205 protein-coding genes, 1 tRNA gene and 2 rRNA genes (2 of these 208 running past the window's edge) are annotated in these 230,686 nt (G+C 39.0%); 82 read left to right on the top strand and 126 right to left on the bottom strand.

Going from position 1 to position 230,686, the window contains the following annotated elements:
• A protein-coding gene (locus tag EHQ49_RS06695) for a lipoate--protein ligase family protein (RefSeq protein ID WP_135577539.1) crosses the window boundary here: on the top strand, positions 1 to 799 show its 3' portion. Its footprint begins 80 nt before the window's first position; the window shows 799 of its 879 coding nt (coding positions 81-879); its start codon lies off the left edge, out of view; the stop codon is at positions 797 to 799.
• Entirely contained in the window at positions 796 to 2,046 is a 1,251-nt protein-coding gene (glyA, locus tag EHQ49_RS06690) for a serine hydroxymethyltransferase (RefSeq protein ID WP_135577537.1), read from the top strand. The genes EHQ49_RS06695 and glyA overlap by 4 nt, the downstream gene beginning before the upstream one ends.
• Here glyA and EHQ49_RS06685 read toward each other — a convergent pair.
• Positions 2,043 to 2,846: an NRDE family protein gene (locus tag EHQ49_RS06685; RefSeq protein WP_135577535.1), complete on the bottom strand. Its 804-nt coding sequence runs from the start codon at positions 2,844 to 2,846 to the stop codon at positions 2,043 to 2,045. The two genes, glyA and EHQ49_RS06685, sit on opposite strands and share 4 nt — an antisense overlap.
• A gap of 103 nt (positions 2,847 to 2,949) precedes the next feature.
• Here EHQ49_RS06685 and EHQ49_RS06680 point away from each other — a divergent pair, with 103 nt between their 5' ends.
• The 3 genes from EHQ49_RS06680 to EHQ49_RS06670 are packed head-to-tail and all read left to right on the top strand — an operon-like array spanning position 2,950 to position 5,738.
• Positions 2,950 to 3,561 carry a DUF4254 domain-containing protein gene (locus tag EHQ49_RS06680; RefSeq protein WP_135577533.1) on the top strand — a complete coding sequence of 204 codons (612 nt, stop codon included), beginning with the start codon at positions 2,950 to 2,952 and terminating at the stop codon, positions 3,559 to 3,561.
• Entirely contained in the window at positions 3,558 to 4,616 is a 1,059-nt protein-coding gene (locus EHQ49_RS06675) for a glycosyltransferase family 9 protein (RefSeq protein ID WP_135577531.1), read from the top strand. The genes EHQ49_RS06680 and EHQ49_RS06675 overlap by 4 nt, the downstream gene beginning before the upstream one ends.
• Before the next feature lie 39 nt (positions 4,617 to 4,655).
• The gene (locus EHQ49_RS06670) at positions 4,656 to 5,738 is read left to right on the top strand and encodes a hypothetical protein (RefSeq protein ID WP_135577529.1); all 1,083 of its coding nucleotides are present in this window, start codon (positions 4,656 to 4,658) and stop codon (positions 5,736 to 5,738) included.
• A gap of 1 nt (position 5,739) precedes the next feature.
• Here the strand turns inward: EHQ49_RS06670 and EHQ49_RS06665 are convergent, their stop codons facing one another.
• Positions 5,740 to 6,345, bottom strand: coding sequence for a hypothetical protein (locus EHQ49_RS06665; RefSeq protein ID WP_135577527.1), 606 nt, complete (start codon positions 6,343 to 6,345; stop codon positions 5,740 to 5,742).
• Positions 6,342 to 7,631 carry a glycosyltransferase gene (locus EHQ49_RS06660; protein WP_135577525.1) on the bottom strand — a complete coding sequence of 430 codons (1,290 nt, stop codon included), beginning with the start codon at positions 7,629 to 7,631 and terminating at the stop codon, positions 6,342 to 6,344. Before EHQ49_RS06660 ends, EHQ49_RS06665 begins: the two co-directional genes overlap by 4 nt.
• Positions 7,632 to 7,680: 49 nt before the next feature.
• Between EHQ49_RS06660 and EHQ49_RS06655 the strand changes: the two genes are divergently transcribed.
• Genes EHQ49_RS06655 through EHQ49_RS06645 form a run of 3 tightly spaced genes read left to right on the top strand, consistent with a single transcriptional unit; the run spans position 7,681 to position 12,834 of the window.
• Complete coding sequence (locus EHQ49_RS06655) at positions 7,681 to 9,000, top strand: O-antigen ligase family protein (RefSeq protein ID WP_135577523.1); 1,320 nt, start codon at positions 7,681 to 7,683, stop codon at positions 8,998 to 9,000.
• Between the two features lie 4 nt (positions 9,001 to 9,004).
• Positions 9,005 to 10,981 carry a glycoside hydrolase family 5 protein gene (locus tag EHQ49_RS06650; protein WP_135577521.1) on the top strand — a complete coding sequence of 659 codons (1,977 nt, stop codon included), beginning with the start codon at positions 9,005 to 9,007 and terminating at the stop codon, positions 10,979 to 10,981.
• Positions 10,978 to 12,834: an adenylate/guanylate cyclase domain-containing protein gene (locus EHQ49_RS06645; protein ID WP_135577519.1), complete on the top strand. Its 1,857-nt coding sequence runs from the start codon at positions 10,978 to 10,980 to the stop codon at positions 12,832 to 12,834. The genes EHQ49_RS06650 and EHQ49_RS06645 overlap by 4 nt, the downstream gene beginning before the upstream one ends.
• Before the next feature lie 244 nt (positions 12,835 to 13,078).
• On the opposite strand, the gene EHQ49_RS06640 is transcribed toward EHQ49_RS06645, so the two are convergent.
• On the bottom strand, positions 13,079 to 13,450 hold the full coding sequence (locus EHQ49_RS06640; RefSeq protein ID WP_135577517.1) for a hypothetical protein: 372 nt from the start codon (positions 13,448 to 13,450) through the stop codon (positions 13,079 to 13,081).
• A gap of 121 nt (positions 13,451 to 13,571) precedes the next feature.
• Here EHQ49_RS06640 and EHQ49_RS06635 point away from each other — a divergent pair, with 121 nt between their 5' ends.
• Genes EHQ49_RS06635 through EHQ49_RS06620 form a run of 4 tightly spaced genes read left to right on the top strand, consistent with a single transcriptional unit; the run spans position 13,572 to position 16,694 of the window.
• On the top strand, positions 13,572 to 14,303 hold the full coding sequence (locus tag EHQ49_RS06635; protein WP_135577515.1) for a FecR domain-containing protein: 732 nt from the start codon (positions 13,572 to 13,574) through the stop codon (positions 14,301 to 14,303).
• Positions 14,304 to 14,305: 2 nt separating this feature from the next.
• Entirely contained in the window at positions 14,306 to 15,226 is a 921-nt protein-coding gene (locus EHQ49_RS06630; RefSeq protein WP_135577513.1) for a DUF4384 domain-containing protein, read from the top strand.
• A 40-nt stretch (positions 15,227 to 15,266) separates the two neighbouring features.
• Positions 15,267 to 15,470 carry a hypothetical protein gene (locus EHQ49_RS06625; RefSeq protein ID WP_135577510.1) on the top strand — a complete coding sequence of 68 codons (204 nt, stop codon included), beginning with the start codon at positions 15,267 to 15,269 and terminating at the stop codon, positions 15,468 to 15,470.
• A gap of 3 nt (positions 15,471 to 15,473) precedes the next feature.
• Positions 15,474 to 16,694, top strand: coding sequence for an LIC_12337 family protein (locus tag EHQ49_RS06620; protein ID WP_135577508.1), 1,221 nt, complete (start codon positions 15,474 to 15,476; stop codon positions 16,692 to 16,694).
• A 19-nt stretch (positions 16,695 to 16,713) separates the two neighbouring features.
• Here the strand turns inward: EHQ49_RS06620 and EHQ49_RS06615 are convergent, their stop codons facing one another.
• Positions 16,714 to 17,865 carry a phosphoesterase gene (locus tag EHQ49_RS06615; RefSeq protein WP_135577506.1) on the bottom strand — a complete coding sequence of 384 codons (1,152 nt, stop codon included), beginning with the start codon at positions 17,863 to 17,865 and terminating at the stop codon, positions 16,714 to 16,716.
• Between the two features lie 206 nt (positions 17,866 to 18,071).
• Here EHQ49_RS06615 and EHQ49_RS06610 point away from each other — a divergent pair, with 206 nt between their 5' ends.
• Positions 18,072 to 19,448 (top strand): ArnT family glycosyltransferase, encoded by a 1,377-nt coding sequence (locus tag EHQ49_RS06610; RefSeq protein WP_244241377.1) that lies wholly within the window; start codon positions 18,072 to 18,074, stop codon positions 19,446 to 19,448.
• Positions 19,449 to 19,451: 3 nt separating this feature from the next.
• On the opposite strand, the gene EHQ49_RS06605 is transcribed toward EHQ49_RS06610, so the two are convergent.
• Positions 19,452 to 19,856 carry a thiol-disulfide oxidoreductase DCC family protein gene (locus EHQ49_RS06605; RefSeq protein WP_135577501.1) on the bottom strand — a complete coding sequence of 135 codons (405 nt, stop codon included), beginning with the start codon at positions 19,854 to 19,856 and terminating at the stop codon, positions 19,452 to 19,454.
• Between the two features lie 67 nt (positions 19,857 to 19,923).
• Here EHQ49_RS06605 and EHQ49_RS06600 point away from each other — a divergent pair, with 67 nt between their 5' ends.
• Positions 19,924 to 21,870, top strand: coding sequence for a M3 family metallopeptidase (locus tag EHQ49_RS06600; RefSeq protein WP_135577499.1), 1,947 nt, complete (start codon positions 19,924 to 19,926; stop codon positions 21,868 to 21,870).
• Here EHQ49_RS06600 and EHQ49_RS06595 read toward each other — a convergent pair.
• Entirely contained in the window at positions 21,850 to 22,410 is a 561-nt protein-coding gene (locus EHQ49_RS06595; RefSeq protein WP_135577497.1) for an SCO family protein, read from the bottom strand. The genes EHQ49_RS06600 and EHQ49_RS06595 overlap by 21 nt on opposite strands.
• Positions 22,407 to 22,844 (bottom strand): copper chaperone PCu(A)C, encoded by a 438-nt coding sequence (locus EHQ49_RS06590; RefSeq protein ID WP_244241376.1) that lies wholly within the window; start codon positions 22,842 to 22,844, stop codon positions 22,407 to 22,409. Before EHQ49_RS06590 ends, EHQ49_RS06595 begins: the two co-directional genes overlap by 4 nt.
• A gap of 10 nt (positions 22,845 to 22,854) precedes the next feature.
• On the opposite strand from EHQ49_RS06590, the gene EHQ49_RS06585 reads away from it, so the two are divergent.
• Entirely contained in the window at positions 22,855 to 23,874 is a 1,020-nt protein-coding gene (locus tag EHQ49_RS06585) for an alpha/beta hydrolase (RefSeq protein ID WP_135577493.1), read from the top strand.
• Here the strand turns inward: EHQ49_RS06585 and EHQ49_RS06580 are convergent.
• Complete coding sequence (locus EHQ49_RS06580; protein WP_135577491.1) at positions 23,854 to 25,755, bottom strand: hybrid sensor histidine kinase/response regulator; 1,902 nt, start codon at positions 25,753 to 25,755, stop codon at positions 23,854 to 23,856. The genes EHQ49_RS06585 and EHQ49_RS06580 overlap by 21 nt on opposite strands.
• 23 nt (positions 25,756 to 25,778) lie before the next feature.
• On the opposite strand from EHQ49_RS06580, the gene EHQ49_RS06575 reads away from it, so the two are divergent.
• The 3 genes from EHQ49_RS06575 (at position 25,779) to rktP (ending at position 27,929) form a co-directional block, all read left to right on the top strand.
• Complete coding sequence (locus EHQ49_RS06575) at positions 25,779 to 26,048, top strand: Sec-independent protein translocase subunit TatA/TatB (RefSeq protein ID WP_135577489.1); 270 nt, start codon at positions 25,779 to 25,781, stop codon at positions 26,046 to 26,048.
• 73 nt (positions 26,049 to 26,121) lie between these two features.
• Entirely contained in the window at positions 26,122 to 26,838 is a 717-nt protein-coding gene (gene tatC / locus EHQ49_RS06570) for a twin-arginine translocase subunit TatC (RefSeq protein WP_135577487.1), read from the top strand.
• The gene (gene rktP / locus EHQ49_RS06565) at positions 26,835 to 27,929 is read left to right on the top strand and encodes an Arg-Lys translocation region protein phosphatase RktP (protein ID WP_135577485.1); all 1,095 of its coding nucleotides are present in this window, start codon (positions 26,835 to 26,837) and stop codon (positions 27,927 to 27,929) included. Before tatC ends, rktP begins: the two co-directional genes overlap by 4 nt.
• Here the strand turns inward: rktP and bla are convergent.
• The 9 genes from bla to EHQ49_RS06520 form a co-directional block, all read right to left on the bottom strand.
• On the bottom strand, positions 27,906 to 28,742 hold the full coding sequence (gene bla / locus EHQ49_RS06560; protein ID WP_135577483.1) for a subclass B1 metallo-beta-lactamase: 837 nt from the start codon (positions 28,740 to 28,742) through the stop codon (positions 27,906 to 27,908). The genes rktP and bla overlap by 24 nt on opposite strands.
• A gap of 100 nt (positions 28,743 to 28,842) precedes the next feature.
• Positions 28,843 to 30,123 (bottom strand): ATP-dependent Clp protease ATP-binding subunit ClpX, encoded by a 1,281-nt coding sequence (gene clpX / locus EHQ49_RS06555; RefSeq protein ID WP_135577481.1) that lies wholly within the window; start codon positions 30,121 to 30,123, stop codon positions 28,843 to 28,845.
• A 15-nt stretch (positions 30,124 to 30,138) separates the two neighbouring features.
• A complete protein-coding gene (gene clpP / locus EHQ49_RS06550) occupies positions 30,139 to 30,741 on the bottom strand; it encodes an ATP-dependent Clp endopeptidase proteolytic subunit ClpP (RefSeq protein WP_135577479.1) in 603 nt (200 codons plus the stop codon).
• A gap of 3 nt (positions 30,742 to 30,744) precedes the next feature.
• Positions 30,745 to 32,091, bottom strand: a complete 1,347-nt coding sequence (gene tig, locus EHQ49_RS06545; protein ID WP_135577476.1) for a trigger factor — start codon at positions 32,089 to 32,091, stop codon at positions 30,745 to 30,747.
• A 62-nt stretch (positions 32,092 to 32,153) separates the two neighbouring features.
• Positions 32,154 to 32,225, bottom strand: a tRNA-Gly gene (locus EHQ49_RS06540).
• 148 nt (positions 32,226 to 32,373) lie between these two features.
• A complete protein-coding gene (locus EHQ49_RS06535) occupies positions 32,374 to 33,069 on the bottom strand; it encodes a TenA family protein (RefSeq protein ID WP_135577474.1) in 696 nt (231 codons plus the stop codon).
• Between the two features lie 15 nt (positions 33,070 to 33,084).
• Positions 33,085 to 33,744: an arylesterase gene (locus tag EHQ49_RS06530; RefSeq protein ID WP_135577471.1), complete on the bottom strand. Its 660-nt coding sequence runs from the start codon at positions 33,742 to 33,744 to the stop codon at positions 33,085 to 33,087.
• Between the two features lie 120 nt (positions 33,745 to 33,864).
• A complete protein-coding gene (locus EHQ49_RS06525) occupies positions 33,865 to 35,067 on the bottom strand; it encodes a hypothetical protein (RefSeq protein ID WP_208732164.1) in 1,203 nt (400 codons plus the stop codon).
• Entirely contained in the window at positions 35,057 to 35,761 is a 705-nt protein-coding gene (locus tag EHQ49_RS06520) for an OmpA family protein (RefSeq protein ID WP_135577468.1), read from the bottom strand. The genes EHQ49_RS06525 and EHQ49_RS06520 overlap by 11 nt, the downstream gene beginning before the upstream one ends.
• Positions 35,762 to 36,061: 300 nt before the next feature.
• Here EHQ49_RS06520 and EHQ49_RS06515 point away from each other — a divergent pair, with 300 nt between their 5' ends.
• Entirely contained in the window at positions 36,062 to 38,824 is a 2,763-nt protein-coding gene (locus EHQ49_RS06515; protein ID WP_135577466.1) for a DUF1554 domain-containing protein, read from the top strand.
• A gap of 8 nt (positions 38,825 to 38,832) precedes the next feature.
• Here the strand turns inward: EHQ49_RS06515 and EHQ49_RS06510 are convergent, their stop codons facing one another.
• Positions 38,833 to 40,005: a DUF3095 domain-containing protein gene (locus EHQ49_RS06510; protein WP_135577464.1), complete on the bottom strand. Its 1,173-nt coding sequence runs from the start codon at positions 40,003 to 40,005 to the stop codon at positions 38,833 to 38,835.
• Positions 40,006 to 40,095: 90 nt separating this feature from the next.
• Between EHQ49_RS06510 and EHQ49_RS06505 the strand changes: the two genes are divergently transcribed.
• A complete protein-coding gene (locus EHQ49_RS06505; protein WP_135577462.1) occupies positions 40,096 to 41,862 on the top strand; it encodes a glycoside hydrolase family 3 protein in 1,767 nt (588 codons plus the stop codon).
• A gap of 6 nt (positions 41,863 to 41,868) precedes the next feature.
• On the opposite strand, the gene EHQ49_RS06500 is transcribed toward EHQ49_RS06505, so the two are convergent.
• Positions 41,869 to 43,014 (bottom strand): hypothetical protein, encoded by a 1,146-nt coding sequence (locus EHQ49_RS06500; protein WP_135577460.1) that lies wholly within the window; start codon positions 43,012 to 43,014, stop codon positions 41,869 to 41,871.
• 44 nt (positions 43,015 to 43,058) lie between these two features.
• Here EHQ49_RS06500 and murA point away from each other — a divergent pair, with 44 nt between their 5' ends.
• From murA to EHQ49_RS06475, 5 genes are all read left to right on the top strand, one after another.
• Positions 43,059 to 44,363, top strand: coding sequence for a UDP-N-acetylglucosamine 1-carboxyvinyltransferase (murA, locus tag EHQ49_RS06495; RefSeq protein WP_135577458.1), 1,305 nt, complete (start codon positions 43,059 to 43,061; stop codon positions 44,361 to 44,363).
• The gene (locus tag EHQ49_RS06490) at positions 44,364 to 45,041 is read left to right on the top strand and encodes a 4Fe-4S dicluster domain-containing protein (protein WP_135577456.1); all 678 of its coding nucleotides are present in this window, start codon (positions 44,364 to 44,366) and stop codon (positions 45,039 to 45,041) included.
• 172 nt (positions 45,042 to 45,213) lie between these two features.
• The gene (locus tag EHQ49_RS06485) at positions 45,214 to 45,528 is read left to right on the top strand and encodes an LIC10235 family protein (RefSeq protein ID WP_002973161.1); all 315 of its coding nucleotides are present in this window, start codon (positions 45,214 to 45,216) and stop codon (positions 45,526 to 45,528) included.
• Positions 45,529 to 45,665: 137 nt separating this feature from the next.
• The gene (locus EHQ49_RS06480) at positions 45,666 to 46,445 is read left to right on the top strand and encodes a hypothetical protein (protein ID WP_135577454.1); all 780 of its coding nucleotides are present in this window, start codon (positions 45,666 to 45,668) and stop codon (positions 46,443 to 46,445) included.
• Between the two features lie 195 nt (positions 46,446 to 46,640).
• Positions 46,641 to 48,005: a FliI/YscN family ATPase gene (locus tag EHQ49_RS06475; RefSeq protein WP_135577452.1), complete on the top strand. Its 1,365-nt coding sequence runs from the start codon at positions 46,641 to 46,643 to the stop codon at positions 48,003 to 48,005.
• Positions 48,006 to 48,097: 92 nt separating this feature from the next.
• On the opposite strand, the gene EHQ49_RS06470 is transcribed toward EHQ49_RS06475, so the two are convergent.
• On the bottom strand, positions 48,098 to 51,121 hold the full coding sequence (locus tag EHQ49_RS06470) for a SpoIIE family protein phosphatase (protein WP_244241374.1): 3,024 nt from the start codon (positions 51,119 to 51,121) through the stop codon (positions 48,098 to 48,100).
• Between the two features lie 205 nt (positions 51,122 to 51,326).
• On the opposite strand from EHQ49_RS06470, the gene EHQ49_RS06465 reads away from it, so the two are divergent.
• Positions 51,327 to 51,926 (top strand): flagellar export protein FliJ, encoded by a 600-nt coding sequence (locus EHQ49_RS06465; RefSeq protein ID WP_135577448.1) that lies wholly within the window; start codon positions 51,327 to 51,329, stop codon positions 51,924 to 51,926.
• Positions 51,926 to 52,576, top strand: a complete 651-nt coding sequence (locus tag EHQ49_RS06460) for a periplasmic-type flagellar collar protein FlbB (protein WP_002989672.1) — start codon at positions 51,926 to 51,928, stop codon at positions 52,574 to 52,576. The genes EHQ49_RS06465 and EHQ49_RS06460 overlap by 1 nt, the downstream gene beginning before the upstream one ends.
• Before the next feature lie 21 nt (positions 52,577 to 52,597).
• Here the strand turns inward: EHQ49_RS06460 and EHQ49_RS06455 are convergent, their stop codons facing one another.
• From EHQ49_RS06455 to flhF, 9 genes are all read right to left on the bottom strand, one after another.
• On the bottom strand, positions 52,598 to 53,161 hold the full coding sequence (locus EHQ49_RS06455) for a guanylate kinase (RefSeq protein ID WP_135577446.1): 564 nt from the start codon (positions 53,159 to 53,161) through the stop codon (positions 52,598 to 52,600).
• Positions 53,158 to 53,442, bottom strand: coding sequence for a DUF370 domain-containing protein (locus EHQ49_RS06450; protein ID WP_135577444.1), 285 nt, complete (start codon positions 53,440 to 53,442; stop codon positions 53,158 to 53,160). The genes EHQ49_RS06455 and EHQ49_RS06450 overlap by 4 nt, the downstream gene beginning before the upstream one ends.
• Positions 53,443 to 53,454: 12 nt before the next feature.
• Positions 53,455 to 54,330, bottom strand: coding sequence for a hypothetical protein (locus EHQ49_RS06445; RefSeq protein WP_135577442.1), 876 nt, complete (start codon positions 54,328 to 54,330; stop codon positions 53,455 to 53,457).
• A gap of 47 nt (positions 54,331 to 54,377) precedes the next feature.
• A complete protein-coding gene (locus tag EHQ49_RS06440) occupies positions 54,378 to 54,668 on the bottom strand; it encodes a hypothetical protein (protein WP_135577440.1) in 291 nt (96 codons plus the stop codon).
• An 11-nt stretch (positions 54,669 to 54,679) separates the two neighbouring features.
• A complete protein-coding gene (locus tag EHQ49_RS06435) occupies positions 54,680 to 56,671 on the bottom strand; it encodes a FapA family protein (protein ID WP_135577438.1) in 1,992 nt (663 codons plus the stop codon).
• A 6-nt stretch (positions 56,672 to 56,677) separates the two neighbouring features.
• Positions 56,678 to 57,478 carry an RNA polymerase sigma factor WhiG gene (gene whiG / locus EHQ49_RS06430; protein WP_004785020.1) on the bottom strand — a complete coding sequence of 267 codons (801 nt, stop codon included), beginning with the start codon at positions 57,476 to 57,478 and terminating at the stop codon, positions 56,678 to 56,680.
• A 101-nt stretch (positions 57,479 to 57,579) separates the two neighbouring features.
• The gene (locus tag EHQ49_RS06425; RefSeq protein WP_135577436.1) at positions 57,580 to 58,053 is read right to left on the bottom strand and encodes a hypothetical protein; all 474 of its coding nucleotides are present in this window, start codon (positions 58,051 to 58,053) and stop codon (positions 57,580 to 57,582) included.
• Positions 58,054 to 58,977: a MinD/ParA family protein gene (locus EHQ49_RS06420; protein ID WP_135577434.1), complete on the bottom strand. Its 924-nt coding sequence runs from the start codon at positions 58,975 to 58,977 to the stop codon at positions 58,054 to 58,056. It abuts the gene before it with no gap.
• A 35-nt stretch (positions 58,978 to 59,012) separates the two neighbouring features.
• Positions 59,013 to 60,353, bottom strand: a complete 1,341-nt coding sequence (flhF, locus tag EHQ49_RS06415; RefSeq protein ID WP_135577431.1) for a flagellar biosynthesis GTPase FlhF — start codon at positions 60,351 to 60,353, stop codon at positions 59,013 to 59,015.
• Between the two features lie 532 nt (positions 60,354 to 60,885).
• On the opposite strand from flhF, the gene mnmC2 reads away from it, so the two are divergent.
• Both mnmC2 and mnmC1 read left to right on the top strand, forming a co-directional pair.
• Entirely contained in the window at positions 60,886 to 61,566 is a 681-nt protein-coding gene (gene mnmC2, locus EHQ49_RS06410) for a tRNA (5-methylaminomethyl-2-thiouridine)(34)-methyltransferase MnmC2 (RefSeq protein WP_244241373.1), read from the top strand.
• 9 nt (positions 61,567 to 61,575) lie between these two features.
• Positions 61,576 to 62,775: an FAD-dependent 5-carboxymethylaminomethyl-2-thiouridine(34) oxidoreductase MnmC1 gene (gene mnmC1, locus EHQ49_RS06405; RefSeq protein ID WP_135577427.1), complete on the top strand. Its 1,200-nt coding sequence runs from the start codon at positions 61,576 to 61,578 to the stop codon at positions 62,773 to 62,775.
• On the opposite strand, the gene lpxK is transcribed toward mnmC1, so the two are convergent.
• Positions 62,714 to 63,802: a tetraacyldisaccharide 4'-kinase gene (lpxK, locus tag EHQ49_RS06400; RefSeq protein ID WP_135577425.1), complete on the bottom strand. Its 1,089-nt coding sequence runs from the start codon at positions 63,800 to 63,802 to the stop codon at positions 62,714 to 62,716. The two genes, mnmC1 and lpxK, sit on opposite strands and share 62 nt — an antisense overlap.
• 26 nt (positions 63,803 to 63,828) lie before the next feature.
• Positions 63,829 to 64,107: a phosphoribosyl-ATP diphosphatase gene (hisE, locus tag EHQ49_RS06395; RefSeq protein ID WP_002989187.1), complete on the bottom strand. Its 279-nt coding sequence runs from the start codon at positions 64,105 to 64,107 to the stop codon at positions 63,829 to 63,831.
• A 97-nt stretch (positions 64,108 to 64,204) separates the two neighbouring features.
• On the opposite strand from hisE, the gene EHQ49_RS06390 reads away from it, so the two are divergent.
• Positions 64,205 to 65,026 (top strand): thioredoxin fold domain-containing protein, encoded by an 822-nt coding sequence (locus EHQ49_RS06390; protein ID WP_135577423.1) that lies wholly within the window; start codon positions 64,205 to 64,207, stop codon positions 65,024 to 65,026.
• 36 nt (positions 65,027 to 65,062) lie between these two features.
• On the opposite strand, the gene EHQ49_RS06385 is transcribed toward EHQ49_RS06390, so the two are convergent.
• The 4 genes from EHQ49_RS06385 to EHQ49_RS06370 are packed head-to-tail and all read right to left on the bottom strand — an operon-like array spanning position 65,063 to position 68,640.
• Positions 65,063 to 66,367, bottom strand: a complete 1,305-nt coding sequence (locus tag EHQ49_RS06385) for a UDP-glucose dehydrogenase family protein (protein ID WP_135577421.1) — start codon at positions 66,365 to 66,367, stop codon at positions 65,063 to 65,065.
• Between the two features lie 45 nt (positions 66,368 to 66,412).
• Entirely contained in the window at positions 66,413 to 67,612 is a 1,200-nt protein-coding gene (locus EHQ49_RS06380; RefSeq protein ID WP_135577419.1) for an ABC transporter ATP-binding protein, read from the bottom strand.
• A gap of 5 nt (positions 67,613 to 67,617) precedes the next feature.
• Positions 67,618 to 68,367 carry an ABC transporter permease gene (locus tag EHQ49_RS06375; RefSeq protein ID WP_135577417.1) on the bottom strand — a complete coding sequence of 250 codons (750 nt, stop codon included), beginning with the start codon at positions 68,365 to 68,367 and terminating at the stop codon, positions 67,618 to 67,620.
• A gap of 57 nt (positions 68,368 to 68,424) precedes the next feature.
• Complete coding sequence (locus tag EHQ49_RS06370; RefSeq protein WP_135577415.1) at positions 68,425 to 68,640, bottom strand: LIC12298 family protein; 216 nt, start codon at positions 68,638 to 68,640, stop codon at positions 68,425 to 68,427.
• A gap of 303 nt (positions 68,641 to 68,943) precedes the next feature.
• Between EHQ49_RS06370 and EHQ49_RS06365 the strand changes: the two genes are divergently transcribed.
• Complete coding sequence (locus tag EHQ49_RS06365; RefSeq protein WP_135577413.1) at positions 68,944 to 70,533, top strand: hypothetical protein; 1,590 nt, start codon at positions 68,944 to 68,946, stop codon at positions 70,531 to 70,533.
• On the opposite strand, the gene EHQ49_RS06360 is transcribed toward EHQ49_RS06365, so the two are convergent.
• Genes EHQ49_RS06360 through EHQ49_RS06325 form a run of 8 tightly spaced genes read right to left on the bottom strand, consistent with a single transcriptional unit; the run spans position 70,530 to position 78,048 of the window.
• Positions 70,530 to 71,027 carry an LIC_11959 family protein gene (locus tag EHQ49_RS06360; protein ID WP_135577411.1) on the bottom strand — a complete coding sequence of 166 codons (498 nt, stop codon included), beginning with the start codon at positions 71,025 to 71,027 and terminating at the stop codon, positions 70,530 to 70,532. The genes EHQ49_RS06365 and EHQ49_RS06360 overlap by 4 nt on opposite strands.
• On the bottom strand, positions 71,024 to 72,034 hold the full coding sequence (locus tag EHQ49_RS06355; protein WP_244241372.1) for a HEAT repeat domain-containing protein: 1,011 nt from the start codon (positions 72,032 to 72,034) through the stop codon (positions 71,024 to 71,026). Before EHQ49_RS06355 ends, EHQ49_RS06360 begins: the two co-directional genes overlap by 4 nt.
• 49 nt (positions 72,035 to 72,083) lie before the next feature.
• A complete protein-coding gene (locus tag EHQ49_RS06350) occupies positions 72,084 to 72,554 on the bottom strand; it encodes a response regulator (protein WP_135577409.1) in 471 nt (156 codons plus the stop codon).
• 49 nt (positions 72,555 to 72,603) lie between these two features.
• Positions 72,604 to 75,117: a glycogen/starch/alpha-glucan phosphorylase gene (locus EHQ49_RS06345; protein ID WP_135577407.1), complete on the bottom strand. Its 2,514-nt coding sequence runs from the start codon at positions 75,115 to 75,117 to the stop codon at positions 72,604 to 72,606.
• Positions 75,118 to 75,168: 51 nt separating this feature from the next.
• Positions 75,169 to 75,633, bottom strand: coding sequence for a DUF192 domain-containing protein (locus EHQ49_RS06340; protein ID WP_135577405.1), 465 nt, complete (start codon positions 75,631 to 75,633; stop codon positions 75,169 to 75,171).
• 4 nt (positions 75,634 to 75,637) lie between these two features.
• On the bottom strand, positions 75,638 to 76,414 hold the full coding sequence (locus EHQ49_RS06335) for an enoyl-CoA hydratase-related protein (RefSeq protein ID WP_425269832.1): 777 nt from the start codon (positions 76,412 to 76,414) through the stop codon (positions 75,638 to 75,640).
• A gap of 5 nt (positions 76,415 to 76,419) precedes the next feature.
• On the bottom strand, positions 76,420 to 77,787 hold the full coding sequence (locus EHQ49_RS06330; protein ID WP_135577401.1) for a PP2C family protein-serine/threonine phosphatase: 1,368 nt from the start codon (positions 77,785 to 77,787) through the stop codon (positions 76,420 to 76,422).
• Positions 77,788 to 78,048: a hypothetical protein gene (locus tag EHQ49_RS06325; RefSeq protein ID WP_425269827.1), complete on the bottom strand. Its 261-nt coding sequence runs from the start codon at positions 78,046 to 78,048 to the stop codon at positions 77,788 to 77,790.
• A 100-nt stretch (positions 78,049 to 78,148) separates the two neighbouring features.
• On the opposite strand from EHQ49_RS06325, the gene EHQ49_RS06320 reads away from it, so the two are divergent.
• The 10 genes from EHQ49_RS06320 (at position 78,149) to EHQ49_RS06275 (ending at position 90,224) form a co-directional block, all read left to right on the top strand.
• Complete coding sequence (locus EHQ49_RS06320) at positions 78,149 to 79,174, top strand: hypothetical protein (RefSeq protein WP_135577397.1); 1,026 nt, start codon at positions 78,149 to 78,151, stop codon at positions 79,172 to 79,174.
• Entirely contained in the window at positions 79,134 to 80,459 is a 1,326-nt protein-coding gene (locus tag EHQ49_RS06315; RefSeq protein ID WP_135577394.1) for a hypothetical protein, read from the top strand. Before EHQ49_RS06320 ends, EHQ49_RS06315 begins: the two co-directional genes overlap by 41 nt.
• Positions 80,460 to 80,558: 99 nt before the next feature.
• Positions 80,559 to 82,307: a methyl-accepting chemotaxis protein gene (locus tag EHQ49_RS06310; protein WP_135577392.1), complete on the top strand. Its 1,749-nt coding sequence runs from the start codon at positions 80,559 to 80,561 to the stop codon at positions 82,305 to 82,307.
• Between the two features lie 9 nt (positions 82,308 to 82,316).
• Positions 82,317 to 82,820, top strand: coding sequence for a chemotaxis protein CheW (locus EHQ49_RS06305; RefSeq protein WP_135577390.1), 504 nt, complete (start codon positions 82,317 to 82,319; stop codon positions 82,818 to 82,820).
• A 3-nt stretch (positions 82,821 to 82,823) separates the two neighbouring features.
• Entirely contained in the window at positions 82,824 to 84,710 is a 1,887-nt protein-coding gene (locus tag EHQ49_RS06300) for a chemotaxis protein CheA (protein ID WP_135577388.1), read from the top strand.
• Complete coding sequence (locus tag EHQ49_RS06295) at positions 84,707 to 85,750, top strand: protein-glutamate methylesterase/protein-glutamine glutaminase (RefSeq protein ID WP_135577386.1); 1,044 nt, start codon at positions 84,707 to 84,709, stop codon at positions 85,748 to 85,750. The genes EHQ49_RS06300 and EHQ49_RS06295 overlap by 4 nt, the downstream gene beginning before the upstream one ends.
• A complete protein-coding gene (locus EHQ49_RS06290; RefSeq protein WP_135577384.1) occupies positions 85,747 to 87,003 on the top strand; it encodes a sensor histidine kinase in 1,257 nt (418 codons plus the stop codon). The genes EHQ49_RS06295 and EHQ49_RS06290 overlap by 4 nt, the downstream gene beginning before the upstream one ends.
• A gap of 1 nt (position 87,004) precedes the next feature.
• A complete protein-coding gene (locus EHQ49_RS06285) occupies positions 87,005 to 87,364 on the top strand; it encodes a response regulator (protein WP_135577382.1) in 360 nt (119 codons plus the stop codon).
• 6 nt (positions 87,365 to 87,370) lie between these two features.
• Positions 87,371 to 87,751 carry a response regulator gene (locus EHQ49_RS06280; RefSeq protein WP_135577380.1) on the top strand — a complete coding sequence of 127 codons (381 nt, stop codon included), beginning with the start codon at positions 87,371 to 87,373 and terminating at the stop codon, positions 87,749 to 87,751.
• Positions 87,738 to 90,224 (top strand): PAS domain-containing sensor histidine kinase, encoded by a 2,487-nt coding sequence (locus EHQ49_RS06275; protein WP_135577781.1) that lies wholly within the window; start codon positions 87,738 to 87,740, stop codon positions 90,222 to 90,224. Before EHQ49_RS06280 ends, EHQ49_RS06275 begins: the two co-directional genes overlap by 14 nt.
• Here the strand turns inward: EHQ49_RS06275 and purM are convergent.
• From purM to EHQ49_RS06255, 4 genes are read right to left on the bottom strand one after another with little or no spacing between them, the layout of a single operon-like run.
• Positions 90,217 to 91,242: a phosphoribosylformylglycinamidine cyclo-ligase gene (gene purM, locus EHQ49_RS06270; RefSeq protein WP_135577378.1), complete on the bottom strand. Its 1,026-nt coding sequence runs from the start codon at positions 91,240 to 91,242 to the stop codon at positions 90,217 to 90,219. The genes EHQ49_RS06275 and purM overlap by 8 nt on opposite strands.
• Positions 91,235 to 92,044 (bottom strand): glutamate racemase, encoded by an 810-nt coding sequence (gene murI, locus EHQ49_RS06265; RefSeq protein WP_135577376.1) that lies wholly within the window; start codon positions 92,042 to 92,044, stop codon positions 91,235 to 91,237. The genes purM and murI overlap by 8 nt, the downstream gene beginning before the upstream one ends.
• Positions 92,045 to 93,346, bottom strand: coding sequence for a pyridoxal phosphate-dependent aminotransferase (locus EHQ49_RS06260; protein WP_135577375.1), 1,302 nt, complete (start codon positions 93,344 to 93,346; stop codon positions 92,045 to 92,047). It lies immediately after the preceding gene.
• Between the two features lie 5 nt (positions 93,347 to 93,351).
• Positions 93,352 to 94,479, bottom strand: coding sequence for a S1C family serine protease (locus tag EHQ49_RS06255; protein WP_002989378.1), 1,128 nt, complete (start codon positions 94,477 to 94,479; stop codon positions 93,352 to 93,354).
• Between the two features lie 3 nt (positions 94,480 to 94,482).
• Here EHQ49_RS06255 and EHQ49_RS06250 point away from each other — a divergent pair, with 3 nt between their 5' ends.
• Positions 94,483 to 95,568, top strand: a complete 1,086-nt coding sequence (locus EHQ49_RS06250) for an aminopeptidase (protein WP_135577373.1) — start codon at positions 94,483 to 94,485, stop codon at positions 95,566 to 95,568.
• Here EHQ49_RS06250 and EHQ49_RS06245 read toward each other — a convergent pair.
• From EHQ49_RS06245 to EHQ49_RS06180, 14 genes are all read right to left on the bottom strand, one after another.
• Positions 95,565 to 103,508 (bottom strand): PD40 domain-containing protein, encoded by a 7,944-nt coding sequence (locus tag EHQ49_RS06245; RefSeq protein WP_208732163.1) that lies wholly within the window; start codon positions 103,506 to 103,508, stop codon positions 95,565 to 95,567. The genes EHQ49_RS06250 and EHQ49_RS06245 overlap by 4 nt on opposite strands.
• Complete coding sequence (locus EHQ49_RS06240) at positions 103,505 to 104,092, bottom strand: DUF1318 domain-containing protein (protein ID WP_135577368.1); 588 nt, start codon at positions 104,090 to 104,092, stop codon at positions 103,505 to 103,507. The genes EHQ49_RS06245 and EHQ49_RS06240 overlap by 4 nt, the downstream gene beginning before the upstream one ends.
• Positions 104,093 to 104,099: 7 nt before the next feature.
• The gene (locus EHQ49_RS06235; RefSeq protein ID WP_135577366.1) at positions 104,100 to 107,132 is read right to left on the bottom strand and encodes an LIC_11026 family protein; all 3,033 of its coding nucleotides are present in this window, start codon (positions 107,130 to 107,132) and stop codon (positions 104,100 to 104,102) included.
• 21 nt (positions 107,133 to 107,153) lie between these two features.
• A complete protein-coding gene (locus tag EHQ49_RS06230) occupies positions 107,154 to 107,495 on the bottom strand; it encodes an STAS domain-containing protein (protein WP_002989181.1) in 342 nt (113 codons plus the stop codon).
• Between the two features lie 63 nt (positions 107,496 to 107,558).
• The gene (locus EHQ49_RS06225; protein ID WP_135577364.1) at positions 107,559 to 108,377 is read right to left on the bottom strand and encodes a sigma-70 region 4 domain-containing protein; all 819 of its coding nucleotides are present in this window, start codon (positions 108,375 to 108,377) and stop codon (positions 107,559 to 107,561) included.
• Positions 108,378 to 108,471: 94 nt separating this feature from the next.
• On the bottom strand, positions 108,472 to 109,848 hold the full coding sequence (locus tag EHQ49_RS06220; RefSeq protein ID WP_208732162.1) for a Na+/H+ antiporter NhaC family protein: 1,377 nt from the start codon (positions 109,846 to 109,848) through the stop codon (positions 108,472 to 108,474).
• A 3-nt stretch (positions 109,849 to 109,851) separates the two neighbouring features.
• Positions 109,852 to 111,099 carry an Nramp family divalent metal transporter gene (locus tag EHQ49_RS06215; RefSeq protein WP_135577362.1) on the bottom strand — a complete coding sequence of 416 codons (1,248 nt, stop codon included), beginning with the start codon at positions 111,097 to 111,099 and terminating at the stop codon, positions 109,852 to 109,854.
• 50 nt (positions 111,100 to 111,149) lie between these two features.
• A complete protein-coding gene (locus tag EHQ49_RS06210) occupies positions 111,150 to 113,108 on the bottom strand; it encodes a PAS domain S-box protein (protein ID WP_135577360.1) in 1,959 nt (652 codons plus the stop codon).
• Between the two features lie 489 nt (positions 113,109 to 113,597).
• Positions 113,598 to 113,714 (bottom strand): 5S ribosomal RNA (gene rrf, locus EHQ49_RS06205).
• A 56-nt stretch (positions 113,715 to 113,770) separates the two neighbouring features.
• Positions 113,771 to 114,718: a hypothetical protein gene (locus tag EHQ49_RS06200; protein ID WP_135577358.1), complete on the bottom strand. Its 948-nt coding sequence runs from the start codon at positions 114,716 to 114,718 to the stop codon at positions 113,771 to 113,773.
• 64 nt (positions 114,719 to 114,782) lie between these two features.
• Positions 114,783 to 115,145, bottom strand: coding sequence for a hypothetical protein (locus tag EHQ49_RS06195; RefSeq protein WP_135577356.1), 363 nt, complete (start codon positions 115,143 to 115,145; stop codon positions 114,783 to 114,785).
• A 44-nt stretch (positions 115,146 to 115,189) separates the two neighbouring features.
• Complete coding sequence (locus EHQ49_RS06190; protein ID WP_244241370.1) at positions 115,190 to 116,221, bottom strand: hypothetical protein; 1,032 nt, start codon at positions 116,219 to 116,221, stop codon at positions 115,190 to 115,192.
• A 132-nt stretch (positions 116,222 to 116,353) separates the two neighbouring features.
• The gene (locus EHQ49_RS06185) at positions 116,354 to 117,469 is read right to left on the bottom strand and encodes an FAD-binding oxidoreductase (RefSeq protein WP_244241369.1); all 1,116 of its coding nucleotides are present in this window, start codon (positions 117,467 to 117,469) and stop codon (positions 116,354 to 116,356) included.
• Between the two features lie 123 nt (positions 117,470 to 117,592).
• Positions 117,593 to 119,122 (bottom strand): phytoene desaturase family protein, encoded by a 1,530-nt coding sequence (locus EHQ49_RS06180; RefSeq protein ID WP_135577352.1) that lies wholly within the window; start codon positions 119,120 to 119,122, stop codon positions 117,593 to 117,595.
• A gap of 188 nt (positions 119,123 to 119,310) precedes the next feature.
• On the opposite strand from EHQ49_RS06180, the gene EHQ49_RS06175 reads away from it, so the two are divergent.
• Positions 119,311 to 119,940: a TetR/AcrR family transcriptional regulator gene (locus EHQ49_RS06175; RefSeq protein ID WP_135577350.1), complete on the top strand. Its 630-nt coding sequence runs from the start codon at positions 119,311 to 119,313 to the stop codon at positions 119,938 to 119,940.
• Between the two features lie 239 nt (positions 119,941 to 120,179).
• Here the strand turns inward: EHQ49_RS06175 and EHQ49_RS06170 are convergent, their stop codons facing one another.
• Positions 120,180 to 121,748 carry a hypothetical protein gene (locus tag EHQ49_RS06170; protein WP_135577348.1) on the bottom strand — a complete coding sequence of 523 codons (1,569 nt, stop codon included), beginning with the start codon at positions 121,746 to 121,748 and terminating at the stop codon, positions 120,180 to 120,182.
• 245 nt (positions 121,749 to 121,993) lie between these two features.
• Between EHQ49_RS06170 and EHQ49_RS06165 the strand changes: the two genes are divergently transcribed.
• The gene (locus EHQ49_RS06165; RefSeq protein WP_135577346.1) at positions 121,994 to 122,473 is read left to right on the top strand and encodes a VOC family protein; all 480 of its coding nucleotides are present in this window, start codon (positions 121,994 to 121,996) and stop codon (positions 122,471 to 122,473) included.
• A 536-nt stretch (positions 122,474 to 123,009) separates the two neighbouring features.
• On the opposite strand, the gene rrf (EHQ49_RS06160) is transcribed toward EHQ49_RS06165, so the two are convergent.
• Positions 123,010 to 123,126, bottom strand: a 5S ribosomal RNA gene (gene rrf, locus EHQ49_RS06160).
• Positions 123,127 to 123,217: 91 nt separating this feature from the next.
• Here rrf (EHQ49_RS06160) and EHQ49_RS06155 point away from each other — a divergent pair.
• Positions 123,218 to 123,682, top strand: coding sequence for a GyrI-like domain-containing protein (locus EHQ49_RS06155; RefSeq protein WP_135577344.1), 465 nt, complete (start codon positions 123,218 to 123,220; stop codon positions 123,680 to 123,682).
• Here EHQ49_RS06155 and EHQ49_RS06150 read toward each other — a convergent pair.
• Genes EHQ49_RS06150 through EHQ49_RS06140 form a run of 3 tightly spaced genes read right to left on the bottom strand, consistent with a single transcriptional unit; the run spans position 123,672 to position 126,675 of the window.
• Complete coding sequence (locus EHQ49_RS06150; RefSeq protein WP_135577342.1) at positions 123,672 to 124,109, bottom strand: hypothetical protein; 438 nt, start codon at positions 124,107 to 124,109, stop codon at positions 123,672 to 123,674. The two genes, EHQ49_RS06155 and EHQ49_RS06150, sit on opposite strands and share 11 nt — an antisense overlap.
• A complete protein-coding gene (locus tag EHQ49_RS06145) occupies positions 124,106 to 124,870 on the bottom strand; it encodes a PrsW family glutamic-type intramembrane protease (protein ID WP_135577340.1) in 765 nt (254 codons plus the stop codon). Before EHQ49_RS06145 ends, EHQ49_RS06150 begins: the two co-directional genes overlap by 4 nt.
• Positions 124,867 to 126,675, bottom strand: coding sequence for an energy transducer TonB (locus EHQ49_RS06140; RefSeq protein WP_135577338.1), 1,809 nt, complete (start codon positions 126,673 to 126,675; stop codon positions 124,867 to 124,869). The genes EHQ49_RS06145 and EHQ49_RS06140 overlap by 4 nt, the downstream gene beginning before the upstream one ends.
• A gap of 63 nt (positions 126,676 to 126,738) precedes the next feature.
• Between EHQ49_RS06140 and EHQ49_RS06135 the strand changes: the two genes are divergently transcribed.
• From EHQ49_RS06135 to EHQ49_RS06125, 3 genes are all read left to right on the top strand, one after another.
• Entirely contained in the window at positions 126,739 to 128,139 is a 1,401-nt protein-coding gene (locus tag EHQ49_RS06135; protein WP_167482986.1) for a glycine--tRNA ligase, read from the top strand.
• On the top strand, positions 128,140 to 128,610 hold the full coding sequence (locus EHQ49_RS06130) for a GNAT family N-acetyltransferase (RefSeq protein ID WP_135577334.1): 471 nt from the start codon (positions 128,140 to 128,142) through the stop codon (positions 128,608 to 128,610). It begins immediately after the preceding gene.
• A gap of 73 nt (positions 128,611 to 128,683) precedes the next feature.
• On the top strand, positions 128,684 to 129,223 hold the full coding sequence (locus EHQ49_RS06125) for a hypothetical protein (protein ID WP_135577333.1): 540 nt from the start codon (positions 128,684 to 128,686) through the stop codon (positions 129,221 to 129,223).
• 50 nt (positions 129,224 to 129,273) lie between these two features.
• On the opposite strand, the gene EHQ49_RS06120 is transcribed toward EHQ49_RS06125, so the two are convergent.
• Positions 129,274 to 130,911, bottom strand: a complete 1,638-nt coding sequence (locus EHQ49_RS06120; protein WP_135577331.1) for a TPM domain-containing protein — start codon at positions 130,909 to 130,911, stop codon at positions 129,274 to 129,276.
• A gap of 45 nt (positions 130,912 to 130,956) precedes the next feature.
• Positions 130,957 to 131,670, bottom strand: coding sequence for a TetR/AcrR family transcriptional regulator (locus EHQ49_RS06115; protein WP_135577329.1), 714 nt, complete (start codon positions 131,668 to 131,670; stop codon positions 130,957 to 130,959).
• A gap of 176 nt (positions 131,671 to 131,846) precedes the next feature.
• On the opposite strand from EHQ49_RS06115, the gene EHQ49_RS06110 reads away from it, so the two are divergent.
• From EHQ49_RS06110 to EHQ49_RS06095, 4 genes are all read left to right on the top strand, one after another.
• Complete coding sequence (locus EHQ49_RS06110) at positions 131,847 to 132,773, top strand: esterase/lipase family protein (protein WP_425269831.1); 927 nt, start codon at positions 131,847 to 131,849, stop codon at positions 132,771 to 132,773.
• Positions 132,774 to 132,869: 96 nt separating this feature from the next.
• Complete coding sequence (locus tag EHQ49_RS06105; protein WP_135577325.1) at positions 132,870 to 133,919, top strand: lipase secretion chaperone; 1,050 nt, start codon at positions 132,870 to 132,872, stop codon at positions 133,917 to 133,919.
• A complete protein-coding gene (gene lnt, locus EHQ49_RS06100) occupies positions 133,888 to 135,489 on the top strand; it encodes an apolipoprotein N-acyltransferase (protein WP_135577323.1) in 1,602 nt (533 codons plus the stop codon). The genes EHQ49_RS06105 and lnt overlap by 32 nt, the downstream gene beginning before the upstream one ends.
• 45 nt (positions 135,490 to 135,534) lie before the next feature.
• The gene (locus tag EHQ49_RS06095) at positions 135,535 to 135,831 is read left to right on the top strand and encodes a hypothetical protein (RefSeq protein ID WP_135577321.1); all 297 of its coding nucleotides are present in this window, start codon (positions 135,535 to 135,537) and stop codon (positions 135,829 to 135,831) included.
• An 81-nt stretch (positions 135,832 to 135,912) separates the two neighbouring features.
• Here EHQ49_RS06095 and EHQ49_RS06090 read toward each other — a convergent pair whose 3' ends face one another.
• The gene (locus EHQ49_RS06090) at positions 135,913 to 137,913 is read right to left on the bottom strand and encodes a helicase (protein WP_135577320.1); all 2,001 of its coding nucleotides are present in this window, start codon (positions 137,911 to 137,913) and stop codon (positions 135,913 to 135,915) included.
• Between the two features lie 115 nt (positions 137,914 to 138,028).
• Here EHQ49_RS06090 and EHQ49_RS06085 point away from each other — a divergent pair, with 115 nt between their 5' ends.
• Genes EHQ49_RS06085 through EHQ49_RS06070 form a run of 4 tightly spaced genes read left to right on the top strand, consistent with a single transcriptional unit; the run spans position 138,029 to position 142,664 of the window.
• Complete coding sequence (locus tag EHQ49_RS06085; RefSeq protein ID WP_135577318.1) at positions 138,029 to 139,327, top strand: ABC1 kinase family protein; 1,299 nt, start codon at positions 138,029 to 138,031, stop codon at positions 139,325 to 139,327.
• A gap of 8 nt (positions 139,328 to 139,335) precedes the next feature.
• Positions 139,336 to 139,575 carry a FeoA family protein gene (locus EHQ49_RS06080; protein WP_135577316.1) on the top strand — a complete coding sequence of 80 codons (240 nt, stop codon included), beginning with the start codon at positions 139,336 to 139,338 and terminating at the stop codon, positions 139,573 to 139,575.
• Complete coding sequence (feoB, locus tag EHQ49_RS06075; RefSeq protein WP_135577314.1) at positions 139,572 to 141,641, top strand: ferrous iron transport protein B; 2,070 nt, start codon at positions 139,572 to 139,574, stop codon at positions 141,639 to 141,641. The genes EHQ49_RS06080 and feoB overlap by 4 nt, the downstream gene beginning before the upstream one ends.
• A 30-nt stretch (positions 141,642 to 141,671) precedes the next feature.
• Entirely contained in the window at positions 141,672 to 142,664 is a 993-nt protein-coding gene (locus tag EHQ49_RS06070) for an N-acetylneuraminate synthase family protein (protein WP_135577312.1), read from the top strand.
• Between the two features lie 15 nt (positions 142,665 to 142,679).
• On the opposite strand, the gene EHQ49_RS06065 is transcribed toward EHQ49_RS06070, so the two are convergent.
• From EHQ49_RS06065 to EHQ49_RS06025, 9 genes are all read right to left on the bottom strand, one after another.
• Positions 142,680 to 143,912, bottom strand: a complete 1,233-nt coding sequence (locus EHQ49_RS06065) for a vitamin K epoxide reductase/DsbA family protein (RefSeq protein ID WP_135577310.1) — start codon at positions 143,910 to 143,912, stop codon at positions 142,680 to 142,682.
• Positions 143,912 to 144,658 carry a 1-(5-phosphoribosyl)-5-[(5-phosphoribosylamino)methylideneamino]imidazole-4-carboxamide isomerase gene (gene hisA / locus EHQ49_RS06060; protein WP_135577308.1) on the bottom strand — a complete coding sequence of 249 codons (747 nt, stop codon included), beginning with the start codon at positions 144,656 to 144,658 and terminating at the stop codon, positions 143,912 to 143,914. The genes EHQ49_RS06065 and hisA overlap by 1 nt, the downstream gene beginning before the upstream one ends.
• Before the next feature lies 1 nt (position 144,659).
• Complete coding sequence (hisH, locus tag EHQ49_RS06055) at positions 144,660 to 145,286, bottom strand: imidazole glycerol phosphate synthase subunit HisH (RefSeq protein WP_135577306.1); 627 nt, start codon at positions 145,284 to 145,286, stop codon at positions 144,660 to 144,662.
• The gene (gene hisB, locus EHQ49_RS06050) at positions 145,283 to 145,864 is read right to left on the bottom strand and encodes an imidazoleglycerol-phosphate dehydratase HisB (protein WP_135577304.1); all 582 of its coding nucleotides are present in this window, start codon (positions 145,862 to 145,864) and stop codon (positions 145,283 to 145,285) included. Before hisB ends, hisH begins: the two co-directional genes overlap by 4 nt.
• Positions 145,865 to 146,127: 263 nt before the next feature.
• Positions 146,128 to 146,595, bottom strand: coding sequence for an LIC11177 family protein (locus EHQ49_RS06045; protein WP_135577302.1), 468 nt, complete (start codon positions 146,593 to 146,595; stop codon positions 146,128 to 146,130).
• 49 nt (positions 146,596 to 146,644) lie between these two features.
• Positions 146,645 to 147,592, bottom strand: coding sequence for a rhomboid family intramembrane serine protease (locus tag EHQ49_RS06040; protein WP_135577300.1), 948 nt, complete (start codon positions 147,590 to 147,592; stop codon positions 146,645 to 146,647).
• Between the two features lie 181 nt (positions 147,593 to 147,773).
• Positions 147,774 to 148,472: a Crp/Fnr family transcriptional regulator gene (locus tag EHQ49_RS06035; protein ID WP_135577298.1), complete on the bottom strand. Its 699-nt coding sequence runs from the start codon at positions 148,470 to 148,472 to the stop codon at positions 147,774 to 147,776.
• Between the two features lie 67 nt (positions 148,473 to 148,539).
• The gene (locus EHQ49_RS06030) at positions 148,540 to 149,358 is read right to left on the bottom strand and encodes an enoyl-CoA hydratase/isomerase family protein (protein ID WP_135577296.1); all 819 of its coding nucleotides are present in this window, start codon (positions 149,356 to 149,358) and stop codon (positions 148,540 to 148,542) included.
• Positions 149,342 to 149,869 (bottom strand): hypothetical protein, encoded by a 528-nt coding sequence (locus EHQ49_RS06025; RefSeq protein WP_135577294.1) that lies wholly within the window; start codon positions 149,867 to 149,869, stop codon positions 149,342 to 149,344. Before EHQ49_RS06025 ends, EHQ49_RS06030 begins: the two co-directional genes overlap by 17 nt.
• 92 nt (positions 149,870 to 149,961) lie before the next feature.
• On the opposite strand from EHQ49_RS06025, the gene EHQ49_RS06020 reads away from it, so the two are divergent.
• The gene (locus tag EHQ49_RS06020; RefSeq protein ID WP_135577292.1) at positions 149,962 to 151,251 is read left to right on the top strand and encodes a PilZ domain-containing protein; all 1,290 of its coding nucleotides are present in this window, start codon (positions 149,962 to 149,964) and stop codon (positions 151,249 to 151,251) included.
• Here EHQ49_RS06020 and EHQ49_RS06015 read toward each other — a convergent pair.
• The 4 genes from EHQ49_RS06015 to EHQ49_RS06000 form a co-directional block, all read right to left on the bottom strand.
• The gene (locus EHQ49_RS06015) at positions 151,243 to 152,406 is read right to left on the bottom strand and encodes a tetratricopeptide repeat protein (protein ID WP_135577290.1); all 1,164 of its coding nucleotides are present in this window, start codon (positions 152,404 to 152,406) and stop codon (positions 151,243 to 151,245) included. The genes EHQ49_RS06020 and EHQ49_RS06015 overlap by 9 nt on opposite strands.
• 84 nt (positions 152,407 to 152,490) lie before the next feature.
• On the bottom strand, positions 152,491 to 155,013 hold the full coding sequence (locus tag EHQ49_RS06010) for a penicillin acylase family protein (RefSeq protein WP_135577288.1): 2,523 nt from the start codon (positions 155,011 to 155,013) through the stop codon (positions 152,491 to 152,493).
• Between the two features lie 3 nt (positions 155,014 to 155,016).
• Positions 155,017 to 156,219 carry a hypothetical protein gene (locus EHQ49_RS06005; RefSeq protein WP_135577286.1) on the bottom strand — a complete coding sequence of 401 codons (1,203 nt, stop codon included), beginning with the start codon at positions 156,217 to 156,219 and terminating at the stop codon, positions 155,017 to 155,019.
• Positions 156,220 to 156,289: 70 nt separating this feature from the next.
• A complete protein-coding gene (locus EHQ49_RS06000) occupies positions 156,290 to 156,946 on the bottom strand; it encodes a lytic transglycosylase domain-containing protein (protein ID WP_135577283.1) in 657 nt (218 codons plus the stop codon).
• A gap of 163 nt (positions 156,947 to 157,109) precedes the next feature.
• Here EHQ49_RS06000 and EHQ49_RS05995 point away from each other — a divergent pair, with 163 nt between their 5' ends.
• The 4 genes from EHQ49_RS05995 to EHQ49_RS05980 all read left to right on the top strand — a co-directional run bounded on the left by EHQ49_RS05995 (position 157,110) and on the right by EHQ49_RS05980 (position 162,227).
• The gene (locus EHQ49_RS05995) at positions 157,110 to 159,491 is read left to right on the top strand and encodes a HAMP domain-containing sensor histidine kinase (protein WP_135577281.1); all 2,382 of its coding nucleotides are present in this window, start codon (positions 157,110 to 157,112) and stop codon (positions 159,489 to 159,491) included.
• Positions 159,492 to 159,635: 144 nt separating this feature from the next.
• The gene (locus tag EHQ49_RS05990; RefSeq protein WP_135577279.1) at positions 159,636 to 160,442 is read left to right on the top strand and encodes a hypothetical protein; all 807 of its coding nucleotides are present in this window, start codon (positions 159,636 to 159,638) and stop codon (positions 160,440 to 160,442) included.
• 41 nt (positions 160,443 to 160,483) lie between these two features.
• Entirely contained in the window at positions 160,484 to 161,290 is an 807-nt protein-coding gene (locus EHQ49_RS05985; protein ID WP_135577277.1) for a hypothetical protein, read from the top strand.
• Between the two features lie 154 nt (positions 161,291 to 161,444).
• Positions 161,445 to 162,227, top strand: a complete 783-nt coding sequence (locus tag EHQ49_RS05980; protein WP_135577275.1) for a hypothetical protein — start codon at positions 161,445 to 161,447, stop codon at positions 162,225 to 162,227.
• A 123-nt stretch (positions 162,228 to 162,350) separates the two neighbouring features.
• On the opposite strand, the gene EHQ49_RS05975 is transcribed toward EHQ49_RS05980, so the two are convergent.
• The 4 genes from EHQ49_RS05975 to EHQ49_RS05960 form a co-directional block, all read right to left on the bottom strand.
• Positions 162,351 to 165,530, bottom strand: a complete 3,180-nt coding sequence (locus EHQ49_RS05975; RefSeq protein ID WP_135577273.1) for an efflux RND transporter permease subunit — start codon at positions 165,528 to 165,530, stop codon at positions 162,351 to 162,353.
• Positions 165,508 to 166,920, bottom strand: coding sequence for a TolC family protein (locus tag EHQ49_RS05970; RefSeq protein ID WP_135577271.1), 1,413 nt, complete (start codon positions 166,918 to 166,920; stop codon positions 165,508 to 165,510). The genes EHQ49_RS05975 and EHQ49_RS05970 overlap by 23 nt, the downstream gene beginning before the upstream one ends.
• A 3-nt stretch (positions 166,921 to 166,923) precedes the next feature.
• Positions 166,924 to 167,148, bottom strand: coding sequence for a YgaP family membrane protein (locus tag EHQ49_RS05965; RefSeq protein WP_135577269.1), 225 nt, complete (start codon positions 167,146 to 167,148; stop codon positions 166,924 to 166,926).
• A gap of 101 nt (positions 167,149 to 167,249) precedes the next feature.
• Positions 167,250 to 167,516, bottom strand: coding sequence for a metal-sensitive transcriptional regulator (locus EHQ49_RS05960; protein ID WP_135577267.1), 267 nt, complete (start codon positions 167,514 to 167,516; stop codon positions 167,250 to 167,252).
• A gap of 41 nt (positions 167,517 to 167,557) precedes the next feature.
• Here EHQ49_RS05960 and EHQ49_RS05955 point away from each other — a divergent pair, with 41 nt between their 5' ends.
• Complete coding sequence (locus EHQ49_RS05955; protein WP_135577265.1) at positions 167,558 to 168,313, top strand: SAM-dependent methyltransferase; 756 nt, start codon at positions 167,558 to 167,560, stop codon at positions 168,311 to 168,313.
• Positions 168,314 to 168,321: 8 nt separating this feature from the next.
• On the opposite strand, the gene EHQ49_RS05950 is transcribed toward EHQ49_RS05955, so the two are convergent.
• Positions 168,322 to 169,569, bottom strand: a complete 1,248-nt coding sequence (locus tag EHQ49_RS05950; RefSeq protein ID WP_135577775.1) for an NAD(P)-binding protein — start codon at positions 169,567 to 169,569, stop codon at positions 168,322 to 168,324.
• The gene (locus EHQ49_RS05945; protein ID WP_135577263.1) at positions 169,566 to 171,068 is read right to left on the bottom strand and encodes a succinate CoA transferase; all 1,503 of its coding nucleotides are present in this window, start codon (positions 171,066 to 171,068) and stop codon (positions 169,566 to 169,568) included. The genes EHQ49_RS05950 and EHQ49_RS05945 overlap by 4 nt, the downstream gene beginning before the upstream one ends.
• A 71-nt stretch (positions 171,069 to 171,139) precedes the next feature.
• Here EHQ49_RS05945 and EHQ49_RS05940 point away from each other — a divergent pair, with 71 nt between their 5' ends.
• Positions 171,140 to 171,559 carry a zinc ribbon domain-containing protein gene (locus EHQ49_RS05940; protein WP_135577261.1) on the top strand — a complete coding sequence of 140 codons (420 nt, stop codon included), beginning with the start codon at positions 171,140 to 171,142 and terminating at the stop codon, positions 171,557 to 171,559.
• A 16-nt stretch (positions 171,560 to 171,575) separates the two neighbouring features.
• Here the strand turns inward: EHQ49_RS05940 and EHQ49_RS05935 are convergent, their stop codons facing one another.
• A complete protein-coding gene (locus EHQ49_RS05935; RefSeq protein ID WP_135577259.1) occupies positions 171,576 to 173,459 on the bottom strand; it encodes an ABC transporter ATP-binding protein in 1,884 nt (627 codons plus the stop codon).
• 2 nt (positions 173,460 to 173,461) lie between these two features.
• On the opposite strand from EHQ49_RS05935, the gene EHQ49_RS05930 reads away from it, so the two are divergent.
• Complete coding sequence (locus tag EHQ49_RS05930; protein WP_135577257.1) at positions 173,462 to 174,886, top strand: ABC transporter substrate-binding protein; 1,425 nt, start codon at positions 173,462 to 173,464, stop codon at positions 174,884 to 174,886.
• Here EHQ49_RS05930 and EHQ49_RS05925 read toward each other — a convergent pair.
• Genes EHQ49_RS05925 through EHQ49_RS05895 form a run of 7 tightly spaced genes read right to left on the bottom strand, consistent with a single transcriptional unit; the run spans position 174,843 to position 185,435 of the window.
• Complete coding sequence (locus EHQ49_RS05925; protein WP_135577255.1) at positions 174,843 to 177,326, bottom strand: transglycosylase domain-containing protein; 2,484 nt, start codon at positions 177,324 to 177,326, stop codon at positions 174,843 to 174,845. The two genes, EHQ49_RS05930 and EHQ49_RS05925, sit on opposite strands and share 44 nt — an antisense overlap.
• The gene (gene lon / locus EHQ49_RS05920; protein WP_135577253.1) at positions 177,323 to 179,695 is read right to left on the bottom strand and encodes an endopeptidase La; all 2,373 of its coding nucleotides are present in this window, start codon (positions 179,693 to 179,695) and stop codon (positions 177,323 to 177,325) included. The genes EHQ49_RS05925 and lon overlap by 4 nt, the downstream gene beginning before the upstream one ends.
• A 13-nt stretch (positions 179,696 to 179,708) precedes the next feature.
• On the bottom strand, positions 179,709 to 181,703 hold the full coding sequence (uvrB, locus tag EHQ49_RS05915) for an excinuclease ABC subunit UvrB (protein ID WP_135577251.1): 1,995 nt from the start codon (positions 181,701 to 181,703) through the stop codon (positions 179,709 to 179,711).
• A gap of 6 nt (positions 181,704 to 181,709) precedes the next feature.
• A complete protein-coding gene (locus EHQ49_RS05910; protein ID WP_135577249.1) occupies positions 181,710 to 182,378 on the bottom strand; it encodes an ATP-binding protein in 669 nt (222 codons plus the stop codon).
• A 41-nt stretch (positions 182,379 to 182,419) separates the two neighbouring features.
• On the bottom strand, positions 182,420 to 182,893 hold the full coding sequence (locus tag EHQ49_RS05905; RefSeq protein WP_135577247.1) for a tRNA (cytidine(34)-2'-O)-methyltransferase: 474 nt from the start codon (positions 182,891 to 182,893) through the stop codon (positions 182,420 to 182,422).
• An 8-nt stretch (positions 182,894 to 182,901) separates the two neighbouring features.
• Positions 182,902 to 184,056: a S1 RNA-binding domain-containing protein gene (locus tag EHQ49_RS05900; RefSeq protein WP_135577245.1), complete on the bottom strand. Its 1,155-nt coding sequence runs from the start codon at positions 184,054 to 184,056 to the stop codon at positions 182,902 to 182,904.
• Positions 184,053 to 185,435: a hypothetical protein gene (locus EHQ49_RS05895; RefSeq protein WP_135577243.1), complete on the bottom strand. Its 1,383-nt coding sequence runs from the start codon at positions 185,433 to 185,435 to the stop codon at positions 184,053 to 184,055. The genes EHQ49_RS05900 and EHQ49_RS05895 overlap by 4 nt, the downstream gene beginning before the upstream one ends.
• A gap of 37 nt (positions 185,436 to 185,472) precedes the next feature.
• Here EHQ49_RS05895 and EHQ49_RS05890 point away from each other — a divergent pair, with 37 nt between their 5' ends.
• Both EHQ49_RS05890 and EHQ49_RS05885 read left to right on the top strand, forming a co-directional pair.
• Positions 185,473 to 186,177, top strand: a complete 705-nt coding sequence (locus EHQ49_RS05890; protein ID WP_135577241.1) for a histidine kinase — start codon at positions 185,473 to 185,475, stop codon at positions 186,175 to 186,177.
• A 2-nt stretch (positions 186,178 to 186,179) separates the two neighbouring features.
• On the top strand, positions 186,180 to 187,022 hold the full coding sequence (locus tag EHQ49_RS05885; RefSeq protein ID WP_135577238.1) for a glycosyltransferase family 2 protein: 843 nt from the start codon (positions 186,180 to 186,182) through the stop codon (positions 187,020 to 187,022).
• Here EHQ49_RS05885 and EHQ49_RS05880 read toward each other — a convergent pair.
• Positions 186,927 to 187,271, bottom strand: a complete 345-nt coding sequence (locus EHQ49_RS05880) for a hypothetical protein (RefSeq protein WP_040917277.1) — start codon at positions 187,269 to 187,271, stop codon at positions 186,927 to 186,929. The genes EHQ49_RS05885 and EHQ49_RS05880 overlap by 96 nt on opposite strands.
• A 74-nt stretch (positions 187,272 to 187,345) precedes the next feature.
• On the opposite strand from EHQ49_RS05880, the gene EHQ49_RS05875 reads away from it, so the two are divergent.
• The 5 genes from EHQ49_RS05875 (at position 187,346) to mutS (ending at position 193,320) form a co-directional block, all read left to right on the top strand.
• Complete coding sequence (locus tag EHQ49_RS05875) at positions 187,346 to 188,236, top strand: shikimate dehydrogenase family protein (RefSeq protein WP_135577236.1); 891 nt, start codon at positions 187,346 to 187,348, stop codon at positions 188,234 to 188,236.
• A 45-nt stretch (positions 188,237 to 188,281) separates the two neighbouring features.
• Entirely contained in the window at positions 188,282 to 189,481 is a 1,200-nt protein-coding gene (locus tag EHQ49_RS05870) for a folylpolyglutamate synthase/dihydrofolate synthase family protein (RefSeq protein ID WP_135577234.1), read from the top strand.
• A 62-nt stretch (positions 189,482 to 189,543) separates the two neighbouring features.
• Entirely contained in the window at positions 189,544 to 190,164 is a 621-nt protein-coding gene (locus tag EHQ49_RS05865) for a TetR/AcrR family transcriptional regulator (protein WP_135577232.1), read from the top strand.
• A 17-nt stretch (positions 190,165 to 190,181) separates the two neighbouring features.
• Positions 190,182 to 190,814 (top strand): phosphoribosylanthranilate isomerase, encoded by a 633-nt coding sequence (locus EHQ49_RS05860; RefSeq protein ID WP_135577230.1) that lies wholly within the window; start codon positions 190,182 to 190,184, stop codon positions 190,812 to 190,814.
• Positions 190,798 to 193,320 (top strand): DNA mismatch repair protein MutS, encoded by a 2,523-nt coding sequence (mutS, locus tag EHQ49_RS05855; RefSeq protein WP_135577228.1) that lies wholly within the window; start codon positions 190,798 to 190,800, stop codon positions 193,318 to 193,320. The genes EHQ49_RS05860 and mutS overlap by 17 nt, the downstream gene beginning before the upstream one ends.
• Here the strand turns inward: mutS and serB are convergent.
• The 7 genes from serB to bioD all read right to left on the bottom strand — a co-directional run bounded on the left by serB (position 193,291) and on the right by bioD (position 199,891).
• Positions 193,291 to 194,208, bottom strand: a complete 918-nt coding sequence (gene serB, locus EHQ49_RS05850; RefSeq protein WP_135577226.1) for a phosphoserine phosphatase SerB — start codon at positions 194,206 to 194,208, stop codon at positions 193,291 to 193,293. The two genes, mutS and serB, sit on opposite strands and share 30 nt — an antisense overlap.
• A gap of 2 nt (positions 194,209 to 194,210) precedes the next feature.
• Positions 194,211 to 194,936 carry a GDSL-type esterase/lipase family protein gene (locus EHQ49_RS05845; protein ID WP_135577224.1) on the bottom strand — a complete coding sequence of 242 codons (726 nt, stop codon included), beginning with the start codon at positions 194,934 to 194,936 and terminating at the stop codon, positions 194,211 to 194,213.
• A 19-nt stretch (positions 194,937 to 194,955) separates the two neighbouring features.
• On the bottom strand, positions 194,956 to 195,135 hold the full coding sequence (locus tag EHQ49_RS05840) for a hypothetical protein (protein WP_002975048.1): 180 nt from the start codon (positions 195,133 to 195,135) through the stop codon (positions 194,956 to 194,958).
• 24 nt (positions 195,136 to 195,159) lie between these two features.
• A complete protein-coding gene (locus EHQ49_RS05835; protein WP_135577774.1) occupies positions 195,160 to 196,674 on the bottom strand; it encodes an MFS transporter in 1,515 nt (504 codons plus the stop codon).
• Positions 196,675 to 196,766: 92 nt separating this feature from the next.
• On the bottom strand, positions 196,767 to 197,822 hold the full coding sequence (gene bioB / locus EHQ49_RS05830) for a biotin synthase BioB (RefSeq protein WP_135577223.1): 1,056 nt from the start codon (positions 197,820 to 197,822) through the stop codon (positions 196,767 to 196,769).
• A 73-nt stretch (positions 197,823 to 197,895) separates the two neighbouring features.
• On the bottom strand, positions 197,896 to 199,209 hold the full coding sequence (bioA, locus tag EHQ49_RS05825; protein WP_135577221.1) for an adenosylmethionine--8-amino-7-oxononanoate transaminase: 1,314 nt from the start codon (positions 199,207 to 199,209) through the stop codon (positions 197,896 to 197,898).
• The gene (gene bioD / locus EHQ49_RS05820) at positions 199,199 to 199,891 is read right to left on the bottom strand and encodes a dethiobiotin synthase (protein WP_135577219.1); all 693 of its coding nucleotides are present in this window, start codon (positions 199,889 to 199,891) and stop codon (positions 199,199 to 199,201) included. The genes bioA and bioD overlap by 11 nt, the downstream gene beginning before the upstream one ends.
• A gap of 59 nt (positions 199,892 to 199,950) precedes the next feature.
• On the opposite strand from bioD, the gene EHQ49_RS05815 reads away from it, so the two are divergent.
• Positions 199,951 to 200,472 (top strand): cyclic nucleotide-binding domain-containing protein, encoded by a 522-nt coding sequence (locus tag EHQ49_RS05815; RefSeq protein WP_100791304.1) that lies wholly within the window; start codon positions 199,951 to 199,953, stop codon positions 200,470 to 200,472.
• Complete coding sequence (locus EHQ49_RS05810; RefSeq protein ID WP_135577217.1) at positions 200,469 to 201,527, top strand: AI-2E family transporter; 1,059 nt, start codon at positions 200,469 to 200,471, stop codon at positions 201,525 to 201,527. The genes EHQ49_RS05815 and EHQ49_RS05810 overlap by 4 nt, the downstream gene beginning before the upstream one ends.
• A 37-nt stretch (positions 201,528 to 201,564) precedes the next feature.
• On the opposite strand, the gene EHQ49_RS05805 is transcribed toward EHQ49_RS05810, so the two are convergent.
• Positions 201,565 to 202,479, bottom strand: a complete 915-nt coding sequence (locus tag EHQ49_RS05805; protein WP_135577215.1) for a DMT family transporter — start codon at positions 202,477 to 202,479, stop codon at positions 201,565 to 201,567.
• Positions 202,480 to 202,521: 42 nt separating this feature from the next.
• On the opposite strand from EHQ49_RS05805, the gene EHQ49_RS05800 reads away from it, so the two are divergent.
• From EHQ49_RS05800 to EHQ49_RS05785, 4 genes are read left to right on the top strand one after another with little or no spacing between them, the layout of a single operon-like run.
• A complete protein-coding gene (locus tag EHQ49_RS05800; protein WP_135577213.1) occupies positions 202,522 to 203,727 on the top strand; it encodes a hypothetical protein in 1,206 nt (401 codons plus the stop codon).
• Positions 203,708 to 204,373 (top strand): uracil-DNA glycosylase, encoded by a 666-nt coding sequence (ung, locus tag EHQ49_RS05795; protein ID WP_135577211.1) that lies wholly within the window; start codon positions 203,708 to 203,710, stop codon positions 204,371 to 204,373. Before EHQ49_RS05800 ends, ung begins: the two co-directional genes overlap by 20 nt.
• On the top strand, positions 204,363 to 205,250 hold the full coding sequence (locus tag EHQ49_RS05790) for a DMT family transporter (RefSeq protein ID WP_135577209.1): 888 nt from the start codon (positions 204,363 to 204,365) through the stop codon (positions 205,248 to 205,250). The genes ung and EHQ49_RS05790 overlap by 11 nt, the downstream gene beginning before the upstream one ends.
• Entirely contained in the window at positions 205,247 to 205,543 is a 297-nt protein-coding gene (locus tag EHQ49_RS05785) for a 4a-hydroxytetrahydrobiopterin dehydratase (RefSeq protein WP_135577207.1), read from the top strand. The genes EHQ49_RS05790 and EHQ49_RS05785 overlap by 4 nt, the downstream gene beginning before the upstream one ends.
• Before the next feature lie 120 nt (positions 205,544 to 205,663).
• Here EHQ49_RS05785 and EHQ49_RS05780 read toward each other — a convergent pair whose 3' ends face one another.
• Positions 205,664 to 206,590, bottom strand: coding sequence for a porin OmpL1 (locus EHQ49_RS05780; RefSeq protein WP_135577205.1), 927 nt, complete (start codon positions 206,588 to 206,590; stop codon positions 205,664 to 205,666).
• 224 nt (positions 206,591 to 206,814) lie between these two features.
• Between EHQ49_RS05780 and EHQ49_RS05775 the strand changes: the two genes are divergently transcribed.
• The 3 genes from EHQ49_RS05775 to EHQ49_RS05765 are packed head-to-tail and all read left to right on the top strand — an operon-like array spanning position 206,815 to position 208,681.
• Positions 206,815 to 207,336, top strand: coding sequence for a hypothetical protein (locus tag EHQ49_RS05775; RefSeq protein WP_135577203.1), 522 nt, complete (start codon positions 206,815 to 206,817; stop codon positions 207,334 to 207,336).
• 46 nt (positions 207,337 to 207,382) lie between these two features.
• The gene (gene carA / locus EHQ49_RS05770) at positions 207,383 to 208,468 is read left to right on the top strand and encodes a glutamine-hydrolyzing carbamoyl-phosphate synthase small subunit (RefSeq protein ID WP_135577772.1); all 1,086 of its coding nucleotides are present in this window, start codon (positions 207,383 to 207,385) and stop codon (positions 208,466 to 208,468) included.
• A 27-nt stretch (positions 208,469 to 208,495) separates the two neighbouring features.
• Positions 208,496 to 208,681 carry a DUF5808 domain-containing protein gene (locus EHQ49_RS05765; RefSeq protein WP_002975080.1) on the top strand — a complete coding sequence of 62 codons (186 nt, stop codon included), beginning with the start codon at positions 208,496 to 208,498 and terminating at the stop codon, positions 208,679 to 208,681.
• Here EHQ49_RS05765 and EHQ49_RS05760 read toward each other — a convergent pair.
• From EHQ49_RS05760 to EHQ49_RS05680, 16 genes are all read right to left on the bottom strand, one after another.
• Complete coding sequence (locus EHQ49_RS05760) at positions 208,643 to 209,686, bottom strand: hypothetical protein (protein ID WP_135577201.1); 1,044 nt, start codon at positions 209,684 to 209,686, stop codon at positions 208,643 to 208,645. The two genes, EHQ49_RS05765 and EHQ49_RS05760, sit on opposite strands and share 39 nt — an antisense overlap.
• 9 nt (positions 209,687 to 209,695) lie before the next feature.
• Positions 209,696 to 211,093, bottom strand: a complete 1,398-nt coding sequence (locus tag EHQ49_RS05755) for an MBOAT family O-acyltransferase (protein ID WP_135577199.1) — start codon at positions 211,091 to 211,093, stop codon at positions 209,696 to 209,698.
• A 9-nt stretch (positions 211,094 to 211,102) separates the two neighbouring features.
• Positions 211,103 to 213,340, bottom strand: a complete 2,238-nt coding sequence (locus EHQ49_RS05750) for a GAF domain-containing protein (RefSeq protein WP_135577197.1) — start codon at positions 213,338 to 213,340, stop codon at positions 211,103 to 211,105.
• Position 213,341: 1 nt separating this feature from the next.
• Complete coding sequence (locus tag EHQ49_RS05745; RefSeq protein WP_135577195.1) at positions 213,342 to 215,585, bottom strand: hypothetical protein; 2,244 nt, start codon at positions 215,583 to 215,585, stop codon at positions 213,342 to 213,344.
• Between the two features lie 9 nt (positions 215,586 to 215,594).
• A complete protein-coding gene (locus EHQ49_RS05740) occupies positions 215,595 to 215,810 on the bottom strand; it encodes an SLBB domain-containing protein (RefSeq protein ID WP_244241365.1) in 216 nt (71 codons plus the stop codon).
• Between the two features lie 128 nt (positions 215,811 to 215,938).
• Entirely contained in the window at positions 215,939 to 216,319 is a 381-nt protein-coding gene (atpC, locus tag EHQ49_RS05735) for an ATP synthase F1 subunit epsilon (protein ID WP_135577191.1), read from the bottom strand.
• 5 nt (positions 216,320 to 216,324) lie between these two features.
• Positions 216,325 to 217,731, bottom strand: a complete 1,407-nt coding sequence (gene atpD / locus EHQ49_RS05730) for a F0F1 ATP synthase subunit beta (RefSeq protein ID WP_135577189.1) — start codon at positions 217,729 to 217,731, stop codon at positions 216,325 to 216,327.
• A 21-nt stretch (positions 217,732 to 217,752) separates the two neighbouring features.
• Positions 217,753 to 218,622: an ATP synthase F1 subunit gamma gene (gene atpG, locus EHQ49_RS05725; RefSeq protein ID WP_135577187.1), complete on the bottom strand. Its 870-nt coding sequence runs from the start codon at positions 218,620 to 218,622 to the stop codon at positions 217,753 to 217,755.
• Positions 218,623 to 218,633: 11 nt separating this feature from the next.
• Positions 218,634 to 220,148, bottom strand: a complete 1,515-nt coding sequence (atpA, locus tag EHQ49_RS05720; RefSeq protein ID WP_135577185.1) for a F0F1 ATP synthase subunit alpha — start codon at positions 220,146 to 220,148, stop codon at positions 218,634 to 218,636.
• Positions 220,145 to 220,708, bottom strand: coding sequence for an ATP synthase F1 subunit delta (atpH, locus tag EHQ49_RS05715; protein ID WP_135577183.1), 564 nt, complete (start codon positions 220,706 to 220,708; stop codon positions 220,145 to 220,147). Before atpH ends, atpA begins: the two co-directional genes overlap by 4 nt.
• Complete coding sequence (locus EHQ49_RS05710) at positions 220,705 to 221,229, bottom strand: F0F1 ATP synthase subunit B (RefSeq protein ID WP_135577181.1); 525 nt, start codon at positions 221,227 to 221,229, stop codon at positions 220,705 to 220,707. Before EHQ49_RS05710 ends, atpH begins: the two co-directional genes overlap by 4 nt.
• Before the next feature lie 2 nt (positions 221,230 to 221,231).
• The gene (gene atpE, locus EHQ49_RS05705) at positions 221,232 to 221,516 is read right to left on the bottom strand and encodes an ATP synthase F0 subunit C (RefSeq protein WP_002975055.1); all 285 of its coding nucleotides are present in this window, start codon (positions 221,514 to 221,516) and stop codon (positions 221,232 to 221,234) included.
• A 49-nt stretch (positions 221,517 to 221,565) separates the two neighbouring features.
• A complete protein-coding gene (gene atpB, locus EHQ49_RS05700; protein ID WP_425269830.1) occupies positions 221,566 to 222,645 on the bottom strand; it encodes a F0F1 ATP synthase subunit A in 1,080 nt (359 codons plus the stop codon).
• A gap of 585 nt (positions 222,646 to 223,230) precedes the next feature.
• Complete coding sequence (locus tag EHQ49_RS05690) at positions 223,231 to 224,238, bottom strand: DUF5018 domain-containing protein (RefSeq protein ID WP_244241364.1); 1,008 nt, start codon at positions 224,236 to 224,238, stop codon at positions 223,231 to 223,233.
• A gap of 243 nt (positions 224,239 to 224,481) precedes the next feature.
• Entirely contained in the window at positions 224,482 to 224,925 is a 444-nt protein-coding gene (locus tag EHQ49_RS05685) for a MarR family winged helix-turn-helix transcriptional regulator (protein WP_135577173.1), read from the bottom strand.
• Positions 224,912 to 225,397: a glutathione peroxidase gene (locus EHQ49_RS05680; protein ID WP_135577171.1), complete on the bottom strand. Its 486-nt coding sequence runs from the start codon at positions 225,395 to 225,397 to the stop codon at positions 224,912 to 224,914. The genes EHQ49_RS05685 and EHQ49_RS05680 overlap by 14 nt, the downstream gene beginning before the upstream one ends.
• Before the next feature lie 328 nt (positions 225,398 to 225,725).
• On the opposite strand from EHQ49_RS05680, the gene EHQ49_RS05670 reads away from it, so the two are divergent.
• Complete coding sequence (locus tag EHQ49_RS05670; protein WP_135577169.1) at positions 225,726 to 227,015, top strand: ammonium transporter; 1,290 nt, start codon at positions 225,726 to 225,728, stop codon at positions 227,013 to 227,015.
• A gap of 5 nt (positions 227,016 to 227,020) precedes the next feature.
• Positions 227,021 to 227,368 (top strand): P-II family nitrogen regulator, encoded by a 348-nt coding sequence (locus EHQ49_RS05665; protein ID WP_100734139.1) that lies wholly within the window; start codon positions 227,021 to 227,023, stop codon positions 227,366 to 227,368.
• Between the two features lie 45 nt (positions 227,369 to 227,413).
• Here EHQ49_RS05665 and EHQ49_RS05660 read toward each other — a convergent pair whose 3' ends face one another.
• The 3 genes from EHQ49_RS05660 to lepB form a co-directional block, all read right to left on the bottom strand.
• Positions 227,414 to 229,105, bottom strand: a complete 1,692-nt coding sequence (locus tag EHQ49_RS05660) for a thiamine pyrophosphate-binding protein (protein ID WP_135577167.1) — start codon at positions 229,103 to 229,105, stop codon at positions 227,414 to 227,416.
• A gap of 344 nt (positions 229,106 to 229,449) precedes the next feature.
• A complete protein-coding gene (locus EHQ49_RS05655; RefSeq protein ID WP_135577165.1) occupies positions 229,450 to 229,677 on the bottom strand; it encodes an AtpZ/AtpI family protein in 228 nt (75 codons plus the stop codon).
• A protein-coding gene (gene lepB / locus EHQ49_RS05650; protein ID WP_425269826.1) for a signal peptidase I crosses the window boundary here: on the bottom strand, positions 229,674 to 230,686 show its 3' portion. The gene runs 25 nt beyond the window's last position; 1,013 of the gene's 1,038 nt are visible here — the last part of the coding sequence; the start codon falls outside the window, past its right edge; it ends in the stop codon at positions 229,674 to 229,676. Before lepB ends, EHQ49_RS05655 begins: the two co-directional genes overlap by 4 nt.

Here is a 230,686-nt window from a genome sequence, read left to right as displayed (position 1 = left end):
TTTAAAAATGGTCTCCGAAGGAGTTACTGCTGGAGTCAGACTTTGGAAAAATCCAGATTCCATCATTTTAGGTCTTTCGGAAAATCCATTTCGAAACATCAAAGAAGAATTGGTAACCAATTACGAAACCGTTGCCCGAACTGTTGGTTTTAAGAAAAAACCAACACCTAATTTTTGTTATATCGCAAGACGTGCTTCTGGTGGAGGAACCGTCTTTCATTCCTTATCAGGAAATATTAATTATTCTATCTATGTCAATTTGGACGACAGGAAAGAACTCTTTCCCGTCAAAGATTCTTATGATATATTGCTCAACATTGTTGCCAAATCTTTGGAGAGACAAAATATCCATTGTTCTCCAAAGGGAAAATCCGACTTAGTTTTAGAAAAAAATGGAATCTTTAAAAAGATTTCTGGTAATGCACAGTTTCGAAAACGTAACTGCATTGTCCAACATGGGACATTGATTTTGGAAGAAAACCTTATCAATCGAGTGGCCGAAGTCCTCCACCATCCTCCCGAAGAACCCGACTACCGCAAAGAAAGAAGTCACAAAGAATTTTTAACTTCCCTACCCAATTTTTTTTCCGAAACCATTTGGGCAAAAGATTTGGTCCGAGAAGTTTTTTCTTATTTAGGAGAACCAGAGCCGGACAGCCCGGAAGATTTTTCAAAAATTTCCTTCTTTGGCCCCGACTTTTCTACTTTTCGGAAACACGTGCTCCAAGAATCTGAATCTATTCGTAAGAAGAAATACCAAAATCCAGAATATACACTTCATAGAGAAATTCCCACATGAGTTATTTAGAAAAACAAGATCCAGAAGTTTACGCCGCATTAAAAAAAGAAGACGAACGCCAAGAACATTCCCTAGAGATGATTGCTAGTGAGAACTTTGTTTCACGTCCGGTTTTGGAAGCTTACCATTCCACTCTCACAAACAAATATGCAGAAGGATATCCTGGAAAACGTTACTACAACGGTTGCGAAAATGCAGACAAGATAGAACAAATCGCCATCGAACGAGCCAAAAAAATGTTCGGGGCCGAATACGCCAACGTACAACCACATAGCGGTGCACAGGCGAATATGGCGGTATTTCTTGCAACACTCGAACCAGGAGATAGTTTCCTCGGAATGAATTTGGCACATGGTGGTCACTTAACGCATGGTAGTGCAGTCAACATCAGCGGAAAATATTTTAAACCAATCCCTTATGGTGTGGATGAGAAAACAGAAACGATCAATTACGATGAAGTCGCAAAACTTGCCAAAGAACACAAACCAAAACTAATTGTTGTGGGTGCTTCTGCTTATCCAAGAACCATTGATTTTAATAAGTTCCGCGAAATCGCAAACGGAATTGGTGCTAAAATCATGGCCGATATTGCACATATCTCGGGTCTTGTGATTGCTGGTGAACACCCAAGTCCTATCGGAGTTTGTGATTTTGTCACAACAACCACTCATAAAACTTTACGCGGGCCAAGAGGAGGACTCATCCTTTCCTCAACCGAACATGAAAAGATTTTAAACTCACGAGTGTTTCCTGGAATCCAAGGTGGACCACTCATGCATGTGATCGCTGCAAAAGCTGTTGCATTCGGGGAAGCACTTCAGCCAGATTTCAAAACCTATATCCAACAAGTAGTAAAGAATGCAAAAGTTCTTGCGGAAGTTTTCCAAAAACGTGGATTCCGAGTGGTTTCTGGTGGAACGGACAACCATATTGTTCTTCTCGATGTTTCTGTAAAAGGACTCACAGGAAATGATGCTGCCAATGGACTGGATCATATCGGAGTGACCGTAAACAAAAACGCGATCCCATTTGATAAAAATCCACCAGCAGTGGCTTCGGGAATTCGATTGGGAACTCCTGCTCTCACAACTCGTGGACTCAAAGAAAAAGAAATCGAAGCAGTGGGAAATTTAATCTGTGATTATTTAGATCATTTTGGTGATTCTTCTTGGGAAACAAAAGTAAAAGCAGCGGTGAAAGAAATCACGTCTGCTTTCCCAATGAAACATTTCCGATTAGAAGATTAAAACTCGTTAAACTCTAATACCTCTCTCCGTTCCGTAAATTCATTTGAAAGCGGATCGGAGAAAGTGCGTTCCACTATCTCCACACCGTCCTTACCATAAAACAAAATTGTAGATGCTCTCGTTCCGTATCCAGGAACACGGATTCGTATAGATGATAAATACCTTTCTTTTTCGAGCCCAATTCCAGTGTCAGGAAGCAGGGAATCGTCTTTAACTAAATCTACATCAGCAAGTAACCGAAAGAATTCTGAAGTAACAAGGGTACGCCAATTCTCATTCATAGGCATGGAGTTAAACACCTGTTCTACGTTTGATTTTAATTTGGCAGTTTTCGGCCAAACAGTATTCCAACTCGCATTACTCACCGCATGAAATCCTGGTTCTAAAGTTAAAACTTGCACAGGATCTCCCCCCACATAATTTGCTTCCTTGCCATCATATACAAATAAATTAAATCCTTCATACTCGTTGGCTTGATTTTGAACCTTTCCTCGATAATCCATTGAAGAAACGTTCCTCTCCGATTTTAAAAAGTCTAAGACCAAATTTCCTCGTGAGATGGGATGGGGATGCGAAGGTTTTCGTAAATTTCTTACATTGGTAAGAAAAGACACCTTACCCAAGGAATTCACACCAAGCCAAGTCCCTCCTGCTTTCAAATCCTTTCCTGCAATGATTTTAGGACTCGTGTCCCATAAATGAAGGGACTCTGTCGGTCTTTCAAAAAACTCATCTCGATTGGAGACAATGACAAGTGGGAATTCGGGATGAACCCTATAAGCGATAACAACCAGGCACATACCCAGTAAATGCCTGAAAGAGATGGCAAAAGAAAGCGAAAAACCTGAGAAATATTTGGATTGAACGCCAAAAACCATATTAAATCATGAATTGCATTACGATATGAAAGCATTGGAAGCCACAAAAGCCGTCTCTATTTTCCAGGAATCCGTTCTGGATTGGCATAAAAACGAAGCCCCACACCCAAATCCTTATCCAGAAGGAAGTTTAGAGTCCACCCTCTACCAAAAAAACCACATCGATACCATCCAATGGCATATTGAAGATGAAATCCGAAGACCAGACATTGCTTTAGAAGATGTCGTGGCACTCAAACGAAAGATCGACAAACTGAACCAAGACCGAACGGATATGGTAGAAAAACTGGATGATTTTGCCATAGATATGTTCCGCTCCGTCACACCGAAACCTGGTGCCCGGCTGAATTCCGAATCTCCTGCTTGGTTACTGGATCGTATGAGTATCTTGGAACTTAAAATCTATCATATGGAAGAACAAGTTTCGAGAAAAGATGCATCTGCCTCAAAAGAACATATAGCAAAATGCCAAACAAAACTAGATATTCTCCTAGACCAAAGAGAAGATTTGAAAAAATGTTTGGACGAACTCTTTCTCGACTATGCAGAAGGAACGAAACGAGTCAAAGTTTATCGTCAGATGAAAATGTACAATGACCAGAATCTAAACCCGTCTTTGTATAAGAATCAAAAATGACAAACCTCTTAGTACTAAGATTTTCGGCAATGGGGGATGTGGCTTTGATGACACCTGCTCTCATTGCCATTGCAGCTAAATACTCGAATATTCAGCTGACAGTTGTTACAAGAGGAAACTTCGCACCATTTTTCTACAACATTCCCAATTTGAATGTATTAGGGATCAATCTCAAAAAATACAAAGGAATTTTAGGACTTTGGAGGATGTATCGTGACATCGCCAAACTGGGACCATTTGGCCATGTGATCGACCTTCACGGTTCTGTTCGTTCCAGGTTCATTGCTTTTTTATTTCGTAGCCAAGGTATTCCTTATTCAAAAATCATCAAAGGCCGTCGCGAAAAATTAAAACAAACAAGACGTTATAATAAAAAATTAAACCAACTCCCTCACACCGTTGAACGTTACTTAAACGTATTTCGCAAAGCCGGCTTTGATGCCCCCATTCGCAAAGGCCCTTGGCTCAATGTGGACGGAGAATCAAAAATATATGCAAGAGATTTTTTTAAATCCATTGGTATTGATAAAAAAGAAGGTCAATGGTTTGGTTTTGCACCGTTTGCAGGACATGCACTCAAGGAATGGAGTTTTGAAAAATGCAAACGCCTCGTGGAAGTATTACTTGATGAGTTTCCAGACTGCAATGTATTTCTTTTTGGTGGAAAGGACGAAGCCAAAGAGTTAGAAATCCTCCGAAATGGCCAAAACCGTTCTCATATTGTTCAAGGTGGAAATTTAGGAATTCGCGGAGAACTTGGAATTATGGACAGACTGGATGTGATGATTGGAATGGATAGTTCGAACGTCCACATTGCTGCTCTTCTCAAAAAACCAGTGATCGGAATTTATGGAACCACACATCCGCTTTCAGGATTTGGTCCGTTTGCCCAAGAAGATTCTGGAGTTTTACAAGTCGACCTACCTTGTCGTCCTTGTTCCATATACGGAAACACAAAATGTTGGCGCGGTGACCATGCTTGTATGGAACTCATTGACCCACTAGATGTTGTTAGACGAATTAGACTCATCCAAAATGTAAATACACTTTGGTGATTTAGCTCAAACCTTTACTAGGTTGTTTAGGAGACTTCTATGTTATTTCCGATCAAAAGTTTTAGCTCTCCTAAAATTTCACCATCAAAGGGAAGAACCTTCCTTCATCTAAACCGAATTTACTTGATCAATAAAAGGTCCTTTCAGTTTTCCTTATCTCTTATTTTTTTTCTTTTAACCATAACTTCTCAAACGAACGCAGAGGAATTTTCCTCCGAATTTCAACCCGTCCACCTTCCATCTCCTAACAAAGCCGATTATGAAGAACAAATCAAATGCCAAGAACTGTATTGCAAAAAGATATCCTATACAGAAAACGGAAACTACTTAGAAGAAGTTTGGGCAGAGTTAGGCAAAAACGGTGGAAAGGTGGTCATCGATTATTTAGATTCACCTCTTTCCCTTAGCGAATCGCGAATGGAAGATGTCACAGAATACTTACGAGAAATTGCAAGAAGAGACGGTCATGTTAGTTTAGAACCCTTTTATATCGCAACAAGAGGTATTGGCTTCACCGATGTCCCTATTGTTAAGGATCTTTTTGGACTCAGTTATAATTTGTACAAACGGATTCGTTCTGCTATTAAATTTGGTCGCATGGCCCATTACAATGCCAAAGTCCTTTACCATCCTACAACAGGAAAGGTATTACAGATTTTTTTCTTTCATAAAAATTATGGAAGTTTATGTAACACAGTGTATTCAACCTGTGATCGTATCGAGTATATCGATGATGAACTTTTTGACAAACAACTTTCACTAAGGCTTAGTGAACCACATTTGCGAGGAATTGAAGTTAGGTTCAACCAAACACCGGCCATCCTTCCCCAAATGAAACTAGATATTGGAAACCTTTTGGACACCAACAGATCTGCAAGACTCTACAAGTGGTTGATCATTACTAAAAAAACAGATACCAAAACAGTAACTCGGGAAAGGTTTCTTGGTGTAGAACTGGCCATCAAAGCACTGGATTATACACTGAGTGCTTATGAAATTGTCGAAACGATTCAATTGTATATGCCAGCTCGCGCAAAACAAGCTGAAGTAGTTTATGAAGATACAGAAGAAGGAAAAATGCTTAGGTCTGTTATTTTTTATCCAGTGGAGGACAAAGAATGAACTAAGACATCATTTCTAGTTTTGATTTTCTTATTTTTATCATAACCACAAAAACCACACAAGCGATTCCGGCAGATCCTGGAAACAGTAAGGTTGTTGTGTTCCACTCAGCAAGTCCGGCCATAGCCAAAAAATTACGAAACAAAAAGATAAGATAAAATCCCACTGGTTCGGAGTTGGGAAGGAAGTATCCTTTACGAAATGTCGGTATAAAACCCAAAATATCGGCGATAGACAAAACAATCACCGCCGCCAAAGGGTCCGAAAAATAAAACCAAAACGGCAAACTAGAAACTGCCAACCCAAAGAAAAACCAATCGAATTTGGTAATTTCGATATCACCACGTTTTTTGTATGCGATACATGCGACGAAAATGGTAATGATTCCCGAAACACCAATCGGTGCACTTCCCACTCCGCCATTTCCAGCAATTTGAGCGAAGAACACGATAAAGGTGGTGGCGCCCCAAATGATCCACGAAAATACATGGGGACGGATAGTACCCGTCCAAATCCCTTTGATATAAGGAATGTATGCGTAAAAAGTTAAAAATATAGCGATCCCCGTAATGAGGGAACGTAACTCAAGAGATATAAAACTTGTCATTGCATAAAATCAAAAAACAAATCAAAGATAGTTGATTTTTTAACTTTACCCTTCATTGCTTCGATCACTTTCGAATACACCTCTTCCATCGCATCGACACATTTTTCCATTTCATGGCCTGAGGCAATCTGAATGGAATTTTTGGAAAACTTCGCATATTCTTCTGGGTTACGAACAATTGTCAGTGCACTTTGAGCGATTGCTTTGAAATCAAAAGATTTGGCAATGTACCCGTTTTCTCCGTGACGGATAAGTTCGGGTAAGGCAAAAGCATCTACACCTACAGCAGGAAGACCACAAGCAATGGCTTCTAAAACAACTAGGCCTTGTGTTTCCATCGTTGAGGCTGTCAAAAATACATCATATTTAGGATATTCTTCGTGTAACACAGCATTGGGGATAAATCCTTTAAAACTAACTACACCCTGTATCCCTAAATGTTCTGCTTGACGTTCTAAGGAAGGAATTGCAGGACCTTCTCCAATGATGGTGAGTGTTGCCTTTGGATAAGATTCATGAATGATTTTAAATGCATTGAGTACCACATCACAGTTTTTTTCATAAGAAATTCGTCCCACATGTAAAAACTTAGGACTGTCACCACCATCATAAATTTTAGGTGTTCCTTGGAATCTTTTTAAATCCATTCCGTTGGAAACAACTGTAATCGGACGAGTGATTCCATATTCAATAAGTTGTTCTTTGATAAGATGACTTGGAGAAATTACAACATCACATCTGTTATAAATATCGTTACAAATTTTAAGAATGATTTTTTTACGAATATTAAAATTATCAAATTTTACAATTTTATCTAATTCATCAATATTCAGTTTTTTCTTAAACTTATTAGCCTTAAAAAAAAGTTTATCGAGTTTGAATAAACGGTAAAAGGAAACATACATTTCTTGTTCCGCCATCAACGTATGATAAGTTCCAATCGTCGGAACTCCAAATCTTTCCGCCGCGTTCACTGCATAAAGTCCAAGAAGACCCGGGGTATGGATATGGATGAGGTCGGGTTTGAAGTCTTCAATGATGCGTTTGATTTTTCCAGGAGAGGGCAAAACCACTTTGATATCGGGGTAACTTGGCAAATATCCCGACCGGAACCGAACCACTTGGATATTATCAGTCATCCGATCAAAGTCCCCATCACCGTATTTAGGAGCACAAATACAAAACTCATGCCCACGGAGGGCTAAAAGTTCAGAAAAATTCTTAATGGAAACAGCAACTCCGTCGGTTTTTGGCAAAAAAGTATCGGAAAAATATAAGACTCGCAACTGTTACCTCTTTACAAATTGGAGAAAAGCATTAGTCTCATCCAAAGTTATGTATTACCGAATCTATCGTTCGTTTCTAACCTTGTCCATCATTTCCTGCGCGCTCTCCGTTTCCTTAAGCCAACTTTTCTTACTCCTATCTTTTGTTTTTTTCCTCTTCCTCCCCGAAAAACCAAAACTTACAAGCAATTTGGTCAAAATTCTATTTTTATTTTACCTTTGGCAAATTGTAACCGTTTTGTATCATTTCGCTGCCTCTGGTTTTGAATTCGAATCCATTAAACATGCGTTTCGTGATGAAATGAAAGATATCTTTCTTGTTACAGCATTTATTTCTGTTCAAGGGATCAGGCCTGAAGACAAAAAGTATCTCTATAAAACTTTTTTTATTTTTGCTCTTGTGATCGTGATTACTGGTTTTATCTCCATTTTTTCCATGACAAGACTATCTCGTTTGATTTCCGATCTTTATAAAACCTCTGCCTCTTGGCCTTACCAACACCATTATGGAAAAATCACTCATGTAAACATTTACCTACCCATAGGACTTATGAACACTCATCTAACCTTTGGTGGTTTACTTGCATTCATTTTTCCCGGTTTTGTGTTCCGATTGTATGATTCTTGGTATAAAAAAGAATCCATTTCCAAAATTTCTATCAATGCCATATTACTTTTGTTAGTATCAATCGTATTTTTATTTAACAATGCTAGATCTTCGCTTCTAGGTGCACTAGTGAGTACTCTTTTTGGTATTTACATATTGGTTTTTATTGATAAAGACATTTCCAAAAAAATGCTAAAACGTATCGGAATCTTTAGCTTACTATTTCTCGTCGTTGTTTTTACTGGATATAAAACTACAAACGCAGTGAAACGAGTAGTAGATCCATTGTTTGGTGGGGAAAAACATACTGATTCGGGAAGAACTTTTATCTGGGATTCTACTTTCCCGCTCATCGAACAAAATCCCATTTTTGGAATTGGATCTGGAAACTATCATAAAGAAATCGAAATTTCAAGAAAAGAAAAAGAGAAGGAAAACAAAGAACTCAGTTTCTTTTATGAAGTCACACAAAGAGGGCATGCTCACAATGATTATTTTCATTTAACAGCCGTATTTGGTGGACCACAAGGCATTCTCTATCTAATCTTATTTGCCTGCATCTTATACACTCTCTTAAATGGTAAGATCCCCAAAAAAATTCGATTTATGACTTATGGACTCGTCGGGTTTTTCTTTTCTGGACTTTTACAATGTTATTTTCAAGATGATGAAGTTTTGATTGTATTTTATTTTTTACTCGGTTATCTCAATCTCTATGCCGAGTCAGAAAAAAATATTAACGAATTAGAGGCAGGGCAATAAATCGATGGCACCAAAAAAACTCTCACCCCAAGGCGAATGGTTTGTAGATGCGAGCGGTAGAAAAGTAATTTTACGTGGAATCAACTTGGGAGGTGACACCAAGGTTCCTTTTCCTAATGGTGGGACCCAATTCCCCTCTGATTTTTCAGACCACAAAGAAGTGAGTTTTATTGGCCGACCTTTTCCTCTCTCCGAAGCAGACACTCATTTTACAAGGCTCAAACAATGGGGATTTAACGTTCTTCGTTTATTAACCACTTGGGAAGCAGTCGAACACAAAGGACCAAATGAATACGATGAAGCATATTTAGACTATTTTACAGAAATCGTACGTTTGGCTGGTGAGTATGGTTTTTATGTTTTTGTTGATTTCCACCAAGACGTCTGGTCACGGATGACGGGAGGAGACGGTGCCCCCGGTTGGATTTTTGAAAAACTAGGAATCGATTATCGTAAACTTTCCGAAGCGGATGCGGCCATTGTCATGCAAAGGGCTTATGACTACACAAGGCCCGGGATTCGCCAGGAAGAAAATTATCCCCTTATGTGCTGGTCACAAAACTATCGTTATGCTGGGAATGCCATCCTTTGGACTTTATTTTTTGGAGGGAAGGATTTCGCACCTAACTTCCTAATCGATGGAAAAAATGTTCAAGATTATCTGCAAGGCCACTATCTAGGTTGTATGAAACAAATTGCGGAAAGAGTGAAACATTTCGATTTTGTTTTGGGTTTTGATTCTTTGAATGAACCTGGAAAGGGATTTATTGGTCGTGCAATGAACGATCGTGGACTCAAAAATACAGATGAAGATCCCGCCAAACCAGGACTAGGTTGGTCACCAATCGATGCCCTATTCTCTTCCCATGGACATTCGATCGATTTACCATACCTTACACTCAAAGTTTGGAAAGGTGGATTTGTTCCGACAAAAACAGTGACTGTCAACGAAAATCAAGTGTCCATTTGGTTACCGGATTCCCCTGGAGATCCATTCCAATTGGAAGGCGCTTACACCATCACGAAGGACGGAACACCTTACATCGAAAAAAATGATTTTTTCCAAACGGTAAAAGGACGGACTATTGATTTTGATGCAGACTACTTGATTCCTTTTATGCGCACGGTCGGCGAAACCATCCAAGAGATCAGAAAAGACTGGATGGTATTTATTGAACGAGAAGCCTCCGACGCGTTCACCCATCCGCATCTAAATGGAGAAGCACCGAAACTCGCAGTAAACGCTGCCCATTGGTATGATATCCTCACTCTACTCTTCAAAACATTTCTGTATCCAATTGCCATAGATACACTCACCAAACGACCGGTATTCGGCAAATCGGGTATCGAATCGATGTATATACGCCAGTTGACTCGCATTAAAAACACCGCCGATTCCGTTCCGGGAAAAATCCCAAGCCTTATTGGCGAATTCGGAATCCCCTTCGACCTACAAGGTGGGAAGGCATACAGAGAATGGAAAAAAGGCAACCATTCTCCAAAAATTTGGAAACGGCATGTGATGGCACTTGATGCTATGTACAATGCGATGGATCATCTTTTTTTATCGAACACTCTTTGGAATTATACAGCATCGAATGGAAACGATCTAATGGTAGGAGATGGTTGGAACCAAGAGGACCTCAGCATTTTTTCCAAGGACCAAATCATTCCAGGCTCTGATCCGGACGTATATGGAGGTGGAGGCCGTGCTATAGAAGGGTTTTGTCGCCCTTACGCTGCCTTTTCACAAGGAACTCCTATCAAAATGAAATACGATTTAGAGATTCGTGAATTTCATTTCGAATGGTTATCTGATGTTGCCATACAAGAACCATGTATCATTAAAGTCCCTCGTTTCGTTTACCCTAACGGCGTACAAATTGTACTTTCCAATGCGGAAAAAATTTCAGAAACTGAAGGGGAACTTAGAGTCAAAGGAAATGGGGGGAAAGCGAGCCTCATCCTAAAACCACTATGATCGATTTACAATCCTTACTACAAAAATACCCTTGGGAAGATCGTTGGAAAAATCTCGCAACTCCCATGGATTCTCTTTGGGAATTTGACCTACCTGTCACTAGGGAAGAAATGTGGCCACATTTGATCGATACTTCGGCCCTCAACAAAAGGGTTGGTATGCCAAGATATGACTACCAGGAACAAAACGGAAAGCTAATGGGAAAAACCAGGCAAGTTGGTTTTCGATTAGAATGGGAAGAAGTCCCTTGGGAATGGGAGTATCTCAAAGAAATAGGTAATGCAAGGATTTACAGCAAAGGATTTGGACATTATGTTCGCAGTCGAATCATTTTAGAAACGTTAGGTGAATCTAGATGTAAGGTTTATTTATATTTTGGCTGGATTCCTCGAAATTTCTTTATGAGAAAACTTTTGCAATATGCAATGCCAAAATTGGAAATTTCTTTTCGCAAAGCTTTGAATGACATCGCAGAAGAGATCAAACGTAAAAAACCAAAAAAGGCAGTGGTCCCCGGTAAAGAGTTTTCTTTTGTTCCAGAAGCCCAATGGATTCATCCCGAAAAACTAGACAAAGAAACACAAAACCTAATCAACAAAGGTATTTCTAAAGAATCAGTTAAAGCAATTTTCGATTGGATCAAAACGGCATCTGATAACGAACTTGATCGGATTCGCATTAAAGAAGTTAGCCGAAATTTAGACCTAGATCCCGACGAAATTCTTTTTTTATTTTTACAGGGCTGCCGATTGGGAATTTTCACTCTCAGTTGGGATATTGTCTGTCCACATTGTCGTGGAGTTCGAACAAGCCTAACTCGACTTAGCGATTTACCAGCCAAAGACGAATGCGAAGTTTGTGAAATTGATTTTGATACCACTGGAGTGAACTCTATTGAAGTAACCTTTCACCTCCACCCAAGCATCCGAATCATAGAAAAACAATTTTTTTGTGCAGCAGAACCGGCGACCAAACAACATATCCTACTGACAAAAACGATTCCTGCGAAAAAATCCTATTCGGCAAGTTTGCTCATTGGATCAGGTGTTTTTCGTCTGCGGAAAAAAGGCGACAAAAAATACCGACTAGTGGATATCAAATCCTCATACCCACAAACAGATATTTTATGGCTTCCTGAAACCAAAGAAGAAGAAATCAAGGTTTCTCCAAAACCAAATTTAGTGTTTGAAAACGAATCCGAATCCGATGTTACCATCATCTTAGAAGAAAGAAGCGAAGACCAAACAAGCCTTAGACCATCCGAAATTTTCAATTACCAAGAATTTCGAGATCTTTTTTCTGAAGAAGCCATTGCCACCAATCTACAACTTGATATAGGAATCAAAACCATCTTATTCACAGACATAGTTGGTTCGACTAAGTTCTATGAATCCGAAGGGGATCATGGTGCTTTTTTACAAGTGAGAGAACATTTTATCAAAACAAACCAAATCATCCAAAACTTTCGAGGGGTTGTGGTAAAAACAATTGGTGATGCGGTGATGGCTAGTTTTTCTAGCCCCTTACAGGCATTAAAGGCAGCGAAAGAAATGCAGGAATGGTTTCACCCAGAAAACCAACATACGCCTGTTAGGATACGAATCTCAATCCATACAGGAAACTGTCTGGCGGTGAACCTAAACAGTAATATCGATTACTTCGGAAACACAGTCAACTATACAGCCAAAATCCAATCGGTAACCAACTCCGGCGAAGTATCCTTTAGTGAAACCATCTTCCGTGACCGCGACATCCGCGAATACCTACGAGCTGAATCCATCAAACTTCACAAAACCGAATTCCCTCTCCCCTGGGCAGACAGAACCGATTTTGTTTATGTTTGGAAAGTATAAAGTTCCCGATTCCCCACTCCTCCCAGCCGAAAATCCGGCTCCGACTGAAAGCTACGTCTATCTCTGGCCTCGCATCAGAGGGGAACAGGGAACTTGGGAACGGTGAATAAGGATTTGTGGGTATCGAACTTGAGCGCCTCGCAATCGTTTGGTGGAGAAAACTTTTATCCCACCATGCGACCGCGCTTTACGCTCCAATCTTTCGCTATGCGAAAGGATTTCCGCTGCAATCGCTGGCGCGGGATTATTGGGGTGGTGGCACTAGGTAAAGATCAAATCCGTTCCTAATTTGTGGTTTAATTGTTCCATCATATTCTATCGAAAGATGTTTTTCATTTTTATTAACATTAAGGAAATCATAGTATCTATTTCCAATAGTAAAAGATAAATGATATTCACTATCACTTGGATGAAAGCTTGTATCACAACTTAAGTATTCAATCGGGAATTTAAGATCTTCACACTTACCAGGTTGACAGGATTGTTCCAAACCCAAAACCCCATTTCTCTCCATTCCAATCCAAACACAGTCTTCCCATAACAATTCCCCCTCTGCATGTAAGGAAGTAGAAAGGCTTCCGACCAAAATCCAAAGAGTCCAAATCTTATGCCACATATCAAAGGATAGGTGATGAATTCTTCGGTTGGTTCCAGAGTGACTCTTTTGTAGGGATTTTTTGATTTTTTTTTTTTGTTTTTTGGCTTGTAAGACGGGAGAGTTCCGTTATAAAAGTGGCATGATTCGATTCGTAGTTTCCATTCTGTTTCTTTTTGTAACCTCCACCCTAATTGCGGATGAAGTGGGGATCATCAGTTTCGTCCAAGGAACAAACTACCTATCAGGACCACGGTTCAAAAAAGCGAAAGAGCCAGTAAAGTTAGGTAGTATCCTAAAAAAAGGAGATACCATCACAACGGAGGATGGAACTTGCGAGATCCAACTGGCCACTCAGGCGACCGTACGTTTGTCCAAGTTTTCCTCTATCCAAATCGAAGACCTACTCAATCCCAAATCAAAATCCACTACATTGAAACTAGTCGGCGGAAAATTATTTGTAAAAGCTCACAAACCGACCTCGGGAGTTCCAAGCCAAAACCAACTCAGTGTAGTCAATCCTAGTTTTGTTGCCGGTGTTAGGGGAACCGAGTTCCTTGCCGCTACTCCTGAAGTTGGTGGGGTGGACGAAGACCTAAACAAAGTAGAAACAGGAGTTTATGTAAACGAAGGAACGGTTGCCGTAAGCCCTGACAAAAAAGGAAAACAAACTCTCGTTGCAGAAAATGAAGAAGTCCTCGTTTCCGGAAAAGATTTGAAAAAACAAATCTTGGATGAATTTGTAAAAGAAAAAATGCGCATCTTCGAAGAGTTCAAAGCAATCAAAGAAGAAAACTACCAACGTATCAAAGAACAATACGAAAAAAATGACCAACTCATGAATGATTACAAAGGACAAGGAAAGGTAGACTGATCATGAGACAGTTTCTAATTCTCTTTTCTGTTATTTCCCTTTCCCTCTTTTCTTCGGATAAGTTGGGAAAACTCCCTGTTTATAAGATTGCTGTAGAAGCCATATCCCAAACAGAGGATAACATTGCTCTACGCGATTTTATCAAAGAACAAATCCACTCTACTTCAAGAGGGATGGTCTCTCTTCCTTTAAAAGGGACAGATACAAAGGTTTGGGAATTCGACAAAGAAGGAAACCCATCTCCGAAAACAATCGAAAGTCTACAAAATCTCGCTGGTACGGATAAACTCATTCTTGTTTCTACAGAAGATGGACAGGCTGTGATATCCTTTGTAGATGTCCTCCACCAAAAACTAGAATACAGAAACTCTCTCCCCGAAAGCCTTTCAAAAACACTTGTATCCGACTTCCTTGGATTTTTAGATAAGAAGAATATCTACTTAGCTCTTTCCGAAACAGGAACAGGATCCAACTCCCAACTGAAAATCAATTCCCTAAAACCCACCTATGTGGCTGGGGAACCCATTCGTTTCGAAATTGAATCCACAGAAGACAATTATGTGTATGTAGTTCTCGTTCCAGAAAATCAAAAAGGGGAACCAGTCCTCCTTTTCCCTAACCAAATCCAAAACGACAATTTTGTTCGTAAAGGCGACAAGGTAACCATTCCCGACAAACGTATATCCTTCAAAGCAGCTTCTTCTCCATCCAAAGACCGAATCAGAGCTTTTGCTTCTCGGGAAGAATGGAAGGAATTCCAACTCCGTGGAAAGAAAGAAGATTCGTTTTATAGACTTCTACCTCCAGCTGTCACAGGAACCAAAACAACCGCAAGATCAATGGTAATGGTAACGAACAGTCTCACTGCCCCCATCGAACAAACTCCTGTCATGGAGTGGGAATACCAAATCCTCTCTCGATAAATCCTTGCAAAATCCTCTCATACCTTTTGTTATTAAAGGTATGAGAACTCTTATCCTTAAATCCATCGCCCTTTTAGGACTCAGCACTCTTCTCGCTTGTTCCTTGTTCGAAAAAGAAGACAATAAAAAAGAAGATCTACTCAGTGCCCTTTTACTTTCCGTTTGGGCTTACAACCAGGCTGCGGGTTGTTCTGGACCTAAGTCAGGATTTACCATTTGTGTTCCGAAGGGAATTGCGGAATAAATCATGAAAAAGTTTTTATACTGCTTATTATTTTTAGGGGTGAGCCTCCATGTTGCTGATTTTAACAGCCTCACTCGATCCAACAGAGACAAACAACTCGCTAGTCTCTTCAGTGAATCCATCCACTTAGGAATTGGTTCGGAAAAACTTTGGTCAGCCACCAGTGCTGACAACTGGGGTTTCGTACGCCAGTCCGCCACTTGGGCTCGCGGGAACTCGGGAATTATCGATTCACTCATCCTTGCTTTAAAAAACGCAGGTTATTTTAATAATTCAGCTCCCCGTAACGATGTGCTCACGAATGTTAACCTAAGCGGTTTTGGTTCCGCTACTCTCACGATCAAAATCAGCACTCCAACTGCGGGGATCAGTTCCACAGCTTACACAGGAACGAAAACATTTAACCATTTTTTTGAAATCAAAAAAACGGGAGCCTCGATTCCCTCCTTACAACTGTTCTTTGATGACCCCAATACTACTTTAGGGAATGATGGTGCTTTGGTTTATTATCGTTTGGTGGATTTTGGAAATCCAAGTTTTGCCAACGTAGGCGATGTCATCACCGAAAGTTATACGGGAAACGATTCCATCTATGGAACCAAATTCCAAACCTATACTTGGAGAAACGGTCCCGAAAACACAAGTTGGATCAGTAAACACGGCCGCGTCGTTCTTACAGAAGTGGATTCCGGAAGACAACTCTGTTTTCGTTCTGTAGTCCGTTTGACTTTTACCAAACTCAAAGCAGTAAACCCTTCCGGGGCGACTAGTCTCGACAATTTAAAGACAGCCTGTAACACTGCTCAAGGAACGGGATCCAGTGACCAAATTTACTATGCACTTGCTTATATGCAAAAATTTGACTCTCCTTTCCAAACGACCGCTAAAGCAACCTTTACCATGAGTGCAACAAGGCCAGAAACAATTTGTAACCTTTCCGTTGCTACAGTGCCTGGTGCACAGTTGTCTTATGGAATTTTTAATATCAATGGTTATGTGACCGACCAACTTGCCGCCGCCGCAGTTCCTGCTGACTACCCGAGCCCTACAGTTGGTGGTTCTGATTTTATGTCTGTGGATGAAGCCTTCAATCGAACCTACGTAGCATTTGGTGCAAGTATATCAGGACAAGCTGCCCTCGGAACGGTAAAACAATACGAAACAACATCCAAAGCTTTTTTGGATGCCTTTGACGGTTCTGATCAAAACCTAACCTTTAAATAAGGTTAGGTGATTCAGTTATTTAATTGTTATTTCTGTAAATTGCGTTGGAGAGAATGGAACCTGTGAGTGCGATCATCTCCAACCGCACATAGGAATCCGTTTCCTTAAAAGTATATTCAGCGTTGTTTGTATCTGGATTTACTTGTAAAACTTCTCCCATTTGGCCAATAAAACGAATCTCCAAATACCGTTCTTTTGAGTTCAATTGAATAGTATTCTTCTTTGTCACCTGAACTTTCGGAACTTTTGGATCTTCTGCTCCTTGGAAGAATTTTTTAACACAATAAAAAGATCCAGACTCAAGAGAAGCCAAAACAGAAGTTTGATCTTTCATTCCTTCGGCAGTCACAATATAACGAAGAAAACTTTCTCCCTTACGGCCTCTTTGGTTTCCTAAAGTTTGAATGATGTTTTTCCAAGTAGGTTGGTCAAAATGTTTGATAGAAGCTTCAGGAAAATAGTGTAAGTCGTCACTTGCCATACAATGGACATTCCTTCCTTGGCTAAGAAGCGTATCCAATATCTTTGGATCATCACCAAACGGAGAATATACTTCTACAGCTTGAAACCCACCGATAGAAGACATCTCTTCTCTAGAAAATGAATCAAATAGTTTAGGGTGAGGAATAATGACATAACCACCTAACTTTTTCATACGATCCATAACCCAGTTTAAGTTTTCGCGAGTGGCGTATACTGGAAAATAATCATAAAAAGACTTTTTAATTCCAATTGTTAGAAGATGACGTTTTTTTAAATTTTGTCCCCATTCGAATCCACGAATGAAGCCGGAGTTCTCTCTTTCAGAGATTTGTCCATAATCGGTGATCGCTATATTCGAAAAACCTTCTCGTTTGTATTCCGATTGAATTTCGTCCACCGTATGTCGTTCCGGAGTAAACCAAACTTCATCAGAATGTGCGTGTAAGGAGATTTTTTCCTGACCGTCTCCCTTCCAATTTTGGTATGGATTGATAAGGGTTGTTCCTTGAAAAGGGGAAGTAGACAAAACAAACGATTTTCGAAGGAGTAATATAACTGCTAATTGATAAACAACCAAAATTCCGAGTAACGAAAGTAGAACTAGAAGATATCGATACTTCCACAGGGAAGGTCGTTGTTCTGTTTGCCTACCTGTGTCAACGATGGGCCCGGGAACATTGAAAAGCATGATCCAACTCTACTGATCTTTCTTTCCAATTTGATTCCAGTTTTGTTACAAAATGGATACAAAACAAAGGAATTAATTCTGCTTTGACAAACAAGCAGGCCTTTCTCTTCCTTGAGACTGTGAAATTCTTATCGGTTCATCGCACCTTTCTCATTCTAGTCTGCATCTTGCTTGTATTTTTGTTCTACGGGAATTCTTCACCTCTTGTGGACCAAGATGAAGCAGCTTACGCCGGTTTTTCTCGCTCCATGTTGGAGACTGGTGATTATCTAAGTCAGGATTTTCCTTACTCCACACCTCATAGAAAACCACCTCTCCATTTTTGGATTAGTTCAAAGTTATTCCAAATCTTTGGAGTTTCGGAATGGGTATTACGACTTTTCCCAGCCCTTTGTATTTTAGGAACTGCTTTATTAACATACCATCTGACAAACGTTATGTACGGATCAAGAACGGCACTTTATGCCTTCAGTATATTGAGTTTTTCTTTGTACTTTCCACTCAACGGAAAAATTGCACTTGTGGATTCTCTTCTCGTATTTTTTGGAATGTTGGGATATGTTTCACTTTTCCACTGGATCCAATCCAACAAAAAAAGATTTGTTCTTTTGTTTTGGCTCAGTGTAAGCCTTGGACTTCTTGTCAAAGGACCACCCATCCTGATTTTTCTTGGAGGAACTTGTATCCTACTACTGAGTGTCAATAAAATCCGATCGCAAGTTTGGAAATTGAATCCATTTTTATGGCTTCCTATTGCCCTCCTTCCCCTTCTTATTTGGGGTTATTATTCTTGGCAAAAAGATAAGGGAGAACTCATTCGATGGATGTTGGATTGGTACATCTTTCGTCGAGCCACAGATCCCGTCTTTGGACAATCCGGCCCTCCTGGCACCTATCTTCTGTTATTTCTCATTACCTTATTCCCGTGGACCAGAATTTACCTTTCCTTTCTTTACGAAAATGGATGGAAACTTTTTGCTTTACTCAAAACCAACGGATTTGGAATTACAAAAGATCTTTTTCCTTGGAAATGGAAGGAGGCAGATTATATTTTTACTTCGAAACGATTTTTATTGTTAGGTCTTGTTTTTTCTTGGATTTTTTATGAAGGATTGGCAAGTAAACTTCCTTCCTATCCACTTTCAGCATACCCTATTCTTTCCATTCTTCTCGGGGACCAACTCTCTAGAAAACACAACCAAATCTATATGTATCGCATATACATAACTGTTTCCTTGATAATGATTGCCATTATATCTTTTGTGATCCTACCTAAGTTTTCAGACTTACGAACCGATACAAAAAAAGTGGCAAATATCATCCAAACCATTGTTCCAGAAAACACAACATTACATTCATTTGGTGCGCATGGAATTCCCAGTTTTGCTTATTATTATCACAGACCGATCCAAGAAATCACCTGGGAAGATCTAAAAAACACGGAAGGATATTTTCTTGTTTCCGAATCCGATTTTCAAATTTGGAAAGGGATGGGTCTAGGATGGGAAAGTATCGGAGAGATCCTACCTGTTTATGCCTACGACAGAAACAAAAAGTTACAACTTAGGCTTGTGAAAAAATAGTCATCAATCTAAAAAGCGTTTTTTGATGTTTGGTGAAGGGATCATACAAACCTCTGCTTTGCCAAACCATTGATAACGGTGTTTTGCGATAAACCTATAGATGGGGTTACGAAGAAATCTAGGAAAAATAGAAAACCCATAAAACAAATTCCAGGGAAACTTTAATTCCCGAACCAATTGTAATACAGCATCGGATTCCATATATAACAAACCCTCTTTCCAATAAAGAATACTATCTGGTAGGTGGGAATAGGAATCTTTAGGGAGTAAGGTATGAAAAGTTTGAGAACCAATGGCGGAAAAGTTCAAATTTTCCTTTTTGTTTTGTTTTAAAAGGAACTGAACAGAACCCATACACAAATGGCAAACTCCATCAAAGAAAACAATTTTACTTTTTTCCGGTGGCATGCTTTTCCTCTACTTCCAAACTGGCGAAGAACCATTTGAAATCGAGTCTAAATCTATAGAGGTCTTTATGTTTCCTGAATTTCATTCCGAAAATCTTCCTAAAAAAGAATCTGCCATTTTAGAAAAAATGGAGTCCAACAAACAATTCATCCAATCCCTATTAAAAACAGGAAACCCAACATTTCAAAATTTTGTAAAACCATACCAACGAATACAAACAGAACTCGGTGATCTTGTTACAGAAATTTCTCATCTCAATTCAGTAAAAAATAATGAAGAAAGTCAAACTATCTATAGTAGGCTTTTACCAAAACTTAGTGAGTATTATACAGATCTCGGACAAAACGAAGAGATTTTTTCGACTCTTTTAAAAATCCAATCTTCAGAAACCAATTTAAACAAAGAGGCAACAAAGGTTTTAGAAAATGAAATCCGAGACTTCCGATTGTCAGGTGTAAGTCTTAATTCGGAAACCAAAGATGCATTGAAAGAACTTCGTATTCGACAATCTGATCTTTCCAACCAATTTTCACAAAACGTATTAAATGCAACGAATGCTTTTTCACTAAAACTTTCTGAAGAAGATGTAATTGGTCTTCCTGAAAGCGAAAAAATTTCTGCCAAACAAGAGGACGGAACTTACCAATTCACATTACATTTCCCATCTTATATTGCTTATATGACTTATGGCGAAAATAGAGAGATTAGAAAAAAACTCTATGATGGTTACTGCACTCGGGCACCAGAAAACGGTAAATTAATGGAAGAGATTTTGGAACTTCGCGATAAGGAAGCAAAACTGCTCGGTTTTCCTACTTTTTCTCATTTGAGTTTAGCAACTAAAGTTGCTGACACACCTGAACAAGTTATCGAATTTTTAGATCACTTAGGAAAAAAAGCAAAACCGATCGCCTTACAAGAACTAAACGAAATTAAAACCTTTGCTAAAAAATTAGGACAAACAGATCTCGAACCATGGGATCTCACTTACTATTCAGAAAAACTAAAAAAAGAATCCTTTTCTTACGATGAAGAAATCTATCGCCCTTATCTAGAAAAAGAAACAGTCATTTCGGGAACCTTTCAATTTTTGGAAAAACTTTTAGGGATCCAGTTCCAAGTTGTGAATACTCCAGTTTGGGAACCTTCTGTCCTATGTTATGATTTAATTGTCGATGGTGAAACGAGATCCCGTCTTTATTTGGATTTGGAAGTGCGAACAGAAAAAAAAGGGGGGGCCTGGATGCACAACTGGAAACCTCATTTCCAAGATGAAACAGGCAAAACGGAACTCCCAATAGCATTTGTTGTCGCAAGTTTCCCTAAAGCCACAAATTCACAACCATCTCTACTCAGACCAAGTGATGTAGTTACCCTTTTCCATGAATTAGGACACGCTCTCCACCACCTTCTTTCTCGAGTGAACGAAGCCTTTGTCAGTGGCGTGAATGGTGTGGAATGGGATGCAGTAGAATTTCCATCTCAATTTTTAGAAAATTTTGCTTACGAACCAAAAGTATTACAACTCTTCGCCAAACACTACCAGACGAAAGAACCGATTCCTAATTCCTACATCGATACTATGGTAAAAGCAAAAAACTTTATGTCAGCAATGGGTGTTGTGAGACAATTGGAATTTGCGAAATTTGATATATTGATCCATAAAGAGAAACCGAACGAATCCCGAGTCCAAGAAATTTTAGATCAAGTGAGAAAGGAAATATCAGTTGTATTCCCACCGACCTACAACAAATTCCAAAACTCATTTACACATATCTTTGCTGGTGGGTATGCAGCTGGATACTATTCCTATAAGTGGGCCGAATTACTATCCGCCAATGCCTACTATTCCTTTGTTGATAGAGGTGTGTTTGATTTAGAACATGCGGCTCATTTTAGAAAAACAATCTTAGAAAAAGGTGGATCGGCGAATGCAATGGATCTCTTTCGTGATTTTTACGGAAAAGATCCTGAGATAGATGCGTTATTACGCCTAAATGGAATTGCTGCTTAAAACCTGAATGGATTTTGTAATCACTTCTTTAGAATCGGTTGACTTGATAAGTTTTCGAGTTTTCCGGTTTTTATCCAAAACGTAAATATAAGTAGAATGGTCAAAACTTTGGCCATCTTCCGTTTTCTCTACATAGGCAGCATATTGTTTTAGAATTTGATTTGTGATTCCTCCCGAGAAAGAAAGGCCTATCGATTGAGGTAAATAAAACCTTACATATTTAGTGGTTGTCTCTGGGGAATCACGCACAGGGTCTACAGAAATAAAAACCACTTTAAATTTAGTTTTCTCTGCGTCTGACAGGGGTTCTACTGCTGCTTTGATCCTAGCTAACGTATTCGGACAAAAGTCTGGACAATAGGTATACCCAAAAAAAACCAAAATTACTGGTTCCTGAAAAGATTTAAACGAAACAGAATGTCCGTCTTTATCTACGGCTTCAATATTTCCACCGATTGGCAACTCCGTAAATTCTAACTGGGAGTCACATCCTAAAAGAAAAAAGCCAACTAACAATACCAAGATAAATTTTCTATTCATAATGACCTTTCCTCTACAACCACAATCTTTTTTTCACCATTAGAAAATTCAATTTCCAATTTCAAATTTCCAGAACGGTTTAATTTATCGTATAACATCAAATGTTTTCCTGACCTTTCCAAATGGATCGTTTCCTTGACCATTAGTTTGATGGGATAATTCAGTTTGCGCATCCGAACAATCCCCGTGTTTTCATCGAGAATCGTTTCATGAAAATCTACCGTTTGGTATCCATTACTCACAACTGCTCGAATCTCCACATCAGTTTCATAGGGATTTTGAATTTCCCCATACACAGCGGCAGTTTTTGCTACTTCTGGGGTGTGTGTCATCCAGAACTGGATGGGTTCTGCTGGTTTGTGACAGAAAAGAAACAAATTGGCTTGAATTAGTAACAGAATTCCTGAATTTGTTATATTTATCTTTCGTAACAAGAGAACCTCGATGAGAATAATAATCAAATGGGTGATTGCCATCACTCTCATTCTTTCTTCATTTCTTGTATCCACTTACAACTGGTCTATCGGTGAATACAATTATGATTCCTCTCGTAAATTCGAAAATTTTGACGCCTTTTACCAAAATGAACTAACAATAAGCGCCAAAGAAAATACAAGACCAAACAATGAAGAATTACTCGTTCGAGTATCGGAAGAAAAAACTCCGATAGTGATTGTCTACATACATGGATTTGGGGCGAGTCGAGGTGAGGGAGAAGAAGTCACAAACAAACTCACGGAATACTTCGGTGCTAATACCTATTACTTAAGGTTACCAGGACATGGAACAAATCCAGAAGACCATCTAAATACGCATTTTCAAAGTTACCTTCAAGATGCGGAAGATAGTTTGATTTATGCAAGGGAACTGGGGCACAAAACAGTGTTAGTGGGGACTAGTATGGGTGGGAACATTGCTACTTATTTAGCAGCAAAACATCCTGATCTTGTTGACTCATTAGTCCTTGCATCACCATTTTACGATTTTGATGATCCAACCGCGCACATCTTTCGATTCCATTGGGGAAAATCATTTATCAATGCAATTAAAGGTGAAATGAGAATCTCAAAAACAGATCCACGCGATGAATCAGCGAAGTATTGGTATTTAGATCAGTATTATGGCGCCCTATTAAATATTTTAGAATTAAAACGATTTATAGATCAAAACAATCCTTATACAAAAATCACATCACCCACCTTACTGATGTATTACTACAAATCAGAAAGAGAACATGACTTTGTGGCTTCTGTTCCTGCCATGTTAAAGGTATTTGACTTGATCCAATCGGGAACCAGTCACAGCCCCAAAAACAAACTCTTAAAAATTGAAAATGGTTCCCATGTTTTACTTTCTAAATATGTAAAAACAGACAAGGAGCTAATCGAAAAAGAACTCATTCAGTTCATCAAAGACAGTACGGGAGCCGAAGAAGTTAAAAAATCAAAGAAACCCAAACGATAACAAAATCGTTTCATAAAGTTCATCAATGGATATTGGTTTGGAACGAACCAGTATCCCTTCTGCATCTAGATCCTCTGAATCAAGTCCATCCATATTTCCGGTATACAAAACAGAAGAAAGTTCGGGATTTACTTTTTTGATTTTACGAATGAGACTAAGCCCATTCATTTCTCGCATGCGGTAATCTGATAAAATAAAATCGGGGATTTTAGTCTTCAGTTGATCTAAAGCAGCTGAAGCAGTACGAAAAACTTTGGGAAAAATTTGTTTCTGAGAAAGAACAAAACAAATGGCTTCACATGCCGCCTCATCATCTTCCACAATCCAAATTTCTTTTTTGGAAATCTCAGACCAGACATCTTTAGGATTATTTCCTTGACCAGATTTTGTAGTCCCAGACAAAATTTGAGCTTCTTCCAATGGAAGAAAAATATGAATGAGAACCGTCATTGGCTCTGGTTTTTCTATATAAAATTCGCCACCCCAGTTCTTCACATAACGATTTATTAGGTGCATCCCTGCCCACTGAAACTCCTCATCTCCAAAGTTCACAAAATCAAGTGTATTGAGTCCAGAAAGACTCGGCAAAGAGAGGCCGGAAAATTCAATAGAAACAAGAAGTTTGAATTCATCTGCCGGCGATGTTTGGATACGGACAAGACCACGTTTTCTATCATCCCAAACGAGAAGACCACCGGAAGTCAGCTCACAAAGTATTTTAGAAAATCTAACTGCATCTAACTTAGTATAGAGTGGTGATTTGTGGAAATCAAATTGTGCTTCTACATTTTTTGGTAAACCAGCATTCACAAGTGGGATTGTAGATTCAACTACAGAAGATATTTCTATTTTGGTCGCAGAATTTTCATCTTTTACCTTAGAGTATTTAATGATACGATGAATCATTGAACGTGCGTTATCTGCACCAAGTCGAATTTTGCCCAAATATTCCAAAATCCTGTTTTGATCAAACTTTCCAGACTGAATCTGTTCTTCACCTAACTGAGAAAAAACATGTATCGGTTGTAGATAATTATTTAAATCATGAGCAATGTTTGTTGCTAAACTTCCAATGGTTTCCATTTTTTGAGAATGTAACTGATAAGATTCTAATTGTTTTTTTTCGGTAACATCATCCAAAAAAACATAATAAAAGTCTGGTTTCCCTTGCGAATTTCGAAAGGCACTAATCCTTCGATAAACATTGATCCGCCGACCATCTTTCCTTGTTAATCGTGACTCCTCTGCGCCTTCCTTAAAAAAACCAAAGTATTCCATTTCCTCTTCTGATATGGGTTCACCTTTAATTCGTTTAATATTCAAATCGGTTAAGTTTTGAAAACTATAACCAGTGATTTCGGTAAACCGGGGATTCACTCTAAAGTATCCACCTTCCCAGTCTTGTAAGGCCATACCTACAGAAGCATTTTCAAACAGTCCCAAAAAAAACTGAATTTGTTCTACAATGTTGATTTCGTTTGTTTTTTCATTGGTCACATCACGAACAAAAACAATTTGAAGTTGCGAATCCATATTTGGAATGTTGACTTTTCTTTTTTCAAATTGAAACCACCGAACTAGAATTTCGTTCGGCATCAGAAAACGATAATCTCCTTGGATGGTGTCACGATCAAAATGTTTATTAGGAAACAAAAACTGATCTCTAAAATTTGGTTTATCTTCGTCGGCAACCCATTGTAAAAGTTCGGACTCGAGACATTCTCCAGTGGATTTATGACAGCCCAAATTGTTTTTAAAAAAATCGTTCGAAAATAAAATCTGACCGGTTTTTGGATCTGTTAAATACACACCACCGGAAAATAGATTGGGCAAGACCTTAAAGAATTCTATCATTCCGCTTGCTTCTAGATTCGTTTGCATAACTCTTGCCTTAAGAGGGAAATATGCCATCCAATCCGTTTTCTTTTCAAGCACCTATTGCTTTTTTTAATTTAGGACCATGGGAGATTGCACTCATCGTCTTCTTAGCGTTACTTTTTTTTGGTGGGAAACGCCTTCCAAGCCTTGCCAAAGATTTGGGTTCCGGAATCAAAGAATTTCGTAAATCCCTAACAGGCCAGGAAGACGAACCATCCCAAACCAGTTTCCCGCAAGAAGAACCAAAGTCTGCTTCCACGGGTGCTTCCAAATCTGCCAAAAAGAAAAAAGCATAAGATTTAAACCTTGGCCGGGAAAAAAAGAACCGCACTTCCGTTACCAGAGGATTCCGAAACCAGGGAAAAATACATGTCCCTGGGGGATCATTTAGAAGAACTCCGCCTAAGACTCATTTATTCCATTTTAGTGGTCTCGGTCTTTATGATTGCCACTTTGTATTTTGGAAGTGAAATCCACAGTATTCTCATCCAACCTTACAAATCCGTTTTAGGTCCAGATGCGCATTTTTTTCAGATCCAGCTGATGGCGCCGTTTCTCATCTATCTAAAAACGTCGTTTATCTTATCCGTTCTTGTTTCTTTGCCATTTTTACTCTACATCCTTTGGGGTTTTGTGGCTCCCGCCGTGGACAGACGAACAGAAAAATGGGGGAAATTCATCATCCTCTTTTCGACCCTTCTCTTTTGGTCAGGACTTGCTCTTTGTTGGTTTACTGTTTTTGAAAATTTCCTAAGGGTTTTCCTTGTGGTACTCAGACCCGATGGAGTGGATCCCTATTTACCGATTGACGAATATTATGATTTGTTTTTCAATTTGCACCTAGTGTTTGGAGCCTCTTTTCAATTACCGATTGTTCTCATCTTACTTGGTAGGATTGGAATCCTATCTTCTCGTTTTCTGATTTCTAGATGGCGAGAAGCGGTACTAATCATTGCTGTTGTCTCTGCAGTTCTTTCCCCTGGCCCCGATGTATTCTCAATGCTTATGTTACTGGTTCCTCTTAGTTTTCTTTTTTTCCTTTCTGCCATTGTGATGAAAGTATTGGAAACCACAGACCGCAAATGAGTTATCGCGTTAAACTTCCCGTACTCCTAGGTATCATTAGTTTCCTTTTCTTTTTTATCCATTTTTTACTCGCAGAATTTACATTCACCCATTGGCAAAATCCAAAAGGGGAAAATACACTTAACTTCAACTTGGTGGGGATTTATTCTTCCTTTGTATTTTCACTCATCACAGGATTTTTGGTCTATTATTTCCTTGGTTTTTTATACCAATACATTCTTCATGTCATTGCTCATATCCAAGACAATGAACTTCCGAAAGATATCCGTAATCTAAATCAAGAATCAGACGAATATAAAATTTATAAATCTGTTCGATTTACCCTTCTTCAGGGAGATGAAAGTCTCGGTGAAGAACAATTCGAAAACAAATTTGATTGGAAAACCAATCAAGCAGCATCCGTCAACAAACAGATCCCAGACATACATATTCCAAAAATTCCAGGGTTCGATGTTTCCGTATTTCCATCTGTCATGCGTTATGCGGGAGCAGATTATATCCGCATCGTAAGAGCAAAAGATGGAATTTTTGGAATCCTAGCTGGACATATGGAACCAGGAATTTTAGAATCTTCGGAAAAGGTTTTTATTCACGGAATTATTTCTTCTTTTGGAGAAGGACTTTTTACTACCGAAGAAATTTTAGAGAAACTAAAATCGGCCCTCCACCAATTCACTTTTTTAAAATTAAAAATCTCTGCTTTTGGAATCCAAAACAAAGAAGATAAAATGTCTTTTTTGCACTATATGGACATGCCCATATTCCAATTTTCTGATCATGGAATCCAAGTGATTGAAGGGAGTGGAGACGACCATTGGTACCCGAACCACAAACATCCACTCTCCATGGCTGATGGAATCGAAATTGGAGATTATTTGGTTTGGGCCAGTGACAGAACTCTCACCCAGTTTGGACTCACATCCTTTGAAATTATGGAAGAGTTTGTAGATTATCTTTTGGATTTAAGACCAAGTTCTTCTAGGCAGATGTTACTTGCCATTGCCAAAAAAATGAGTGCTCTCGGGGCAGAAAGAAATCTCACAAACCCAATGGAAAAACTTTCTATTTTAGTGGTTCGACGAAACAAGTAAACGAATCGTATGGCGTAGTAAGTCCAACTTACCCCAATCGCCATGACCCGGAACCACTACCTCTGCATCTGGATAACGAGACAAAACTCTCTTCACTGCATTGGGCCATTCATTCAAATCTGCTTCCTTGGTATTCCCAAGATCTTTTGCATCCAGTGCCTTGACGAGACATCCCCCAAAGAGGATATGAGTCTCCGGAAGCCAAACAACAATATTGTCCGCCGAATGCCCATGGCCAGGGAAAAAAACTTCCAAAGACTGGTTTCCCGCAGGAAGTCTTGTTTGGATATCTAGGATCGGATTTGTTTTTCCAAATCCCCTTTCCTTTGCTAACTTCGCTGTTAAGGAAGTGCTATAAACTGGGATATTCTTATTTTGAAAAAGAGGAACTCCCGCCATACGGTCGTCATGTGCATGAGTTACAATGAGAAACAAAATTTCTTTTTGGAACCGAACTTGAATCTCAGAAAATAATACTTCTGTTTGGGCTTCTGTCCAAGGAGTGTCCACCACCACAGCCCCTTTGTTTGTGAGGATCACAAGGCCATTGGCAGAATACAATTGCCCACCAAATTCTCCAAAACTGCGATGGATCCAAACCGTTTCTTTGATTTTAATCCATTCCAAACTGGTGGAAAGATTACTCTCTGAAGTAGGGTTCGATTGGTTGGGAGAGAGGGAAGTGGATTCTGAAGTTATTTGCAAATGGCAATGAAGCAATGAAAACCCAATACAAAAGATCAAAACTAAAATCCCTATCCTAGATGACCGAGAGATAAAATTAAGCCTGTTTCTTAATCGAAAGAAGTCCATGATAAACTAACCCCTATAAAAACAAAAACCTATCCATAAGATAGGTTTTATATTGTTTCTCTAGATTCAAAATTCAAATCCAGAGATTGTCATTTGAGCTTTAAGCAATCTTTTCGATATCGCCTTTGAGAATGGTAATGGGTGCATCTTTTTTGAGAACCGTTTCATCTGTCACAACCACTTCCAAAACATCCTTACGGGAAGGAATTTGGAACATGAGCTCCATCATTATCTCTTCTACGATGGCACGAAGTCCACGAGCCCCACTTTCACGTTTGATAGCAGTTTGAGCAATGGCTTCAATGGCAGCTTCCGTGAATTTGAGTTTTACGTTCTCAATATCAAACATCTTTTGGTATTGTTTGAGAAGGGAATTTTTTGGTTCTGTAAAAATAGATTTCAAACTATCGATGGTTAGTTCATCGAGAGTGGCAATGATCGGAAGTCGTCCAATGAATTCTGGAATCAGGCCAAATTTCATTAGGTCATCAGGGATCACGTGATGAACCACAGATTCCCCTTCTTCGATTTTACGGCCTTTATCATTTACAACTTCGTTGGAATGAAAACCGATCGATTTTACACCAACTCGTTGTTTGATGATGTCACTAAGGCCCACAAAGGCTCCTCCACAAATAAAGAGGATATTTTTGGTTTCTACAGGAATGTATTCTTGGTGTGGGTGTTTGCGTCCACCTTGTGGTGGCACATTGGCAACAGTTCCTTCAATGATTTTAAGAAGAGCTTGTTGTACTCCTTCCCCACTCACATCTCGAGTAATGGAAGCAGAATCCGACTTACGGGAAATTTTATCAATTTCGTCGATATAGATGATTCCCATCTCAGCGCGTTTGACATCATTGTCAGCATTTTGAATGAGTTTAAGGATGATGTTTTCCACATCTTCACCCACATAACCTGCTTCAGTAAGAGCAGTGGCATCTACGATGGCAAAAGGAACTTTTAAAATACGAGCCAGTGTTTGTGCGAGAAGTGTTTTTCCAGAACCTGTAGGACCGATAAGCATGATATTGGATTTTTCCAATTCCACATCACCCGCCTTACGTTCGTTATGGAAGATTCTTTTGTAGTGATTGTAAACAGCAACAGACAAAGCTTTTTTCGCTTGTTCTTGTCCAATCACATACTGATCTAAGATTTTTTTGATTTCGGTAGGTTTTGGGATGTCTCCAACAATGGCAGTTTTTTCACCACCTTGCGGCTCTTCTGCGATGATTTCATTACATAACGAAATACACTCATCGCAGATATAAACACCAGGACCAGCGACAAGCCTTCTTACTTCGTCTTGGGCCTTTCCGCAAAAAGAACAATGTAATTTTTCTCTGGGATTTCCCGTTTGGCTTGCACGTTTGGTCATGGAGTTAGCCCCCCTTTAGGCTTGTGGCATCTGTTTGCGTTCTTGGATGACGTTGTCGATGATGCCGTATTCTTTAGCTTCATCAGCACTCATAAAGAAATTTCGTTCTGTATCCTTACGGATTTGGTCCGAGGATTTTCCAGTGTGCCTTCCATAAAGATCGATCAGTTTATCTTTGATCTTTATGATTTCTTTGGCAGAGATTTCAATATCAGATGCTTGTCCACCAGCACCACCGTAAGGTTGGTGTAACATAATTCTAGAGTTAGGAAGTGCAGAACGTTTGCCTTTCGCTCCTCCTGCAAGTAAAAGTGCTGCCATTGAGGACGCTTGTCCAATGCAGAGTGTTCTTACTTCAGGTTTGATGAGTTGCATGGTATCGTAAATGGCAAGGCCAGAACTCACATACCCACCAGGGCTATTGATGTAGAGATAGATATCACGGTCTGGATTCTCTGCTTCTAAAAACAAAAGCTGTGCCGAAATCACATTGGCATAAGTTTCGTCGATAGCAGATCCAAGAAAAATGATCCGATCTTTCAAAAGCCGTGAAAAAATGTCGTATTGGCGTTCGCCACGGCTTGTTTGTTCAATTACATAAGGCATGAGTGTAGACATAGTTTACTCTTCTTTCCCGCTGAGAATTTTCTCTGCTTCTTCCGTTGAAATGGTCTTAGGCGACTTCTTTTCTACCTCAGCGTATACAAACTCGTCGATTTTATCAAACAGGAATTTGTCACGGTAGAAGGTTTCCGCCTTTTGTTTTTGGACTTCTTTTTTCAGAGTTTCGGCAGTAATTCCTTGCTGAGTTGCCTCTTTTTCGTATCCGGCCTCCACTTCTTCGTCAGAAATTTGGATTTTGTGGTCTTCCGCGATTTTCTGCTTCAAAATATAGGTTTGGATGCGTTTTTCAGCCGCTTTGGAGAAGGACTCACGGACTTCTTTTTCTTCCTTGTTCAATCGTTTTGCATAGTCTGCAAGTGAGGAAACAGGAAGGCCAAATTCACGCATAAAGTTTTGGAAAACGGTTTCTGTTTCTTCGTAAATTAAAGACTCAGGAATGATGAATTTGGATTCTTTAATGATTTCGTTATAGGCGTCATCAGTCGCACGTTTAGTGAGTGCGTTACCGAAAATTTCCAATAATTGTTTTTTGGTTTTTTCTTTTAACTCTTGTAAGTTGGCAGAACCATCCACTTCAGAAGCGAAATCATCGTTAATTTCTGGATAAGTTACTTTGTAAACAGCAGAAACGGTTACAGTGTAAACGATGGTTTTTCCAGCAGACTCTGGAGATTGTGGATAAGCGTCCGGATAAGTGAAAGAAAACTCTTTTGTTTCGTTTAGTTTCATCCCAAGAAGATTGGTTTCAAAACCCGGAGGATTTTGAGGAGCACCCATTTGGAATTTTCCCACTTGGCCTTGTTCCGGATATTCTTTGTCAGTTTCTTTGAACTTATAATTGATCTCTAAAAGATCTGCGGATTCTACAGGTTCTCCCTCTTCTTTCAAAGAGTTACGAGCCATGTTTTTTTGAATCCCTTCCAATTCTTTTTGGATGTCTGCGTCAGAAATTTTAATTTCTTTCGGTTGGATTTTGATCTTCTTTAACTTTGGTAAGGTGACTTCTGGTTTGGTGTCATAAGTTGCTTTGGCTTTGGCACCCGTATTTTTATCAAATGTTTCCATTTGGAACTGTGGCAGGCGAATTGGTTTGTGTTCCAATTTATCAAATAGGTCTGCCATTGCTTGGTTTAACATAATGTTAGCAGCATCATCCATCACGGAATCACCGAGAACTTTTTCGACCATATTGAGAGGTGCTTTTCCGGGACGAAAACCGGGGATTTTTACTTTTTCGGATGCATTTTTGTAAGCCTTAGAGTAGGCAGTGCGGACTTCTTCAGCGCTAAATTGAATGCTGAGGTCACAAGTTGCGTTGTTATTTTTTTTTGCCGTAAATTCCATCGTATTATATCCAGTGTAAATAAAGAGAGTGTAGTGGAAAGAAAAAGAAGCGTACCTTCATTAGCGGGAAACGGGACTTGAACCCGCGACCCTCTCCTTGGCAAGGAGATGCTCTACCGCTGAGCTATTCCCGCAGAAGGTTTGTGAAACCATCATTTGGAATCTGGACAAATCGGCAAGGAAAAAAGACGAAAATTACAGAGGAAAATCGAAGTTAATAGGGAAATCGGAAGCCCCCTCATCCATTCGACAAGGAAAACCTCCAAACCAACTAACTGTTATTTAACGAGAAGGCCAAGTTTGTTCCGTCCAGGCTTGTTCCCAAAACATCCATTCATAATTACAACTTTGTTGGAAGGCGGCAACGGCTCGTTTTTTAGAATCTTCATCGGCAAGATCCGCATATTTTTGTAACCGAGAGAGAAGGTTTGTCATATATTCATTAAACCCAGGATCGGAATACATCAGTAACCAAGAAGCATAAGGATGGTCTTCCGGAATGGATCCTTTGAGTTTTAATAAGTGTTGTCCCAGATCAATATAAAGCCAAGGACAAGGGGCAATGGCCGCAAATCCTTCCACTACCCCACCTTTAACAACGGAGGTTATCATATGGTTTTGGTATGCTAAATTGTTGGGAGTCGGTTCGGTTTCGGCAATGGTTTTGGCATCATAACCAAGTGTTTTTCCATACCCCATATGGAGTTGGCTTTCCACAACAAGAGCCATCCTTGCGGCATCCACAAGCCAAAGTTTATCCTCTGGGTCTGTGACCCTTGTGGAAAGAATGGCGCAAGCATCCGAAAAAGATTCTAAATACTTGGCATCTTGGATCTGGTAAAAACGAAAAATTTTTGGATCTAAGGATCCGTCAGCAAGAGCCAAAACAAAGGGATGAGAAAACGAAGCACCAAATGATTTTTTTGCAGATACCTTACAAAGTTCGGCAAAACTTGGGATGGGGAAAGGACTAGTCATCTTAACTCCAGAAAATTATTTTACAAGTAAAGGTTTAAGGTAAGGGTACACTGTGTCCGCAACTAATTTATGGCCAGCGTCCGTGGGATGGATTCCATCCTTTTGGTTGAGTTTGCGAATGGATGCTACTTTTTCCAAAATAAAAGGGACCAAAGGAACATCTTCGTCCTTTGCAAGATCGGGATAGATAGAATTGAATTCTTTTCCATATTTTTTTCCCATATTGGGTGTGGCATACATGCCAACTAACAATATCTTGGTGGATGGGTATTGGGATTTAATTTGGCGGATCATAGAACGAAGATTTTCTTTTGTAACGGAAGGACTAATCCCGCGTAACATATCATTGGCACCTAACTCAAGTACAAAGATAGAGGGTTTTTCTGCCAAAACCCATTCCAATCTTCCCAGTCCACCACTTGTTGTATCGCCGGAAACTCCAGCATTTGTCATTTGATACGAATACCCTTCTGCATTGATTTTTTTGGTAAGGACATGGGGCCAGGCATCTTCAAAATCGAGAAGTCCATACCCTGCTGTGAGAGAATCTCCAAAATAGATGATTCGTTTGGTAACATTCGATTCTTCTATAGCTGTAGAGTTTTTACTTGTTGGGTCGGAGGAATTCCCACAAGAGAGAAGTAGGAAAAAACTAATCAAAATAAAGTACGGCATCAATCATTAGATTGTTTGCGAAGGATGAAAAATCAAACATTTTAAATCAAATCATAGGAAGACTCACTCCACAAATGGGTCACGGAGCGATTGTTTGGAAAAACAAACAATCGGATGGGTTTAATAAATCTTATCGGAGTCGTAGTAAAAGGAAACACCCGGCATGATGTAAAATTCCGTGATTGTGTGTTTGATAGAGCCGGACATTTCCGAAAATCCAATATAAACACTCCTTGCCGAATAGTCACTTCTTGGGACATTTCCGACCGTATCACCTAAATATGATTCGTAGGTTCTTTTGACATCTTGGCGAATCAAACCAATGTCCAAGGAAAATCGACAGTATTGAAAAGACGATTCCAGATTTAGGATGGTACCCTTATCTCTGACCTTCCCCCCATAAGCAGGAACCACACCTGTCAAATGAGAACTTCCATCAGTAAAAATTTCCTGGATGATTTGAGAACCTAACACAGAGAAGTTTCCTTTTCTATCTAACAATTCCACACGTGCACGAAGTTCCCACCAATCACGGAGTTTAAACTTAGTAAAGATCCCAGGCAAAATTCCTTTCATAGAATATTCGGCATTGGCATCTCCTCCAATTGACCAAGTGACTTTGTTCGGAATAGAAGCCTCGGGCCTACTTGTAGAATAAGAACCGTAAGAGATATTATTTCGTTCCGTATAACGGTGGAAATTGATCGAAGGTCCAATCATAAAAATTTTGGAAAAAGGATGAGTGTAAGAAAATCGTAGGTGTTGACTCACACCTTCAAATCGAAGCAAACGATTTCCTTCAAAGGAACTTGCCCAGTATGTATCCGTTCGTGGAGAAAAAAAGTTATTGGAAGCAGGAAGATTACGACTGTATACACCAAGCGAAGTATCTTCTGCAAACTGAACTTCAAATTTATTTTTGTAACCGTACCGAATGTCCCAAAACTGCGAGTTTACACCCAACTCTTTGGCAGGTTTATAAGGAATCGAAAGCGGAGCACCAGGTTCCGAGATCTGACGAAAAAGGGAATTTTGAAACCAAGCAGGTCCTGTTTCATTTAAGATAGCAGGAGAAAGTTTTCCAATCCCCCAACCACCGCGTAACATCAAACGATGTTCATACACTTGGTTGAAAATATCCATCCGAGTTTTGTTATCTTCCCGGTCTTCTAGTGGAACGGAGGTTTTTGTTGTGGTATCTGATCCTTCTTTTGTGTTCTCTTCTGCCAATAAAGGAAACAGTAGAACAGAAAAAAGGATCATAAAAACAAAAATGATACGAATGGACTTCGGTAGATTAGGGATTTTTATCTTAGTAAACAATGCGCACTGTCCCCACATAGATTTCTGTTCTACGGTTTTTCTTTTCCGCAAGCATTGTATCGACTATTTTGTGTAAATCAGCGAAACCATCCACTTCCTTAAAACGTGCTTCAACAATTCTGTGAATTAGTTTTAATTCAAGTTTTACGGATTGAGAACGTTCCTTACTTAACTTAAGGTTCATTGAGAATGCACCCACACTATCCGTGTGTCCACCAATTCGACAATTGGTTTCAGGGTATGCTTCCATAGCGTCCCCAACTTTGGCGATGAGTTCTTTTGCTTTGGGAGTGAGAGTGGATTTACCTGATGGAAAAGCTACGTCCCCATCAATGACGATAAGAAGTTCTCGAAGTCTTTTTTCATCATCTTCGATTCTTTTGAGTTCGACTCCTTTTCCCACAAGACTTCCTCCTACTTCTTCAAAGGGGGTTCCTGTATGTTCGAAATCGTTTCGAAGTCCTTTATATAATTTTTCTAAGTAGTCTGAAGTTCCCAGTTGGTCCAAAGAACCTTCGGGTAAACTCCCCAAATAGTCGCCGGATTTCTCCTCTTTTGGAGTGACACATCCGCAAAATTTTTGAAAAGCAACTGAATCCTTCCATTCTTGTTTTACAATACTATTGCAATTGATAACAAATAACAAAAGGAAGGTGGAATGGATTGGGATTGATAAGTATATTCTTTTACGCATAAAGCCAACAGTCCTTATATTGAGAAGCAACCGCTGAAATCAATTGATAAATTCTCTAATCTAAAATTAACACCATTTGTAATATTGGTTCAGATTATATAACATAAAGTTGCCATACAGATTAGGACTTCCCACTAAAATAACTTCTGGGATTTCGCTACAAATTGTTTACTTTACGTTCACCAACTAACAATTGTCTATAGATCATTCAAATTTACATTCGAAACGGATTTTCGTTGCTCCCAGTGGATAAAATGAAAGATTTGGACTAGTTTTAAGACTCGTGACTGGAAATTATTTATGAACTTTTACCAATACATTCGCCCCTCCCTCCTAGTCCTCTTTTTGTCCTTATTTTCATTTCAAAATTGTAGTGGGCAGGTTTCTGCGGGTGATACCTTCCTATTTGGATTCAGTGAACGATTCGACAAGTTGTTTGGCAATGAAGCCACAGTCGCTTGTTCAACGGATGTGACGATCACTACCAAATCTGTCTCGCTTGTGGAAGACGGAAATGTATCAGCATCATTTAGTACAACGGAAGATTCAGGAATTACTCCTGCACCAACTGACACCGACTTTGGATACAGTAGCTTCGAAACTTGTATCTATCCCAGTTCCCCATTTTCAGGGTCAGTGGAAATTCCAGTATCTCTATCATCTAACTATGGTTCACGGATTACTTCGACCCAATCAGTGCCTGGACCTTTGGCCCTACCGTCAAAACTCACTTTCACTGGAAACGGATTGGCAGCAAGACAGTGTTTTCGATTTACCAGAGTTGATGATGCTCTCAGAAACCCAGTTGTAGATCCGATGACCGTTGCTTTAGGAACAATGGTTCAGAAAGATGGAAGCGGCAACGTAACATCTGGAACATATTCGGGAAAAGATGCCTGTGATATTTCTGTTTCTTTAGAAGATGATGAAGCGCCTGGCGTCAGAGTATCCAATATTCGAGTGATGGAAGAACCCGGGCCTTCTGCTACAACCACTAACGGAACTTTCAAAGTGAGGCTCAGAACTCAGCCGACTGCAAATGTTACAATTCCAATTAACGATGTTTATGATGCAGTGAATGTCGGCAATAGAGAAGGAGTAGCCAATCCCAAAACACTCACTTTCACAAATGCAAACTATAGTGTTGATCAAGTTGTCACTGTATCTTCCGTTGATGATTTAGAACTTGATGGATTAAAATCGTATACAATAGAACTGGGAAAAACGACAAGCACTGATTCTGAATACAATGGAATCAAACCGAGAAACGTAGTGGTTTACAACCTAGATCAAAGTGTACCTGGATTTACTGTCCTTAAATTTAGCGGTGGTTCCACGATCTCTTCTGCAAGTTCGAGTATTGCAACGATTACTGGATTTGCAACTGATGAAAACAATCAGTTTGGAGATAAGTATGCGAACTTTCAAATTCGATTGCGTTCTAAACCAACAAACAATGTAACACTGAATTTTACATCCAATTGTGGAACTAAATGCACAATCCAAACTCCTTCGTTGGTATTCACACCGACCGATTGGAATGCCTACCAGACCTTTCGTGCAATCGGTAATACAGATTCAGCAAATTCGGGAAACCAGGACTACACTGTTTCCTTTACAGTCAGTTCTTCGGACTCAACTTATAGCACAACGGTCTACAAACCGAATTTTTCCATTCGTTCTTGTGACAATGATGGAGGACGACTCATCCAACCTTGTAACTATTCGGGCTCTCCTTTCGGAACAAATAGTAGCCGACTCAGTGCACAAGAAGGAGGCTCTACACAAATTTGGCTTATTACACAAACCTCTCCTGCATCCCCCGTTACAGTTGGCCTTACTTCTGACGACCTAACAGAAGGAACAGTTCCTACCAATGTAACCATCGATTCCAGTAATTTTAATGCTATGGAGACCGGTGCCACAAACAGAATTGCGTTAACCCATGTGGATGATGCTTTGGTTGACCTTACGCAAAACTGGTTGGTCACGACGGCAACTTCTACGGGTGGTTTAGTTTACAACCCTAGTGATATTTATGCAGCAACGACAGATGACGAAAAAGCTTTCTATGTAACCCACACTGGTTCCCCCAGAGAAGGTACAGCCAATGTTGCAACGGTTCATGTTTGTTTGGGAGGAAATAACCCGAGCCAACCAGTTGTATTAAATATTAGCTGTAAAACATATACGTCAGGAGAAGCAGCGTATGGAGAGTGCGGAACCATCACAACATCTCCGATCACATTTCCTATTGGCAGTGAAGTAGAGCCAGCGAATGCTTCAGATGCAGGTTGTGCCAACTCGGCAAACAAACAATCATTCACTGTAAGTGGTCTAGATGACTCCTATGCCGATGGGAACCAATCCTTTGACATTCGTTTTGCAATGGTTGCCAACACGGATACCAACTATTCAGTCGCAACAAATCCTGCTGACCATTCGATTACCAATGAAGACGATGAGCCAACAGGAAAGAAAATATTTACTACAGCGGGAACTTATAAGGGCGAAATGGGAACCGACGGTGTTTTTGGAGCTGACCTTACCTGCAATAACAACAAACCGGCTGGTGTTTCTGGAACTTATAAAGCTTTGATTATCAGTAATAGTGTTGGCGACACTTCCATTGCTAATCACCGGGTTCCTGGTGGAGTCAATTGGGTACTTTCATCTAACTATCATTATTTTCGTTGTACAGGTTCAGGATATAGTGTTTGTAGTGATGAACACACAAGGCTCTTTATTACTAACGGTTCAGCATCGTTTAGCCCAACGACAATGTCTCGTGATTTTTCGACGACTGCAGCCGATGAGTTTTGGACAGGAATGACCAATACCCTGACTCCCGCAACGCAAGCATCAACCCCAAACTCCGCGGCTTGTAACGATGCGTCCCTTGTTTACCGACACAATTGCCATGGGTTTAATTATGAAACTTGTACTACAAATGCTTCAACTTTTTTCTACGGAGAGATCTGGGTTCGTAACGGGGCAGGATCCGTTACGAGTGCGGAAAGAAGATGTGATTTGCAGAAAAAACTGATCTGCGTAGAACAATAAACTAACCCTCACTGCAGCACCTTTAACTTTTCTTTCAGAGCTTTGGCGGCCATTGTAAAACCGCCATCAGCTCCATCCACAAAGTGAACTTCCTCAGAGGAAGCTACTTTCAGCACACAAGTCATTAACGACCGGTTCGAAACAAATATCCCATAACAGAGAAGTCCTTCGGATTCCAATTGTTTTAAAAAAGAAACAAGGGCTTCCCTATGTTCGTGAGATCCATCAATGACCATTTTTAAAGTTCCATCATACTTACGAAAATCAGCAGAAAGAACCTGATAGTCCTTTAATTTGTCCAACGAATAATGCCCCGAACGAAGAGGAATTCCGAACCGCATGGTGAGTGCTACAACCGTTCTTTCCAACCAAATCTGTGTTAGAGTTAAATAGAACTTCAGTCCACTGGCTTTGCCCACACGAGCGAGAGCTTCATTTCGTAAATATGGACCCGAATCTAATTCTATTTGTTTCACTCGAAGAGGATGGTAATCTCCTTCTTCCCCATATTCCGAACGAATGAAATTCAGAACACGAGTGACTGTTTTTTTACAAACTTCAAAATCTTTATGAATGGGTTTGACTATGAGAGAAACAATCTCCCCTCGTTCGCTTGGAATGTCTTTCCAACGACAAGTAAATCCCGTAAAATCAGCAGGGATTATTTTTTCATTTTCGCGAACTAAATAAGACTCATCCTTTCCTTCTTTGATCCACTTTTCTGCGAGAGGTAATGCATCACCAAACAACGAACACTGGACATAGTGATCAGAAGCTCGGAATTTACTGAGAAATAATTCCGCACCTGCTCGATACAATTCCTGAACCGGCACGATCCCCGCCCTCATTTCCAATCCAAAAGCGGACTGCACTTGAGAAATGGTATCCGCGATAGCAGAACGAATCGGAAATAATAAATTGATAGGTAGTAAAAAAGTAACTCCATCACCACCAAATACAAATGGAAAGTCCATATGTCCATAGACATTGGCCACTGCGATGGCGGTAAGTCCTCCAGCCGTGTTCACATCTTTATAACGACCTTCTTCTATGGCCTTTGTGGATCCAACAATGTCCGTAATGAGAATGAACCAATCATCGGGAACTTTTGTGGGCATACTACCTTCAAAGAGATTTTTAAAATCGGGACTTGGTTTTAGGTTTTTATAAAAATCATCCACAGAGAGTCAGACGATGGATTTCGTAGACAAAGCAGATATTTTTCTTAGTTGTCTCGGAAAAGCCGTCTGTAAATCGTACTATCATACCTTATGAACCAAGTTCTTCTTCGCACATCGTTTTCCCTTTTCCTCCTTTTCGGATTTTTTGGCTCTTCCTATTGTTTTGGATTCTATTTAACGGAACTTGCCGCCAACGAACGAAAGGTTTGGTTGGAAGAAAAAGCATGGGCCATCACCAACGCAATGACAGAAGCAGAACTTGTGGGCCAGACCATCCACATTGCCATTCCCCAAAAGATAGTGGATGCAGTCGCTTTAGAAGAGATCGCTGCAACCCAACCAGGAGGGATCATTCTCTTCGGTAAGAACTTAGGTAAAAAGGAAGAAATCCTCTCACTCACAAACAATTTACAATCTGCCGCCAAAGACAAAGGACTTTCCCCCTTTCTCATTTCCACAGACCAAGAAGGCGGTCGAGTCTTTCGAGTCCAAGACGGGATCACACACTACCCGGGAGCTATGGCCGTGGGCCAGACAGGAAATACCGAATGGGGAGAAACTGTTGGATTCGTCACATCCTATGAACTTCGTAACCTCGGACTCAATTTTCTTTTTGCACCCGTTCTTGACATCAACAACAATCCTTTAAACCCAGTGATCAACACACGTTCGTTTGGTTCTGATTCCAAACGAGTTTCCGATGTAGCAGTAGCCTATGAAAGAGGTGCTCGGGCCGGGGGATGCCTTCCTGTCATCAAACACTTTCCGGGGCATGGAGACACGACCGTCGATAGCCACTTAGGGCTTCCAATCATAAATAAAAGTTTGGAAGAGTTAGAACAACTGGAACTAGTTCCTTTCAAAAGGTCTATCACTGGTGGGGCAGAAGCAGTGATGTCTGCTCATATCATGTATCCTAAAATTGACCCTCAGTTTCCAGCCACACTTTCTAAAACAATACTAACGGACGTTTTACGAAAGAATCTAAATTTTGATGGGATCATCATCACAGATGCGATGGAGATGCATGCTATCTCTAAAAATTATGAAAAGGACAGACCAGGAGTATTAACAATCCTTGCCGGTGCCAATATAGTTCTTCTGACTAGTTGGGGTGAAACAGCAAGGAAGTTCAAAGCACAACTCAGTGATGCCTATAAAAATGGCGAGTTTCGTTATGTAGACAAAGAGGGAAAGGAACATGACAAACTCAAAGAAGCTGTACAAAAACAAATCCGCAAAAAATTGGAACTAGGTCTATATGATGAAAATTCCATTCTTCCTAAAGTTTACGATGAAAACCCAAAACAAAAAGAATATTTGGCCAATTGGAATTTGGAAAGAAACCAAAGATATACAAAACTATCTGAATCCAAAAACTTTGTAAAAGAAATCAACGAAGATTCCATCCGCGCCTATCCAAAATCATTCGTAACTTCCGGAATTCTTTCAGAAGGAACTTTATCCTTTGTGAAAAACAATCGCTTAAAAGAAACCCTTGGGACAAAAAAAATAAATTCTGTCCCTTTCAAAAACTTCCCATCGCGATCCAAAGATAAAACCGTCACAACTTATCTTTTTGATTCCACTTCGGAACCAGAAGTTCTATCCGTTGCCGCCCTCGCCAAAAAACATCCTACAAAAAAGTTCATCATCTTACATGGTGGAACTCCTTTCATCAAACTTCCTGAACTTCCTAACTTACAGTATTTGTTATCTTTTTCTTTAACCCAAGGATCTTGGGAAGCATTCGGCGAGAAACTCACTTCAGGAAAAGAAATTCCCAAAGTGGATTTGATTTTATTACAGAAAGGATCGAAGACACCTTCCAAAGGTGCCTTCCCGGAAAGATTGTAATTTTTTTTAAGTCAGAACTTCCCTGACACCACCACGTTTGCGGATTTCTTCATACAAAGTTTTCCGCACTGTTTCGTCCGCATCTACATAACGAAGCAAATACAAATCTGACTTTTGTTTGGTGGGCATCATTTTGGCACGGATATTAAACGTTGGTCCATTTTCTAAACTAAAACTCACTTCCCAAAGATCTTGAAGTTTCCAAATTTCAGGCGATATTCCAGAAGGGAAGGTAAACAATACTCCACGATCAGACAAACGTTCTGACATAGTAATAAACACTGTTGGAGTTTCTTTCATTTCAAATCGTTTCTGATTGTTCTCTTTTTGATCTTTGGCAATACGTTTCAAAACTTCCAATTGTTTATCGATATTTTCTTCTGTGAGAAGAAGTTTGTTTTTATCGAGTTCTAATACCTGTTTTTTTTCATCTGGTGGTGGCCAAGGGGAAACCGTAAGAGATACTTTTTCCATAAGCATTAAATGGGATTCCCCTTTCCTTTCAATTTTTCCATTAAAATGAAAAATGGCACCACTTTCATTAGTTCTAATTACCGTTCCTTCCAGCAGATAACCACCGCTACTTGGTCGAAACACATACAATTTTGCTTCCTTACCTGGAACCAATAAATCCTTCGAAAGACCTTTGATTGACAAAAGAAGTTCATCTGCCGTTTTTTGCATCACATAGGTTAACTCCTCTCGCCCATCGGCTTCGAGGGCTGCAACCTCCCCCACAGAGAGATCATTGAGAGAAAGAATTTCTTTTTTGAACTCCACCCCTGATCGAAAAAGTTTATCAAAAAGATCGACTTCCTTTTCCGTTGTATTGGTGTTGGATTTTAAAAAATACCGATACAAAGCGTTTTTAAGTTTGTTCCGGTTTTCAGGCAGAAGATAAATTTCACGTTCGTCTTCATTCAAATGGTCATAAAAAGAATGCAGAATGTTGAGTTCGAGTTGGTTACATTTCCTAGCGGCGGCATATCTTTGGAACTCAACCCAATGATTGACTACGCTTGTTTGTTTGTTTTGTAAATAATTCATCGCCTTCACGTAAATAAAGGCAGCAACTCCCATAAGAAAGATGTAAAAGAGGTAGATCATCTCAAATTTTGGAAAAATCCAAACGACTTGTGCTATAAAATTCATAAATTACTTTTCCTCATATCCGTATTGTGTCGAATGGAAGCAAGGTGAGTTCCTCCTACTTCAAAATTATCGGCAAAAATCCTCTCCACGGAACAGTAGTTCCCCAAGGAAATAAAAACGAAGCGCTCCCGCTTCTTGGAGCCCTCCTTCTTTGGGAAGGGGACGTCATTCTGGATAACCTTCCGGAAATTGCCGATGTTCTCAAACTCATGGAAGTCCTCCGCCAAATTGGAGTGGAAATCACAGCCCTCGATACAAAAGGATCTTACCTCTTTCAGAAAAAAAATCCAGTGAAATCGGATCTCCCCTATGAACTTTGTTCTCAACTCCGGGGAGCTGTGACACTGGCCGGTCCAATTCTTGCGCGTACAGGAAGGGTCTTCCTTCCGAAACCTGGTGGTGACAAAATTGGTCGTCGCCGTATGGACACCCACTTACTTGCCTTAGAGGCACTTGGTGCCAAAATCGAAGTTTTTCCCGACGGATATATGATCACTGCTGACCGTTTGGTGGGAAAAGACATCTTACTTGATGAAGCTTCTGTAACTGCAACAGAAAATGCAGTGATGGCTGCTGTATATGCGGAAGGCCTAACAACGATTCGTAACGCAGCATCGGAACCACATGTTCAAGGACTTTGCCGTTTTTTAATTGCGGCTGGTGCCAAAATTGAAGGTGTCGGAACAAATCACCTAATGATTGCAGGTGTGACCAAACTTACCTCACCGATTGGTGGACTTAGACACAGAATTGGTTCTGACTATTTAGAAATTGGTTCCTTCATTAGCCTAGCAGCCGTTACTGGTGGAGAAATCCATATTACTGACGTAAATCCAGAAGACATACGAATGATTCGTATGGTATATTCGCGTTTGGGTATCGAGGTGAGACCAACGGAAAATGGAATCCTTGTCCCTTCGGATCAAAAGATGGAAATCATTCCGGATTACCATGGTGCCACTCCCAAAATTGACGACGCTCCTTGGCCTGGATTTCCAGCAGATATGACCTCAGTAGCGCTTGTGACAGCTACCCAGTGTAAAGGGACAGTCCTCATCCACGAAAAACTTTTTGAATCTAGACTCTTCTTCGTAGACAATATCATTGCTATGGGTGCACAAATCATCCTTTGTGATCCCCACAGAGCCATCGTGATTGGTGCCAACCGTTTGTACGGGCAAAGGGTCGCAAGCCCCGACATCCGAGCCGGTATGGCCATGATCATTGCTGCCCTTTGTGCCGAAGGCCAAAGTGAAATTCATAACATTGTTCAAATTGACAGAGGTTTTGAATCGATTGACACTCGTCTCCGTTCTTTGGGTGCTCAAATCGAAAGAGTCTCCGATTAGATGAAACGAAAGGATCTTTTTCGTGAAGGTTTTAAGTCTGTCTTCCAATTTACATTTAACAAAGCAGACGAATTAACCGAAGCCATACGAGAGGTTTGGGAAGAAGAAAAAACTCCCAAACCAAAAACTGCCCGCAAAAAAAAATTACCATCTAGCAAAGAAAAGTCGAAACCAAAACCAACAACAGTCCGGAAACGCAAAACAAGAATGTTTCAGACTCTTGCCCTTCCTCCCGGTGCTTCTCCTGATTTTTTCTCTCTATGTACTGGATGTAATGAATGTATTTTTGCCTGTCCATACGCCGTCTTATTTCCTGTCACAATTCCAGAATCTGGAAAGAATTTTCCCCATTTTGATCCTAACGCAAAAGCATGTCATCTCTGCACTGATTGGCCGTGTATTAGTGTTTGTCCTGAAGAAGCACTACTTCCGTACGAAGTGTCCGGTGAAAAACCAAATTTCGGTAAGGCGAAGGCGATCGCTGAACATTGTATTAACGAAAAAACTGGTGAATCGACCTGTAATGTCTGTTTTGTTACATGTCCGATTGAAAAAACAGTGAAATTTAAAGGGAATTTGCCAGTTTTTTCATCATCTTCTTGTACTGGATGTGGACTTTGTGTTGAATCTTGTCCTAGTTTTCCTAAAGCAATTCAAATCAATTTCAAAAAACAATAATGATCACCTATCAATCGTTTTAGAAAAAAAATCATCGCAAAACATCAAAAAATTGTTATTCGATGAAAAAATATCTTGAATTTTTTAGAGAGAAGAGAGATACCCTTGTTAGAGCAAGGGAATTTCCCTCGTCAAAAAGATAAAAATTTCAATTTAAAGGAAAAAGAAAGCTATGGAACCACAAAAAGTAGGCCCAGGACAAATCGACAAAATTGCAGAGGATTTGAAAAAAGATCCTGAAAAATCCATTGGAAATTACCTTTTCAAAGGATTCAGAATTCAAATCTCTAAATACAAAGCTTCCGGAGCGGAAAGAGTACAACAACTCTATAAAAGAAGAAGAGCTCAAGGTCTTTGCATCGTTTGTGGAACTAAAGTCACTCGTAAAAATCCTGTAACAGGAATCCTTTACAGACTTTGCGACACACACAGAGCAGAAATTGACCAAAAAAACAAAGAAAAAGCTAAAGCAAAAAAAGGAAAATAGACCTTTATCTGCATTTTTCTAACTAAGAGGGGACTTTGGTCCCCTTTTTTGTTTACAGGCACATCCTTCCGCCTATCCTTTTTGTCATGAAGTTTCTCCTACCAATTTTAGCCCTAACCTTAATCGGATGCTCTCAAATGATCTGGCGCCATGCACAATTGGCAGAAGAAGTCTCTCCAAGTAATGACCCCAATTTCAATTTAGTTCTTACCGTAGCTTATGAAGAAAAAGATTCGTGGAATCCTTTAAACGGAACAACGGACAAACGAAATTATACAAGTAAAATCAAATTAATAAAAAATGGAACGACCGGTGGTAAATCCGTTAAAGAATGGGATCTTCCATCTTGGTCTCTCGGCGACGGAATGTTTTACCATACAAATTCTGCCACGTTATTTGTGTTATATGGAAAAGATGATGAATATGGAACACTAAACCAAACACTATCTTTATATCCAGAAACAGGTGGTGCCTTTTCTTATCCGGCCACCCCCGAAAAACGAATCATCTTCCAGATGGCTCCCTCCCCTAACGGCAACTTGGTGGCACTGGTCACTGCGAGTCCAACTGCAGAGGGAGAATTTTCTGAATTTGAATTGAACATCATCCAACTCATCGACAAAAAAATCCAAAGTTTTCCCATCAACTTTTGGACGGCCCTTCCTCTTTATGGAATCCGCTGGGCGGAAGATGGAAAAAAACTCTATCTCCGAACTCCTGACCGCGTTTTGGTTTGGGCTGGATCAGAAATCCAAGAAACCAAATCCTTTCCTGATTGTTTTACCGTCTCCACAAACTTCGGCAAGTGGGCCTATGAATCCGCAAGTGTCGGTGAAGGTGGAAATGTCATCTTAGGAAAAAAATTACCCACACCACGTCAAATTTCCAATATCGATCAAATCAAACTCTGTCGTTAGAGGCAGTTCCCGTTTATGGCCCCTGATCCGTAAAAGGAAGGGGCCATAGAAACCAGGGTGTTTCCTGCGAACAGCCATCAAGGGGGTGTCATACTAGTCTCTAGATAACCGCCCTCAATCCCACACTCACCCCAGACCAACCCTCAATTCGCTTGATTTAATTATGTCACATGATTGGATGAGTGAAAAGCCCCCATGATCGAAAAGAAATTTACGGAACATATCGATGCCATTTCCAAATACCTGAATGTCGTCGAAAAAATTGAACCCATTCGTAAAAGTGGGGTCGTTGTATCCGTGGTGGGCAATGTCATTTATTCCCAAGGGCCGCCTGATTCTAAGGTGGGGGAAATTTTAGAAGTCGAACGTGGTTCGGACAAAGGATATCTTGCCTGTGTCCTTGTCGGTTTCAAAGACCATCTCTACACCTTAATGCCATTAGGTGATACCCAAGAAATATTTCCGCATGCTTTTGTTTTTTCATCCGGGAGACAAATCACTTTAAACGCAGGTCCCGAGTTATTAGGACGTGTGTTAAACGGTCTTGGCAAACCCATCGACAACAAAGGGATCCTCATTACCAAAGAAGAAAGAGCATCCGAACCTCGTTTTTTAAATCCACTCGACCGCCCTCCCATCACTGACATTTTAGAAACAGGTGTTCGTGCGATTGATGGAATGTTAACTGTAGGCCGTGGCCAAAGGATTGGAATTTTTTCTGGTTCTGGTGTAGGTAAGTCGAGTTTACTTGGGATGATCGCCCGTTATACGAACGCTGATGTGAACGTTGTGGCTCTGATCGGAGAAAGGGGTCGCGAGGTAAATGAATTCTTACATGTGGAACTAGGTAAAGAAGCTCTCGCAAAATCGGTTGTTTTTGTAGCAACTTCTGATTCTTCCAAAATGGAACAAGTAAGTTGCGCCAACTTAGCTTGTTCTGCGGCCGAATACTTTCGAGAAAAAGGAATGTCCGTTAATTTATATATGGACTCCCTCACTCGTTATGCGGAGGCACTGAGGGAACTTTCTATTGGAGAGCCAGTGGTAACCAAAGGATATGCATCCAGTGTATTTACCAAAATGGCTAAACTTGTAGAGAGGGCCGGAACTTCACATAACGGTGGTTCTATTACAGGTTTTTATACCGTATTAACAGACGCCGAAGATGATATGGATGATATTGTTGCAGATAAGGTGCGCGGATTTATTGACGGTCACATTGTTCTTACAAGAAAACTCGCAGAACAAAGTCATTATCCAGCAATTGATGTTCCAGCTTCTCTTTCAAGGTTGATGCAAAAGATTGTGAATGAAGATCATTATATGCGGTCATCCATCGTTCGGGAACTCATTTCTAAATACAAAAACTCAGAAGACATCATCTTACTCAACGCTTATGTTCGTGGTGCCGATGAGAAGGTAGATATGGCCATAGATAAAAAATCTCAAATTGATGATTATCTTAGGCAAAGGATTGAGGAAAAATCTAATTACAATGATGCCACGAACCGACTCACAAAAATTTTACAATCTTCGGTTCGTAACGAAGATGATTTTTAATCTAACTGAACATCCCAATTTGACTTTATCGTTTGATTTGTAATTCGTACTGATGTCTAAATTTTCTAAAACCAAATTACTGATCTAAAAAATCACTCAATTTCTAAAACCACTAAAGTCACATCATCATCTGGGGAACGATTCCCTGTAAATTCTTTGATCCTTTCGAGTAATAGACGTTTGGATTCAGAAATAGGATACCCACTGTATCTATGTACGATGGTTTCCCAATTTTCCTGACCAATCATTTCTTTTTCTTTATTCGTAGCTTCCGTAATCCCATCGGTATATAATACAATTCGATCCCCAGTACGGAGAGGGACCACATCTTCCTGAATGTCTAGTTCAGGAATCCAACCGATGAGTTTTCCTTGTGGCAAACTGAGTTTGGATTTGGATTCTCCCACACGGTTGATGATGAGGGGTGGATGACCACAACGAGCATGGATCATTTCTTTTGTTTCCAAATTGATATAAATATAAGAGGCAGTGAGGAAGGCCCCCTTCATTTTTCCAAGTAAAGTGGAATTGATTTGAGTCATAAGTTGGGCCGGTTCCCTAGACAAACGTATCTGAGTGGAAAAGGCAATTTTTAACATAGCTGAGATGAGGGCCGCAGGAATTCCATGCCCCGAAACGTCAGCAACCATCACACCAAGTTCCGTTTCGGAAATGGCATGAAAATCAAAGAAGTCTCCTCCTACGCTGTCCATAGGTTCATAATAAAATTCAGTTTTAATACCGGCAATGTTCGGAGCTTCTTCGGGAAGGATGGAACTTTGGAGTTTTCTAGCAAGACCCAACTCATTTTGGAAGGCAATGAATTTGTTTTGTTCTTCTACTGCTTTTTTTAAAGTAATTAAATTTTTTGCACGAGATATTAACTCCCGTTTGTCGAAAGGTTTAGCCAAATAATCATTTCCACCGGCTTCCAAAGCAGCAATGATATCGGTGATTTGGTTCTTTGCAGTTAAAAATAAAATAGGCAGTTGGTATAAGGAATAAGATTCTCTTAATACCGTACAAACATCATAACCACTCATCCCGGGCATCATAATATCCAGTAACATCAACTCAAACGGGCCTTCATCCCTTACCATGCGGATGGCATCTCCACCATTGGCCGCTTCATGAACATCACACCCAATAAGTGTTAGATGGTTTTTGAGAACTTGGCGATTGATTGGCTCATCATCCACAACAAGGACTTTGATTTTTTCCCCATCATACTCTTCCGTAATTTCTTCGATGGGTTCAAATTCTGGGGACTCACCTCCAAACCAGAGATCTGTCTTTTTGACGGGAGGTTTTTCCATCGGAATCTCTCCTTCCCTTGCCAAAGGAAGTGTGAATCGGAAAGTAGAACCCTCTCCCTCAGTAGACTCCACCCAAATGGTTCCGCCGTGTAATTCTACCAAACGTTTGGATATCGCAAGCCCAAGTCCAGTTCCACCAAACTTACGTGTGGTGGATGCATCCACTTGTTCAAAGGATCGAAAAATATCCGCAAATTTATCTTTTGGGATTCCAATTCCCGTATCTTTAATCGAAAGGACCAACATCCTTTCCATAATTTCAGCTGAAACATCAATCCGGCCTTTTTCTGTAAACTTAATGGCATTACCAATTAAATTGAATAGGATTTGTTGGAGTCGTGCTTCATCCCCGAGAATCGGAGGAAAATCCATGGGCACATGGTTACGAACGGTTAGATTTTTTGTAAAATATAGAGGTCTAGAAATCACAAGAACCAAATCACAGATCTGGTGAAGGTCTATAGCTTTGAGATCCAAATCCAAATCTCTATTTTTCATTTTGGAAAAGTCCAAAATATCATCCACAAGGGAAGACAAACGTTTTCCAGAACTGACAATCATCCCTAAATTCTGCCTTTGTTCTTGATTTAGTTTTCCACCAATACCATCAAACATAGATTCGGCGATACCAATAATTCCATTCAGAGGTGTTTTTAATTCATGTGAAGTATTTGCTAAAAACTCATCCTTTAATTTGTCGAGGGCAAGGAGTCGTTTGGAAAGAGATTCCACATCAGAAAACGCCCGACTAAACCTTCTGGAGAGCGTTAAAGATTGTACCAAAATAAAAACAAAGATCCCAATTGGGATGGCTTCTACCGTATAAACAATCTGATATGCGTTGAGTAAATCAATGAAGGCTGCGATCGCCACGGATATGATCCCGATGGCAAATAATAAACTACTCTCTTTTCTAGCCAAAACTGCGCGGAACACACCTTGAAATATCAAAAGAATTCCAGAAAGTAAAACAATATGAAAGTATCCATTTAACTTTGTGTAAACGGGTGTGGGTAGAACCAAAATAAAACTGACAAAAACTAAAGTGGGAACTAGTAGAATTCGATGCATCCAACGAGGATAGAAGTTAGGATAAAATTCACGAAAAAAAGCAAAGAAAAGATAGGGAGATAAATAAAAGGTTAAAAATTCAAGACGAAGGCAAAGATTCCAGCTGATATAAGGTGCGATTTCATTGAACCCAAACCTCTCGCCAGTAAACAAAGTACGAAGGGACAGAAGAAGAGCTGCAAAACCAAAAAGTAAATTTCCCTTATCGGAACGTCTAAAATAGAACAATCCAAAATGGTATAATGCGATGATGAAAACGGCCCCGGCCAAAAATAAAGAAGAAGCTAAGTCTTTTTCATTTTCCTTTAAAAGTTTGTTCCATTCTCCTACGTAAGGCGGCTCCCACATTCCCCCTTTGTCATGTTGAAAATTAGAGATTTCCACCAATAGTTCGTTAGGTCCCTCCTTCCAAGGAAGTGGGTAAAATTGAAATTGGTAAGAAGGTATGGACTCTTCTGGAATTTTGGAAACGACTCCCGAAGAACCGAGAAGTTTTCCGTTCCAAAACACACGGGAGGCCGTGGCCATATCCACAAGTTTGATTCCATAAACTGCATCTGGATCCGTTCCCTCAGGTCTTTCCAAAACCAAACGGTAGGTTCCAAATCCATTCCCTGTACCAAATTCTGAATTCCAAATTCCGGGAACCAAAACTTCCAGTTTGGTCTTTGGAATCTCCAATTGTTCGGATAAAAATGTATGCGGATAGAACTCCCATGACCCTTCCAAGTGGACTGGGTTTCCCTGGCTTTTGCGTACAATTTCGGAGGGAGGGGTTGCCAACAACTGGGATACCGTTAGGTTATAGAGGACAAACGCCGAAACAATCAGATGTAAGTGTTTATAAGACAATATTGCAAGTTTTACTCATTTTTTTAAAAATACGAGTAAAAAAGAGTACAAAAATTATTCAGAACCGAAGAAATAGACAGGTGTGAAACGATTTCGTTTTAGTTTAGAGACAGTTCTCAAATTACGAGGTTGGCGGGAAGAAGAAGAAATCCGTCGGCTCTCCCAGGTTGTCTCCAAACTGAATTCTCTCATTGGAGAAAAAGATTCCAATGAAAGAGAAATTGAATCTTCCTACGAAGCCATCCTTGCTTCCTCTAAAGTGGGAACAAGCCTATCCGATTACCTTTCCATCGAACAATACATCCAAGGCCTGATGCGACGCAACGAGGAATTGGATGAAAAGATCGCAACACAAAACGAAGAAGTCAATTTGGTTCGTAAAGATGTAATGGTTGCCCGAATGAATAAAAAGGTAATCGAGGTTTTAAAAGACAAACGATATGCTGAATGGAAGAAAAAACGAAACCGAATGGAACGAAGAGAAGTTGAAGAATTTAACCTTCAACTAAGCAAACAATCATTATTCGATTCGACAGAAAGTTATGGGCCTTCAAAATCTAAAAAAATTCCAAGAACTTTCAAAATTCTGAACCGTGAAGATGGGGGTGATGAACTTACATCCGACTTCAAAACTCTTCGTGATTTTTATGAAAAATTCTACCTAGGACAAGGGAAATCATAATGGCAAGTGTAACTGATAGCACAAGATCCTTCTTTTTAATCGTTCTTATTTTCTTTTTAATCGCCATCGGGTTTTTTGTTTTTGATTACTTCCAAGTTATCAACGCCGAAGACTATTTACCATTTCTAAAAAAACAAGCAGGGCTTGTAAACCAAGACCTTCTCTCACCAACCGAATTGGAAAAATTAGAGATGGAAAAAGCCAAAGAAAGACTGATCGCTGACCGTGAAGAGCTAGAACAAATGAAACGTGAGTTAGAAGAAAAATCTTCTTCACTCCATGCTGATAAAGAACGTTTGGAAGAATTAAAAGAAGGAATCCAACGAAAAGAAAAAGAGATGGCGGACAAGTTGAAAAAAGACAATGCCCGCGCTGAAAAAGTAAAAGTCCTCGCAAACAAGGTGGCCAATATGCCTCCCGAATCGGCAAGAGATATGTTAATCAATTGGCCTGACTACGATATCATTGAAGTATTTGAACAAATGGATAGAGATGCTGAAGAGGATGGAAGACAGACCATCACGACTTACCTACTCACTTTGTTTCCCGCAGAAAGAAGATCTGTGATCTCTAATAAATGGTTGGATGCCGGAGCAAGGAACGTTCCTAATTATGGAAAAAGTATCGATGAGGATAACGACGAACCATAATCCTCGTTTTGTTTTTTTGGTTTAAGATTCTTTTTGAAAAAGAATGGTTTTAACGTCTCGAATGGCGTCTTCGAGTCGATCATTCACAACCACATAATCAAAGCTTGGCGCTTCGTCCAATTCTCTGATTCCATTTTCAATCCTTCTTTCGATACTGGTTTTGGAATCGGTTCCGCGACGGATCAGTCTTTCGATCCAAATCTCTCTGCTCGGTGGTTCAATAAAGATAGTCACAGATTCTGGTCGGAGTGCCTTTACAGATTTTGCCCCTTGGACATCCAAATCGAGAAGCGCTACCCGATGATCACGAATGGCATCTAAAATGGGAGCTTTGGGAGTTCCATAGTAATTGCCATGCACTTCTGCCCATTCATAAAACTCGCCATTGGTGATTCGTTTTTGAAACTCCTCGATGGAAAGAAAGTAATAGGTTTTACCTTCCACATCCCCTGGCCTTGGTTCCCGAGTGGTACAGGATATGGAAAAATAAAAATCTGGGAACTCTGTTAGTAATTCAGAGATAATGGTAGACTTTCCACCACCTGCTACAGAAGAAATAATATATAAATTAGGATTTACTTTCAATCTTCAGACTCCTCTTCTCCCTCGCCAATATGGTTATCACCAGTTTCCAATCGTTTGGATAAACTTTCTGGTCGGATGGCAGAGAGGAGGATATGGCCTGAATCTAAAACGAGAACGGATCTTGTCTTTCGCCCACCAGTAGCATCAATGAGTCTATTTTCCGATTTAGCTTCCGAGCGGAGCCGTTTGGCACCAGCAGAGTCCGCTTGAAGTATGGTCAGAATTTTCGAAACAAATACTACATTAGAAAAACCTACATTGAGTATGGGAAACGAAGACATGGAAACATATTTTTAGATTCTTCTAGATCGATCAAGTCGAATCGTTTCAATTAAATGAATTTCATGAATGCCAATATTCATGGCTTCTGAAATTTCATCATGTTTGTATCCTTTTTTGATGAGATGAACCACTTTATCAATCTTTGTCGCAGAAGGAGGTAATTCTTCTAATGCTGACTCAATCGAAAGTTCTACTTTTTCCATACTCATTTTTTGGTAAGACGCAAAAGCAGGGTCATTGGCTTTGGATACTTCGTTTAAAAATTCTCGTTTTTTTGATCCGTCAACAAGTTCATTGCGAATGGATTCCGATGGTTTTTCTTCGGTAAAAGGATTCCCACCTACCGTATAATTCATCTTAGGTTGAAAAGTAGGAACTTCCAAATTATCAAATGATTCTGCAGATGGTGTGGTTAATGGTTCCATTCCAAAAATTCCTTTGACCGCTTTACCTAATTTCCCGAAGGCTTGGTTGACTGCACCTTCTGTGGTTTCTACTTCATCACTCGGAACGGGGATTTGATTTGCTTGGTAAATTTTACCAATTCCGGTTCTTTGTTCTTTGATATCAAGAGTTGGTTCTTCTTCAGCAGTTAAATCAGGAACTAACTCTGATTTCATGGAAAGACCAGAATTTTGGTAATGTTTGAATTCTTTTACAAGCACCTCCCCTTTTTCCATCATCGTACGAAGTGCTACCATTTTTGATTCTATGACTGCAACGGTAGCATCAAGTTCTCTGATGGTTTCCGCTGTGGCCATATCAATGGCTCGGTTTAATTTTTTATCGTAATATTCCCCGACTGCCTTTTGAACTTTGGCAGAGATGAATACATACATCATCCCACAAAATAGTATATTGATTAAAACGAGAGAAAAGAGTTCCATGTCGCTCTCCTTCAGAACATTTCCAACAACATTCCGGAGTGAGAACTTTAAGCTTTTAAATCAAAACGAGATCCTCTTTCCAAATTGGGTCTGTCATAAATGACCCCCTCTTTGGAATAAGCATAAACCGAATTTTCTTTGTCTTGTTTCGGTTTCGCCGCCGAACTCTGGTTACCCGACTTTGTCTCAGGAACCGTTTGGGCTCGGTTTTGGGTTTGGATCACAACCTTTTGCAATTCCACCACCTGGTTTTGGTGGGTAAAAGGATTCTCTGCCTGGGCCCTACGTGCAAAATCGTAGTGGTGGGCGATACTCGCGAAGTTTTCGTTTAGAATCATCGGGAACCCTCTTAATTCTTAGACTTACCACGCCCTCTCTTTTTTCTCCAGTCATTTTTCGCTTCGTCTGGATCTTCGTATGGTGCGCTACGGACCTGAGACTCTTCTTCGAAAAAGGTCTTGGCTTTGGTCTCGTGGCGGAGTTTGAACTCAGCATTGCGGATGCGGATGGTAACACCCGGGAAAATGGTCTTCTCGACCGAAATACGGCCATTGGCAGCCTGCTCATCCATGTATTCGGTTAGAGTTTGGATGTCCTTTCCGGCCTCAGCGATCCGTTTGTCGAGTTTTTTGGTCCCTGCTTCCAATTTTTGCAAATGGGCGTCCTGTTCCGAGGTAAAGCTGGCTGGATCGGCCTCTTTCCTTGCTTTTAGGGTGCGCATGGTTTTTGTGAGTTGGTCCAGTTTGTCCTGGTTTTCTTTTCGTTTCTCTTCGTATTCCTGAATCTGTTTTAGGATCTTCGGGTTGTTTCCTACAATGAGATCGGTTTGCGGATTGGCTTGAGAACCGATGATTTTGGCAGAGATCAGTTGGGCCGCTTGGATGGTTCCGCCCACAATCTGACCTCGTTTTCCTTTGCAGGAAATTTTTCCCCCAGCCATCAAATGAGAATGTAAAATACCTTCTTGGACGATGATGTCTTTTTCTGTGATACAAGTGGCGTTCTGGATGAACTTGGCGACAATGTTTCCACCCGTGGATTCTACACGTGCCTCTTCCCTTCCCGTCACTCCTTGGCGGACGATGATATCACCATCTGCTTCCACGATGGCTTTCTGGACCGTTCCATAAATTTCAATGTTACCGGCAGCTTTTACAGAATAGTTATCTTCTACGTTTCCTGTGATGATGATGGAACCGAGGAAGGTAACATTACCTGTACGAACACCCACGTCTCCATTAATGCGATAAACGGTTTCTACAGAAAGTCTACCGGCAGCATATAATACTTGTCCGTTGACTTCGGCGGTAAGACGCATTTTGTCTTCCGATAGAATGGTTCCTTTTCCTTGTTTGAGTTCTGTATCCAAACCATCTTTAGCAGGTAGTACCATCCCAAATAAGTTACGTCCAAACTTTCCCTTTTCTGCCGGGAGTTTTTCGGCTAACAGTTGTCCAACGACAACGTTTTCAATCATATCTAAGTCTTTATAATCAACGCGACCGGATTGGTCTTCTTTAAAGTTGATTTTCTTTTCTGTGCGAACATAGTATTTGATTTCTGCATTTTTCCCATTCACAGGGAAATCACCTTCCGCACCAATGAAAGGTTTGTTGATAATATCTTCATCTAAACTTTTACGAATATCATCTTCTTTGAGACCATGAGCCACACCCATTCCTTTGAGTGCTGCTACGATATCGGATACTTCTAAATCACGTCCACCAGGTCTTGCTGGAAACACGGTTACAAAAGCTCTCATATTCTCTTGTGCAATTTCGACGTTGCAACTTGAATCATTCCCTGCCTTTGGTTTTTGGTTGGAAATAAGGACAGGTTCGCCTTTTTTCTCTTTAAGGATTTTATTAACTAGGTTTTGGTCAACACCTGCCACACCACGAAAGGATAGTTTTTTGGAAACATCCGCCATAGTCATAACAAGACCTTCGCCACTCGGTGGGTAAACGGTAACGAATACACCTGTTCTGTAAATTTTTACAGTAACCCGACCATCCTTGTTTTTAGGGGTGACTAGTTCTTTTAAGTCTTTAGAAACCAACTTCCCACTACCACCCGTTAGATGTTCGTCTAAAAGACTAAGTTCATCTAAAAGCATATCATCGGGAATGATAGAGGCTCGAATATGATAGGGTTCCGAAAAGAAAAGAGACTTCTTTCCTCTTTTTAGAATAGTATAATCAATTTCATGGACTTTGCGACCTAAGTGTTGTGATGCAATTGCCAGACACTCTTCGATGGTATCGGCAATGACTTCCACTTGTTCTTTTTCCTTACGGTCGAACTCTTTCAGTTCCTCTGTAAGAAATTCAGTGAGAGACATATCTGTTTACCTTTTTTGGATCGCGGATTTTACTTTAGAGAGTTTGCTGCGGAGTCTTGCGACTGCCTTTGTATGGAGTTGCGAAATTCTTGATTCCGTAACTTCCAAAACTTCACCAATTTCTTTTAGAGTGAGGTCTTCATAATAATAGAGAACGATCACTTTCTTTTCTTTCTCTGGTAACGACTGGATGGCTTCCACGATTACGTTTTTGATTTCTTCTTTTTCGATGATATTGTCTGGGTTCATGTTCATCGGAGATTCGAGAGTTTCCATGAAGGAAACTTCATCGTTCTCATCACCGAGAAACCAAATATCATTTAAAGAGACAAGAGAGGTTCCAGAAAGTTTTGCGAGGAGTGAATTGTATTCTTCCATCGAGACGCCGAGTTCTTTAGCGATCTCTTCATCATCTACTTTTTTGCCTTCCTTATTCTCAAGCATGGCAATGATGTTTTCTAGCTGTTTTGCTTTTTGACGAATGGAACGTGGAATCCAATCCACACTTCTAAGTTCGTCAAAGATGGACCCACGGATTCGAGTCATCGCATAAGTTTTGAATTTAATTTCACGAGAAGGGTCGAATTTTTCTATGGCATCTAACAGACCAAAGACGCCATAACTGACGAGGTCTTCAAACTCAACATTTTGAGGCATACCGATCGCAATCCGCCCAGCCACGTGTTTGACGAGAGGTGAATATTTTTCAACAAGGTAACTTCGGATCTCCGCATCCTTTGTGACACGGTATTTTTTCCAAAGATCTGTCTCATCAAACTGATTGTATTTGTCTAGCAATCTTGACATAGGGAACCGAAGTACGGAATCTCTTACTTTATAGAAAAAATCGTATAGAAAGGGAAATTACAAGAGGATTTTTTCTTATGTCCTCTAAAAACGGTAATTTTTCAACCCTCTTGGGGATCATCCTTGGCCATCATGGTACGAATGGCTTCTGCCATGAGTTTTGGCTCGTTTTTGATCGCAATTTTATCCACGATGATGTGATCTCCGAATTTTCCTGACTTGGCCATAGCAAGTTTGGCATCCATAGCGGTATCGCCCACCTGTTGAACCCCAAAATCATCAGAACCCATGGACTCAGAACGAGAAGGCTCCATTCCACCGTGTTCGTGGTCAAAGTCATCGGAATGGCTTTCTCCGCCGAATCCACCAATGGAAAATACGCTTAGAAATTCTAAAAATTCAGGGACTTTCTTTTGTAAAACAGTGAAAACACCGAATCCCAAACCGCCGAAAGCGAATGTGGATATCAGTGAGACAAAAAAGATATAACCAAGCCGATTTCCAACAAGAAATCCACACACGGAACTGATAATGGCGCCAAGAACGGCAAATCCCAGTACAAATCCGATTAGCACTTAGTTATCTTCCTCCATCTTTTCTTCCATTTCCTTCTCTTTGAAGTCAACGAAGCTAAAGAATTTTTTAAAGAAACCGGTAAGACCTTCCTCATCATCATAACCACCTTCTGTTTGTAAGAGGGTGTGGGTGACTCTTGTGAGGCAAGCGGCAGCTTTTGAGCGGGGGGCGCCAATGATGAACGGCTTTTGTTCCCTGATGGACTTCTCAACCTCTTCATCTTGGAAAATAAATCCTAAGTTTTCTACTTGGACTTCTAAAAATTGGCCGGAGATATCGATGACACGGTCAGCAACTTTTTTCCCTTCAATGGCAGAACGCACACGGTTGACAATGATTTTGAGATTTTTGTCTTTGGATTGGGACACGATGGATTTAATCAGTCCGTAAGAGTCTGTAATGGAAGTAGGTTCTGGTGTGGTGACTACGATCACTTCATCCGCAGGCATCACAAGGCCAATGACATTGGCCGAAATTCCCGCACCTGTGTCTATGATCATCACATCATAACGATCAAGTTCCGCGAATCCTTTGATTAAATTATTTCTTTGTGTTTCGTTGAGGTTTGCGAGTTGTGAATAACCGGAAGCACCAGCAATGATGTCCACACCTTCTGGAGTGGAGATTACGATGTCTTTGAGGGATTTATGGCCTTTCACCACATGATATAAATTGTATTTCGGAATGATACCAAGAAGAACGTTAACGTTGGCAAGACCCAAGTCACCATCGAAAATTAAAACCTTGAGTCCTGTTTTTGCAATGGAGATAGCAAGGTTTACGGATACAGTACTTTTTCCAACACCACCCTTGCCAGAAGCAACCGCGATGATTTTGGTTTTTTTGACTGCATCCTGGGGTTGAACAAGTTTTAAACCAGTACCAGTTTCAGTGAGCTTTCTAAGATTTGCAGCTTGGTCCATCGTTACCCCTACGGCCTAAAGGATAACGAACTTGGTTACACGGTCTTTTCGAAGACCTCGCCCGCTATCCCTTTCAATTTTTCAGGAAAAATCACACATTCTGCAAGAAGTTTTTTCGAGGCATTTAGGATATCAAAAGGAACATCCTGCCCGACACTTAAGAATGCGAATTCCCTGTGAATAGTATCGGCCAATTCCACTACAGAACCTAAAAATTCTGCTTCATCTAGCTTAGTTAATAAAATTCTTTTGTATCCGACCGATTCGTATGCGTTTGCAACTGCCAAGGCATTGTCTTTGGATACAGTGGAGGAAAGCACTAAGACAGTTTCAATATAATCCTTTTCCCCAAAAACTTGGTAGAATTCCTGAAGTTTTTCCAGGTTTTCTGACTTTCTATGGGAGTAACCAGCGGTATCCACGAGGATAAGCTCGGACCCATCACGAAGAATGGTTTCCTTCCATTTACGCAAATCCTTGGCTGCATAAAATGGCAATCCCATTGCATCTGCATAAAACTTGAGTTGGTCGATGGCGGCAATGCGGTAGTTGTCCGTTGTATAAAGGGAAACTTTTTTACCCATGTGCAAACTGTACTTTGCAGCAAGTTTTGCGATGGATGTGGTTTTTCCAGCCCCGGTAGGTCCCACAAAGAAAATGATTTTCCGTTTTCCCCTTGGAGTTCCACTGAAAAGGTCCGAATCAATTTGAATTCTCTCTTCTAAATAAGTGACTGCTTTGTCAGTAACATTGGCATAACGAGTGAGATCCACTGCAGACAATCTGCGTTCAAGTGCTACAGCCATTTCTTCCAAGAAATTAAAAGACATACCTTCGTTTAACAATCGATCCACGAGTTTTTGGATATGAGGGTGTCTTTCTGGAGATTGTGGTTTGGTTGGGGTCACAACTTCGAGAATAGAGTCTTTGGCTTCTGAAAGGGAAAGGCCAACGGTTCTTTCTTCATGGCCTTCCACTTCGTAAACAGGGGGGTTCTGTCTCCGACGACGTTCAGAAAAAGGCCGAACCGCATCGATATTCTTTTTCCGAATAGGAGAGGTTCCGGCTCCAATGGCAGAAGTATGGTTTGATCCAATCGCAACGAGGCCAGATTCCGGAAGGGAATCGGTCCTTTGTTTTTGTTTGATGAGTTCTTTGAGATCCTTTAACTTACGTTCAATTCTCTCTTTGGAGTTTTGTTTTTCAGGAACACCTACATCGATTTCATACATACGTTGGGCCATAAGACCAGTTCCAAAGAGTCCACCTTCCGTGATGACTCGTTGGTCATAGAGATGTGCCTCTGGACCGTATTTCATCTTCATCTGCATGATGCAGTCTTGTAAGTCTTTACCTCGGATTTTTACAAAATCCATAGAATCGCCCCCGAACCTGGGAAAAATATGCAAAGTACCCTCGATTTGGAAAGTCTTTTTTATGAGACATAATAATTTCAAGTGAATTGTAATCTGTTGGAGTGCGCCAATCGAATGGATTGCGATTGCAGAAGGAAATTTAACAGAGAGATGGGGAAACGTTGATTCGAAAACACCTGTTTGACCTTGGTTTTTCCAAGTTCAGGTTTGGTAGGAAGGGTTGGCTATCTTTGAGGGAGATTAGATTGGGATTTGAGGGGGATTGGATAGGTTAGATTGGGAAAGTGAGTTACCTTTGTGAGTGACTTTCGATGGAGAGGGAGTTTCTTTCGGATGCGAGTGACTTCGGAAAGCGAGTATCGATTCGGCTTCAGTTAATTTGGTAAGTGACTTTCCTTTTTCAGTGATTGAATTTCGAGATTCTGTTTCCAAGGTAAGCCAGTCGCAAAAAATAGGGGATACCCTTTCTTATATGCCCCCTACTCCCAAGAACCCACCCAATGTTGACATTGAATTCAAGGACGGAGTCCCGGTGTCCAAATTGTTTGATGATATTTATTTTTCTAAACAAGGTGGCTTTGAAGAATCCCATTATGTATTTGTGGCTGGGAACGAAATTGAATCTAAGCTGGATCAGAAAAATTTAACCACTTTATATATTGGTGAATTGGGATTTGGATCAGGACTCAATCTGTTTGTTACTTTGGATACCTGGAAATCATTCAAAAACCCAACCTCTGTTGAATTTGTCAGTTTGGAAGGGTACCCACTAACAGAAGATATACTCTTAACTCTGAACAAAAGTTATCCAAACAAAAACCTTTGGTCCGAAGATTTAATTCGTTCTTATGAAAATGCAATCAGCGTTTGGAGAAAAACCCAGATTGAGAATCTTTGGACTTATTCTTGGGACCACAATGACAATGGGAGTCGGTTCACATTAAAAGTTTTTTTGGGGGACATTAGCGTTTGCCTTCCTCATTTCCCTCCGATTCAAGCTTGGTATTTAGATGGATTTTCACCAGGAAAAAATCCGGATATGTGGTCACTTGATACTTTAAAAATAATGCGTGAAAAATCTATGCCCGGAACCAGCTTTGCGACATTTTCCTCAGCAGGATTTTTACGAAGAAACCTCACCGAACTAGGGTTTGTTGTCAAAAAGAAAAAAGGATTTGGAAGGAAACGGGAAATGATTTCCGGTTTATTATAATAATACCCGATGAACGTAAAAGAAAAAACAGCAGTTGTTGTTGGAGCAGGAATTGCTGGTGCTAGCATTTGTTTGTCGCTAAAAGAGAGGAATATCAAAACTATTTTAATTGATTCTGACTCAGGCCCAGCAAAACATGCTAGCGGGAATCCAATTGGAGTTGTATATCCATTTCTCACCAAACACAAAACAGCCGAATCTGAATTTTCACTGGCAGCTTTTCAGTACTTTCTATCCATTTGGGAAAAATTTCATCTAAAAGATCTTGTCCCTCATGTAGATGGAATTTATTATCTTATGGATACAAAAGAAACGTATGATCGTTATTCTCACTCAATTATTTCTCATCAAATCCCGAACCATATCGCAAAAGAGAGTGTTGAACCATTTTCAAATTCCCCCGCTCTATTTTTTCCCGAAGGGAAATCCGTTTCCCCAGTAGATCTTACAAAACAAATCCTTATATTAGCAAACCCACGAATCGAATATTCCTGTAAGTTACTAACTTGGGAAGAATCAAAGCAAAACTCGAAACTACAGATTCTCTGTAAAACCTCTAACGAAGAAATTCATTGTGACTATTTATTTCTGAGTCAAGGTTATCAATTTACAGAAGATGTTCACCTAAATTGGGTACCTTTAAAAAAAGTGCGCGGACAAATTTTACAGATTCCTGAGCAAAAACCGACAAATAAATATGGTATTTTGTTTGGTGACTACATCACACCACCGATCGCAGGGTATCAAGTATTAGGGGCCACATTTGATGAATTCAAATTAGAACAAGAGTCGAGGCCAGAAGAATCTGAGTTAATGTGGAAAACCTTACTACAAAAATTACCAGAACTTACTTCTAAATGGGAACCACAAAACCCTCGTTTGTTTTCCACTAGAGTGAGCTACAGAACACAATCTCAAGATCGTAGCCCCATTGTCGGGAAATTACCAAATATCTCGAAAATCGATTTATCAATTAAATATCAAAACGCACTAAGAAGCGGAGAAAAAGAAATGAAAATCCCATACTACGAATCCGTAGGAATTCTGAACGGACTTGGATCAAGAGGGCTCACCCATTCTTTATATTCTGCGGAGATCTTGGTTTCATCAATTTTGGGAGAACCAAATCTTTTGCCCGAAAAAATTTCTAAATCTTTGAGGCCTGATCGATTTTTGCTTCGTATGTGGAAACGAGATCAACTAACATAGATTCAAGTTTTTTATCCTCTTCTACAGAAACCTGAATCATTAGAACTAATACAGTAATGTTTTTTCTTTTCAATCCTGCTAAAAAACCGATATCCGTTCTTATTTTAATCCAGTCTTTTTCTGTAGTTATTAAAAATTCACCGATTTGTATTTCTTTCAACAAAGAGATCAATGCAGTAGCAGAAAATTCAAAATGATCTGAAAAGTATTTAGTTCGAATGGATTCCGATAACAAATTAGATTTTGCAGTTTCGTATACATTCTCTGGGTTTCCAACCCCAGTCACCAAAAAGTATTTTAAACCCGGCATAAGTTTAAACGGTTCGTAATTTAAGTTTTGATCGATCTGAACTTTCCATACGGAGGATTCAAATTTCGAACAAAAAATTGGTATGGTCTTTTCTATCTTTCTTAAACTTTTTTTATACTGATCTAAATGAATTCTGTTCTGAAAAGTTAACTTAGTAAATACAATCGCATCTGCTCTTTTACTATGACGAATAGGTTCACGTAAAAATCCCAAAGGAATTGTGAACCCATTCCCAAAAGGAGAATTCGCATCCAAGAGGACAAAATCAAAATCCCGATAGAGAGCTTTGTGTTGGAATCCGTCATCCAAGATAACAATATGTTTTGGAGATTGAATTTGATTATAAAGTAGGAAAGATTTTTTTCTATCTCTTCCGATGATTACTTGTACATCGGGAAACATTTCTTTATGTTGGCTTGGTTCATCCCCAAATAACTGCGGAGAAAGTCCATTAGGTAAGATTGCTCCTACTTCGCTTTTTTCTGCTTTATACCCTCTAGATAAAATTGTGACCGCATAACCAGGGTATACTGTATTAAAAAAGCGAACTAAATATTGAACAAAAGGAGTTTTGCCAGTCCCTCCTACTGTGAGATTACCGACACTGATGACTAAAACATTAGGCAGTTGGAAAGAAGTAATCCCTCTTTGTATCCACCAAAAAAGAAATTGGTAAAGCCAACTGAGAGGGTACAGTAAGTACAGGAATATCTTCATTTAGTTTCCAATGGGAAACAATCAGGTTAACTGTGGCGTTTTTCCAGTTCTTTTGCGATGGTAGAGAGGCTAATTCCTTTTTCCACCATCAATACTTCTAAATGAAATACCAAGTCCGCAATTTCATGAATGAGTTCTTTTTCATTGGGATTTTTTGCCGCTATGATGACCTCTCCAGCTTCCTCACCAATTTTTTTGAGAATGCGGTCAACACCATCGCGGAAAAGTTCTGCAGTATAAGATTTTTCTGGCAATTCTTCCTTACGTTTGCGTAGCAGTTCTTCCAGTTTCAGTAAAAATTCCATATTTTGACCTTCTAGCGACCATGGAAACTGCCCATTCCATTTCGAAAAAGCGAAAATTGACTATTCAAAAGAAAGGAAAAACAATAGGATTTAGTGAATGGTTCGTAAGATTCTGCCTGTTTTATTCTTTCTTTTCGCGAGCGCTTTGTTTTCTGAATCCCCTTGGGGGAGTTCCATCCAAAAGGGATTTGAAACAGCAAAACAAGATAAAAAATTTATCATTGTGGATGTATTTGCGGATTGGTGCACCTACTGTTTGGTTTTAGAAAAAGAAATTTTCCCAGATCCGGAAGTCAGTCGTGTATTAGATAGCTTCGTAAGAGTTCGGTTAGACGGAGAGGAATTTCCCAATCTTCGAAAGAAATACAATATCGAAGGTTACCCTACGATTCTATTTTTAGATGGGGATGGAAATTATGTGACTAAAATTTCCGGGTTAGCAACAAAAGAAGATATACTGAACATCTCAAAAAGAATCCTTCAAGAACCAAATATTGAGTCCTATCTCAAAACGGAACTGAGACGGAACGTAAACAGTCCAGACATCCACTTTCGATTGGGTTTGTTGTATTTCCAAAACAAAGACTTTGAGAAAGCAGAATCCCAGTTCACAGAAACCATCCAAAAATCCAAAACTTTGCCTCTATTAAAAGAAAGTGCACATTTTAATCTAAACCTGGTCAAATCCATTCATGGTCCGAAGGAATCTGCCGTAAAATCCTGGAAAGAATATTTAGAACTATATCCAACATCCAATCGCAAAATTACTGCTAAACTGTATTATGGGTTGACTTTAAAAGATGCGGGTGAATCAAAACTTGCGAAATCAATCCTGACAGAGATCAAGCCACAACTAACAACCGATACAGATAAATCGATGTGTAACGAAGCTTTGTCAGAAATTGAGAGAGGATTTTAGTCCAACCAAAGTTTTTCTCAGGTTGGACTAAAGAATTTATCGATTTCCGATAGAATAATAAGTAAATCCTAACTCATTCATAAGAGTTGGTTTGTATTGGTTTCTTCCGTCGAAAACTAACGGACTTTTTAATAGACTCTTAATCTTATTAAAATCAGGTTCTCTAAACTCTCTCCATTCCGTTAATAACAACATAGCATCTGCGTCTTGGAGAGCAGAGTATGCATCCTTTTTGTATTCGACCTTTCCATCAAAATAATACTTCGATGTTTCCATTGAAGCCGGATCAAACACTTGGATCTTAGCTCCATTTTTATGTAGTTCATAAATAAGAGGGATCGATGGAGCTTCTCGCATATCATCTGTTCCTGGCTTAAAAGATAAACCCCAAATACCAAAAGTTTTACCTTTCATATCTGTTGATTTGAAATGTTCAAAAATTTTGTCAGTTAAACGAGTTTTTTGTTTTTCGTTTACATCTTCTACAGACTGAATGATATGCATCGGTGCATTCACTTCCTCTGCTGTGCGAAGAAGGGCTCTTACATCTTTTGGAAAACAAGATCCACCATAACCAATCCCTGCATATAAAAACTGGCGCCCAATTCTCGAGTCAGTTCCCATTCCTTTTCTAACATCATCATAGTTAGCACCAAGTGCATCGCAAAGATTTGCGATTTCATTGACAAAGGAAATTTTTGTCGCAAGAAATGCGTTACATGCATATTTTGTGAGCTCCGCGGAACGAATGCTCATTGTGATGATTGGATTTCCGTTTAATACAAAAGGAGAATAAAGTTCGCTCATTTTTTTAGCAGCGACGTCGGACTCAGCTCCGATAACAACGCGTTCTGGACGCATGAAGTCATCAATCGCAGCACCTTCTTTTAAGAACTCTGGATTGGAAACAACGTCAAACGGGTGTTTTGTGTTTTTTGCAACAATGGCTTTTACTTGGTCAGCGGTTCCCACAGGAACTGTTGATTTATCTACAATGATTTTGTATCCATTCATTGTTTTACCGACTTCTTCTGCCACAGCAAAAACAAATCGTAGGTCTGCGGAGCCGTTATCCGATGTAGGTGTACCTACCGCGATAAACACAAACTCTGAAGCTTCGACACCATCTTTCAGTGAAGTGGAAAATTGTAATCTTCCTTCTTTGTGGTTTCTTTCCACAAGTTCCGTGAGTCCAGGCTCATAAATGGGAATGATACCTTTTTTCAGGTCGTTAATTTTCTTTTCATCTTTATCAATACAAATGACTTCATTGCCATATTCAGCAAAACAGGTTCCTGCAACGAGGCCCACATATCCGGTTCCGACCACACAAACTTTCATAGGATTTCCAGAATTTAGTTTTTTCCTTTGAAGGAAACTGTTTTTCTAATTTGATTTGGGACGGGTTTGAACGGCAAATTCTGTTGGAAGATGACAAATACCGACAAATTTTCCGATTTTTCCTCGTTCCACTTCAAAATCAAAAACGGATTCACCCCAAAAATAACTCCCCTCGATATGAGACTCACCTTTGTGGATGGAAACCCCTAAACTGTATTTTCCTTCGCTAAACTGAATGGGAAATTGGAATTCGACAATGGATCTCTCACCCATTGGGAAGTTTAAATTTTGATATCCCAAATGGTGTGAGTTGGTTCCAAAAATTCGGATTCCCTTTTCGTTATCAATATGGAAACCGATGGTTCCATCAATGATTGGCTTAGTAGTTTGAAATTCGATCCGGAGGGTAGCTTTTTCTCCAAGGAAGTGATGGCGTGTTTCTTGCCCCTTAGGGTCGTTAAGGGCAATATGAATGTCCCGAATGGATTCGGATGCTTGAACCGAGGAAGGTTCCGTCGCGCCAGCTAACACGTGCATATACTCTTCGATCACTGCCTTCGGACTTCCATCAAGTAACAAACTACCTTTATTTAAAAGAACAGCTCTCGTACAAAAGTAGGAGATAAGTCCAAGATCATGACTCACAACCAAAATACAAGATCCAGACTTCGAAAATTCATCGATCCGTTTGAGACATTTTTGTTGGAAACTAGCGTCTCCTACAGCTAAGGCTTCATCCACAATTAAGATATCAGGGCGTTTGGCAGTGGCAAGACTGAACCCAAGTCGCATTGCCATTCCCGAGCTATAGTTCTTTAAAGGAGAATTTCGAAACTCATTTAACTCAGCGAATTCAAAAATAGAATCTGTAAGTTCCTTGATCTCAGATGGTTTGTAACCCCAAACCAGACCATTAAAATAGACATTTTCTTCTCCAGAAAGTTCTGGATTAAAACCTACACTTAACTCAAGAAGAGCACGAACCGAGCCATTTACGACAAGATTCCCTTTATCTTTACTGATAACACCTGTGATCAATTTTAGAAGTGTAGATTTCCCTGCACCATTTCTACCGATGATCCCTAAAATTTCACCAGGCCCAACTTTTAAATCGATTGATTGTAAGGCGGTAAATTTAGAGTCAATTCCAAAGTAACCAAAACTAAGTCCCGCAAGGATTCGTTTCCAAGGTTTTGAAAATCCATGGTAGTCCTTAGAAAGATTTTCTAAAACAACAGAGGCCATTTAAATTAAAGATGATCCAAAATCACCGATTGGAATTTACGTTTCGCAAGTAGATACACAAGAAAGAAAAAAAACAGAAACGGTAAAATTTGAATCCAATCAAATTGAGGAGTGTAACCCGGAATCACGAAACTGCGAAAAACATCTAAAGGAATGGTAAACGGATTTAAACGATTCCACTCTTTTAAATATCCAGTTGGATAATACAAAACAGGAATTCCCCAGAAGATAAGTTGACTCACCAAACGAATCAAAGGTGAAATATCTTTTAATAAAATATTCAACCGTGAAAGATAATGCAAAAGTAACATCAAATAAAGCCCAGAGAACACCAAAATCAAATAACCAAGAAGGATTCCAGAAAGGTTCAACTTACCTGAATAAGCCAAATAAATAAAAACGGGAATGGATGTAACTAGGCTATGGATGAGAAATTGGACATAGGGAATCCATAAAAACAAATCAATACCAAGGCTAGATCTTTTGAGTAAACTTCGATTGTCGGTAAGAATCCCCGTACCACGGACTAAGAGCTCTTGGATGGGAATCCAATACAAAAGTCCGGTTAATAAATAAGCCGTGAAGTCTTCTTGGGTAGATGGATTTTTTAAATTAAGCACTAGGAATACCAGTGCGTACAAACTGATGAGGACTAAGTTCTGCAGAAACATCCAGGAGATGCCTAAAAAGGATCCTGCATACTGCAGTGCGTAGTCACGCCGAACGAGAGCCCAAAGTATGGATACTTTCTCCATACTTTGATTGTCGGCCCCTGGCTTCCAGTTCTAGAACCAGAAGCCGGTATTTTGGAACTACATCCTCTTTAGGTTTTTTTGGCCAAGATCAGAAAGACTGGGTGATACCCACTCTCCATTTTGAACCACTTCCCCTTGGAAGGCTTCCATTAGATAATCCTCAAAGGTCTTCCCAGTTTGATTTTGGGAAAATCCCTTTTTAGGACCTTGCCCTGTAAGGCCTTGGTCCTTGTGGCGGTTGTAAGCGGGTTGTTGGATGGATCGAACGATCATAGGTTTTTCCTCCCCGTCATCATGTTAGACGACATAAAACTAAAAAATAATACCAATAATATACTAAACGCTTGTTTACACTACTTAACATTTGAGAAGTTAAGTCAATATTTTTTTCACGTTTTTATCGGTTTCTATATATAAATTTAGCATCCACCTGGGACAAAACCCGTCCTAGATAAGAATTTTTTGATTTGGGAGATATAAAATATGTCCCTTTTAAAAAAAAGCAACCGGAATGAGGCCTAAAAAACGAAATTTCAGACCTCAATCCTGGTGGATTGGCAGAAAATCGGGGTTATTTTGTGGATTTCTCTCGTACAGACTTTGCAAGCCGTAGAGAAAAAGCCGGATCAGGTTTCCATCTCCGAACTTTTAGAAGCCGGATTTCCTCCCCATTTGGCCGCAGCCTGGAAGGAAAAAGCCAAACAACCTCCAGAAAATTTCATTCAGTGGAAACGGTCCTTAAAAGGAAAAGAGGCAAACCTCGTAGCAAAAGTTTGGAAACTAAAACAAATTACAGTCTACATCCAACAGCCATTGAATGAAGGAGAAAGATCCAAACAAAGATTAGTCGAAACTAAAAATGTAAATCACCAACCCCATTCAGGTACTGATCGAAATTTCCCTAGGGATACCAAAACAAAAAATATAAAAAGAAACCAAACCTTTCCATACACAACAGATCCACCTTATGAGTTATTTTTTGGGATGGGTTACCAAAACTTGGATGTTCGGTATTTGCCAAGAGAGGAAAAAAATCATTCCTCCGTTTTTCTTGGTGGGAAAGGAAAAGGACAAATTTGGATTTTAGAAAAACGTGATGAGACCTTTTCTTATGGAACTAATCTTACTTTCCAACAATTTCGATTCACTTCTGGGAATCGTTATAAACCCATCCCTCATTTTTACTTTGCGAAAGATCCAAACTTCTATTCTCAATTGGAAAGAACAGGATCTCCCCTCCCCCAACCTATTTTATTTTCTAACTTTTTAGGATACAGATATCTCAGAGAGGGAAAAGAATATGAATTCGGAATGTATCAATCAGCCGCATTCTCTGCCTATCCTGGAATCTACTTTGTATCACCAAACAAATCCTATTCGGCCGTTTGGTCGGCAGGAGAAAATAAATCTAGTTTATACATAAATGATTCTTGGAATTCTCAAGACTTAGGAAACCATAGAATTCAGGCGGAGTCCATCTTTGATAAAAAAGAATCCGTGGGTTTTTTCTATTTAAAATCAGAATCCCCTGCATCTAAATTGTTTTTAGATGCCACTGTATATAGAGATTCACCTTTGTTATATGGAATGGTTTCTCCATCGGAAGTGCGGCCGGAAATCCCACAAGTTTTAGGATACACACGTGGGAGTTTCAAACACATACTTGGTTTTGAATTTTTAAGTTCCATTGAAGGTCACCGTTATGAAAACGGACGGTCTGGATTTTTACCCTTCTTTTTTTCGGAATGGGGAAACTTACTCTATCGGTATAGAGAATACAACGAATCGGGAAATTATCAATGGAATGAAATAGGACGAGCTGCATTTTACGAATGGCGAAAAGAAAAAACGGTAGTATCTTTTGGATTTGAATCTCGAGAAAATGGAGGCCAATGGGAAGGAAAACTAGCCCTACCCATCGATAACGGAAACTTACTAGAATTCAGCGCCATCTTTCGAGAAGGCCATCCCAAAACGAGGGCTTGGTTTGAAAACTGGACTTATGCCACAGATTTTAATATTAACTTAACGGATAGGCAAGAAATCTTCAAACTCAAATGGGTAAGCCCCTTCATTTCATTAAACATAAGTTATTCGGAAAAGGAAAATGATCCAAACCCCATTTTGTTTATTAACTTTCAGTTATTACAAAAAATTGATCTTTAATAGAGTAAATCGTCTGTGCGAACTTCAATGTATTCGGTTAACTTAAAAATAGGAATGGATTGTCTATCTACAAATTCCTTAGGTTCAGCAGGTACTTTTTTGGGTGTTGGTAACGAAGAACGTTTCCCTCTTTCATCGACAGAATAAAAATAATAACCAATCCACTCTCCCTTCACTCGATAGGGATTTCCAGGAAACAAATCCTTTACAAAAAATTCGGCGTCCAAATCGAACTTATTCCTTCTATACCGGTAATGGATTTCATCCCCATTTAGATCATAAAAAACAACGAAATCCCCTTGTTTTCCTTTATAAAACAACTTCCACTCTAAAGGGAAAGCCCCCGTTTTTTGAAATTCTGATTTCCCATCTAAGATTCGTTTTTCGGAACGAGGGATTGGACCAGTATATCTTCCATCCTCTTCTGAATAAAGAGAGATCCCAAAAAGAATCGAGAGAAGGATATAAAAAGAAAAAAAAACTTTCCCTTTCATTTCGGCTCTTCTTCTGGTTTTTCTTCCGTCGATTTTTCTTCTTCGGGAGCTGTCTCTTTTCCATTGATTTGGTCGATGGCTTTTTTAGCAGCTTTTTGTACTTTTGGACTTGGGTCACGATCACGTTTGTATTCCAATAACTCCAATGCTTTTGGATCTTTTAAACTTCCCATAAATTCAATTGCACGAAGTCTCACCATACTATCATCATCACGGGCAAATTCATTCAGTTCTTGAAATACTTCTTTATCACCCATGGTCACAAGAGCACCGATGGCATAGATCTTTAAAGACTGGGCCTTTTTGGCATCCAACTTACCCGCAGTTTTTTTTAATGAATCCAAAAGTTCATATAACTTTGGTTTGGCTGTTTCTGATTTTAACTTACCAAGTGTATTCATTGAATAACAACGTAAAGTGGTTGGTTGGATTTCATCAAAAGCCACTTCCATAAGAGCCGATTCTGCTTCAGAATATAAAACTGTTCCAAAGTATAAGGCAATTTGGCCACGCATATCTGCATTATTAAACTTTTCTCGAAATTTTGTTTCGAGAAAAGGAGCCGCTACTTTTCCATCAGGTAAGTCCGCCAAAGCACTGATGTATAAACTAAGAGAATTCGTATTTTTGGTGAAATCTTCTTTTTTTACTTTTTCAAGTAGGGGATTAGTGGCTTCTGCAAGTTTCATTTTTTTCGCAGAATTTACGGCTTGTTTCGCAACATCTTCATTCGAGTCTTCAAAAAGGGAAACGATAGTATCTTTATTTTCCTTTAGGTCTAAGTCACCAATGGTCTTTAAGAGGACAATTTTCATCCCCATATCTTTTTCTGTTTTTAATTGTTCTCCAATGAGTTCATAAAGTTCACTTGCATTTTCTTTAGGAAAACGCGTAAGCTCACCTAATGCCTGTTTCCTTTCTTGACTTGTTCCATAACGAATGATTTTGGAAAGGACTTCTTTTTTTTTGGAAATTTGTTCTGGAGTGAGTTCTTTCTCTTTGCCCAAAATAGGCGAAAGAGAAAGGAAAACTAAAACCAGAATGAGTGATTGGATTTTACTGCTGTTGTGATTCCAGTTCGATAATACGACGGTTGAGGGCTTGGATGAGGTGTTGGTTTTCCAAATTCTGTCGAAACTTATCGAGTAGGTCTTTGATGTCTTTGGAGAGTTCTTCAATGTTCCAAGGTTTTTCGACATACCGACTGAGTCCCCCGTTATTAATGGCATAAATTGCGGAATCAAGTCCTGCCTGACCCGTAAGAAGGATTTTGATCGCATCGGGAAGGCGGTGGTGCACCTGCTCCAAAAATCGATCCCCTTTCATTCCAGGCATCACTTGATCAGAAACAATCAACTCCACGATGTCGTTGCTACTGATGATTTCATCGATTAATGAAAGTGCTTCTTCGGCACTGCTTGCCGTCTCGATGATATGGGATTCGCCAAATCGAGCCAGAAGTTGTTCCGCAAGCGTTTCCAATACCGATATTTCATCATCGACACATATAATATAACCTTTACTCATTTGGGACCCTTTCCTTGGAACGATACAACCTTAGTTCTTTTATGTCGATTCAGTTTTGTGGCAATTTGTAGATAGTTTTGGGAGGAACTGTGTCAAGTAGGGGGACCTTCCAGATATCCTTGGCATACTCACGGATCGTACGATCGGAGGAAAATTTGCCTGACCTTGCCACATTCAAAATGGACTTTCTCGTCCAAGTTTTCTCATCCAAAAAATCCCTGGCCACGAGGTTTTGAGTCTCGTCATAAGCATCAAAATCGGCCATAAGGAGATAATTGTCTGTATAATACAAACTATCGTAGATGGGACCAAAAATACCAGGTTCTCCCATGGAAAATAAATTCTCACGAATCATGAGTAGGACTCTGTGCAGGTCCTCATTACGACGAATGAAATCAGCAGGTTGGTATCCTGCTTCCTTCAATTGATAAACTTCTTCTGTGTGCAGACCAAATATATAAATATTTTCAGCTCCCACCTCTTCCAAAATTTCTACATTGGCTCCGTCCAAGGTCCCGATGGTCAAAGCTCCATTTAACATAAATTTCATGTTACTCGTTCCGGAAGCTTCGGTTCCTGCGGTAGAGATTTGTTCCGATAAATTGCTTCCGGGTATGATTTTTTCAGCTAGGCTTACACGATAGTTAGGCAAAAAAACCACTTTCAAACGATCAGCCACATCCGGGTCACGGTTGATCACCCAAGCAACATTGTTGATTAACTTGATGATGAGTTTGGCCATATAATATCCAGGAGCGGCCTTTCCACCGAAAATCACAGTCCGTGGTGTGATTGGACGAGATGGATTTTCTTTGATTCGTCTATATTCAGCAATGACTCGCAGAATATTCAAAAGTTGGCGTTTGTATTCGTGAAATCTTTTGATTTGTACATCAACCATTGATTTAGGATCAATAGAAATGCCTGTTTCACTTTTAATCAGTTTTGTTAATTCCTCTTTGGCCGTTTGTTTTACTTTACGCCAATCATTTTGAAAGTCGCCATCATCCACAAAGGATTCTAATTCTTTTAGTTTGTATAAATCAGTTGTAAAATCATTTCCAATTCGTTTGGAAATTAGGTTCGCCAAACTAGGGTTAGATTGAAGTAACCAACGACGAGGAGTGATTCCATTGGTTTTGTTACTAAATTTTTCAGGAAATACTTTGGTAAAAGCTTGGAAGATGGTTTTTTTAATCAGTTCAGAATGAAGTTCGGCCACACCATTTACGCGGTAAGAACCAATGACACTTAAATTTGCCATTCGGATTCGTTTTTCATGGCCTTCTTCTATGATGCTGACTTGTTTAATTTCTTCTTCAGATAAAATTCCTTTACTGCGGACATTGGATAAAAACCGGTGATTGATTTCATAAATGATTTCTAAATGTCTAGGAAGAAGTTTTTCAAAAAGTTCCACTCTCCATGTTTCCAAAGCTTCTGGTAAAACCGTGTGATTGGTATAAGAAAATACTTTGGTAACAATGTCCCAAGCTGGTTCCCAGTCCATCTCCTCATGATCGAGAAAAATTCTCATCAGTTCTGCAATTCCAATACTTGGATGGGTATCATTCAATTGGATGGCAACAAAGTTTGAAAGTTCTCTTAGATTTTGTGTGGATTCTCGATACTGAATTAAGATATCTTGAAGAGAAGCACAAACCATAAAATATTGTTGTTTGAGGCGAAGTACCTTTCCTTGTTCAGTGGTGTCGTTTGGATATAATACTTTAGAAATATTTTCTGATATGGATTTATCTTGTACGGCTTTCATATAGTCGCCATGATTGAAATAATCCAAATTAAACTCTTCTGAAGATTTAGCTGCCCAAAGTCGTAAATAATTCACCGTACTCGTGTTAAATCCTGGAATGGGGTAATCATGAGCAGAAGCAAGAACTGTTTCATCGGGAACCCAATCATGTTGAATTTTTCCCTTTCCCGAAACCTTAGTTTCTGTATGGCCAAAAAATCCAACAGAAAAGGAAATATCAGAACGAACTACTTCATAAGGAACTCCATCGGCATCCCAATGATCAGGCATTTCCAATTGGTTTCCATTCGCAATGATTTGGTTAAAAATTCCATAATCATAACGAATTCCATAACCAAATCCAGGAACATTCAGAGTGGCCATAGAATCTAAAAAACAAGCAGCTAATCGTCCCAGTCCACCGTTCCCAAGCCCAGCATCAGTTTCAAACTCCAAAACATCTGTAAGTTCAAAACCAATCCCTCTTAACATAACTTGGATTGTTTCGTATAACCCAAGATTAATGAGAGCATTCATAAGAGTGCGTCCCATAAGAAATTCTAATGAAAAATAAAACACTCGTTTAGGATTTTCATTTCTGTAACGTTCATGAGTGACATTCAAACGATCGATTAAGAAATCTCTTATGGTATGGCCAAGTGCTTTATATATATCCTCGTTTTTAAGATTAAACCTGTTTTTACCAATGGTATATTCTAAATGATGGGCAAATTGTTTTTCCATCGAAGCCAAGTCGGCTTTTTGTTCTTCCGATAAAAGGGTAATTAAACGGGGATTGTTGACAACCATGGTAAAAAATGATAACCATGGGTATCAGAGATTCAAGTAAAAAGAGAAAAATTAATCTCGGGCAGAGACCTTTCGTTCCAAAGTAAGAACTGCATCCTTACCGATTTTGTGTTTTGCAAACCATCCTTGGTTGACTTCCAAAGCATACATCGCAGGTCTTCTGGCATTGTATACTTCTTCTGTTTGGTTTGGTTTCATGTCGAATGATTCTAAAAGTCGCATATCTTCTGAAAAATAACCAATGGATAAAGGGATGAGTGTGTTCTTCATCCAAAAACTTAAAAGATCCGGGCGAGGAAAAACAAAGAGCATTCCTTCGTCCTCTCCCAGTTTCGTGCGGTACATAAGGCCCGTTGCTCTTGTGGAAGGAGTGTTTGCAATTTCCAATTTTAGTGCACGATCAGCAACACTACCAAAAATGATTTCGGGAGTATTGGTTTGTGACGGAAAGGATTCTGCTTGTTTACAAACAGACAAAGTCAAAAGAACAATAAGAATTCCAATCCGTGTTTTCATTGTATTAACCTTTGAAGTTTGGTTTTCTTTTTTCTAGGAAAGCAGAGAGGCCTTCTTTGGTTTCTTCATCTGCAAACCTGCCACCGAATAGTTGTTTTTCCCACTCCAGTCCACCTTCCATATTGGTTTCCAAACCTTGGCGAATGGCAGTTTTGGCAGCCTTAATTGCATTAGGTCCTCGTGATAAGATCGTAGTTATCGTTTTTTCGGCTTCGTTTAATAGTTCTGCAGGTTCTGTGACTTTGTTGATCAGTCCCAACCTATATCCTTCTTCTGCAGAAATCATATCCCCAGATAAAATAAGTTCGGTGGCTCTCCCTACACCAATGAGTCTTGGAAGTCTTTGTGAACCACCAAAACCAGGAAGTAAACCGAGAGTCACTTCGGGGAGTCCTAATTTTGCCGGCACTACCGCATAACGAATATCACATGCCATAGCAAGTTCCATTCCTCCACCCAAACAAAATCCATTGATCGCAGCAATAGAGATGAGACCGGAGAGTTCCATCTTTCTAAAAACAGTTTGGCCGAGTTCCGAAAACGCTTGGCCTTCGCGAACATTAAACTCTTTCATTTTTGCAATGTCGGCACCAGCGACAAAAGCTTTCCCTTCACCAGTTAAAATGAATCCACGAACCGAGGCATTGGATTCGAGTTCATCGACCATGGCACCGATTTCCGTGATGACAACATCATTGAGTGCGTTGAGGGCTTCTGGCCTTTTGATGGTGACAAGAGCAAAATTGGATTTGATTTGGATATCTAAAAAAGACAAATGAATTCTCCTTATTCTTCTACTTCCAATATGAGAAACATGGTGTCATCAGAAAAACTGTCGAGTCCGTAGTTGGTTTTCAATTCAGAAAGTAGATTTCTTTCAAGCTCTTTGATGTTTGGACTTTGTCTATGACGATTGAGTAATGCTAGGAGTCCTTCGGTCCCTAAGCAATTTCCTTCAGGATCTGTGGATTCAATCAGTCCATCGGTATAAATAAAAAAACGATCTCCCGGAGCAATGGGCAGAGTTTTCTCCGTGATTGGTGGGATTTTAATATTAAATCCTAGGATCGCACCTTGAGTTTCCAACTCTTGGTAATCTTCACCTTTATGTGCTAAAATCAAATACGGATGCCCTGCATTACCTAAAATCAATTTTTTCTCAATGAAATCAAAGAACAAATAGATCGCTGATGCATGGTATTTATTAAGATCGTTTGTCAAACGATCATCTAAATAATCCATCAGTTTTGCCGGTGCAGTTTTAAAACGATACGGAATGGTAGAAACTAACACCTTCATGATGGAAGCAACCATCGCAGAAGAGATTCCATGTCCCGCAACATCTGTTAAAAACACCCCAACGTTTCCTTCCCGGAGTTGAACGAAGTCAAAGAAGTCCCCACCAATCACATTTGGACTTTTGCGATAATAAGTAAAAGCAAGGTTTGGAATTTTTATGTTCCCAGGAAACAGTGCATCTTGTACTTTTTTTGCAAGTTCCAACTCGTGTAACATAAATCTTTTTTCTTCGGAAAGATTGTACATGTCAGTAGTATCTTTTCTTTTGTTTAAAACAAAAACTGTTCCAAGCGCAGCACTTCCCCAGTATACTAAAATCAAAAAGTATTTACTAAAAAAGGAAAACTGATCAGAAACAGCAGAAGGTAAATTAAAAATATAAACTATATGTAAAACTGAAAAATAAAAAGCACTGAGGATACAAGCTTTAGGATCAAGTCTCGTACTATAAAGAAGGATGGGAAAAACAAAAGACATCAAATAGGAATTCAATAAATAAAAAACTCCAAGAGATGGAAACGAATGCATTCCTACAATAAATACAAGATAAACCAAGCCATCAGCGACAATACCACTAAAGTAAATAACTCTTTGAATGGGAACATTCCTTGTATAAAACTGCACAAGTAAAATGAGTCTTGCAATCGATACACCGAGCAAATAAGGCAGAACTTGCATTCGGATTTCAGAAAATGGAGGAGCGATCAATAAAGAATAAACGATGATATGGGTGATAAAAATATAAAACGTATATTCCTTATCATAACGGGCTTCTACTAATTTTAAAATTTCCCATTCTGATTTAGTAGGTTTACGAAAGATTTCTTTGAAGTATAAATAAAAGGAACGTGTCAATCAGGGTTCTCCCCATACCAAAGTTTGGATCTCTGATCCATTCAAGGTGATGGTGAAAGCTTTTCCAGTATCCAAATACTTGTCCATTTGATTCGCAAGTTCAAACGCTTTTTTCTCATCTTCCATCCGAAAGAAAAAAAGGTGAGATAAGGCTTTGTAATTGTACGGGAATCGCTCCGAAACAATCAATGTCACCCGAAAATGGTCAGACCTTCTTTCCATTACAATATGTGACACTTCTTTTCTAGTTAAAATACGCACATCGGGTCGTAAATTCCATGGATTGATTTCAGCGAAAAGGATTCCTGGCAAAAAAAAGCATAGACCGACAAATCCTTTCATATAGAAATACAATCGGCAAATGCGTTCGAATCCTTACCTCATATCCTTACTTCCTCTCCTTTTTTGGGTATGTACTCCCCAATCATTTTCAATCCCTTTAAATCCCTATGCAGAGTGGGCCCAAAACAGTATTGGATTACAAAAAAAGAATTTTCCCCCATTAGAAGGGAAATGGAATACACGTGTTTATCCTTTGGATTCCAAACGATTAGAAACATTAGTGACCATCAACAAAATTGACGAGATTAGCGATGTTCCTGCTCCAACTAAAGATCTATCTAGTTGGAAATCAGAACTGAACCAAATTGAAAAATCGCTCCCAAAAGAAGTAAACGCTGTTGCCGATTCAGTTATTTACGGAATCTATTTTGTGACAAACTTAGGATCCACAGGACTTACTGGTATTGTTCGAGATGATGCAGGTAAACCCATCGGTGGTATCATCTATTTAGATTCCGATCTTCTGGGAGACGGGGGAAACGATTGGGCTTCCAAAAAAGAATCTACAGCTTTTCTTCCTTCTAATGAACATGCGGTCAAAATTCACTTAGATGATACTAATTCTAAAGAAACGGCAATTCGTTTCATCGTATTGCACGAGTTAGGTCACATTTTATCCATCGTCTATCGACATGCGCCTGATTTTTCTGAAAAACAAAGGGACTTTCGTAATTTTCCTCTCTTCAGTGGAATTTGGTGGTCAGAAACTTTTTCTCCTTATGAAACTACTTTTTTCCCAGAAAGAAACAAAATCAAATTTTATCAAAAATCTCCAACCTTATCGATTTTTCCTGAGGGAAAATCTCTCTATAAAAAACTCACCAATACGCAGTTTGTATCTTTATATGCTGCTACAAATGCAGACGATACTTATGCAGAAGCTTTTGCACAGTACGTCCATGTTTTATTACTAGAGAAAGAATACAAAGTCATCCTCACCTCAAATGGAAGATCGGAAACTCTATTACAAGATCCGATCAGAAAAGAAGGAGGCAGAAGATTCCGTGAATTGTTCCAAACCATTCTCAAAAATCCCAACCCTTAATTTTTTATTACTGATATTCGTATTTTCCTTTCCGTTATTATCAGAAACAAAACAGGAAGAAACAAAGTCTCTCATTGTTGAAACAAATACAGAAATTGTATCAGACTTTCTTTGGCGAGGGAATTCATTTGTAGGGGAATCTCAGAGCAGAAGGAATAACGCAAGTTACCAAAGTTTTACCTATGCACCCGCCCTCCAACCTTCTATCAATGTTTGGTCGCCAGAAAAAAAATTCCAGTGGTCTTTATTTGGAAACTTCCAACTAACAAATAGAGACGATAGAGATTCCGACAGACGCATTCTCCAATCCAGTCCCGGCGGGGTTGGCCCTTCTTACTTAGGAGAACAGGCAAAATTTTATGACCCTTATGGCCAAGACCCTTGTGTTCAATCCGTCCACCAGAGAATTTCCACAGGCGAAGGATCCGATCCTTGTTTAGGATATAGCCCGAACCAAGGATATGGACCCAAAAAAGAACCTAATGGGAATAAAAGAGCTGATGGCCTCTTCTTTTCCATGAGTTATCATTTTGATCCAAGCCAGTGGGGGGACTTTGCAGTTGGTATTTGGTTTTATAATACTTTTCAAAAAACTCCCAACTCTTTACTTTCACCTGGAACTCAAAAAGAAAATCCCAATGCTTCCGGTGGACCGAATAACACATTCAATGCGAACAATCCCAATGCAATCAGTCGACTTGTTTGGCATGAATATTTTGTACATTGGCAACTCCCATTTCTAAAAAAATTCAAACCGACCATTTCGTACTATACGCAATACTCCACAGAAAATGGAGGACTCCTTGCCGGTAAAAATTATCTTTCCTTCAGTGGATCTTATACTTTCCGAGAAGAAAAATTCTTTCGGATTATGCCTCATTTCAATTTAGGATATGCCATGGGAAACAATGCTGTGGACAATCGGAACGGAATCCAAGACATTACCACATCGACTTCGTTCTTTTTTGGTGATTTTTTTATCAAATTGGCTCATATCTTTCGACCTGATTTATATCTATGGGATACAAACAATTATTATGGGTATGCCGGTGGAGATCCAAACAAAGCACATTGGAATCGAACCTCAGAAGATGGAAAAGTAACCAATCCTTCTCGCATTTATGGTGCGTACAATACCTCAATTCTCAATTCAATCGAACAAATTGAAACAGGCAATTCCCTAAGGGACTCGGTAGTCAAAACCTGGCTCAGAGAAGCCTATACCTTACAAAATATCCCTTCCCATTTATTCTATGTTAGCTTAGGATATTCAAAAACATTTTAAACTCAATCTAAACTAATCAGATTTTTATCCTTTAATATTAGGAATGACTTGACTAATAGCAAACTCGAAGTATATTTCCGTCCACCTCTAGGAAAAACTATGAAATGGATTCATGATTTAAAAATTCGGGTCAAATTACTTTTGGCTTTTATGGTAACAATTCTTCTAATGATTGTTGTCGCAGGTGCCAGTTTCTATTCGGCAAGTCAGATTTTAGCCTCTCTCCACACAGTATTCGAAGACCGAGTGGTTCCCATAAGCCAGATCAAAGAAGTATCCGATGCCTACCTGATTGGAATTGTTGATTCCGCCAATAAAGTCCGAGCGAAAAAAATCAGTGTCGAAGAAGCCTTGGAATCAATCCGTGAATCGGAAACCAGAGCAGACGAAATTTGGAAGGTTTACCTCGGAACCTATCTCGTTCCGGAAGAAAAAGCGATCATAGATCAGATGGAAAAGGAATTTCCTCCTCTCAAAGCCGGCGTCAAACAACTCCGTATTTTATTAGAAACAAGAAACGAAGTAGAATTAGAAAAATTTGTTACCGTGGATATGTATCCTATATTCGAACCACTCACACATCATCTTGATGATTTGATCCGAGTCCAATTGAAGGTTGCCAAAGAAGAATACCATAAATCGGAAGCGCAGTTCAAAAGTTCTCTCGTCATTGTATCAACAGTAGTCATCCTTGCCTTCGTTCTTGTCTTTGTCATTGCTGTATTTTTCTCAGATTCCATTGCAGCACCGATGAAAAAAATTGTAGAGGTTGCACAAACGGTCTCGATTGGTGATTTAGATGTAGACCTCGACACAAAACATAAAAGAACCCTAAATGGGAAAAACTTAGCAGGTAATGAAATCCAACAGTTGTCCCAAGCATTTATGGAACTGGTTACTTTTATTAAAGAACGTGCCGAACACTTAGAACGGATTGCTAATTCTGACCTAAGTGCCGATGTGACACTCAAATCAGATCGTGATCAATTAGGACTCAGTCTCCGCAGAATGTTAATCAATCTATCGGATGTAGTAGAAAAACTATTCTTCACCTCACAAGAAGTAGATTTGGGTGCCCAACAATTGGCGGACGCGAGCACATCTTTGTCTGAGGCTGCCAGTGAACAAGCAAGTGCAGTGGAAGAAATCTCTGCAACACTCACAGAGATTAGCAACAGTTTTCTTGCCAACGCTGAAAATGCGGAAAGAATGACAGAATTTTCTGAATCTACCGCCAAACAAGCGATTGAGGGAAATTCAAAAATGAAAGATTTGGTTTCTGCTATGGGAGAAATCAGCAACTCCTTCGATCAAATTTCAAAAATCAACAAAGTCATTAATGATATAGCTTTCCAAACGAATATCTTAGCTCTGAATGCGGCAGTAGAAGCTGCAAGGGCTGGACAACATGGAAAAGGATTTGCAGTCGTTGCCGAAGAAGTACGAAATTTAGCTCAAAAAAGTGCCAATGCCGCTGATGAAACAACCTTACTCATCGAATCTTCGATGAAAAAAGTCAAACTAGGAAACGAAGCGACGGAAAAAACGGCAGAGGTTCTTGGTCAAATTTCCGAGAGTGCTGATAATGTAAGTAGCCTTACGAAAGAATTAGCCCTTTCCATCCATGAACAAAAATCAGCTGTTTTACAAATCACACAAGGGATAGACCAAGTAACAACTGTTACATCAACTACGGCTGCATCCGCAGAAGAAGTTGCCGCCTCTAGTGAAACATTGAAACGCCAAGTGGAGATCATGCGTTCCGTCATTATGGGTTTCAAACTTAAGGATGATGGAGCAAAAACGACTGCTCTCACCCGAGTAGAAAAACCAAGAATTGTATTGTAAGGCCAGATTATGAGTCAGACATTAAAGTCATGGGATTTAAATGCAGACGAAGATACAATGAGAGATTTGTATCTTTGTTTTAGTTTAGAAGATCGAGACTATGCATTTGAAGTTCGCCATCTTACCGAAATTCTTGCCCTTCCAGCAATCACAACGATTCCGGGGACAGCTCCTTTTTTACGAGGAGTCATCAACATTCGTGGGAAAATCATTCCAGTTATGGATGTTAGACTACGTTTTGATATTCCATTCAAAGCATATCACGACAGAACTTGTGTATTACTGATTGAACTAGATGGATTACCTCTGGGACTCATTGTTGATAAAGTCAATGATGTTGTAAGAATCCCTGTAGAGAATATTGATTTGGCTCCCAAAATAGGAGAATCAAGATCTTCTAGATTCATCTATGCCACAGGAAGGGTGGGAGATACGGTTAAAATTCTTATCAACTTACAGAGATTACTCACTCAAGAAGAGACTCATTTGATTAAGGATATTCCGGGAGCCTAATCCATGGAAAGAGACGATGTATTAGAATATCTCCTAGAAGCGCGGGAATCACTTGAAAATATCGAAAAGGAATTACTCCATTTCGAAAAATCAACACTCGATGGTAGCTTAGTTGAAAGAGAACTCCTGGATACCTTATTCCGGCATTTCCATACCGTGAAAGGTAGTTCTGGTTTTTTTGGACTGACAGCTATTGTCAAAATGGCTCATGCTGCGGAAAATCTTTTGGATTATTTACGAAAAAATCCGGAAGCACAAGATGAGGATACTCTCGAATTTTTAATCACAGCATTAGATCATCTGAATGAACTTGTAGAACACGAGGAATCCTCACCGTCTGGGGGTGATTTTTTTTCTGAGGAACAAACTCAGTTTTTAAATAAATTAAATCAGAAAAACGAATCCATTCGAATTCTATTACAACAAACTACCGAAGAATCAACCAATAAACAGGCGTTATCCGAATTTGGATTATTTAGTGACGATGTAAATAAAAAAAACAACCAAGAAGAGTTCGGTTTATTCACAACAGATCCAAAACCTAAAGTAGCAGAAGAATTTGGATTATTTACAACGGAAACAAAACAAATACCAGTAGAGGAATTTGGACTTTTCCAAAAATCTTCAGAGAACGTTGCCAAAGAAACCATCCAGATACAGAAAGCGGATGATAGTTCCAAAACTGACAAAAAAAACATTGTAAAAAAAGACATTCGAATCGATACGGACAAGTTAGACTCTCTTCTCGACATTGTAGGAGAAATTGTGATTACCGAACCCATGGTTACCGATCATGCGGATATCGCCAAACTCAAGTTAGAAAACTTTCATAAAACGGCCTTACAACTAAAAAAACTGATTCGAAATTTACAGGAAATCACACTTAGCCTTCGAATGGTACCAATTGCAGGTGTGTTTTCTCGAATGGAAAGGCTTGTTAGAGATACAGCTAAAAAAACAGGGAAACAAGTTCAACTCATCATCTCGGGAGAAGATACCGAAATTGATAAATCCATCATTGAGGAAATGTATGATCCACTCGTGCACATTATCCGCAACGCAATCGACCACGGGTTAGAAACTCCTGATGAAAGAAAAGAAGCCGGAAAACCAACACAAGGAACCATCCAACTAACAGCTACGCAATCAGGAAAAGAAGTTTGGATTGAAGTTCGCGATGATGGAAAAGGCCTTAGCCGAGACCGAATTCTAAACAAAGCTATCTCACTTGGACTCATCGGTTATTCTGAAGCAGAGATTCTCCAAGACCAAGAAGTTTGGGATTTTTTATTCCATCCTGGATTTTCCACTGCTAAAGAAGTAACAGACTTATCAGGTAGAGGTGTTGGGCTTGATGTAGTTAGAAAGAACGTAACTACACTCAAAGGTTTTGTGGATGTATTTTCTGTTTATGGACAAGGTACTACATTTCTTATCCGTGTTCCATTAACTCTAGCCATTATCGAAGGGCTTGTAGTTCGAAAATCAGAGACATATTTTATTTTACCTTCCGTAGATGTAAAAGAATCCATGTACGTTTCCAATGAACCTATCAATGAATTATATAAAAACAATCATAGTATACAATATAGAACCAATCAAATATCCATCGTAGACATTAACCTGTTATTTGGAAAAGATTCTGATTTAAACGAACAAAGGACATTAAAAGAAAAATACGTCATCGTTACAGAATCACACGAAAAACAAATGGGGATCGTATTTGATGAAATTCTTGGGAATCAATCGATTGTTATCAAACCCATCTCACCTATTTTCAAAAACATCAATGGACTTGCCGGTTGTACAATCCTCGGAAATGGACATGCAGGTCTCATTTTAGATGTTAGGAAACTAATCAGCCAACACTTAACATCGGTTACAACATGAAAAAACATACAGTAATTGTCGTCGATGACCAAAGATCTGTTCGAAGTATGATCAAACGTTGGATCGAATCCGATCCAAATTGGGAAGTGATCGGCGAAGCCGCAAATCCCTTCGAAGCAAGAGACCTAATTGTAGAAAAACAACCAGAGGTTATGACTTTGGATGTGCATATGCCGGGAATGGATGGCATTGCTTTTTTAAAGAAACTGCTTCCTCAGTATCCAATGCCTGTCATTATGTTTAGTTCTTCCACTACGGAAGGTGCTAGTATCACTTTAGAAGCATTAGAAGCTGGTGCCTTTGATTATGTGACAAAACCAACAGGAACTCCAGAGAGTTTAACAGAAGCAAAAGAAGACTTACTCTCCAAACTCTATGAATGTTTAAACTTCAATACTGCAAATCTGAGTGCCTCAGTAAAACCATCCGGTAATTCTGGAAATAACGGAAAACAAAAAGCCAATTTCAAAAGAAAGTTTATATTGATTGGTTCATCTACTGGCGGAACAACTGCCTTACGAAAGTTATTGGATGATGTGGACGAATCATTCCCACCAATCCTTGTGGCACAACATATGCCGGAAAATTTCACCGCTTTGTTTGCTCAAAGACTTAATTCAGAATTGAAAGTCCAAGTGAAAGAAGCCAAGGATAAGGAACTTTTACAAACGGGGCATGTTTATATTGCTGCCGGAAATTACCATTTAGGAATCCAGAAAGTAGGTTCAGAGTATTACACTCGCGTTTTCCAGAGTGATAAAAAAAACGGGCACAGACCTTCTGTTGATGTTTTGTTTGAGTCTGCCATAGAACAAGAGATAGCTGGTAACAGTATTGGCGTCATCTTAACGGGAATGGGAAGCGATGGAGCAAAAGGACTATTGCAACTAAAAGGGCAAGGATGCCTCACCATTGGACAAAATAAAGAGACATGTGTCGTTTACGGAATGCCAAAGGTAGCTTATGAATTAGGCGCGGTCAATTACCAAATCCCACTGGGTGAGATTGTCGATAAAATTAAGGAAATTGGCTCATTATGATTCCGCATTGTTTATTACTAGAAAGTATTCATACAAATTCTCTTGTAGATTCATTAAAAGAAATTGGTTACACTTTTGAAAGAGTCAATCATTTTGAAGAAGTTTCCCGGTCTCTTGAACAAGGTAAATTCCATTTTCTAATTTTTCATATCTCGGATGTAGAAAATGAAGATATCCAGAAAACACTTGCTGAGGTTACCAAAAATTTCCCACATACACTCATTATCCTCATTACTGATACAACCAAATGGGATGTTGCTGCTTCTTTATTAAAACAACATAAGGTCTATGATTTCATCCAAACACCTATAGAAACAGTGCATCTCCAGTTTACACTGGACCGTTCCCTTCAATATTTACTTACAAAACTAAAGTCTCAATTTATTAACGAAGCAGAAAATCATCTTTATAAACGGATGGTGGAAATCTTCGACTGGAAAAAATCACTAACTCATAAAGATAACGAAAACATAGCCGCTGATATCATCCATCAAATGAATATTAACTTATTTCAAGGAAGTGGAATTGGAACTCTTATGAGTGTTGTCAGTATTCTTACTTCAAAAAGTAAATTGGATTCGGAAGGAAACCATTATCTTGTTCCAAAACCTGTAATGGATTTATTATCCGAAAATTATGACGCAGCCAAAAGTATGTTTGAAAGTATGTCCATTTCTCAATCAGTCATTGACGATGAAAGTGTTGTAGAAACAAAGGAATCACCAACAAAATTACTTTCTATCATAGAAAAAGAAACGGAAATACTATCTGAAGCGCTTACAATCAAATCACAAAAGATAAACCTAAGCCAAATTCCAACATCTGTTACTGGAAAAAAAATTCACTTTGATGAAATTAAACTCTCTTACGTAATTCGCGAAATTTTTCTTAACGCAATCAAATATTCAAGAGAGAAAGATACGATTTATCTAATTTTCTTTCACAAAGAAAACTTTTTGGAATTAAAAATAATCAATCCCGCCTATCAAAATAATGACGGAACAAATGGAATTCCAGAAAAACTTGAATCCTTTGTCTTCGAACCTTTTTTTAGGATTTCCTCTGTTGTTGATGATAGTTATGCTAAATTTGAACAATTCCGATTTGGCCTCGGGTTACCATTAGTCAAAAAAATCATGGATCAACATCAGGCAAATGTACAGATCTATAATATAGAGAACAACTTCAGAAATGAAAACACAAAAGATATATGTTTAACAATTCGATTCCCATTAATAGAAGAGGAGAAATAAAATGGCTAGAATATTAACAGTAGATGATGCACCAGCAGTTTTGAAGATCTTAAACTTGGTGTTAACAGCAGAAGGTCACGAAGTTGCCTCCGCAAACAACGGAATGGAGGCATTGCAAAAGATAGAATCAACTGGATTCGATATTGGAATCTTTGACGTCAACATGCCAGGGATGACAGGCATTGAATTAACTGAAAAAGCATTAAAAACAGAAAACGGGAAATCCATGAAAATTGTCATGTTGACCACCGAATCTAGTGACGAAATGAAAAACAAAGGTAAAGCTGCTGGTGCTGTTGGATGGCTTGTAAAACCATTTGCAAATGAATCACTACTTAAATTAATTTCACAACTTGTATAAGAAACAATGGCATCGATCCTAGTAGTAGACGACTCTCCTACTGTTCTCAACGTTGTCCGATTGGCTTTGAGTAGCCAAGGACATTCCGTACAAGCTTGTGACACAGGAGAAAAAGCTCTTGAAATCCTAAATTCCGATCCATCTATTCAATTGGGAATATTTGATTTTAATATGCCTGGAATCAGTGGAGTGAACCTAATTCAAGAATCAAAAAAAATCATCAAAAACCTTGATTTTAAAATTATTGTTTTATCTGCTGAAGACAAACCAGATATCATCGCCAACGCATTGTTTAATGGCGCTGATGCTTGGATGGTTAAACCATTTAACAACCAACAATTGATCAAACAAGTAGCGGAGTTATTTGAAAACGATGCTTCCTTTTGAAGTAAATGTAATATTCGCCGTCACCGTCATCTCGGTAGTATTCAATACCTCGATGGTGATTATCATTTACTATCTTTCGAAACATTCAAGATCCGAAGTAAAGTTATCATATACAGCTTTTTTTCTAGCAGTTCTCGTATTACGAAACCTAACTTTATTTCTATTTGGCGACTCAAACGAAACTATTTATTTTTTTTTCGCAGAGACATTTTCATTAATTTCTTCCTGTTTACTGGTTTCCGCCGTTTTACCAATCCTTAGTAAAAAAATTAACCCAATCTCCATTTATATTTCTTATTACGTTATATTCGTCATATTTGTTTCCTTATTATTAACCGACCTACCCTTTTCATGGAAAGCAATGCCTTCGGCCTTTTTTCATGCAGGAGCTTTAGTTATATTTGGTGTAACAGTATTTAGATTAAATACCTATGCAAAAGCATTCCGTTTTTTCTTTATTACTGTTTGCCTCTTACTCACTCTCCAAAGACTTACTTTTCCTTACTTATTCGGGTTAGAGTGGTATAGACCTCTTGGATATACAGTGAACACATTATTGATGTTTCTTTTCGGAGTCGGTTGTATACTTTTTAACTTCAACGTACAAACCAATCAATTAAATCTATCTCTTGTAGAACTCGAAGTATTACAGAAAACGATTAGAGACGTTAACGTTCGCCTTCTTATTATGTACAACCAACTCCCGGCGATCATTTATAATATTGAATTTTTACCTGAACCTAGAACTTCCTACATAAGCCCCAAGATGGAAGAAATTACTGGGTATGGACTCAATTTCTTTTACGAAAACCCAGATTTTTTTAGAGATATAGTCATACCCGAAGACCAACATAAAATTTCAGAACTATATGCAGGTAATTCACCAATCATTTTAAGAATGATCCATGCGAATGGTTCACTGATTTGGACAGAACACTACGTAAATGTTTCTTTTGATATTTTAGGTATTGAAAAACGGATTGATGTGGTTGCTCTTGATATTACAAAATCCAAAAAAACAGAAATTTCTTTACTCCAGGAAAAAAACCTAAACACTACCGTCTTTGAAAATGCAGCAAATTTAATTTTATTAACCGATGCCAAAGGTCTGATTGAAAGCATCAATTCGGCTACAGAATCAATCTTAGGTCTTCGAAAAAACGATGCCATTGGAAATTATATTCAAGATGTCATTTTACTTCCAGAAGATCGTGATTATTTAACAGCAGTTTTGGATGATGTAAATGAAATTCAGAAAATTGCAGAAAGTTTGATCTTACGTTGTGTAACTACTTCCAACCGGATTTTGTATTTAGAATGGAGGCTTGGGATCATTCGTGATAACCAAAACGAACCATCAAAAATCATTTGGATTGGAATTGATCAAACTTCTAAACGAGCAGCGGAAATTGAACTAAGAGACCTCAATAAATCTCTGGAGGAAAAAGTCAGGGCAAGAACAAAAGAACTCCAATCAAGTAACTTCGAACTCAATTCTGCATTATATGCCCTAAGAGAAGCTCAACAAAAGTTAATTCAAAATGAGAAGATGGTTTCTCTTGGGCAACTTGTATCCGGGCTTGCTCATGAAATCAACAATCCCATAGGAATGATTAAATCATCTGTGGAAACATTGATCTCCGAATGGGAAGAAGAAAAAATCCATGAATCCAATATTCAAATCACGGAACTAATACAATTCATCCTCGACACGGACTCAGACGGTCTTCGCATTTTAACCGGACTGTCCAATAGACAAGCAAGGAAATCGCTAACAGAGAGTTTAAAACTACACTCCGTTCCATTAGAAGAAGAACTCGCTGAACTTTTTGTTGATTCGGGTATTCGTAATCTTTCTAACGCAATCATAACTAAAATCAAATCGGTCATTCGCAATAAAGAAGACTTCCTTACTTTACGAAGACTACTACTTGTCAAACAATCGTCAGAACATATTTTATACTCAGTAAAAAGACTTTCAAAAATTACTTATACACTTAAAAACTTTGCCGGATTACAATCCAACCTAGAACTAAACGATTATTCATTATCAGACACAATTCATTCGGCAGTTTCGCTTTATAAAGAACATTTCCTAAGAGATATCAACCTAATACTCAATTTAGAATATAGCGGGACTGTCCGGTGTATTCAAGGTGATCTAGTGCAACTTTGGAGCCAAATCATTTGGAATTCCATCCAAGCAGTTGCTGTAAAAGGTACATTACAAATTCGAAGTTTCAAAAGATCAGAAACCATTCATGTAGAAATAGAAGACTCTGGTGTTGGTATCCCACAAGAAAATCATTCAAAAATATTTATGCCATTTTTTTCTACGAAAACAACTGGGGATGGACTAGGCCTTGGGTTGTATCTGGTAAAAGAAATTGCCAATAGACACAACGCAAACGTTGAATTTGAATCGGCAAAGGGTAGGACAATTTTTAAGGTTAGTTTTCCTCTAACTACTTAATTGAAATTTTTCCTGTAGAATCTGTTTTTCCTATTAAAGAAGCAGACTCACCAAGTGTTTCTAACTCTGCAAGAACAGAATCTACCTGTGATGGATCTACAACTATAATATATCCTACACCCATATTAAAGGTTCCATACATATCATGACGATCCAAACTGTGATCTTTTTCTAACTTCGAGAAAACATAAGATTCCGGAATCAAATTAATCTCTGCGCCAATTCCTGCCGGTAATACCCGAGGAATGTTTTCGTAAAAACCACCACCAGTGATATGAACCATACCTTTAATGGGAAATTTTTCGATTAAAGACAGAATTGTTCTTACATAAATTTTAGTTGGTTGGAACACATGGTCTTTCAAAAAATCTAAATCAGTCGATGAAGTTGGCAACTTTCCATCTTTTAGTAACAACTTGCGAATGAGTGAAAAACCATTACTATGTGGACCAGAAGACCCCAAACCAATAATAGAATCACCAGCTTTGATCGAACGACCATCAATCATCTTTTGTTTTTCAACAACACCAACAACAAATCCTGCTAAATCATATTCATCATCTGGCATAACACCTGGATGTTCTGCAGTTTCACCACCGACCAATGCACAATCAGCTAAAGTACAACCTTTAACAATTCCAGACACAATGGCTTCCATTCGAGGCAAAAAGAGTTTACCACAAGCAATATAATCCTGAAAGAACAATGGTTTTCCACCATTCACAAGAATATCATTTACACACATCGCAACCAAATCAATTCCAACTGTGTCGTGAATGTCCAACAAACGAGCGATTTGAAGTTTAGTTCCAACTCCGTCTGTGCCAGACAAAAGGATGGGTTCGTTATAAGATTTTAAAAAACTAACATCGTAACATGCCGCAAATCCGCCAAGACCACCCAACACATTTTTGTTATGAGTAGAGGCTACATTTGTTTTGATTCTTTTTACAAACTCTTGTCCTTTTTCGGTATCAACACCGGCATCTTTGTATGTAACTTTATTTGAATCAGACATGGAGTTTTCCTGTAGTGGTATTAATAAGGGAAAGGGTATGATTGGGAGTGATCGTTTTTGCAATCCTTCCAGCGAGATGAACATAATCAGAATCAGAAGTATTCAAGAGGATATCTAATTGGTTTTTATTCTCTTGAAAATCTGGCAGATTTAGAATTCGTTTCATATGGAGTGTAGTTCCCAAATTTCCATCGTAAACTTTTACTTTTGGATAATTATAAAGAATTCTTTCTTTCAGAAAAATATAATGTGTACAACCTAACACAAAAATATCGGAATCATTTACTACGGTTTTGATTTTAGAATCAAACAAATTCCAAGCATCTTCCCAAAGATCTTTATCAATTAATTTTGCAAGTCCCTCACATGGGACAGGAAGTATTTCTGTTCCCGCGGGAAATCCAGAAACTAAGTTTTTGAACTTCTCTTCTTTTAATGTAAGATCCGTTGCAAACACAGCAATTTTGACCCCAGGGTTTTGACTCACCGCTGGTTTTAAAGCAGGTTCCATTCCAAAAATAGGGACCGAATGTTTAGCTCGAAGGAAATCGGCAGCAGCTGATGTCGCCGTATTACAAGCGAACAAAACAGCTTCACAATCTTTCTCTATTAGATATTCAAAAGCATTTTTTGAAAGTTCCAAAACTTCTGATTTGGATTTTTGTCCGTAAGGAGAATTTATTAAATCGCCAAAATAGATGTAATCAATATTGGAAGTTTCTTTCCACAATGTCCGGAGGACAGAAAGTCCACCCAGACCCGAATCGAAAATACCTATTTTATATCTTCCGCGAGAATTCATTTAAGATGCTAAATACTTTCCTATATTTTCCGCAAGAGTTGTGTAAATCCATTCGAACTTTGCTTCGTCTTCTTCAAGTAAGGTGACTCGGAATCCATTCCGATTACAACAAAAGGAACTAAGCGGAACCACACAAATTCCAGCAGAAGCTAACAAATGCAAAACGAACCGTCTATCAAGTGCAGCTTTGTCCATAAGTGGTGCCACAAAATCACGAACCTTAGTATTTGATATGGGAAGAGTCATATGTGGTTTTAAAGCCCCATCTTCAAATAAAACGGTTAAATAAAAAGCACCCTTTGGTTGGATGACTTTGACCCCAGGGATACCGGAAAGCAAGGTCGTTGCCTTCTCTGCACGTTTTTTAAACTTTTGATTTCTAAACTTTAAATGGTTTAAAAATTCGGGATGAGAATAAACCAGTGGAATCGAAAGTTGTGGTAGCGTTGTAGAACAAACTTCCAACATTTTAGCATCTAACAAAGATTTAATGTATCTTTCGAAAGTTGGATCGTTTTTACGATTGAATACCTCAAGCCATCCACATCGAGCACCAGGCCACGGAAATTCTTTCGAAATCGATCTAAGTGCAAAACCACAAACTTTGTCTCCAATCACTTCAGACAAATGGATACTACCCCATTCTGAATAATTAACATGAGCATAGGTTTCATCGCAAATTAAGATAATGTCATATTTTTCGCAAATTTTAACAATCTCTCTCATCACTTCTTTTGGATATACCGCACCAGTAGGATTGTCTGGATTGATGAGAAGAATCCCTGCAATCGAATCATTGTATTTTACTTTATTTTCAATGTCTTCTAAATCAGGCATCCAGTCGTTATCGGGATTTAATTCATAAGTTAGATGTTCGTAGCCGGAATGAGCCGCTTCAGCAGAAGATAACGTCGAGTAGGCGGGAGAAGGTCCAAGGATCCTTGCCTCTCTTCTCATAAATCCAAATATTTTTGCAACTGCATCACCGAGGCCGTTAAAAAATAAAATATCCTCGGAAGTGATTTGAGCCCCACCCCTTTCATTGACCTTTGTTGCTAAAAATTTACGAGTAGTTTCATCCCCTTGTGTTGCCGTATAGGCCCAAGATTTGTTTTGGGCGACAAGTCCACTGACGATGTCTTTCATCCATTCGGGGATGGATTCTCCCTTTTGGATTGGGTCTCCAATATTTTCCCAAGTAATGCCGATTCCCATAGCCTCAATTTGTTTGGCAAGGGCGACAATCTGGCGGATTTCATAAATGAGTGCATCAGCACCCGAGTGGACTATATTTCTTCTCATAAAATTTACTGGCCCTTTTTATAGGCGGCTTCGACCAAAGGGATCGATAATTCCATCTCTTGGGTATCCCGTAATATCTTCAACCGTAAGACGCCTCCAAGACCAACAAGTCCCACTTGTTCTCGTAAATCATTGATATGGCGGATTTGTAGGCCATTCGCCCCTTCAATAAAGTCGTAACGTCGAAGCCCCCCTTTTTCCGCAGAGGAGTTAGGTTCGATATCATAGACCAAAACACCGACGGTTTCCCCGGGAATCCCCAGGGATTTCCTGTGGTCCGGAAGAGGAGCAGTCGCCATGACACCTAGGGTTGCCGGTCGAATGTTTTGGCCGACATTTTGTTCGATTTGGCGAAGGACTCGTTTGGCATAATTGATAGGAATGGCAAATCCGATCCCTGCGCTTGCTCCCGAAGAAGAACGAATCATGCGGTTGATCCCAACAACTTCCCCGTAAATATTGAGCAGCGGACCACCACTGGATCCCGGATTGATCGCTGTATCAGTTTGAATATGGGTTTGCCCAGTTTCATCCAAATCCTCTCGCGATTTAGCTGAAACCACTCCCACGGTGAATGTTTTCTCTAGACCATAAGGGGAACCCACGGCAATGGCCCAGTCCCCAACTTCAATTTCATCGGAATTACCAAGAAAGGCAGGAGTAAAACGGTCGTTACTTGGGATTTTCAAAAGAGCAATGTCGGCCCGTTCATGACTTCCCACATAACGTGCTGGAAAAATTCGTCCATCGGACATGATGATTTCGATGATCTCTGCATTTTTAATGACATGGTAGTTTGTAACAACAAATCCCCTTTCATCAATGATGAATCCACTACCAATCGAAGATATCCGATCTTCCCGACTTTCCCCAAAAGCGTAAGGATGAAAAATCATCTCTGTTTTTTTCGTACGGATAGAGACTACAAATTGCTGTGCTTCCCGATAAACATTACGAAAACTCGTTTGGATTTGTATGGCTTGGCTTTGTTTGCTAGAAGAAATGGGTTTTGGAGAAGCAAATAGTTTTGTGACTGCCGATCGAATTTCAGGAAAGAAGATCGCAAACAAAAGTACAAAAACTAATGCAAAGTTAATGTAGACGACTGGCGGAATCGAAGTTTTTCTTTCCATAGAATGTCAAAACCCCTTCCACTTTTGTCGATTCCCCTTCCTTGTCGAACCAAAAAGATTCCAAGAATATTTACGGTTTTACTATTCCCCATTTTTATTTCTGGGTGTTTACCATATTTATTTCACTTAGGTAAGGAACAATCGTCCATTATCTTGGGTCGTGAAAAAATCGAAGATATTCTTAACCTACCGGAATTAGATATAAAAACAAAACAAAAATTAAATTTAATTCGAGATGCCAGAAATTTTGCCATCGGGGAACTAACATTAAATGAAAAAGGAGGTTTTGAGTACTATACAAAGTTAGATCGAGAAGAAATCGGTTGGAATGTCAGTGCTTCAGAGGCATTAGAACTTAAGTCCTATACCTGGTGGTTTCCCATTGCAGGAACAGTTCCCTACAAAGGTTTTTTTGACAAACAAATGGCAATCTCACTCGAAAAAGAATTACAATCCGAAGGGTATGATACACGTATCCGAGCTATCGGCGGATACTCGACACTTGGTTGGTTTTCTGATCCCGTTCTTTCTCCACAGTTAAGTTGGCCAGACCATAGACTGGTTGGTCTAGTTTTCCACGAAATGGCACATGCCACAGCCTACCTTCCGGGGGACAGCACCCTTAACGAATCTTACGCCAGTTATGTGGAAGAAAAAGGAATAGAAATTTATTATACAAAAAAAGAAGGGGAATCAAGTCTTCATTTGCAAAAATTTAAAAAAGAGAAGGTTCGTCGCGAAGTCACTCTAAGTCTTTTAAAAAAATATGCAGAGGAATTAAAAACACTTTATACTTCAGGAATAGATTCAGAAAACAAACACTTACAAAAACAAGAAATCATCAAAAGATTTAAAGAAGATGTGATCCAAAAAAAATTAGTACCTGAAGAAAAATCCAAAGAATTTCTAACAAGAGAATGGAACAACGAAGACTTTTTAGGGGCTCTTCGTTACCATTCTGGAGAATTCAGTTTTGAATCTTTGTTTATCAGTTCTGGTAAAAACTTCCGACAGTTTCATAAAGAAGTTCAAAAGCTCTTTGATCTACCAGAAGAAAGTCGTAAACAATTTCTAAACAAAGAGCTCTAATCTTCTATCATAGCGGATGTATAAAGTTTATAACCAATCCAAAAGCGGTCATCCACAGTAGAATTTCTGGCCGCATCTTTTCCTTCCACCAAACGAATGTGTAAAGGTTTTGGTAAATCACTCGCTAACAAAAACTGTTTCAGAAAAAACAAATTATGAACCCCTGTTTGGATTCCTGAATGCAAAACAAATAACCCAACGTTCTCGCGAGCAAGGTAATAAGCAACCCCACTAAAATCATTTGTATATTGAGCCGACGCCCCCATCCTTTGATTTGCGTAAATAGTAGCAGTATTGGAATTTTTATTCGCCATATCAAATAAAGCACGTTCTCCCATACACAAATAATTGTTTTCGCACCAGCCTATCTCCGCGAAATCAATGCTATATGGTGCAAAACCATCTTTTTTACCACTGGTTTCCCAAAGAAGAAGATTCGCATTGATTTCGTTTTCCAAAGTAGATTTCCAACCAACGATGGATACATCTGGTTTTTTTGGTGTTATGGAATTATACTTAATCACAGGGTTGGAAAGAAAGTCAGATACAGAGGCAACTCCATAGTATTCTGTATCCGGTAAAACCATAGGAACCACCGCATGAATGCCTGAACTATAGATATAGTGACGGTTGGATTTATTTAATCTTAGGTTCGTTCGGTATTTATCTGCGAGTGACTCTCTTAAAATCACTTCCTGGTTTCCTGACTCTGCAGAACGGAAATAACGAACGGACTCTCTATAAATCGATTTGTTATCAGAAAACAATTCGCGGCCAAGTGATTTCCCAGAAGCAAAACTTAAAAAATATGTTTTTTTACCAAGATCAAAGAGTCCATGAAACTCTTGTTTCCCAATCATTTTCTTTTTCAATCGCTCCGCATAGAATTCAAAGTTCGGGAGATGTTTTACATACAATTCATTGTTGGAAAATCGATTGGAGGTAAAACGGAAAGTCTCTCGAGCAACTGCCAAATCAAAAAAACTTTCAGAACTATTCTTTTCCAAACTTTGTTGTAAAAGGAAATGGAATAAAAACTCATACTCTTCTTTGAGTTCTGGGCTTAAAAACTCTCCACGATGTTTTTTGTTAAATTCATTTACCAGAGAAATATATTCCTCTGGTTTTTTGGATTTAGCAACCTGGAAGAATTTTAGAAACGGATTAGTGTGAGATATAGTAGAAGTTTGGTTTTTAAAAAAATCACGTTTCCACTTAAAATCGTTCCATCTTTCTTGCCAAAACCGATTTCCCTCTCCCAACTCTTTATCCATTGATTGAATTTTCGAAACCAAAGATTCCACCATTTCCGTTTCACCACGAAGTAACAAAGCTTTGGCCAGTTCCAAACGAAAAAATAAAGTTCGGTAATTGCGACCTTCTTTCAATTCTTCAGAAACCAAAAGTTCAATTAAAGAATTTACCTCCCCATTCTTTTGAAAGGGAACTGAACTCAAAAGTAAATGAAATAACAAAGTTTTATTCAAATGGGAAAGTTTGGTGATTACAGACTCCCCACTTGTCAAATACTCTGGTGTCAAAGATAGGGGTTCAAAGTATCCCGTTTGTAATTGTTCTTTCCATGCAGTATACAATCGCAAACGGTAGGAATCATAAATAGAATCGGCATATCCAAATTTTGTAAAATCGCGAGAAAGAACTTTTTCATCGAAATTTTTCCAGTCTTTTTTGAATCCATAATTGTAGGCTGAAGTAGAAGTGAGCGGAGTCAGATAAATTTCTTTATCACCCAACAAAAAACCTTTATGAAAGTATAACTCCAAAATACGGTTTTTAACGACCGTTTTTTCTTTTTGTGTTTTCGCAAGTTGTGTTAGTTTATTGGTTTCTAAATCAGCTTCGTTGAACAAATAATTTTGGATGTATAAAGTTCCCAAACGATAGGCTTGCAAAAAAGGATCTTCCTTTGTTTCGACTTTGGCTCTAAGTTCATTTTTACTGGCAATGTCTTTTACTTTTCCACTACGAAGTTGAATATAAAATTCCAAAGCCCCCAAATAAGAGTCTTTTTCTTCTCCTATAAATTCAGAAGAATTGTATTTACAATCTTCCTTTTCTTTAGATGAAAAACAAGACACAAGATATTCATATCGAATTTGGTTTTGAAAAGGAGAGTTTGCGTACTTCGACCAAAGAGGTTTAAATATAGACCTCCTAGGAACATTGGGGAATATTTCTGTTTTTAATTTTGCTAACTTTAATTCTAGAACAGGTAAAGACGGATCACCGTCATCTAATAGTGTAGAAGCCGTATAATAATTTTCATAAGCATCAACAAACTCTTTAGATTTTTCTTTGAGGAAACCAACAGAGATGAACTCTTCGGCTTTTTTAACAAGACCTTCTTTCGAAATCGTAAATTCTTTCCAATTACCAAAAAGCAAACGATCCTTATCTTTTGCAAACTGATCAAGTTTTAAAGAAGTATAGTTCTCTTTCGTTTCTGATTGATATGATACAACATTCTGAATTCGTTTCGAACGCAAAACTTCGTAAACCTTACTAAAAAGATTCCATTGTTTAGGAGTATTAAAATTAGCATCACTTAATCCTATGACCGAAATTTCAGAAGCACTCCCTTGAAATATTTCACGGAGCGGTAAAACATGAGATTTTTCGTCACCGAATAAACTTGTTTGTTTATCTAAAGAACGGTTTGTTACCAAATAATCAGTATCATAAAGATATACACCTAAATTTCCGGAAGATAAATGACGGACATTTGTATTTTGTTTATTTTTTTCCGAATCCCCATAAACGGTTACCCATTTCAATCTACGTTCATTTCTTTCAGGGAATAACTCATTATGTGTTCTATCAAAAAGCAGGGTCGGATAAAAATTGGTTTTTTTATATTCGTTAACAACAGATCGCACCAAACTTCCATTTGTTTTTGATCCGATGATTTGAATAGTAGGTGAAAAGTCTGTAAACTTCGGTAAACAGGAATAAATTTCCTCTAATGATTTACAGGTATCCGATTGAATTTTTCCCTGTGATAGATATAAAGTGTGAACAGATTCGTTTGTTTGATAAAGACCAATCCATCCATTTAAAAACTCATCGGAAGGTTGTCGTTTCGGATCTAAAAATGCAGATCTTTCTGGTGAAACGTTCCTAAGTTTAGTGATCACACTCTCTAAATTTTGCGCTTCAATTGACTGTTGTTTGAGAGAATGAATTACCGATTCTCGTTTTAATGCTTTTTCAGAAATGGAATTTGTAAGTTTACGGTATCCTTTTACCCATTTCAACAAGTCCTGATAATATAAATTTAACTTAGAGTCTTCAAATTCAAATTGAGCAGATACAAAATCCCGAAACAATTCCAGACTCCTAAAATTTTCCCAGTGATTTACAAATGTTTTGGTTTCACGAGAAGCCAGTTGAAGTTCTGAATAGGATTCCAAAAAGTCAACCAACCGATGTTTAGGAGAAAAAAGCCGGACACTCAAGTTCGTTTGATAAGTTTGAACAGCATCTTTACCATAGGTTAAGTAGTTGGAATTTCTTTCTTTAGGAGAACGAGATTTTTCCCATTTAAATCTTTGTACGTTCGCCCAAAACATTTCTTCATCCAAACGAAATTCATATGCAAGTTCCGAAGCCTCTTTCCATTTTTTTTCGGCCATAAGAACATCACCTAACTTCATATATATGGAATATAAATTTAACTGAATACGAACTCTTGTTTGCCTTGAAATGGGATCCAATGACAATCCAACAACACGCGGATCAACAAGACCAGGGTTTTCCAATAACTCAGCAGCTCTGGCTAAAAGAATATGATAGTCTTTTCCTTCTTTTTCCAAAAGCAGAGAAGAATAATACAGTCCAGTTCCGTAAACAATATCAAACTTTGGGTTATTCCCTCTAAATCCATTTTCACAAATTTCATTTTTTTCAGAACAGCTAGACATCTCTCTATCTTTCCAACGATCCAACTGACCAAGAAACTGATCCAATATAACACGTTTTTTTTCCACACCAAACTCTGTTGATTCCTGCATAAAAAAAACAGAATGCGCATAGTTTTGAAATAATTTCTCAAATCCTTTGTTAGAAGGATTTGAGAAAAGTAGTTCTGACAATTCCCTATAATGTTCTGCGGCTTCTGTTTGTAATTGGCTTCTTTGATAAATCTGCGCTTCTACCTGCCTAGATTTTGCTAAGATGTTTTTTCCAATGATTGTATCGTCTAAATCTTTAGATGTGATGAATTCATTCCGAGCCTGGATTTCCGATAATGCCGATGAATACTCTTCTTGTTCAATATGATTTTCAATCCGTATTCCCAATGTTAAGAGATATTTAAAATCATTTGGGAACTCACCAGGGAATCGGCCATCCCCTTTCACTCGAAAACTATCCCCAAAAAAAATATCCCACCAACTCCATTTTCGAAATCGCTGTAATAAAGATTCTTTATTAGAATTATATTCTATTTCAGCAATATTTAACATCTGATAGGAGTCACGGAAACGGCCGCTTTTCTGAAATGCAATCGCAAGATAATTTGCTAGGTTTACTGGGCTAATAAACTTCACATCTTTGTTATATGCAATAGCTGTTTGAAAAGAGGCAATTGCATCTTCAAAATTTCCAAATTCCAACTCGGAAAGACCTTTCAAAGAAAATAACAAAGCTAACTTAGAGCGGATCCCATTCAACTGCCCAAGAGTCATAGAATTTGGTTCAGATGCATAGGCATTCACCGACTGATAGTATTCATTTTTAAAATAGATATCGATCGATTTAGAAAATTGTTCTGCTGCTTTTTTGTATTGGCCTTGGTAAATCAAAGACTTACCATAATTAAAACGATATATGGCTTCTTGCCTGTATCCTTCGAATTGATTTTTAACAGATAGATATACAGAAACATCTTCTACATTACGATAACTTTCTGTTGCTTTTGGAAAGTTACTAAGTAAAAAATAATTATTCCCCAAATTAAGATTCAGATCGGAAATTACTTTACGATCTCCATAGTCCTCTCCCAAAAAAACCAGGATTTGATTGTAGAGTTCAATATTAGCTTCTAAATTTTTATCGGGGAAATATTTTTTATAAAGTGTTTCATATACTTCTGCATCAATCTCTCCCGACTTTGGATTTTTTTGCATTTTAATCAAATCAACATATTGATATAACCATCCAAGTAATTGATACGCATCATAGTGAGTAGGATCTGCATAGATGATCCAACGTAGTTCGAGTTCCGCTCTTTTAAAATTCTCTAGAATTTCCGTTTTACGAACATCTGTCATGGTTCCAGTAGCATAATAGTATGATTCGAAGGTTACATATTTATTGATTAAATAGTAAGAATACCCATAGAGAGTGGCAAGATCCAAATAAGGTCTTGCTCGAGGAACTGCTTGTTTATAATACAACTCGGTCCAACTAAGTGCTTTTTCAGACAACACTTCAATTTTTTCAAAGTCTTTGATGTCAACCACACCTCGCAGAAGTTCATTGTCTGTAAGTAGCGAAGTTACACCTGATAGATTCCCCACAACATTGAGTTTGTCTTTACTGAGAATGTTTAGTTGGTTTAAAAGAGCACGTTCTTCCTCCTCACGGATTTTTTTTCCGTAGAGGAAGATAGTATCTACCATCTTTCGTTGGTAATAAATAGCATATTCTTTATAAAGCGAGTCAAGATACAAATTCCTCGTTTTCACAAGAAACATGTTTTGGTTATTGAAAAAATAATGAAACGAAGATTGGAGTAAATCACCAATGCGTTCAAATTCAACTGCTTTGTTTTCAAAATAAAAAAAGGCACTTTGAATGTCTTCTGCACCCAAATCAACTCCCAATATTGGATCATAAAACTCTAAATAGATTTTTAGGTTTCGGAGTGCATCGGAAGTATTCCCCGAAGCCTTTTGATTATAGTACTTTAATAAATTTGCCCGGAGTAAAATCGGACTTTTGTAAGCCGCGATAAATGCAGGTGTTTCAAAAATAGAAGGTTTCCCTGGTGGCTCCAAATCAATTTGGATTGGGATAGGAATGATCGAATCCAAAACTTCATTGGATTCACTGAACTTACGAATGTCTGACAAAGCTTTTGCTTTCAGATATTTCAAAGTAAGTGAAAATTGGGAAATCTGGTTTACTTCTGAATCGGCCAAAAGCATATTCACTTGTAAAATCAGTGACTCGCTATTACGATTTTCAGAAATTTTCTGAATCACATCTTCTAAAAGATAACGAAGGTCTCTCTTTTGATCATTCGAAAATGGAACAGACGGATTGGATAAATACCGAGTTTTTTCCTTTTCCCAACCTTGGATCATCTCCTGATACAATAAGGATAACTTTAATGAATTTGGTTTAAATTCATATCCGCCTAAACGACGTTTAATTTCATCGATTTGATGATAATCCGGAAATTTTTCATAAATAAACTTCAACGCTTCGACGGTTTGTGTAAGTTTCTTTTCAGTTTCCAATTCGTCCGCATACAAATGATACAACATAGCTTCTGCATCTTTTGTCCACTTGGAGGATGGTTGAGATTTGACCTCACTTACGAAATCAAATTTTTTACCCGTCTGCTTTGACTCTTCCCAACGAACAAGGGTTAATGCAAATTGATTTTTATTTAAATAAGCTTTTTGACGATAAGACTCTAAAAATAACCTAGCCTCTTCTCGTTTCCCAATTCTGATCAGCGATATATATTTTAATACGGCAACTCTTGCTGAATAAACAGGGAATAATGGATCTTCAGAGTAGAATAATTCCACCGAATCCAAAGCCAAAAAATAAGATTCTAAACTTTGCCCACTAGAAAAGGTTTTTGCATATTGGTATTGTTCACGAATGTTCGTTTGTTTGGGGATGGCTCCATTTTCAGGAATGAAGTAGATATTAATAGCATTGAAATAAGACGCCGAAAAAAGAATAGAACCTCCATTGAAGTGAGAATAACGCACATCAAAATTGGAAGTTTCCCCAGAAGAAAGAATTCTTTCTTCCCCCGTTTCCAAGTTCATCATCACAAGAATACTATGATCTCTTTCGTCTAGTTTTCCATTTTGGTTTGTGTCCTTCCGAATGGAAGCATAGTATAAATTTTTTGATTTTGAATCTACAGTTGGAGAGAAATCTAAATAGGCATTATTTGTAATTCTCTGAACCTCTGAATTTTGTAAGTTGATTTTATAAACTTCACCTTTAGGTTCTTCAAAATAAGAAATAAAATAAATGGCAGTCCCATCGGAAGCAACATAAGGAGAAGTAGCACCTTTTGAAGTGATAGGAGTCACTTGATCTGGATTTTTTAATTTCAGCGCACAAAGATTGGGTAGTCCAGGTGTAAATCTGTCCGATACAAAATAAATAGTTTCACCATCAGGAGACCAAACCGGATCTGTATCAATGATTCCTTTTTTATATTCACCTTTTTTATCCGGTTTATTTGTTAAATTAATAAAGTCATCATCGATGAACCGATTTCCTTTGAGTAACTCACGTGTCCACTCCTCCGTATCCATCGGTAAAAGAATTAAGTCACCTTCAGAATCAAATTCCTCAGAAACAAAAACCAAATATTTTCCGTTAGGTGAAATAGACGGCTTGGTTTCCGAAAATGGATGGTTGGTTACTGGAACAACTACAGAACTTTGTAAGTCACGAAACCAAATATCAAAATTCCCTTTTTGGTCCGTGGCATAAAACAAATACCTTCCATCTTTTGTCGTTGAGTTATAGAGGTTATTCCCTCTTTGTACGGTAAGGGGGAAAGGTTTCGATTGTGTTGGTGAAAAATAGTTTTTAGATATAGCCGAATAATCAAAATCGACATTGGTCATTTTCACATTTTTCTGAAATAAAACGCAGTTGAGGAAAACAAATGGAAAAAGGGCTAAAAGAAAGAGAGGAAACCGTAGAACAGGTTTCATTGAAATTTCTCCCATCTGCCAGTAATTGTTTCAAAATATTCTCCAGCTGAAACTGCTTTATAATATTCATCAACTAATGATTGTTTGTATTTTGCAAGTTCCTCTTCTTTTTTTCCTTTTTTCTTTTGATTGGATACTTCTTTTTCCCAAATAATCTTTCTTGATTCATTCAAAAAAACAATCACATCTTCTACACGTTTTTTTTTGGCCGGAATTTCATATTGATTGTATGTAGGTAAACCCAATGCAAGAGGATTTAACTTTACAAAACCTGCCGGTGTCTCCCCTACCATTCCGTGCATTTTGTATTTTTTTAATTCCGGATTCAAATAGTTTAAACGTATTCTATGCGCTCTAATTTCAGGATCCGAATCTTCAGATGCCAACCTCTCACGATTGGATTGACCATTCGAAGAAGATTGAATAGAAGCAATCATCCATCCTTCTTTCTCTAACTCTCGATCTTCTCCGACCATTTGTTTTTCTGCTGCAGTCTGTGCATTGGTGATGGTAATGGGAGGAACTTTTAGATTTAAAAAGGATTTACAACCCAACAATAAAAATACAAGGACAAGACGTTTCATAAATACCTCACTCTTGGTATGTTTGGATTTCGCTCTGTGCACGTTTTAAAAAATTGGCAAGTGGCATTCTTTGCTGAGAAATTTTACCATCTTCTAAGTTAATTAATAAAGAAAGTAATGACCGGTTAAAATATACATCCGCATAAACCAGACCCTTAGACAAAGAGACGTCAATTTTATTGATCGAATAACTATCGGTAATTCGATCGATTAGGAAGTTTTGAGGAGAAATGACATTCAATGCACTTTTTCCAAAGTCACGACCGATCTGAAATATGGAAAAAAACAAATCCAAATTGGCAACAGGTTCACTCAAATCTCTAACAGAAATATTAAGATCTGCTTTTAGTTTACCATCATCAATTTTATCTCGAACTTTCGGTGCCATTAATTGTTTTAAATCAATATCTCGGATCAGAAAGTTTCCACGAAACTCCATGGATTTAGGATCTAAATTCCCTAAATTGAATACCATGTTTTTTCCTAAAACCAATCCATCTAAAGAGTAAGATCGTAAGGACTCAATATTAGCATAATTTTCTTTATACTCGATAAATGCAGTAAGACCTGGAGTATCCTTTTGTCTTTTGACGTATTCAAAAGGAAGATTAGCTATACTCGGATGAGTTCCGAGCACCTGACCAATGGTTAGGTTAGGAGGATGGTTGCGACCATAATTTTTTATAAATATGGACTTATCGCCAACGATCAGACTATCTTCATGACTATGAGCTAAATTGTGTTGGATCGGAATTTTTGCGACAACATCTTCCAAAAGATAGGCTTGGCATTGTTCACCAGGGCATTTTTGATTGTTATACGATATTGTAGGCACTTTCGAATGTAACTCACCATTGATATCATAGTCACGAATCGTTAGATCCAAACCCAAGTCCCCATGAAAACTAAGCCCTTTTGCTAAATACTGTTTGGTGGGCGATGTAAGACCGAATTTTAAATCTAAATTTCCAAAATAAGGTCCTAGAGGTGGTTTAGGTTTTCCGTAATTTGTTAATTTCCCATTGGCAGATAAATGAAAAATTCCACCAAAAGCATTCATCTTTAAAGTTTTAATCAATATTTCGTTTGTATTGGTGCCAGATAAAGATAAATCGGCAGAAAGTTTCAAATCTTTCATTTCCAAGCCAGGTAATTCAGCACCCAAATCAGCTTTAATTTGTTTAGAAGAACCAGAAGTCGAATACCTGGCATTCAATTTTAATTTAGGATGATTCCCGAGAAGATTTTGAATGGGAGAAATCTTTTCTTTTAGAACAAGTGGAAGGACAAGTAAAAGATTGGAAGTATAAACATTAAGACCTAACGGTTGTAGGTTGGCAGAAAAATGGGAACCGAGTTCCAAATTTCCTTTTAAATCCAATTCCAAAGCCTTATTGCCTGTGATGGTTTTTTGGTCCAAATTCAGATTTGAAATTTTGATTTCAGAGAGTCCGAAGGGACGGTTAAACAACAAACTTGCATTTAAGTTCAACCCTAACAAAGAGGAAGGAGAACGGGAACGATCTAGTTGATAACGGAATCCATCAATCTTTGTGTTGGTATGGACAAGAAGGGAAGCAAATGACTCGGCAAGAACTCCAAGTTCCATTTGTAACTTTCCACCAAGTCCGGATACATAGTCACCTAATTGCAGTTTATCTATATTTAAATGGAAATTCAATCCTTTGTCTTCTAGATAATCCCCCTGAAATGCAAGAGAGGCTCCATTATAATCTAAATGAGAAGGTGATATTTTTAGAGATTTCACATAGGGAAAAGGTTTTTCCGCAGTGAGTGGTTTTGTATCTGCCAAATTCAATTCAGAAGAAAGATCTAATAATGCGGAAGGAAGGGAATGGGCTTTTGATTTTCCCATCTTAAAATATAACTGCGATGCTTTTAATTTTAAATTCGCGTTTGCCTCTTGCCAATTACCCTGGATTCCAGTTCCTTCAAGAGACAAATCTCCTGATATTTTCATTTCAGGAACAATACCTTGTAGTTGGTCGAGGGACCTTTGGAGTAAGGTCAATTGCATATTGGACTTACCAACAACAATGTCAACTTTTGGTTTTTCTTTAGAAACCTCTTGAATGGAACCAGACAAACTAAGCCAAGATTGTCCAATTACTCGCAAATCCAATTGGTTGATACCAATTTTATCTAATTGATTGTCGTAATGAATATCAGATAACAAACGTAAACCTAACTGAACAGGTTTTCCCTTTACTTCAAGAAGGATGTCGTCTTTTCCTATATCAGTAGTGAACAAAAACATTTCAGGAGAAACTGTTCTGTCCCATTCAAACCGTAAAGACATCGGAATGGTTTGTTTCCAACGGAGTGCATCAGAATCTAAATCCAAAGGAATCGGTTTAGAGGCGTTGAGGGAAAGTAGGATGTGATCAATCTGGTCAACTGCGGAAAGATTGAGTGGAATGGATGTAAATCTGTTGGTTTCCAATTCCGTTTCCAAAGAAAGGTCTTGGACAGAAAAAAAATGAAGAGCACCTGTATCACGTTTTAACGTAAACTCAATTCCATTCAAATGAATGTAAGCACTAGCCTGTAACGGTAGATAGGTTTTGATTTCAGTTAGTGGTGGTTTTGGTTCTTGGACCGGTTCCGATTCTGGGGATTTTGTCGCCTTCATCAGAGAGGCAAAATTCCACTGTCCTGACCGTTCTTCTATTTGGATTTTTGCATTTTGAAGTCCAATTTCAGAAATTTTTATTTTACCCAAAATTAGCAGAGGAAGGTTGTAACGAAGCCGAATCTGTTTTGCTTCGACCAAAGGAACTTTTTCAAAAGGAAGTCCCGGATAAAGTCGGAAGTCATTTACTTCTATTCCAAACAGAAGAGAAAAGGTTCCGAAACTCCCCTCCATCCGAGCAGCCGTAAAATGAGAGATGAACTTAGGGACAATTAGATCTGCAGTAAAGGCATTAAAAACAGATTTATAGAGGAAAAAGAGGACAAGAAGTCCACGAAAGGTTTTTGTTTTGGCGATTCCTAAACTTACCTTCAGGATTGGATTCATTTGTAGAATCGCCTCGTGCGATTAGTATTCGAAGGAGTCTTCAGCCTCTTCCAGAGTTTTATAAATCTCGAAAACGCTAGAAAGCTTTGTGATTTCCATTAGGTTCTCGATATCCGAATTTAAGTTCGCAAATACAAGTCTACCATTTAGGCCATCAATATGTTTGTATATATTGAGAAACGTTCCCAAACCAGCTGAGTTGATGAAGGGAACCTTTTTCAAATCAATGATAAATTTGGGAACTTGGCCTTTTTTGATGTACTGTTCAATCTTTTCAGATAGCTCGAACTCATTTCCGGCTTTGATGGCACCTTCAATTTTAATGATGTGCACGTCGTTTTTACTAGTAACTTTGATTTTCATAACCCTTCGGAAGGTGGTGTTGCCATTAACATCCTTCGATTTAGCCGAATGTAAAGCAAATTTTTATGCATAGTGCAATAAATCTTTGCCGACTCTACGAAGTTCATGTTTTCCCTGTGACAAATGGTTACGGACTGCCTTTCTGGAAATGCCTAACACCTTTGCAATCTCACGTTCGGAAAAGAAACTGCGATCCATAGCTCTTGTCCTTCGTAAAATCCAGAGTTTCTTTTGTTTCAAATACCATTTCCGTCGATTGGGATCTGTAGCTTCATAGAGTTTTCGCGTATACCTAGTGATCATACCTGCAAGCCGAGATAAAAGTTGGCGTTGGCGAATCCGTTTCTCTTCCCAATCTCGAAAAAAAACATCTACATCATGACTTGTTTCGCGTAACTTCCAAAGTAGCAGTTGTTTTAGATTTTGTTTCATGGGTAAATCAAACTGTAAGGACAAAACTAACGCGGTGGTAGTGGATAACTTGTCCAGTTCTGCCTTTAAAGGATTCCCTGTCTCCCAAAGTTCTGCGGGGATTTCTGAATTTGCCGGTTGGTCATAGTTCCATAATTGTAAATATAATTCCCCAGACTCAGGGATTTCCGTACGTCGGAACCGATTTCTATACTGATTAAAAGCATAGGTTACAAAAAATCCGAGAACATTGGTTATATGGTAATTCAAACTAAGATCCCACATCTTGGCAAAAACCTCCAAGATCGTTACCATCATCTCACAACTTTCGTCATCAGAGATTTTCCTTTTTTTTGCCAAACGATCCACCATCCAAATAGGTAATTGTTCTTTTAGCAAATTCGGATCGTTATTTGATCTGGCTTCTTGAATGAGAGATAGAATTTTTTCATCTAGGATTTTTGGTAACATGGATGGAATGTATAATTCATCCATAAATGAAAGAAACTGTATTATTGATTTAAGATAGAAGCGAACGGCTTTTATACGAACGAGTTTTGTCTAACTATGAACTTTTAGTTTTATTTTTTGCAATGAATATAAGTGATACAGATAAGATTATATGAAATAAATTAAAAAATACAAATGGAAGAAATGCAATCACAGAAACACCGAGCGAAGTAGACATAAATGCTCCACAACTATTCCAAGGAATGAGGGGAGATGTAATGGTTCCTGAGTCTTCTAAGGAACGAGAGATATCCTTTTCTGGAATTCCTTTTTCTTCTGCAAGACTACGAAAGGCACGCGCAGGGATTACTAAAGATAAGTATTGGTCGGCCGTCACTAAATTCAATAGAAACGATGTTCCCATTGTAGATAGTAAGATGTCCCACCGATCCTTGGCCCAAATTTTGATTTGGATTAAAATTTCATTTAAATATCCATATCCTTCCACAACTGCACCAAACCAAACGGCGGAGAGGATGAGAATCTCCGTAGGTAAAATGGCAATGACCCCACCTCCACTTAAAAAACGGTCGAGGATTTGATTTCCTGAATGAGAGTCAAATCCGTAGATGAGAGTCTCGACAATGCCAATCGGTATTCCTAATTCGAAACCACTAAATCCAACAGCAGAGGTAATCCCGAGTAACAGCGAAATACGAATATGCATCTTGAAAACGGAAGATCCAAATACCAAGGCGACTGGAATTAATTTGATCCACGAAACACCAAAAGAAGAAACGGATTTTAAAACTCCTGAATCTAAAGTAAAATGATCCACTTGGTTGGGATCCCAAACATAGAGGTTTAAAAAATAAAATCCTAAAATTGCCATCCCAAAACTGATACAAGTTGTTCTCAACATATGTTTAATATGTTTCCAGATAGGAACATGGGTTAAACTAGATGCTAGATTGGTTGTGTCAGAAAGAGGAGAAAGTTTGTCTCCAAAGTAACACCCACTCACAATCGCACCAGCCGCCATCGTTTGTGGAAATGAAATCACTTCGGCCACACCGATAAGAGCAACACCGAGTGTACCTGCAGTGGTCCAAGAAGAACCAGAAACCATAGCAGCAATTGCAGCCACAAGGGCAAGCGATGGTAAAAAGTAATCTGGTTGTAGAAACAAAATTCCTACCTGGATCATAGTGAGGAGGACACCCGAATAAGCCCAAGAAGCAATGAGCATTCCGACAAAAAAGAGAATTTCCATTGCAGGTAAAACAGAAACAAAGTTTTTACGAAAAGAGGATCTAAGAAAAACTATTTTTCGATTCCTTCGTTGCAAAAACGAAAAAACTCCGGCAACAAATAAGGCCGTTGGGTGCGGATATGTAATCACCCAAACAAACCGAAAAAAAAGAATCGAAAGAATTAAGTATAAAAGCGGAGAAAGAGAGAAAAAAATCGAGTGTGTTTTTTCTCTCTCCATACTTTAGAGAAACGTAATATTAATATAATAAATAGAAAATCCAAACAGGAACAAAATACCAAACCAAGAAAGTAAGTTCATCCAAGGTTTTGGTCTTTGATCTCTAGGAATTTCTTTTCCAAATAAAATTAAATGATGAATGAGAGCAAGTATCGGTGCATTTAAAAAAGAAACGGTGGTTGCAAAGTCGACCAAACTCTTCATATTGGTTCTAAAAAATAATAATATCAAAATAGACCCTACACCCACGAGCACAATCCAATACCAATAGAGTTGTTCTGTTGGTATTTTTGCCAATGGTTTGAACAAACGACGACTTGCATTCGATACCACTCTTGGATAAGCATCAAAACAAGTGAGTGTAGTAGAAAACATAGTAAAAAAGGCAGCAATGAGAATGATAGGATAGGACCAAGATCCAATAGCAGTTGTATACAACTTCACAAGTTCTGATGCAAAACTAACTGCTTGAGAAGAAAATTCAGCCCCAGTATTATACATCATATTGGCACCAAGCGCCAAAAAACAAACCGCAAGTAAAGTTGTTCCAATATAACCGATATTAAAATCGATCATTGCATATTTCATAGGAGGAAGTTTTCCATCCGGAGTTTTTTTGGCGAGTGTCCAATCGGATTGCCAGACAGCAGCTTCAATCGGGATGGGCATCCAACCCATAAGTGCAATGAGGAAGGCTACATCGCCCAAGTTAGAAATGACAAAGGTTTTTCCTGCCGTCTCTAACTTGGGAATGGCTGCATAAAAAGAAAGGATCATGGCAACGATGGTCGAAACAGTCAACAAAACAACGATCCATTTCATAAGTCCGTCAAGAGCGGCAAACTTACCAATCGCAAGTAATAAAAAACAAAATATGAGAATGATAGCACAGAGTAACCAGGGCTCCATAGTGACACCTAGAAGATTGGAAAAAAGTCCTGAAGTGACAAGGGTAACGGTGGCAACAATGATACACATAGTTCCAATCGATATGAAGAAAAAGATCCAGATAGGCAAACGGCCAAGTGCCTCATAGCCATCTAATAAAGATTTCCCGGTAATAATTGTATATCTGGTCCCTACAACAAAAAATGGGTATTTGATTAAGTTGGCAAATAACACAACAAAGAGAAGTCCGTACCCATATACGGCGCCTGCCCGAGTCGATTGTACAAGATGGGAAACACCAACGGCAGCACCGGCATACAAAAGTCCAGGACCAAGATAAGCTAAGAAAGGAAATCGTTTCATTTTGGACAAATTGGCCTGATTCGAAAGTTTTTGCTACTCTATTCGAAAGTTTACTGACTCAAATAATGAAATAGAATTTGATTGAGAGCTAAAATATCGATCGGTTTGGTCAAAAATTGATCCATACCTACTTCAAAACATTTTTTACGTTCTTCATACAATGCCCCTGCGGTGAGCGCAACGATGGGAACTAAATTACCAGTGGGTTGTTTCCGAATTTCTATCGCCGCCTCTAATCCATCCATATTAGGCATTTGAACATCCATAAATACCAAATCAGGGGTGGATTCGTGAAAAAAACGAACCGCTTCTAACCCATCCACAGCTTCTTTGATTCTAACATTCGGAATGTATTTTTGAATCATTCTTTTGAGCAGGTTCCGGTTCATTTCATTATCTTCGACCACCAGAATATAAGGAGAAATTTCACTCAAAGTCGATTGGTCAAGATGTGCGAGAAGTTCATTTTGGTATTCGTTTTCATCTTGAGAATCTTGATGAGCAGTTTGATCCACAGAACTACATTCAATCATAAATCGAAACTCCGTTCCCACTCCTGGTTCGGAATGAACTTCGATCCCCCCACCCATTAAATCTAACAAAGACTTGGTGATGCGTAACCCAAGCCCAGTTCCCCCATACCGCCGAGTGGAATTGGATTCACCTTGCCAAAACGATTGAAACAAATGAGATTTATGTTCTTCCGGAATTCCAATCCCTGTATCTGTGATTGTAAATTCTAGTTTCGTTTTTTGATGTAAGGCAGGGGATGCCTCCACTTTTAATACAACTCCACCCACTTCTGTAAACTTCACAGCATTCCCAAGCAAATTGATTAAAATTTGACGAAGCCTTGTGGCATCCACAAAAATGATTTCAGGAACACTTGGACCTTCTTCGAGACGGAGTTCAATTCCTTTTTCATTAGCCTTCCACTTCAAAACACCTAACGAATCTTTTATGATTTGTTTTAAATTAGATGTAACTTCGTTTAAAACTAATTTCCCTGCTTCAATTTTAGAAATATCTAATACATCATTGATGATTCCAAGAAGACCATGTGCACTACTAATAGCATTTTTTACATACTCTTTTTGATCGGAATCTAAATTGGTTGTGAGTAATAATTCATTAAAACCAATGACGCCGTTCAATGGGGTTCGAATTTCGTGACTCATGTTGGCAACAAATTCTGATTTTGCTTCGTTTGCCCTTTCGGCTTCTTTTTTTGCATTCAAAAGATGAAACTCTGCATTTTTTCTTCCCGTTATATCATTCAAATGAACTACAAAATATGATGGATCCCCATTTCGATCTTTTACCAAAGTATTGGAAATTTCAACCCAAAGGATACTTTTATCTTTTGAATAAAATCTTTTTTCATATATAATACTTTCTTTAGAACCAGCAATTGCCGATTCACGGAAGGATTCAAAAAGTTGTTTGTCTTCCTCGTAAGCGAACTCATTTGATCTTCTTCCAATCAGTTCTGATCCACTGTAACCTAACATCGATTCTAATTTTTTATTTACCTTGATGAACCTTCCACTTAAATCCAAAAAACAAACGCCGATACCTGCATTATCGAAACTCATTCGAAATCGTTCTTCGCTATCCGCAAGTTCTTCCTGAATTTCGGTCTCTTCCGTAATATCGCGATTGATTGCGATGAGACCAATGGTTTTACCAGATTTGTCTTTTAGAAAACTGGCAGCAGACCGAATTTTTAGTTTTTTTGATTCTTTGTCATATTGGAAAACTTCTCCCTGCCAAATGCCTTTGGATTGAAGTTCAGAAAGACGACTTGCCCTTGTTGTATTACTTTGTTCGGTCTTTAAAAGTGTAACGGTAGACTTACCTATGACTTCTTCTGCAGTGAACCCGTAAATTCTCTCCGCAGCCAAATTCCAACTAGTGACTCTAAATTCCAAATCAGTAACAATGACCGCATCGTAGAGGTATTGTAAAACCAGAGAGGAATAGACTTCGGCAGGAACCAGGTTTTCCATCGACTTCCAATCTCAACCCAGTTTCGAAAAAACTGCAAGCGATAACTAGGCCCCAAAAATGCGCCGTGAATATCCTTTCAGGAAAACACTCCCGATTTTCTGAATTCAAATTAGTAAATCTACTGAATTTTAAATCCCAAAATCAGGTTTCATTTCCCAGATAGATACAAACATTGTTAGGCGATTTTAATCTGGTCTAGAAACCATCCGCAATTTACGGAAGCCTCACCCATTTCGCGAACGATTGGATCTTGTGATACCATTAGCTTCAATCAAAGAGATTTATACTAATTTGTATGAATCGATAAAGGAGGAATCAAACCCGGCAATCCTGCGCAGTGACCCATAGGGAACGAGCAGGCGACATTCGCGGAGCAAACACTGTTTGCCTAGCGAATAGTCGCGGACATTAGCCGGCAAAAACAGAGCGCTACAAATTAAAAAAGCGCTCACTTTCGTGAACGCTTTTTTAATGAGTTATGAGTGCTAACCCGGCAATGTCCTACTCTCCCATTGAGCGAACCCAATAGTACCATCGGCGATGAGAAGCTTGACTTCCGTGTTCGGAATGGGAACGGGTATGGCCTTCTCTCCATAATCACCAGGAGTAATTACCATTACTTCCAGACGGACCGGATTTGCAAGTACATTTAAAAGAAAATTTACAGATTTAAATCGTAAGTCACACCAAATTTTAATCCAGAAACGATGATATTGTGTTCCGCCGTAGCAGATACAAATTCCATCAACGTTCCAATACTGCTAACTCCATTCTCACTCACACTAAAAGCAATAGGGCTTTGCGACTTGGCTGTCATACGTTCACTTTCAAAACTAGCAAACAATCGAAGTTTAGGTACAACAACAATACTTCCACCGAAACTAATTTTCTCAGAATAAAACGTATAACCACCGCTTGCATAATTAAATACAACACCATTGTTATAAATTCTGTATTGTTCTGAGTTATAAGAACCAGCAGAATTCAGAAGGAAAGGACCGAATAAAAGAAAGTCTGCAAATAGGGTTGCACGATCGTTTAAATCAAACTCAAACCCAACACCAAGGAGACCAGAAGTTCCTGTTGTATTTTTTGTATCTTGGCCCAAGTAACTTGGCGCACCAAGACCCAAATAACTTCCTTCCAAAGATTGACCCATACTACGGATCACATATTTAGGTAAGATTCTGAAATTGGAAACGGGAGAAATTGTAATTCCCAAATTGATATCAGAATAAAGCAAACGGTAGTCGGCTTCTTTGATTCCTAATCCATTTGCATAATAAGAATTCCATTCATAACCGCGACCAAAACGATTGAGATGCAAACCTACAAAAACATTACTTAAAATTCCTGCGTTTAAGGAATGAAAATAATCAAATCCCAAATCATTAATTAGGGTCATTCCACGATTGTTTTGCCAGTCTCTGTTGTATTCCAAACCGACGATATCGCTGTAAAAATTTCTCTTCTCTAAATCGGAACGAAGGCTACCAAAAAATAAAGCACCCTTAAATCGAATTGTATTACCGTCAACTTTGCCTTGGGCAGACACGGACCCGGCAAACAAGGATATGACCATCAGAAAAAAAACGATTTTACGTTTCATTATTTCAATTACCTCTACCACCAATAACAACTGACGGAGAGACGACTCAAGAAAAATTTACAAACTATTTGTTCTTTTTTAAAGCAATATATGTCCAAATCCCTGAAAGAAACTCAAAGAATGAAAACCCAAGTAACATAACTGGTATGGGTTGTATGAAATACAAGATAAGAAACAAAACAAACTGTAAAGACCGACCAATCACCGTTAGCTGAAAAAAGAGAATAAGATTAAATTTAGCTGTTCCAATATAGTAAAACCCCAAGATGATAAGGGCAATACCGACAATCTTTATCCAGTAATCCAAAGGAATTGGAATTTGAAAAATACTGAGTAAAACATTAGGAAAAAATAATAATGCAAACCCTTGCCCTAATAAATAAACTCCAAAAATGAATACAGTGAAAGCCGGATTTAAAAGTCTCATAGTTGTTATCATTAACCGAATACTTACAAATTGTAAATCAAAACTTAAAACTCAATCGGCATATAAAGAGCAATATGAAATGTTCTCATTTCATAAGTATAACCATTTTCCTTTACGATGGGACCACCAAAAGAAAGTCGACCTCGAAGGCCAACAAACGGCGGAGTCTCTACATAGAACATAAAGGCAAACCTTGCGTTGGCATTTATGTTAACTTGATTTCGAAATAAACTACTAAGGGCCATAGACTCGACTGCTGAATAACGTCCAGTTGAAAATGCACTCAGGGCAGTAAGGTCCGGGCGGAGTAAACCCTGACTTGCAAAATAATATCCTAAAAGTTCTAAATTATTTCCAGTTCCAAGATTGGCCAATAGGTAAGAAAGTGTGGGGTCGTCGTTTGGGTTGATATTTCCTGAAGCAAATTGAATTGCACTTACGTTGTTTAAAAATTCCGCTCGGTTACCACGATTGGCAAGTGCTAAGGCTATACCAGTTCCAGGATCCTGAAAATCAGCATTCCCTCGCATACGTACCCGAGCGGGACCAAGTCCAAACCCCAATCGCATTGTTTCCGGGTTACCTATATAAAAGATAGGAACTAACATAGAATAGGTTCCTTCAATATTCGTATCCAAATCATCTTTCACTCGATTACTTTGGTTTACGTTCGTATTGGAACCCTTTGATCCAGAAGACCCCGAATCGGAAGCGCTAGTTGAAGAAGACGGAGAATCTACTGACGGTAGTTTCGACACAAATTGCCTATCTAAATAAAAGTTGGAATTGTGTAAGAGGAGATTAATTCCGAAATACTTCGTGATTTGGTAGTCTGCTGATTTTACGTCCAACATCCAAGAAATTTTCCCAGGTCCTTCTTGGGTCATAGTTGCGTTCTTACCTCTTCCCGATATATCAACAGTTACACTTTCTATGGTGACACCTGGATTGATGGAAAAATATTTTGTTCTCCGTGGTTCTTCCTGTGGAGGATCTTTTTCTAAATTTTCCTCAGAAGCCAGAGGGTAAAAAAACAAAACAGAAAGAAATAAAACTACGAAAGGATAACGCATCATAAAACCCTTGAATATTAGGGTAAACTAAAAAAGAGGCGTATGAAAAGCAATAACAAAACCAATTAAGATTCGTTAGGGGCAAAGGAATGCCCCATTTCTACTCTACCGGTTTATTGTTCCCTTTTGATTCTTTTACAATTGGATTTCTATATCTGTTGTTGGGAAGGCAACACAGGAATGAATCCAACCAAACTTTTTATCAGACTTTCTAATTTTTGCTTCGGGTGGACTGAATACCTCTCCTTTTTTCAGTTTCACTCGACAAAGACTACATTCTCCCGATCGGCATGCATTTTCGGTAAAATATCCGTTCCGTTCAAGGCTATTCAGAAGTGGCTCCCCAGCTTTTATTTGGAAAGAACGATCCCCAACTTTGACGTTTACAAGGTCTTCAGGAAGAACTGACTTCGGCCAAGCGGACATTCTTTCAGGCATCTTGGGTGGTCCGTTACTTTCGATAAGAATACGACCGGATTTAACACCAAGTTGAGAAAGCAGGTCCGCACAATGTTCATTAAAAGGAGTCGGGCCACATACATAATACATCTTAGATGGCGCATCGGAAAGTAATGTATGTAATACGGGGAGAGTCAATCGTCCCCTATACCCTTTGTAGTCGGAACTTGTTTCACGCGACAAAAACTCAGTTAAATGAAAATGACTATGAAGTGATGCTAATTTTCTTAGTTCATCAATAAAGATGACATCGTTTTCGAAACTATTAGAATAAATAATATGAAATCGGAATGGTTCAGAGGAAGCCAATATAGATTTTAACATACTCATAGCAGGAGCAATACCAGAACCTCCTGCGATAAATACTAAATCATTACCGTGAAATAACGGATTATGGTGGAACGATCCCATAGGTCCAGTAGTTTCAAACACCTGATCGACTTCCACATCATCCAGCAAATAGGGACTCACAAACCCACCTTCAGCTCGTTTGATGGTTAGCTCATAAGAGTTGAGATCAGTTGGTGAGGATGAAATTGAATACGGCCTTGCTGTCGAAACACCAGCAAGAGATACAAATAAATTGATGTATTGACCAGCTTGAAACGGAGGTAAACTTTTGCCATCTACAGAAACCATTACCAAGGTTTTTGTGGACGGAGTGTCGATTCGAATATCTTTCACATGCAAACGGAGACGTTTCGGATGAAGGCTATTAATGGTACGGCGAACCAAACCTTTTTGTTCTTGAAAGTTGGAACCATTACTTTCCATCTCTTCTTTTTTTGCCACGGCTTCCCTGAACCCTATGACGGAATTAAAAACGTTTGATTCTAGCTCTAGATTGTTACCTGACATATATATCTTCCTTCTCAAATAGTGATCGTTATCTTTGTAAACATTTTGTTTGTTATTTTACTTAGGGCTACTTACTGATTTGCGCCGAGTTTTTAATCGTTTTATTATTTTCCGTGCAGTATTGTATCCATTCAAATAGGTAGGTTGAAATCCACCCATACTCGTCCAACTACTCGCAGAATAAAGCCCGTCTATGGCATCCAGAGATTCGCGCATAAGAGAACCATCCTGCAAGGTTTGTTTGAATCCGTAAATGGCTCCACCTGGAGTATTCAAATAACGCATCATCGTCATTGGTGTGGCTACTTCTGCCTTTTCAATATGTTCTCTAATATTCGGATATGCTTGCTCAACAAGAGTGATGAGTTTATCACCAAACTCATATTTTGTGGCAATATATTTATCTGCAGGAACATCTTTCCATGCTTCCCCATATTGTAAGGCTACGAGAGTGACAACTGCTTTCCCTTTAGGCGCCAATTCCTCATCAATAAAGTTATAACAAGTAACCATACCCCAATCCGGAGCATCTAGAGTATACATTCGATCTTCAGTGACTTCTGCATTAGAAGTAGTCATCACAAAGGTGGATGCCGTTGTAAATCCAAGCTCTTCAGGGGAACAATCTAAACCCAAATAAAGGCAAACAGCAGAAACCCCCATTCTTCTGGACTTAAAATCCTTTAAGACAGAAGTTGGTGGAGTTTCTAGGTCAAGCATTTCGTGATAGGTAATCAGTGGACTTGCGTTGGACACAACGGCATTACAAGTAACCGTTTCCCCTGTTTCCAGAAGAACCGCACGTACAGCGCCGTTTTCTGTCAAAATTTTTTCTGCGGCACAGTGAAATCGGACTTCTCCTCCTGCCTCTTCAAAGGAAGAGAGAAGAGCACTCGAAAGCATTTGAGATCCTCCTTTTATATGCCAAGGTTTATACACACAATAAAAATACAACATCCCGATAAATTCGGCAAAAACCAACTCTGTTGTTGGAATTCCCACATAACTCCAGTATGGTGTTATTACATTAATTAAATCTACATTGGAAAAAAATTCATTTAAAACATCACTTGTGGAGCGTAGACCATAAGCATTAAAATTTGGACATTTCGCACGTAATTTTTCTTCATCGTTCGTTAGTCGAATTCGCGGAAGAACAAAATAATATTCATTCACAACGGCTTCACTCAAGGCAAAAAACCTTTCAATCGAATCTTCTTCTCCAGGGAAAAGACTTTTTAAATGAAGTTGTAATCCCGTCCAATCAGCAGGTAAGGTAACATCTAACCGACCAGGCATAACAATGCGATAAAGTTCTTCTTCTTGGACGAGTTCAATTTTTTTTAGAACACCGAGTTCCTCGAAAACACGGCGCATGATGAACGGACTCGATTCTGTTCCAACGCCACTGAGTTGGTGAAGGGCAACTTCAAACTCAAAATCCCCTCTCACAAAGGAGGTAGCACATCCCCCGGGAACATTGTGCCTTTCTAATAACAAAGTTTTTGAACCTTCACGTTGCAGCCGAGTGGCCGCCATCAAACCAGCGTTACCGGCACCGATGACTACTGTGTCATAATGAGACATTCTATTCTCCCAAAGGGAATCCCTTTGAAACCAAGCCAATCTTTACAATGTAAAGATTGCAATCACTTTTTCTGCCCTTTTTCCAAAAAAAGGATTCTCCATTAGAGAGACCTTATCCCAGATCTGAACCTTTAGAATCCCTTTCGAAAAGGCTTTACCGGTTCGGGGAGGAGACCTACTAAGTTGTAATGGCCGTGAAAAAACGAAATCAGGACAAAGGAACAACCCCCTACCATCATGGTGACCTTCGGCCCGCATTGATCATCGCTGCTCGCAATTTATTACAAAAACAAGGAATCGAATCCCTCTCTCTTCGTTCCATAGCCTCTGCCATCGGTGTCACTCATATGGCTCCTTATGCACATTTCAAAGGAAAACAAGAATTACTTCAGGCTGTGGCAGCTTCCGGATATGACGAATTGGCTGCCATCATGCTTGCGGTACAAAAAAATCATTCCAAAGTCCGTGGTCGTTTGTTGGCTTATTATTATGGTGTGGAATACATTCAGTTTGCGATCGTGAATCCAAACTTATACCGACTCATGCTAAACCAAATTGATTTAGAAAAAAAAATTGGATTAGAAAGTCCTGATAGGGAAATTTGGGTTAGTTCGCAACGCCCCTTTCGTCTGTTATATGCTGCCTTTGCAAATGAACGAGTGAGTAAAGAGTTGGCCCATGCTAGAGCTCTTGGTGCTTGGGCGACCGTTCATGGGATTGCTTCCTTGGCTATTGATGGACACTTGGTCCTTCCCGAAGGGATGGATGTAATCCAATTATTAAAAACAACTGTTAGTTCTTCAGTGGATATTGGCTGATAAAACCAGGAGAACTTTTGTTTTGTTCTATTTTTGTAGAATAGCCGATTCAATTCTAATCGATATTTAGTGATTCATTCAAACGAATGCAAACAATTTTCAAAATCATTATTTAGTTAATTCAAAATAGAAGTATCATAGTATTTTCTAAACATAAAACTTGAACAAGAAAATACTATCGCAAGCTATTTACTCAACCTGCTTTCTGATTCTATCTACAGGTAAAGCAACTCTTCATTCTACTCTTTTTTTACTAAAATTTTTCTAGCCTTACAAGTGTATAATAAGACCTCTTCAAAGTAAGTTCCACTGTTTAATTTGTAGTTACTTTCTCTGAACTTTTTGAACTCACTATCATCACGATATATTGCATCTTTTTCGTAATATTCGGTCAACAAAATGATATTTATTTTACGCTTTTCTATGAAATCCAGAAACTTCATCTTTTTTTCATACGGATAAATGTTCTCACAATTCTTGTTCCCTAAATAAACACACAATCCACCATCCGGACTTAACATATGGATTTCTTTAAGATTCAAATATTTGATAGTTTCCGCCAAACGTAAAACTCCACATTCTTTTTCAAGTCCGGAAATAATCATTTTTTTATGATTTTTAAAATATAACCCTACAAAAAGTAAGAATATGATAACTCCAGATAATACTAAATATTTTTTAAACTGCTGAAATTTCTTTCTGACAAATGAAATTTCCAAAAGTATCGCTCCCCTTTTTATAAAGAAGATAACAACGATTAGGATTTGAAGTAAATAATGATCACGCGGATAATACAGAATCGACCCGATTGTTGAAAAACCTAAAAAAGTAAATAAAAAAATTGAGTCTAAAGTTAAAACCAATCTTCGGCGACGAATGTTGAGAATAAGCCGGTAAACTTCGGCAAATAGAGTAAGGACTAAAATTGTAACAACAAAGTATAAAGGAAGATTTAAATTCTTTGCGAGAACCTCGAACAACGACTTTATATTCAAGACGATATGTTCCAAGAGAGCTGAGAAATTTCCTAACAAAACTTTTTGCAAATCCCCAACAATACCAAAGTCTTGCAAAAGCAACCTATCACAAGTAGTCCAAGGATCATCGAAATATAACCCTCTTTGATATTTAGAAAAAGCATAATGTTGGCAAAAAGCGATATAGGCTCTTTCTTGTGAAGAGGGATTTCTTAATATCGCGATACACAAACCCAGCAAGTAAAAGAGAGACGGCAAAATCAGACTCTTCTTACTTTTATTAAAGAGATTCAAAAAAACAAAAACGAAACTTAACAGAAAAAACGCATAGAACTCAACTCTTGCATAAGTTAATACAAATGATATTAAGATAAAAGCTGAGAACCTTCGATTATAATAAGTATAAATTGCTAACGCAATTAAAACAGAGGAAAACATAGTAATAAAAGGCATTGCAGAGACAATTAATGGACTTACAATTATCAAAGATAAAAAAGATGAATAAAGAAGTAATTCCCTAGAATTCTTTGCAATTGAAATGAATACAAAGCACAAACTCAATACTAACACTAAATAATTGGAGAAGTATCTCTCTACAGGATTTTTCCAAATTTTAGACAACATCTTATAATAAAATGAATAAGATGCGGCATCTTGAAATCCAGATAAAGTATCGGCACTCTCTAAGTAAAAAGTTTCATCGTATAAATAAATATCCCTTGAGGGGTGATTATTCAAAATACTAGGAAGAATTACCAATAACAAGATAAATAACAGAAATTTCTTTTTCCATAAATTGAGATTAATTCTATCTGAAAATTGATACTTCATATTACCTCTGCATTGGGATCAGACTATTATCGAAAACAAAGAATGACATATAATCAATTGGGAGCCATTACTTTCTACATAAAAAACTGATACACTAAATTAAATAAGACTTATTTACAATAGAGACATCCGCTTTCCTGGAAAAGTCCGGCTTTTACTGTAAACAACTTATCTGTTACTAATTTTAAAACCAAAACAATTTTAAATCAACTTGATCTATTTCAGCTTCATAAAAAAAGAAGGTCATGACAAAAAGTAAACTACTAGAAATGCACAATGTGGGTATCGTTGTTGAGTCCCTCGACAAGGCCGTTTCTTTTTTCGAAGAAATAGGACTTACTCTAGAAGGGCGAATGGTAGTCGCAGGGGAATGGGCTGGGCAAGTTACGGGACTCGGAAATCAGGAAGTTGAGATTGCGATGATGGTAACTCCCGATGGACATACCCGACTAGAACTTTCAAAGTTTCTTTCTCCTAAGACGATCGCTGATCACAGAACAGCTCCAGTCAACTCTCTTGGTTATCTACGAATCATGTTCCGAGTTGACAACTTAGATGAATTGTTATCTCGCCTAACGAAATATGGCGCAAAAATCGTGGGAGAGGTGGTACAATTTGAAAATATATACCGACTCTGTTACATTCGTGGGGTGGAGGGACTTCTGATCGGACTTGCGGAACAACTCGGCTCTCAAACAGCTACCGACATTTTGGAAAACACCTGACTATAATTTTTGCTAAATCATAGTCAGGTGGTCCGTAGTAAGATAATACTAATCCTAACAGACTTCGGCTTCTTACGGAAGCCCCACCCATTTCGCGAACAACTGGTTACTAGCAGTGAATGTATTTTTTCTTCAAACAGTGAATGATGTTTAATTTAACCCGCAATCCTGCGCAGTGACCCATAGGGAACGAGCAGGCGACATTCGCGGAGCAAACACTGTTTGTCTAGCGAATAGTCGCGGACATTAGCCGGCAAAAACAGAGCGCTACAAATAAAAAAAGCGCTCACTTTCCGTGAACGCTTTCTTAATGAGTTATGAGTGCTAACAGAGGCAATGTCCTACTTCCACCCCCACTCGCTTCTCCCGCTCCGCGGGCGAGTGTCCGAGCCTTGCTCCCTATGGGTCGCAAGTCTGTCATTTCGCGAACAATTAGTTACTAGCGGTACTATTGGGTTCGCTCTATGGGGATTTTTATTTAGTACATAAAAAAAGCCAACCTTTCGGTTGGCCTTTTTATTGAGTTATGAGTGCTAACCCGGCAATGTCCTACTCTCCCATTGAGCGAACCCAATAGTACCATCGGCGATGAGAAGCTTGACTTCCGTGTTCGGAATGGGAACGGGTATGGCCTTCTCTCCATAATCACCAGGAGTAATTACCAAATGTACAGGAAGGTCCGATAAGTCAAACTCTTCTCTAAGAAAAGATTGCGTTTTTTTCATAAACTGAAATTTTTTCTATATGTCTGAAGTGACAGAGCCATTGGTCAAAACAGAAAAATTCACGGTGATGGGGCTTCGCATTCGAACTTCCAACGCACCGGGTGATGCTGACATTCAAATTCCCGCAGTGTATTCGCGGTTTTATAAAGAAGACATTCCGAAACAAATGGAACTGTTACGAAAGTTTGACCCACTTTTTGCGGTGTATTTCAATTACGCATCAGATGAAAACGGAGCCTATGATTTTCTGTTAGGTTATTCTGTAGATCCGAAAACAAAATTACTTCCAGGAATGGAAATGGTATCTGTTGGAACACAAAACGGCCGTTACTTTCACATAGAACCTGGAGCTCCAGAAGAAGTAGTTCCTAAGTTTTGGGCCGAAATTTGGAACCATCCCGAAATTCCAAAAATCAGAACTTACCAAATGGATTGGGAAGAATATTCCGAAGCAGGGATTCGAGTATTTTTATCTACAAAGTAGTAGAAGGATCAATCTCATCTATCTTTTTCACTTCGCAAGAGGAACTACTATCCTTAGAGTCTGCTTCTATGGTTCGATAACTATTTTTTGTAACGTTGATCATTCTAATATGAATGCTGTTACCAATGTATAAGGTGATTTCAGGATCATTGGTTTCGAGAAGTGTATTTCTATAGGCACAATCGGCAGTCCAGACGTTTTTTTCTTTAAGAAAATAAGAACCATATTCCTGAACTTGAATCCCGTTAAACCTTTTAAATTTTGAAGAATGTCCGGTAGAACATTCATTTATAAATACACCCGATCGAAAGTTTTTGCAGTAGGCTTCATTTTGTTTAGTTTCATTGGAGTTAAGCGCAATTATCGATAAGTTTAATCCCAACAAAATAGAAAAAATAAAAACAATTAATAACAGAATCAGTTTCATTTTACTTCCTGTAAATCTACAGTGATTTCCATTGGTTCGTTTGTTTTTTGCCGAACCAGTTCTCGCCAATCATTCACAACCCAAACCCAAATTCCCACAAAAAGAGAAGTGGCAACCCAAAGCCCAATGGTAGATCCAGGAATCAAAAGAAAATCAACCACCCCATGTTGCAACACTGCCAACACAAAACCAAAAACAACATACATTCGTTTATTTGTTGGTTCTGTTTTAGTATTACTTTTCAAAAGAAACAATGCAAAACAAAGATTGATCAGCAAATGTATATTAGATGAGTGAATGGTCCGTGCGAAGAAGAGATCTAATTTTTTTTCGTCAGGTTCTCTAGCAATGTAATGCGTATTTTCAACAAACGAAAATCCCATAGCAACAAAGGAACCAAACAATACAACTCGAGGAGAGAAGGTTTTTGTTTTTTTATCATAACCTAATACAAAAGACAAAACCAGAATGAAAAATATTTTAAATGTTTCTTCGGTGATTCCCGCTTGAATAAAAGCCAAGTGAGCTGTTTGGGTGAGCATACTTACTTTTTTCTTTGGTGTAAAATCGGCTTCCGGCCAAAGGATAGGATGGAGTCGGAGGATAAGATCCGTTGACAACCAACCAAAGAACAATGCCAAAAGAACTCCAATCACTTCCTGCCAACCTTTTTTAGGTTTGTAAGCTTTCCAAATCACAACAGCCCAAGGAATTACCGTCAGAGCACCAATCAAATAATCAATAGTACCAACTTCTTTCATTCAGGTAACTCTTCCATATAACGGCCGTCAAATAAGTTGATCATTTCCTTCTGGAGTGGAGTGGGAACAAATTCTGGATCGATAGGTCCATTCCAAAAAAGTTCTGTAACACGAATATCGTTTTTGGTTCCGGGTGGTGCCATAAGTGGGCCTAAACTCTCTACCAGTTGTAAGGTTCTTAAATCTTGGTCTGGATAATCGGAAGCTTCCACAAGTTCTACATCTACCACATCCCCATCTTGCGTAATTGTATAGGCAACTACTGAGGAATATGGATGTGGTGCTTTAGCCCAATAATCCATATAACTTTCGGGAACTCGCATTTTTGCGGAAATATAATTTGAATAAGTTGGCGGAACTTTTTTGCCACGAATCTTTTTGATGTAGCCTTTGACTGGGCCATTGTCCGCTACTTTTTCGTTGGAGATTTTTTCCCCTTTTTCCTTGTTTTCTGTTTCATTCCCTGTGACCACTCCCCCATTCAGCCCTTTCGTATCATCCGGAACATTAGGATCGATAAAATAGAACTCCATTTTCTCTGGGCGAAAATGGTCATTTTTTTGGGAAGACTGTTCTTTCTTTTTACCACGTTGGAGTGTGATAGGAATCAAAAAAACAAGAGATATCAAAATCAAATGAAAGAGTAAGGAAAGTGGTAATACGTTTCGAAATCCTTTACGTAATCCCGGTTTGAAGAAAGGTTCTGACTCACCAATTTTGTCTTCCTTAACTCCTAAATTTTCTAAACTAAAAGATTTTTCGAGTAAATAAGACGAATAAAAGTAAACCCCAACCAATGCCAAAACAGAAAACACCGCATAAGCAATATTTTGTGAAGAGATAAAAAAATCTTTATCGGGAACTCCGGGTTTCAATCCAAAACCTGCTAAAAATTGAATTCCAAATATGGGGCTTATATAAGAAAAAACCCAGACAGCCGAAAACAAAAACAAAAGTAACGTTAAAAATAAAATGGGGAACCCACGCCAGTATTCATAAACATATATATGTCCAAAACCAGGTAGGATACTATCTCGGAATTTAGCTTTTTGTTTTACTATCAATTCCAAACGAAACGGGAATCTACTTTGCGAAACTACCGCCGCCTTCCATCTTTCTCGAATGCGAACCCCCTCCATATAACGTAGATAAGGTTTTGCAATGAGAGATGGAATTTTGTTTCTGTTAAAACTAAAAAGCAAAATACAAAGAGATATAGAATAATTAAATACAAATTGATAAACATCCACGAGTGGTGCCAGTGGGGAAAGGGATTTATTCGGATGTAATTTTTCGGAGATGTATTGAAATCCAAAATTGAGGAGGAGACCAAGAAGTATCACAAATAACACTGTATCAAACTTGGCATCTCGAATCCGCATTTCCGTGCGAATGGTAACATGAGGATTTTGGGATTGGAGTTTTGCCTGACGAATGGATTCCCTTTTTTGGTTACGACTTCGGCTATGGATGTAGTTGGTTAGAAAAAGTAGGAAACAAAGAATCACAAATCCACACTTCAGCTGAAGGCTCGCGGAATCCTTAGCGAGATATTCATTGATGACCCTTTCCCATTCCATTCCTGACCTGTGAAGGAGTTCAATTGGATAAAATACAATCCAAGAGAGGATGTATACGGCAATGACAGCTAAGGCCCGAAGCCTGAGTCGGAATTCGCCTGGAAAGGCAAAAAGGACACCAAAGGCCAAAAACGGTCCAAGAGAAAATAAAGGGGACATCCAAAGGAAGAAAGTTAAGGATTTTTTAGCCCAGGGAGAGAGTTGGTTAGAATTTGCCGAATCCATTCTTTAGTCTTATCTCAAGGAAAATACTTTGAATTTTCATGGAAAACAAAAAATTTGGCGGATATGGCACAGCCGAAAGAGAAAGAAGAGCAGTCGCTCAAACCCATAGTTGCAGTCTCCAAAAGAAGGGGCTTTGTTTTCCCAGGATCCGAAATTTACGGAGGCCTCTCCAATACATTTGACTATGGTCCGAACGGAATTGAAGTATTAAACAATCTAAAACGACTTTGGTGGGAATACTTTGTTCATAGACGGGACGATGTTTTGGGACTCGATTCCTCCATCCTCCTCCACCCCCGAGTTTGGGAAGCTTCTGGCCATATATCCAATTTTAACGATCCGCTGATGGACTGCAAAAAATGTAAAACACGGATCCGTGTGGATAAGTTTTTGGAAGATAAGGAAGGTGAAGGGGCAGCGACTGGAAAAAGTTTAGAAGAACTAACCAATACCATCCGAGACAAAGCTTACGCCTGCCCTACTTGTGGAACTACGGGAAGTTTTACCGATGCTCGCCAATTCAACTTGATGTTCAAAACCTCTCACGGTGCTTCCGAAGAAGGAGCTACAGATATCTACCTTCGTCCAGAAACCGCACAAGGGATTTTTATTAATTTCAAAAATGTAACCCAGATTGCTCGGAAGAAAGTTCCCTTTGGAATTGCCCAAATCGGAAAGTCTTTTCGTAACGAAATCATGGCTCGGCAATTTATCTTTCGTACCCGTGAGTTCGAACAAATGGAAATGGAATTTTTCTGCGAACCAGGGACGCAGAAAGAATGGTTCAAGTATTGGGTGGACTACTGTATGGACTGGCTTGTCAATGTGGTAGGCCTTAAAAAAGAAAACTTACGTGTGAGAGAACATGAAAAGGAAGAACTTTCTTTTTATAGTGATTCCACAAGTGATATCGAATACAAATATCCATTTGGTTGGGGGGAACTTTGGGGTGTAGCGTCAAGGACCGATTATGACCTCACACAACACGAAAAGTTTTCTTCCGAAGATTTGAAATATCATGATTTAGATCATAAGAAAAAATACCTTCCTTATGTTGTAGAACCAGCCCTCGGTCTCAACCGACTTTTCCTAGCGGTTTTATGTGATGCCTACGAAGAAGAAAAATTAGAAAAAGATGAAATTCGTACTGTCCTTCGTTTTGGAAAACGTGTGAGCCCAATGAAAGTGGCTATTTTTCCTTTGATGAAAAAAGACGGACTCGATTCCAAAGCCAAAGAAATTTATGCGGACCTTCGTAACCATTGGTATGTCGATTACGATGATAGTGGTGCTATTGGAAAACGTTACCGTCGTCATGACGAAATCGGAACTCCATTTTGTATCACAGTGGATTACGATACCATGAGTGATGGAACCGTCACTATTCGGGAAAGAGACTCGATGAAACAAGAAAGGATCCCTCTTACCGAAATCAAATCTTACCTCATTAACAGAATGGTGTAGGTGATTCGAGACTTAAACGAATCTGATAGAAATCAAACCATCGAACTCGTAAATCAGTTTTACCGAAAAGTAAACGAACTCGAGTTAGATGGTTTGTTCCGCATCCGCCCCCGCGCCGCTACTAAATTTACCGACATTTACTTCAAACTCATTGGCACAGGCAAAGTGTATATGCGTGGATATTTTTCCGAATCAGAACTTGTGTCTTTACTGATTGGTCGAGTCGAAGAAAAACCTCATCTAGAAGAAGAAAGAAGCCTATTTATCGATCTTGCCGTAACCAAACTTGGCAAAAAGAAAAAAGGATATATGTCAGAGCTTTTGAAAGATGTCGATCTTTGGTGCAAAGAAAAATCCATCCCCGCGATCGAACTTCGAGCTATCTTACAAAATGAAGAAGCTGTACGTTTTTGGGACAAGTCTTCCTTTGATAGATTTTATATTCGTTATCGAAAAAAAATAATAATCTAATTGAATATTCTAATTTTGCACTTGTATCCGTGAATGATCTTGGAATCATCGCATTCAATCAGGAACAATTCATATGAACTATAAAAAAATCATCACATTTTCTTTGTTATTGCTATTAACAACGTATTGCGGAAACAAAAAAGAAGATTTGATTAAGGAATTCCCTATTACCGGAGACAAAAATACCGATTTGCTACTGTTAATCGCTGCTGCAAATTCAACAATTCCCTGCGATGTAACCATTGGTTCAGGGGGGAGTAATTTTACGTATATAGGAAGCCGATATTCTGTTTGTGGTAATACATCCTCGACTGGAAGTATCACCTTTCCAACATCAGGAAATTTTAAAGTATCTGTGAGTGCGGGAAGACAAACTTTAAGTTCGAATAATTGTTCGTCTCGAAATTTTACCGTGAACGTTATTTTAAAAGACAATACAACAGAGCTCATCTCTTCCACAAGTGGATCTAAATCAGAAATTCTAACATTATCTTCAGGAAAAACTTACACAATCGATAATGCTGGTTTAGTTTCTGCATCCAGTTATCAATGTAACGGTGTAACACCTTATAGCCGAGTTACTAATTTCCAAATCACTTTCGAAAACCAGTAAATTTCGGTCCTTTGTAGAGTTATTGTTTTCATAACAAAAGCTCTACAAAATCACCAACTTCCCGAACTTCCGCCTCCTCCAAAACTTCCCCCACCTCCTCCCGATGAACTAGAACTAGAGGAACTGCTATAACTAGAAGAGGAATAAGACGAGGAACTTGAGCTAGAGGAGTAAGATGAATAAGATCCACTCCCTGATTCATTGGCGATCACTGTCAAAAAATGAATGATCAGTAAAGCTCCATAGGAAAATACAAAGGTCATTGCCGACCAATGGTTGGAAAATCCCAAGAGGTAATGAAACGAAAACCCCAGGGTCCAGACAAGGGATATCAATGTGTATTTCAAAAATCTATATTTCCAAGAATCCACTTCGATGGATTTAGCTAAAATATAACCACTAACAAAACAATTGAACCATTGAAACCAATTGACCATGGTTTCTAAATTGTATGTTCCTGAGTTTTCGCCAGTTCTTGGTGTATAAAAGACAAATCCTGCAACAAAAAACAACCAAAGAATCAAAGCTATAAAATACTGGAAGGGTTTGAACCTAAATGATTTGAATCCCAATCCATAAATAGTGAACAAAATTAAACCTTGGTAAAAGAAGATATAAACCAATCCTTCTCCATTCCAAAAAGAAAAAATGGAAAACCCTAAAGTGAAAAAGGAAATGATATGCAATAACAATTCTTTCGAACTCATTCCCCAATATTTGGCAATTTGATAGAATTTATTTGTAATCACATCATCCAAAACAATCTTAGTTGTAATGAAAACGGAACTAATAATCCCAAAGATCCAAAACAAACTCGGGAAACCTATATTAAAAGTAAAATGCAAAAATGGAATCCAGAATGCCAGAGACAATAACGAATAAAAATAGGATAAAGGGAACCAAAGTCCGTATAATAAATATAAATTTACCCCGACAAGACCAATACAAAACAAATAGAAAACGGCATCTGGAAAAAAATACAATATCCCTGAGAAAACGAAAACACCATATAGAATTTCCAACCACTTCTTATCTTTATAAATTTTGTTTTCTTTTAAAATTAAATTTATAATCCAAGCTATGATCAGTATTCCCAGAGTGAACCCTATGTGATTGCCAGTGGAATTTGTAGTCAGTGCCATTCCGATCCCATCTGGATAGTTCGTATTCAGGGCCGGATTGGAATCTATATTTCCATAAAGAATCGATTCTACTGCAAGAACACCACTCACCAAACCCTGAGGTATCTCACCTTTTTTGAATTCAGGAATCATAATATTACGAATGATTCGATTGCACAAAACATCCGTTAATGTTTCTTCTAAACCATACCCCACTTCAATACGAACCTTACGATCCCCAGTGGATAAAAGAACGAGAACACCGTTGTCTTTATCCTTTTGCCCTAATTTTGATTTTTCTGCTACGGCCAACGAGTAAGATTCTAAATTTTCCCCTTCCAAACTAGGAATGATGTAAACATATACCTGAGCCGATGTTTTGGTTTCAATGGCAGAAAGAATGTTTGTAATTTGATTTTGTTTCTCCAAAGGCAAAATCCCGGCTTCATCCGTTAGAGGACTTGTGAGGATTCGCACCTCTCTTGCGGTAAGGGGTAGTACCCAAACTTGAACCAAAAAACTAATGAATAAACCAAAGTGAAACCAATTCTTTCTGGAGATTTTCATGCGACCGAGTTTACCCAAAGATCTGAACGGTGGCAAGTATAGTTTTTAACGGTTTTTCATAATAGGATTACCTTTCACCAATCGATACATCCGAAAAATTGGGCCCATCACGTTTTTGAATAATGGGAAGTTAGAAAGTTTGATCAGTTTAAATGTTAATTCTAAAGAATCATTCATTAAGAGTTTTGTGCTTGTATAAGACTTAGAAGAATCAGAAAGCCAAAAGTAAACTAGGCCCATTTGTTCCATCCAAAGTAACTCTGGCAAAATTTCAGCAAGATCATCTCTAATTTTTAAATTCGATGTCTCTAAGGCCTCACGAATGATACCCACTGCTTCTTCTCGAATGAGAGAAGTCTCAGGACTAAATGGGGAAAGAGAATGACTTGGATCTCCCGCATGCCTTGCTAATACTTGTAAAAACATTTTATACTCAGAAAAACTTTCTAACTGAGTTAGGATGATGTATTTAAGCCTTGTTTTAAAATCTTTTGTGGTTTTAGAAAACTGTGTGGCAAGTTGTTTCACTTCGATTTGAGATTCTCTATAAAAATGTAAAACTATCTCCTCTTTAGTTTTAAAGTGATAATAAGTAAGGCCTAAAGATACCCGAGCCTCTTTGGCAATTCGGCGCATTGTTGCCAATTCATAGCCCTCTTTTTGAAATAATGTGATGGCTGAATTATAAATTCTCTCTTTTGTAATTTCCCGTTTAGTTGATGTTTGGTGAGAGATTTTTTTGGGAACTGTATGGGGCATAATCTTTCGAATCAAAAAGAACAGACCACCAACACAAAGGCAATTAATTTTTGAACACGTTCAATTATTACAAAACTTTGTAATTTTTTTCAAAATAGCAGGAAAAATATCCTTGCCCCAAATAAGTCAAATTGACACAGTTTTATCTTAGAAAATTCAGAGGTGAAATATTTATGATCCGAAAAGGTCTTTTAGCCATTTTTATCACAGTTGCATTGGCAACTCCCGTTCTCGCTAGTTCCGGTTCTTCTTCCAAACCACTCGCAGGCACTTATCCGATTATTCTTTCTCATGGTCTTTTTGGTTGGGGCGAAAACTCCGGCGGAATCATCAGCATCGTAAATTACTGGGGTGGAACAGACGATTACCTCAGAAGCCAAGGAGCCACTGTATTTGCTCCAGGAAAAACCGCGGCAAACTCCAACGAAGTGCGTGCTGCTGAGTTGAAAGCCGCCATCCTCACTTATTCTGCTGCGACAAACTATACTGGAAAATTCCACATTCTCGGCCACTCCCAAGGTGGACTCGATAGCCGTTATATGGTTTCTAACCTAGGACTTTCCGGTCGAACAGCAACCCTTACCACACTCAACACTCCGCACTACGGATCCCCTATTGCTGACATTGTAAAAACAGTTCTTCCTAGTTGGATCCAACCGTTTGTTGCAAGTGTAGTAGAAACTCTTGTTAAACTTGTTTATGGTGGAACCAACCAACAAAATGCTCTCGCTGCTTTGGCTTCTTTATCAAAAGAAGGACTGGCTTCGTTTAACGGATACACTCCCAACAAATCAGGTGTGAAATATTTCTCTTACGGTTCTTCCATCACTATCCCTGACCTCATCCAACACCCACTTATGGGAATCCTTCACCCTGCTTGTGGTGCTGGTGGACTTTTCCAAGGACAAGGATTCACTAATGATGGACTCGTTCCACTTTCTTCACAAAAATGGGGAACTTGGAAAGGTGGACCTTCTTATGGAATCTTCACTACAGGGATCGACCATTTACAAGTATCCAACACTCTCCGTTCAGGAAGTCTTTGGTATGATGTGGAAGGTTTTTATCTAAACATGGCTTCCAACATGAAGGCAAATCAGTAATTCATTTCTGAAGTTTTTTCGAAAAACCCAAGCGAATGCTTGGGTTTTTTTGTTTCCAGAAGTATAAACACATCCTTTACTACGATACCATCTCCCATGAATGTTAAAAATTTACGTTACCTTAGTTACGGCATAGGAGCTTTACTCCTTGCCTATATTGCTTTTCGATATTTTAGTCCCAACCCAATGGATACAACGAACGAAGACAATCCAAATGACAAAGCAGAGTCTTACTTTCGCACTCAGAGTGATGGATTCTCCGTTGATCCATTTTATTTAGAATCAGCAAAAACCATTTTTTCTGCCGATGGACAGTTTTTACGTTTTGATGAAATCTTGGCCCGAGCCAAATCAGGAGAGTTAAATTTAATTTCAGAACTCTGGAGTCTACGTAGGCAATGTCCAGAAGGAAGTACCCGAGAACAGTGCCATGAATACATCAAAGCCTTCATTCAAAATGAATATGGTGGCGACGATGCAAAACGACTCGTATCCATGCTTTCCAATTATTTAAAGTATGAAGAAGCTATGGTACATCTAGATCCATCAAGTAAATCCTATACAAACCAAGAAAGATATGAACAAATCAAACAACTTCGAAGGAAGTACTTTGCCAAAGAAGATGCGGAACTCATCTTTGGGTTAGAAGAAGCAACTGCAGATTTTAGTTTTAATCGAAAGAATTTTTTAGATGAAACAAAAAATATCAAAGCAGAAGAAAGGATTCGTTTGTACGAAGACTATCGTAAAAAATCTTTTGGTACTTTTTACGATGCAGTGGCTGCCAGAGAACCTAAATTTGATAAGTTTGAAACCGAAATGGATCTACGCCAAAACGAACTTTCAAAGTTATCTAGTACAGAACGTGAGGCAAAAGAAAAAGAAGTTCGGATTCGTTACTTTGGAAAAGATGGGAACGATAGGATGGAGAAGGTTTTAAAAGAGATGAAGGAAGAAGAGGAAAAAATCTCCAAACTCGAAACAGAAGAAAAAACCTTTCTGAAAAACAATCCCAATCTTTCAAATTCCGAACGAGAAAAAAAATTGATGGAACTAAGAGTTCAAACTTTAGGTAGTAAAGAATTGGCAGAGGAATATTCAAGAAGACTGGAATATGAGAAAACACTCAAAAATTCCGAAAATTAAATACCCACTTTCATTACTCTTTCCAGTTGCCATCCTATTTGCGTTGGCCCTCGAACCCTTCGGATTTGCATCCGCAGGGTTCGTTTGTATTTTCCTTCTGTTGTATTTCATTAAAACTCTTACCAAACAGAATGATATAATACATACACTTTTAGCAACGGTCGTATTTTCCAGCCTAGTAACCCTCACTAGTTTCCATTGGATTTGGAATGCCATTCGTAACATTTCTGGACAAGGGATCATGATCTCTTCTCTGCTTTTTTTGGTTTATGCTCTTGTTTCTTTTTATAAGATAGGAATTATTTTTTTTGGATCGGTCTTTCTTAATAGGTATCGAACCGTAAAAGACTCTCATTTCCTTTTACTCGGAATCCCCTCTTTATTTTTGATCTCCGATTGGATTTGCCCCATGGTTTTTCCTGTGTACTGGGGGGATTTATTTCGAAACAATATCCTTTGGCGACAGATGGCAAGGTGCGGAGTAGAAGTGCTTGGTTTTGTATCAGTTTTCTCTGTTTCCCTGTTATATCTTATGATTCTGAAATCAGAGAAAGGGTTCAAAGTATATACAAAGTTTCTTTTCCCCATATTTTGTTTTTTCTGTATCAATTTATACTTTCTCTCAGAACCCATCCCTCAAGGACCAACAATCCATCTGAGTTTAATACAACCAAATACAAAGTATGCGAAAAGGGAAACTCAAGAGAACCAGGAATGGATGACAAAAACCATCCAATCAGTATATGATATTGGTCTAGAAGCCATTCGAAATACTCCGAAACCCATTGATTTACTTGTAATGCCGGAATCGGCGATTCCTTTTCTTGGAACACTTGATTCTAAAGACTCAAATTCAACATATAGCAAAAGTTTTGTGGATGTTACAGAAAGTTTAGTTCGTATTGGCAATGCCCCACTAGTTTTTAATGAGTTAGTTTCAGATGAAGGATCCAGAAACTCCCTCACCCTACTCCATCCCCTTTCTATGGTTTCGGAACGAAGATACAAACAAATCCTACTTCCATTTGGAGAATATTTGCCGGGAGAAAAAAATTTTCCGTGGTTACGTTCTCTCTTTCCAGAAACAAGTAGGCACATCCCTGGAAAACTAACAGAGGCTCTCGGTTTTCAGACAAAAACAGGAGAAAGGGTTACATTCAGTCCGCTTATCTGTTATGAAGTTCTATATCCCGATTTACTTCGCCAAACAATGCAACAAAGTCCCTCGGAGTTCATTCTCAATCTCACCAATGACTCTTGGTTCGAAAGCCAAACAGAAACAATGCAACATGCAGGAGCCGGAAGACTTCGTTCGATTGAATCAGGAAGACCCGTAGTCCGTGTAGCAGTCACAGGCCTCACAACAGCCTATGATCCATGGGGTCGAGAGATGATGGGAGAATTACAAACATTCCAAAAAGCCGTTGGATACTTGGATCTACCGACGGTGAACAAAGACAGAACAACTCTCTATATCCAATTCGGCCCAAGTCCTTGGCGAATCATGGCCGTTTTTCTTCTATTTTTTGTTTTTTTCCGTAGTCCACGCCCGATACTCACTACAAAATGAAAAATGAAATTGAAATTTAGGTAAGGAAAGAAAGGCTATTCGAATATGGAATGGGAAAAAATACTTCGCGATGCGGTGAAAGAAAACTCAATTAAGGAATTGTATCTCAGAAAGGTACCTTCTTTAAAAACCTGCGAAGATTGGAATAAGGTCGTAGAAGTGGGAACTGTAGACCACAAAACGAAGTATGCTTATTATAAGGGTGGGCTTGTTAAATATGGAGAAAGATTGTTCTTTGTAACCCAAGAACGTTTGGATGCAGTCTCTCCGTTTCGCAAATGGGATTTTAAAAACAAAATCAAAGTTACAGATCCAGAATTGACTGTCGGCGAAAAAAAATAAGCCCCATCTTTCGGGATGAGGCTTATTTCAATCAAAAAGACCAACCTTCGTTGGTCTTTTTTCATTTAATGTAAGTATATACTACCGATTCAATCGGATGATCATATTTAATTTTTCTGCGATTGCAATCACTTCCATCACCTTTGATTTCTCAATGATGATGCCAGTCGGACTCACTTCTTCCAATACAAACTTCTTACCCTTAATTTGACCAAGGAGGAGCTCCATTACTTGCGAATCTTTAGTTCTAAGAAGAACTGAATCTTCTGTAATCGTAACAATCGGTAGGTTGTTACCCCAATCATCAAGTAAGAAGAGTAAGTTCTGCGCTAAATCTGCTTTAGAAGACTCTCTTAAAAACTGAACAAAAGTTTCTTTGTCATAACCAAGTAAAATTCCCAATTGGAAACTATCTTTAGTGAGTAAAAAAGTATAAACTCTGTCGTAATCTTTTAATTCACAGAATGCTTTTAATAAATGAATTCCATTCAAAGACACTCGATCGGGAAACGCAATGATCGAGAAGTCCGGGTTTATGGTGATTCCACCCTTTTCTGTTACCGTTACAAGTGCTTCATGATTGAAGTAATGTGCCCCAAGTTCCGAAAGGCTCAAATTTCGTTGTGGGTATTCCACTTCGATAAGGCCAAACAGTTGTAAGTAGAAAATAGCAGAGATGATTTCTTTTCGTAAGTCTGCCAAATCTTCTTCATAAGTTTTGATTTGGAAGGTTGGTGAAAATACCAAATGGTCACGAATGATGTGAGAAAAGATAACAGACGTGTTGATCTTTCCATGTGCCATAATGAGTTTTACAGTTTTATCCAAAATTCCTTTTTCATAAAAAGGAACTTCTGTTGCAGTAAATACTTCAGCAGGATTAAGACGACGAGTCCTTGCCTCATTGACTTCATGAATCACAAGTTTCATGATTTCAAAAATGTCTTTCTTTAAAAATTCATCAGTTTCTTGAACAAGAATTACATTCTCACCTTTGATATCTACATATCCTAAAAGTTTTAAGATAGGAAGAATGAGTTCAATCTGATAAACCTGGCTTTTTTCAGGGAAAATTTCTATATCAGGTGATAAAAGTTCAGTTTCTGTTCTTTTGTGATCTGCCTGTTTGATTTTTCCTGATTTTGCAAGGTTCAAACCCTTACGTGAAATATAAGAAATGAGTTTTTTTACGTTTAAGAAAAAATCCAGTCCATTGGCTGAAATTTTTTCCTGACGAACACGTGTCCCTTTTTTTACCGGAGGTAAAATAGGAGAAAATTGTAGATGGTCCAAAATTTCTTTCGGAATCACAATGACCCGAATGAATTTGTCTTCTACATAATATAAATCACGAACTAAATAAAGAGAAGTTAGGTGAGGTATCGTTTGTTCAAACCTACCACGATTGACTGTGATATAGTTACGAATGGTATCCGCCTCTATCACACCACCATGAATATAAATTTGATGGAGTATGTCTTTATCAAAATCGGAAAGTTCTTCAATTAACTTTTGAAGAAACTCGGGAGCCAGAGCATTCTTTAAGAATGTTTCAATTGGTTCACTTTTTTTGGCACCAACAGCTTCTTTCCATTCGTCTGGAAGTTCCGCAAGTGTTGCTTTATGTAATGCCTTCTCAATAGAGAATTTAAACTTCTCACCTTTGGGATTTGTCTCTACTTTGATGAGTCTTAAGTATTCATCATAAGTGTGGTATTTATCTAGATTGTTTGTTAGGCGTTCTCGGTTCTTTCTTTGGTAAAGAAGATAGTATTTTCTAAGAACGTTCAGCTCCATTTCCACGTTGATAGGCGGAATGTTGACCTTTCTTGAAATTTCTCCGAGTGTCATCACTCCCTTGTTTTTCAGAATGGATGTCAGAATATTGACTTGTAAGGGAGTGAACTTTTCCAGGACCCCTTTTAGGTAGAACTCGTTCTGGAAAATCTCCATGAGACCCAAAATTGTCGATTTTTTGTCCTTTCCCGGGATCTTTTGGATGTTCCAAAGGCTTGCGATTTTTTTGATCTCGTTGAGATCGAGTTTCTCTAACTCTTGGTACAGGACAGTTTCTTGGCTCATGGGTGCGATTTGATAAGTTTTTGTTTGAGACCTAATCCTGCAACTCTATTTCAATTGCAGAAGCGAAGGGGATTTTCTCGTTTCCAATCCCGATTTGGGTCTCAAATTAGGGCGTATGGAAACCCTTTCTGAACTTGTTTCTTTTGGTTGGCAATCCAGCCTTCGAGTCGCCCATTCCAGTTTTGTCTTCACCTCTAAAGCATTCGGGATCCTAACCCAACTGGCGAAGGGAGAACCTAACCATAGAGAGATTGCCGTTACCCTAAGGGAGGCGTTTTCCAACCTGGGTGCCACCTATATCAAACTGGGTCAGTTCATTGCCAGCGCCCCTTCTCTCTTCCCTAAAGAGTATGTAGAAGAAATGCAGGCCTGTTTGGATTCTGTTCGCCCTGTCGCTTTTCGAGACATTCGGTCCTCCGTAGAACGGGAATTGGGTGGGAAATTAGAATCTTTATATCATAGTTTTGAAGAAATTCCTCTAGCCTCTGCCTCCATTGCCCAGGTCCACGCAGCAGTAACAAAAGAAGGTCTGGATGTGGTAGTCAAAGTCCAAAGGCCGGATGTCCACCTAACACTAAAAACTGATATGCAAATTTTAGGTATCCTTACTAAAATTTTAGCAATCATTGCACCTGAATTCAAAAAATCAGGACTCACTGCTATGTTTGAAGAATTCCAAATCTCCATCTTACAAGAAATCGATTTCATCCAAGAAGCCAAAAATATCGAAGAGTTTGAGGAGTATCTTCTACGAGTGAAAGAAGATCGTGCGAGAGTTCCCAGAGTCTATCATACACTCTCTTCTAAAAAGGTTTTGACTATGGAAAGATTCTATGGGGTTCCTATCACCGATGAAGCTGGACTTCGTAAATTCACAAACAATCCTAGAAAAGTTCTAAGTGATGCATTAGAAATTTGGTTCTCTTCATTATCCAACCAAGGTTTTTTCCATGCGGATGTCCATGCAGGGAATTTAATGATTCTAAAAGATGGTTCGATTGGGTTTATCGATTTCGGAATTGTAGGAAGGATCTCTCCTAAAATTTGGAAAGGACTTATGTTATTTACGCAAGGCATTGGAATTGGTGAACCTACATTGGTTGCGAAAGGATTGGTTGAAATGGATTCAACTGACAGTGGAGTGAACCCGGCAGTCCTTGCAAAAGAATTGGATTCAGTGTTTAATGAATTAGAATCGGTATACATTCATTTAACCGACAATGAGATGTTTGACGAATCAAGGGTAAATCGAATCATGTTCGACATGAAGGAGATTGCTGAAAAAAACGGATTAAAAATTCCAAGGGAATTTGCCCTTCTCATGAAACAAATGTTATACTTTGATCGCTATGTAAAATCAATGGCTCCAGAAATTAATCTGTTTCGTGATTCACAAAAATTTGCTATTTCCTAAATAAAAGTATGACAATACAAGATTTAAAAATTGGCGAAGTCGCAGAAATTGTTTCCATAAATCATCAAAAGCTCCCAAGACCAATGATCACCGAATTATTAGAACTTGGTTTTTTCCCGGGGGCAGAAATCACTTTAAAGGAAAAATCACTACTCTTAGGAAAGATGGTCTGTATTTTGAGTGGAACCACCATTGCTTTGCGTACCCATGATGGAAACGCCATAGAAATCAAATTAAAACAAAAATGAAAGACAAACGAATTTATTTAGTTGGTAATCCCAATTGTGGAAAATCAACACTCTTCAACCAACTGACTGGTCTCAAACAAAAAACAGGAAATTTTAGCGGAGTCACCGTAGAAAAAAGGGAAGGAACCCTTACCCTAGATGACACGAACTGGATCATTACCGACTTACCAGGTACATACGGTCTTGGCGGAATTGCAGAAGACAAAAAAATTGCCTACGAAGTTTTACTCCAACGAAAACCGGAAGAACAAGTCATCTATGTTTTAGATGCATTAAACTTAGAACGAGGTCTTCAGTTTTTACTCCAGATCATTGATATGGGAGTTCCGACACTTGTAGTGCTCACAATGAAAGATGTGCTCGAGAAAAAAAGAATCCAACTCGATCTAGAGAAACTAAAAAAATCCATTGGTCTCCATTTTCTTTTAGTGAATGCCAAATCGGGAGAAGGAATTGATACTTTAAAAGAAGTATTAAAAAATCAAAATGGTTTTCAAAAAAGTCCTCGGTTATGGAAATGGGGAACAAAAGAAGAATCCTTTCTAAGTTCGGCAAAACTAAAACTCGGGATCACCACAAACGAAGCTGAATTCTTTTTATCACAATCACTAAAGTATTTAAACAAAGACCCACACTTGAGTGAAGAGCGTTACTTTACGAAATTCCCAGAAGAAACAAGGACCTGGTTGCGCTCTGCAATAGAAGGCAAAGGATACAATTTTTATTACCAAGAAGAAATGATATATCGATCTTTTTTGATTAAAAAGATTTTAACTGAGGCAATCACTTATCCTAAATCCATTCCAGGAAGTTGGGAAGAGAAATTGGACCTGGTTTTATTACATCCTGTTCTTGGTTTTGTTTGTTTTTTCCTTTTGATGGGACTACTTTTCCAAAGTTTATTTAGTTTTGCAGAACTTCCTATGGACTTAATAGAATCGGGTATTACAAACTTACAATCGTTTGTTGAACCATATCTTGGCGTTGGCCTTGTAAAATCTTTAGTAACAGAAGGAATCATTGGAGGAGTCGGTAGTGTGATTGTTTTTATTCCACAAATCGCCCTTTTATTTTTATTCATTGGAATTTTGGAAGAATCGGGATACTTAGCACGAGCTAGCTTTTTAATGGATCGGATTATGGGAAAATTTGGGCTTTCTGGGAAATCCTTTATCCCTTTACTTTCCTCTGCTGCTTGCGCCGTTCCTGCCATCCTTGGCACAAGGACAATTGAAAACAAATCCGATCGTTTTACAACGATAATGGTCTCGCCACTTGTGATGTGTTCAGCAAGATATCCTGTTTATATTCTTATTGTAGGAACCGTTTTTAGTTTTCCCCCAATCTTCGGTATTTTTAATGTCCAAGGTTTTGTTTTGTTTTCGATGTTTTTTCTCGGAATGATTACTAGCTTTGGATTTGCACTGCTCTTTCGCAAAACAGTATTTAGAGAAGACGCATCTTACTTTGTAATGGAACTTCCCAGATACAATGTACCTTCTCTAAGAAGTTTATTCCATACGGTGTATGGGAAGGTGAAATCATTTTTATCCACTGCAGGTCAGATCATTTTATATATCTCTGTCCTTCTTTGGTTTCTCAGCCATTTCCCAGCTGAATATAAAAATAACGAATGGAAAACAAGCCCTATTGAAAATTCTTATATTGGAACCATTGGCCGCGGGATAGAACCTGCAATCGAACCACTGGGTTTTGATTGGAAAATTGGTATTTCGATTCTCACTTCATTTGCCGCACGCGAAGTGATGGTTTCCACCTTAGCCGTGCTATATGGCTCAGAGGAAAACGAAGAAGGTGAATCCTTACGATCTACTCTCCGCACTGAAACGAGAGCCGATGGAAGTCTTGTTTGGACTCCTCTTTCCGGCCTATCTTTACTGGTATTTTTTGCTTTTGCTAGTCAATGTATGTCAACACTTGCGGTAACCAAAAAAGAAACTGGTACTCTCATTTGGCCAGTGGTTCAGTTTTTATATATGACAATTCTTGCCATTACCGCTTCCTTTCTCATTTTCCAATTGGGAAAAATTTTAGGATTTTCTTAATTTGCCGACAATGAAGGAAACGAGGGCAATTTGGATTTTAAAATTGGAACAAAAACTCTTACTAGAAAATCGGAACCGTATTTGGTCGCGGAAATTGGACTCAACCACAATGCCGATTTAGAGATTGGAAAACGCACCATTGCAAAAGCCAAAGAATCAGGAGCTCATGCAGTCAAATTCCAAACCTATAGAACGGAAGAGTTTATCGATGCCTCCAATTCTGATGTGAAATTTCTTTTTGATATATTCAAACAATACGAATTAAACGAAACCCAACATAGAGAATTTCAAAAAACAGCACTAGACCTAGGACTTGATTTTTTCTCCACACCACTCTGCGAATCTGCAGTGGATTTATTATGCGGATTGAATGTCCCTGTATTAAAAATTGCTTCCGGTGATATTGTAAATCTCCCCTTACTAAAAAAATCAATACAGTCAGGAAAACCATTGATTGTATCTACGGGGGCGGCCCTACCAGAAGAAGTAACGAGGGCCCTTTCTCTTTTTCAAAACCACCAAACGGAAGTTTGTTTGTTACATTGTGTTTCCATGTATCCGACTCCTTTAAACAAAGTAAACCTCCAGTCCATTCCTTTCTATTTGGACACAACGGACTATGTTGTGGGATTTAGTGACCATTCCGATGGAACTTTGGCGTCTTCCGTTGCCGTTGGACTCGGGGCTGTGGTATTTGAAAAACACTTCACCTTAGATCGTAATTTAGAAGGCCCAGATCATGGAATTTCTATGGATCCCAGTATGTTTACAAAACTGGCACAAGATTTAAAACAAAGTTTTGAAATGGGTGGAAAATATGGAAAAAACACACATCCGGAAGAAACCGGTGGTTGGTTTTATGGAAGACGGTCTTTATACAAAAAGGGGAATTCGGTCCTTAGTTTAAGGCCAGCTTTACATACGAAAGATAAAAATGTTTTGGATTCTTGGGAGATCGAAAGAGCCGGAGATCCTTCCCTTTTACAGGAAGGACCAGTCCGTTTGACACCTAAGTCTAAATAGGCGCCAAAAAACCTTTTACATCTTTTGGATGATTTGTTCCAAAAGTGTTTTCAGAAAAATTGGATTTGGTGTTCCACTTTCTATCTTTCTATCATTGATATAAAGAGATGGAGTGGATTGAATGTTCAATTTTTCTGCTTCATCAATTTCAGCATTGAGTTGGTTTTGTGCTTCTTTAGAAGCCATACAAGACTTCAATGAGTTGACATTGAGCCCAATGGCATTGGCCAAATTCACAACACTCGAGCCAGAGTGCGCCACACCCTTTTCTAAATTATCATAAAGTCCGCGATACATTGGTTCAAACTTTCCTTGTTTGTCGGCACAAATCGCAGCTATGGCAGCCACACATGAAGTAGCACCAGGTCTAGGTTGTTGCATTAAACGGTTACAAGTTCCATCCAAAGGAAAGTTTTTATAAACAACGCGAACCATTCCATCGTATTCAGAAAGAACTGTATGTAAGATATGACTTGTATGTAAACAATGTCCGCAGTTATAGTCTGCGTATTTAACTATGGTAATCGGGGCATCTTTTTTACCAATAAAAGGAGAACCTGCAACTTGAATGCCAAGGGTTGGTTCTTGGAAGTAGGCTGCAATTTTCGATTGAACCTCTTTTGAATCCATTCCTCTAGAAGTGGCAAGAGTATTGGCATTCGACCCATTCACCCACATTTTACTTGTAGCATATCCTACAGAAAAACTAAAAAAGAAAACGAGCCCTAAAGTGGTGATTCCTTCTTTGATGGCTGAAGGGATATCTAGTTTTGGTTTTCCTTCCGTTTTCCAAAGTAAAAATAAAACACCAAGGAGAGATATGGTAACAATGTAGGTAACAAAACAAAGTTGGCAAATGGTGCCAATGATCCCAACAGAGATTCCAAATAACACTAAATCTAAAACTAGTCCTAAAACCAAAACTGGAAAGAGGAGAGAAATGGTTTTCGTAACTTCTTCGTTTGATTTGGCTCTCGTTACCAAAAAGAAAGAATACGTAAGTAATCCATAAAAACCAAATCCAAGTAAGGCAATCGGCACATTTCCCAAAAAAGGAACGCTCGGGATTGCCGAATAAGAACTCTCGGCGACTTTTAAACACGAGTCACCGCCACCTAACGCAGAACATGCGGAGTTGGCAATATTTTCTGATCCTATGCCAAAGTATTCAATTGCCAATAGGAAAGAGACAATGAGTCCAAGGGCTCCACCGACCACTCCTGCTAATGCTAAATTCTTACGATTCATCAATTTTCATTCCTCTTCTTACTTAGAATCCTGATACTCTCTTTTAGGTCCAATTTTCCTTCATAAATTGCTTTTCCGGTAATGGCTCCAAAAAGTTTTCCTTTTGAGGAGTCATACAAATCCACTAAATCTTGGATCGAAGAGACCCCACCCGAAGCCACAAGTTGTAAATCCGGAAATAGGGATAACAACTCCACATAAGCTTTCGTGTTTGGTCCTGCCATCATCCCATCTTTAGAAATGTCGGTAAAAATCACATGGCGAATGCCCATCCCATACATTGATTTTAAAAATTCAGTGTATTTGATTCCGGAATTGGTTTCCCAACCTTTGGTGCGAACATAACCATCTTTGGCATCCACGCCAACCACAATCCGATCGGGGCCGTAACTTTTAAGCCCCTTTTCCACAACCGATGGATCTTCGACGGCAACAGTTCCTAAAATAAACCGAGACACCCCGAGCCCATCATAGAATTTCATATTTTCCAAAGAGCGAATCCCGCCACCTAACTCTAATTCTACAGAGCATTTATCTTTGATTTTCCGAATGGCCTTTTCATTTTCAGACTTTCCTGTTTTGGCTGCATTTAAATCCACAATGTGGATGAGAGTGGCACCTTGTTCTTCGAACACTTGGATCATCTTCTCCGGTTCAGAAGAATAAACAGTTTTTTTGGAATAATCCCCTTGGAGTAAACGTACAGCTTCGTTGTCTAAAAGATCAATTGCAGGTAATACTAACATGTTAAAGTTCTATAAAGTTTTTCAGGATTCCAAGTCCTGTTTTATCTGATTTTTCAGGATGGAACTGTGTTCCAAATACAGTCTCTTTTTCCACAACAGCAGGAAATGATTCTCCGTAATAATGGCAGTTAGCTGTAATATCCAATCGGTCGACACCAACGGGTCTGTAAGAGTGAATAAAATACATAAAGGATTCATTGGGAATCCCTTTGAGTAATTTTGTATTTTTGGCCTTGATATCAAAAAGTTTGTTCCATCCCATATGAGGAACTTTGAGGTTTTGTTTCCCTTCAAACTTTCTTATTTTTCCACGAATCAGACCAAGACCGGGAATTGTAGTTCCCGTTTTGGAAGTTTCATCAGAATCTTCAAATAACACTTGATAACCGATACAAATTCCAAGTAATGATTTTTTTGCAGCCACATGTTCTTTCAAAACAGAAGAGAATCCTGCTTCATTTAAATTCTGCATGGCTTTGTCAAAATGTCCATCACCAGGTAAAATGATTTTGTCTGCTTTTTTGACTACTTCTAGATCACTGGTGAATTGAAAGTCATTTGTGTACAAAGAAACTGCTTTGAGTAAGGAATGGATATTCCCCATTCCAAAATCTAAAACTGCAATCACTCGAGCATTCCTTTAGTAGAAGGAATTTGATCTTTTGCAAGTGAATCGATAGCAATCGCTTGACGAAGAGCTTTACCGAGTCCCTTAAAAATCGATTCGTGGATGTGGTGGCGGTTCTCACCATAGTGCACCATTACATGTAAGTTCATTTTGGCATTCAGAGCAAATTTTTGAAGGAACTCGAGTGATAGTTCCGCGTCGTAAATTCCAAATTTTCCGTCTATAGGAGGACCAGAGTATTTGAAATAAAACCTTCCCCCTAAATCCACAGCAACAGTTGTCAGAACTTCATCCATAGGCAAAGTAAAGTGACCATAACGAAAGATTCCTTTTTTATCACCGAGTTGGGTGTGGATCATTTGTCCCATAAGGATGGCAGTGTCTTCCACCGAATGGTGGCAATCGATCCCAATGTCACCTCGGAGTTTGAGGTCCATATCAATGAGACCGTGTTTGGAGATATGAGAGAGCATGTGCTCAAAAAACGGGATTTCTGTATCAAACTGGTAGACCCCGGTTCCTCGGACGTTTAGGTCGAGCCGGATGTCTGTTTCGGATGTCTTTCTTGATTCCACCATATTCCTAGCATGTTTGGTAGAAAACCCAGGTGTCAAGAGAGAATGTGGGCGAGGTTTTAAGATGCGAGGCTAAGAACCCCCGCCAAATCATACCCGATGAAAACCCAGAAAAAATAAACCATAGCAATGATCGAAAAAATAAGAATGCGTTTCCAATGTTCCTTCAATGAAGTCCCTCTATGGAAACCAACAACTGACAGCTAAATTCTTCTCAAGTTTTAGGGAAATCCTATGATTTTTTACTTGGGCCGTCCAAGGGGGTTTTACTTCCCAAACCGTTGGTTGAACATCCGGATCAGTTCTAAAATAGAGTCTTCTACATATTGAAAGTGTTTGGGTTTCATCGGATCGAGGGGCATCATATCGTGAATTTTTTTATACCGATCAAAAGACTCACGAATGTATTCCAAATACTTTTGGCTCGTGATTCCGTAACGTTTGAATAAAGATTCATTCTCTTGGAACATTTTTTTGAAGTCATCTGCATAGGTTCCATCATTTAAAAAGTAAAAACGTAGGTCTGTTTTTGCCTGTGAAAAGGCAATGTCGATATTGGTAATGAATTTAGAAGTTTTGGCATTATCCGTGGTTTCTGGGCTCTGTGCGGACAATTTAGCAGCTGCTTGTTCGATTGCTTTTTGCTCGGAATTACGTTTTTCTTTTTCGAATTCTTTTGATAATTTTTCGCGTTTCAAAACCTCATCTACCGAGGATTTTTTTTCTACAGGCATGGTTTCATTATCCCCATCTAAAGAGACTGTCAAGGAATTAGACGAAAATTTATTCTTTTGCCTTACGAAGCGCGCAATTTGCCAACCATTCACAACGCAAACAAATCGGATCCTCGGTGTTATACGTAGGAGGAGGGCAAATATTGGCGTTTGCCACCTGCAATCCTTGTAAATAATTTATTACCGAAGTTTTGTCTTTTTTAGAATGAATCTGACCCAGTACGTTTTCATTGTACTTTTTCTGGTCGAGAAAAAGATCTTCAACCACTACCGGCTTGGCTTTAGATTGAGGTTTCGATTCACGAGGTCCCTCCCATTCCATTCCTGGAATGTAAGGTAAGTTTCCCGGTTTGATTTGTCTTTGAAATAGTTGATAAAGAAGTAAGGCCGTGAGTGCTCCGCCCAAATGGCAGGTATTGGAAATTGCCCCATTGCCAAATTGAGAAATCAAATACCCAATCACAAGAGAAACCCAAACGGCATTTTTCGCTTTTACTGGAAAAATAAATAAAAGTAGTTCCGCATTAGGATAAAAAATACCAAAGAGAGCGAGGAGACCAAAAAGAGCGCCCGAAGCGCCAATGGTTTGTGTGGTCATAGATTCCAAAAATGGAACATTCCCACCTAACACATAATTCAAATACGCAGACAAAACCACAAAAATTCCAGCGCCAATTTGAGATAAAAAATACAAAATAGTAAATTTAGTTTTTCCAATGATAGGAATGATGTTTGTTCCTAACATGTACATACCATACATATTCACTAGTAAATGAAATGGAATGAGTTCTACCGCATGTAAAAAGCCGTAAGTGAATACTTGCCAAACAGCACCGCTTAACACAAAGTCAGGTGTTAAACCAAATCGATAAATCAACTGTTGGTTAGCAAAGTATTGGAGGAAAAAAATAAGACAATTGATGATGAGAATTACATTCAGGGGATGAAGGATGGGATTCCCAAATAAACTTGGACCCTGGCTTCGATTTCTACTCATGTAACTTCCAGAATTTAGACAGCTTGGAAAGAAACAAGGGAAATAAAAAAAGGGGGAATCCTTTCGGAATGCCCCCCGGGAGTGACTTAAGGTAAAATCAGGCAACAGACCCTACCTTGATTATCAATCATTTCTACCATCGGAATTCCGATGCAGGGGCTTAATAGTTTGGGGAAAAAATTTAGGCGATTTTTGAGAGAGAAAACAAGGCTTCTCTGTTCAGAATATCAATGCGGTTTTTGTCCACCGAAATGAATTCCCGGGCTTTTAGGTCAGAAAGAGCACGAACCAGGGTTTCTGTTTTGGTGCCAATAAAAGTGGCGAGCACATCCCTTGTGACCTTGAGTTCCACTTGATTTTTACGCCCTTGTGCATTGTCCAAAACGATGAGAATTTCTGCTAATTTTTCATGAACCTGTTTGGTTCCCAAAGAAACCACATGTTCTTCCATTTCCTGCCATTCCTTGGCCATCTGCCGAAAGACTTCTTTTTGGAAATTGATATCATCCTTCACAAGAGCCTCAATGAGAGCTCCCGTGATATAACAAGCATGGGTATCTTCCACCGCGACTACGTTGTGATGGGAAATCGAATCAGAGATACAATCCCGAAATCCTACCCAATCTCCAGGCCCACTCAGTCGTAAGGTTTGTTCCTTACCACTTGCGAGTTGGACATAACTTCGAACCAATCCCGTTTTGATGAAGAAAAAACCGTCAGCTTTCACACCAGCAGTAACTAGATGTTTTCCTCTCGGAAACGCAGTGAAGTCCTTACCTGCATTGATTCTTTCAATAGTCTCATGTGCAGCACAATGGAGCACATTGTGATTCTTATAATCACATGCAAAACAATCAGGATTGAGTGGAAGATCCGCCATTTTAGTTTTGGTGTAACCTCTTAAAAAACCCTTGTCGAGTCATAAATTTAGAAACCTTCTAAATTTTTTATTTGCCGGTAAACTTAGGTTCCCGCTTTTCTAAGATACTTTTTATCGTCTCCTTAAAGTCGTCCGAAATAAAGTTCCGCGCTTGAGATTCTGCTTCTTTTTTTAAAGCGCTATCGAGCTGTTTCCAAGAATATAAATTCTTCTTTAACTCTTGCAAGGCGAGAGGTGCCGCTTTCGATAACGACAAAGCAAGTTCCATGGCGCGTGAATACACTTCTGTTTTGGGAACACTGTCAAGGGCAAGTCCACAAGTTTTTGCAAATTTACCATCAAAGGTTTCCCCTGTGAGTAATAACCTTCCACCCAAACTTTTTCCGAGTAGTTCAGGCGAAAGAAAACTAGAACCCATACCAGGATGAATCCCTAGCCTGACAAAATTAAAAGAATACTTACCTTCATCTGCAAAAATCCGCAAGTCACAACCAAAGGTTAAAGAAAGACCAGCACCAATGGCATGTCCATTTACAGCAGCAATCACAGGAACAGGAAGTTTACGAACGGACAAAAAGAAACCGTAGAATTTTCTCATATCACGTCTGTTTTGTGAGAATGATTTTTCAGAAAAGGAACGTAATAAATTCAAATCGCCACCAGCACAAAACACATCGTTTCGCCCGGAGACAATCACGGCCCGCGGTAACACTTTTTCTTTTTTAATGGAATGAATTAGGTCTGCGAACTCTTCCCCCATTTTCCAAGTCATGGAATTGCGAGAAGTGGGATTGTTTAAGAAGATGGAAACAATTTTTCCATCTTCGGTTTCACGGGATTCAATTTCTAGGAATTCATACTCTTTGGATTCAAATCGCGATTTCATCTATCTGAAAGGATTCGTACCAGGCTTTATCTTGTAAAGATAAAGGTTTGTTCCCGATCTCCATATTTTCAAAGTAGTTGAGTAGAATTTCTAGGTGTTGGGTTTCTAAATTTTGATTGGGAAGGGAAGCGTCGATCCCCTTACTCACAAGAACCTCTGCTCGAATTTTATCTTTGTAATGATCCGGTTTTCCGCTAAAAATCAAATGAGCAGAAATGAGATCAAAACGAATGGTATCAACAATTCTCTTCAATGACTCTTCAGACTCTAAAAAATAACGTGATGCAACTTCCGTTTGGAAGTAATCCCCCCAAGTGATGAGGTCCGGTATAGATCCCGTTTTCTCCAAAATTTTCTTTTGAGTTTCTTCATCGGTATATAAGGAACCGGCAAATCGTTCCACAATGGTATGCAATTCAGTCAGGACGGCTAATTTCTCCGGACTGAGAAGTCCTTGGCGGATCATTGGCATAAGTTCAGGATTTACATGTTTTGGGAGAGTGAGTTCCATATACTTCCCATTTCGGCGAATTCTGTCGTTTCCTAGCGTTTTTTCCTGACGATAAAATCGATTTTCACCCCTAGAAAATCGATAATTTTAGTATGGCGATCGGCAGAACAGATTCGATGCAGGAACTCATAACGATTTTAGAATCGTTATTTGAAGAAACCATCATTGGGTCAGATGTGAACATAGTCAAACACCTCTTTTACTACCTTAAGGCCGATAACAGAGAATTTGAATTTATCTATGAAGAAAATACTTTAGTAGCTGCTGTCGAAGAAATTGAATCCCATACAGTCACCTTAATGATACCGGATTTGGTAGAAGAAGGATCAAGGCGCGCACGGGTGCGTTTTGAAGTTATGAATATCAACTACCAATTTGAAGTAGTGATTCTTGACATTCAAAAAGAAAGAACGGTCATCAAAACGCCTACCGAGTTACAGTCCTATCAATTACGTACAAATAAACGGATTCCTGTAGACGATTTGTTTATGAACTTTATCATCTTATTCCGAAGTTTGACAGGTGGATCCCGAGAAGTGGGAAAAAACCTTTATGCGGAAAGTCGATTCCCTCACCTAATGAAAGAAGTACGAAAGGATAGGCCGGATAGCAAACTCATCAACGTGATGTTAACCGAAGCTATCGAACGAATTTCAAAAGATTATGAAATTCGTTTTTTCCAACCTGATGAAAAATTAAATGAATATGATGACTTTGTCAAAAAAACCGTTTTAAGAACTGCCAAATCAATTTATATTCCCGACTGCAACCGGATTACCTCTTATATTCATGATCCAGAAGATGAGGTGCTTTTCAATTACCATAACGAATATAAAGAAATGTCCAAAGAATTTGGGGAAGACTTTGCATTAGATTTTTTTGAATCAATGCGCAAACATGAATCTCGCGATTTTTATGTATCGTATATCATTACACCCATTCGTTTGTATGAAGATGTAGTCGGATACATCAAAGTTTATTCAACAGCTATGGAAAGATTCACCATCTCCCAAAACCAAGCAGTTTATATTTTTGAATTGGCCGAAATCATCAGTTACGTGTTTACAAAAATTGCCATTCAACATGGAAGTTACGAAACCATGCAATCGACAACAAAGGTTGTCGACATTTCTCTCGATGGACTTTTGTTCGAAATCTACGATAAACGGCTATTTCAATATTTAAAACGACACAATATCATCAAAATGTTTATCCCTTTAAGTAAAGATCGAACCATGATCATTCGTGGGGAAATCATTCGATTTTTAGATCGAGGAGACCATTACCACCTAGGGGTAAACTACTTCAGTTCTGCCCCAGATGATATGTTGTATTTAGAATCTTATTTATTCGAAAAGAGTATGAAAATCCTTTCAGAATGATCCGGATTGTTTTTCTGCAAGGCGGATAGCATTTAAGAGATCTTCTGATAAAGTTGTTTCTCCTGTATAATATAGGCGTAACAATTTCCCATGTTCAACAAGTTTATCTCTGTATTCTGTTTCTTTGGTGGAACCACGAGTTTCTTTCCATTTCAAATGATAAAACTCACAAGCCAATTTATGCAGATAATAGTCTGACTTTCTCAAAGAATATGCTTTTTTTAAATACTCTTCCGAACGTTCTGCCCACTCTTCTCTTTTTTTTCTGCCATCAACACCGGTTTCTGCCATGTTCGAATGGAGTAGATTTAAAAATGAAGTTTCGAAACTATACAACCAAACTTCATAATTTTTTGGATAGAGATTACGAGCTTCTTTTGCCACTTGTGGCATAAGATCTAATTGTTTTTTGTTTTCTTTCCCTTCTACTTTAAAATAGAAAGTCAAAAAACGCAAATAATCAACAAGGAACAACAGCCTTTCTTGGGCATTGGAGAATCTTTCTCTATTTTTCCAGGCCATCGAATATTCGAAAGCAGTGGATACATACCCTTCTCCATCTTTCCAGTGGGCTTTACCAAGCGCATAATGAGAATCAGGTGATCCTTGGTCAAGAGAAACAGAATGTTTGTACATTCGAAGTGCTTCTTCCATTTGCCCTTTTGCAAAATAATGATCCCCTTGTTTTTTAGCCATAAAGGCTTCATCGTATTTAGTGGTATCGAGTAATCTTGCAGCCGTTACAGGACGGTCTTCAATGAGTCGTAAATATCCTTCTCCACGAACCTGCCATCCGAAAAAAGTAGTTTGGTATACTGATTTTACAGTTATCATACCCACAATATTTCCATCACGGAATGTTTTGTGGTCTTGGTTCTTTTCTAAAAGATACAAAATTTGTCCCACACGAATACCTTTGGGATCAGCCACTTTGATGGTTACTGTATCCGGTCTAGTATCCACTTCTAATTCTTGGGAAAGAGTATCCACTTCGTAATAACTGGCTTTTTCAATTCCCACAACCTCACCGACAACTATCATTCGAAGTGGGTCAAGGGAAGCCTGGCTACGGAAAGCGAAAGCCAACCGATCCGAAGAGGATTGGGCAAAGGTTGCCGTCACAAGGAATGTACTGAATAATAAGGAACGGAACATCTGATTTAAGGATCGACCAAAAGAGAATACTTGGGAGAAGAAAAACAGAAATCCCCCGCCGGACAGCGGGGAAATTTTAGAAATTTAGCGAGGTTTAAATTCCAAACGGAACCTACCCTCGCCCACTTGTTCTTTCGAATACAAAATCTTTCGATGAACCCCATTGATGTAATCGTCCACTAAGTTTCCATAAAAGGGACTTGCAAGGTTTCCACTATTTCCAATGGGAAGTTGGGTGACCGACTCTTCAAAACGACCGTAATCGATGACACGTCTTTTCGAGGGTCCAGCAGTAGCCGTCCAATCTTCTTTCATTAATTTGTATTTTAAATTATTCACAACCTCGGCTCCTCCGGCAGATGGAAGTGGGCCAATATTAAATATTCCACCTATCAAAGGCAATACGCCAAGTGGATGAGGGTGTTTAATTTTATACAGATTTTTCCAAGTCCAAAGGCTTGGAGAAGAAGATAGATGTTCTTCTAAATATCTTCCTGTTTCGTCAATGGAACGTTTCAAAATGTCTTCTCTTGATTCGATAATCCCTTCAGTTCGCAGGTCATCCCAAAAGTTCGAGTCTGGGTTACGTACAAAATGACGATATGCCGTCCAATATTCAGCCATATCACCATATAACTCAAAATTGGCGGGACCCATTTCATCAATTAACAACTCTCGAAGAGTAATATAAAAGAATACATCGTAAACAGCCGCCCCTTGTGATTCGGGAAAATGTTCAAAGTTCCAGTTTTTCAAAATTCCTAAAACCTTTTTCCCGTTAGGTGTTTTAGCCTCTTTCACAGTATTCAAAACCAAATCCAAATACTCCGGTGCAAAAGAAGAAACCGTATCGTTTTGGATGGCTGCTAAGTCCTCCAAACTCCACTTTTCCTTTGTTTCCAAAATCCCAACTAACCTTTGAAAACGATCTGGTGGCTGCCAGTTCCCTTCTGGTTTTCCAAGACCAGGTAATGATTTATTTGTCACTTGGTTATTGGCAGTTACTATGATTCCATTTTTAGGATTGATGATCTTAGGATTGTTCTTTGCCGGAACGTAACCTACTACATCATTTTCTCCTGTAGAACCCTCTAGAATTTTACGTGGATTGCCTGACTTTAAAATCGGGAACCTTCCCACAGCATAGTAGGCAATGTTACCGTTTTTGTCCGCATAACTAAAATTAAGCCCAGGAGCGCCAATCATGGAAGATGCAGAATCAAGCTCTGTAAAAGATTTTGATTTTCCCATTTGAAAAAGTACATCAAGGAGTGGGTTTTGTAAATGGTGGTGAGCCCAATACAAACTCACAGGCCTACCTTTGTATCCTTTGATATGTTCTGTGATGAGTGGGCCATGGTTTGTGATCCCCACTTCAAAAGGAATTTCCGTTCCATCTTTTTTGCGGATCACATCACGATAGTAAACTAAATCCTTCCAACCACTTCCGTTTTTATATTTTCCGCCATCAATGGTTTCCATATACAAATTCACATCATCTTGTTCCAACATGGTGAGTCCCCATGCCTTATCTCTGTTATGGGCAATGAGAGGGAAAGGAATGATGGATAAAAAGTATCCATAGTTTTCATAACCTGGATATTCAATGTAAGCTTCATACCAAGCACCTGGATTGGAAAGAGCAATGTGTGGGTCATTCGCAAGAACAGCTCCGCCACTTTCTGACCGACTTGGTCCCACAAGCCAAGAATTACTTCCTTCCAAAGGCTCAATCGGTAACTGAAGATGATTCACAAAAGAGACAAGTTGTTTTAGATTGAGAACTTCTTTCCCATTTGTTAGATTTTGTTTTTCCAGGTTTTTAATTTGGTGTTGGTTTTGAGTTTGTTTTTGGATTGAATTTGAATTTTGGAAATCCTTAACATTCGCTAACCTGTGAACACCAGGTTGGGCCTCCAAAATGGTAGCGTTTTTTTCAAAGTCATACCTAGGAAACAACTCACTAGCAGAACGACCCTTTAACTCCGATTCCATAATACTGTACAAACTGTCCGACTTAATCCCTTCCGCAAAAGAAAAACCCATATAAAATAGGAAGGAAATGGCATCAACTCGATCAAATGGTTTTGGTTTAATCCCAAGAATTGTATATTCGATTGGTAAATTGTCTTCGGCGAGAAAATGATTCACCCCATCCAAAAACCAATCCAATTGATTCCAGGCTTCTGGATGGATATGCTCTTTTTGGTTGGCATATTCTTCTGCCGTTTTTTTCAAAAGAAGAGACTTTAAAAACTGATCGGTAGGGATAAGTTTTTCACCAAAAATCTCAGTGAGTTCTCCTTTCCCAATGCGTCTTTGTAACTCCATTTGAAAAATCCGATCTTGGGCCATTGTATAACCTAGCGCAAAATAGGCGGACTTGGCATCACCAGCCACAATATGCGGAATCCCTGCATCATCACGGATCACTGTAACCTTGGAAGTCAGTTTATCGGAAACAATCTCTCCTTGGTATATCGGTGCTTTTAATGCGACAAGACCCCAAAACAAAATATGGAGGGTAATCGGAAGAGTTAAGATGAAAAGCAGAAAGAGACTAACAAAGGGTCTCTTTCTTGTGAATTTTTTTACTTTTTCTAACATAAGTTACTGCAAAGATTTAATTTGACGAATGCGATTTTGTTTGTCTGCCGAATCCCATGCTGCATTCGAGAAGGATTCCACCTTATAATATTTGGTTTTGTATTCGTCTTTGTATGGAATGACAAGTTCGCGATCCGGTTCCGTAGTTTTTGCGGCTTGGATTTTACGAAGTCCTTCTGCACCTTGATTGAACCATTCCGGATCAATGGGTAAATTCACACGGTGGCCTCGAAAGGATGTTGCCAAATAGGGGCCATCCAAATCCTTATCTCGCAGGATTTTACCATAAAAAGTAAACTCTACTTCATTAGAACCAGATACCAAATCACCATCATACACTGAATAGGCGACATACTCCCCATTCTTTTCGTCCTTTAAATTTGCTTCCAAATGGTATTTCCCTTTTTTATACACATTCACAACAGCCCGAACAATAAGAGATCCATCGTGTAAGGAATCTGAGAATACCCCATTAAACTCTGCTGGAATGGAAGGACTGGAAAAAAAACTAGAGGTTAAAGTGGTTTTGAGATTCTCTGGACCATAAGTAATTTCCGCTACGAGAGACATCTGTCCCCAATCAGCTTTTTGTGGTTTCCAAGAAAAAGTAAAAATGTTATCTCCACGTGTTTGGTCACCATCGGTTCCATTGTCGTTCACTGATGCACTGACAACACCAAACCTTTGGCCTTCCCATTCTTTAAATACTTGGTGAGAATCGATAGATACCTTTACACGGTTTCTTGCTTTATCCCGACATTCCAAAGTTACATACATCATGTCCTTGTTTCCAATGACAGCCCAAGTTTTTGGTTGGAATAAACATACGTATCCCGTTGGTTCGTTCGTTTTTGGATCAATGGAATAATCGGGAGATGTTTCAATGATAAAGGGGAATGCTAAGTCATGATTTAGAATGGACATTGGTCTTGAAAACGGAGGATATTCGGCCCATTCTAAATATTTTTCTAAAATGTATTCAGGAGTGGCTCCATCATCAGGAATTCCACCGGAAGAATCAGAACCACCACCAGAGGTTCCGTCGTTTTGCGTTGGATCAGAACTACTTGCCATCCTTTCTTGTCTGGCTTTCTCGCTAGCATCTTGATCAGAACCCGCATTATCCTTATTTAAAAAGAAGATAAGGCCAATCACGACCAATATAACAGCTGCTAGATACACACCGTATCTACGAATTAAATCCATACGCTCCCATCCTTTTGTTTTATAAAACGGATAAGAGCCTTGTCGGTTTTAAAACTATGTAAAGTAAAATTTAAATAGAAAGAAGACTGGCAACGGATTCTGAAATCATACTTTGTGTTGGCATAGGCATTGATTTCCAATCTTCGTAGTATCGGTAAACGGACTGCGAATACTCCGGAATGCCTCCAAATCGTTTATAACCACCAAGTCCTGCATTATAAGATAACAAAGCAGCATCCAAAGAGTCCGTTCGTTCGATTAAATAATTCAAATACAAAACACCAATCTGCAGATTGATTTCTGGATCATATAAGTCTTTTTCAGAAGAAAATGGTATTCCTTCTTTTGCAGCCAACCACTTAGCAGTTGCCGGCATCACTTGCATCAGGCCGAGAGCTCCCTTATGGGACTTCGCTCGTTTGTGAAATTGGGATTCGGTTTGGACGAGACCAACTAAAAATCCAAGTTTATCAATTCGTTCCCTTTTGTTTCCCAAAGGCAATCTCAGGTTGAGAGAGGCGTTTTCCATAGCAGAAACAAGTTCGATTCGCTCTTTAGAAGAAAGGGAAGGCCGGTGTTTCGCTATGTAAACTTCCAATTTTCTCTTGGAGGATTCGTTTCGAACACTAAGGCCGGCGGAACTTATTTTTCCGTAAGATTCAAAAAGGAAAATTAGGAGGAAGAAACTCGTTCCTAGGATTTGTGTGAGTGGGTTTATTTTTCGCATCAGGTCCTCTTTTTAAAGGCTTTCATTTGTGCATCGCACAATAAGTCCATGATTTCCCAGGCCCACATCCAGGCAACCGCAATTTTGTGCACCGCACCAATGAAATTCCCCAAGAACCGCGAAATGCTTGCCTAAAGTCAAAAATCGTGCATACCTAGATTGCTTGGCACCCTTACTCAATCTTTATAGTTTCTTCTATTTTGGCCTCTGTTTGGTAAGTGGAATTGCCTTTGTCTATTTTATGGCGAGAAAGGAGGATTTAACACCCACCTTTCGTGGCCTTCTTCTCCCACTGGCCTGTCTTTTTATCTGGTCAGTGGCTTGGTCCATTTGTAATTCGTTCGTAGCGCCCTGGACCGCGTATGTATTTGTTTTTTTGAAAAACCCTGCCATTCTGATCATGGGTGTATCCGCATCACAACTTGCCTTTGGATTTCAGGTAAACAGTTTCCCCCGTTGGAAAAATTGGAGCCATCGTATCCATATCCTCCTTGCAAGTGTTGCCATCCTAGCCAATGGAACTGGTTTCTTTTTCCGAGAGATCCTATTTGATCCAAAAATGGAATTTTATGTTCCGAACCAACATGCCTCATCCACCATCATCCAACTTTCGATTCTGTCCATTGCCGGGGTTTTGTGTTTGATCCTTGGGAATACCATTATTGTACTGATCGCAAAATACTTTCGGTTTGAAGGATCCAAAAAAAGAAATACGGGAGGATTCCTTTTAGCCATTTTTGGAATCCTTTCTCTCTCATTTGCAGACATTTTGGTCGACCTAAATTATTTTAGTAAACCTACCTTTTTATTTTTGCTCACTAACCTAACAATCATTATCATGACGATTATCATTTTGGTTTCGCTCAACCAAGAAACCATTCCGTCAACCGTTGGATTCAAAATCATGACCTTCAACTTAACGGTTTTGTATTTGATCCTTTCTATCGTTGCAAATTTTTTATTCAATCGATTCCGCGTAGATTTCCAAAATGAGATGAGTCGCGAAAAACATAGCATAAAAACACAATTAGAGTTAGGTGCCACTTATCCATTTGTTTATCTTTCTGAATTGGTAATCGATATCCAAGACCAAAACTTTCGGATTAACAAAACTGATTTCACAAAAGACTACATAAAACAAATTCAAAATCGGCCTGCAACTTTTGAATCCTTCAAAGTAGAATCATTTTCCAACGATCCAAGTAGTATTTATTGGACATCTGATTTTCATGCTAAAAACCACCACTTTTTTATTGCCATCCCATACATTGAATACAGAAATGCAGTACACCAAACAGTGGTTTGGCTCATAGTCACGCTACTATTCTCCTTATTTACAATTTTTATGTTGTATCCAGTATTACATAAAACAAGTATCGTTTACCCCTTAACGAGATTACTTGCTGGGATTAGAAAAATGCAAGCCGGCGACTTACTTGTTACCGTAAAAGTGTCGAGTAGAGATGAGATCGGAGAACTTTCGAATAGTTTTAATGAAATGATATCGATTGTTCGTGACGCAAGACTTCAATTGGAACAAAAAATTGAAGAACGTACTGAATCATTAAACCAATCCATCTTAGAATTAAAAGAGACCCAAGAACAACTTCTACAAGCAGAAAGGATGTCAACACTTGGAAAAATCGCTGCCAGTGTGGCTCATGAAATCAACAATCCACTAGCAGCAATTAAAGGGAGCATTCAGTTCATCAAAGATGGACAAAGTAATGTCATGAGCCCTAAAAAATCTGAACATGATTTTTTAGCTGAAAAATTCATCGCAGAATTCAAAAACCAAAAACGCTCCGAAGTCACATCTCGGTTCAAAAGAAAAAAAGAACTCATCGCTTTCTTCAAATCAAAATCTATTTCCGATCCCATATCTCTCGCAGACACATGTTTTGATTTTAACATTGAAACTGTTCCCGAAGAATACCAAACTTTATTTGATACGGAAGATGGAAGGAATGTATTCCAGTCACAACTAAACGACTTTGTCATTGGATTTCATTTGGGGATCATTGAAACTGCGGTGGAACGGGCTTCCAAAATTGTTTTTGCGCTCAAACACCATTCTTATTCCGGTCCCAAAGAATCCCAAAAACTCCTCTCTCTCAAAGAAGGGATCGATTCAGTTCTCTCTATGTATTCTACCAGTTGGAAACAAAACATTGAAATCGATTGGAAAGTGAGTGGAGATCCTGTGATCCTTGGTCATGCCGATGAGCTCGTACAAGTTTGGACCAACCTCATCTACAATTCAATCCAAGCCTGCCCGAAGGAAGGGGGTAAGATCCGAATCCTTTTGCAGGAGGAAGTGTCCGATGCCCGAGTCACAATCGAAGACAATGGCAAGGGAATCCCCGAAGACATCCTCCCTCGGATTTTTGAGCCTTTTTTCACCACCAAGGAGCTCGGTATGGGGACAGGACTCGGTCTTTCCATCGTTCAAAAAATCATCCAAAACCACAACGGCAGCATCCAAGTCGAAAGCCAACCAGGGAAAACCCTCTTCTCGATTCGCATACCCCTAGCAAAATCCTAGGATTCAGACCAAAAATTGTCAGAGAAACTCTGACAATGGCAAAATTATGTTAAAATTTTGTCTAAATTTGGAAAAAAATTTCTTGTCAATCTTTTGCCAAACTTATAAAACAAAGGGAACATACCTTTGAACCAGGACAACCAAATGCGAAAGATATTAGCCACACTAACAGCCGTTTTTTTAGCGGGATCCCTAAGTGCCCAAACTTACACGGTCTTCATTCATGGAAAATCAGACAAAAATCATAACGGTGTCGGAACTACTGACGTAAACAGCTATTGGGGATCTTCCGTAAACTCGGTTGGCGGAACTAGAATTTTTATTGGATACGATGGAACTTCCGATCCTAGAAATTATGGATCGTCTCGTGCACAGACAAATATTTCCACAGGTCTTACAAACTACTGCAAAGGATCCAACTCTTGTAAAATCGTTTGTCATTCTGCGGGATGTTATGCCATCGAATATTGGTTGTCTAACCTAGGCTCCACTGCTTCTGCAAAAGGTTTTAATTTAACAAAGGTAACGGCTCTTGCTGCAGCCTCCGGTGGATCGGAACTTGCGAACGCATTGAACGGAATCACATTCGGTTTCGGTGGAAACGCAATGGACAAATCTCTAATTGTGACCACAGCTCGTGGTGCTTTCAATCATAACAACACTGCAGGTGTCGCTGTTAACCATGTTCCTGGATACAAAGGAATGTTTGGTGCATCCGTAATTCTTCCTGGAGAGGATGATTATGCAGTAGCATACCACTCTTCTTGTGGGTATAACCGTGCGGGTGGTCTAAACAAATGCCAATCTTCTCTCACTCAGTATGAAGGACTCTGGCCTTTTGGCTCAAACAAAACATACAACCAATACAGTGGTCACTACCGTGCACCATCTGTTTCTTCTACAGGACTTTATCTAGACCACGGTCAAATTAAAACCGAGGGTTGGAGATAGGTTAAACGGTATCATTTAAAGAAAGGAAAAGGAAAAAAGAGATGCGTAGCTCAATCACAACAATACTCGCGATGCTGTTTGCAGGGTCGCTTAGTGCACAAACTTACACTGTGTTCATTCACGGTAAGTCAGACAAAAACCACAATGGTGTGGGAACAACAGATGTAAACGGATACTGGGGATCTTCTACAAATACCGTTTCTGGATCTAAAATTTTCATCGGTTACGATGGAACTACTGACCCAAGAACTTACGGATCTTCCCGTGCACAAACAAACATTGCGACTGGACTTACGAACTATTGCAAAGGTGCTAACACTTGCAAAGTAGTTTGCCATTCAGCTGGTTGTTATGCAATCGAGTATTGGTTGTCTAACCTTGGTTCTACTGCATCTGCTAAAGGTTTTAACCTAACAAAAGTAACAGCTCTTGCTGCGGCTTCTGGTGGGTCAGAATTAGCATCTGCACTCAATGGAATTACATTTGGGTTTGCTGGAAATGCGATGGACAAAGCTCTTATCGTAGGAACAGCTCGTGGTGCTTTCAATCATAACAACACTGCAGGAGTTGCCGTAAACCATGTTCCTGGATACAAAGGGATGTTTGGTGCTTCAGCAATTCTTCCTGGAGAAGATGATTATGCAGTGGCATACCACTCTTCTTGTGGATACAACAAAGCAGGTGGTTTGAATAAATGCCAATCTTCTCTCACTCAAAGTGAAGGAATCTGGCCTTTCAATTCCAATGTCACTTATACACAATACAGCGGACACTACCGTGCTCCTTCTGTAACTGCTACAGGACTTTACCTTGACCACAGCGAAATCAAAACGGAAGGATATCGGTAAGTCGCTGAACCCTTCGTCTTTCTCCTAAAGAGAAAGGAAAAAGGCCAGCCCCTTCGGCTGGTCTTTTTTTTGCCCCAAACATATATAATTTGACATATTTGACTTATTTATGTAATTTGTGTCGTAATATAGAAAATCAGGAAAGGGAAAAAAAATGCGAAGAACCATTACCACTGTACTTGCGATGCTTTTTGCAGGATCGCTCAGTGCACAAACATACACCGTGTTCATTCACGGAAAATCAGACAAAAACCACAACGGCGTGGGAACGACAGACGTAAACGGATACTGGGGAACCTCAGCGAATACGGTTTCTGGATCTAAAATTTTCATCGGTTACGATGGAACTTCTGATCCTAGAACTTTCGGAACTGCCCGTGCACAAACAAACATTGCAACTGGACTTACGAATTATTGCAAAGGGTCTAACTCTTGCAAAATCGTTTGTCACTCTGCGGGATGTTATGCGATTGAATTTTGGTTGTCTAACCTTGGTTCTACCGCATCTGCTAAAGGTTTTAACCTAACAAAAGTAACAGCTCTTGCTGCGGCTTCTGGTGGGTCAGAATTAGCATCTGCACTCAATGGTGCAACGTTTGGATTTGCTGGAAATGCGATGGATAAATCACTCATCGTGTCCACAGCTCGTGGGGCATTCAATCACAACAATACGGGTGGAGTTCAGATCAACCATGTACCTGGTTATAAAGGTGCATTTGGACCATCTGCAATTCTTCCAGGAGAAGATGACTATGCAGTGGCATACCATTCTTCTTGTGGATACAACCGTTCTGGTGGGCTTGATAAATGCCAATCTTCTATCGTAAGTGGTAGCACTACTTATACACAATACTCAGGCCATGTTAGAGCACCATCTTTAACTGCAACTGGATTGTATAAGAACCATAGTGAAATCAAAAACGAGGGAACTCGTTAATTAGTTGTCTGATATAAAAACCTTTGGTATTTTCTATCAAAGGTTTTTAACTTAAAGGCTGAAAGTAATTTCAGCCTTTTTTATTAGTATCCGGTTTTAACATTTAATTTAAAAAATATATTGTTATCCATGTTTGATCACACCTTGTCTTGATTTCCCGATAAACCAATAGTATAAAACAGGAACCGCAAACCGACTAAGGATTGTAGCCGCAATTTCACCAAACATCAATGAGATGGCAAGACCCTGAAAAATAGGATCAAATAACATCACAAAAGATCCCACTACCACTGCGGAAGCCGTGAGTAACATGGGACGAAACCGAACCACTCCTGCATGAACCACTGCTTCTTTCAGTTCCACACCTCTTTTAATTTCGCCTTCGATAAAATCTACTAGGATGATGGAATTTCGAACAATGATTCCAGCGCCCGCAATGAATCCGATCATGGATGTGGCGGTGAAATAAGCTCCCATCACGAAGTGTCCTGGCAAAATTCCAATTAAAGAAATAGGAATCGGTGCCATAATCACAAGAGGAACTATGTAACTTTTAAACCAACCAAGAACCAAAATATAAATGAGTAAAATCACTATAGCAAAGGCTCCTCCAAGATCACGGAACACTTCATAGGTGATAAACCATTCCCCATCCCATTTAATCACTGGTTTTGTTGTGTTCCAAGGAACCTCTGCTGTTTGTGTTTCGTATTTGATTTTGGGAGAAAGTTTTAACATTCCATATACGGGAGCTTCTTCTTCGCCTGAAAGTTCACTCATTACATACTGCACTGGTTTTAAATTTTTACGAAATAAACTACGATCTTCTTCTTGGTAAGGATTTCCTAAAACTCTTTCAGAAGAAACAACACCTGACTCCATGGACATGATATTTTGATTTTGGAAAGGATTTTTGGATCCACGTGCACTCTGGATTACCGAAAGGTTCACGGATACTTCTTCTGGTTCTTTTGCTGTAGCTAAACTCACAAGTGAAGACTCGGAGAAAAGAATTGAACCTGTCAAAGCTAATGCTGATGTTTTGATTCCATAAAGTCCCGATTTTTCAAAATCAATGGGATATACTATCTTCGGGCGACCATTCCGAAGGGATGTGTCCAAATCGACAACACTTGTTTCTTCATGAAAAACAGCGTAGATTTCCTCGGCCACTTGTTTTCGTACCGATGCCGTTGGCCCATACACTTCTGCCACCATCGTTGCCATTACCGGTGGGCCTGGGGGAATTTCTAAAACCTTTGTTACCGCACCGTAACTTTCACCAAACTTTCGTATATCGGATCGTAAAGATTCGATGATCTCATGACTTGATTGATTGCGTTCATTTTTATTCTTTAGAATGATTTGTAAATCATTCATGGAATCTAAATTCCGGAGAAAGGAATGTTTCACCATCCCGGAGAAAGAAAAAGGGGCTGCCTCCCCCGCAAAAATCTGAATTTTTTCTACATTCGGGTTCTTCATTAAGATCTTTGTTAGTTCTTCAGAATGAGCCATACTTTGAGTCAGAGTCGTTTTTGGTTCATAATCTAATAAAACTTGGAACTCTTCTTTGTTATCAAAAGGTAACATCTTTACCTTCACCCACTTAAAACCAACAAAGGTCATCGAAACAAGTAACAAACCAATGGTTGTCACACCGAATACTGCCGCGTTTTTTTTGAACCCAAGTAACCAATTCATAAAACAAATGTAAACCGCATCGAGTTTGGAAATTCTAGGTTCACTTGATTTTTTATCCATGTGGGATAAATTCTCTTTTAAAAGTCGAACCGAGGCCCAAGGTGTGATTACAAAAGCAACAATGAGTGAAAGGATCATTGCAAGACTTGCACCTACTGGAATGGGTTTCATATACGGACCCATAAGTCCTCGTACAAAAGCCATTGGTAAAATAGCAGCGATCACTGTAAAGGTAGCAAGGATGGTCGGATTTCCTACTTCAGAAACAGCGACGAGTGTGGCACGAATGATTCCAAGTTTTGGATTTTCTTCTAGGTGACGTTCAATGTTTTCTACTACAACAATCGCATCATCCACTAAAATCCCGATAGAAAAAATCAAAGCGAACAATGTAACACGGTTAAGTGTATATCCAAGAAAATAATAAATGGCCAAGGTCAGAGCCAAAGTGACTGGAATGGCAATCGCTACAACAAATGCCGAACGCCATCCCATCCACAAAGCAATGAGAGCTGTAACCGAAATGGTAGCGATAAGAAGGTGTTCTATTAATTCATGAGACTTATCTTCTGCTGTACTTCCGTAATCACGAATGATACTTAAACGGATTTCTTTTGGTAAATCTTTTTGAAAAAGATTGGCTCTTTCCAAAAGATCTTTGGATAAATTAACTACGTTTGTACCTTTGCGTTTGGCAAAAACAATAGTAACAACATTTCGTTTTTTATCCCCAAGAGATTTATCATACAAAGCAGAAGATCTAGTTCTTTCTTCCGCCCCCTCCTCCACCGTGGCAAGATCTTGAATACGGACCACTCGACCACCGCGTTGTGCAACAGGAAGTCTTTTGACATCAGTTATATTCTTTAATACTCCACCAACTTCCATATCCAAAATAGAATCAAACGACCAATTTTTACCAGCAGGAATGAGGGTATCATTTTCTTTTAAACTCATCGCCACTTCAATAGCCGTAACTCCATAACGGCTGAGAAGATTTGGATCAACTTTCACTCGGATCACTTTCTTTAAACCACCTAGTACCTGCACACTGGCCAAATCGGGAGTAGAAGAAAGTTCCCGCGCCAGTGGAGTTATGAGTTGACGCAAAGAATAATCATCTATCGTTTCCGAACTAAAACTTAGGGCAAGAAAGGGAACATCATCTATAGAATAGGATTTTACAATCGGATTTAGAGAGTTACGAGGAAGTGTATTCTTTAGCTCCATCAATTTATGGTGAATCTTAACTAGTGATGGTTCAATAGGTTCACCTACTTTGAATCGCACGGTGATATAACTTCCATGCCATTTACTTGTAGAATAAACATATTCGACACCCTCAAGTCCCCAAACAGCTCGTTCGACGATCTCAGTAACTTTTTTTTCCGTTTCTTCTGGTGAAAATCCAGGTGTTGGAATTTGGATATCAATCATAGGAACAGAAATTTGTGGTTCTTCTTCTTTAGGAGTTAAGTATACGGCAAATATACCAAGGATCAAACTTGCGATCGCAATGACGGGGGTAAGACGAGAATATAGAAAGGTCTCTGCCAATTTTCCTGCAAATCCTTTCTTAATTTCTTCCAATGGATTCATTTGGTTCTTCCTTATTTGAAAATATCGATGTTTCTGTTCTGACTTGGAGAACTGCAATTTCTGTTTCCATCAGAACGCGAGAAAGCTCTAAAGATTTATTCAGTGTTTCTGCAAATTGAATGGCAGTTATCGCACCACTTTGAAAAAGTTTTTGCATATTAACAATTTGTTCGTCTTGGTATTTTACCGTTTCTTTCACTAACGTTAAACTCTCAGCAAGTGAGACTTCTTTTTGAAAGAGTGATTTTATATGGGCCTCTTCTTCTTTAGTTTTCTCTTCTATTTTTTTTAAAGCAGCTTCTGCATTGAGTTTAGATTCTTCCACAACACCCATATCTTTTGGATTATAAAGATTCATTTGTAGATATACTCCCGCCTGATAGGCGTTTGCAATATTCCTACTACCTTGGTATCCATAAGCTTCTGAATAAACACCAACCTTTGGTAAAAACTTCGCCATCTCCATATCGGTTTTTAGTTTTTCGCCTTCTGCATATTTGATTTGAGCATTCATTTGGTTGGATCTTTCGTAAGTTACAGGCCGTTTAAAATGAACATTTAAAAATTCATTCAAATCAGATTCAATGATCTCTATTTCAGAAGGGGGAAGATCGGAAAGGACATATAAAGTCTCTTTGTAATCATTGATTTGTAAATCCGATTGTTTTTCCAAAATGGAAATTTGATTTTTGATTGATTTTAACGCTAAGTATCCAACATACCCAACAGGGTTTCCTTTATTTCCGAGAGAATAGTTGGACTGAAACTTAGATTCAATTTTTCTAATTTTCTCTAATCTCTCTTTGTATTCATTTAATGTTTGGATGGCTCTATAATAAAACCCTGTTTGTGCAAACTCTCTATCTCGGACGGCAAACCATTCAAACTTTAAACCCGCTGACCTTTTTTCATTTATAGTCGCGAGTGTTTTACCTGATCCACCTTCATATAAAGGAAAATCCATTCCAAGAGTACCACGTGAATAAGTATGACTTCCTGGATAGTTCAATGTATCTTTAGCAAAAAGATTCATAGTATCTGAATTTAATGTCGAATAAGATTGGTTATTCGAATCCAAAAAGTTTCCCGGCCTATATCGTGTAGAAGCAGTAGAAAAATCAGAATCAGTAGCACTTCGCTGGCTCAGTTTACCCATAAAATTGAGTGTCGGATCATTCGTTTGGAAAGTACGTAAATCGGTATAAACTCTAGGTAACCAATGTTTGTCGGTGCGTTCTTTGGCAATTTCACCGGCTTTCCATTCCAAATATTTGGATTTTCTAGCTGATGAATTTTCTTCAATTCGTTTCCACAAATCACCAAAACCGATGGACTCTGCATAGAGAGCCATCGGACCGATCAAAAGCAAAAAGCTAATGATAGGTTTCATTCTTTAATCCATCACCTTAGGTTGAAATCCCAGTTTGTTCAAAAGAATTGCCACCGGACAAAAACCAACGGTTGAAAAAACAACCAGGTTGATTCCGACAACTAAATTCAAAAGATACCACCAAGGCGAAACCAAGGTACCAAGGGAAACACCTAACAAACTAAAAACACCAGCGATCAAATAAACGACCCGCTCCAAATACCAAGTTTTAGTCGAAGCCAAAAACATTACCATACCCCCTATAGTATATAGAAACTAAATCCACGTATACCGGTAGGGGTATATGTGGCAACTGATTTTAGGGATTTTTTAAAAAGGATTTTGTGGGTTTAGAGAGAGAAAGCGGCAGTAATGGCTTTTTTTACATCGGCTTCGATGTTAGCAGTGGATTTTTTTTCCTTAAAACAAGTGTCCATATACTCGTGAATATAAGCTTCGCCAAATTTTTTCATGGCCTGGTGGGCCGCTTTTAAAAGCAAAATGGCTTTTTCGCAGTCTTTTTCCTCTGCATTAATTGTATTCTTGATTGCTTCCAGCTGTCCCTGGATTCGATTGATACGATGGATCAGTTTTGTTTGGTTTTCCGAAAGGCTCATACTACATACCCGGCAGGGTATAACAATCAATCAAGTAAAAAATGACCCCTTTCCCCTTTTCTAAATCACCAGCAACTGTCCTTACGCAGTCACCTCCCTACTATGTTTCGAATTTTGGGTATTGGGATGGAGAGAACAATTATGATACGGCAGGGCTCAGATTTGTATCCGAGTTTGCTAAAGGTTGTCAATTACGAGAAAAATCCAAAATTCTAGAAGTTGGCTCAGGACTTGGAGGAAGTTTAGTGTATTGGCAAAAGAACTACGATCCCGTTCTTCTTTCCGCAATTAATCTTCCTGGGGAACAATCAAATTTCGCAGAACAATTGTTTGTATCAAGTGATACTAAAATTCATCCATTTTTAAAAGGAAGTTGGGAAGAAATGAAAACTTTCCAAGACTTCTCTTATGATTATGTATTTTCTTTAGATGCATCTTATCACTTTCAAAACCTTTCGGCATTTTACCAAGAAAGTTACCGAGTGTTAAAAACTGGCGGGAACTTAACATTCACTCATTTTCAAATTACGGATTCAAAATGGAAAAGTTTTTGGTGGATGTATCTTCCCTTTCTCATTCCCAAAGGAAATTTGAAACTCTGTGAAGAAACTATTTCTGAATTAGAATCTATTGGATTCAAATTAATCAAACACATTGATTGGACAAACTTAGTCCTTTTTGGATTCATCAACTATTCGAAAAGACTACCAACTTCATTAAAATCTTTTGGGAAGGTCTTGAATTGGTTTGTTAAACACCTAGGCCTAACTTACCATTACTATGTATTTGGAAAATAGATTTTAGCTTAAATCAAATCATCTACACTACGCCCTAACAAACCAGAGGCGACGAGTAAGGCAGATTTGGCACCCGCTTCCAAAAGTGGGATCCCATATAAAGAATACGACCCACACAACCAAAGATTACAATTGGGATTGGAATGTAATTTTGTGATTCTTTGGATGGCTTTGGCTGTTTTTTCGTCCATTACAGGCCTTTCAAACTTTGCAAACTTCAAGGTATCACTTTCCTTGGGGAGTTTGTGTGGATTCCATGTTTGAAATATCTTTTTGCCTTTTAGTTCAGGTATGATCCTTCCTAAATCCAAAGTTACTTCCGGTTTGTCATAACCATCTCTAATTTTAAAAACTAAAGATAAGGATACATTTGAAAAATAAGATTCGTCTGTATGTAAAACCACATCACTCGACTCATAACGGAATTCACTTAAAATATCTTTTTCTAGTTCAAATCCAACACCAAGAAGATCCCTTGCTTGGTTTGCTTGTGTAGAAAGAATTATATGTTCAAATTCCCTTTCTTCATTGGCAAATTGGATGATGGTTTTATCAGCCTTTTTGTAGATCCTTTGGATGCCTGCATTGAGTGTAAGATTTTGCAAATCGGCGGTCAGACGGTTTACAATGTCTCTTGTACCAAACCTCGCTGTTTCTTGAGGTGTATATGAATAACCTCTCGAGTGATATCCGATAATAGTTTCTGCCGGATAGGCTCCTACAGTTTCTGTCTTACATGTATTTACGAGTGCGAATGTAGGAAGTAAAAATTCAAAAATAAACTCTTTGGAATATTTATATTTAATTAAAAAATCCAAAATAGAAATTGTTGGGTCTTCATTTTTCCAATCGTCTTTTGCGTTCGCATAAAACTTTAATAGATCTGAAAAAATTTGAACTCCCTTTAAAGATACAAAGGAATCCATTGTGGGAACACCAAAAGGAATTCCAAACAGTTGATGAGAACGAAATCCAAATATTGCTTCTTCATTAGATTCCACTCGAAAAGAATAATCAACGGCTCTTGTTTGAATTCCCGCTTTATCGTATACCTGGAAAAGTGTGGGGTAATAATCTCTTTTAATAGTTCTAAAAGGAATATCAAATTCGATTTCTATTCCATCAATCACTTGTTTTGCGCCGAATGCAGCCATTCCAATCTCAGAATGTTTTTCGAATAAGGTTACATCCTTAAATTTACGAATCATCCAAGCAGCAGTAAGACCAGTAATTCCGGAGCCGACTATACCAATCACTTCATACTTCCTGTTTTCAAGAACTGGATATGCCAAGAAAGTGCTTTCTCTAAGTCATGAGGAGTATGTTTTCCTCTCGAAACACGAAGAGCATTTTCATAATACTCGCGAAGTCTGTCTCTGTAAGAAGGATGAGCACAATTGTTAATGATGAGCTCTGCTCTTTTTTTAGGAGGACAACCCCTAAGATCAGCTAACCCTTGTTCGGTAACAAAAATCATGGTAGAATGTTCGTTGTGATCTGTATGTGATACCATCGGAACCACCGCAGAAATATTTCCATCTTTTGCAAGGGATGGAGTCATAAAAATAGAAAGGTGCGAGTTCCTTGTGAAGTCACCAGAACCACCAATTCCATTCATCATTGATGTTCCCATCACATGAGTGGAATTTACGTTTCCATAAATATCAACTTCGATAGCCGTATTCATAGCAATGAGCCCCATTCGCCTGATGACTTCAGGATGATTTGAAATTTCCTGCGGTCGAATGACAAACTTTGATTTCCATTCAGCGATATTCTCATGAAATCGTTTCAGCCCTTTTTCTGAAAAAGTCAAAGCGGATGTAGAAGCAATTTCTAATTTTCCTGCATCAATCAAATCAAATACCGAATCTTGAACCACTTCGGTATACATTTGTATGGAATGGAAGTTAGGATCTTTTGCCATACTAGCAAGCACTGCATTAGCAATATTACCTACTCCATTTTGAAACGGAAGGTATTCCTTGGGAATCCTTCCCATTTTGATTTCGTGTTGGATAAAAGATAAAACATGAGCCGCAATGTTTTGGCAATCTTCATCCGGAGTTTTAAATACAGTGGCCGCATCCGGCTTACTGGAACGTACAATCCCTTTAATTTTATCGGGGGAAACTTGGATATAAGGAAGGCCGATCCGATCACCTGGTGTGATGATGTTAATAGGAAGTCCCTTTTCGTGATGGTTGGGAAGATAAATATCGTGATATCCTTTAAGTTCTAAAGGATGAGTATCCGTTAGCTCAATAAAAACAGATTCCGCATTACGGATATAAGTGGCACTCATACCAGAAGATGTGGAAAGATAAATTTTTCCATCAACGGTAACGTCGATTGCTTCAACAATTGCCACATCAATTTTTGGCAAAATTCCATGTTCAATGTATTTTACTACATGAGATAAATGCATATCGATGAAATCCGTTTCACCTTGATTGATGAGATTACGAAGGTGAGAATTAGACTGATAAGGAATTCTTAGTTTTAAAGCACCCGTTTTTGCAAGAGCTCCATCCAGCTCATCACCGGTAGATGCACCCGCATACAGATTGATTGAGAATTCATTCCCTATTTTTTTTTCCTCTTCAATTCGTTTTGCGAATGCTACAGGGATAAGTTTAGGGTATCCTGCCGGTGTGAATCCCGAACATCCGAGAGTTACATGCCTAGGCAATAATGTCGCAACTTCTTCTGCTGTTTTTGTTTTTTGTTCAATTAGTGAGTTGTTAACGGGCATAAATGCAAATTCTCTTCTTTGACCAAAGATAAAGAGATTGCATAAAAATAAAAAGTCCAAATTCTGAACGTATGGATTTTCTCTTATATCTGTATTGTCTGGTTTTTGGAATCATTCTCATTGCTCCTTTTGTATTGTTTCATTACAAATTCAGGCTTGATGAATCTCCTTTTGGAAAAGATGAGGACGCCTATCTAAAACCGATTACAGAGAAAAAAAGAAACCTACTTGATTCATTAAAAGACATTCGTTCTGATTTTGACTCAGGAAAACTAACAGAAGAAGAATTTCAGAACCAATCCCTACCTTATATTGAAGCCTTGGATTCTGTCGAGATGGAATTAAAGGACAAAAAGTTGAATGTGGCTAACACAACAATTTTACAATCTCCAAAACTCAACGAAAATTGGACATGTGCCAGCTGTGGTTCGTTTGTTGCTGTTCCGAATGCAAAGTTTTGCCCTAATTGCGGAACAGGTCGCCTAGCATAAAATACCAGTTTTCTATTTACGTAGAACCAGAAAACTGCATATCGTACAATCGTTTGTATTTAGAATTTTGATTTTTTAGTAGATCAGTATGGCTACCACTTTCGACGATTTCACCATTTTCTAAATAATAAATCGTGTCTGCTATTTTTACCGTAGATAAACGGTGAGCAATGATGATAACAGTTTTATTTTCGTATAACCGAACAAACGCTTGTTGGATGAGTCTCTCCGATTCTGTATCCAAAGCAGATGTTGCCTCATCTAAAATTAATACTTCTGGATTAGCAAGTAATGTCCGAGCAATCGAAATCCTTTGTCTTTGCCCGCCAGACAACATCACACCACGTTCCCCAACAATGGTATCATAACCTTCTTCAAACGCTTCGATGAACTCAGATGCAAATGCATCTTCGGCCGCACGGCGAATTTCTTCTTCAGAAGCATTTGGTTTTCCGAAAGCAATGTTTTCTCTAACCGAACCATTAAATAAAAAAATATTTTGGGAAACCACCCCGATTCGTTTTCGTAAATTATCTAAACTCAAATCTTTAGCATTCACATCATCCCAAAAAATACCACCGCTACTCGGATCAATCAATCTCGGCAACAAATCAACTAACGTTGATTTACCGGCACCAGAAGATCCAACAATTGCGATAGTTCCTCCAAGTGGTAATGTCAGATTGATATTTTTAAGTGCATACAAATCAGTATTTGGATATAAGTAGGATACATTTTTATATTCGATGGCCTTTGACAATTGGCCTAGTGGGTTTGGAAATTCTGGTTCTTTAATATCTACATCTCGTCCTAAAATCTCAAACACACGATCACTTGCAATCACTGAGGCTTGGATCAAATTCACAAGAATACTCATTTGTTTTAAAGGACGCATTAAAAAAATCAAAGTTAGGAAAAACGCAATGAACATCCCTTTGGAAAAACTAGCATCCTCCAATAAATAAGCGCCTATCCCTAAAAAAACCATCGTTACAACTGAGCCAGATAACTCTGTTAAGGCGGGGCCTATTTGATGGTAAAAATGTGTTTTAAAAGTTTTATCGGAAAGGTTTTGATTTACTTTTAAAAATCGATCAGCTTCTTTGTCTTCCATCGAAAATGCACGAATCACTCTGATCCCGGAAATAACTTCCTGAAGATCCCCATTCAATTCAGACAATTGTTCCTGTTGGTTTTTTGTGGTTCGCCGAATACGATCTGCAAAAGTACTTACTGGCCCAACAATTAAGGGAATAACAATGAATAACAAAAAAAACAACTTCCAACTTAACACAAGTAAGATGATTAAATGAGTTACTATATAAAAAAAATCGTTAATGGCATCTTTTAAGTCGTTAGAAATGACCTTTCCGACAATGTCGACGTCGTTAATGACACGGCTCATAAGAACCCCTGTTTTTTCCCGATAGAACTCGTTCAACGGCAATACTTGAAGTTTTTTATAGAGTGCTTGCCTGAGATCACTGACGGCAAGAAGGCCTGCTGAGTTGACAAAGTAAACTGTCCCCGCAAGACAAATGAGTTTTAAAAAGTAAATGGGTAGGATGATGAGGCAAAATAAATACACCAAGTCATCGGGTTTTTTATCTGCAAGTTCCTCGTTTGTACTCTGTTTGAGATTGGCAAATTGCCATTCCCAATACTTCAATCCTTCGAGTTTGTCTGGTTTTTTATATTCGGAAAGTAAAGCCTGGTCTTTTTTGGTCAGGGCGATTTGAAACTTGTAATTTTCGCCGGTTCCAAGAGAATCAAAAATAGGAATGAGAGACGTGAGGGAGGCTCCATTAAAAATGGAAACAAATATGGACAAGAAAACACCGAGGCTAAGTCTGTATTTGTATTTTGCCAAGTATGGCCAGAGTTTTCGGTAAATCTTCACGTATGAGAACCTTATCCCTCGTTTTCTTTCTCTTGTCCCTCACTTTTTGCCGGAAGGAACCTTTCGATTTTGACTTAAAAATCGCACTCCCTTCAGACCCTGCTCATTTGGATCCCCTATTCATCACAGATTTATCCGGTCAGAAATTATCAAAATTCCTCCACCAAGGTTTATTTTCTCGCGATCCAAAAGGTTTTCAATCCCCTTGGATCCTAACATCCCAAAAAATCCCTCATCCGAATCGAGAGATCTGGCGCTTCCAACTCCGTCCCGCGGCACCTGCTCTAGAAGACATAAGATTCAGTCTATCACGTCTGGTTCAGGAAAGTTACCCTAGAAAAGGAGACTATCAGTTCCTACTGGCAGTTCGTTCCTTATCCGAAAATCAATTGGAATTAGAATTTCAAAAGGGCACAATGGAAACGGAATGGAAAGAGAAACTCAGTTTACCTTTTGCATCTATCATTGGCAAAGAAGAATGGGAACGCGGAGTTTTACATTCTTATGGAAAATACAAACTCCTCTCTTGGAAAAAAAATGAATTCTTAGACCTTCATTTACAAAAAGAAAGTGATTCTGATTTTCCCAAAAAAATTCGGTTCCTCATTTTACCACAATCTTCCACTTCCCTATTTTTGTATCGTAAAGGTAAGTTAGATGCGTTTAAACTTACGGATTTTCTTCTTTCAATACCAGAAGCAAACCAGGAATCCACTCTCACAAAAAGAGGACGATCAGTTCAATACATAGCGATCAACCAAAACAATTCCTGTTTCGATAAACACTTTCGAACCGCTCTTAACTTAGCGATCCCTCGGCATTTGATCATTCAAAAATTATTAGAAAACCATGCAGATCTCACCTATGGGCCCATTCCTTTGAATTATATAGAAAAAATTTCAAAAGGAGAAGTTCACCAAGAGCAGACGTATGATAAAAACTTGGCAATTGCAGAGTTAGAACAATCTAGTTGTTATCCAAAAATCAAAACAACAAGTTTGGAATTTCGAATGCGTGGGGATGATGAAAACCAAACCAAAGGACGGGCCATCAAACAAGCATTAGAAGAAATCGGGCTCATCATCAAACTAAGGCCAATGGAGAAAGCTCCCTTATATAAAGAAAATGGAGAGGGTAAGGGAGATCTAACCCTATTAACTTGGTATTCCGATTTTGATTCTATTTGGAATTTTTTAGATCCCCTATTCCATCCAGAAAAAATGGGGAATGGAGGGAATCGTTCCTTCTACCTAAATCCGGAAGTCGGAAGGATTCTAAACAAACCTTCGAAAACGGATAAAGATGCGCTCCAAGTCATTACAAAAATCAAAGAAGATAAACCCTGGATTTTCCTTTGGTCCATCCAAGAAAATTATCTAGTGTCTAAGGAGTTTCTTCGTTATAACGTGCTCGCCGATTTTCTATAAGTGGCGGTTCCAATTCGACAGAGTCTACTGCAGTTGGTTGGATACGACTTCCCTGCGAATCATAAGTGGAAATCTCTGAATCATCATCAATAAGTTCTGGTCTGAGAGTTGTGTTTTGAGTAGGAGGTTCTTGTTTTACAAAACCTGCTCGTTTGGGAGGTAAGTCTCCAATGTAATAATATTGCGCGTAAAGCGGAACCTTACAAATATAATCTGGTGTTGTTTCTATAATGGTTCCGTCATCTGCACAAACATCCACTTTTACAAAATCTCCAACAAAATTTGGAATCAACTGATTCCCCATTCCAAGTTTCGATTTTACATTTTGAGTGTACCGGTACCAAATCCCTCCGGATACCCCAGATCCCGACCCAGGGAATGGTGCTCCTTCATCATGGCCTACCCAAACAACAGTTACATTTCTCGGTGTGAGACCAGCAAACCAAACATCACGAACACCTTTTAGTCCTTTCCAACGAGAAGATTTCAGTTTGGGAGATTGGACTGTTCCTGTTTTTCCAGCATACAAAAAAGGTTCTCCTTCCTTTTTCTTTAAAGTCATCGTGCCTTCTTCGGTAAGAACAGATTGTAAAGTATTGATAGCCATAGCGCAGGCTACCGGATCTAATATTTGTTCTGCGGCCTCATTGGCCACAGTACTATAAAATTCATTCCCATCTAAGTCAGTAATTTTGATAATTTTTCTGGGAGTTACTCGCCTTCCACCATTCATCAACGTTGCATAAATGACAGAAAGTTCCATCGGGCTTAACTCCCCAGAACCAAGTGCTAATGATAAATTTCTTTGGAACCGACTTTCTGCTTCCTCCTCTGGGATCGATAGAATGGCACTTAATTTCTGAATGAAATAAGAAATCCCAATTTCATGTAATAACTTTACAGAAACTGTATTCACTGATTGCGCAAGTGCTTGCCTCACAGTGATATCACCTTTATAACCCTTATACCAGTTTTTTGGTGAATAACCAGAGATATCTAATTTTTCGTCTTTGATTTTGGAAGAAGGATTCACTATCCTTTTTTCAAAGGCAAGCGCATAAACGAGTGCTTTGATTGTTGATCCTGGTTGACGTCTAGCATCTTCTGCACGATTAAATCGGAACACGTTGGATATTTTATATCCACCAACCATGGCCTCAATGTCCCCAGTTTCGGGATCGAGAGAGATCATAGATCCACTTAATTGAGGTAATATGGCGCGAGTGACTTCTGCCAAATCCGCCTTACCTTTGTTTTGGTATTCTGATTCTTGTTTCGTAAGATCGGCTCTGACTGAGTCTACGCCCACACGTAAGGCCTCTTCGGCGAGTCTTTGTTTTTCTAAATCCAAAGTAGTATAAACAAGTAATCCGCGTTCTTCTAAATCTTCATTTGAAAATCGTTCTAAAATGAATCTTCTGATTTCCGAGTTAAAATCAGGAGCCAAGTTGACTCGAAAATCCTTATCGGCACCATATTTCCCAATTTCACTAGAGTATTTAGGATTTCCTTCCTCATCTTTGTGTTCTTTGATTTTGTAAATGGTTCGGAATTTTTTTAAGTTCAACTCAATCGAATCAGAAAACTTATGAGGGATTTCTTTTTCGGAAGGATGAAGTTCCGGATTTCTAGCCATGTCATATAACACTCGTTTCTGTCTAGAAAGTGCGATCCCTAAATTTCTAACCGGATTGTATACGCTCGGTGCGGGAATGATTCCTACAAGAAGGGCAGCTTCCTCCGGACTAAGTTCTGAAGCAGGTTTACGAAAATAATACCTTGCAGCTTCTTCAACTCCAGTATTCCCTTCTCCAAGAAAAATTTGATTTAGATACATTGCCAAAATTTCTTCTTTAGAATATTGGCTTTCTATATAAAAAGTACAATAGAGTTCGGTCAGTTTATTAAATAAATTTCGTTTCCCTAAATTTAAAGTAAGTTTGGCTAACTGCTGGGATATGGTTGAACCACCTTGGGACAATCGAAACTGCACCAAATTAGTAACAACTGCGCGACCAATGGCAGTATAATTCAAACCTGAATGAGAAAAAAATTCCCGATCTTCAGAAGAAAGTACAGCCCAAACAATAACATTATGTTTTCCTAAATTATCAGTACGGATAGGCCTAAAGTTACGTCGATAGAACTCACCCATCACCTTACCACTGCGATCCAAAATCTTTACAGACTTTGGTTGGAAACTATCATAAAAGTTTGAAACTTCCGATCTATATTTCTCCAGTGATTTATGGACTCGAGCTTCCTCACCCGACCAAACCACATAGGCGCCACCTAAAAAGAAAAAGGACAAAAAGATTCCAAGAACAAATCCTAATGTAAAAAATCGAACTCGGCGGATCCAGAAAAACCGAATAAGGTCCGTTAAATGTCCATATAGGACTTCTAAAATAAGAACAAAAGAATTGGGTTGTTGATTCATTTCTTTTTACCTTTGGATTTCGGAAAAACTAGTTTTTCTACTTCTTCAAAACGAGTCACAGGATAGAAAGTCACTCCACGTTTGACATAGTCAGGGATTTCTTGAAATGCCCTTTCATTGTCTTTAGGGAAAATGATTTTTTTGACACCCACTCGTTTGGCAGCGACTATTTTTTCTCTTAACCCTCCGATGGCAAGAACTTCACCAGTTAACGTAAGTTCACCGGTCATACCAAAACCTGGTGCAATTACTTGTTCAGTTACAAGAGAAAGAATGGCCGTTGCCATTGTAATTCCTGCACTTGGGCCATCTTTGGGAGTAGCACCATCAGGAACATGTAAGTGGATTGCTTTTTTATCAAATAAACTATCGTTGTTTATATGGTTTTTGACAAAAGATAAAGCAATGTTTGCTGATTCTTCCATCATTTTTCCCATTTGCCCAGTCAGTGTGAGACCACCTTTACCAGGAATAAGGACTGCCTCAATAAGGAGAGTTGATCCACCAGCATTGGTCCAAGCAAGGCCGAGTGCCGTTCCCGGAACCTTAGGGCTAGTCATACGGTCATCCACAAACGGTGGTGTTCCCAGATACTCTACCAAATCTTTTTCACGGATTTCCTTAGAATACTTTTCCTTTAACACCTGTTTTAAGGCAATTTTTCGAACTAACTTATCAAACGTTTTTTCGAGTCCACGAAGACCCGACTCACGAGAGTAAGAATTGATGAGTAAAGCCACCGTCTCCTTTTTCATAGAAAAAGAATCTGGGTTTAATCCATTTTTTTCAAAGATTTTTTTCCAAAGATACTTCTGAAAGATCTGTACTTTTTCTTCTGTGATATAACCTGAGAGTTGAATGACTTCCATACGATCGAGAAGTACCCGAGGAATTGGCTCAAAAGTATTTGCTGTGGCGATAAATAATACATCTGATAAATCAAAAGGTAAATCCAGATAATGATCACGAAAATTTGAATTTTGTTCTGGATCTAATACCTCAAGAAGTGCCGCTTGTGGATCTCCTTGATAACCTTGAGACATCTTATCAATTTCATCTAATAAAATCACGGCATCTCTTTCTTTGGTGATTTTTAAGGCATTGATGAGTTTCCCAGGCATAGCTCCAATATAAGTACGCCTATGTCCTTTGATTTCTGCTTCATCCCTAACCCCACCTACAGAAAAACGATAAAATTTTCTGCCCAGCGCTTCCGCCACTGATTTAGCGATGGATGTTTTTCCCACACCTGGTGGGCCCACCAAACAAAGAATCGATCCTTTACTTTTTGGATTTAATTTATGAACTGCTAAAAACTCTAAGATCCTTTCTTTCACATCTTCTAATTTATGATGGTCTCGGTTTAAAATTTTCTTTGCATGGATTAAATTTACATCTTTTTCGACTGGTTTTTCCCAAGGAAGAGCATCTACCAAATCCAAATAGTTTCTAATCACATTATAATCACTGGAAATTGGATCTGAGTTTTTGAATTTATCAATTTCTCTATCCACTTCTACAATGATTTCATCAGCAACAGGAACAGACTTTAATCGTTCCAGAAGTTTTTCGTATTTGATTTCTGTTTTATCTTCACCAGCACCTAACTCTTGCTGAATGGCTTTCAACTGTTCTCTAAGAAAAAACTGACGTTGTTGATTATCTATTTTATCGTTGATTTGTTCTTGAATTTTTTTCTGTAAAACAACCAACTCAATTTCTTTTTTAAGGTATAATAGGACTTTTTCTAAGCGATCATTGATTTGAACGGCACCAATCACAGATTGGTATTCTTCTTTTTCTAAGTTCAAAATGGAACAAACAAAATCAGCCATTTTTGCTGGTTCATTCACATTCATCATTGTAAGTTTCATATCCTCTGTGAACAAAGGATTGTTTTGTGCTAATTCTTTAGTTAAAATAAGTAAGGTTCTCATCAGAGCCTTAATATTATTTTTACTGGTGCCAAGTTCTTCTTCAGGATAACTTACATTAGCAATGAGTATCGGCTCTTTCGTATGAATCGAGTTGACTTTGAACCTTTGGATGGTGTTAACAAGAATATTCATTCCCCCATCTGGCAGATTTATTTTTTTTAAAATCCGAGCCACAACACCTATTTGAAATATATTTTCTTCTGAAGGAAGATCCGACTCATCTTCTTTTAGCAGAATCAGACCCAAAAAACCTGCACCTTTCGATGACTCTTCGATAGAATGAATGAAACGACCAGGAGGAACAATTAAAGGTGTAATGATTCCTGGGAATACAGGCCTTACCTTAATGGGGAGAAGGAAAATTTGTTTCGGAAGGGAATCTTCCAATCTCGCAAGCTTCGTTGGGTTTTCCCAAAATTCATTTGTTTCCAATCGGAGTCCTACCTTATGATTCTATCTTATCAGGCCCAAGTGCTAACATTTTATCACGAAACATAGCAGCCTTTTCAAAATCCAAGTCCGATGCAAAACGTAACATTTCTCGTTTCAAAGCATCGCGTAACTTGTCTTTGGTTTTATATTTCTTCAAAGTAAATTCTTTTTCCATTTCCTTGAGAGCTTCTTCCTTACTGTCTTCTTCCGCCATTTCTCGCGGTAGAATGTCATGAATTTCCTTAATGATACTTTGCGGAGTGATTCCCATCTTAGTGTTGTGGGCTTCTTGAATTAGACGGCGACGTTCCGTTTCGCTGATTGCTTTTTTAATCGAATCCGTCATTCTGTCTGCATAGAGAATGGCTTTACCATTTACGTTTCTTGCAGCACGCCCAATGGTCTGAATGAGAGACTTATAATTACGAAGGAACCCTTCCTTGTCCGCATCCAAAATAGCAACAAGAGAAACCTCAGGGATATCCAATCCTTCCCTAAGCAAATTGATACCAACAATACAGTCATAGACACCTTTACGTAAATCTCTAATGATTTCCGTTCGTTCGATGGTATCAATTTCCGAATGGAGATACGCAATTTTTAAACCGACCTCTTTATAATAGTCGGTTAAATCTTCTGACATCTTTTTAGTAAGGGTGGTGATGAGTATCCTTTCCTTTTTTTCAATACGTAAACGAATTTCGTTTAATAAATCTTCAATTTGGTTTGTAGTCGGGCGAACTTCCACAACTGGATCAAGTAATCCCGTAGGACGAATGATTTGTTCAATGACCGCTTCACTTTTATCAATTTCATTTTGATCAGGTGTTGCCGAAACATACAAGGTCATAGGTGTGAGAGTTTCGAATTCCTGAAAATTCAAAGGTCGGTTATCGAGGGCACTGGGAAGGCGAAATCCAAAATCAACTAAGGTTAATTTCCTAGATCTATCTCCAGCATACATACCACCAATTTGCGGTAAGGTTACATGGGATTCATCAATGATGAGTAAAAAATCCAAGTTTGGAAAATAATCCAGTAAACAAGCAGGCCTTTCTCCTTCCTGCCTTCCTGTTAGGTGGCGAGAATAGTTTTCAATCCCACTACAATACCCAAGTTCCACAAGCATTTCCATATCATAATTGGTTCTGGACTCAATCCGTTCTGCTTCTAAATGTTTTCCTTGTTTGAGGAATTTATCTTTTTGTTCCGCCATTTCTGTTTTGATTTTTTCAATGGCATCTTTGATCTTGGGGCCCGAGGTAATGAAGTGTTTCGCAGGATATACAACCACCCGATCTAACTTGGTTTTTACCTTACCTGTCAGTGGATCAATTTTTGATAAACCATCAATTTCATCCCCAAAGAGTTCGATACGAATTCCTTCTTCTTGGTAAGAAGGCATAATCTCAATGGTATCACCACGAACACGAAAATTTCCCCGACTAAAATCGATGTCATTTCTAGCGTATTGGATGTGTAAAAATTTACGAATGATTTGATCCCGATCGATTTTATCACCGATTTTTAACATCACCACTGAGTTCATATAATCTTCAGGTGATCCTAAACCATAAATACAAGAGACAGAACTGACAATAATTACATCATCCCGTTCAAGTAAACTCGAAGTGGCACGTAACCTAAGTTTGTCGATTTCCTCATTCATTGACATATCTTTTTCAATGAATGTATCTGAAGAAGGTACGTATGCCTCTGGTTGGTAATAATCGTAATAAGAAACGAAATATTCTACAGCATTTTCTGGAAAAAATTCTTTAAACTCTCGAAAGAGTTGTGCTGCGAGTGTTTTGTTATGCGAAAGGATAAGTGTTGGTTTTTTGACACGAGTGATGACCTCTGCCATGGTAAAGGTCTTTCCTGAACCCGTCACACCAACTAGTGTGATTTTATTTTTACCCTCGCCGAAGGACTTTGCAATATTTTCAATTGCTTCGACCTGGTCTCCGGCAGCCTTAAAAGGAGAAACCATTTTGAAATTTGCCATAGGAACCTATGTTAGTTTACGAGTTGCTTTCAGTATAGCTTGTTTTCGATTGTCGCTGATTTCTAAATCTACCGAATCGAAAAGTTTTTGCATGACCATCATACCACGCATGAGTGTTGCTGTGGAAGAAAACTTACCTCTCTGAATATCATCTTCTAGGTTAAAGTCTTTTACAGTGTTGATCATTTCGATGGTGAAGATTTTGTTTTTATCGATTTTAAAAATCACTTCCACACCACCACCGTCACCATACTTTGCTGCGTTTTCAACTGCTTCTACAGTAGCAATACAAAGATCCATTCGTAACTCTTCAGCAATTCCATTTCGTTTTAGAAAATAATCAAGCCTTGCTCGAACATATTGCATCGGATTGTAAGAAAGGGCACCAAGAATGACAAACTGCTCTGTTGTACCCATCTTACGAACGATAGGGGACGTATCTGGAAGTAAATACTCTCTGGGGTCGATCGGGTTTGTTGTGATGATTTGATCTTTGATTAAATCTTCAAGGAGTGCCGTCATTACATCCAAAGTGGTATTGGGATTGTCCTTGAATTTCCTCTGAGTTTCCATAAACACCCAAGAGTGAAAATCGTTCACATTCCCCGAGAGGCCATTGGAGAACAAAGTCTTCACTTCTTTCTCTAACTCAGTTCTGGAGAGAGGGAACGGCATATATTCCCATTTCAACGGGAACGGAGGACTTGTAAATTGTTTTATCCTTTGGGATTAGTCCGTGTTTTTTCTTGGCGCAGTGCTTCATAAAGCACAATGGCCACAGCGTTGGAAAGATTGATGGAACGACTCACCTCTGCCATAGGTAAGGAAATAATCTGCTCCGGGGGGCAGGACTTATGAATTTCTTCAGGAAGACCCGATGTTTCCCTTCCAAAAAGAAAAACATCTTTCGCCTGGAAATTGACATCCCAGTACACCCGAGTTCCAAACTTAGAAACTAGGAAAATTCGGCTCCCTTCGGCCTCTTTTTGGGTTCGGAACTCTTCAAAGTCAGCAAATCGCCTTAGGTCCAAATCCTTCCAATAGTCAAGGCCAGCACGCCGGACGGCCTTTTCGGAAAGGTCAAACGACGGCTCCCCCACAATGGAAAGAGGGACACCGACATTCACACAAAGCCTAGCGATATTACCTGTGTTAGGTGGTATTTCTGGTCTAAAAAGTGCGATCTCCAAATCGTGAATTACTTTTTATTCTTTTTTTCCAAAGATTTCTGCAAGGCCAGTCCAAAACTAGATACTGCACCGGGAGCCTCTTCTTTGGACATATATTCTTGGTATTCCATCCGATCCTTGGCTTCGTTTGCTTTTGAAATCGACAAAGCAATTTGTCTTTTTTCCGGATTGATTTCCAAAACAAAAACTTCTAACTTTTGACCAGGATTAAATACCGTATTCAAAGGGGTGCGAGAAGGAACTCCTGTTTCTTTGTTGGGTACAAGACCAGAGAAATCATCACCTAACCTAACGAAGAGGCCAAATGGTTTGATCGATTCTAAGGTTCCAGTGATAATATCGGATTCTTTAAAAGGTAGTTTTCCAGACCATGGATCACTTAAAAAATCTTTTACACTGAGAGAGATTTTGTTTGTAGACCAGTCCAAAGTCAGGATTTTAGCACGAAGAGTTTCTCCCACACGAAATTCCGTGGTGAGATCCGCATTTTTTTTATAAGTTGCTTCGGATTGAGGAACCAAAGCATCAAACCCATCCATGTCTACAATCAGACCAAATTTATGAATACTTTTAACTGTGCAGGAAACAAAGATCCCAACTTTCAACTCATCGCGTAACAGTTGTTTTTTTGTTTCTCTTTCTTTATCAGCAATTTTCTTCTGAGATAAAACAATTTTGTTTTGTTTTTTACCAATTTCAGAAATCACAAATTTAATTCGTTTTCCTGCGATGTTTTTACCTTTTAAGGAAACATCCAATTGGCTAAAGGGTACAAATGCAGAAAAACTACCTAGTTTGACATCCCAACCACCATTTGCTTCTACAAGCATTTGGCCAAGAACAGGAATTTCATACTGTGTTGCCATCTCCATATGTTCTTCTGTTAGGTTGTCTCCAGACAGACAGGTGGTAAAATAGAAATCACCCGAGTTTTCTTTGAGAAAATAAACAACAAGAGAATCACCAACTTTGGGCGAAACTTCCTCTCTCCACTCTTCAATAGAGATATTTCCTGTGATTTTATTCTCTACAGTACGAATGAACACATAATCATTCTTAACAGCTGTTACTTTGGCTTCATGACGTGAGCCAGGTTCGATGGATTGTCTTTTTTTAAAACTTTCTTCTAATAAACGGTCAAATTCTGAGGATGGGCCTTTCATTTTGCGGTTCCTTCCTTGGTGGGTTTGGGGGTATAGACCAATTTTCCTCCTAATACCATGGATTCAATTGGAAATATTCCGGAAGCGCGTTTCAAAGGATTTTCGTTATGAATGGAGAAATGGGCCGTCCCGCCGACACGGATTCTGCCTTCATGGTCGGCACCGATAAAGGTACAAGTCCTTAGGGTCAAAGTTTGGATGATTTCCCGACGGATTTGTGGTAGGGTTTCCGGATCTGCATTGGTCGAAAGCAAACTAGGCGAAAAAGAACCAAAAAGTGAGGTCCAAAATCCCGGTTTGCCCGAAGGAAGGTCTACCTTTCTCTCCTTTGGTTTTGCCAAAAGGGATTCCCAAAGCCGCACTTCTACAATGGCCGCTTGTCCGGGAAAAAGTCCCCAGTGCCCAGCCCCACTTGCAAAGAGAAGATTCTTTCTAGCCTCAGCCTCCGTTTGAAAGGTGGATTGGTATTCCGAAAACGAGTTGGATGTGAGGTTTTCTTCTTCCCCCTCCCCTTCTGACTCTGTGGATAAAGAATCCTTCCAACGAGACCCAAAAACAGAATGAAGCTCAGACCAAACCTGGATTTCTTTTTTCCAATCATCCGGTTTTTGTTTTAGGTTTTGGAGGTATAAAATGGATAACATAGGGGCCCAACGGAAGTCCCGTTTTTGGGCCCGGTAGAGGTTGGTTCCCTCTGGCATGGGATGGAAGATCACCGGAAAACTAGTGTCCAAAGCATCTTCCCAGCTCGTTTTGTCTGAGAAAGTATAGGCAATCGGAAGGTATCCTTTCTCCTCCGCTTCCCTTCGTTTGGCATAAAGTTCGGTTTGCGAAAACCCCCTGTTTTCCACTTCTTTTAAAAAAATGGGGAGGTGGCGGTTTCGTTTGGGATCAATTGCCTGACCAAGACCCGAAGTGTAAACGGATCCTTCTCCCGCAGGCAATTCAGAATACAAAGCTGGCTTTTGGGATTGGGTGAGTATGGGTGCAAACCACTTCGATTTGATGATTTCGTTCTGTAAGTTAGATACATTGGGATCAGCCACCGATTCAATATGGCTAAATCCAGCAGCTAAATACCCGGATAGGTAAGTGGGAAGTTCTTCACGGCCCGTTTTTCCACCGCGTGCATTCGATCCCAAAGTGACAGAAGCATCACAAAACCCAGGCAATAAGTACTTAGGTTGTACAATTGGTGTTCCTTCTTTTAAGGAAATGATTTTGCCTTGGACCACCTCTAAATCGACAAATCCACCGAAATTGGCCTTTTCACTCTCCCAGATCCGAACCGATTTCATTTTCAAATTTTGAGACAAAAGTATCGTGGGGGCAAAAGCCGATAGGAATAAGGAGAGGAATAGAAGCCTGCGGTTTTTCATACTAGCGGTCTTAGTTACCTTGACAGTAAGGACTAGAATGGAAAAGATTTCGGGTATGGGAAAGGAAACAAGCGAGATTTCTGATCACATCAAATTACACATCGAAAATGGGAAAATTCTCTCGCTAAAGACTCACCGGGTCTCCAAATCCGTTGAGGAACACATCAAGGAAGCCGTAGGTCTGATCCTGGATCGCCTTACCTATCCCACTCTTGTCCCTACTCTTTACACCATCATCAAAGAACTGGCGATCAATGCCTGCAAGGCCAACCAAAAACGTGTCTTTTTTGAAGAACGCGGATACAGTATGTTAAACCCTTCACAGTATGCAAGGGGAGTCAGAGAGTATCGTGAAATGTTCTCAGAAGAGATGTCGAACGAATTTGGAATGAAAGCCAAAAAGAAAGGATACTATTGTTTAATTAACTTTAAATTCACTGACGATGGAATCACTATCGAAGTCATCAACAACACACCCATTGCCAAAGAAGAAGAAAAAGCAATCCGAGAACGATTGGAGAAAGGAATGGTGTATGACGACATCGCTCAGTTCTACATGGACAACGCAGATACCACAGAAGGTGCTGGTCTTGGTCTTGCTCTCATTCTCATTATGCTCAAAGGGGAAGGTATTGATCCCAATTTCTTTCGTATCATCATCGGAGAAGATTCTACCATTGCTCGGTTGGAAATTCCCCTCTCTGATAAATTCATCTCTGTCCGCGACCCCAACCAAATTTAAATATGCCTCTTCCTTTATCCTGTGCCATCATTACCCTCAACGAAGAGGATAATATTTCTCGCACGCTTGTTGCCCTTTCTTTTATAGAAGATATCGTTGTGATCGATTCTGGTTCGACAGACAAAACAGTTGAGATTGCTAAATCCTTAGGTGCACGCGTTTTTTTTCGTAAGTTCGACAACTATGCAGATCAAAAAAACTACGCCATTGAACAGACCAAGTTTGACTGGGTTCTTGCGATTGATGCCGACGAAGTTGTATCGATCGGTCTACAAACTGAAATTTCAAATTTATTTACCAAAGACAAATTACAATCCGTAGGGTATCTTGTTCCACGTTTGACTTATTATTTAGGTAAGTGGATTCGATTTGGTGGATACTATCCTAACTACCAAATCCGTTTGTTTAAAAAAACTGCAGGAGAATTTAGCGGTGGTTTGGTGCACGAAAGAGTTAAACTTACAGGAAAACCAATCAAACTAAAAAATCCACTTTATCATTATTCTTATAAAAACATATCTGATCATTTACAATTCATTGATCGTTATTCTAGTTTGTTTGCTGAGGAAGAATTCAGAAAAGGAAAAACTAGTTCTGTTTTCTGGGCTTTTTTAAAAGCGTGTTTTAAAGGATTTTATATGTATTGGATCCGGTTGGGAATCCTAGATGGGAAACAAGGGTTTGTTCTCGCCCTTCTAGGCTTTTATTATAATTTTCTTAAGTATCTAAAGTTATATGAAAAATCGAAATCAATCTCTTCTTTCTTTGTTATGGTTGATTCGGTTCATGATGTAAAGAGCGGTAAATCCACCAAGGAAGATAGCAACCAAATTCACGTTGGATAGTTGAGTAGATCCAATTTTTGGTGACATGAGCCACATAATGATATCGCGGATGTAGGTTTGAAAGGTTGCAAAAACGATTAATGCACCAATCCCAGCAACGAAAGTGGATCCCCAAAATTTCCCAAGTAAGTCTTTACGTTTATAATAATAAAAATAATAGGCACAGGCTGCGGATGCGAGAAAAAAGAATAAAATATCTACTAGAATTGTCCATGGTTCCGATGGTGCGGCAAGCGGTAATGAAATCATTGTTCTTGTACCTGTCTAATACCTATTTTCGGTAAGCCATTGTTTAGTCCATAAGATAAAAAAAGAGGTTTTCCTTGTATTCAAAACACACCGAGATATTTGGGATCTTGGGATATCCCTTAGGCCATACCCTTTCCCCTTGGATTCATAACACTCTCTTCCAACTCTCTGGATATGATGGAGTGTATCTGGTATTTGAAAATCAAAGTTGGAAGGAGATAGGATTACGTCCCCTGATTGATTTGGGCGTAAAGGGTGTTTCTGTTACCATTCCATTCAAAGAATGGGCCTATTCACAAGCGAACATTGTTTGTAACGCATCGAAAACCATGGGTTCTTCCAATACCTTGCTGTTTCGCAACGAAATCCAAGCGGTAAACACTGATGGAACGGGAGCTGTCCTTTCGATTACTAAATCCAATTCCAAACTGTTAGATCCTGGAATCGAAAAACAAATTTTGTTACTCGGAAGTGGAGGAAGCGCCAAAGGAATCCTATTTGAAATTGCAGAGACTCTTAAAAATAACGCTCGTGACAAAAAGATCCAAAGAAAGATCAAACTTCTCGCAAGGAATGAATTCGCAACAAAAGAGATTTGTGATTCGTTAGGAAATCCTGATTGGATAACGATCACCACACACGAGGAATGTATGAAAGAAGCAGAGAATTATGATCTCATCATTCACACAACTCCTGTCGGTATGAAGGGATATGGTGGTGAACCATTACTCGATTCTCATTTTTTCACCAAAAAACATACGTTATTCGACATTGTTTACAATCCTTTGGAAACTGATTTGGTAAAACAAGCAAAGAAAAAAAAAGCGGAGATCATTCCTGGTTATCATATGTTACTTTACCAAGGAATTAGACAATTTGAACTTTTTACAAACTCAAAAGCCAAAACAAAATGGATTCAAAAAGTGGAATCTCTACTTTTAAAACAGCTGAAAACTAGAGTTTAAGTTTTATGAGTGTAAACAGAACCAATTGATTTAATAAAGAAACCAATGCAATTTTTAGATTTTTTACATAGCCTACAAAATATAGAAAAAACTAGAAACTTCAATGTATTCAAAGAATACACATTGGAAGGATTAGCAAAACTCTTTCAATCTCAGAGTTCCAAACACAAAATTCATAAACCCATTCGAATCAGCGTTGTGGGGACCAATGGGAAAGGTTCCACATCACACTACTTAGCTTCTCTTCTCTCTATTTTGGGATACAAAACAGGACTTTATACCTCACCCCACCTCCTCTCTCCTTTGGAACGATTTCAAGTGTTTCAAAATGGCAAACCACAAATTCCTAAAGAAGAAGATGTTGAGGCCTTCTTTAGGAATTCCGTCCTTCCTGATAAGAAAGAATTTGAATCTCTTTCCTACTTCGAATTTTTAACGATATTTTCTTATCTCTTCTTTTCTTTTCAAAAGACGGAGTTTGAAATTTGGGAAGCGGGACTTGGGGGAAGGCTTGATGCCACAAAACTTGTCCAAGCCGATTTTTTAGTACTTACTAAAATTGGAATGGATCATTCCGAAATCCTAGGTGATTCGAAAGAAAAAATCTGCCTAGAAAAATTGGGAATTCTAACAGATGTTTGCCGGGGTTTAGTTGCGATGGACCCAAATGATGAAGGTCTAAAATCCTTAATCCAAAATTTCCCGAAAAACAAAATCCCTGTTCGGATCCTCCCTCTCGATCCTAAGCCAACGTATTTAGAAACTAACTTTCTTTTTGCAAAGACTGCCCTCGCAGATTTTGTTCCCGAAAAAAAAGAACAAATCGAATCCATCTCCTGGAGGAATGCAGTAAGACCTCGCGGGAGAATGGAAGTCATTGGGCAGTCTCCAGAAATTGTCTTTGATCCTGCCCACAACCCCGATGCGATTGCCACCACAACCCGCGAATTCGCGAAATCCCACACCTCGTTTTCTCTGGTTCTCGGAAGTCTTCCCGACAAAGATCGGGAAGGGATTCTGGCAGAACTAGTAGATCTTCCCATTCTTTCCCTTTTTATTTGGGAGGGAGAAGGGTTTGGAACCTTTCCGGAACTCCCAGAAGTATTAGGAGCCAAAACGACCAAAGTGCAGACTGAAGGGGAACTCCTCCCCCTATTCCAAGGCAGTTCTCCCGTTTTGGTGTTAGGAAGTTTTCGCCTCTATGGAATTGTGGCAAAATTAATACAAAATACAACAAACATGTAAAATTGGACTTTACAAATGAATCCTGAACGACATTGTTCTTTTAGGAAACATCGTTCAGGATCATGCAAACGCCCAAAGAACATACACGAAAAGAAATCTTACAAGCGGCTCGGGATGAATTCATTCAACTCGGATTTGAGAAGGCTAGTATGCGAACCATTGCAAAAAAAGCAAAGGTCTCCACGAGTAATATTTACAATTACTTTGAAAACAAAGAACACCTTCTAACAGAGATTTTACAACCAGTTCTTTCTGGAATGGAAAAAGCCTTCGCTTATGTTTCACATCCAGATTATTTTGAAAAAAGGTTTAACGACAGTTATGATGCTTGGAAAGAACGTTTCCACATTGCTTTAGAATATGTAGACTCCAATCGAGATGACTTTATCCTTTTGTTAACCAAATCACAAGGTTCTCATCTGGAAGAGTTTCCTGATACAGTTCTCACTCGCCTCACAAAAATCAATTTCGAACAATATACATCTTTCAAAGAAAAAACACCAAGTTACAAAGGAGAAGTGAGTGAGTTTGTTGTCAGGAACATACTTTCCTTTTTTCTGAATATCTTTGTCCAAATGGTAAGACAAGGAATTTCTAAAGAAGATATGTTATTCTATCAGGATAGTTTCCTTAAATTTTTACACTACGGATACAAAGGATCGATTGCCTCTGATTTGAGTTGATTCAATCTGGTTCTTGAATGGGAACCGGATACAAAATTAAAATCTGCGGAATCAAAGACCTGGCCACACTAGAACTTTGTGTGGATCTCCGGGTCGATTTTGTAGGCCTCAATTTTTCACCACGTTCCCCACGTTCTATCAGTGCAGAGACAGCAGAATCTCTACTCACACTCAAATCCAAACCCGGATTCCCCAAACTTGTATTTTTATTTTTTGAAAACTCTGTTTCCGAAATCCAAAATTTAACCACACGTTTCCAACCAGACCTTGTCCAACTCATTCGTGGAGATCAATTCCTTACAAAAGAAATCTGGGAAACCCTGACAGAAAAAAAATCCCTCCTACCTGCCATTCGAATCCAAGAGAAGGTAGTTTCGGACGAGGACTTAGAACCAAAATCCGATTTGGTGATTTTAGATAGTTATAATAAAGATTTGGGTGGCGGGACTGGGCATAGTTTCCCTTGGGAATATGTAACATCCGTAAAACGACCATTTCTTCTAGCAGGTGGTATCACTCCAGAAAACGTAAAAGTTGCATTAGAAACCGTACATCCTTACGGAATTGATGTGGCCAGTGGAGTGGAAACCAACGGCAAAAAAGATCCAAAGAAAATACAAGAATTGGTACAAAATGTCCGAACATTATGAAGCATTAAATACTCCTGTGATGCGCCAATATATGGAAGTTAAGGAACAACATCCCGATGGGATTGTATTCTTTCGTATGGGTGATTTTTATGAAATGTTTTTGGACGATGCAAAAATTGCCGCACAAATTTTAGACATCACACTTACCAAAAGACAAAACCAAATTCCAATGGCGGGAATTCCTTACCACGCTACTGAAAGTTATATATCAAGGTTGATTGCTGCCGGAAAAAAAGTTGTGGTTTGTGAACAAACAAAACCGGAAGATCCAAAAGCAAAAATCATGTCGAGGGAAGTGGTGAGAATCATCACTCCGGGTACTGTAGTCGAAGACAATTTACTCGGTGGATACCAAAACAATTATTTATCTTTGTATTATAAAGAAAAAAAATCCGTTTACTTAGCCTTTGCTGATGTCTCCACATCGGAACTAGTTTATTTCTTTTTTTCTGAAACCGAAACAGAACGAATCAACGATACCATCAAACGATTTTCGCCAAAAGAAATTATATTCACAGACGAAGTTCCCCCAATAACCAAAGAATCAAAAATCATTCTTTCGCAGATTCCAGAAGATTATATTCCCAAAAAAAAGGGAGCAGGAATTGATACAGTAGTCCACGTATTAGATGCTTACCTCCAATACAACTATCGGAAACAAAATTTTGTATTCCAATCGCCAAGGCGAATTGATGAGAGTGAATATCTGGTGTTAGATGAACAGACAGTCTCTCACTTGGAACTCGTTGAAAATCCCAATGACAAAAATCATACCTTATTTGGAGTGCTTAATCGCTGTATCACTGCTACAGGCAAACGCTATCTCAAACAAAGAATATTATTTCCTACCCGAGATGAAAATAAAATCAAATCCCATTGGGACAAAATAGAAATACTATCTGCCAACAAAAAAGAAAGATTTCAAATCAAAGAATTATTAGGTGATCTTATCGACTTGGAACGAGTGCTCACTCGGTTTCGAGTAGGAAAAGCGCTACCCCGTGACTTTCGCGGGATCGATAAAAGTTTAGAATCAACAACAACCATTAAAACCATATTGGATGGAATTGGTTATGATTTTTCCAAACTTCCCAAAGAACTAAACGCCTTGTCTCAGTTATTTTTTGATACCCTATTTGAAGGGGAACTCCCCGTATTTCTCGGAAACTCTCCATTTTTAAAATCAGGATTCAATAAAGAATACGATGATGCTATCCTCGCTCGCGAAAAAGGGAAAGATTGGATTTTGGAATTGGAAGAGAAGGAAAAAAAGGCGTCAGGCATTTCCTCTTTAAAGATTCGTTACAATAAAATCCTCGGATACTTTATTGAAATCTCCAAAGCACAGGCCAAAGAAGTTCCTAAACATTTCTTGAAAAAACAAACTTTGGTCACAGGTGAGAGATTCACTTCACCTGAATTAGAGGAATTAGAAAGAGCCATTTTACAAGCAGATGAAATCATAGAAAGAATTGAAAAAGAAAAGTTTGATGAACTAGTAGCACATTGTATTTCTCTTTATGAAGAATTCTTAACTCTCTCGAATGAAGTGGCTTCTTTAGACTACCATCTATCACTTACGGAAACCAAAGAAGAATACCAGTGGACAAGGCCAGAGATCCGTAATGATGGAATTCTAAACTATTCTGAATCTCGCCATCCTGTTGTAGAAACATTTTTACCTATTGGTGAACGTTTTGTACCTAATAGTTTAGAACTAAATCCCAAAGATAACGCCATAGCAGTGTTAACCGGTCCCAATATGGCTGGTAAATCCACCTTTATGCGCCAAATTGCCATCAATCAGATTCTATTCCAAATGGGCTCTTATGTTCCTGCAAAAAAAGCATCCCTAGCCGTTGTAGATCGGATTTTCACTCGGATTGGTTCAGGAGATAATCTTACCAAGGGTGAATCTACTTTTTTTGTAGAGATGAAAGAGACGGCAACCATCCTCAATCAGTTTTCCGAAAACAGTCTCATTCTCTTTGACGAAGTGGGCCGGGGAACATCCACCTATGATGGGTTATCCATTGCTTGGGCCATTTTAGAATTTTTAACTATCAAATTTCCCAAACCAAAAACCATCTTTGCCACTCATTATCATGAATTGACAGAACTCGAAAAAGGAAATGGGATTTTTAATTTGTATTTGGATACTTTTGAAAAAGAAGGAGAAATCCTATTCCTTAAAAAAGTCAAACGAGGAAAATCAAAACAATCCTTTGGAATCTATGTAGCAAAACTTGCAGGGATTCCCGAATCTGTTTCGGATCGAGCCAAAGAAATCCTTTCCGGTTTGGAATCCAAAAAAAGGGAAATTAAAATCAAAAATGAAGAACCGAGTTTGTTTGCGGGCTTAATAGATAATAGTATGTCCAACATGTCACCAAATGAAGAAAAGGTTTTGAAACGATTGAAACAAATTGATCCCAACCAAATTCCACCTCTAGAAGCCTTGTCTATTTTAGATGAATTAAAACGTATCCTCAAAGAGAAAGACTAGAGCCGATAGATCGGTAAAATCGATCCAATTAGTAATTTGGTCTTTTAACCCTTGTTTAGCGTGAATTCCAATTCCAATTCCTGCAGCTCCGAGCATCAAAGCATCGTTTGCTCCGTCCCCCACAGCAACCACTTGCTCCCGAGGAATTGAAAGTTCTGAAGCATACTTTTTTAAATAGATTTCTTTTTTTTCCCTGTTGATGATCTCACCGAAAATCTCTCCAGTAAATTTACCATCAACTTCTTCCAATCCATTTGCCTTGTAAAAACTGACAGGGTATTTTTCTGAGAACAAATGTAATACAGGACTAAACCCACCGCTGAGGATTCCTAATTTCGATCCATTTGTTTGTACAAATTGAAATACCTTCTCCATTCCATCATTCAGAGTTAATAGATCATAAACTTCTTTAAAACTCTCTTTCGAGAGTCCTGCGAGATGTTTCACTCTTAAACGAAGGGCCTCATCAAAACCCATCCCACCTTCCATGGCTTGTTTAGTAACAGTAGCCACTGCTTCAAATACTCCATGTTTTCTTGCCAACTCATCAATGACTTCTTCTTTGATGACAGTAGAATCCATATCAAATACAAAAAGAGATTCTTTGTTTTTAGGTAATAAAGATCCTATTGATAAAACATCAATTTGGTGATTTGTCAATTGGTTCCTAATGGAGAGAACTTGGTCCCTCTTCAGAGATTCGACTTGTGATATCCTTACACAGTATAATCCATATCTTTCAGCATGGGAAAGGTAAAAAGGAGAATCTTTGCCGGCAGATATTTCCTTAGAAAGAGGGATTGTCTTTTCAAACTTTACTTCAGGAAATATTTTAGAAAGAAGAGAATCAGAAATGGGAGAACGAGAAATAAAGAGAAGTGAATTCATTTTTACTTTTGTAAATAGGGTCTGAGTTTTTTACCCCAAAGTTCATATCCTTTTTCATTAAAATGGAGGCTGTCCCCATTGGGACGAATAAATTCATCACGAAGAGTGGGAGAATCTATTTTTCTCATACTATCCCAGACTTCAATGTATTCCACATTAGTCGTAGTCCTTGCTACTTGATTCAAAAACAAATTGAATACAGGAACAATTTGGTTTAGTTCCTTCACTCTTGTGGGTGGAACGGCAAGTAGAAAGATCTTTGTATTTCTGTTACGAGAATGAATTTTTTGTATGATGGAAAGTAGATTGTTTTGAACCAAACTCAAACACTTTCCTTGGATGAAATCGTTACCACCAATTTCGATCACCACCTTTTCCGGATGAAGGACAAGAACATCTTCCTCCATTCTTGTAAGGAGAGTTTCTGTCATATCTCCACCAATCCCGCGATTGGTAACGGATTGGCCCGGAAATTCTTTGGTCATTAAGTCTGGTAAAAATAAATGTACCAAACTATCACCGGCAAACACAATGTCCGTTTTTTTGATTTTTGAATTATCTTCTGCGTATAACAGCCGTGTGGGGAGCCAAGCCTTCTCTATATACTTTTTAAAGTTGGAGTCGTCTCGCCACCCTGGCTCTGCAAAACATTGAAAACTGGTATCGAAATAGTCTCGTTTCGAGGATGATTTACAATCGGTAACACCCGAAACCAGGGCAAAAACCATGCCCCATCGAAGGAAGAAGTTAATCTTGTTCTTGCGGTTCATTCATTCGGAAGCGCTTTTGCCAATCTTTGATTTGGGCCTGCGCATATTCTTCCGTGTCACAAATCCGAAACTCGATCGGGTTGTTTGTGGTTGTCTCGATGAGTTTGGCTTCGATATACCCGTTCTTTAACTTGGTTGTCTCAATGCGATATCTCATCTGAATAGCTCCAAAAACCAGGATTTAATTTCCACGTATCTTTGCAATCTCTTCTAAAGTTTCATCTTCTTTGTATTTTCCAAAGAGGAAGATAGCCAATATACAGAATGCCGAGGCCAGAGGACCAGTCAGACGAACGCCCAGCTCCCCTCCCGCTTCTACTTCTTCGACTTTACAAATGGAGGATTCCTTACTTATTTTTGCCTCGACTCCTAAATTTTTTTTCTCTTCTGACTTAGATTCTGACACAGAAGGAGCAATGATCCCCGTTACATGGGGGGATACGTTTTTCTTTGTATCTTGATTCAATCCAAGAAGAATCACAGAGCTAAAGATAAGAACAGCCAGTGTTTGTCCCAGTTTTTGCATAAAGGTTCTTCCGGCATAAAACAACCCTTCCCTTCTAGACCCTGTTTTTAAAGAATCAAGTTCAGCAATATCGGCAAGAATGGCATTGGGTAAGATACCAAGAATCGCAATGGGAACAGCGGCAATAGCAACAATCAAATAACCTTGAATATACGGTGATAATGGCAAACTATCTTTTCCGATAAAATAGATAGATAGAAATAAAGTTAGAAAAACATAAAATCCAAATAGAACCGTTTTTTTCTTACCGATCTTTCGTGCGACCGCATTGACCACTGGGTAAAAAGCAAAAGAAACGAGCAACATCACAGTCAGTAACTGTGTGACAAACTCACGTTCTAATTCTAATAGAACTGTCACATAATAAGAAATCCCTGTTGTAAGAATGGTAAGGGCTAGGAAGTAACAAAGATCCGACAAAGCGAAATATAGAAAATTCTTATTTTTGAATGTAAGGATAATTGCTTCTTTGAAGGGAACACTAGAAGCTTCTGATTCACAATATGTTTTTTCATGGATTGTAAATACGGGGAAATACATACAAATCGCGGCAAACACACATAAAATTCCCAAAGCATATTGGCGCGAGACCAATGTTTGAACGGATAGATCTGAATCAAAAACAAAGTTTGCTTTCAAAACATTGGCGATCATGGGCTCCGTAGATGCCACAATGATACCCAATGCATAAGTAACTGAGATATAGGTAGAAAGATTCAGTCGTTCTTCTGGTGTATGTCCGAGTTCAGGAATGAGAGCAAAGAAAGGTGTGACATACACCGTTAAAAATAAATAAAAAAGTAACATACAACCCGTCATCCAAACAAGGTTTGCAGAAGAGATGAAATTGTGAGGAGGAACAAAAATCAACCAACAAAAAACAGCAGCAGGAATACCACCAAGGAACAAAAAAGGAATTCTTCGACCAAATCGTGAGGAAAATCTGTCAGAAGAATTGGCAATGATGGGATCAGTGAATGCGTCCCACAAACGACCTACAGCGGCAACAATTCCAATCGTGGAAAGTCCCCAGAATGCCATTTTTTCGATTAGATCAGGAAAACATTCCTGGCCAGGTTTTGGGGCCGGGGGGAGATAAAAGTAAACTTGGTGAAGACCAATGATGTTGATGAGAGTGGACCAACCCAATTGGCCGATCGCATAACTCATCTGTTTTCGAAATGGTAGAAAGGGTTTTCGCATGTTTCTCACTAGAGGCGGTAAAGTAGGAGCATAATACCGCCAAAAGTAAAAAAGGCAAACTACTTTTTATGTTTGTAGAGCTCTGGAAAATTTTTCTCGTCGTAGAGGGCTTGTGATTCGTAATCATCCCATCCTTCCGGTACACCTTCTGTAAACTCAGGTACCATAGAACAATCACGAATCAAGTTCATCGTTTGAACCATCTCACTTCCCTTCACATTCAAGTATCCTTCAGCAAACAATGAATTGGCTACAAAAAGTGCCATGGATTGTAAAGAACCCAAATGACCTTCTCTTCCCGCACCAATACGAATTTCAGAATCTGGGTTCACTAAACGGAAAACGGACAATACACGAATACAAAATTCAGGAGTGAGTGACGACTTCTGGATGGCATGACCTTTGATGGGAATGAAGAAGTTAACAGGAATCGAAATGACACCAAGTCGTTTGAGTTCAAAGGCTACTTGGACTAAATCTTTTAGTTCCTCACCCATCCCTACGATGATTCCAGAACAAAGTCCGATATCAGCTTCTTTTGCCGCCTCTAGAGTTGTTAGTCGGTCTTTGAATGTATGTGTCGAACAGATCTCATTGTATTTTGATTCAGAAGTGTTGAGGTTATGATTGTATCTGTCGAGACCGGCGTCTTTCAGAACTCTCGCTTTTTTCGCGTCTAAAATTCCCGCAGACAAACATACCTTCATTCCTAACTCTCCGTTGATTTTGGAGATTGTTTCTGCAAGTTTGTCGACAGCCTTATCCGTCGGACCACGACCGGAAGTTACCATACAAAATCGGTAAGCACCATTGTCTTTTGCACGTTTGGCATCTTCCCAAATCTCTTCTGGAGATTTCAAAGAATACTCTTGGATTCCCGAATCTCCGCCTTTCCTTTGGGCACAATAACCACAATCTTCTGGGCAGTATCCGTTTTTGATATTATCTAGTATATGAATGCGAACACGATTGGTAAAATAACGATTTCGTTCTTCCGTTGCACGAGCGACAACTGAAAGCAAAGGGACTTTTCCTTCTAGAATCTCCAGAGCTTCTACTTCTGTAATTAAGGATGGAGCCGAGGATATTGTTTTTTCTTGGATTTCTGCAATCATGGGAACAGGTTCTGGACTGCCGGAGCCTGTGTAAACGAAGAAAATCGCTTCGTATATTTAGTCTCAATCTGATTCAGGGAAACTCAAGGAGAGTTTGTTCCAAAGCCAAAAAGATTTGATCGAGGGAGGTTTCGGAAATGGAATAAGGCGGAGTGATATAGATGGTGCGTCCGAGTGGTCTTAGAAGGATTCGAAATTCTTTCATTCTCTCACGGATTCTTTTTCCAACAGGATTTAAATATTCGTCTTCGGCAATTTTCTCCTGATATTCAAAAGCAAAAATCCCACCCATCACTCGGACATTTTCGATTCGTTTTCCGAGTTTTCTTTGGAACGGTTCTATCCGATTTTGCAAAGAGACCTCCAATTGTTTCACAAGTTCGAATCCAACTTCTTTTAAAAGTTGAACTGACGCATAACCAACGCTACATGCCAAAGGGTTTCCCGTCATCGTATGTGCGTGGAAAAAAGCACGATAGGGGTCTTTTGAAATAAACTGTTTGTAAATGAATTCGGAGACAAGAGTTGCTCCGAGAGGTATCATTCCCCCGGTCAGTCCCTTTGCCATCACAAGTATATCGGGTTTTGTTTCTGCCTTTTGGTACGCGAACGCCGTGCCGAGTCTCCCCATTCCTGTAAAAACTTCATCAAAAATAAGGAGGGTATGAGTTAGTGTAGCAAGTTCTCTTAGTTTTACTAAAACTTTTTGATCATAGAATAACATTCCATTGGCGCCAAATACCAAAGGTTCGATCACAATCCCCACATAATTCTTTTGTTTGATTTCTAATTCTAAATCATTTAAACATTCCGTAGAACAACTGCTTGCAACTTTTCCCCAAGGACAATGTTTACAATTGGGAGCTGGGAATTCTTTGGTAGGAAACCTTAAATCGGAAAAGATACGGTTAAAGTAATTTTTTCCAGAAACATTCATGGCTCCAATACTATCCCCATGATAGGAATTGGAAAAAACTAGGAACTCTGACCTAGGTGAAAGATCTGGATGGTTCTGATAATATTGAATGGCCAATTTTAAGGCAATTTCAATCGCATTTGATCCGTTATCTGAATAGAAAACTTTATGAAAATCAAAGTTTGTGAGTTCTAATAAAGATTTAGACAAAGACTCAGCGGCAGGGTGAATGTGTCCTGCAAGCATCACATGATCCAATTCTTCCATTTGTTTATAAAGTGCGGCAACTAACCGCGGATGGCGGTGTCCAAAAATCATCGTCCACCAACTGGCAATGGCATCAATCCAGCGGTTCCCTTCAGAATCAGTAACGAACTCAGCTTCTGCTTTGACAATACCGAGTATACTTTCCTCCTCCTCTTGGATGGTTAACGGAACCCAAGTATATGTATGGATAGGATTAACCTTCATCGTCTGGACTTAGTAGGGTTTCCATTAAATTACGTTTGGTATCAAATGATTCGTTGGAAAAGGAAATAAATTCTTTGGGAGAAAGTTTTTGTTCCGGGAAATTGGTAACTCCTAAACACGGTGCACCACCTAATCGCTGTATAATTTCTGCATTATCAGCTTGTAATTCGTTTTTAGATCCAACTAAGTAAAAACCAAGAACCGGAATGAACCGACTGGTTAGTACTTCTAAAGTGAGTAAAGTATGATTGATGGTTCCAAGCTCCGTAGAACCGACAACAACAACAGGGAAGTTACTCTCCTGAATTCCTTTGACAGCTAGGTAGTCCTCAGTCCAAGGGACCAAAACTCCGCCGGCTCCTTCGATAAGTGTATTTGTATTTCTTTCTTTTGCCAGTGCGTTCAAAAGGTACTTCGGATCTAAAGTTTTTCCTTCTTGTTTGGCGGCATAATGTGGACTTGCGGGGGCTGCAAATTCGTACACGGGTTTTAAAAAGAAGGAATCGGGCAAAGCTGTTGTTTTTTGGACAAATTCGGTATCACTGAGGCCGGTAATTCCGGTTTGGATGGGTTTCCAATACCGAAATCCGTAGTTTTCGGCATATTTGGCCATAAAGAGGCTTGAGAAAAAAGTCTTACCTATGTCCGTTCCGGTTCCCGCTACGTAAAAAGCTTGGCCCATACGGATCAAGTTTTATCAATTCCGGACCCCGTCTATCCGATTTATATAGGAGAGGCTCTATGCAACTTCCCCTTTGGAAATCCATTCTCAAACGTGACGAAAATCCGATAACCGAGATTTCACATTTTTTACGCGAAACCGCAATCTTCGAAGGTATGTCACGTAGAACCTTACGCGAAGTCGCAAGACTCATCCACAAACGTAAGTATTATGCAGGTGAAACCATCTTTTACCAAGGCCAAGCTGGAACGGGAGTTTATCTCATCTTACAAGGTAAGGTAGAGATTTATTCAGAGAGAGAAGGTGTTACCTTAAAACTCGCCGAACTAGAAAAAGGTGCTTTTTTTGGCGAGTTAGCCCTCTTCCAAGATTTCCCAAGATCTGCAACAGCTGTGGCCCTTGTTGATTCTATCTTACTTGGTTTTTTCCAACCCGAATTAAAAACTCTTTTAGAAACAAAACCGAGAGTAGGAAACGACTTATTATTAAGTTTTGCCTCTATCATTGCAGATAGACTTCGCAAAACAAATGATACATTAGAGGCCGCTTACTTCAAAAGCAAAAAAAATAAAACAAAATGATTACTAAAGAAAATACTATCTCTTCCTTAATTTTGCGTAGTGCTTTTTTTGGGCTGATCATACTCACAGCGCTCATCGGAATCATAGGTGTTAAGTTTTTAGCGATCCCTCTACTCATTTCAGGAATTCATTTTTATATTTTCCATGGAATTGTAGACTATTTTGAATCGAGAGGAGTCCATCGAGCGATTACAATCATCATTATCTTTTCAATCTTGATTGCTGGTGCTTATTGGTTTTTAGCATTTTATTTACCGAATCTTTTTGAAAAGGCGCAACCCATTGTATCAGAATGGTCTGTCAAAATGGAAGATCCAAATTTTCAGTTAATTGATTTTAATAAACTACCTGTACTTTCTAAAAATCCAGAACTATGGAAAAAAATCATCAACCCTGAAGAAGTTGCTAAAATGGCAACGAACAATTTAGAAGAATTTTTAAGAGGGATCGTTGTAATGATTCCTACTTTTATCAGTTGGATGATCATAATCCCCATCATCAGTTTCTTTTTACTTTTGGATGCCAATTTGATTTACAAAACAATGATTAGTTTTATACCTAATCGTTTTTTTGAAATGTTTCTTATGGTATTTTATCGAATGAACCAACAAATCACAAGTTACTTAAAAAGTTTAGTGATCCAATGCGGAATCATGGCAATTGTCGCATCACTTGGATTTTATATAGTTGGAGTAAAATTCTTTTTCCTATTTGGAATCTTTCTGGGCGTAGCAAATTCCATTCCTTATTTAGGACCGCTGGTAGGTGCCGTCCCACCCATTTTGTTTTCGATTCTTTTCCCAGAAATGTCACCATCCATTGGTTCCATTGCTTCCGTTGTTGTTGTTGCTCAGTTAGTGGACAATGCCATTGTACAACCTGTAGTGATTGCCAATGCGGTTTCATTACATCCGCTAGCGATATTAATTGGGATTGCTGTGGGAGGAAATTTCTTTGGGATTTTTGGAATGTTACTAGCCATTCCTGTTTTATCAATTCTTAAGGTAACGATTGGGATTCTCTACCACGCACTCAAAGAACACCAAATCATCTAATTGGATTCGGCCTTAAAGGGAAAATTTTTTTAAAAAATCATTCTTCCCTTTTGTTCCACTTACCCATTTCGGAGAATAAAATACCGAATAAGGTAAGGCCAGATCCAATCGCACCTACCACCCCCAATCTTTCACCTAATATCAAATAAGCGAGAAAGAATGAAAATACTGGCTCCATACTATACAACAATCCGGCTCTTGCTGGAGGAACAGCTTTTTGGTATCTGGTTTGAATCTGCGTTGTAAAAATCGTAGCAAAAATTGATGTATAGATGATCCCGATCCAAAATTTTAAATCAAGTTGGATGGAGATAGGTTGGTTTAAAAAAACAGATTCCACTGGGAACAAAGTAGTCGAAACAATCGCAATGAGTAAGATTTCAAAGGAAACCAGAATTTGTGCAGGAATTTTTTTACTAAAAATATCAATGAGTATGATATAGATGGCAAAGAAAAAAGCACCGATTAATGTAAGCCCATCACCTAACCCAAAACCAGTGGATTGAAGAATTTCTTCATATGATTTTCCGTTTTGTGAAATGAGAAATAACCCCAAAACAACAATCAAAACGGCAACCCAGGTGCGGACTGAAGGTAATTTTCTTTCGATGGCAATTTGTAATAAAGGAACAAAAATAACATAAGCACCCGTCATAAAACCAGACTGAGTGGCTGTGGTATAAACAAGCCCAATGGTTTGGAAAGCATAACCCAAAAGGGCTGCCAATGCCACAAGGAAAGCTGGGAAAATATAGTCCCAACGTCTGTTTGCTTTGGAAAACAAAGTCTTTCGGTAAAGCAGTAAAGTGATGATTCCGGCAAGCCAAAACCGGACTGCTAAAAATAGAAAGGGGGGCACCGAATCCAGTGCAAGTTTGATGACCACAAAGGTTCCACCCCAAAGAATGGCGGCAATCACCAAAAAGAATTCCGGAGTGAAGATCCTGGACATATGAGTCAATCTCTTGAATGAAAGGTCCAGAGCAAGGAAAAGATGAATTGGAAATTTAGAATCCGAAAACCACAAACCGGGACCACTTTGAATTGGGAGTTATATTTCCCACCGGGAACCGCGACTTGGGTTGGCGAACAAGTCAAAGAAATTTTAAATTCGGTCCCCTTACCAAACCAACCGGACCCCAATGTTCGTGTTTTTGCCGAAAAAATCAAACTAGAAAATACCAATTCTCATCAAATCGCCTATCTTCTGTTTCATGGGCTTTGTTTTCGAGATATCCGCCTTGTTATTGCAAAAACAAACGATTGGGACAAATCCTCCGAAGTGAGAGAAGCAGAATGGGATAGAATCCTGACAGAAGCGGTTCATGTCGCAAAACCTTTGTTTACTGACACTAACATCAAATTCTACGAGATCAAGGAAAACCTTCACATCAGTTACTTTGAAGATGAAATCACGGTATCTCTTTCTATTCTTGGAGAACCAGGTTACAAACGAGGAATCAAAGCCAACTTCCCAACCAGTGCTCCCGTTCCCGAAGACCTAACACAAATTCTAATTCAACAATGTTTCGAATATTTTCTAGTTCCGAAAGAAGAAGTGGCAGCACTTTACATTCCTTTTGCCGGGACCCTGACCTTTGCCACCGAATGGGCGTTACAAGCTAACAAAACAACTCTCCTTTCTTTACCAAGAGGTTTTTTATTTCAGAAGATGGTTTTGTTTCCTGAAAAATCATTAGACCATTATAAAAAGAAACAAAAAGAGAAGTCCACTTCCTACTCTACACCTATCGTCATCCAAGATACGGATCCTGCTTTAGAAAGTTATTGGTTGGAAGAATTCAAAAATTGGGGAAAAACAATCCAATTAACCGATTGGGATTATAGTATTTCTGATTTTTTTAGAACCTTTCCTGTTTTGCCAGAACCTGAATCAGAAACGTCCCATTACTTTTTGCCACTAAACCCACCTTATGGATTTCGAAAACACGAAAGGACAGAACCAGAAGAAAAACTGTATTCCAAAATCGGTAAACGTTTGGAAGAACTTTTAAAACTCACAAAAAACAAACCCAAACTCATTGGATTCATTCTTTGTCCCACTGAGGAAAAATGGAGTGATTGTATGAGGGAATTACGTAATTTCTCTAAAAAAACAATCCATGTCACACATGGAGGAATCGACTTACGAGTATTATACTTTCATTCGGAGGGGAGAATTGAAAGACGTACAAATTGAATCTGGATGGAAAGAAGTTTTACAATCAGAATTTGAAAAACCTTATTTTTCTGCGTTAAGAGAATGGATCAGAGAGGAATACAAATCTAAGGTTGTATTCCCACCGGCAAAATTAATTTTTAATGCTTTTGACTCTTGTCCTTTTGAGAAAGTTAAGGTAGTGATTCTCGGCCAAGATCCATACCATGGCCCAGGCCAGGCTCATGGCCTTTGTTTTTCTGTGAATGATGGTGTTCCTTTTCCTCCTTCTTTACAAAACATATTTAAAGAAATTGGAGAAGACTTACAAAAACCTACTCCAAAATCAGGAGACTTAACTCGTTTAGCAAACCAAGGAGTGCTTCTTCTCAATGCCACTCTTACTGTACAAAAAGACAAAGCAGGTTCTCACCAAAACAGAGGGTGGGAAGAATTTACCGATGCCGCGATAAAAATTCTGGCAGAAAAAAAGTCAAATATCGTCTTTTTATTATGGGGTGCTTTTGCACAGAAAAAAGAAATGTTAATCCCACCAAACAAACATTTCATTTTAAAGTCTGCTCATCCATCCCCCCTTTCTGCCTACAGAGGATTTTTAGGGAACAAACATTTTTCGAAAACCAACGAATACTTAATTTCCCAAGGAAAAGAACCCATTGACTGGTAATGAAAAAAAAGGATATTTCTTTGTATTTTTAACCGGGGTGTTCTTTGCTTTAGAAGTCATCGGTTTTAAAGAAATTTTTCGAAACTACAACACGGAACCAGAAATTGCAGCACTCTTCGGAGTTGGGTTTTCTTTTTTGGTAGTCACTCCTTATTTTTTGTTTTCTGAAAAAAGAAGATTAAAGGTAATAACAACCATCAGGCGAGATGGAATTATTCTTACACTAGGAACTATCTCTAATGCCGTTGGTATTGTTTTGTATTATTATGCACTGAAACAAACGGATTTGGGTCCTGCGGCCATCCTGATCAAAACAACCGTTTTATATAATGTGTTACTCGGTGTTTTTTTTCTAGGAGAACGATTAAAAAAAACCGAAGTTTTTGGGATCGCCATTGCAATTATCGGAATCTATATGATCTCCACATTAGAAGGACAAATCAAAGTTGTTTCTGCATTTTGTATTTTATGTAGTGCTTTTCTATTTGCGATTCAAAGTTATATGATCAAAAAATACGTTCCTGAAATTTTAGGTTTAGAATACGCTTATTTACGCCTTTTGTTATTGAGTTTGTTTTTCTTTTTATACTCTTTTTACATTGGTTCATTTCATATTCCCGAATTTTCAATTATAATCGTCCTTGGTTTATTCTCACTACTTGGATATTTTTTAGGAAGGGCATTTTACTTCGAAGCACATAACTATTTACCAATTAGTAAACTAAACGCAACCCTTCTTATCGAACCCATCTTTTTAATGTTTGTTGGGATTCTGTTTATGAAAGAACCTATTGATAGTCAAAAACTTTTAGGGGCGGCCCTCATTCTATTCGGATTGTATTTGATTGTATTCCACAAACGAAGGCTTAAACCATGAGAGAAATTCCCAAAAACCTTACGAAATCCGAAATAGACACCCTCTTACAAACTTATGGGGATTGGAAATTAGAAACAGAAGGGAATCTTTCCTTTTTTATTTTTTACAAAGAATTCCGAAACTTCAAAGATGCCTTTGGCTTGATTGCCAAATTAGCCTTAGTCTCTGAGGCCCTCGACCACCATGCCGAAATTTGGAACACCTACAACAAAGTACGACTCAAACTTTTTACGCATGAGACCCATTCATTGACCACAAGAGATAAAGATTTTATTACCAAACTGATGGATTGATGATCCTCTTAGACATTCACTTTTATTAAAAAACCTGTAAGTTTCAAATTTTGTCCGGGCATAAAAAAAGCCGGAGTTGGAATCCAACACCGGCTTTTAGATCTTTCAGTTAAGAACTGATTAGATCTCGATTTTGTAACCTACGCGGTAAGTTTGTCCACCGATAACCACTGGGTATGCAACCCAAGGAGCAAGAGCAGAAGCTCCACCGACTGACGATACTCCACCAACTCCCATTCCTGCGGAAAGGATAGTTTCCAATTCGAAGAAAAGGTGACCTTTGTCAGTGATTTTTGTTTGAGCACCAACTAACCAGTTTAAACCGATTCCACTTGCACCAAAACGTACGTTTTCTTTGTAAACTCCAGGGTTTGGAGCATCACCAAGAAGTGTTCCACCACCAGCACCTAACAATGGACCACCATCACGACCAAGACCTGCTGTGAAACCTTGAAGAGCTGGAGCGTTGATAGATCCAGAAACTCCCCACCATCCTTGAAAGTAGTTCACACCAGCACCAATATAAACCGCTGTGTCGTTTGCAGCGTTATACAATTTGATACCAAGATAAGTAGGAACAGTCCAAGCAGTATAGTGCCACTCTTGGTCTAACCATTTGTAACCCATTACAGTAGAAGAAGTATCACCACCAGCGATTTTTGTAGTGTAGTTTACGTTGATTCTCCAAAAAAGGCTATTGATTCCAAAGATCCCTTCTTTTTCGTAACCTACGTTAACGTTTCCACCAACCATAGCTCCGCTAGTTTTTGCACCAACAACACCACCAGTCGTTCTCTTTAAGCTGATCAATGTGTTTTCTGCATAGATTGCTTTTTGAGGAGTTCCGTAAGGTGCTCCAGAAGCAGTTACCCGAGGGTTACCGGAATCAAGACCATCTTTAGTGATAGTTCCGCCGAGTTGAGCTAGGTCAAATTGAGCTCCAAGACCGATCATAAAATAAGAACGAGGACCTGATTGTGCGCTTAAGCTACCTGCTAAGCACAAAAGTAAGAACCCCATCATTCCAAAACGTAGAGATTTCAGCATGCGATGATTACTCCTTAGTGAGTGTTTCCTGAATTTTTTTTCGTACCTGTGGACAAACGAATGCTAGTGAGCAGCCGTTCATACCGACAATTGCAATGAAACTAGTCGTTCTTCTAGGATTTGTCAAATAAAATTGTTAAATCTAAACGAAAATTGTGTTAAATGTGGTATTTCGAATGAGTCTAATGCCTTCCCAACAAGTTTTCCTTATTTGCAGATTGTTCTTGCTTTTTGTTCTGTTTTCAGGCGACCTCTTTGCCCTTGAGCGAAAGGTAGTCCGTTTTTCCGGCGAATTGGTGCATTGGGATGCAAAAGGTCCAGAACCGCAATTCCGTTATCTGGATCATACAAACCTCAGAGAAAAGATCATCTTCTGCGATGCCGATACCATGAGGCTTGCTCTCGGCAACCAACCGTTTGAAAAAAGGCATATTGAAGGAAAGGCCAGACAACTTTCCCCCACTTCTGATGTTTGGGTTTGTGTGGGACGACCCCATATTTTCCAAAAATACCAAGTTTCTGTGAGTTCACCAACACCTCAGTCCAAAAGGATCCAAGGGCAAGTGATCGAAGCCGATGGAGAGTCGGGCCAGATTGTTTATTTGGTCCGCGGGCGCCGAACGTATCTAACGATTGAGCCCTCTTTGGCAAAAGAAATGGCAGAATCCCTATCTCAAATGAAAACCGTAGAAATTGAAGGAGACTACCACTACGACCGGATAAAACGTTATTACGTAAAAGACTGATGAATTTTTGTTCGTCATTAGGACTCGATTCTTTGGAATGGATTTGATGCAGGCTTTTTTGGTTTTAGCAAACGGAACGGTCATGAAGGGCCGATCCTTCGGTGCAAATAAGAATTCGATTGGTGAGGTGGTCTTTAACACCTCTATGGCAGGTTATCAGGAAATCATTACTGATCCTTCCTACAAAGGCCAACTCGTGACACTCACTTACCCAATGATTGGGAATTATGGAATCAATCCAGACGATATGGAATCCGACAGGATCCAGGCTTCAGGTTTGATCGTAAAAGAATACGTCAAACGACCATCCAACTTCCAATCCAAAGAAACACTGAGCGAGTTTTTAATTCGGTTTGGAGTGCCTGCGATTGAAGGGATTGATACGCGAAAACTAACGCGTATTATTCGAGACTCAGGAGCAATGTCCTGCGGAATCTTTATTAGCGAAACTTACGAAGACTCTTTTTTAGAAGCAGTGAAAAACGCCCCTTCTATGGAAGGCCAAGACCTTGCTCAAGTGGTTACTTGCGAAAAACCATATTTATTTGGTGCTCACTCTCCTAGTAAGTTTAAACTTGCAGTTTACGATTTCGGAATCAAACGTAATATTCTCAAACTTCTCGACTCCGCTGGATTCAACGTCCATGTTTTTCCAGCAAAAACGAAAGCGGAAGATTTACTGAAAGATGGTTTTGATGCCTACTTTCTCTCCAATGGTCCTGGGGATCCAGCCCCACTCGATTATGCCATCGCTTCTGCAAAAGCCATTATGGATGCAAAGAAACCACTCTTTGGAATTTGTTTAGGCCATCAAATTATAGGCCTTGCACTTGGGAAAAAGACAGCCAAACTTAAGTTTGGTCATCGTGGAGGAAACCATCCGGTTCGAAACGAGGAGACTGGCAAAATTGAAATCACATCTCAAAACCATGGTTTCCATGTGTTAGGTGAATCTTCAGGTGAAATGCCAATCACAAGAATCAATCTTTTTGATCATACGGTTGCAGGGCTTAAAACTACGGGCCTACCGGTCATGGCAGTCCAGTACCATCCGGAAGCAAGTCCTGGTCCTCACGATTCAGCCTATCATTTTCAAGAATTTTATACTATGGTAGAATCCTCCAAATCCTAAGATTTGGTAAATTACGGAGGTTAGTTCATGTCATATAATGAAGATAAAAATTTCTGGGGAATTCCTTACGGAACCGAAATCACTGCTGAAGCATTTGTAAAAGATATTTGGGATCCTAGCACTGAGGAAATCCTAACACCAAAACAATTTTTTGGTCTTGGTTGGGGAATCAACTTACATGCCCTCGGACGACGAGTGGGTGTAATCAAATAGTTTCTTTTTCAAAATCGAAGACAACGCATCTCTTCCTTTTTGGTTGAGATGTGTTAAGTCCGCAAAATACTGATACTCATTCAAAAACACTGATTTAAAATCTAAAACCACTACTTTACTTCTATGAGGACCAACCAAAACGGTTTTTAAAAATTCCTCTCCAACAACATCTGCTTTAGTCTGTAAAATGTCCTTTTCCATTTTTGGTGAAAAAGGAATCCGAAGAAAAACCACATCTAAATTTTGTTTTTCCCAAACCTGCAAACATTCCGACCAAATTGACATCGAAAGTTCTCTTCTTCCTGCAAGTATCGCTGTATTTAAATTGGGGAACTCTTCTGATTCATTTAGGGTGGGGTCATTGCCGATCGATTTCCAAACCCAAGACCCTTTTTCTTTCTCCATACTTTGTTTGATGGAAAGAAACTCTTCTTTTCTTTGGGAAAGATCCATTTGAGTGCTCTTATCATAAACATATCTATTGATATTAGAACTAATTCCAAAATAAGGAAAAATTTCAACAATTACTTTCCAGCTTATATCCGTTAGGTTTGAAAAATAAGCTCTGCGTAAAAGAGGATGGAGGATAGTGTTTCCATTAAAATTTCCAAAAGCAAGGAACAATTGTTTATGAGCATCCGTAATCGAATTTTTACTTGTGTTTAAGGGAGAGAGGTTTACATAGATTTTTTTTAAATTAGGAAGGTTAGGAATTAATTCCAAGGATTCATTTAGGATTCCTTCCGGTTGTTCACTTGGTTTGGGAAGATATAAAACTTCTTCCAAGGACACTCCTTCCAACTCTGCAACCAATGAGGGAGAGACCCCACTTACAATTTGGCTATCACCGAACACAAGAACTTTTGTTTTTTCAGAATAATGGCGCTCTTTCGCTAAATACCAATAGGCAGAGGTGGTTTCACAAAATGGAATGATCCATTCAATTGTGAGGTGCATAAAAAGTGAAAGGAATATCAAAGTAGAAATAAAATAACGTGTTTTCATAAATTTAAATTAAAACTGGAAATAGAAAAAATCCTGTTTCCCAAAAGGAGAAAATAACGAAAACCAAAGGAAAAAAAAGAAAAACATAATTAGAAACGAAAATGGTTTTGTAGATATAAAAAATTGAGGACGATCTGTATCTTTCCACTCTTGCCAAAGATCAAATGCCACCAAAGGAATGGTTGTCACAAGAATCATTAGAGGAATAGAGGAAAGTTTTGGAAGATGGGATAAGTTTTTTAATATAAGTATTGTTTCCGAGGGAGAATGGATACGAAACAAAAGAAGCCCGAGTGAAAAAGTATAGAAAGTAAAAACTACTCCAAGGACAGATTGGAAAAGATTTCCAGATTTCACAAAACCATAATGTTTTAGGCTGCGATACAATACCAAACAAAGACCTAAATACAGACCCCAAATCACAAACCCATGCCCAGCTCCATGCCAAATCCCAGCAAGGAACCAAACTACCATTAAGTTTGCGTTCTCTCGAAAAAAACCATGTCGATTCCCACCTAACTTAATATAAACATAATCTCGTAACCAAGTGGAAAGAGAAATATGCCATTTAGCCCAAAACTCTGACGGATTGGAGGAGAAAAATGGTCTTTTGAAATTATTCATTAAACGGAAACCCATCATTTCGGCAAGACCCATAGCACAAAGTGAATAACCAAAAAAATCGGCATACACTTGAAAGGCTATGACCGGGGCAACTATCCATAAAATTCCGGGTTCTAAAGATTCAAATCCTTGGGCTTGGATTTCCACATACCGAGAAAAGGGATCAGCTATCGTAGATTTTATAAACACACCCCAAACAAAAAGAGAAATCCCATTCCAAATATTTTCCTTTGTGATTTTTTGTTCTGATTCAATTTGTGGGATGAGATTACCAGGCCTTTCGATTGGACCAAGCAACAATAAAGGGAAAAATAAATCATAAATGACAAATGTGAAAAAGTTTTTACAAGGAAGGATACGTTTGTCGTAGACTTCTATCAAATAACTAATGTTATGGAACGTGTAAAAAGAAATACCAACGGGTAAAAGAATCTCTGGTTTCCATTCCAGACCTGGGAACCCAAATCCAATTTTTAAATCAGAAAACAACTCCCATACAAAGAGAAAATATTTAAAAACACCAAGGTAAATTAAATTAGCGGTGATCCCCAAAATAAAAAAGGTTCTTCTTTTTTTCCCGGATAAATCAGATAGATAGTTTGCTAAACTATAATTAAATATTATCGAAATGAATAAAAGAAAACTGGCATTCAGATTCCATTGGGAATAAAAATAAACACCAAATACCAAAAGTAGATACTTTCGAATCCGATTCGAAGAAAAGTAATAAATTAAATAAAAAACTATGAAATGCGAAAGGAACGAAATAGAATTAAATAACACAATCGTTACTTAGGCTTCTTCAACCATTTCCAAAAATTGATTTTTGTCCTTGGTGTCATGTGGATAAGATAAGTTCAAAACTCGATACGTAGCTCGGAAAGAGCCAATGATTGCATCTTCTTTTTTAGCAAACGAAGATTTGATTTTTTTAATCACAACATCGGTTTCTTCTTTATCCTTCCCATGAAGAACCATAGCAAACTTACCTTGCCCAACTCGTGTAAAAAAATCTAATTCTCCAATATGATCCATCATGGTTTTTCTGAGTGCATCCGCATAACGGGCAAATGTTCCCGCTCCCACTAAGTGCACCATCCTCGAAACATTTTGAATCTTAAATAAGGACACAGTAAAATCCGTATTCATTTGAGATGCTTTTTCGATTTCTGTTAAAATTCTGGATTCCAATGGATTGAATGGGTTTCTAAACAATGCTTCTTTTTCTTGTAAGATAAGAAGATTTGCAAATACAGGTGCCGATGTTTCAAGCAGTGTAACCGCAACATCTCTTGCCGTATCAGTCCAAGTTGATCCGGTGGAATGAACAATGACCATACCCACAAGCCAATTTAAATTGATGATTGGTAGAATTGTGAATTCACTCATAATCCCCAATTCATCATTTGTAAAAATGGATTTTAGTTCTGCATCTTCTCTGAAATTTTCTAGACGATACACACCTGCAACGTTAGAGACCATACCTACAATATCAGAGTCTTTACTTAACCTAAAATCTTTTGCTCTTTCTGGTAATATAAAATTAGAACCAAACACAATATAGTCGGAGCGAGTTTCAGAATCTAAAACTAAAAAGGAAAACTGTTTTACACCTAATTTGTTTTTGATATTGTCAATGAGAAGGTCATAAGCCTCATCCATCTTACGAATACGTGCAAAATCGCGAGCAAATCGCAAAACAGACTCATTGATTTCAATGACTTCTTTTGCTTGCACTAAATCGTCATTCATCAATTCAAACTCTGATACCCTTTCAAAAACAGAACCGGCGATATCTCCTACAATTTTTGCAAACTCCAAATCATCAGTGATGTATTCTTCACCATTGATTAATTTTCCAAGAGACAACACACCAAAACACTTTTCACCGTGTCGAATGGGTACAAGAATTTCAGAACCCATTTCATTTAGTAATCTGAATTCTCTGTCAGGTAATCGTGACGATTTGAACTCACCCGCATAGATGACTGTTTCCGAATCGGAAATGCGGGAATAAATTTCATCACCAGGAGAAAGATACCAGGAATCCTTCGATTGAATTCCTTGGGCCGCAACAGCTTCCCATTTTGGATTTTTCGGATTGGTAGAAGTAAGAACCACAACAGAATTACATCCAACCTGTCCAATTAAACTATAAACTAAGTTGTCAAAATAATCGGAAAATTCCTTGGAAGCGGCAATCTCTTTTGTGATTTCAAAAATGGCTTGGTAGTTTTCAATTCGTTTTTTAGAAGCCAAATGGTAAGACATCGGTGCCGTACCAAAATCAGATTCATCATCGAAGAGTACATCTTCTCCTATAGGAGCAGGGTCATCTTTAATTGGCCTTAATGGTTGTTTTGCGGCTTCCCTTTTGGCGTCGTTTTCCCATTCATCAAATACATTAACCTCAGGAAGAGGTGCATCAGGTACATCTGTATCATCATGAAAATCGCGATCAATTAAATCATCACCAAAGTCTGGTTCGTTTGTTTGAGGGAGGTTAGACTCTACAACCGGTTCTGGACTTGGTTCTGGTGGTTTCGTATCTTCTCCAATTAAATCGGAAGAAGGTTCTTCATCAAAAGAAGGTAAATCAAAATCTAAATCAGGTTCCGCAAGAGCGTCTGGTTCTGAATCTTCTGTAGAGACAGGTTCGTAATCTGAAGTTATATCATCCAAATCATTTTCTAAATGTGGAAGAGGATCTTCATTCCATGGTTCTTCATTAAGATCACCAAAGTCTGCATCTGTCAGCTCGGGAATATCACTTAGATCAAATTCCTCTTCCCCATCAGGGCTCGGAAGTTCACCAATTTCAGTTACCAATGTATCAGGGAAACTATCATCTAACCATTCAGAGTCGGTGTCTGCTACAGGAATCGATTCATTTTTTGGTAAGTTCTTTTCTTCACGGAAAGACTCTGCTTTTTTTAATAAAGAAGGTTTTCCTTGAGAACCGGAGGAAGATTTTGAAGTCGAGGAACCCGAAGTTTTTTTAATTTCTTCGGCTCTATCGAGAAGTCCCACTTTATAACTCCAATTCTTTCATCATTTTTTTGTATAACTCGAAGTATTGAGATTTCGAGAATTCTCGGATCACATCATCAGGAAGGTTGCCGAGTAAATTGTCTAAGTAACCTAAAACTTTTTTGCGATCTCCAGTAGATAGGTTCTCCCCACCTACGTCGGCAAATGTTTCTTCAGAAGCAGGTTTAGATTCAGGTGCAGAAACATCCGATTTTCGAAGTTCTTCCAATGGAGAAAGTTTTCCCTCCATGGCATATTCGTCTAAATCAACTTCAAATTCTTCTGAATCATCACTAGCAAGAGTAGGATTTCGTTTATCTTTCGTTAGATCTGGAACTGATAAATCAAAACTATCATCAATAGCGGAATCCGAAGTCAAATCTCCGAAATCCATTTCACCTTCATGTTCGACTAGGTCGTCTTCATCACTTGAAGTTAGATCGAAACTGGAGGATTCTTCATCACCAATTTGTTCTGACAATGAAAACTCTTCTTCTTCAGGAAGATCAGCAATATCTTCTAAACCTTCACCGGGAAGTTCCTCACCTAAAATCTCATCGAGACTTTCTGGAGAAAGTGTAATGTCTTCCTCTTCAATATCCTCTTCTTCAGAGGCAGTGATATTTTCTAGTTCCTCCATTGATAAAGCAATGGATTCGTCTTCTTCATCTTCAGCAAGTAAGTCCGACTTAGGAGCCAGTTCTTCTTCGTAAGGGAGAGGAGCTCGGTCTAAACTATCAACAAGTTCTTCTTCTGAATTCTCTTCTGCATCAGAAGCAATCGATTCTAACTCTTCCATCGAAAGGGCAATCGGACCATCATCATCTTCATCGGAAGATTCGAAACCTTCCATTTGACCTTCAAGACCTTCTTCGGCATTTTCTGCCTCTTCCAAATCTGATTCAGGTTCCCCTAAAGCAAAATCAAAGTCATCACCAAGATCAGTGTCTAATTCGTGACTTTCTTCCTCATCGGTATCCTCGGATTCTTCAACTGGATCACCAGCAATGATATTTCCAAGTTCGTCGGGACTAAGTGTGATGGATTCGTCTTCCAATTCTTCGTTTAAGATATCAGAAGTTGGTTCTTCGTAGTCTTCCTCGACTGCTTCACCAGAGATATTTTCTAATTCTTCTAGAGATAAAGTAAGAGGGCCTTCATCTTCTTCTTCAAGTGAATGTTCTTCTTCAGGTGTTTCAAATTCCCCACCTAACAGATCAAATCCGCCTTCTTCCTCGTCCTCAGAGAAACTAGGGAGTTCGGATTCATCATCTGATGATAAAAATTCTTCTTCAGAACCAAGTGTTTCTTCTAAACTTGCTTCCCCACCAGCACCTAAAATACTACCTAACTCTTCATCCGAGAGAGTGAGATTTTCATCTTCTTTATTTTTACCGAAAAGTTCTTCTTCTTCCGGATCCACAAGTGGTTGGAATCCCGTTTCTTCTTCCTCAGCATCCACGGGACCTAAATCATCTATAGGAAGGAAAGAACCTTCCTCATTCAGATCTGTTAAATCAAACTCAGGTTTTCCTTCTTCATCAAAAGAAAGATTGGTATCAATTTCCGAATCATCCAAATCCAAATCTAAGTCTGAATGTTCATCGATCAGTGCATTTTCTTCTTCAATAGAACCAGGGCGTTCTGGTTCTCCAAAATGGTCTTCTTCTTCTAAGTCACCAGTGATGTTTTCAAGTTCTTCTAAAGAAAGGGAAATAGGTCCCTCCTCTTCTTCTTCTAAATCTTGTTTTGATTTTTTAGATGTGAGAATTCCATCTTCGCCGTTTAGTATCGATTCAATTTCTTTATCGAGATCGATCAAATCATCGTCAAATTCTAATTCAAGATCATCATCACCAATATCATCACTATACGATTGTTTGGTGGGTGTTTTAGAACTACGTTCTTCTTTTTCAGATTCTTCTTCATAATCAGAAAAATCCGCATGAATGTCTTCATCATGTAGGATTGGATCTTCTTCCCCAAGTAAGTTAAGGTCAGAATCTAAGTCTATATCTAATAAGTCATCGTATGAATCCGATGAAGCTACCATATCAGAAATGGATTCGTCTTCATCATCAAAGGCAGAGATATCATCTAGGTTTGGGGCATCAATCCCTGGCGATACATCCAAATCATCATCGCCCATATCAAAATCATCCAAATCTAAGGAAAACGAGTCTTCATCGAGTACAGGTTCGATGTTTTCTAGATCTTCGTTTTTATTCTGTTCTTGATCCGCCATTCGCCTCGATTACCGTTTTCCCAAATTTAGTATCTGGCCATCCTCTAACGGTTGTTCCAAGATACTGTCCTCCGTTTTGATTTGCGCTCCGGGCATATATCCACCAGCCATTTCAATCAAATCCTTTCCGTTCGAACCCGCATCCAACGAATAAAACCCGGGATTCAATACGGGCCCTTCAATTTTAACACGGATCGGTTCTTCAGAATAGATTCTTTTTCGCAAATCAGGGTTTTCCTTTAAGAAATAGAATCCGGTGCATAGTATCGATACCAATACAAAACGTCGAATCCAATCTACAGCCAAAGGAAATCCCCCTCTGGTATATTTTCGGCAAGAAGGGGGGAAAAAAATTAACGTTCGTGCAGTAAAATGCGAACTTTTGCTTTCTTTAGAAGAATTTCTTTGTCTTTGGAGGATGGAAGGGCTTCCGCCTCATCTAGAAGTTCCACAGCGTGGTCATGAGACAAATCATCCTCTGAATCCCCACCTTCGGTAAGGACTCGGATTTGGTCATTTCTCACTTCGCAGAATCCCCCATCAATGGCAATCCGGAACTCTTTGCCGGCCGTATGCAATTTGATGAGTCCAAAGTCCAACTGAGACACAAGGGTCGCGTGACCTGGTAAAATTCCAAAATAACCTACAGAACCTGGCAGAATCACTGATTCTGCCTTGCCCTGGTAAAGGATTTTGTCGGGAGAGATGACTGTTAAAGTCAGTTCTTTACTCATCCGAATTAACCTTTGAGTTGTTTCGCCGCTTCGATCGCTTCGTCAATCGATCCGACCATGTAGAACGCTTGTTCCGGAAGATTGTCATACTTACCTTCAATGATTCCTTTGAAGGAACGGATGGTATCTTCCAATTTTACATACTTTCCAGGTCGACCAGTAAACTGTTCCGCTACGTGGAACGGTTGTGAGAGGAATTTCTCCAAACGACGAGCACGAGAAACAAGAATTTTATCATCCTCAGAAAGTTCGTCCATACCAAGAATCGCGATGATATCTTGAAGGTCTTTGTATCTTTGAAGAATTCTTTGTACTTCACGGGCTGTGTTGTAGTGTTCTTCCCCCACGATTTGTGGGTTCATGATTCTTGATGTGGAATCGAGTGGATCCACAGCAGGATAAATCCCTTTTTCAGAAATCGCACGAGATAAAGTTGTTGTTGCATCTAAGTGAGCAAACGCAGTTGCAGGAGCCGGGTCCGTTAAGTCGTCGGCAGGAACGTAGATCGCTTGCACCGAAGTGATGGATCCACGAACTGTTGATGTGATTCGTTCTTGTAATCCACCCATTTCTGTGGAAAGAGTTGGTTGGTATCCTACCGCAGATGGCATACGACCAAGAAGAGCCGATACTTCAGAACCTGCTTGAGAGAAACGGAAGATATTGTCTACGAAGAGAAGGATGTCAGATCCAGATTCATCACGGAAGTTTTCCGCCATAGTCAAAGCAGAAAGTGCAATACGAAGACGAGCACCTGGTGGTTCGTTCATCTGACCAAAACAAAGAACTGTTTTGTCGATAACTCCAGATTCTTTCATCTCATTCCAAAGGTCGTTTCCTTCACGAGTTCTTTCACCCACACCAGCGAACACAGAGTAACCACCATGTTGTTTAGCGATGTTGTTGATAAGCTCTTGAATTAAAACGGTTTTACCTACCCCAGCACCACCGAATAGTCCTGTTTTTCCCCCTTTGATATAAGGAGCAAGAAGGTCGATAACCTTGATGCCTGTTTCAAAGATTTCAGTTTTAGGTTTAATTTCTTCGTAACTTGGAGCACTTCTATGGATTGGCATCTTTTTTACGTCTTTTGGAAGATCGCCGAGTTCGTCGATTGCCTCACCAAGTACGTTAAAGATACGACCAAGAGTTTTTGTTCCGACTGGAACAGAAATTGGGATACCAGTATCGACAACTTCTAATCCTCTTTTTAATCCGTCTGTGGATTGAAGGGAGATCGCACGAACTGTGTTGTCTCCAATGTGCTGTTGCACTTCTGCAGTGATAGTTACGTCTTTGCCGTTTACTTTAGATCGAATCTCTACGGCATTGTAGATCTCAGGCATATTCCCGGAATCAAAACTGATGTCCATTACCGAACCGATGATTTGTTTAATTTTACCTTTATTCATATATACTCCGAAAGACCTTTGTTAGGAGATGGCTTCCGCTCCCCCTACGATTTCTGAAATTTCCTGCGTAATTTTTGCCTGGCGAACTCGGTTATAACCGCGAGTAAGAAGTTTAATCATCTCACCTGCAGCGTCTGTTGCCGCTTTCATAGCCACTCTTCGTGCAATGTGTTCGGAAGCTACCGACTCCAAAATGATCTTAACAAAAGTTGTTTTGATCACCATAGGAAGTAGGTTTTCCAAAATTGTTTTTGGATCTGGCTCATACAATACTTCTGGACCTGAAGAACCTTTTGATCCAGTCTCCTCCATTTTCAAAGGAAGAACCGTTGTGATCTCAGGTTTCTGATTGGCTGCCGAATAGTAATGAGTGGAAATAATTTCAACAGAATCCACCGATTCATTTGCGAAACGTTCCATAAAATAGGAAGCAAGATCATTCGCTTCCTTACTTCCCGCTTTATCATCAATATTGGTTTGTGATGTTACCAATTCAATTTTCGCAAATTTAAAGAAGGCAATTGCTTTTTTCCCTGCTGCATGGACTTCTACTTCCACACCTTTTGACTTCAACTCTTCGATACGGTTTTTCACCATACGAAGGAGGTTGGAGTTAAAACCACCGCATAACCCACGGTTTGCGGCGATCGCAAGGATAGCAACTTTTCGGATTTTATCCGGCTTCCTTAAGTAAGGGCTGTGGATGATCCCTGCAAGGCTGGACAAAGAAGAAACTAACTCGCGAGTTAAGTCAGCGTATGGTTTCGCTGCATTTACCTTGTTAGTCGCTTTTTTTGCCTTCGCCGTGGAGACCATCTCCATGGTTCGAGTGATTTTTCTCGTGTTTTTAACCGAGTTAATCCTCTTTTTTATCTCACGCGGTGTCGCCAAGATCTTTCCCCTTAGTTATTCTTTGCTAGAAAATGTTCTACAATCGATTTGATTGTTTTTTGCAGAGCTGCTTCTTGTTTCACTTCTTTAGCAGTTCTGATTTCTTCTAAAATTTCAGAGTGTTGTTCTCTCATCGTTTTCAAAAGGTATGTCTCAAATTCACGAACCTTTGCAGTTGGAATTGTATCCATAAAACCTTTGGTTACAGCAAAAATAGAGATCACTTGTTCTTCTACTGGAGTTGGTGAGTTGTTAGGTTGTTTAAGAATTTCAAGAACTCGGTATCCACGATCAAGCTGTGCTTGAGTCACTGGATCAAGTTCTGTTCCTAACTGTGCAAACGCTTCTAAGTCGCGGAACTGAGCCAAATCTGACTTGAGAGTTCCTGCTACCTTTTTCATCGCTTTGATTTGCGCAGCAGATCCAACCCGTGATACAGAAATTCCCACGTCCACCGCAGGGCGAAGACCCGATGCAAATAGGTTGGACTGAAGGTAAATCTGACCATCAGTGATGGAGATTACGTTAGTAGGAATGTATGCTGATACTTCCCCTTCTTGTGTTTCAATGATTGGAAGTGCTGTCATAGACCCACCACCGAATTTATCATCGAGTTTCGCTGCTCTTTCAAGCAAACGAGAGTGAAGGTAGAAAACGTCTCCAGGATATGCTTCACGACCTGGTGGGCGGCGAAGTAAAAGTGACATTTGTCTATAAGCTACGGCTTGTTTAGAAAGGTCATCATACACAACAAGTGTTGCTTTCCCTTCTTCATACATAAAGTATTCAGCCATAGTAGCACCAGAGTAAGGTGCAATGTATAACATTGGTGCTGGTTCAGATGCGTTTGCAGATACGATGATCGTATACTCGAGTGCACCTTTTTCGCGTAACATTTCGATGGTGGAAGCAACAGTTGATGCTTTTTGTCCAATCGCTACGTAAACACAAATAACACCTTTACCTTTTTGGTTGATGATGGTATCGATTGCGATGGAAGTTTTTCCAGTTCCACGGTCACCAATGATGAGCTCTCTTTGTCCACGTCCAATTGGGATCATTGCATCGATTGCTTTGATTCCTGTTTGCATTGGTTCATGAACTGATTTTCTCATCGCAATTCCAGGAGCTGGAGACTCAACTGGTCTTGTTTTTTTAGCGTTCAGTGGTCCTTTTCCGTCGATCACTTCCCCAAGAGGGTTTAGCACTCGACCGAGAAGTTCAGGTCCTACCGGAACTTCGAAGATTTTTCCCACACGTTTAACGGAAAAACCTTCTTCAATTTTAATATAATCACCGAAGATTACAACCCCAACGGAGTTTTCTTCTAAGTTAAATGCCTGTCCTCGAACTCCGTTTTGGAATTCAACAAGCTCTCCTGACATTACGTTAGTGAGTCCGTAAACTCTCGCAATCCCGTCCCCTACTTCGAGAACTGTTCCAACTTCTTCAACTTGAAGGTCTTTCTTGAAGTTTTTAATTTCTTGTTTTAGTACCGACGTTACTTCGTCTGTTTTAATTTTCATTCAAATGCTCCGACTGGGATTTTCTTTTGGAGGAGAGCCTCTTCAATTCCGGCAAGTTTTGCGCGGATCGAGGCATCGATTAAAAAGTCGTCTATAAAGAGTTTGAATCCACCAATTAGGGCTGGATCCGTTTGTTCAGAGACACGAACTTCGCGTCCGAACTTGGAAGAGATAGACTTGGTGATTCGATCTATAGCTTCTTTGCCAAGAGAATCTTTGGAAACAATGCGAAGAGAACTACGGTTTTTAAGTCGGTCCACTCCTGTTCTATAATCTTCCAAAATATCCTTGAGGAATAGAAATCGATTCTTACGAACCACAAGTGTAATGAAGTTGGCAACGATATCCGATGCCTTCCCCTGAACTGACTTTTCTGCAGTTCGTTCTTTCTCAGAAGGATCAACTAATGGAGAAAGGAAATAATGGCGGATTGAGTCATCGGAAAAGAAAATATCAACGAGTGTTGAAAGTTCCTCTTCTGTTGACTCAAGCGAGTTAGCTTCCTGAGCTAACTCCAAAAGTGCCGTTGCGTAAACCTTTGAAATTTGGTTCAGACTCATTTTATTTTAAGTTTATCGAGTTTTGCGATCTCTTTTTCGACAAAGGAAGCATAGTCTTCCTTCTTCAATTGTTTCTCCAAGATCTCACTCGCGATGAGAACGGACATTTCCACAATTTGGTTTTGCATTTCAGACAAAGCTCTGCTTTTCGCTAAATCAATTTCGCGAATTGCGCTATCTTTAATGCCTTTCACTTCGTTGTGTGCTTCTTCCGTCAATCGAGTGCGGAGAGCAACTGCATCTTTTTTAGCTTCATCTACAATTTTATGAGCTTCTTCCGTCGCTTTGAAGAGTTGGTCTTTATATTCTTTTAAAGACTTTTCTGCTTCTACGCGAAGGGTTTCTGCTTTGTTGATATCGCCTTGGATGCCGGAAGCACGTTCTTCGAGAGCATGAAGGATCTTGTCCCATGCAAATTTTTTAAGAACGAAGACAACAACTGAGAAAGTGACCAGGGTCCAGATGACCAGACCCGGATTGACTTTCAGCAAATTGAAGCCGGAAGCCGCGAGGATAACCAAGACTATTGTCCTTGTTCTACTTTAGTGGCACCAGCACCAATTGTTTTGTCAATTGAGCCATTGAGTTTGAGCGCGATAAGAAGAGCGATTACCACTGCGAAAAGTGCTGCACCTTCAATCATACCTGCTGCTACGTAAAGAACGAGTTGGATCTTTCCCGCTGCTTCTGGTTGGCGGCTGATGCTTTCTGCCACTGATCCACCAATTCTACCAATACCGATTCCTGCACCAAGTAATGCAAGTCCTGCTGCGAGTCCTACTGCGATGTATCCTAAACCGAATTCCATTGTTTTCGTTTCACTCCTGTGTGTTTTATAATATAAATAAAACCAAATGTTAATGTCTATGCATCACAGTTCCGATGAACACGGTTGTGAGCAGAGAGAAAATGAACGCTTGTAAAAAAGCTACAAGTAGTTCTAAAAAGTAGATAAGCACTGAACTGAGAACAGACACAGGTGCAATCAACCAACTTTCACTCATAAAGATAAATCCAAGTAACGCAAGGATCATAACGTGTCCTGCTGTCATGTTGGCTAGTAACCTCATTGTTAACGCAAAAGAGCGGGCAATGTGTGTTACGATAAACTCCAAGGCCCACATAAGTGGCCAAAGTAGGAGCGGAACTCCCTTAGGAACTGCGTGTGCTACGAAGGAAATTCCTTGGTAGGAAAATGCTGTTCCATAAATGGTAAGTAGTGTGATCGATGCGAGTGAAAGTGTAACACTGATATCACCTGTAGGTGTGATCCCCGACCAAACTTGTCCAAATGTATGAAGTATATGTGGTGTGTGTTCTACGGCACCAACGGCAACGAGTGCGTCAGAGGCAGCCACAGTGAGTTCACCCACAGACGGGATGAGGCCGAAAAGGTTACAGAAAAGAATAAAGAAAAACAAAGAGAAGATGTAGTGGTAATAAGAATGTCCGTGGTGATCAAGGGATGCATCCACAACATTTTCTTTTAGATAACTAATGAAAGCCTCTACAGCAGATGTAAATTTGTTATGAACTTTTTTGGGGTTCTTCGAGATCAAATTAGCTGCCGGGATGAAAACAAGGAACATAAAGAAACAAGCAATCCACATCATGGTCACTCGTTTGGTGATATGAAGGTCGAGTCCACCAAGATAGTGGTATTTCACTCCATCATGGTTTACAAAAACATCGTGGTTTTCAGCGTCAAAGCCTGGTTGGCCTTCTGTGACAATCGTGCCACCAAAGTTCAATGGGAAAATGGGAGCATCACCTAAATGGTGCGCCATCACTTCGCTGAAATCGAAGCCCTCTTCAGAGCCGTGCCCTTCCGAATCGTTCGCAAAAACATTCGTAAAACTAAGGGAAAAAACTAATAAAAATGATAAAAAAAACCGATATTTAGACTTATTTTCCACTGAAATAGCTCGCAAATACAAGGAAAAGAAGGTGGACGAAATAGGCAATTAAAAATCCAGAAGTTGCCTCAAAAGGGTACTCTAAGACCTGCAAAGCGGTCAAAATGCCCAGATTCAGAAAAAAGGAGAGAAATACGGTAAAAAAGGGAAACCCAGACTCGGACAAAGCGGGGATTTTTCTTGGAAGGAACCGAAGTTGCAAAATTGCCATCTGGATTGCAAAGGACATGGCCCCACCAAAATAGAAAATCATACGATATCCATCCTCCACCAAACCTGCAGTTAGCGGGAGACTTAGAATGAATACAAAAAGTAAATAGCTGAAGTAATGCAAATGGAATCGTTTGAGATTGATTGAATTTAGATCCATTGGTTGTAGTTTGGAAGGTGGGGAAATGGGGGCAAGTAGGATTGGGGGTGCGAGAGGGATTGGTTGGTATAGATCCCCGCCCTAATCGAACTGGGTGGGGTTATCCACCCGCCACCCAATGACTTCCATATATCAGATGTTTGTTGGTTTGTAACGGAGAATTCGCAACCTCCCGTTTTTTTGTTATCGAAAGTTCATGTTTTGGTTTATAAACCAAGGAAAGTCAAATTCGATTTTTACAAAGGCAAAAGCCCATACTTCGTATTCAGATAAAAAAACAATTTCTGAACATCTGCTTCCGTAAGATCCGTATTGAAGTATAGAACCTCCGCTATATCTGCATCAAGATTTCCGTTGCCTAAATAAATAGTATTTGGACTACCACCACCAGAATAATCATAAGAGATAGGTACTTGACCTTTTAAATTACCATTCCAATATTCTCGAGCAGAAGCCATTAATACTTGCACTGAACCTATCGCAAGAAAATCATTTTTTGGAATTGGTAAAGCTGATATGTTAGAACAACTTAGTCCATTTCGGCAGACAACATATGTAGAAATGGGATGATCTATGGAAATCTCTCTTCCTTGACCCCCATGTATATTTAACAAAGTAATCCCACCAGAAATTGTATTCACTAATCTCATTACAAAAAAAACGCTTCCGCTATTGGTAACATACAATCCTGTAGCACCTGATGAAATGACCATCTGCGTCGTTGATGAGCTTCTAAATTCGGCAATTGGATAAGCATTGACTTGGTTCACTCGAAACACTGGTCTTTGAGTCAGAGTTGCTTGCGAAATATGATTCCCATACCCACTAACATCCGCCCAGTTTGCAATCGGATCGCCATCATTCAATGTTAGTTGGTCTGCTTTAAACCAAAGCCTAAGAGAACCTGATCCTAAGATACGGGGTGCAACCATTTGAACCGTGTATTCTTTTTTACTTCCATCAAAACCGGTCACAACGTATTTTAGAGGAGCCGTGTAAGAGTTTGAAGTGATGCCGCTAATTTGTTCGATCTCGTTCACCGTTACCGAAACACCATTGGTTTTGAAATTAGCAATGTACGAAGATATAGAAACGATGGTTTCTGATGTAATTACGATTTGACCATCAGATACGATTCCTTTGACGCCTAAACTTGGTATTGAATATTCAAGTATTTCTTTAGGAATGGTGGGAAGGTATATTTTACCGCAAGTGGGGCTAACATCGAGTATTGCCCATTTCACGAGCAATGTGTTTATAAATTTACTCCTATTTGGGTCGCATGAATTTTCAGAAAGTCCATTTTTACAGGAAAAAAGAGAAAGGACCATCCAACAAAAAAGGAGTAGGTTACGGTTCAACATAAATGGAATTTTTGGATTCAATGTTACAAATCAGAAAAAACCTAAATGATGTTAGATTCTTTTTGCAGGTAAATATTATCGTCAATAATAAAAGAGAAATTTATTTCAGAAACCTTTAGTTTGTTATGTTTTCGCTACAAAACTATCTAAAATTCCCTTTAACTGTGTTGCCTGCTTTTCCTCAATCCCCGACAAACAAAAAATTTGTTCAGGTATTAACTTGGCTTTATCACGAAGCTGTTTTCCATTCTTTGTAAGAGATACCATCACAACTCGTTCATCATCTACGTTTCTTTTTCGCTGAATTAACCCACCTTGCTCCAATCGTTTGAGCAATGGCGTCAAAGTCCCCGAATCCAATTGCAATCGTTCGCCAAGTCCACTGACAGTGCTTTCCTCTTCTTCCCAAAGAACCAACATCACAAGGTATTGCGGATATGTGAGTCCCAGTGCCGAAAGAAGTGGGCGGTAGATTTTCATCATTCGATGCATTGAAGAATACAAAGAGAAACAAACTTGGTTCTTCAAAAGAAGAACCTCATCTGTAGGATTCTTAACCTTGGACAAGTTTTTCAATATCCTTTTCAATATCTTCTGGTTTCGTGATGGGTGCGTATCGTTTTACAACGTTTCCATTTTTATCAATTAAGAATTTGGTAAAATTCCATTTGATGTCCAAAGAACCAAAAATTCCTGGCGCTTGTTTTTTTAAGTGTAAGTAAAGCGGATCCGTATTTGGTCCATTGACTTCCAATTTTGAAAATATCGGGAAAGTCGTTAAGAATGTTCTTTCACAAAACAACTTAATTTCTGCATCTGTTCCTGGTTCTTGTTGGCCAAACTGGTTACATGGGAAAGCCAATACTTCCAAACCTTTTCCTTTGTAACGATCATAGGTTTCCTGTAGGCCTTTGTATTGAGGGGTAAAGCCACACTCGCTAGCCGTGTTCACAATCAAAAGTACCTTATCTTTAAATTGTTCCATAGGAATTTCCTCGGAACCTCGTTTCACCTTAATCTTGTAAAATTCATCAGACATGTTTGGTCTCCCTATGCCATTTAGATTGTGCACAATTTAATTTTGTTCAATCTTTTTATTTTGATTTTAAGAGGGTTTTTTCGGGTTTTTAACCCAAATGCGCGCGAATCTATCTATCCCCGCCCTGAATTGGGAGGGGAACTAGACCCGCCACCCAATACCTTCGCCTTACCACAACAAAACAAATCTAGCTACCACCTTCCCTACTTCCCCAGATTTTTTACAAAAAAGTTCTTAGTTTTGCAGAATTTACTAGCTTTCAGAGACAAATCGTTCGTAATGATACGAATTTTATTTCTCATTTCAAAAAAGATATTTGGAGCAAACAATGAAAATACAATTGGTCTTACGACCTTTGTTGGTATGTCTACTCTTCCTCTTACCGGGATTCCTAGCCGCAGAAGGCGAAATTCCTCCACCAGCTGCCATCGATAAATCCGATACGGCATGGATGTTAGTTTCCTCTGCATTTGTGTTTTTTATGATTCCTGGACTTGCCTTGTTCTACGGAGGTATCGTACGTTCCAAAAATGTCCTTTCGACTATGATGCATAGTTTTGTTGCTATCATCGTGATGACATTACAATGGACTATCTTTGGGTATAGTTTTGCTTTCTCTGGAGATAATCCTTATATTGGAAATTTTGATCTAGCTTTCCTTAACGGAATTGATATTGATTCCGTAAAGGGTTCTATCCCAACTTATGTACACTTTCTATTCCAAGGTATGTTTGCGATCATCACTCCCGCATTAATTTCTGGTGCAATTGCAGAAAGAATTAAACTTTCAGCATATGTAGTATTCATTCTCGTCTGGTCAACGTTAGTTTATGATCCAGTGGCTCATTGGGTTTGGGCTGACTCGGGTTGGCTATTAAAAATGAATGCTCTTGATTTTGCTGGAGGAACCGTTGTCCATTTGATCTCGGGGATTGCCGGACTTGCTGCTGCCATCGTCATCGGCAGACGAAAAGGGGATGCAGGACTGTTAACCCATCCAAATAACATGACTTATACGTTACTTGGATCTGGCCTTTTGTGGTTCGGTTGGTTTGGTTTCAATGCGGGTTCTGGGCTCTCCGTGAATGGACTTGCTGCGAGAGCATTTTTAGTAACCCTGGTTGCACCGGCTGCTGCAGGAGCAAGTTGGTTACTGATCGAATGGTTACATACAAAAAAAGCAACAGCGCTTGGAGCTGCTTCTGGAATCGTGGCGGGACTTGTAGTCATCACACCTGCTTCCGGTTATGTGGGAGTCCAAGGGGCCTTGATTATGGGAGCTCTGGTATCTCCTATATGTTATATGGCAATCCTACTCAAAGGCAAACTTCGTTATGATGATACACTCGATGCTTTTGGTATCCATGGTGCTGGTGGTGCATTTGGTGCGATTCTTACTGGATTCTTTGCATTGGAATTAGCTGAAGGAATGACTTTGGGAAACCAATTGACTGCTCAAGTTGTTAGCGTCGTTGCAACAGGTGTTTATTCTTTTGTAGTTTCCTATATACTCGCACTTATTATCGAAAAAACAATCGGTTTTAGAATCGAAGAAGATAAAGAAATCACCGGACTCGATCAAGAGATCCACGGTGAAAAAGGATATGATATAAGGTAATCAACATGAAATTAGTCATCGCAATCATCCAACCACATAAGTTAGAAGAAGTAAAAAACGAACTCACTAAAAACGAAATCTATCGATTGACCGTAAGTGATGTTCAAGGTTATGGCCAACAAAAAGGGAAAACAGAAGTATTCCGTGGACATGAATACCAAGTGAATCTTCTCAGAAAAGTACGTTTAGAAATCGCAGTCAACGATGAGTTTGTCAAACCAACTGTAGATGCGATTTTGAAAGCAGCAAAAACAGGTCCTGAGGGTAAAATCGGAGATGGAAAAATCTTTGTCATGCCTTTAGAGGAAGTCATCCGCATCCGTAGCGGAGAACGAGGAAGTAAGGCCATTTAACAAACAATCAGTGATCCGAGGGAGACTTTCCCTCGGAGTCAAACTTTACATTACAATCTGATCTAGGATATACTCCTGATTCGATTTTCCGCCAGGGACAAAAGGATATACTCCCCAAGTTGAAGGAATTCGCACCTCAATCATTGCGGGGCCCTTGGTTTTTAGGATTCTTCTTAAATCTTCAACCCCCAAACTCCAGTCCCACTCGGAATACCCAAGCCCAAAGGACTGGCATAACAACGAAAAGTCGGGATGAAAATGAAACTTGGAACCAGAATGTTTACTCCCATAAAACAAATCCTGCTGTTGTTTCACTAGACCCAAATGTTCATTATTGATTAGGATGATTTTAATATTGAGGTTCTGCTCCTTTAAGGTAGATAACTCTTGTAAATTCATCATGATGGAACCATCACCAGAAAAACAAAATACTTGAGCATCCCTATTACTTAGAGCCACACCAATAGCGGTAGGAAGACCAAACCCCATGGTCCCTTGCCCTCCAGAAGTGATCCAAGATTTGGGATTCGTGAAGGGAAAATACTGCGCAACCCACATCTGATGTTGCCCAACATCTGTCAGAAAGAAATGTTCCCCTTCAGGTAGTACAGAGGCAAAATCAGAAAGTATATCTTTCATAGGATGTTCTGCTGGGATTTCTCTCCAAGTTTCTATTTGCTCTAATGCATTTATGTTTTGAAAACAAAAGTCTTCTTCAATTAGAAAGGGAAGAACCTCCGAGATGTCTTTCTGCAATCCCAAATGTATTAGTTTATTTTTCCCAATTTCTCGTGCATCAATATCAATATGAATGATCTTTGCTTGGTTACAAAACTTTTGGATAGCACCTGTTGCACGATCATCAAAACGTACACCAATGGCAATGAGTAAGTCACAAACACCAAGTGCTTCATTGGCAACCACAGTTCCATGCATACCCATCATTCCTAAATTCATTGGGTCATTTTTTTCAAAAATACCTAAACCCATAAGTGTAGTTACTGCTGGAATTTGGAAACGAGAAACAAATTCTCGTAAACGTAAATATTCTTTTTTGGCTCCACCACCTAAATAAAGTAAGGGGAATTTAGAACCTTCCAAAAGCGATTTAAATTCTTGTAAAAATAAAGTCAAACTTTCACCAGATGAATCTTCTTCCGATCCCTTACCCTCAAGAGGTCCTTCGTTCTGAGACAACTTGATTGGAAGTCGATTAGTCACGATCTCAATCATTTGTGTTTGGATGTCCTTAGGTAAGTCTATCCAAACAGGACCCATTTTACCAGAACCCGATAAATAATAAGCTTCTTCTAAAGTTTCTATAATTTGGGTTGGCTCTTCAATCTTATAAACTTTTTTAACAAGAGGAGATACTATACTTGTTGTAGGTAATTCTTGAAAAGCATCGGTGCCAGTTAAGGCCAATGGAACCTGTCCAGAAAAAATAAGTAAAGGGATAGAATCTCTTTGGGCATCGGCAACCGCGGTGATGAGATTGGCAACCCCGGGTCCAGAAGAAACAAATACGGCACTTACCTCTCCAGTGCTCCTTGCTCTTCCCTGAGCAAAAAATCCGGCACCTTGTTCATGCCTAGCTAACACATGTTCAATGCTTGACTCCGCCAAACTTTCGTACAATGGTAATATAGTTCCACCTGGAACACCTGGAATCCAAGTGATTCCCTTTGATTCTAAAAAACGTATGATATATTGACTAACGGTGATTTGTTCCCGCATAAAGACCCTCTCCTATGTGGTTTCCCCGTCGACTTTCAGCTTTCTGTCGACCGAGGAAACGAAGGATATTTATAACAGAAAGCTACTTATGTATGAGGAGACTACGACGACTAGAACGAGGGTAGAGAGGACATAGCTAGACAATCCAAAAACGGGCATGGAATTCATGATCTCGTAGTTTGTATTTGCCTGATTAGCCATTACACTTAAAAGATTTTTGCAAAGACGGACGCCGTCAAGAATTTATTTGGAAGAAGTTACTGCTTTTATTTTCTAAACAACTCAATCTCTGGTGCGGATGTAAGTGTATTTCATTTGCCGATCAAACAGAACTAAAGTGATTTCTATTCATTTTCTTTGGCTCGTTTGATGAGAGAATAAAAGGCCAAGATAAAACCTACGAAAAAACCAACAAGAAGCCAAAGCGGTTCTGTTTTCAAATATTCATCTAAGTAGTATCCTCCCACCACAAAAAGTGCGATGGAAGATACGAATTCAAAACCGGCGCCAGCCATAGCCAGTGGTGACTTCTCCGGTTTTTTATTAGAAGGTTTTTCGGATTCTCCCGTCATTGGAGGATGCGGCCGATTCTACCCCATCGAACACTCAATCTCCACAAACGGTAACGAAGTGTTCTTTCAATCCATCCGAATCTAGATTCATCATCACGATAGCGAGAGTTATGTGATGAAAAAATTTCCGAATAATGGCAACGACTATCCAGAGATTCACCTTCATATCTTTCGGCAATTTCTGGTCCCTTCTCAGCTAACTCTTGACCATCTTTGTATTCACAAGTGGAGTCCTTCCAATCAATAGAAAAATAAATGATGAGTGCTTTCCCCAAAATATCTTCTCGTTTTACAAATCCCCAGGCACGTGAATCATGAGAGTCATCTCGGTTGTCACCCATCACCATATACTGACCTTCTGGAATCACACATCCGTGTAAGAAGTCACAATATTCAAAGATATGAGCACGACGATCATCTTCAAAACCTTCCAGGATGAAATGTTCGAAACCAGGTTTTACTTCTTTAAAAAGGGCTCTTTGTGTGGCCTCTAAATTATCTAAGTCAGAAAGTTCTTTCCCGATAGGAACTTCCTTTGGAGAATAAGATTGAAAATCCGTTGCTCCAACCTCTTTATACTCAATGAGTGCAAAGTGTACTCTTCCTCTATCCTTAGTTTCGATATATTTTCTAGTAATTCGAATTGTATCCCCAGGAAGTCCCACAACTCGTTTAACAAATCGTTTTGCAAAAATCCCTGTCCGCGATTCTTCTTGGGCAAGGGCCGTTGCTGGAGGAATAAAGGTAACAATATCACCGCGTTTCGGGTCATCAATTCGAAAGAGTTCCTTTTCCGTAAATGGCATACGGAAAGAATAACGCATTTTATTTACGAATAAAAAATCCCCAATTTTGAGCGTAGGGATCATAGAACCGGAAGGAATATTATTAGCATCTAATATAGATGATTTGAAGGCAAATACAAGAACCACAATGATCCCGAAGGAAATTCCCGAAGCGGCTGCTCCCTCTTTTGGCGGTTCCTTAGAATCTTGTTTTGGTTTGGATT

The sequence above is a fragment of the Leptospira perdikensis genome (assembly GCF_004769575.1).
GTDB classification, from domain to species: Bacteria; Spirochaetota; Leptospiria; order Leptospirales; family Leptospiraceae; genus Leptospira_A; species Leptospira_A perdikensis.
This window is presented reverse-complemented; position numbering and strand designations above follow the sequence as displayed.

Coding starts and splice junctions, on each gene's coding strand:
- EHQ49_RS06230 (WP_002989181.1), bottom strand. CDS start 107,495: ATGAAAATCAAAGTTACTAGTAAAAACGACGTGCACATCATTAAAATT.
- EHQ49_RS06500 (WP_135577460.1), bottom strand. CDS start 43,014: ATGAATTTTATAGCACAAGTCGTTTGGATTTTTCCAAAATTTGAGATG.
- atpC (WP_135577191.1), bottom strand. CDS start 216,319: ATGAGTAAAGAACTGACTTTAACAGTCATCTCTCCCGACAAAATCCTT.
- EHQ49_RS06225 (WP_135577364.1), bottom strand. CDS start 108,377: ATGTTACCAAAAATCCTAGATGAAAAAATTCTATCTCTCATTCAAGAA.
- glyA (WP_135577537.1), top strand. CDS start 796: ATGAGTTATTTAGAAAAACAAGATCCAGAAGTTTACGCCGCATTAAAA.
- EHQ49_RS05680 (WP_135577171.1), bottom strand. CDS start 225,397: ATGTCTGATGAATTTTACAAGATTAAGGTGAAACGAGGTTCCGAGGAA.
- EHQ49_RS05660 (WP_135577167.1), bottom strand. CDS start 229,105: ATGCGGGAACAAATCACCGTTAGTCAATATATCATACGTTTTTTAGAA.
- EHQ49_RS06085 (WP_135577318.1), top strand. CDS start 138,029: ATGGAAACCCTTTCTGAACTTGTTTCTTTTGGTTGGCAATCCAGCCTT.
- EHQ49_RS06125 (WP_135577333.1), top strand. CDS start 128,684: ATGAACTATAAAAAAATCATCACATTTTCTTTGTTATTGCTATTAACA.
- EHQ49_RS05780 (WP_135577205.1), bottom strand. CDS start 206,590: ATGCTGAAATCTCTACGTTTTGGAATGATGGGGTTCTTACTTTTGTGC.
- EHQ49_RS06580 (WP_135577491.1), bottom strand. CDS start 25,755: ATGCAAACGAATCTAGAAGCAAGCGGAATGATAGAATTCTTTAAGGTC.
- EHQ49_RS06595 (WP_135577497.1), bottom strand. CDS start 22,410: ATGAATAGAAAATTTATCTTGGTATTGTTAGTTGGCTTTTTTCTTTTA.
- bla (WP_135577483.1), bottom strand. CDS start 28,742: ATGGACTTCTTTCGATTAAGAAACAGGCTTAATTTTATCTCTCGGTCA.
- EHQ49_RS05890 (WP_135577241.1), top strand. CDS start 185,473: ATGGAAAAGATTTCGGGTATGGGAAAGGAAACAAGCGAGATTTCTGAT.
- EHQ49_RS06260 (WP_135577375.1), bottom strand. CDS start 93,346: ATGAGAAGAAATATAGTCCACTCGGGTGCTGATGCACTCATTTATGAA.
- EHQ49_RS05985 (WP_135577277.1), top strand. CDS start 160,484: ATGCGTAGCTCAATCACAACAATACTCGCGATGCTGTTTGCAGGGTCG.
- EHQ49_RS06645 (WP_135577519.1), top strand. CDS start 10,978: ATGATCGATTTACAATCCTTACTACAAAAATACCCTTGGGAAGATCGT.
- EHQ49_RS05910 (WP_135577249.1), bottom strand. CDS start 182,378: ATGCCGTTCCCTCTCTCCAGAACTGAGTTAGAGAAAGAAGTGAAGACT.
- EHQ49_RS06435 (WP_135577438.1), bottom strand. CDS start 56,671: ATGTCTCTCACTGAATTTCTTACAGAGGAACTGAAAGAGTTCGACCGT.
- EHQ49_RS06190 (WP_244241370.1), bottom strand. CDS start 116,221: ATGATGCGTTATCCTTTCGTAGTTTTATTTCTTTCTGTTTTGTTTTTT.
- EHQ49_RS06655 (WP_135577523.1), top strand. CDS start 7,681: ATGTATTACCGAATCTATCGTTCGTTTCTAACCTTGTCCATCATTTCC.
- EHQ49_RS06535 (WP_135577474.1), bottom strand. CDS start 33,069: ATGACTAGTCCTTTCCCCATCCCAAGTTTTGCCGAACTTTGTAAGGTA.
- EHQ49_RS06255 (WP_002989378.1), bottom strand. CDS start 94,479: ATGGAAAGAAAAACTTCGATTCCGCCAGTCGTCTACATTAACTTTGCA.
- EHQ49_RS06290 (WP_135577384.1), top strand. CDS start 85,747: ATGATTCCGCATTGTTTATTACTAGAAAGTATTCATACAAATTCTCTT.
- EHQ49_RS06000 (WP_135577283.1), bottom strand. CDS start 156,946: ATGCGAAAAATAAACCCACTCACACAAATCCTAGGAACGAGTTTCTTC.
- EHQ49_RS06155 (WP_135577344.1), top strand. CDS start 123,218: ATGTCTGAAGTGACAGAGCCATTGGTCAAAACAGAAAAATTCACGGTG.
- EHQ49_RS05925 (WP_135577255.1), bottom strand. CDS start 177,326: ATGAATCAACAACCCAATTCTTTTGTTCTTATTTTAGAAGTCCTATAT.
- EHQ49_RS05760 (WP_135577201.1), bottom strand. CDS start 209,686: ATGAAAACACGTTATTTTATTTCTACTTTGATATTCCTTTCACTTTTT.
- EHQ49_RS05835 (WP_135577774.1), bottom strand. CDS start 196,674: ATGAGTTATGCGATCGGCCAATTGGGTTGGTCCACTCTCATCAACATC.
- EHQ49_RS06650 (WP_135577521.1), top strand. CDS start 9,005: ATGGCACCAAAAAAACTCTCACCCCAAGGCGAATGGTTTGTAGATGCG.
- carA (WP_135577772.1), top strand. CDS start 207,383: ATGCAGGCTTTTTTGGTTTTAGCAAACGGAACGGTCATGAAGGGCCGA.
- EHQ49_RS06670 (WP_135577529.1), top strand. CDS start 4,656: ATGTTATTTCCGATCAAAAGTTTTAGCTCTCCTAAAATTTCACCATCA.
- EHQ49_RS06175 (WP_135577350.1), top strand. CDS start 119,311: ATGGCCGTGAAAAAACGAAATCAGGACAAAGGAACAACCCCCTACCAT.
- EHQ49_RS06235 (WP_135577366.1), bottom strand. CDS start 107,132: ATGAATCCAATCCTGAAGGTAAGTTTAGGAATCGCCAAAACAAAAACC.
- EHQ49_RS06505 (WP_135577462.1), top strand. CDS start 40,096: ATGAACCAAGTTCTTCTTCGCACATCGTTTTCCCTTTTCCTCCTTTTC.
- clpX (WP_135577481.1), bottom strand. CDS start 30,123: ATGACCAAACGTGCAAGCCAAACGGGAAATCCCAGAGAAAAATTACAT.
- EHQ49_RS06135 (WP_167482986.1), top strand. CDS start 126,739: ATGGCACAGCCGAAAGAGAAAGAAGAGCAGTCGCTCAAACCCATAGTT.
- rktP (WP_135577485.1), top strand. CDS start 26,835: ATGAGTTATCGCGTTAAACTTCCCGTACTCCTAGGTATCATTAGTTTC.
- EHQ49_RS05810 (WP_135577217.1), top strand. CDS start 200,469: ATGATTACTAAAGAAAATACTATCTCTTCCTTAATTTTGCGTAGTGCT.
- bioA (WP_135577221.1), bottom strand. CDS start 199,209: ATGAAGGTTAATCCTATCCATACATATACTTGGGTTCCGTTAACCATC.
- EHQ49_RS05860 (WP_135577230.1), top strand. CDS start 190,182: ATGGGAACCGGATACAAAATTAAAATCTGCGGAATCAAAGACCTGGCC.
- EHQ49_RS05745 (WP_135577195.1), bottom strand. CDS start 215,585: ATGGCGGATCAAGAACAGAATAAAAACGAAGATCTAGAAAACATCGAA.
- mnmC1 (WP_135577427.1), top strand. CDS start 61,576: ATGAACGTAAAAGAAAAAACAGCAGTTGTTGTTGGAGCAGGAATTGCT.
- EHQ49_RS06195 (WP_135577356.1), bottom strand. CDS start 115,145: ATGAGACTTTTAAATCCGGCTTTCACTGTATTCATTTTTGGAGTTTAT.
- atpD (WP_135577189.1), bottom strand. CDS start 217,731: ATGAATAAAGGTAAAATTAAACAAATCATCGGTTCGGTAATGGACATC.
- bioD (WP_135577219.1), bottom strand. CDS start 199,891: ATGGGCCAAGCTTTTTACGTAGCGGGAACCGGAACGGACATAGGTAAG.
- EHQ49_RS05885 (WP_135577238.1), top strand. CDS start 186,180: ATGCCTCTTCCTTTATCCTGTGCCATCATTACCCTCAACGAAGAGGAT.
- EHQ49_RS05960 (WP_135577267.1), bottom strand. CDS start 167,516: ATGAGCCTTTCGGAAAACCAAACAAAACTGATCCATCGTATCAATCGA.
- EHQ49_RS06305 (WP_135577390.1), top strand. CDS start 82,317: ATGAGTCAGACATTAAAGTCATGGGATTTAAATGCAGACGAAGATACA.
- EHQ49_RS06360 (WP_135577411.1), bottom strand. CDS start 71,027: ATGAAAGGGAAAGTTTTTTTTTCTTTTTATATCCTTCTCTCGATTCTT.
- serB (WP_135577226.1), bottom strand. CDS start 194,208: ATGAATTCACTTCTCTTTATTTCTCGTTCTCCCATTTCTGATTCTCTT.
- EHQ49_RS06310 (WP_135577392.1), top strand. CDS start 80,559: ATGAAATGGATTCATGATTTAAAAATTCGGGTCAAATTACTTTTGGCT.
- EHQ49_RS06480 (WP_135577454.1), top strand. CDS start 45,666: ATGATCTGGCGCCATGCACAATTGGCAGAAGAAGTCTCTCCAAGTAAT.
- hisA (WP_135577308.1), bottom strand. CDS start 144,658: ATGTTAGTATTACCTGCAATTGATCTTTTAGACAACGAAGCTGTACGT.
- EHQ49_RS05785 (WP_135577207.1), top strand. CDS start 205,247: ATGAGAGAAATTCCCAAAAACCTTACGAAATCCGAAATAGACACCCTC.
- EHQ49_RS06340 (WP_135577405.1), bottom strand. CDS start 75,633: ATGAAAACACGGATTGGAATTCTTATTGTTCTTTTGACTTTGTCTGTT.
- EHQ49_RS06530 (WP_135577471.1), bottom strand. CDS start 33,744: ATGCCGTACTTTATTTTGATTAGTTTTTTCCTACTTCTCTCTTGTGGG.
- EHQ49_RS06145 (WP_135577340.1), bottom strand. CDS start 124,870: ATGAAAGAAGTTGGTACTATTGATTATTTGATTGGTGCTCTGACGGTA.
- EHQ49_RS06350 (WP_135577409.1), bottom strand. CDS start 72,554: ATGAGTAAAGGTTATATTATATGTGTCGATGATGAAATATCGGTATTG.
- EHQ49_RS06630 (WP_135577513.1), top strand. CDS start 14,306: ATGAGACAGTTTCTAATTCTCTTTTCTGTTATTTCCCTTTCCCTCTTT.
- EHQ49_RS06385 (WP_135577421.1), bottom strand. CDS start 66,367: ATGAAAGTTTGTGTGGTCGGAACCGGATATGTGGGCCTCGTTGCAGGA.
- EHQ49_RS05940 (WP_135577261.1), top strand. CDS start 171,140: ATGGATTTTCTCTTATATCTGTATTGTCTGGTTTTTGGAATCATTCTC.
- lpxK (WP_135577425.1), bottom strand. CDS start 63,802: ATGAAGATATTCCTGTACTTACTGTACCCTCTCAGTTGGCTTTACCAA.
- EHQ49_RS06180 (WP_135577352.1), bottom strand. CDS start 119,122: ATGTCTCATTATGACACAGTAGTCATCGGTGCCGGTAACGCTGGTTTG.
- EHQ49_RS06280 (WP_135577380.1), top strand. CDS start 87,371: ATGGCATCGATCCTAGTAGTAGACGACTCTCCTACTGTTCTCAACGTT.
- EHQ49_RS06020 (WP_135577292.1), top strand. CDS start 149,962: ATGGCGATCGGCAGAACAGATTCGATGCAGGAACTCATAACGATTTTA.
- EHQ49_RS05945 (WP_135577263.1), bottom strand. CDS start 171,068: ATGCCCGTTAACAACTCACTAATTGAACAAAAAACAAAAACAGCAGAA.
- EHQ49_RS06460 (WP_002989672.1), top strand. CDS start 51,926: ATGGCAAGTGTAACTGATAGCACAAGATCCTTCTTTTTAATCGTTCTT.
- EHQ49_RS06640 (WP_135577517.1), bottom strand. CDS start 13,450: ATGTGGCATAAGATTTGGACTCTTTGGATTTTGGTCGGAAGCCTTTCT.
- EHQ49_RS06240 (WP_135577368.1), bottom strand. CDS start 104,092: ATGAAACGTCTTGTCCTTGTATTTTTATTGTTGGGTTGTAAATCCTTT.
- EHQ49_RS05955 (WP_135577265.1), top strand. CDS start 167,558: ATGACCCCTTTCCCCTTTTCTAAATCACCAGCAACTGTCCTTACGCAG.
- EHQ49_RS06620 (WP_135577508.1), top strand. CDS start 15,474: ATGAAAAAGTTTTTATACTGCTTATTATTTTTAGGGGTGAGCCTCCAT.
- EHQ49_RS06250 (WP_135577373.1), top strand. CDS start 94,483: ATGTCAAAACCCCTTCCACTTTTGTCGATTCCCCTTCCTTGTCGAACC.
- EHQ49_RS06025 (WP_135577294.1), bottom strand. CDS start 149,869: ATGGAACTCACTCTCCCAAAACATGTAAATCCTGAACTTATGCCAATG.
- feoB (WP_135577314.1), top strand. CDS start 139,572: ATGAAAGACAAACGAATTTATTTAGTTGGTAATCCCAATTGTGGAAAA.
- EHQ49_RS06220 (WP_208732162.1), bottom strand. CDS start 109,848: ATGGAGAGAGAAAAAACACACTCGATTTTTTTCTCTCTTTCTCCGCTT.
- EHQ49_RS06605 (WP_135577501.1), bottom strand. CDS start 19,856: ATGCCACCGGAAAAAAGTAAAATTGTTTTCTTTGATGGAGTTTGCCAT.
- EHQ49_RS05665 (WP_100734139.1), top strand. CDS start 227,021: ATGAAATTAGTCATCGCAATCATCCAACCACATAAGTTAGAAGAAGTA.
- EHQ49_RS06450 (WP_135577444.1), bottom strand. CDS start 53,442: ATGTCTTCGTTTCCCATACTCAATGTAGGTTTTTCTAATGTAGTATTT.
- EHQ49_RS06035 (WP_135577298.1), bottom strand. CDS start 148,472: ATGGCGGATCTTCCACTCAATCCTGATTGTTTTGCATGTGATTATAAG.
- EHQ49_RS06380 (WP_135577419.1), bottom strand. CDS start 67,612: ATGGCCTCTGTTGTTTTAGAAAATCTTTCTAAGGACTACCATGGATTT.
- EHQ49_RS05895 (WP_135577243.1), bottom strand. CDS start 185,435: ATGAAAAACCGCAGGCTTCTATTCCTCTCCTTATTCCTATCGGCTTTT.
- EHQ49_RS06320 (WP_135577397.1), top strand. CDS start 78,149: ATGCGTTCGAATCCTTACCTCATATCCTTACTTCCTCTCCTTTTTTGG.
- EHQ49_RS05765 (WP_002975080.1), top strand. CDS start 208,496: ATGTCATATAATGAAGATAAAAATTTCTGGGGAATTCCTTACGGAACC.
- uvrB (WP_135577251.1), bottom strand. CDS start 181,703: ATGGCAAATTTCAAAATGGTTTCTCCTTTTAAGGCTGCCGGAGACCAG.
- EHQ49_RS06275 (WP_135577781.1), top strand. CDS start 87,738: ATGCTTCCTTTTGAAGTAAATGTAATATTCGCCGTCACCGTCATCTCG.
- EHQ49_RS06005 (WP_135577286.1), bottom strand. CDS start 156,219: ATGGATTTAATTCGTAGATACGGTGTGTATCTAGCAGCTGTTATATTG.
- EHQ49_RS06165 (WP_135577346.1), top strand. CDS start 121,994: ATGACAAAAAGTAAACTACTAGAAATGCACAATGTGGGTATCGTTGTT.
- EHQ49_RS06675 (WP_135577531.1), top strand. CDS start 3,558: ATGACAAACCTCTTAGTACTAAGATTTTCGGCAATGGGGGATGTGGCT.
- EHQ49_RS05965 (WP_135577269.1), bottom strand. CDS start 167,148: ATGTTTTTGGCTTCGACTAAAACTTGGTATTTGGAGCGGGTCGTTTAT.
- EHQ49_RS06295 (WP_135577386.1), top strand. CDS start 84,707: ATGAAAAAACATACAGTAATTGTCGTCGATGACCAAAGATCTGTTCGA.
- EHQ49_RS06300 (WP_135577388.1), top strand. CDS start 82,824: ATGGAAAGAGACGATGTATTAGAATATCTCCTAGAAGCGCGGGAATCA.
- EHQ49_RS06585 (WP_135577493.1), top strand. CDS start 22,855: ATGAGAATAATAATCAAATGGGTGATTGCCATCACTCTCATTCTTTCT.
- EHQ49_RS06475 (WP_135577452.1), top strand. CDS start 46,641: ATGATCGAAAAGAAATTTACGGAACATATCGATGCCATTTCCAAATAC.
- clpP (WP_135577479.1), bottom strand. CDS start 30,741: ATGTCTACACTCATGCCTTATGTAATTGAACAAACAAGCCGTGGCGAA.
- EHQ49_RS06515 (WP_135577466.1), top strand. CDS start 36,062: ATGAACTTTTACCAATACATTCGCCCCTCCCTCCTAGTCCTCTTTTTG.
- EHQ49_RS06245 (WP_208732163.1), bottom strand. CDS start 103,508: ATGAAACCTGTTCTACGGTTTCCTCTCTTTCTTTTAGCCCTTTTTCCA.
- EHQ49_RS05670 (WP_135577169.1), top strand. CDS start 225,726: ATGAAAATACAATTGGTCTTACGACCTTTGTTGGTATGTCTACTCTTC.
- EHQ49_RS06520 (WP_135577468.1), bottom strand. CDS start 35,761: ATGCGTAAAAGAATATACTTATCAATCCCAATCCATTCCACCTTCCTT.
- EHQ49_RS06140 (WP_135577338.1), bottom strand. CDS start 126,675: ATGGATTCGGCAAATTCTAACCAACTCTCTCCCTGGGCTAAAAAATCC.
- EHQ49_RS06370 (WP_135577415.1), bottom strand. CDS start 68,640: ATGATCGTTCGATCCATCCAACAACCCGCTTACAACCGCCACAAGGAC.
- EHQ49_RS05990 (WP_135577279.1), top strand. CDS start 159,636: ATGCGAAAGATATTAGCCACACTAACAGCCGTTTTTTTAGCGGGATCC.
- EHQ49_RS06485 (WP_002973161.1), top strand. CDS start 45,214: ATGGAACCACAAAAAGTAGGCCCAGGACAAATCGACAAAATTGCAGAG.
- lnt (WP_135577323.1), top strand. CDS start 133,888: ATGAGAAAACACTCAAAAATTCCGAAAATTAAATACCCACTTTCATTA.
- EHQ49_RS05880 (WP_040917277.1), bottom strand. CDS start 187,271: ATGATTTCATTACCGCTTGCCGCACCATCGGAACCATGGACAATTCTA.
- EHQ49_RS06150 (WP_135577342.1), bottom strand. CDS start 124,109: ATGAAACTGATTCTGTTATTAATTGTTTTTATTTTTTCTATTTTGTTG.
- EHQ49_RS05970 (WP_135577271.1), bottom strand. CDS start 166,920: ATGAAACCTATCATTAGCTTTTTGCTTTTGATCGGTCCGATGGCTCTC.
- EHQ49_RS06045 (WP_135577302.1), bottom strand. CDS start 146,595: ATGCCTGTAGAAAAAAAATCCTCGGTAGATGAGGTTTTGAAACGCGAA.
- EHQ49_RS06015 (WP_135577290.1), bottom strand. CDS start 152,406: ATGTTCCGTTCCTTATTATTCAGTACATTCCTTGTGACGGCAACCTTT.
- hisE (WP_002989187.1), bottom strand. CDS start 64,107: ATGGAATTTTTACTGAAACTGGAAGAACTGCTACGCAAACGTAAGGAA.
- EHQ49_RS06345 (WP_135577407.1), bottom strand. CDS start 75,117: ATGGTTGTCAACAATCCCCGTTTAATTACCCTTTTATCGGAAGAACAA.
- purM (WP_135577378.1), bottom strand. CDS start 91,242: ATGTCTGATTCAAATAAAGTTACATACAAAGATGCCGGTGTTGATACC.
- EHQ49_RS06390 (WP_135577423.1), top strand. CDS start 64,205: ATGGTTCGTAAGATTCTGCCTGTTTTATTCTTTCTTTTCGCGAGCGCT.
- EHQ49_RS06615 (WP_135577506.1), bottom strand. CDS start 17,865: ATGCTTTTCAATGTTCCCGGGCCCATCGTTGACACAGGTAGGCAAACA.
- EHQ49_RS06575 (WP_135577489.1), top strand. CDS start 25,779: ATGCCATCCAATCCGTTTTCTTTTCAAGCACCTATTGCTTTTTTTAAT.
- EHQ49_RS06170 (WP_135577348.1), bottom strand. CDS start 121,748: ATGAAGTATCAATTTTCAGATAGAATTAATCTCAATTTATGGAAAAAG.
- tatC (WP_135577487.1), top strand. CDS start 26,122: ATGTCCCTGGGGGATCATTTAGAAGAACTCCGCCTAAGACTCATTTAT.
- EHQ49_RS06440 (WP_135577440.1), bottom strand. CDS start 54,668: ATGATTCTAAACGAAAACTTCGCGAGTATCGCCCACCACTACGATTTT.
- mutS (WP_135577228.1), top strand. CDS start 190,798: ATGTCCGAACATTATGAAGCATTAAATACTCCTGTGATGCGCCAATAT.
- EHQ49_RS06115 (WP_135577329.1), bottom strand. CDS start 131,670: ATGCCCCATACAGTTCCCAAAAAAATCTCTCACCAAACATCAACTAAA.
- EHQ49_RS06090 (WP_135577320.1), bottom strand. CDS start 137,913: ATGAGCCAAGAAACTGTCCTGTACCAAGAGTTAGAGAAACTCGATCTC.
- hisB (WP_135577304.1), bottom strand. CDS start 145,864: ATGGTGGAATCAAGAAAGACATCCGAAACAGACATCCGGCTCGACCTA.
- EHQ49_RS06010 (WP_135577288.1), bottom strand. CDS start 155,013: ATGTTAGAAAAAGTAAAAAAATTCACAAGAAAGAGACCCTTTGTTAGT.
- EHQ49_RS06600 (WP_135577499.1), top strand. CDS start 19,924: ATGTTTCCTGAATTTCATTCCGAAAATCTTCCTAAAAAAGAATCTGCC.
- EHQ49_RS05975 (WP_135577273.1), bottom strand. CDS start 165,530: ATGAATCCATTGGAAGAAATTAAGAAAGGATTTGCAGGAAAATTGGCA.
- EHQ49_RS05930 (WP_135577257.1), top strand. CDS start 173,462: ATGAGAACCTTATCCCTCGTTTTCTTTCTCTTGTCCCTCACTTTTTGC.
- tig (WP_135577476.1), bottom strand. CDS start 32,091: ATGGAATTTACGGCAAAAAAAAATAACAACGCAACTTGTGACCTCAGC.
- EHQ49_RS05840 (WP_002975048.1), bottom strand. CDS start 195,135: ATGAGATATCGCATTGAGACAACCAAGTTAAAGAACGGGTATATCGAA.
- murI (WP_135577376.1), bottom strand. CDS start 92,044: ATGAATTCTCGCGGAAGATATAAAATAGGTATTTTCGATTCGGGTCTG.
- EHQ49_RS06080 (WP_135577316.1), top strand. CDS start 139,336: ATGACAATACAAGATTTAAAAATTGGCGAAGTCGCAGAAATTGTTTCC.
- EHQ49_RS06030 (WP_135577296.1), bottom strand. CDS start 149,358: ATGAAATCGCGATTTGAATCCAAAGAGTATGAATTCCTAGAAATTGAA.
- atpH (WP_135577183.1), bottom strand. CDS start 220,708: ATGAGTCTGAACCAAATTTCAAAGGTTTACGCAACGGCACTTTTGGAG.
- EHQ49_RS06210 (WP_135577360.1), bottom strand. CDS start 113,108: ATGGAAAACCTGGTTCCTGCCGAAGTCTATTCCTCTCTGGTTTTACAA.
- EHQ49_RS06200 (WP_135577358.1), bottom strand. CDS start 114,718: ATGAAACGTAAAATCGTTTTTTTTCTGATGGTCATATCCTTGTTTGCC.
- EHQ49_RS06095 (WP_135577321.1), top strand. CDS start 135,535: ATGGAATGGGAAAAAATACTTCGCGATGCGGTGAAAGAAAACTCAATT.
- EHQ49_RS05845 (WP_135577224.1), bottom strand. CDS start 194,936: ATGGTTTTTGCCCTGGTTTCGGGTGTTACCGATTGTAAATCATCCTCG.
- EHQ49_RS06685 (WP_135577535.1), bottom strand. CDS start 2,846: ATGTGCCTGGTTGTTATCGCTTATAGGGTTCATCCCGAATTCCCACTT.
- EHQ49_RS06635 (WP_135577515.1), top strand. CDS start 13,572: ATGATTCGATTCGTAGTTTCCATTCTGTTTCTTTTTGTAACCTCCACC.
- EHQ49_RS06445 (WP_135577442.1), bottom strand. CDS start 54,330: ATGGAACTCTTTTCTCTCGTTTTAATCAATATACTATTTTGTGGGATG.
- EHQ49_RS06665 (WP_135577527.1), bottom strand. CDS start 6,345: ATGACAAGTTTTATATCTCTTGAGTTACGTTCCCTCATTACGGGGATC.
- EHQ49_RS05655 (WP_135577165.1), bottom strand. CDS start 229,677: ATGACGGGAGAATCCGAAAAACCTTCTAATAAAAAACCGGAGAAGTCA.
- EHQ49_RS06120 (WP_135577331.1), bottom strand. CDS start 130,911: ATGAAAATCTCCAGAAAGAATTGGTTTCACTTTGGTTTATTCATTAGT.
- EHQ49_RS05815 (WP_100791304.1), top strand. CDS start 199,951: ATGCAACTTCCCCTTTGGAAATCCATTCTCAAACGTGACGAAAATCCG.
- EHQ49_RS05900 (WP_135577245.1), bottom strand. CDS start 184,056: ATGAAAGGCCCATCCTCAGAATTTGACCGTTTATTAGAAGAAAGTTTT.
- atpE (WP_002975055.1), bottom strand. CDS start 221,516: ATGGAATTCGGTTTAGGATACATCGCAGTAGGACTCGCAGCAGGACTT.
- EHQ49_RS06105 (WP_135577325.1), top strand. CDS start 132,870: ATGAATGTTAAAAATTTACGTTACCTTAGTTACGGCATAGGAGCTTTA.
- EHQ49_RS06215 (WP_135577362.1), bottom strand. CDS start 111,099: ATGAAACGATTTCCTTTCTTAGCTTATCTTGGTCCTGGACTTTTGTAT.
- EHQ49_RS06625 (WP_135577510.1), top strand. CDS start 15,267: ATGAGAACTCTTATCCTTAAATCCATCGCCCTTTTAGGACTCAGCACT.
- EHQ49_RS06490 (WP_135577456.1), top strand. CDS start 44,364: ATGAAACGAAAGGATCTTTTTCGTGAAGGTTTTAAGTCTGTCTTCCAA.
- atpA (WP_135577185.1), bottom strand. CDS start 220,148: ATGAAAATTAAAACAGACGAAGTAACGTCGGTACTAAAACAAGAAATT.
- EHQ49_RS05980 (WP_135577275.1), top strand. CDS start 161,445: ATGCGAAGAACCATTACCACTGTACTTGCGATGCTTTTTGCAGGATCG.
- EHQ49_RS06680 (WP_135577533.1), top strand. CDS start 2,950: ATGAAAGCATTGGAAGCCACAAAAGCCGTCTCTATTTTCCAGGAATCC.
- EHQ49_RS06375 (WP_135577417.1), bottom strand. CDS start 68,367: ATGGAGAAAGTATCCATACTTTGGGCTCTCGTTCGGCGTGACTACGCA.
- EHQ49_RS06040 (WP_135577300.1), bottom strand. CDS start 147,592: ATGAGTAGAAATCGAAGCCAGGGTCCAAGTTTATTTGGGAATCCCATC.
- whiG (WP_004785020.1), bottom strand. CDS start 57,478: ATGTCAAGATTGCTAGACAAATACAATCAGTTTGATGAGACAGATCTT.
- EHQ49_RS06285 (WP_135577382.1), top strand. CDS start 87,005: ATGGCTAGAATATTAACAGTAGATGATGCACCAGCAGTTTTGAAGATC.
- bioB (WP_135577223.1), bottom strand. CDS start 197,822: ATGATTGCAGAAATCCAAGAAAAAACAATATCCTCGGCTCCATCCTTA.
- EHQ49_RS05865 (WP_135577232.1), top strand. CDS start 189,544: ATGCAAACGCCCAAAGAACATACACGAAAAGAAATCTTACAAGCGGCT.
- EHQ49_RS05805 (WP_135577215.1), bottom strand. CDS start 202,479: ATGTCCAGGATCTTCACTCCGGAATTCTTTTTGGTGATTGCCGCCATT.
- EHQ49_RS06420 (WP_135577434.1), bottom strand. CDS start 58,977: ATGGACCAAGCTGCAAATCTTAGAAAGCTCACTGAAACTGGTACTGGT.
- EHQ49_RS05800 (WP_135577213.1), top strand. CDS start 202,522: ATGAATTGGAAATTTAGAATCCGAAAACCACAAACCGGGACCACTTTG.
- EHQ49_RS06065 (WP_135577310.1), bottom strand. CDS start 143,912: ATGAATCGTAAGAATTTAGCATTAGCAGGAGTGGTCGGTGGAGCCCTT.
- EHQ49_RS05870 (WP_135577234.1), top strand. CDS start 188,282: ATGCAATTTTTAGATTTTTTACATAGCCTACAAAATATAGAAAAAACT.
- flhF (WP_135577431.1), bottom strand. CDS start 60,353: ATGGATTTTGTAAAAATCCGAGGTAAAGACTTACAAGACTGCATCATG.